This window comes from Pseudomonas sp. St290 (assembly GCF_018325805.1).
Classification (GTDB): domain Bacteria; phylum Pseudomonadota; class Gammaproteobacteria; order Pseudomonadales; family Pseudomonadaceae; genus Aquipseudomonas; species Aquipseudomonas bijieensis.
Genome location: NZ_AP014703.1, coordinates 1834572 through 2065257 on the forward strand (window position 1 = coordinate 1834572; position 230686 = coordinate 2065257).

Below are 230686 nucleotides of genomic sequence, written 5' to 3' on the forward strand. Positions count from 1 at the left end.
TCTGCTGGCCCAGGACTATCAGGACCTGACCGGCCAAGTGATCAAGCGTGTGACCCAACTGGTCACCGAAGTGGAAAGCAACCTGCTCAAACTGGTGTTGATGGCCAGCCAGGTCGACCGCTTTGCAGGTATCGAACACGACCGTGAAGCGATGCTTGCTGAAAAAGATCCACAAAAACATCTCTCTCAGGGTGAAGGTCCGCAAATTCATGCCGATAAAAGAGAAGACGTTATGTCCGGTCAGGACGATGTGGACGATTTGCTGTCCAGCCTTGGATTCTGAGTTTTAGCCCTGTTTTAGGAGCAGCCATTAATGAGCTTCGGCGCCGATGAAGAGATCCTTCAGGATTTCCTGGTTGAGGCCGGCGAGATTCTAGAGCAACTGTCCGAACAGCTGGTCGAGCTGGAAAGCCGACCTGATGATGCGGATCTGCTCAATGCAATTTTTCGCGGTTTCCACACTGTAAAAGGAGGCGCCGGCTTCCTCCAGCTCAACGAGCTGGTGGAGTGCTGTCACATTGCCGAGAACGTGTTCGACATCCTGCGCAAGGGTGAGCGTCGCGTTGATTCGGAACTGATGGACGTGGTGCTTGAAGCGCTGGATGCGGTCAACAGTATGTTCAGCGAAGTGCGTGAGCGCTCGCCGATTACCCCTGCCACCCCCGAGCTGCTCGCCGCGCTGTCGCGCCTGGCCGAGCCGCAATCGGCTGACGAAGCGGCGCCGGTTGCCGAGGCAGTGGTCGAAGAACCGGTCGCCGAGGAATCGGGCGACATCACCGATAACGAATTCGAACAACTGCTGGACTCCCTCAACACCGTCAAGGCCCAGGCCGAGGCGCCGGCCGCTCCGGTTGCACCCGCTGCGCCGGCCGCCGATGGGGCTGCCAGCGATGAAATCACCGATGCCGAGTTCGAGTCGCTGCTCGACCAGCTTCATGGCAAGGGCCAGTTCGCACCTGATGCCGTCGTCCCGTCGGCGGCCCCGGCCGCCCCGAAAGCCGCGGGCGACAGCTCGGACATCACCGACGACGAATTCGAAGCATTGCTCGATCAGTTGCATGGCAAGGGCACCTTTGCCGTGGACGCACTGGATTCGGCCATCGCTTCGGCGCCGACACCGGCCAAGCCTGCTGCCGCTGCCGCGGGTAGCGACCTGATCAGCGACCACGAATTCGAATCACTGCTCGATGAGCTGCATGGCAAGGGCAAGTTCAGCGAAGTCGGTACCGCTTCTGCCGCGCCTGCCGCCGCCACTGCGGCAGCACCCGCGGCCAAGGCTGTGCCCAAACCCGCGGCCAAGGCACCGGAACCCAAGGCCGAGCCCGCCAAGCCCGCCGCTGCTGCCCCGGCACCCGCCCGCGCTCCAGCGGCTGCGCCAGCGGAAAAACCGGCCAGCGAAGCCGAAACCACCGTTCGGGTCGATACCGCACGCCTGGACGAGATCATGAACATGGTCGGCGAGCTGGTGCTGGTGCGTAACCGTCTGGTGCGCCTGGGCCTCAACAGCCAGGACGAAGCCATGTCCAAGGCCGTGTCGAACCTCGACGTGGTCACGGCGGACCTGCAGACCGCGGTCATGAAGACCCGCATGCAGCCGATCAAGAAAGTCTTCGGGCGCTTCCCGCGCCTGGTTCGTGACCTGGCTCGCCAGCTCAAGAAAGAAATCAACCTGGAACTGGTGGGTGAAGAGACCGATCTCGACAAGAACCTTGTCGAGGCCCTGGCCGACCCGCTGGTCCACTTGGTGCGCAACGCGGTCGACCACGGTATCGAGTCGCCGGAAGAGCGCGAAGCTTCAGGCAAGGTCCGCAGCGGCAGGGTGATCCTGGCTGCCGAGCAGGAGGGCGACCACATCCTGCTGTCGATCTCCGACGATGGCAAAGGCATGGACCCGAACGTATTGCGTTCCATCGCGGTGAAACGCGGTGTGATGGACAAGGATGCCGCCGACCGCCTGAGCGACACTGAGTGCTACAACCTGATCTTTGCCCCGGGCTTCTCGACCAAGACCGAGATTTCCGACGTGTCGGGCCGTGGCGTGGGCATGGACGTGGTGAAAACCAAGATTTCCCAGCTCAACGGTTCGATCAATATCTACTCGACCAAGGGCCAGGGCTCGAAGATTGTCATCAAGGTTCCGTTGACCCTGGCGATCATGCCGACCCTGATGGTGATGCTGGGCAACCAGGCCTTCGCTTTCCCGCTGGTCAACGTCAACGAGATCTTCCACCTCGACCTGTCGCGCACCAACGTGGTGGACGGCCAGGAAGTGGTGATCGTGCGGGACAAGGCACTGCCACTGTTCTACCTCAAGCGCTGGCTGGTCAGCTCCGCGGCCCATGTGGAGCAGGGCGAAGGCCATGTGGTGATCCTTTCGGTGGGCACCCAGCGGATCGGCTTCGTCGTCGACCAGTTGGTGGGCCAGGAAGAAGTGGTCATCAAGCCGTTGGGCAAGATGCTCCAGGGCACCCCGGGCATGTCCGGCGCCACCATCACCGGCGACGGCCGCATCGCGTTGATTCTCGATGTGCCAAGCATGCTCAAGCGTTACGCCGCCCGGCGTATTTGATTCTGGAGGGGCGTGGCCCAGGGCCGCGCCTCGTCTAACGGAGTGTTTATGGTAGTTAAAGTCCTGGTGGTGGACGATTCGGGGTTTTTCCGCCGCCGCGTCTCGGAAATTCTTTCGGCGGACACGAGCATTCAGGTCGTCGGTACCGCGACCAACGGCAAAGAGGCGATCGATCAGGCCCTGGCACTCAAGCCGGACGTGATTACCATGGACTACGAGATGCCGATGATGGATGGCATCACGGCCGTGCGGCATATCATGCAGCGCTGCCCGACTCCGGTATTGATGTTCTCGTCCCTGACTCATGAAGGCGCCCGGGTAACCCTCGATGCGCTGGATGCCGGGGCGGTGGATTTCCTGCCGAAAAATTTCGAAGACATTTCGCGCAACCCCGACAAGGTCCGGCAGTTGCTGTGCGAAAAGGTCCACAGTATTTCCCGCAGCAACCGGCGTGTCAGTGCCTACAGCGCACCCGCGCCAGCCCCTGTCGTGGCGCCAAGCCCGGCGCCGACGTCGTCGGGCAGCTTCAATCCAGCCCCGGTACGCAGCGCTCCGGCACCGACTCCTGCCCGTCCGGCGCCCGCCGCCACTGCGTCGTCGCCGGCCCCCAAGCGTAAAGCCTACAAGCTGGTCGCCATCGGCACGTCCACGGGTGGCCCGGTGGCGCTGCAACGGGTCCTGACCCAGTTGCCGGCCAATTTCCCGGCCCCCATCGTGTTGATCCAGCACATGCCGGCGGCGTTCACCAAGGCTTTTGCCGAACGCCTGGACAAGCTGTGCAACATCAGCGTCAAGGAAGCCGAGGATGGCGACATCCTGCGTCCCGGCCTGGCGTTGTTGGCGCCAGGTGGCAAGCAGATGATGATCGACGGCCGTGGCGCGGTGAAAATCCTGCCGGGCGACGAGCGCCTGAACTACAAGCCTTGCGTGGACATTACCTTCGGTTCCGCGGCCAAGTCCTACGGTGACAAAGTTCTGGCGGTGGTGCTCACCGGCATGGGCGCCGACGGTCGTGAAGGTGCGCGCCTGCTCAAGCAGGGCGGCAGTGCGATCTGGGCCCAGGACGAAGCCAGCTGCGTGATCTACGGCATGCCGATGGCCATCGTAAAAGCTGATCTTGCCGACGCAGTGTACGGGTTGGACGACATCGGTAGACACCTGGTCGAGGCCTGCCTGTAATGGATGTGCTCAGCCTGATCGGCATCATCATGGCGTTCGTCGCCATCATTGGCGGCAATTATCTGGAAGGCGGTCACCTGGGGGCGCTGGCCAACGGCCCGGCGGCATTGATCGTGCTCGGTGGCACCATTGGCGCTGCGTTGTTGCAGTCGCCCATGAGTGCTTTCAAGCGCGCCATGCAAGTGCTGATCTGGATCCTGTTTCCGCCGCGGGTCGACCTGGCCGGCGGTATCGACCGGGTAGTGAACTGGAGCCTGACCGCTCGCAAGGAAGGCTTGCTGGGGCTGGAAGGGGTGGCCGATGCCGAACCCGACAGCTATTCGCGCAAAGGCCTGCAATTGCTGGTGGACGGTGCCGAGCCGGAAGCCATCCGCAGCATCCTGGAAGTGGACTTCTACACCCAGGAAAGCCGCGATATCGAGGCGGCCAAGGTATTCGAGAGCATGGGCGGCTACGCGCCGACCATTGGTATTATCGGTGCGGTGATGGGGCTGATCCATGTAATGGGCAACCTGGCCGATCCGTCGCAGCTGGGCAGCGGCATTGCCGTGGCGTTCGTCGCCACGATCTACGGTGTGGCGAGTGCCAACCTGGTGCTGTTGCCCATCGCGGCCAAGCTCAAGTCCATCGCGTTGCGCCAGTCGCGCTATCGCGAAATGCTGCTGGAAGGGATCCTGTCGATCGCCGAAGGTGAAAACCCACGTTCCATTGAATTGAAGCTGCAAGGCTTCATGGACTGATGGGGAGCATGGACCATGGCACGTCGCAGGCATCGTGAAGAACACGTCAACCATGAACGCTGGCTGGTTTCCTATGCCGATTTCATTACGTTGCTGTTCGCCTTTTTCGTGGTCATGTATTCGATTTCGTCGGTCAACGAAGGCAAGTACAAAGTCATTTCCGAGGCGTTGATCGGCGTTTTTACCGACTCCGACCGCGCCCTCAAGCCGATCCCTATCGGCGACGAGCGGCCCAAGAGCAGCACCCCGGCCAAACCTTTGATCAAGGACAGCGAACAGGTCGATGCCGGTATCGCCGGTGGCAGCGACCCGTTGAAAAGCATCGCCGACGACATCAGCGCCGCGTTCGGTGACTTGATCAGCTCCAACCAGATGACCGTACGCGGCAACGAGTTGTGGGTCGAGATCGAGCTCAATTCCAGCCTGTTGTTCGGCAGCGGCGACGCGATGCCCAGCGACATGGCCTTCAACATCATCGACAAGGTGGCGGCGATCCTGAGGCCCTTTGACAATCCGATCCATGTCGAAGGCTTTACCGACGACCAGCCGATCCGTACTGCGCAGTACCCGACCAACTGGGAACTGTCCTCGGCCCGTTCGGCGAGCATCGTGCGCATGCTGGCGATGCAGGGTGTGAACCCTGGGCGCCTGGCATCGGTGGGCTACGGCGAGTTCCAGCCGGTCGCCAACAACGCCACTGCCGAGGGGCGTGCGCGCAACCGGCGGGTGGTGCTGGTGGTGTCGCGTAACCTCGATGTGCGTCGCAGCCTGACCGGTACCGGTACGGCCAATGCAACCCCGGATGCGGCATTGAAGCGGGCTGGCACACAAACTGCACCGGCTCCGGTCAAGCCGCCGGGAAGACAGAGTGCCGTCAATTCTCCGTCACCCGCTTTATAACCGAGCTATTTCTCGGTCGAGCCTGTTTCGGCCGGGAGGAACGATCCGAATGAGAGTCTGGGCAGTCGCCAATCAAAAAGGTGGTGTGGGCAAGACCACATCTTCCATCGCTTTAGCCGGGTTGCTGGCCGAGGCGGGCAAGCGCGTGGTCATCGTCGACCTGGACCCCCATGGCTCGATGACCAGCTATTTCGGCTACGATCCCGATAGCCTGGAGCACAGCAACTACGACCTGTTCCTGCACAAGGGCGTTGTGCCCGAGGGCTTGCCGGGGCAGTTGCTGTTGTCCACCAGCGACGAGCGAATTTCCCTGTTGCCCTCGAGCACCGCCTTGGCCACCCTGGAGCGACAGTCGCCCGGGCAGAGCGGCCTGGGCCTGGTGATCGCCAAGAGTCTGGCGCAGCTGTGGCAGGATTTCGATTACGCGATCATCGACAGCCCGCCGTTGCTGGGTTTGCTGATGGTCAATGCCTTGGCTGCCAGCCAGCAACTGGTGATCCCGGTACAGACCGAGCACTTGGCGGTCAAAGGCCTGGAGCGGATGGTCAATACCCTGGCGATGGTCAACCGCTCGCGCAAGCAGACGCTGGCCTTCAACATCGTGCCGACCTTGTTCGATCGTCGCACCCAGGCGTCCCTGGGTACCCTGCGCGTGTTGCGGGACATGTACCCGGATGACATCTGGCAAGGCTATATCCCCGTCGATACCCGTCTGCGCGACGCCAGTCGTGCCGGAGTGACCCCTTCGCAGTTCGATGGCAAGAGCCGTGGCGTGTTGGCCTACCGGGCGCTGCTCAAGCACCTGCTGGCCCAGCAGCTTGTTCCGCAGCAGGTGGCTTAACGTGACGAGGCTTTCCACTGGCACTGTGTTCGCTTGCGAACGCTCAAGTCCTACCGCATTCATGCCGATAACCTCTTCAAGTGGCGCACTGTTCCCATGAGCCGCCCGATTAAGACAACCTCGCGTCCGCAAATGGCCCTGCAATCCTATCTGGATGGGCTGTTGCAGGAAGCGACCGAAGAATTGCCACCGCAGCCAAGCGTGATCGAGGCGTTGCCCGAGCACGTCGAAGCCAAGGGTGTGCTGGACGAATTTCAAGCGGCCGTGCTCGAAGAGCAGGCCCGTGACGCACAGAAATCAGTAATGGCGGCAGCGGTCGAGGCACCGTTTATCAAGCCTCAGGTGGCGGTAATGGATGCGCCTGCGCCGATCCTGGCGCCGGTCTCCACCGTTGCCCCGCTGTTGCAGGGCCTGGTGACGCCGGTGGTGGAAGTCCACTTGCCGCCGAGCAATCCGCCGCCACCGGTGCCGGGCGACGACCGTCCGGCCTGGGCTGCCGAGCCGTTCGAGTGTTTGTTGTTCGATGTGGCCGGGTTGACCCTGGCGGTACCGCTGGTATGCCTGGGATCGATTTATTCCCTGGCCGGGCAGGAATTGACGCCGTTGTTCGGCCAGCCGGAATGGTTCCTCGGGATCCTGCCGAGCCAGGCCGGCAACCTGAAGGTGCTGGATACCGCGCGCTGGGTCATGCCGGACCGTTATCGCGATGACTTTCGCCAGGGCCTGCAATACGTGATTTCGGTGCAGGGGTACGAGTGGGGGTTGGCGGTGCATCAGGTCAGCCGTTCGCTGCGCCTGGACCCGAACGAGATCAAGTGGCGCAGCCATCGAGGGCAACGGCCATGGCTGGCCGGTACGGTGATCGAACACATGTGCGCCTTGCTGGACGTTTCCGAACTGGCGGAACTGATCGCCAGCGGCGGGGCAAAACACCTGGGCGGCAGCAAGCCGGTCCGGAAACCGAAATAAGACAACCGGTGGCGCGCAGCGTCGCCGGACAGAATACACGCCGCCACAGGCGGTTTTTCGAGGGGTCAGGGTATGAATGATAAGGCGTCGTCTCAAAAGGGTTCTGAAGATCCGATTCTGCAATGGGTGACCTTCAAGCTCGATAACGAAACCTACGGCATCAACGTGATGCGCGTTCAGGAAGTGCTGCGCTATACCGAGATCGCCCCGGTACCGGGTGCACCGAGCTACGTGCTGGGCATCATCAACCTGCGTGGCAACGTGGTCACCGTGATCGATACCCGTCAGCGCTTCGGCCTGATGAATGCCGAGATCAGCGACAACACCCGGATCGTCATCATCGAAGCCGACAAGCAAGTGGTTGGCATCATGGTCGACAGCGTCGCCGAAGTGGTTTACCTGCGCCAGTCGGAAATCGAGACTGCGCCGAACGTGGGTAACGAAGAGTCGGCCAAGTTCATCCAGGGCGTGTGCAACAAGAACAACGAGTTGCTGATCCTGGTTGAACTGGACAAGATGATGAGCGAAGAAGAGTGGTCGGAACTGGAGAGTATCTGATTGATTCTTGAGGTAGCAGTCATTGTCCTGTTCCTTTTCTGGGCAGGCACGCTGGCGATGTTCCTGGCGTACATACGCGGCCAGCGGCAGATCGCCGCTCAACAGGCCCAGGGCGATGCGCTGCGCGACCAGCGCATCAAGGACCTGGCCAAGCGCGTCGACGATTACCAGAACGGCACCGTGCGCATGGGCGAAGCGCTCCATGAGCTGCGTGCCGTGGTCGCGCCGTTGCCGGATAAACTTGCCCAGCTGGAACAGCGCGACCCCTCCAGCCTGTCCTTCGCCCAGGCCGCCCGCCTGGTGGGCATGGGCGCCAGCGTCGATGAACTGACCCAAGCCTGCGGCCTGACCCAGGCCGAGGCGGAGTTGATGAGCAAGCTGCACCGGGGCGGCTGATCGCTTTACCTCGATCCAACTGTGGGAGCGAGCCTGCTCGCGATAGCGGTGTGTCAGTCAATATCAATGTTGGCTGGCAGGACCTCATCGCGAGCGAGCTCGCTCCCACAGGTTTTTCTAGTGCTCACACACTGATCGTTCCAGCCAGCACACCGCCCTGGTGGCTGTGATCAGTAATCGTCGCCACGCTCGGTCACATCCTTCTCGACACTCGGCGCATTCGGGTCATAGCCCTGGGGAAACTTGCCCTTGAGGTTCCAGGCAAACGCGATGATCTCGGCAATCGTGCGGTACAGCTCTTCTGGAATGCTGTCCCCCAGTTCCATCCGCGCCAACAACTTCACCAACTCGGCGTTTTCATAGATCGGTACTTCGCTTTCGCGGGCGATGCGCAGGATTTCCTCGGCCAGGGCTTCGTCGCCCTTGGCGGTGAGGGTCGGGGCGTGATGGCCATCGTACTTGAGGGCGATGGCCTGGCGGGGTTCGGTGTGGGTTGTCATGCGGTTTCGTCCACCCAGCGTTGTTCCAGGCGAGTCTTGGGGCCTTGGGGCGGGGTGCCGAGGTGGCAATCCAGTTCGCCGACGTTCAGGCCGCAGGTTACCAGGCGCTCGCGTAATGCGGTCAGGTTGCTTTCGATCAGGCTTGCGGTGTACGGCCGCTCTGCCCACAACTGGCTGGACAGGCTGCCGCTGAGCAACTGTGCCTGAACCTGCAACGGGCCGAGCGGTTCCATGTCGAACGCCAATTCCACCCGCCAGAGCTGCTGTTTCGGCTCGCGTTCTTCCCGGCGATCCTGTGGTTGCTCCCGGGGCGGGGTTTCCTCGCGCTGGAACTTGACCTGCAACGGCACGATGTCCTGCAGGTTGCGCATCGGGATTTCCAATTGCCAGGTGCTCATCAGCCGACCGTCGTCGGTCAGGCCGGTCTGTTCCAGGCTCGACAACTGATGGCTTTGCAGGCGTGACACAGCGGCTGCGGCCAGGCGTAGCAGGTGTTCCAGGTCGCCGCCTTCGTCCTGCTCTTTCAACAGGCGCGAGGGCAGTGGAAAGCTGGTGGGTTGCGGTTTGGCGCTGACCTGGCCGAGCATCCCCAGGGCGCTGCGCACGAAACTGGGCAGGACCTGGGCCAGCGTGTTGGCGGCAATGATGGCGCCGAGGTTGGTGGAGGCGGGCAGGGCCGGTGTCAGTTGGGCGATCAGTTTCAGCAGGTCGCCTTTCATGTCCGGCGCCAGGCTCGGTGGTTGCCCGGCGAGCAATTTGCTTTCCAGGAACACCCCGCTGGCGACCATGGCCTGGGCCAGGCCTTTGGGCGTGCTCAGTTGCTGGACATCCGGCAGGCCAGCCAGCAAACGAGTCACCGCGGCGCGCAGCTCGGTGCCGGTGTCGTCAGTGACCGGCAGGTTTTGCAGGGCGGTGATCAGGCTGTCCAGCGAACCCTGGCGGCTCACTTGGGTGACCAGTTGCTGGCTCACCGCCAATTGCTCGTGGCGGTTGCTCAGAGGAACGAATTTCAGCGTCTGGGCATCTTGCACCTGAGCGCTCAAGAGCGTGCCGATGCGCAGCGGTTGCGGGCTGTCGATGTCCAGGGTGCTGCCAGCCTGGGCGGTGTTGAGCAGGCTCACCAATGATCGATAGACCGCCGGCTGCCCGGGCAATGAGGGCAGCGCCTGGCTGGTCAGTACCTTGCCTTGCAGCAACGTGCCGACCGGCATTTGCGCCGTGTCGATGCGGGTCAAGGTGGCGACGCTGGAGGCCACGGCCTGTTGCACGGCGATCGCCAGGTTGCTGGCGGACGGCTGGGTCACGGCCAGGCTGGTGCCCTGGGGCAGTGGCTGGCTGCTGGTGGCCTGCACGGTGGTCTGGCGGCCGCTCTCCAGGGTGACCTTGAGCAGCAACTGGAAAGTCTGGTCGGCCTGCTTGAGCGAGAGCACTTCGGCCTGGGCGGTCTGGCCCGAGCTGATCAGACCTTCGGTCGGCACCAGCAGTTTGAGCAGCTCGCCACTGACCACCGGCGTACGCGTCGTCGCGGTGGGCTGGGGCAGCGGCAGGATGTTCATGTCGCCTGTCATTTGCGGTCTTACCTGGGAAAATAAGCCCTCTTTAGAGTAGGGCATGACATGTATAATGCCGCCCGTCTTTCAGGGAGTGGCGAAAACCTTGCAATTGTTTGACGCAGCTCTGTGGAACAGGTCGTCAAAGCATCTATGCTGCACCTCTTTAACGGCCGCTGCACCGCCGACTTGAACCGTATAAGGCCCGCGATCCCTTGACCAGTCCTCTCCTGCAAACCGTTGGCCTCGCCTGTGAGCGAGACTTGCGACTGCTTTTCGAAAATCTCGAATTGAGACTCTCGCGTGGCGATATGGTGCAGATCAGTGGTCCCAACGGCAGCGGCAAGACCAGCCTGCTGCGCCTGCTGGCCGGCCTGATGCAGCCCACCGCAGGCCAGGTGTTGCTCAATGGCCAGCCCTTGCACAGCCAGCGCAGCGAACTGGCCCGTAACCTGCTCTGGATCGGCCATGCCGCCGGTATCAAGGATTTGCTGACCCCCGAAGAAAACCTCAGTTGGCTGTGCGCGTTGCATACGCCGGTCGGGCGCGAGGCGATCTGGCAGGCGTTGGCGGCTGTAGGGCTGCGCGGTTTCGAAGACGTGCCGAGCCACACCTTGTCCGCCGGTCAGCAGCGCCGAGTGGCCCTGGCCCGGTTGTACCTGGACAGCCCGCCGTTGTGGATTCTCGACGAACCGTTCACCGCCCTGGACAAGCAGGGCGTCGCCCAGCTCGAGGAACACCTGGCCCGGCACTGTGAAAACGGCGGCATGGTGCTCTTGACCACCCACCACACGCTGGCGCGAATGCCAGCCGGTTATCGCAACATTGATCTGGGGAACTGGGCCGTATGAGTGTGTTTGGCCTGTTGCTTGCCCGCGAGGCGCGCCTGCTGTTCCGTCGTCCGGCCGAATTGGCCAATCCACTGGTGTTCTTCGCGATCGTCATCGCACTGTTCCCGTTGGCGGTCGGTCCAGAAACTCAATTGTTGCAAACCTTGTCTCCGGGACTGGTCTGGGTCGCCGCGCTTTTATCGGTCCTGCTCTCGCTGGACGGGCTTTTCCGCAGTGATTTCGAAGACGGTTCACTGGAACAGTGGGTCCTTTCGTCGCACCCCCTGGCCCTTCTGGTTTTGGCCAAGGTACTGGCACACTGGGTTTTTTCCGGACTGGCACTGGTGCTGCTCTCGCCGCTGCTGGCGATGATGCTGGGGCTGCCCGGCGCGTGCATGCCGGTGCTGCTGGTATCGCTGTTGTTGGGCACGCCGGTGCTGAGCCTGCTTGGTGCGGTGGGCGCGGCGTTGACGGTGGGGTTGAAGCGCGGCGGCCTGTTGCTGGCGTTGCTGATCCTGCCGTTGTATATCCCGGTCCTGATCCTGGGCAGTGGTGCCTTGCAGGCGGCATTGCAAGGCATGCCCGCGATCGGTTATCTGCTGTGGCTTGGGAGCCTGACCGCCCTGGCGATAACCTTGACACCCTTTGCAATAGCCGCTGGCCTGAAGATCAGCGTCGGCGAATAATAACGAGGCCTGGTCAGAAACTGACCACTTCTTTGGAAGTAAAGGCCGCCCCGGCGGTTCGTGATGGCGAGCCGCAACCGTGATGGAAACAGTAATGAACTGGACCTGGTTTCATAAGCTCGGCTCACCCAAGTGGTTCTACGGCATCAGCGGCAAACTGCTCCCATGGTTGAGCATCGCGGCACTGTTGCTGATTGGTTCTGGCGTGGTCTGGGGCCTGGCCTTCGCACCGCCGGACTACCAGCAAGGCAACAGCTTCCGCATCATCTACATCCACGTGCCCACGGCGATGCTGGCCCAGTCCGTCTACGTGATGCTGGCGGTGTGCGGTGTGGTCGGGCTGGTGTGGAAGATGAAGCTGGCCGACGTGGCCTTGCAGTGCGCCGCGCCCATCGGTGCCTGGATGACCGCGGTGGCGCTGGTCACCGGTGCGATCTGGGGCAAGCCGACCTGGGGTTCGTGGTGGGTCTGGGATGCGCGACTGACGTCGATGCTGATCCTGCTGTTCCTGTACTTCGGTCTTATTGCGCTGGGCAACGCCATCAGCAATCGTGACAGTGCCGCCAAGGCCTGTGCGGTGCTGGCGATTGTCGGCGTGATCAACATCCCGATCATCAAGTACTCGGTGGAGTGGTGGAACACCCTGCACCAGGGCGCGACCTTCACCCTCACCGAAAAACCGGCGATGCCCGTCGAAATGTGGCTGCCGCTGTTGCTGACCGTGCTGGGTTTCTACTGTTTCTTCGGCGCGGTGCTGCTGCTGCGCATGCGCCTGGAAGTGCTCAAGCGTGAGTCCCGGACCAGTTGGGTGAAGGCCGAAGTACAGAACAGCCTGGAGGTCGCTCGATGAGTTTCGCTTCATTCGGCGATTTCCTCGCCATGGGCCATCATGGCCTGTATGTCTGGTCAGCCTATGGCATCTGCCTGGTGGTGCTGGGCCTCAACGTGGCGGTGCCGATCCTGGCCCGCAAGCGGTATCTGCAACAAGAGGCGCGTCGTCTGCGCCGGGAGAACGGTCAGTGAATCCGCTGCGCAAAAAACGTCTTGTCATCATTCTTGCGATCCTGGTGGGTGTCGGTGCCGCGGTCGCCCTGGCCCTGAGTGCCTTGCAGCAGAATATCAACCTGTTCTACACCCCGACCCAGATCGCCAACGGCGAAGCGCCCAAGGACACCCGCATCCGCGCCGGCGGCATGGTGGAAAAAGGCTCGCTGGTGCGCTCCGGGGATTCGCTGGACGTGAAATTCAATGTCACCGACTTCAACAAGACCGTGACCATCACCTATCGCGGCATCCTCCCGGACCTGTTCCGCGAAGGGCAGGGCATCGTCGCCCTGGGCAAGCTCAACGCCGATGGCGTGGTGGTGGCCGACGAAGTGCTGGCCAAGCACGACGAAAAATACATGCCGCCGGAAGTGACCAAGGCCTTGAAAGACAGCGGCCAGTCGGCGCCCGCTCCCGTGAAAGAGGGTTGATCGATGACTACCGGCATCTTTATTCCCGAGCTGGGCCACCTGGCGATGATCCTGGCCCTGTGCTTTGCCCTGGTGCAAGCCGTGGTGCCGTTGCTGGGGGCCTGGCGTGGTGACCGATTGTGGATGAGCCTGGCCCAGCCGGCGGCGTGGGGCCAGTTCGTCTTTATGCTGTTCGCCTTCGGTTGCCTGACCTATGCGTTCATGGCCGACGACTTTTCCGTGGAGTACGTCGCCAGCAACTCCAACAGTGCTTTGCCCTGGTACTACAAGTTCAGTGCCGTGTGGGGCGCCCACGAAGGCTCGCTGTTGCTTTGGGCGTTGATCCTCGCTGGCTGGACCTTCGCCGTCTCGGTGTTCTCCCGGCAGTTGCCCCAGGTGATGCTGGCCCGGGTGCTGGCGGTGATGGGCATGATCAGCACCGGTTTCCTGCTATTCCTGATCGTCACGTCCAACCCGTTCAAGCGCATCCTGCCGCAGATGCCGATGGATGGTCGCGACCTCAACCCATTGCTGCAAGACATCGGCCTGATCGTTCACCCGCCGATGCTCTACATGGGCTACGTCGGTTTTTCCGTGGCCTTCGCCTTCGCCATCGCCGCATTGCTTGGCGGTCGCCTCGATGCCGCGTGGGCACGCTGGTCGCGTCCGTGGACCATCGTCGCCTGGGCTTTCCTCGGCATTGGCATCACCTTGGGATCGTGGTGGGCCTACTACGAACTCGGCTGGGGCGGCTGGTGGTTCTGGGACCCGGTGGAAAACGCCTCGTTCATGCCCTGGTTGGTGGGCACGGCACTGATCCACTCCCTGGCCGTCACGGAAAAACGCGGTGTGTTCAAGAGCTGGACCGTGCTGCTGGCCATCGCGGCGTTCTCGCTGAGCCTGCTGGGGACGTTCCTGGTGCGTTCCGGCGTGCTGACGTCGGTGCATGCCTTCGCCTCGGACCCTGAACGTGGCGTGTTCATCCTGATGTTCCTGTTGTTCGTGGTCGGCGGTTCCCTGACGTTGTTCGCCCTGCGTGCACCGGTGGTCAAGAGCCAGGTCGGCTTCAACCTCTGGTCCCGGGAAACCCTGCTGCTGGGCAACAACCTGGTGCTGGTGGTGGCCGCGTCGATGATTCTGCTGGGGACGTTGTACCCGCTGGTACTCGATGCGTTGTCCGGCGCCAAGCTGTCGGTCGGGCCGCCGTACTTCAATGCGCTGTTTATCCCGCTGATGGCAATCCTGATGGTGGTCATGGCTATCGGTGTGCTGGTGCGCTGGAAAGACACCCCGCTCAAGTGGCTGCTGGGCATGTTGACCCCGGTACTGCTGGGCACGGCCGCCCTGGCCGTGGTGGCCGGCGTGGCCTATGGCGACTTCAATTGGGCGGTGCTGGCGACGTTCGTGCTGGCGGCCTGGGTGTTGCTGGCGGGCGTACGGGATATCTTCGACAAGACTCGTCACAAAGGCCTGATCAAGGGCCTGCCGACCCTGACCCGCAGTTACTGGGGCATGCAGGTCGCCCACCTGGGCATCGCCGTCTGCGCCCTGGGCGTGGTGCTGTCCAGCCAGAACAGCGCCGAGCGTGACCTGCGCCTGGCGCCGGGAGAGTCCATGGACCTGGCCGGCTATCAGTTCGTTTTCGAGGGCGCCAAACACTTCGAGGGGCCGAATTTCACGTCCGACAAAGGCACTGTGCGGGTCCTTCGCAACGGCGAGGAAATTACCGTGCTGCATCCGGAAAAGCGCCTCTACACCGTGCAGAACTCGGTCATGACCGAAGCCGGGATCGATGCCGGTTTCACCCGCGATCTCTACGTGGCGCTGGGCGAGTCCCTGGGCGACGGCGCGTGGGCGGTCCGAGTCCACGTCAAGCCGTTCGTGCGCTGGATCTGGTTCGGTGGCTTGCTCACCGGCCTGGGTGGGGTGCTGGCGGCGCTGGATCGTCGATATCGAGTCAAGGTGAAAACCCGGGTGCGTGAAGCCCTGGGCGTGACGGGAGCCACTGCATGAAACGTTGGTTGATGTTGGTGCCGCTGGCGCTGTTCCTGCTGATGGCGGTGTTCTTGTACCGGGGGCTGTACCTGAATCCGACCGAGTTGCCCTCGGCGATGATCGGCAAACCGTTCCCGGAGTTTTCCCTGCCATCGGTGCAAGGCGACAAGACCCTTACCCGCGCCGACCTGCTGGGCAAACCGGCGCTGGTCAACGTATGGGGCACCTGGTGCATTTCCTGCCGGGTCGAGCACCCGGTGTTGAACAAGCTGGCCCAGAACGGCGTGGTGATCTACGGCGTCAATTACAAGGACGTCAATGCCGACGCCTTGAAGTGGCTGGCCGAGTTCCACAATCCGTATCAACTGGACATTCGTGACGAAGACGGCTCCCTGGGCCTGAACCTGGGGGTCTACGGCGCACCGGAAACTTTCCTCATCGATGCCAAGGGTGTCATCCGCGACAAGTTCGTCGGCGTGATCGACGAACAGGTCTGGCGCGAGAAACTGGCTGCCAAGTATCAAGCCCTGGTGGACGAGGCCAAGCTATGAAGCGCTGGTTAGCGGCTGCCGTCCTCGGCTTGAGCCTGGTCGGTGTGGCCCATGCCGCCATCGACACCTACGAATTCGCCAACGACGGCGAGCGCGAACGGTTTCGCGAACTGACCAAGGAACTGCGCTGCCCCAAGTGCCAGAACCAGGACATCGCCGACTCCAATGCACCGATTGCCGCCGACCTGCGCAAGGAAATCTTCCGCATGCTCGGCGAGGGCAAGGACAACCAGCAGATCATCGACTTCATGGTCGATCGCTACGGTGAGTTCGTGCGCTACAACCCCGCCCTGTCCTCCAAGACCGCGCTGCTCTGGTTCGGCCCCGCCGGGCTGCTGCTGGGTGGTTTCGTGGTCATCGCGGTGATCGTGCGTCGGCGCCGGGTCCAGCGCACGGCCGCCCCGGACACGCTTTCTGTCGAAGAGCGCCAGCGCCTCGACCAACTGTTGGATAAAACCAAGCATGATTGATTTCTGGCTCGCCGCAGGTCTGCTTCTTCTGGTTGCCCTGAGTTTTCTGTTGATCCCTGTGCTGCGTGGTCGTCGCGCTCAACGAGAGGAGGACCGTACCGCGCTCAACGTGGCGCTGTACCAGGAACGCATCGCCGAGTTGCAGGCCGAGCAAGAGGAGGGCGTGCTCAACGCCGCGCAACTGGACACTGGTCGCGCCGAAGCCGCCCGCGAGCTGCTCGCCGACACCGAGGGCGCCGATGCGCCACGGGAGTCCCGATTGGGCAAGCCATTGCCGTTGCTCGCCGCCGTGCTGGTGCCGCTGTTGGGCCTGGCGCTGTACCTGCACTTCGGCGCCAGCGACAAGGTCGAGCTGACCCGTGAATTCGCCCAGGCGCCGCAGTCGATGGAGGAAATGACCCAGCGCCTGGAACGGGCGGTGGCGGCGCAGCCGGACTCCGCCGAGGGCTTGTATTTCCTCGGCCGTACCTACATGGCCCAGGATCGGCCGGCGGATGCGGCGAAGATTTTCGAGCGCACCGTGGCGCTGGCCGGCCGCCAGCCCGAGCTGCTCGGGCAGTGGGCCCAGGCGCAGTATTTCGCCGATGGCAAGAAATGGTCGAACAAGGTCCAGACCCTGACCGATGAAGCGCTGAAACTCGATCCCAAGGAGGTCACCAGTCTTGGCCTGCTGGGTATCGCCGCGTTCGAAGGCGAGCGCTATCAGGATGCGATCGATTACTGGGGGCGCCTGCTGGTGGAACTGCCGGAGGGTGACAAGTCCCGTGAGGCGCTGCAGGGCGGTATTACCCGGGCCACCGAGAAGCTGCAAGCCAGCGGCGGCAAGGTCGTCCAGGCTCCTGTGACCAAGGCTGCGGCACTGCTCAAGGTGCGTGTCGACCTGGCGCCGGCACTCAAGGCCAAGGTGCAGCCGGGCGACAGCGTGTTCATCTTCGCCCGCGCCGTCAGCGGCCCGCCGGCGCCGCTGGCGGCCAAGCGCATGACCGTCGCCGATCTGCCGATCACGGTGGAGCTGGGTGACGCGGACGCAATGATGCCGCAGTTGAAACTGTCGAACTTCCCCGAAGTCCAACTGGTGGCGCGCATCTCCCGGGCCGGCCAGCCGACCGCCGGTGAGTGGATCGGCCGCAGCCAGCCCCTGGCGAGCAGCACCACGGCGCAGCAACAACTGACCATCGACAGCCCGGACAAATAACAGGAATTCGCACCATGACCGCCATCGCTCGTATCACCCTGCTCACGCTCGTCATGGGCCTGAGCGCTTGTGCGGTCCAGCGTCCGTCGGAGCCCTCGGCGCCGCTGCCACCGATCCCTCCGTCGACCCCGACCACCAAGCCGGCCCCGTCCACACCGCCGGGCAAGCCTGTCATCCCGAACAAACCGGCCAAGCCGGTGCCACGTACCTCCGCCAGTTTCGCCCCGCCGCCGGGTGGCAATAGCCACTGGGACGCCAAGCTTGGGGTCTATGTGTTGGACAACCAGACGAACACGTTCTATCGCCAGCGTACCTATTATCGCTGGAACAACGGTTGGAGCCGTTCAGTCAGCCCCAATGGCCCATGGGAAGACACCACCATCGAAGGTGTGCCGGCGGGCTTGGGGCGGCAATTCCACTAAGCACGGGCCCCTGGAGCCAGAGGGCATCTGTGGGAGCAAAGCTTGCTCGCGATAAAGGCAATGCGGTCTTTCAGAAATCGAGGCGCCTGTTTCGCGAGCAAGCTTTGCTCCCACAGATAAATCCTTTTGCCACAATAGCGTTCGGCTCAACTTCATCAATCGGCCGGGCTTTTTTGTGTTTCCGGGTATTCTTTGAACAAAATTTTCACAAAATCTTGCGGACAATCCCCCGCGCTTATATCGCCGCCGGTTATTTAATGGCAATGCCATAGCCGTTCGTGCAACATTTGCGCTCTCGCGCAAGCCCCGAGGCCAGGCTTTGGTCAACAGAGGGCGCGCCGTTGTTTCTTTTGTCACTCCAACTCCAATAGGGTCCTTAAACGACATGGCAATCCCGGACGCCCTGAGTCAGCAGCGCAATACGCATCGCCTGCTGCAACCGACCGTCAAATCGCACCTGGCCTATACGTTGCTTTGCGCCCTGGTGATGATGGTCATGTTCAGCCTGCTGCGCGTGGCGCTGCTGGTCTATAACCGCGAGATGATCCTCGACACCCCGGCCTCGACCTTCGTTGAAGCGTTCGTCAACGGCCTGCGTTTCGACCTGCGCCTGGTGGTCTACCTCTGCATCCCGTTGCTGCTGGCGTTGTTCAGCGCCAGGGCCATGGCGGCCCGTGGGTTCTTTCGTTTCTGGCTGACCGTCACCTCCAGCATCGCGCTGTTCCTGGGCTTGATGGAGATGGATTTCTACCGTGAATTCCACCAGCGCCTCAACGGCCTGGTCTTCCAGTATGTAAAGGAAGACCCGAAAACCGTGATGAGCATGCTCTGGTACGGTTTCCCGGTGGTGCGCTACCTGCTGGCCTGGGTCGGCGGCACCCTCATCCTGAGCCTTGCTTTCAAGGGCGCTGACCGCGCCACCCGGCCCCGTGGGCCGTTCAGTGGCGGCACCATCGGTACCCGGCAGATCGCTCCGTGGTATGGGCGTGTCGCGGTGTTCATGGTTTGCCTGCTGGTGGCCGTGGCCGCCGCTCGCGGCACCTTGCGCCAAGGCCCGCCGCTGCGTTGGGGTGACGTTTACACCACTGATTCGAACTTCGCCAACCAGTTGGGCCTCAACGGTACGTTGTCGCTGGTGGCGGCGGCCAAGAGCCGGATGTCCGAAGACCGCGACAACATCTGGAAAGCCACCCTTGAACAACCGCTGGCACAGCAGACCGTGCGGGACATGCTGGTGATGCCTGACGATAAACTCGTGGACACCGAGACCGCCGCCGTGCGCCGCGACTACACGCCGCCAGCGGACAAGACCCTGCCGATCAAGAACGTGGTTGTGATCCTCATGGAAAGCATGGCCGGTCACTCGGTGGGCGCCCTGGGCGCGCCGGGCAACATCACGCCTTACCTGGACAAGCTGTCCAAGGAAGGCCTGTTGTTCGACCGTTTCTTCTCCAACGGCACCCACACCCACCAAGGCATGTTCGCCACCATGGCGTGCTTCCCGAACCTGCCGGGTTTCGAATACCTGATGCAGACGCCGGAGGGCAGCCACAAGCTGTCGGGCCTGCCGCAACTGCTCAGCGCCCGTGACTACGACGACGTGTATGTCTACAACGGCGATTTCGCCTGGGACAACCAGTCGGGGTTCTTCAGCAGCCAGGGCATGACCAACTTCATCGGGCGTAACGACTTCGTGAACCCGGTGTTCTCCGATCCGACCTGGGGCGTGTCCGACCAGGACATGTTCGACCGTGGCCTGATCGAGCTCAAGGCGCGGGAAAATGGCAAGCCGTTCTATGCCTTGCTGCAAACCCTGTCCAACCACACGCCGTATGCTCTGCCGACACCGTTGCCCGTGGAGCGGGTCACCGACCGCGGCAGCCTGAACGAACACCTGACCGCCATGCGCTACGCCGACTGGGCACTGGGCCAGTTCTTCGAGAAGGCCCGCAAGGAGCCGTACTTCAAGGAAACCCTGTTCGTGGTGGTCGGCGATCATGGTTTTGGCAACGAACGCCAGATCACCGAAATGGACCTGGGCCGTTTCAACGTGCCGATGCTGCTGATCGGCCCGGGCATCCAGGAAAAATTCGGCCAGCGTAACCATACCGTGGGCACTCAAGTCGACATCGTGCCGACCATCATGGGCCGCATCGGCGGGCAAGTGCGCAACCAGTGCTGGGGCCGCGACCTGCTGAACCTGCCGCAAGGCGACCCTGGTTTTGGTGTGATCAAGCCGTCGGGCAGCGAACAGACCACGGCGATCATCCGCGATGACCAGATCCTGGTACTGCCGAAGGAGAAGGAAATGGCGCCGAAGATGTATCGCTATGAGCTGGGCGCCAACCCGCATGCGGAAATCATCCCGGATGCAGCGGATACCGCGCAGATGAAACTCAAGCTCGAATCGTTCCTGCAAACGGCGACCAAGAGCCTGTTGGATAACACCGCTGGCGTCGTTGACGGCAAGCCGGATTGATAAAACGGCGAGCATAAAAAAGAGGCCTGTAGAGGCCTCTTTTTTTTGCACTTACTTGGTGGTTTATATCTTGCCCAGTAATAGCAGGACCAACAGCACCACCAACACTACACCAATGATACCGGACGGACCGTAACCCCAACTTCTGGAGTGCGGGAAGACCGGAAGACCACCGATCAGCAGGAGGATCAGGATAATGATAAGAATTGTGCCCATTGTAGATTTCCTTATTGGTCAGTTCTGGGGTGATACAACTTTCAACTGCCAGCGCGCATGCGTTAAATCCGGGCGGCTTAATAAGTCCGACCGTAACGTCCTGTAAAAAATTCAAAGTTTTTTGTGGTCGTATGAAAGTGCAATTGTGCAGCCCAATACCCACAAAGGGCGCTCCTCGATCAAAACCTATTACGGTTTGCCCTCGCCATTCAGCAATCTGATGGAGCGTGGGTCCGCAGAACTCCTTCGCTACACTCGGCCTATCTCTCCCGGAACAAGGCTGTTTGCTATGCAAAATCGCATGATGATCACTGGTGCCGGCTCCGGCCTGGGTCGCGAAATCGCGCTGCGCTGGGCCCGCGAAGGCTGGCGTCTGGCCTTGTCGGATGTCAGCGAGCCAGGCCTTGTGGAAACCCTCAAGCTGGTGCGCGCCGCCGGTGGCGACGGCTTCACCCAGCGTTGCGATGTGCGCGACTACAGCCAATTGACTGCGTTCGCCCAGGCTTGCGAAGAGAAGCTCGGTGGCATCGATATCATCGTCAACAATGCCGGCGTTGCCTCGGGCGGGTTCTTCAGTGAACTTTCCCTGGAGGATTGGGACTGGCAGATCGCAATCAACCTGATGGGCGTGGTCAAGGGCTGCAAGGCGTTCTTGCCGCTGCTGGAGAAAAGCCGCGGCAAGATCATCAACATCGCCTCCATGGCGGCCCTGATGCAGGGGCCTGCCATGAGCAACTACAACGTGGCCAAGGCTGGAGTAGTGGCATTGTCGGAAAGCCTGTTGGTGGAACTGGCGCAGCAGGAAATTGGCGTACACGTGGTGTGCCCGTCGTTCTTCCAGACCAATCTACTGGACTCCTTCCGTGGCCCGACCCCGGCCATGAAGGCCCAGGTTGGCAAGTTGCTGGAAAGCTCACCGATCAGCGCCGCGGATATTGCCGACTACATCTACCAGCAAGTCGCCCAGGGCCAGTTCATGATCCTGCCTCATGAACAGGGGCGCATGGCGTGGGCCCTCAAGCAGAAGAACCCACAATTGCTGTACGACGAAATGACCGTCATGGCCGACAAGATGCGCGCCAAGGCCCGGCAAAACCTGAATTGACCTGGCTGCCCGATGTCCTCAGGATGGCGCCATTCGGCCTTCCTGATGGACATCTGCATGCTCAATTACCTGTGGTTTTTTCTCGCCGCGCTGTTTGAGATCGCGGGCTGCTACGCCTTCTGGTTGTGGCTGCGCCAGGGCAAGAGCGCCTGGTGGATCGTCCCGGCATTGCTCAGCCTCACGTTGTTCGCCCTGTTACTGACCCGCATCGAAGCGACGTACGCCGGGCGCGCCTACGCCGCCTATGGCGGTATCTATATCATTGCCTCGATCGGCTGGCTGGCCATGGTGGAGCGGGTGCGGCCATTGGGTTCCGACTGGATTGGCGTGGCGCTCTGCGTGTTGGGGGCGAGTGTGATTCTATTCGGCCCACGACTCTCGGCGCCCTGAAACCACCTGCGATCCGACAGGGTTTTGCAGGAAGTTTCCGTCAGTCACAGGAGCTTTGCTTGTAGGGCCTTACTGAATTCTCGCGGGTGTCTTGAGAACAGGAAACAGGCCGGGCATGGTCAGGGTCCAGACATTCTTAAGGACAAGAACCATGCTTGTACTAAGCCGCGCTGTAGGTGAGTTGATTTCCATCGGTGACGATATTTCCGTCCGTGTGCTGTCGGTCAGCGGTGGCACCGTGCGTTTTGGCGTGGAAGCGCCACGGCACGTCGATGTCCATCGCTCCGAAATCTACGACAAGATCCAGAAGAGAAAGGCCCAAGCCACTCGCAAGGCCTGTTCAGTCGAATAGGTGCTTGGGCACGTCGTGCTTGAGCATCAGTTGGCACTGTTCACTTTCGGGGTCGAAGACGATCAACGCCTGGCCTTTGGTCAGGGCTTGTCTGACTCGTAGAACCCGTGTTTCCAGGGGCGTGTCGTCACCATTGTCGGTGCCGTCGCGGGTCACGAAATCTTCGATCAGGCGAGTGAGCGTGTCGACTTCGAGTTGGTCGTGGGGGATGAGCATGGGGTACCTCGGCTAGACAATGAGGCGATGCTACGGCCAATGGGCTTTTGCGGCTAGCCTGGGTTTTACGGTTGTTTGTTCCGGCCTCATCGTCGGAACGCCGCCCGGAGCAAGCTCCCCCCAGGGTTTTTGAGTCGCACTGAAAACTCAATGTGGGAGCGAGCCTGCTCGCGATGGCGATATTCCAGGTCGTGAAAATGCTGGGTCAGTTATCGGAACGCTGCCCCACCAGGCTATCCACCGACGGTACCCGGGTATCGCTTTCCATCTGTGCATCGTGCTCGATCTGGTGGCTGAAGCGGTCCAGCGAGCCCTGGGCCGGTTGCGCGTCGCTGGCGAATACCGGCGGGCTGAGGATGTAGGCGCCGAGCAGGCGGCTGAGGGCGGCCAGGCTGTCGATGTGGGTACGTTCGTAGCCATGGGTGGCGTCGCAGCCGAAGGCGAGCAGGGCGGTGCGGATGTCATGGCCGGCGGTGATGGCCGAATGGGCGTCGCTGAAGTAGTAGCGGAACAGGTCGCGGCGTGCGGGTACCTCGTTTTCCTTGGCCAGTTTCAACAAGTGTCGCGACAGGTGATAGTCGTAAGGGCCCCCGGAGTCTTGCATCGCCACGCTGACCGCATGTTCGCTCGAATGCTGGCCAGGTGCGACGGGCGCGATGTCGATGCCGACGAATTCGCTCACATCCCAGGGCAGTGCAGCCGCCGCACCGCTGCCGGTTTCCTCGGTGATGGTGAACAGGGGGTGACAATCGATCAGCAGTTCTTCGCCGCTGTCGACAATCGCCTTGAGCGCCGCCAGCAGCGCCGCGACCCCGGCCTTGTCGTCCAGGTGCCGGGCGCTGATATGACCGCTTTCGGTGAATTCCGGCAAGGGATCGAAGGCCACGTAATCGCCGATGCCCACCCCCAGGCTTTCGCAATCGGCGCGGGTGGCGCAATAGGCGTCCAGGCGCAGCTCGATGTGGTCCCAACTGATGGGCATTTCATCCACGGCGGTGTTGAATGCGTGCCCGGAGGCCATCAACGGCAACACGCTGCCCCGAATCACGCCGGTGTCGGTAAACAGGCTGACCCGGCTGCCTTCGGCAAACCGACTGGACCAGCAACCCACCGGGGCCAGGGTCAGGCGGCCGTTGTCCTTGATGGCCCGCACGGCAGCGCCGATGGTGTCCAAGTGGGCCGATACTGCTCGGTCGGGGCTGCTCTTGCGGCCCTTGAGCGTGGCGCGGATCGTGCCGCGGCGGGTCATTTCAAAAGCGATACCCAGCTCTTCGAGTCGTTCGGCGACATAGCGCACGATGGTGTCGGTGAATCCGGTGGGGCTGGGAATGGCGAGCATCTCCAGCAGGACCTTTTGCAGGTATTCGAGATCCGGTTCGGGAATTTTGCTGATCATGGAAACTCCTCACGGAACATTAAATTGAAGTAGGGAACCTGTGGCGAGGGAGCTTGCTCCCGCTGGACCGCGGAGCGGTCCCTTTTGAGCTCCAGGTCGATGCAAAAACCCGGAGGGCCGCGGAGAAGGGCCGCTTCGCAGCCCAGCGGGAGCAAGCTCCCTCGCCACGGAAGAAGGGCTAGGCCACCGCCTGGCTATGGGGAAACAACAAATCCACAAAACGCTCGGCGGTGGGTTGTGGTTCGTGGTTGGCCAGGCCTGCGCGTTCGTTGGCTTCGATGAATACGTACTCGGGTTGATCGGCCGCCGGCACCAGCAGGTCGAGGCCGACCATGGGGATGTGCAGCGCCCGCGCGGCGCGCACCGCCGCATCGACAAGGGTCGGATGCAGGATGCTGGTGACATCCTCCAGCACGCCTCCGGTATGAAGGTTCGCCGTGCGTCGTACGAACAGATGCTCCCCGGCGGGCAACACGCTGTCATAGTCGAACCCCGCCGCGCTGAGCGTGCGCAAGGTTTCGGCATCCATCGGGATTTTGCTTTCGCCGCCCGTGGCCGCTTGCCGTCGGCGACTCTGGGCTTCGATCAACGCGCCGATGGTGTGCCGGCCATCGCCGATCACCTCCGCCGGGCGCCGGATCGCTGCCGCCACCACTTCAAAACCGATTACCAGGATCCGCAGGTCCAATCCTTCGTGGAAGCTTTCCAGCAGCACCCGGCTGTCGAACCGCCGAGCCGCTTCGATGGCGCTTTGCACCTCCTCGATGGTGCGCAGGTCCACTGCCACGCCTTGGCCTTGTTCACCGTCCAGCGGCTTGACCACCACCCGTTCGTGCTCGTCGAGAAACGCCAGGTTGTCATCGGCATTGCCCGCCAACTGCTGGGCCGGCAGGTTCAGGCCGGCATTCTTCAGTACCTTGTGGGTCAGGCTTTTGTTCTGGCAAAGAGTCATGCTGATGGCGCTGGTCAGGTCGCTCAGGGACTCGCGGCAGCGCACCCGACGGCTGCCGTGAACCAGGGTGAACAAGCCGGCCTCGGCATCGTCTACCTGCACTTCGATGCCACGCCGGTGAGCTTCTTCGACAATGATTCGCGCATAAGGATTGAACTGCGCTTCGGGACCTGGCCCGAGGAACAACGGCTGGTTGATACCGTTCTTGCGTTTGATGGCGAAGGTCGAGAGGTTGCGAAAGCCGAGTTTGGCGTAGAGGTTTTTCGCCTGGCGATTGTCATGCAACACCGACAGGTCGAGGTAACTCAAGCCACGGCTCATGAAATGCTCGACGAGGTGGCGCACCAGCACTTCGCCAACACCGGGCCGCTGACATTGCGGATCGACGGCCAGGCACCAGAGGCTGCTGCCGTTTTCCGGGTCGTTGAAGGCCTTCTGATGATTCAGGCCCATGACGCTGCCGATCACCGCACCGGTGTCATCGTCTTCGGCCAACCAATAGACCGGGCCGCCTTCATGACGTGGGGTCAGTCGCTGCGGGTCGATGGGCAGCATGCCCCGGGCTTGGTAGAGCTGGTTGATGGCCTGCCAATCGGTCTCGCCCTGGGCCCGACGGATGCGGAACCCGCGAAACACCCGCGTGGCCTGGCGATAGTCGCTGAACCACAGGCGCAAAGTGTCGGATGGGTCGAGGAACAGTTGCGCCGGTTCCAGCCCCAGCACTTGCTGGGGCGCGGCAACGTACAAGGCAATGTCGCGTTCGCCGGGTTGTTCGTTGAGCAGTTCCCGGGCCAGGCTCGCCGGGTCCGGGAAGGTGTGGCCGATCAGCAGTCGGCCCCAGCCGCAATGCACCGCGATCGGGTCGGCGCCCAATTCGCTGCCGTCTTCGGCCAGGCGCGCCTGCAGGCGTTCGTAGGACGGTGCCTGGCCACGCAAGAGGCGTTGGTTGTGAACGGTTGCGTAAGGTTTCATCGATCAGATTCCTTGCTCGCTGAGCCACAGGTTCAGCGCCGCCAACTGCCACAGCCGCGACCCGCGCAACGGCGTGAGCTGGCCGTTGGGGTCGGTCAGCAGGCGGTCGAGCATGGCCGGGTTGAACAGGCCGCGATCCTGGCTCGGATCGAGCAGCAGTTCGCGGACCCAGGCCAGCGTGTTGCCTTCCAGGTGCTTGAGGCCAGGCACCGGGAAATACCCCTTCTTGCGGTCGATCACCTCGCTAGGGATCACCCGCCTGGCGGCTTCCTTGAGCACCTGCTTGCCGCCATCGGGCAGCTTGAATTTCGCCGGGACCCGGGCCGAGAGTTCTACCAAGCGGTAATCCAGGAAGGGCGTGCGCGCTTCCAGGCCCCAGGCCATGGTCATGTTGTCGACGCGTTTGACCGGGTCGTCCACCAGCATCACCGTGCTGTCCAGGCGCAGAGCCTTGTCCACCGCCGCATTGGCGCCCGGCTGGGCGAAATGCTCCTTGACGAAATCACCGGCGGCATCGTTGGCCGTCAGCCATTTGGGTTGCACCGTGGCGGCATATTCTTCGTAGCTGCGATCGAAGAAGGCGGCGCGATAGGCCGCGTACGGATCGCTGGCGCCATCGACCTGCGGGTACCAGTGGTAACCGGCGAACAGCTCGTCGGCGCCCTGGCCGCTTTGCACCACTTTGCAATGCTTGGCCACTTCCCGTGAGAGCAGGTAGAAGGCGATGCAGTCGTGGCTGACCATCGGCTCGCTCATGGCACGGAATGCTGCCGGCAGTTGCTCGATGATCTCTTTCTCGTCGATGCGCAGTTGGTTATGACGGGTGCCGTAGTGCTTGGCAATCAGGTCCGAATATTGGAACTCGTCACCGCGCTCGCCGCCGGCATCCTGGAAACCAATGGAGAACGTGGACAGGTCTTCAACACCAACTTCGCGCAACAGACCCACCAGCATGCTCGAATCCACCCCGCCGGAAAGCAGCACGCCGACATCCACGGCGGCGCGCTGGCGAATGGCGACCGCTTCACGGGTGCTGTCGAGCACGCGGTCGATCCAGTCTTCCAGGTTCAGGTGCTGTTCGTCGGCCCGGGGACCGTAGGGCAGGGTCCACCAGGTTTTCTGCTCGGTGCTGCCGTCGGCTTCGATCCGCATCCAGGTGGCGGGCGGCAGTTTTTCAATGCCGGCCAGCAAGGTGCGAGGCGCCGGGACCACCGCGTGGAAATTCAGGTAATGGTTGAGCGCCACCGGGTCGAGTACGGGGTTGATATCACCGCCCTTGAGCAGTGCCGGCAACGCCGAGGCGAAACGCAGCCGCTGGCCGGTGCGCGACAGGTACAGCGGCTTGACGCCGAGGCGGTCGCGGGCGATGAACAGCCGCTTGGCATCGCGCTCCCAGATGGCGAACGCGAACATGCCGTTGAGCTTGGGCAGCAGCGCTTCGCCCCAAGCGTGGTAGCCCTTGAGCAGCACTTCGGTGTCGCCACCGGAATAGAAGGTGTAGCCCAGGCCTTCGAGTTCAGTGCGCAGTTCGGGGTAGTTGTAGATCGCGCCGTTGAAAGCCAGGGACAGGCCCAGTTGATTGTCGATCATCGGCTGGGCGGAGCCGTCCGACAGATCCATGATTTTCAGGCGCCGATGGCCCAGGGCAATCGGCCCCTGGCTATGAAAGCCCCAGGCGTCGGGGCCGCGTGGGGCCAGGTGATGGGTGATTCGCTCTACGGCCGCAAGGTCCGCAGGTTGTTGATCGAAACGTAACTCTCCAGCTAATCCGCACATAAGTCCTTACCGGTTTTTCCGTTGGGGAGGGGTCAAGCAGCACGCGCCGACATGGCGGGTACCCTGAAACTGACCGGGGGGATTGCTGTGAGTTTTAGATCGATGCGTTATAAGGCGACGGGTGGCGGCCGCTTGGTCTGCCGTATAACTCAAGGATATGTGGGAGCGAGCCTGCTCGCGATCGCGGTGTGTCAGTCAACCCAGGTACCATCTGAGCCACCGCGATCGCGAGCAGGCTCGCTCCCACAGGATTTGTGGTGGGGGCAAAAATCGGCGTCAGGCCTTGCCCCGAATCAATGCTCGCAACGCAAACCGGTTCGGATGGCAGGCCTCGGCCACGCTGCGGGGCAGTGGCAGCGGTTCGTTGTCCAGCCAGGCGGCGATCAGTTCGCCCGATAGGGGCGCGGTGATCAGGCCGCGGGAACCGTGACCGCTGTTGATGTACAGGCCATCGAGCCACGGACAGGGGGTATCCGGCACCTGGCGGGCGTCCTTGCCCAGCGCTGCATAAGCCTCGGTAAAGGCCTGGCGGTCGGCCAACGGTCCGACGATCGGCAGGTAATCCGGGCTGGTGCAACGGAACGCCGCGCGGCCTTCGAGGTGTTGCGGGTCCAGGGTGGCGGCGTTCAGGCGCTCCACCAGGTCTTGGGAAATTTCTTCGAGCATCCGCAGATTGCCGGCGTGCTCGGCGGCGGTGGGGGTCAGGTCGTCGCTGTTGAAGTCGAAACTGGCGCCCAGGGTGTGTTCGCCCAGCCGTGGCGGGGCCACATACCCTTCGGCGCAAACCACGGTCGCCAGGCTCTGGCTGCGGCTGGTTTGCGGCAGGCGGGTGATTTGCCCGCGAATGCGCTTGAGCGGCAACTCGGCGGCCGGTTCGAAACGCTTGATCTCGGCCGCGCTGGCGAGGATCGCCACCGGCGCACTGGCCAGGCAGCGTTCGCCGTCCCATGCCTGCCATTGGCCGTCGATTCGGCGCAGTTGCAGCACTTCATGATGGGGTTGCACATCAATCCCTGGCTGCGAGGCTTGCCAGCGACACAACGCCGGCGGATGCACCCAACCACCCTCGGGATAAAACAAGCCACCACAGGCCAGGTCGATGCCGGACCGAACCTGCGCCTCCGACTGATCCAGGGTGTGCAGCAAATCCCTTGGGAACGCCTCGGCCAGTTGCGCCTGACGCTCGGCTTCCTTGCCGTTGAAGGCCAATTGCAAGACGCCGCAGGCGTCCCAGTCAACGCCGCGTTGCAGTTGTTCGAGCACGCGCCGGGTGTAGCCGAAGCCGCTGAGGATCATCTGCGATAAAGCGGTGCCGTGGGCCGACAGCTTGAGGTACAGCACGCCCTGGGGGTTGCCGGAGGCTTCCTCGGCCAACCCGGCATGACGCTCCAGCAGCGTCACCTGCCAGCCGCGGGCGGCGAGGCTGGCCGCGCTGGCGCAACCGGCCAGGCCGCCGCCGATCACCAGTGCCCGGCGCTCGCCGATCAGAGTGGTCGGGCGGGCGTACCAGGGTTTTGCCGGGGCTGGTGCGGGTGTCTGCTCCGGCCAGCCAAGAAACACGCCACGAAGGATTTCCCATTTATGGCCGATGCCTGGCGTGCGCTTCATCTTGAAGCCCGCCGCGTTCAGCGATCGACGGACCCAACCGGTGCTGGTGAAGGTGCTGAGGGTGGCGTCGGGTGCGGCCAGCCGGGCCAGTTCGGCGAACAGCTCGGCGGTCCACATCTCGGGGTTCTTCGCCGGGGCGAAGCCATCCAGGAACCAGGCGTCGATCTGCCCGTCCAGTTGCGGCAACTGCTCCAGGGCATCGCCGATCAACAAGGTCAGTGTCACTCGTCCACCCGCCAAAGTCAGCCGCTGGAAGCCCTGGTGGACCGCAACGTACTGCTCAAGCAATTGCTCCGCCTGATGCTTGAGTTGCGGCCACAGCTCCAGTGCCCGGCGCAGGTCCCGGGGGCTCAAGGGGTATTTTTCGACACTGATGAAATGCAGCCGCGCCCCGGTCGGTGCGCACTGCTCGAACAACTGCCAGGCGCAGAGGAAATTCAAGCCGGTGCCAAATCCGGTTTCGCCGATCACCAGCCGCCCGTCATCGGCCAGGGCCGCGAAACGCTCGGCCAGATTGTTCTGCTCGAGGAACACATAACGGGTTTCGTCCAGGCCCGACTGGTCGGAAAAATACACATCATCGAACACCCGCGAGCGCGGGCGCCCCTGGTCATCCCAGTCGAGTTGGGCGTGTTGCTGGATGGGCGTCATGGCAGGCTCGGTCAAAACTGAGCGGCCATTCTAGCCGATCGGTATGGGCTTGCTTGACCCATCGCAATAGAGCGCGCATCTGGATGGAATCTGCTGCACAGGGCCGCATCCAATCCGCTAGTCTTGGCCCATCCCCGGAAGGAGCTGCCCATGTTTGAATCCGCTGAAATCGGTCATGCCATTGATAAAGACACCTTTGAGGCCGAGGTACCGGCCCTGCGTGAGGCGCTGCTGGAGGCGCAGTTCGAGTTGCAGCAGCAGGGCCGGTTTCCGGTCATCGTGCTGATCAACGGCATCGAAGGCGCGGGCAAGGGCGAGACGGTGAAGTTGCTCAACGAGTGGATGGACCCGCGGCTGATCGAAGTGCGCACCTTCGACCAGCAGACCGACGAGGAACTGGCGCGGCCACCGGCCTGGCGTTATTGGCGGATGCTGCCGGCGAAGGGGCGCATGGGGATTTTCTTCGGCAACTGGTACAGCCAGATGCTGCAGGGCCGGGTCCATGGCGAGTTCAAGGACCCGCGGCTCGACCAGGCGATCGCCGGTGCCGAGCGCCTGGAAAAAATGCTCTGTGACGAAGGCGCGCTGATCTTCAAGTTCTGGTTCCACCTGTCCAAGAAACAGATGAAGGCCCGGCTCAAGGGGCTCAAGGATGATCCGCTGCACAGCTGGCGCATCAGCCCGCTGGACTGGCAGCAGTCCCAGACCTACGACAAGTTCGTCAAGTACGGTGAGCGGGTGCTGCGCCGCACCAGTCGCGATTACGCACCGTGGCATGTGATCGAAGGCATGGACAGTTGTTATCGCAGCCTCACCGTCGGACGGATCCTGCTCGACGGCTTGCGCCAGGCCCTGGACCGGTCGAAGGTCAAGCCGCAAAAGGTCAGTGTGGCGCCGCTGCCGGAGTTGGATGGCCAGATCACCTTGCTCGACAGCCTGGACATGACCCGGCGCCTGGACAAGGCCGACTACGAAGAACAGCTGATCACCGAGCAGGCGCGCTTCGCTGGCCTGCTGCGGGACAAACGCATGCGCCAGCATGCCCTGGTGGCGGTGTTCGAAGGCAATGACGCGGCGGGCAAGGGCGGCGCGATCCGACGGGTCACGGCGGCCCTGGACCCGCGCCAATACAGCATCGTGCCGATTGCCGCCCCCACGGAAGAAGAGCGCGCCCACCCTTACATGTGGCGATTCTGGCGGCATATTCCCGCGCGCGGCAAGTTCACCATGTTCGACCGCTCCTGGTACGGCCGGGTGCTGGTGGAGCGGGTCGAAGGGTTTTGCAGCCAGGCCGACTGGCTGCGGGCCTACGGTGAAATCAACGACTTCGAGGAGCAGCTCGCCGATGCCGGCGTGGTGGTGGTCAAGTTCTGGCTGGCCATCGACAAGGAAACGCAGTTGGAGCGTTTCCAGGAGCGTGAGGACATCCCGTTCAAGCGTTTCAAGATCACCGAGGATGACTGGCGCAACCGCGACAAGTGGGACGCCTACCGCGCCGCGGTGTGCGACATGGTAGACCGCACCAGCACTGAGATTTCCCCTTGGACATTGGTGGAAGCCAACGACAAGCGCTGGGCGCGGGTCAAGGTGTTGCGCACCCTCAACCAGGCGCTGGAGGCGGCTTTCGAGCGCAGCGCACGACAGGCTCGCAAGAAGAAGCGCTAGGACGATGAGCACGCATACGCGAGGTGAATGATTGTCGCGGTCGGTTATGCAGTGGATCTATGCTCGATTCACTCTCAACCGACTACAACAATGAGGTACAGCCATGCGTGAAGTGGTGATCGTCGACAGCGTACGGACCGGCCTGGCCAAGTCCTTTCGCGGCAAGTTCAACATGACCCGTCCGGACGACATGGCGGCTCACTGCGTCAACGCCCTGCTGGCGCGCAATGACATCAACCCGGCCAGTGTCGAGGACTGCATCGTCGGGGCCGGGTCCAATGAAGGCGCCCAGGGTTACAACATTGGGCGCAACGTGGCGGTGCTCTCGCAATTGGGCATCGGCACCGCCGGCATGACCCTCAACCGTTTCTGTTCCTCGGGCCTGCAAGCCATCGCCATCGCGGCCAACCAGATCGCTTCCGGTTGCAGCGACATCATCGTGGCCGGCGGCGTGGAGTCCATCAGCCTGACGATGAAAAGCGTCAACACCGACAACCTGATCAACCCGCTGCTCAAGGAGCAGGTGCCCGGGATCTATTTCCCCATGGGCCAGACGGCCGAGATCGTCGCCCGCCGTTACCAGGTCAGCCGCGAAGAGCAGGACCGCTACGCCTTGCAGAGCCAGATGCGCACCGCCAAGGCCCAGGCGGCCGGGTTGTTCGATGACGAAATTATCCCGATGGCGGTCAAATACCGGGTCGAGGACAAGCAGACCGGCGCGGTGCAGATTCTCGATGGCGTGGTCGATCGCGATGATTGCAACCGCCCGGACACCACCTACGAGAGCCTGGCCGGCCTGAAACCGGTGTTTGCCGAAGACGGATCGGTGACGGCGGGCAACTCGTCGCAGTTGTCCGACGGGGCCTCGATGACCTTGGTGATGAGCCTGGAAAAAGCTCTGGCGCTGGGGCTCAAGCCCAAGGCGTTTTTCCGTGGTTTCACCGTGGCTGGTTGCGAGCCGGACGAGATGGGCATCGGCCCGGTGTTTTCAGTGCCCAAGCTGCTCAAGGCCAAGGGCTTGCAGATTGCCGATATCGACCTGTGGGAACTCAACGAGGCGTTTGCCTCCCAGTGCCTGTACAGCCGCAACCGGCTGGAAATCGATCCGGAAAAGTACAACGTCAATGGCGGCTCGATCTCCATCGGCCATCCGTTCGGCATGACCGGCTCGCGGCAAGTGGGGCACCTGGTGCGTGAGCTGCAACGACGCAACCTGCGCTACGGCATCGTGACCATGTGCGTGGGCGGCGGGATGGGGGCTACTGGGTTGTTCGAGGTGGTGAGCTAACCGCAAGCGCTTTTGTGGCGAGGGAGCTTGCTCCCGCTCGACTGCGAAGCAGGCGCCGATCGGTGCGGTTTATTAATCGGCAGGGGGGCCGCTTCGCGACCCAGCGGGAGCAAGCTCCCTCGCCACAAAAATGTTGCGCCAGCCGTGGGAGTGTTTAGCTGGCAACCTGGGTCAGTTGCAGCATGCGCTGCACATACGCCTCCACTTCCCGCAAGGCATCCTCGCGACTGGCGAATGGCCCTTCCTGGGTGCCTTCGCGGGTATTGAAATAGAACTCGCCATTGACCCGGCAGATCCGGTCGCTGCGAAAAATGGTCGTAGGGGCGGGATCCAGGGCGCGTTTGCCAAGCATGTCGGGTCTCCAGGGTGCAGCGAGGTCAGTTTCAAATGAGCATATGTGCAGTCCCTGATTCTCGCCTGTCCAGCCGATCGACGGCTGCGACCCATACAATCCCATGAGCGCCCGACGCCTAACTGTCCCTGTGTCGTGCAGCGATAGACGCCTAGAATGGCCGTTCATGTCTTGAGCTTCGAGGGTTGCATGCACATATCGTCCGGTCGCTGGGTCTATGGTCTGTTCCTCGCCCTGTTGACCGCCTTGCTGTGGGGCATCCTGCCGATCAAGCTCAAGCAAGTGTTGCAAGTGATGGACCCGGTCACCGTGACCTGGTTTCGCTTGCTGGTGTCCGGCGGGTTGTTGTTCATCTATTTGGCGGCCACCCGGCGTCTGCCCAGTCGCAAGGTCCTGGGCCCTCGCGGTGGCTGGCTGGTGGCGATGGCGGTGCTCGGGCTGGTGGGCAACTACGTGTTGTACCTGATGGGCCTGAACCGCTTGAGCCCTGGCACCGCACAACTGGTGGTGCAGATGGGGCCGATCATGTTGCTGGTCGCCAGTCTGTTCGTGTTCAAGGAGCGTTTCAGCGTGGGGCAGGGCATCGGCCTGCTGGTGCTGTTGATTGGCTTCACGTTGTTTTTCAACCAGCGCCTGGGCGAGTTGCTGATGTCCCTGAGCGACTACACCGCCGGGGTCCTGATGGTGTTGCTGGCGTCGACGGTCTGGACGTTCTATGCCTTGGGCCAGAAGCAACTGTTGACGGTGTGGAACTCGTTGCAGGTGATGATGGTGATCTACCTGTTCTGCGCGTTGCTGCTCACCCCCTGGGTACATCCGTTGGAGGCGCTGCAATTGAGCCCGTTGCAAGGCTGGTTGTTGCTCGCCTGCTGCCTCAACACCCTGATTGCCTATGGCGCGTTTGCCGAAGCCCTGGCTCATTGGGAAGCGTCACGGGTCAGTGCGACCCTGGCGATCACGCCGTTGGTGACCTTTGCCGCAGTGGCGATGGCGGCCTGGTGGTGGCCCGACTATGTCCATGCCGAGCAGATCAATCTATTGGGCTATGGCGGGGCGGTGCTGGTGGTGCTGGGGTCGGCGCTAGTGGCGCTGGGGCCGTCGCTGATGGCCGGGCTCAGGGCCCGACGCGAGCGGCTTGCTGTAGAGCGATAGACGGTCGCATGTCCGACATGAATCCACTGTGGGAGCGAGCCTGCTCGCGATGCGGCCTGACAGTCGATGAAGAGTCGACTCATACGTCGCTATCGCGAGCAGGCTCGCTCCCACATGGGGTCCGGCGTTAGCCCTGGCTACCCGCCTCCAGCATATTCTCCGGCCTCACCCAGGCATCGAACTCTTCATCGGTCAGGTACCCGAGCTGCAACGCGGCCTCACGCAGGGTCAGCCCTTCGCCGTAGGCTTTCTTGGCGATTTCCGCTGACTTGTCGTAGCCGATGTGCGGGTTCAGCGCGGTCACCAGCATCAACCCACGCTCCAGGTGCGCGGCCATCTGCTCGGCGTCCGGCTCCAGTCCGGCGATGCAATGCTGCTGGAAGTTGCTGCAACCATCGGCCAGCAGGCGAATCGATTGCAGCAGGTTGTGGATGATCACCGGTTTGAACACGTTCAACTGTAAATGACCCTGGCTGGCGGCAAAGCCGATAGTCACGTCGTTGCCCATGACCTGGCAGGCCAGCATCGACAAGGCTTCGCACTGGGTCGGGTTGACCTTGCCGGGCATGATCGAACTGCCCGGTTCGTTGGCCGGCAACTTCACTTCGGCGAACCCGGCCCGTGGTCCTGAGCCCAGCAGGCGCAGGTCGTTGGCGATTTTCATCAGGGTCACGGCGAGGGTTTTCAGTGCGCCGGACAGGGACGTCAGGGGTTCATGGCCGGCCAGCGCGGCAAACTTGTTCGGTGCGGTGACAAATGGCAGGCCTGACAGCGCCGCCAGTTCAGCGGCGATCGCTTCACCGAAACCATGGGGCGAATTGAGCCCGGTGCCGACCGCCGTGCCGCCCTGGGCCAATTCGCAGACCGCCGGCAACGCCGCGCGGATCGCCCGTTCGGCGTAATCGAGTTGGGCAATGAACGCCGACAGTTCCTGGCCAAAGGTGATCGGCGTGGCATCCATCATGTGGGTACGGCCGGTCTTGACCAGCTTCATATGGCGCGCCGCCAGTTCCGCCAGGCCACCGGACAGCTCGCTGATGGCCGGGAGCAATTGCTGGTGGACGGCCTGGGCGGCGGCAATGTGCATCGCGGTGGGGAAGCAGTCGTTGGAACTCTGGGAGCGGTTGACGTGGTCGTTGGGGTGCACCGGGCTCTTGCCGCCGCGGGGGTTGCCGGCCAGTTCGTTGGCACGCCCGGCGATTACCTCGTTGACGTTCATGTTGCTCTGGGTGCCGCTGCCGGTCTGCCAGACCACCAGCGGGAACTGGTCGTCATGCTGGCCGGCCAGCACTTCGTCGGCGGCCTGTTCGATCAGGCGGGCGATGTCGGCGGGCAGGTCGCCGTTGCGGTCATTGACCCGCGCGGCGGCTTTCTTGATCAGTGCCAAGGCGTGCAGCACCGACAGCGGCATGCGTTCGTTGCCAATGGCAAAATTAATCATGGAACGCTGTGTCTGGGCGCCCCAGTAGGCGTCGTCCGGGACTTCAACCTGGCCCAGGCTGTCGGTTTCGATACGGCTCATCGGGTCAAACTCCTTAAAGGCTGAATGCGCAGTTTAGGCCCAGATGGGCGGTACCGGTTCCCTCAATCTTCCCTCAATCTAGGCGTGGCGGATTCGGCCCGTCAATCGGACCCGACAAGCATCGGGGTTGAGGCCCGGCGTTTTTTAGGCGCAGAATGGTCGCCCTTGGGGTTTTACCTCGCCTGTAATGAAAGGAAACTCGATGACCCGTCTTCGTGCCATCTGTACCGCAGTTGCTCTGGTGTGTGCCAGCGGCCCTGTTTTCGCCGATACCGCCAGCCACAACGCCAGCGCCGAAGCGTTCCTGACCCTGGCGCACGCTGACAAACTGGGCACTCCGGTGTACATGCAAGTGCAGCAGATGTTTGCCCAGCGCTTTGAACAGACCAAGGCCCCTGAGTCGAAAAAAGCCACCCTGGAAACCTACCAGGCCAAGGCCAATGCCGCGCTGGACCAGGCCATCGGCTGGAACAAGCTCAAGCCGGACATGGTCAAGCTCTACACCAGCAACTTCAGCGAGTCGGAGCTCAAGGACCTGGTAGCCTTCTACCAATCGCCATTGGGCAAGAAAGTCCTGGAAAAAATGCCGCAGTTGACCCAGCAATCGGCCCAACTGACCCAAGCCAAGCTGGAAAGCGCGGTGCCGGTGGTGAACAAGCTGCTGGCCGACATGACGGCCGAGCTCGAGCCAAAAGCCGCTGCCCCTGCCAAGAAAAAGCCGTAAGCGGAGCCCGGTATGAGCATGCAACAACGCATCGAATCGACACTCGGGCTCTTGCAGCCTGAGCACTTGCAAGTGCTGGATGAAAGCCACATGCACAGCCGTGGCCTGCAGACCCACTTCAAGGCCGTGGTGGTCAGCCAGCAGTTCGAAGGGCTCAATCGCGTCAAGCGTCACCAGAAGGTCTACGGCACGCTGGGCGAACTGATGGGCGAATTCCATGCGTTGGCGCTGCACACCTACACCCCTGAAGAATGGGCGCAGATCGACGCCGCCCCGGCTTCGCCGACCTGTGCCGGTGGTAGCAAGCACTGAGCGGGCAACCTGCTTTTGGGTGAACAAGTTTTTGTGGCGAGGGAGCTTGCTCCCGCTGGGCTGCGAAGCGGCCCCCTGAGCGACGGCTTTGCCGTCGAGCGGGAGCAAGCTCCCTCGCCACGATAAGCGCTTCGCTTCAGGGCACTTCGCTCCTAAAGCCACATTGTTTTTGTTAGAATCCGCAACGCGCCGCTCACCCGGCGCGTTTTTTTTCGCATCCGGTTCACCCTTTACGAGGGTAGCCACCTGGAGAAACACCCATGGCACAACCCATTGTCGTGGCGGCACTGTATAAGTTCGTCACCCTGGAAGATTACGTCGAGCTGCGTGAGCCCCTGCTCAAGGCCATGCTCGACAACGGCATCAAAGGCACGTTGCTGATCGCCGAAGAAGGCATCAACGGCACGGTTTCCGGTACTCGTGAAGGCATCGATGGCCTGCTGGCATGGCTCAAGAACGATCCGCGCATGATCGACATCGACCATAAAGAGTCGTACTGCGACGAGCAGCCGTTCTACCGCACCAAGGTCAAGCTAAAGAAAGAAATCGTCACCCTGGGCGTTGAAGGCGTGGATCCGAACAAGCAGGTCGGCACCTATGTCGAACCGCAGGACTGGAACGCACTGATCAGCGATCCGGAAGTGCTGCTGATCGATACCCGCAACGATTACGAAGTGGCCATCGGCACCTTCGAAGGCGCCGTCGATCCCAAGACCACCAGCTTCCGCGAATTCCCCGAGTACATCAAAGCCAACTTCGACCCGGCCCGGCACAAGAAAGTCGCGATGTTCTGCACCGGCGGCATTCGTTGTGAAAAAGCCTCCAGCTACATGCTTGGCCAGGGGTTCGACGAGGTCTATCACCTCAAGGGCGGCATCCTGAAATACCTCGAAGAGGTGCCTCAGGAAGAAACCAAGTGGCGCGGCGACTGCTTCGTGTTCGACAACCGCGTCACCGTTCGCCACGACCTCAGCGAAGGCGACTACGATCAATGTCACGCTTGTCGTACTCCGGTCAGCGTCGAAGACCGCGCCTCGGAGCACTATGTACCTGGCATCAGTTGCCCACATTGCTGGGATAAGCTGAGCGAGAAAACCCGGCGCAGCGCCATCGACCGGCAGAAGCAGATCGAATTGGCCAAGGCTCGCAACATGCCGCACCCGATCGGCTACAACTATAAGCAGACATCTTCCGAGGCCTGAACCATGGCGTCACGCTTGCTCTATGTGATGGACCCGATGTGTTCCTGGTGCTGGGGCTTTGCGCCGGTGGCCGAGGCATTGGTGGGGCAGGCGCATGCCGCGGGGGTGGAGTTGCACCTGGTGGTGGGCGGCTTGCGCACCGGCAGCGGTTCGGCGCTGGAGCCGACCACCCGCCGCTACATTCTTGAACACTGGCAGGCCGTCACCCAGGCCACCGGCCAACCCTTCAAGCTTGAAGGTGCGTTGCCGGACGGTTTCGTCTACGACACAGAGCCTGCCTGTCGGGCACTGGTGACGGCCCGCAGCCTGGCCCCGGACCTGGCCTGGAAGCTGTTGAGGCTGATCCAGGAGGCCTTTTATGTGCAAGGCCGTGACGTCACCCACGCCAGCGTCCTGGTGGAGCTGGCCGAACAGGCCGGGCTGCCACGCATCGAATTCGCCGCGGCTTTCGACCGCGCCGACCAACATGTGGCCACCGCTGCGGATTTCACCTGGGTGCAGGACTTGGGCATTGCCGGGTTCCCCACGTTGTTGGCCGAGCGTGACGGCCAGTTGGCCTTGCTGACCAACGGTTACCAGCCCCTGAGCCAACTGTCGCCTTTGCTTGGTCGCTGGCTCGAGCGCGCGGCCTGTGCCTGAGCGGCCGCAAGCTACATCGGCTTCGCCGCGTATCGACCGGTTGAGCTGGACGGAAATCCGTCGCCTGGCCCTCAAGCATAAAAAAGCCCTGTGGATCGCCAACGGCGTGGCTGTGCTGGCGACGCTGTGCAGCGTGCCGATCCCGTTGCTGTTGCCATTGCTGGTCGACGAAGTGCTGCTGGGTCATGGCGATGCCGCCTTGAAAGTCATGAACCATGCATTGCCCATGGGTTGGCAGCGTGCTGCCGGTTATATCGGGCTGATGTTGCTGGTGACCCTGGCCCTGCGCTGTGGCGCATTGCTGTTCAACGTGGTGCAGGCGCGCCTGTTCGCCAGGTTGGCCAAGGACATCGTCTATCGCATTCGCATCCGGCTGATCGAGCGTCTCAAGCGAATCTCCCTGGGCGAGTACGAAAGCCTGGGCAGCGGTACCGTGGCAGCCCATCTGGTCACCGACCTGGACACCCTCGACAAATTCATCGGTGAAACCCTCAGCCGTTTCCTGGTGGCGATGCTGACCCTGGTGGGCACGGCCGGGATCCTGGTATGGATGCACTGGGAACTGGCGCTGTTGATCCTGCTGTTCAACCCGCTGGTGATCTACGCCACGGTGCAGTTGGGCAAGCGGGTCAAGCATCTCAAGAAACTGGAGAACGACAGCACCTCGCGCTTCACCCAGGCCTTGACCGAAACCCTGGATGCCATCCAGGAAGTGCGCGCCGGTAACCGCCAGGGTTATTTCCTTGGCCGCTTGGGGATGCGTGCCAAGGAGGTCCGTGATTACGCCGTGAGTTCGCAGTGGAAAACCGACGCCTCGAACCGCGCCAGTGGTTTGCTGTTCCAGTTCGGCATCGATATTTTTCGCGCGGCGGCCATGCTCACCGTAGTTTTTTCCGACCTGTCCATCGGCCAGATGCTGGCGGTATTCAGCTATCTCTGGTTCATGATCGGTCCGGTCGAGCAGTTGCTCAATCTGCAATACGCCTTTTATGCCGCTGGCGGTGCCTTGAACCGGATCAATGAACTGCTGGCCCGGGCCGACGAGCCTCAGTACACGGGTGTCGTCGATCCGTTCAAGGGGCGTGACACCGTAGGCATCGATATCCAGGGGTTGAGTTTCGGTTACGGTGAAGAACTGGTGCTCGACCAGTTGAACCTGTCCATCTCGCCTGGCGAGAAAGTCGCTATCGTCGGTGCCAGCGGCGGCGGCAAGAGCACCCTGGTGCAGTTGTTGCTGGGGTTGTACACGCCGCAATCGGGCAGCATTCGTTTTGGTGGCGCCACGCAGCAGGAGATCGGCCTGGAGACTATTCGGGAGAATGTTGCAGTGGTGTTGCAACATCCGGCGCTGTTCAACGACACGGTGCGTGCGAACCTCTCCATGGGGCGTGAGTGCAGTGACGACGACTGCTGGCGGGCACTGGAAATCGCCCAGCTCGATGTCACTGTACGGGCGCTGCCCCTGGGCCTGGAGAGTGTAGTAGGGCGTTCCGGGGTGCGGTTGTCGGGCGGGCAGCGTCAACGGCTGGCCATCGCCCGCATGGTACTGGCCAACCCTCGGGTGGTGATTCTCGACGAAGCCACCTCGGCACTGGACGCTGCCACCGAGTACAACCTCCACCAGGCACTGGCGCGCTTTTTGAGTGCACGCACCACACTGATCATCGCCCACCGGCTCTCGGCGGTGAAGCAGGCCGATCGGGTATTGGTGTTCGACGGTGGGCAAATCGCCGAAGACGGCGACCATTTGCAGTTGATTGCCGAGGGCGGTCTCTACGCCCGACTCTACGGTCACTTGCAACAGATACAGCAGCCTTGAGTTTGCGCAACTTTTCTGCGCTTAGTATCGGAAAAAAGCAGGCAAACACGCCGATTTTTCCCAATTCCACGCAAAGCCTGTCGATCTGTTCATCCATTCATTCGAAGGGTTGAAAACTAGCCTAGGCTATTGAGTCAGGAGCGGAATTCTGGCGGGTGTTCGTCCGGCAATACCTGTGCAAGGGACCTCATGAAGCAAAAGCAGACTCTCGGAACACCTCGGCTGCTGGGCATCGTCTGGCCCTTTATCGCCGTTGTGCTATTTCAGGCATTGCTTGGCGGCGTCAGTCTTTACGTGCTGTCCGCCGTTCGCGGCTACGTGGCGGGGGAGAGCCTCTGGTCCAAGGGCCAGAAAGACGCCATCTATTACCTCAATCTCTACGCCGACAGCCGTGACGAGACAATTTTTCGCAAATACCAGCAAGCCATCGCCGTCCCTGAGGGCGGCCATGAGTTGCGAGTGGCGCTGGACCGCGAACCACCGGACCTGAAAGCGGCAAGGGCGGGCATCCTCAAGGGCGGCAATCATCCGGACGATGTGTCCAGCCTGATCTGGCTTTATCTGAATTTTCGTCACTTCAGCTACCTGGAAGAAGCCATCGATCTCTGGACGGTGGGCGACGGCTACCTGATCGAGCTGGACAACGTCGCCCGGCAGATGCACGGCAGCATTAGCGCAGGCCTGGCGTCGGAGCTGGATATCCGGGGCTGGAAGGCCCAGATTTTTGCGATCAATGACTCCGTCACCCCGGCCGCCAAGGCCTTCAGCGATGCATTGGGCGAGGGTTCGCGTTTCATCCTGCGGCTCTTGCTGGTGACCAATTTCGCCACCGCCCTGGGGTTGATCGTCCTGGCGTTGTTGCGTACCCATAAACTGCTGGCCCAGCGACAAGTGTTCGCCAATGCGCTGCAGATGGAGAAAGAACGGGCGCAGATCACCCTGCAATCCATTGGCGACGGGGTCATCACCACCGACGTCGAGGGTGCCATCGCCTATATGAACCCCGCTGCCGAGGCGATGACCCATTGGAAAACCGAACACGCGACGGGCCTGCCCCTGGCCGCGCTGTTCAATTTGCTCGATGACAATGCCCAGACCGAGGGGCTGACCCTGATCGAGCACATCCTCAGCGGCCGGCTCAGCGGCGCCAGCGAGCATTCGAAACTGATCCAGCGCCTGGACGGCAGCACCGTGTCGGTCACCTTGGTGGGCGCGCCGATCCGTCATGCGGGCAAGGTCAGCGGCGCCGTGCTGGTGCTGCATGACATGACCCAGGAGCGTCAATACATCGCCAACCTGTCGTGGCAGGCCACCCATGACGCCCTGACTGGCCTGGCGAACCGCCGGGAGTTCGAGTATCGCCTCGAGCAGGCCTTGCACAACCTTACCCGCCAGGTCGGGCGCCATGCCTTGATGTTTCTCGACCTGGACCAGTTCAAGCTGGTCAACGACACCTGCGGCCATGCCGCGGGCGACGAATTGTTGCGTCATATCTGCGCCTTGCTGCAATCAGGGCTGCGGGAAAACGACACCCTGGCCCGGTTGGGCGGGGATGAGTTCGGGATCTTGCTGGAGAACTGTTCGCCGGAAGCGGCGGAAAAGATCGCCGAAGGGCTGCGCCAGACCGTGCAGAACCTGCACTTTGTCTGGAAGGGGCGGCCGTTCGTGACCACTGTGAGCATCGGCCTGGTGCATATCGCCCAGACGCCGACCACCCTGGAGGCGTCCCTGCGGGCTGCCGACATGGCCTGCTACATGGCCAAGGAAAAGGGGCGTAACCGGGTCCAGGTCTATCACGCCGACGACTCGGAGCTGTCCCTGCGTTTTGGCGAGATGGCCTGGGTCCAGCGCTTGCATATGGCCCTGGAGGAAAATCGCTTCTGCCTCTATGCCCAGGAAATCGCCGCGCTGGGGCCGGGCGATCATGGTGGCGGGCACATTGAAATCCTGCTGCGCCTGCACGATGAAGCCGGGCGGATGATCCTGCCGGACAGCTTCATTCCCGCAGCGGAACGCTATGGCCTGATGACGTCCCTGGACCGTTGGGTGGTGGAAAATGTCTTCAAGATCATTCGCCAATGCCTGAATGATTCGCGACAGGGACCCATGGCGATGTGTGCGATCAATCTGTCAGGCACTACTATCGGAGATCAGGCGTTTCTCGATTTCCTGCGTAAACAGTTTGCGGCCTACTCGATTCCGCCAGAAATGATTTGTTTTGAAATTACAGAAACCAGCGCTATTTCGAATTTGGGCAGTGCGATCCGCTTTATCAATGAACTCAAGAGCTTGGGCTGTTACTTCTCGCTGGATGACTTTTGCGCCGGAATGTCTTCATTCGCTTACCTGAAACATTTACCTGTAGACTTCCTGAAGATCGATGGGAGTTTCGTAAAGGATATGCTGGACGACCCGATTAACCGTGCAATGGTCGAGGTGATCAATCACATCGGTCACGTCATGGGTAAGCGCACGATTGCCGAGTTTGTTGAAACCGCCCAGATCGAGCAGGCATTGCTGGAGATTGGGGTGGACTACGCTCAGGGGTATGTGATCGAACGCCCGCAATTGTTTACCTGCGACACGTTGCAATGTCGGCCGGCCCGGCCCCAGCCGTTGTTATTCAAGGCCCCCGGCACGTTCCGCTGAACCTCTTGTTGATCCGGAAAATCACAATCAAAAGGAGCCCGACAGTGATCGACACATTCAACCGAACAGGCCCGCTCATGGACCCCACGAGCTATCCGAAATGGGCACAGCAGCTCATTACCGATTGCAGCGAGAGCAAGCGCCGGGTTGTCGAACACGAACTGTATCAGCGCATGCGCGACAACAAGCTCAGCGCCAAGACCATGCGCCACTACCTCATTGGTGGTTGGCCGGTCGTCGAACAGTTCGCCTTATACATGGCACAGAACCTCACCAAGACCCGCTTCGCCCGCCATCCCGGCGAGGACATGGCGCGTCGCTGGCTGATGCGTAACATTCGTGTCGAACTCAACCATGCCGACTACTGGGTGAACTGGAGCGCCGCCCATGGCGTGAGCCTGGAAGACCTGCAAGCCCAGCATGTGCCACCCGAGCTTCATGCCTTGAGCCACTGGTGCTGGCACACCAGCTCCTCGGATTCGCTGATCGTGGCCATCGCCGCGACCAACTATGCCATTGAGGGAGCGACGGGAGAGTGGTCGGCGCTGGTGTGTTCCACCGGCGTCTATGCGGCGGCTTTCGCCGAGGAAGATCGCAAGCGGGCCATGAAATGGCTGAAGATGCATGCCCAGTACGATGACGCCCATCCTTGGGAGGCCCTGGAAATCATCTGTACGCTGGCGGGGATGAATCCGAGCAAGGCCCTGCAAACGGAGCTGCGACAGGCCGTGTGCAAGAGCTACGACTACATGTACCTGTTCCTGGAGCGTTGCATGCAACTGGAGCAGTCGGAGTCCGTGGGCAAATCTTCTTCCACCCGTGAGCGCCTGGCGCTGGCCGGGAGCTGATTTCTACCGCTACAGGTAGCTGCACCCATGTGGGAGCGAGCCTGCTCGCGAAGAGGCCTGGCAGTCGACGGGGAGGTTGACGGCTAGACCACTATCGCGAGCAAGCTCGCTCCCACAGTTATTTTCAGCCTGCCATCGCCAGCCGATTGCGGCCTTCGCGCTTGGCGACGTACAGCGCGCTGTCGGCCCTGCGTAGCAGGCTTTCCGAAGACTCCCCCGGTAGCAACGTCGCGCAACCCAGGCTCACCGTCAGTTCGATCCGTGTGCCAGCGGCGAAATAATCCTGGGCCTGGGCGGCATAACGCAGCCGTTCACCGACCATGGCCGCAGCGTCGCGGCTGGTATTGGCCAGCAGAATCAGAAATTCTTCACCGCCGAACCTGAACACCATGTCCACATTGCGCAGTTGGCTCTTGATCGACTCGGCCACGGCCTTGAGCACTTCGTCGCCGACGCCATGCCCATGGCTGTCGTTGATACGCTTGAAATGATCGATGTCGAGCATCAGCAGCGACAAGGGTTGTAGATGCCGCCTGGCCATGTCGATTTCACGAACCAGGGTCTGGTCCATGGCGATGCGGTTACCGGTGCCGGTCAGCGGATCGCGCAGCGCGCTTTGAGTGGCGGCTCGATAAAGCAGCGCGTTGCGCAATGGATACAGCAATGTCGAGAGCACCGATTCCAAGTCGGCCTGTTCCGCCTCAGAGAAGCGTTGGTTGCGCCGGAATACCAACTCGCCCAAGTGTTCGCCTTCATGGCTGAGGTTGTAGCTGAGGGTGTGATGGCCCCGCTGCCCGAGTTCGAGACGCAGATCGCTGGGCTTGTGTTGATAGGCCAATGCATCCAGGGGCACCAATCGCTGAACTTCCCGGAAAAACAGGCCCAGGATGCGTTGTGGTTCCAGGCTGGTCTGCAATTGTTGGCCCAGTTGCTTGCGCAATTGCGAAAGGCTGACCGAGCGTGGCACGAGTGGCGACGGCTGGCCGAAGCCCAGGCGCTGCAACTTGGCGCTGTCGAAGTCTATCGCGTTGATCTGGGTGGGCGTTTTCATTTGGCGTTAGCCCCTAAGCTAAATCTGTCCTGCCGGGCTGGGTGATGCCGCTTAAGGTAGCGTGTCGTACTGATCCTTCAGTCCCGTAGGACATCTGATTTGAGTTTAGACCGCTTTCCCTGTCAGGCGTAAGACTCGTCTCAACGTCCGTTCCCCGCCGAACATGGCGTGTTTGAGGATATTTAGAGCGAAAGTCGTGCCATTCAGTTCATTAGAATAAAAATCTAGAGAAATCAATGAATTGATGCTTATGAGCGAGCGCCGCGCCAGCATTTGGGCGGCGTGGACTTGGCGTTTCGCCTGGCAGGCTATTGAAGGAGCCCGCGTCGCGACGGTAAATCGTCGCGACGCGGAGAAAGGCAGTTATTGCGCGTTGAAGGCTTGGCCGTTGATACCGGTACTGTCCGGGCCCATGAGGTACAGATAGACCGGCATGATCTCTTCAGGCGTCGGATTGTTGAGTGGGTTTTCCCCTGGATAGGCCTGGGCACGCATGCTGGTGCGGGTAGCGCCGGGGTTGATGCTGTTGGCGCGCACTGCGGCGACGGTATCGACTTCGTCGGCCAGGGTCTGCATCAGCCCTTCGGTGGCGAACTTGGACACGCCATAGGCGCCCCAGTACGCCCGGCCCTTGCGCCCGACGCTGCTGGAAGTGAATACCACGGAGGCGTCCTTGGACAGCTTGAGCAGGGGCAGCAAGGTGCTGGTGAGCATGAACATGGCGTTGACGTTCACATGCATCACGCGCATGAAGTTCTCGCCGGACAACTGTTCCAGCGGTGTGCGCGGGCCGATGATCGAGGCGTTGTGCAGCAGGCCGTCCAGATGACCGAACTCGGTTTCGATCATCGCCGCCAGTTCATCGTACTGATGAGGCAACGCCGTTTCGAGGTTGAACGGGATCACCGCTGGCTGCGGATGACCGGCCGCCTCGATCTCATCGTAGACCTGGGTCAGGTTGGCTTCGGTCTTGCCCAGCAACAGCACAGTGGCACCGTGGGCGGCGTAGGCTTTCGCCGCAGCGGCACCGATCCCGCGACCGGCGCCGGTGACCAGAATCACCCGGCCATTGAGCAGGTCGGGGCGGGCGGAATAATCAAACATAAAAAAACCTCAACAAGTCAATCTGTTGGCAGACGCTGTGTGGCGAGGGGATTTTCCCCGCTATGTGGGAGTAGGCTGTGGGAGCAGGGCTTGCTCGCGAACAGGCGTCGCGATTTCTGAAAGACCGCATCGCCTTCATCGCGGGCAAGCCTTGCTCCCACAAAAATCCCGTCACCACAAGAACAGTCAGATCAGCAACTGCACAACGCGTTATCCAGCACCTCGCGCAGCGCCAACGGGTGATCGATCACCACATCCGCGCCCCAGTGCCGGGGGTTGTCGTCCGGGTGGATGTAGCCGTAGGTCACCGCGCAGGTCTTGGTGCCGGCGCTGCGGCCGGACTCGATGTCCCGCAGGTCATCGCCCACGAACAACACGCTGGCCGGGTCCAGGTCGAGCAGCTTGCACGCCAGGGTCAGCGGTTCCGGGTCCGGCTTGCTGTTTTTCACGTGGTCAGGGCAGATCAGCACTTTCGAACGCTCGGCCAGGCCCAGTTGCTGCATGATCGGTTCGGCGAAACGCACCGGTTTGTTGGTGACCACGCCCCAGATCAGGTTGGCCGCTTCGATATCGGCCAGCACCTGGGCCATGCCGTCGAACAGGTGGCTGTGGACCGCGCAACCCTTGAGGTAGCGGTCGAGGAATTCCTGGCGCAGGTCCTCGAACCCCGGTGATTCCGGGTCCATGGAAAAGGTCACCGCGACCATCGCCCGGGCGCCGCCGGAAATCTCGTCGCGAATGTGCTGCGTGTTCATCGGTGGCAAGCCACGGTCGGCGCGCATGGCCTGGCAGATGGCGATGAAATCCGGCGCGGTGTCGAGCAGCGTGCCGTCCATGTCGAAAAGAACCGCTTTGAGACGCATCGACTTACTCCTCGCGCAGGGTCTGGACCATGTAGTTGACGTCAACATCGGCGGCCAGCTTGTAGTGCTTGGTCAGCGGGTTGTAGGTCAGGCCAATGATGTCCTTGACGGTCAGCCCGGCCATGCGGCTCCAGGCGCCCAGCTCGGAAGGGCGGATGAATTTCTTGAAGTCGTGGGTGCCGCGTGGCAGCAGCTTCATGATGTATTCGGCGCCGATGATGGCGAACAAGTAGGCTTTCGGGTTGCGGTTGATCGTGGAGAAGAACACCTGGCCGCCGGGCTTGACCATGCTAAAGCAAGCGCGGATGACCGAGGACGGGTCTGGCACGTGTTCGAGCATTTCCAGGCAGGTGACCACGTCGAATTGACCGGGCATTTCTTCGGCCAGGGCTTCGGCGGTGATCTGCCGGTATTCCACGTTGACGCCGGATTCCAGCTGGTGCAGTTGCGCAACCGCCAGCGGCGCTTCGCCCATGTCGATGCCCATTACCGTCGCCCCGCGCTGGGCCATGGCCTCGCTGAGGATGCCGCCGCCGCAACCGACGTCGAGGACCTTCTTGCCGGCCAGGTTGACCCGTTCGTCAATCCAGTTGACCCGCAGCGGGTTGATGTCATGCAGCGGTTTGAATTCGCTTTCACGGTCCCACCAGCGATGGGCCAGGGCTTCGAATTTGGCGATTTCGGCGTGGTCGACGTTGCTCATGTGCAGATCCTCGAAAAGCTTGGAAAATCAGGTGCCCCGAGCCGCGGCTCAAGGGGCGTGGTTATTCGTTGTGACCGCTGATGCGGCGACCCCAGGCCTGGGCCCTGGCGATCAGGCTTGATTCGTCCATGCGAGTCAGCCGGCCATCCTCCAGTAACGGCTTGCCGCCCACCCACAGGTGTTTGACGCAATCGCGACCGGTGGCATAGATCAACTGCGACACCGGGTCGTAGATCGGCTGCTGGGCCAGTCCCGACAGATCGAAGGCCACCAGGTCGGCGGCCTTGCCCACTTCCAGCGAGCCGACTGTCGCCTCGATGCCCAGCGCCCGGGCGCCATTGAGCGTGGCCATGCGCAGTGCCCGATGGGCATCCAGGGCGGTGGCCGAGCCGGCGACGGCCTTGGCCAGTAGGGCGGCGGTGCGGGTTTCGCCGAGCAGATCCAGGTCGTTGTTGCTCGCCGCGCCGTCGGTACCGAGGGCGACATTGACGCCGGCCTGCCACAGGCGCTCCACCGGGCAGAAGCCGCTGGCCAGCTTCAGGTTCGATTCGGGGCAATGAATCACGCTGCAATTGCTTTCTACCAGCAAGGCCTGGTCTTCGTCGCTGATCTGAGTCATGTGCACGGCCTGGAAGCGTGGCCCCAGCAGACCCAGTCGTCCCAGGCGCGCCATCGGCCGCTCAGCGGTGTTATCCACAGCCTGCTGTACTTCGAAGGCGGTTTCGTGGACATGCATATGAATGGCCGCGTCCAGCTCCTCGGCTATCACGCGGATTTTCTCCAGGTTCTCGTCGCCCACCGTGTAGGGCGCGTGCGGGCCGAATGCGACTTTGATCCGCGGATGGTGCTTGAGGTCGCCAAACAATTCGATGCCCTGACGAATGGCTTCGTCGGCACTGGCGGCACCGGGGATCGGAAAGTCGAGGATCGGAATGGCGATTTGCGCACGAATGCCACTGTCGTGGACGCACTCGCTGGCGACCTTGGGGTAGAAATACATGTCGGAGAAGCAAGTGATGCCGCCCTTGATCTGCTCGGCGATTGCCAGGTCGGTGCCATCGCGGACGAAATCTTCATCGACCCATTTGGCTTCTGCCGGCCAGATGTGCTGTTCGAGCCAGGTCATCAAGGGCAAGTCATCGGCCAGGCCGCGAAACAGGGTCATGGCCGCGTGGCCGTGGGCATTGATCAGGCCGGGGCTGAGCAGCATGCCGGGCAGCTCGCGGACCTGTGCGGCGTCGCACTTCAGGGCTTCGGCTCGGGGGCCGATGAACACGATGCAACCGTCGCGAATGCCCAGGCCATGGTCCTTGAGCACCACACCGGCGGGTTCGACAGGCACCAACCAGGTCGGCAGCAATAATAAGTCGAGCGCAACGGCAGGCTTGGGCATCGTGGAACGGTTCCATGGGGTATAAAGGATGGCGAAGTATACCCGAGCGTCTTCGCGGAGGGATCGCTATAATCGGCGGCTTTTGTTCATGAGTGCGGGGTGAAGGATGCGCGATCGACTATTGGCTGCGGAGAAGGTGAAAGCCATCGATTGGCGCGATGGCGTCCTGTACCTGCTGGATCAGCGTAGCTTGCCGTTCGAGGAAAACTGGATTGCTTGCACCCGTGCCGCCGATGTGGCCGAGGCCATTGGCTCGAGGGTGGTGCGCGGCGCACCGGTCATCGGCATCAGTGCGGCCTATGGCGTCGTGCTGGCAGCGCGGGCCAGGATGGCTGAGGGGGATAACTGGCAAGCGGCGCTGGAGGCTGATTTTGCCTTGCTGGCCGAGGCCCGGCCGACGGCGGCGAACCTCTTCTGGGCGCTGGACCGGATGCGCGATCGGCTGGGGCGCTTGAAAGAGCACGCCGAGCCGCTGGCTGTGCTTGAGGCCGAAGCCATCGCGATCCACGAGAGTGACCGTGAAGCCAACCTGACCATGGCCCAGCTCGGTGTCGACCTGATCCGCAAGCACCAGGGCAATGCCCAGGCCATCCTGACCCATTCCAACACCGGCGCCCTGGCGACCGGCGGCTTCGGCACGGCCTTGGGGGTCATCCGTGGTGCGTATATCGAAGGCATGGTCGAGCGGGTCTATGCCGACGAAACCCGTCCATGGCTGCAGGGCTCGCGCCTGACGGCATGGGAGATGGCTCGTGAGGGCATCCCGGTGACCCTCAACGCCGATTCCGCTGCAGCCCACATCATGAAGACCAAGGGTGTGACCTGGGTGATCGTCGGTGCCGATTGCATCGCCGCCAATGGTGACGTAGCGAACAAGATCGGCACTTATCAACTGGCGGTCTGCGCCATGCACCATGGCGTACGCTTCATGGTGGTGGCGCCGAGCTCGACCATCGACATGAGCCTGGCCAGCGGGGATGACATCCCGATCGAGGAGTGTGATGGGCGCGAACTGTTGGAAATCGGTGGCAAGTGGCTCGGCGCGGATGTGGATGCCTTCAATCCGGTATTCGATGTCACCCCGGCGGACCTGATTGATGTCATCGTCACGGAAAAGGGCATCATCGAGCGCCCGGATTCCGCGAAGCTGGCGCAGCTGATGTGCCGCAAGCGGTTGCACTGAGCCGCTTGTCGTCAGGCATAGCGCTATCGCGAGCAGGCTCGCTCACACATTGGATCGGTGTTATGTCCTGAATCCTGGGCACACCAAAACTCCCTGTGGGGGCGAGCCTGCTCGCGATAGAGTCCAGAAAGTCAACAAATGCCTTGCATTTGCCCTTCAATTCTTCATCCACAGCGCTTCTGAGCCCCTCTGGTCCCATATCAGCCTGTCACCGGTCAACTAACTACGCACCATGCGCATCTGGGGGATAGGTGCGTGGCGGCTCTTGTGATAACATCCGGCGGTTTCCAGGGCTGCCTCGCGAGGTGGCCTTTACTGCGCAGATCCATGGCATAACTCGTTGATTTGTCGTAAGTCGCTGCACGGCACTTGTTCTGCAGCGGCGAGCTTCGTTCGTCCCATCTGGATGTGACGAGGTTTCACCAGAAAAAGGAATCAGGCTTCTCATGGGCGAACTGGCCAAAGAAATCCTCCCGGTCAATATCGAAGACGAGCTGAAACAGTCCTACCTCGACTACGCAATGAGCGTAATCGTCGGGCGGGCGCTGCCGGATGCGCGCGATGGCTTGAAGCCCGTGCACCGGCGCGTGCTGTTCGCGATGAGCGAACTGGGCAACGACTTCAACAAGCCGTACAAGAAATCCGCCCGTGTCGTCGGCGACGTGATCGGTAAGTATCACCCCCACGGCGACACTGCCGTGTACGACACCATCGTTCGTATGGCGCAGCCATTCTCCTTGCGCTACCTGCTGGTAGACGGCCAGGGCAACTTCGGTTCCGTGGACGGCGACAACGCCGCGGCCATGCGATACACCGAAGTGCGCATGACCAAGCTGGCCCACGAACTGCTGGCCGACCTGCACAAGGAAACCGTGGACTGGGTGCCGAACTACGACGGCACCGAAATGATCCCGGCGGTCATGCCGACCCGTATCCCGAACCTGCTGGTCAACGGCTCCAGCGGTATCGCCGTGGGCATGGCGACCAACATCCCGCCGCACAACCTCGGTGAAGTCATCGACGGTTGCCTGGCCCTCATCGACAATCCCGAGCTGACCGTCGATGAGCTGATGCAGTACATCCCGGGCCCGGACTTTCCGACCGCCGCGATCATCAATGGTCGTGCCGGCATCATCGAGGCCTACCGCACCGGTCGTGGCCGCATTTACATGCGTGCCCGTTCGACCGTCGAAGACATCGACAAGGTTGGCGGTCGCCAGCAGATCGTCATCACCGAGCTGCCGTACCAACTGAACAAGGCTCGCCTGATCGAGAAGATCGCCGAGCTGGTGAAAGAGAAGAAGCTCGAAGGCATCACCGAGCTGCGTGACGAATCCGACAAGGACGGCATGCGCGTCGTGATCGAGTTGCGTCGTGGCGAAGTGCCTGAGGTGATCCTCAACAACCTCTACGCCCAGACCCAGCTGCAAAGCGTGTTCGGTATCAACATCGTCGCGCTGATCGACGGCCGTCCGCGGATCCTGAACCTCAAGGACCTGCTGGAAGCCTTCGTGCGTCACCGCCGCGAAGTGGTCACCCGTCGCACGGTGTTCGAACTGCGCAAGGCTCGCGAGCGTGGTCACATTCTCGAAGGCCAGGCCGTTGCCCTGTCGAACATCGACCCGGTGATCGCCTTGATCAAGGCTTCGCCAACGCCGTCGGAAGCCAAGGAAGCGCTGGTCAGCACTCCTTGGGAGTCCTCCGCGGTGGTGGCAATGGTCGAGCGCGCCGGCGCCGATTCGTGCCGCCCGGAGAACCTTGATCCGCAATACGGCCTGCGCGATGGCAAGTACTTCCTGTCCCCGGAACAGGCGCAAGCCATCCTTGAACTGCGCCTGCACCGCCTGACCGGACTGGAGCATGAGAAGCTGCTGGCCGAGTACCAGGAAATCCTCAACCAGATCGGTGAGCTGATCCGCATCCTCAACAGCGCCACGCGCCTGATGGAAGTGATCCGCGAAGAGCTGGAAGTGATCCGCGCCGAATACGGCGACGTGCGCCGCACCGAGATCCTCGATGCGCGCCTGGACCTGACCCTGGGTGACATGATCCCGGAAGAAGAGCGCGTGGTGACCATTTCCCATGGCGGCTACGCCAAGACCCAGCCGCTGGCTGCCTACCAGGCCCAGCGTCGCGGTGGCAAAGGCAAGTCGGCGACAGGCGTCAAGGACGAGGACTACATCGCTCACCTGCTGGTCGCCAACAGTCACACTACGCTGCTGCTGTTCTCCAGCAAGGGCAAGGTGTACTGGCTCAAGACCTACGAAATCCCGGAAGCGTCCCGTGCCGCCCGCGGCCGTCCGCTGGTCAACCTGCTGCCGCTGGACGATGGTGAATACATCACCACCATGCTGCCGGTGGAGGAGTACACCGAGGGTCACTACATCTTCATGGCTACCGCCAACGGCACCGTGAAGAAGACCCCGCTGGAATCCTTCAGCCGCCAGCGCAGTGTCGGCCTGATCGCACTGGAGCTGGACGAAGGCGACGTGCTGATTTCCGCTGCCATCACCGATGGCGAGCGTGAAGTGATGCTGTTCTCCGACGGTGGCAAGGTGACTCGCTTCAAGGAGTCCGATGTTCGTGCCATGGGCCGTACCGCCCGCGGTGTACGCGGCATGCGCCTGCCGGAAGGCCAGAAACTGATTTCCATGCTGATCCCTGAAGAAGGCAGCCAGATCCTCACCGCTTCGGCGCGTGGTTATGGCAAGCGCACGGCCATCAGCGAGTTCCCTGAGTACAAGCGTGGCGGCCAGGGCGTGATCGCCATGGTCAGCAACGAGCGTAACGGCCGCCTGGTCGGCGCCGTCCAGGTGCTCGATGGCGAGGAGATCATGTTGATCTCCGACCAGGGCACCTTGGTGCGTACGCGAGTCGCTGAAGTGTCGAGCCTGGGTCGTAACACCCAGGGTGTGACGCTGATCAAGCTGGCCAGCGACGAAACGCTGGTAGGGCTTGAGCGGGTCCAGGAACCGTCGGAAGTCGAGGGCGAGGAGCTGGAAGGCGAGGATGGCGCGGTGTTCGACGGTGCCCTGGGCGCCGATGTCGACGATGTGACCGGCGACCAATCGCTCGACGCTGCCGCAGACGAAGAAGAACCGCAGGACTAAGCGGACACGCAGGGGGCGGATGAAGATTCGCCCCCTTGTTGTTTGTTCTGTTTGAAATTTCGTATCAAATTGCAGCTTTGTGAGAGCAAGGCTTGTGTGGGAGCAAAGCTTGTGGGAGCAAGGCTTGCCCGCGATGGCGGTAGACCAGTCAACATCAATGTTGGATGACAGTCTGCTATCGCGGGCAAGCCTTGCTCCCACACCTTTGCTCTCCCGCCCTAGGTCCACAATGCGCACCACCTGATACCGTATTAATTGCGTGAACCACCAGATCAGAGCGAGATTGGATGTGAGCAAGAGAGCCTATAACTTCTGTGCCGGCCCGGCGGCGTTGCCTGAAGCGGTCCTGAAACGTGCCCAGGGTGAACTTCTCGACTGGCATGGCAAGGGCCTGTCCGTCATGGAAATGAGCCATCGCAGCGATGAGTTCGTGTCCATTGCCACCAAGGCCGAGCAGGACCTGCGTGATCTGCTGAACATCCCGTCCAATTACAAGGTGTTGTTCCTGCAGGGCGGCGCCAGCCAGCAGTTCGCCCAGGTTCCGCTGAACCTGCTGCCGGAAAGCGGCAGCGCCGACTACATCGACACCGGTATCTGGTCGCAGAAAGCCATCGAAGAAGCTTCGCGCTACGGTCACGTCAATGTGGCGGCTACCGCCAAGCCCTACGACTACTTCGCGATTCCCGGCCAGAACGAGTGGAAGCTGTCCAAGGACGCGGCCTATGTTCACTACGCGCCGAACGAAACCATCGGTGGCCTGGAATTCAACTGGATCCCGGAAACCGGCGACGTGCCCCTGGTGGCCGATATGTCCTCGGACATTCTCTCGCGTCCTGTGGATATCTCCCGTTTCGGCATGATCTACGCCGGAGCGCAGAAGAACATCGGCCCGAGCGGCATCCTGGTCAGCATCATTCGCGAAGACCTGCTGGGTCGCGCCCGTTCCCTGTGCCCGACCATGCTCAACTACAAGGTCGCGGCCGACAACGGCTCGATGTACAACACGCCGCCGACCCTGGCCTGGTATCTGTCCGGCCTGGTGTTCGAATGGCTGAAAGAGCAGGGCGGTGTCGAAGCCATCGGCAAGCTCAACGAAGTGAAGCAGCGCACGCTATATGACTTCATCGATGCCAGCGGCCTCTACAGCAACCCGATCAACAAGACCGATCGTTCGTGGATGAACGTGCCGTTCCGCCTGGCCGATGACCGTCTGGACAAGCCGTTCCTGGTCGGTGCCGACGAACGTGGCCTGCTGAACCTCAAGGGCCATCGTTCGGTCGGTGGCATGCGCGCTTCCATCTATAACGCCGTCGACATCAACGCCGTCAATGCGCTGATCGCCTACATGGCAGAGTTCGAGAAGGAACATGGCTGATGTCTGAGCAAGAACTCAAGGCGCTGCGCCTGCGCATCGATGCCCTGGACGAAAAGGTCCTGGAGCTGATCAGCGAGCGCGCGCGCTGCGCCCAGGAAGTCGCCCGGGTGAAGATGGCTTCCCTGGCCGAAGGCGAAGTACCAGTGTTCTATCGCCCCGAGCGTGAAGCGCAGGTGCTCAAGCGTGTCATGGAGCGCAACAAGGGGCCGCTGGGCAACGAAGAGATGGCGCGTCTGTTCCGCGAAATCATGTCTTCGTGCCTGGCCCTCGAGCAGCCACTGAAGGTCGCCTACCTGGGCCCGGAAGGCACCTTCACCCAGGCTGCCGCCATGAAACACTTCGGCCACGCCGTGATCAGCAAGCCGATGGCGGCCATCGACGAAGTCTTCCGTGAAGTGGCGGCCGGGGCCGTGAATTTCGGCGTGGTGCCGGTGGAGAACTCCACCGAAGGCGCGGTCAACCACACGCTGGACAGCTTCCTCGAGCATGACATGGTGATCTGCGGCGAAGTCGAGCTGCGTATCCACCACCACCTGTTGGTCGGCGAGAACACCAAGACTGACAGCATCAGCCGGATCTATTCCCACGCCCAGTCGTTGGCCCAGTGCCGCAAGTGGCTGGACGCCCATTACCCGAACGTCGAGCGCGTGGCTGTATCGAGCAACGCCGAAGCGGCCAAGCGGGTCAAGGGCGAGTGGAACTCGGCGGCGATCGCTGGCGACATGGCGGCCGGCCTCTATGGGCTGACTCGCCTGGCCGAGAAAATCGAGGACCGCCCGGACAACTCCACGCGGTTCCTGATGATCGGCAGCCAGGAAGTGCCGCCGACCGGCGACGACAAGACCTCGATCATCGTGTCCATGAGCAACAAGCCCGGCGCGCTCCATGAACTGCTGGTGCCGTTCCATGACAACGGTATCGACCTGACGCGGATCGAGACCCGTCCGTCGCGCAGCGGTAAATGGACCTACGTGTTCTTCATCGATTTTGTCGGCCACCACCGTGATCCACTGGTAAAAGGTGTGCTGGAAAAAATCAGTCAGGAAGCAGTGGCACTCAAGGTGCTGGGTTCCTACCCCAAGGCAGTTCTTTAAGGGCGGATAGCAAATGAGTGGCAACTTCCTCGCTCTGGCTCAGCCAGGCGTGCAACAACTCTCGCCTTACGTTCCGGGCAAACCCGTGGACGAACTGGCCCGCGAGCTGGACCTGGATCCGGCCAGCATCGTCAAGTTGGCGAGCAACGAAAATCCGCTGGGTGCGAGCCCCAAGGCGCTGGCGGCGATCCGCGACGAATTGGCCGAGCTGACCCGCTACCCCGATGGCAATGGGTTTGCATTGAAAAGCCTGCTGGCCGAGCGCTGTGGCGTCGAGCTGAACCAGGTGACACTGGGCAATGGCTCCAACGACATTCTTGAGCTGGTCGCCCGTGCATACCTGGCGCCAGGTCTCAACGCTGTGTTCAGCGAACATGCGTTTGCGGTCTATCCGATTGCCACCCAGGCCGTCGGCGCCGATGCCCATGTGGTTCCGGCCAAGGATTGGGGGCACGATCTGCCGGCCATGCTGGCCGCCATCGACGTCAACACCCGGGTGGTTTTCATTGCCAACCCGAACAATCCGACCGGCACCTGGTTCGATGCCCAGGCCCTGGACGACTTCCTGCAAGACGTGCCCGCGCACGTGCTGGTGGTGCTGGACGAGGCCTACATCGAATACGCCGAAGGCAGTGATTTGCCCGATGGCCTGGATTTCCTCGCGGCCTACCCGAACCTGCTGGTTTCGCGCACGTTCTCCAAAGCCTACGGCCTGGCTTCACTACGGGTTGGCTACGGCTTGTCCACTGCTGTGGTGGCCGATGTGCTGAACCGCGTGCGCCAGCCATTCAACGTCAACAGTTTTGCCTTGGCCGCTGCTTGTGCGGCATTGCAGGATGAGGATTACCTGGCGGAAAGTCGTCGCCTGAACGCGGCCGGTATGCAGCAGTTGGAAGCGGGGTTGCTTGAGCTGGGCTTGGGCTGGATTCCATCCAAAGGCAATTTCATCTGCGTCGACCTGGGGCGTGTCGCCGCACCGGTGTACCAGGGGTTGTTGCGCGAAGGCGTGATCGTGCGTCCGGTGGCCAATTACGGCATGCCGAACCACTTGCGCATCACCATTGGCCTGCCAGCGGAAAACAGCCGTTTCCTTGAGGCGTTGAGCAAGGCCCTGGTTCGTGGTTGATGTCACCTCGCTGCAACCTGCTGCCCCTATGATCGGTCGCCTGGTGGTGGTTGGCCTGGGGTTGATCGGTGGTTCGTTCGCCAAGGGCTTGCGTGAAAGCGGCCTGTGCCGCGAAGTGGTCGGTGTCGACCTGGATCCGCAGTCGCGCAAGCTGGCCGTGGAGCTGGGTGTGGTCGATCGCTGCGAGGATGACCTGGCGATCGCCTGCCAGGGCGCGGACGTGATCCAGCTGGCGGTGCCGATCCTGGCCATGGAAAAGCTGCTGGCGCGCCTGGCGACCATGAACCTGGGGCAAGCGATTCTGACCGACGTTGGCAGCGCCAAGGGTAATGTCGTGCGCGCGGCTACCGAGGCTTTCGGCGGAATGCCGGCGCGTTTCGTGCCCGGTCATCCGATTGCCGGTTCCGAGCAGAGCGGGGTGGAAGCCTCCAACGCCGAACTGTTTCGTCGTCACAAAGTGATCCTCACGCCGCTGGACCAGACGGATCCAGCCGCGCTGGCGGTGGTTGACCGTTTGTGGCGCGAACTGGGCGCCGATGTCGAGCACATGCAGGTCGAGCGTCATGATGAAGTGTTGGCCGCTACCAGCCATTTGCCGCACCTGTTGGCGTTCGGCCTGGTGGATTCGTTGGCCAAACGCAATGAAAATCTTGAGATCTTCCGTTACGCTGCCGGCGGTTTCCGCGATTTCACGAGAATCGCTGGAAGCGACCCGGTCATGTGGCACGACATCTTCCTCGCCAACCGCGAAGCTGTCTTGCGCACACTCGATACATTTCGCAGCGATCTCGACGCCTTGCGCGACGCGGTCGATGCAGGGGACGGGCACCAATTGCTGGGCGTTTTCACGCGCGCCAGGGTGGCCCGCGAGCATTTCAGTAAAATCCTGGCCCGTCGGGCCTATGTGGACGCTATGAACTCCAATGATCTGATTTTCCTGGCACAACCTGGTGGCTCCCTGAGTGGGCGTATTCGTGTACCGGGCGATAAATCGATTTCCCACCGTTCGATCATGCTCGGCTCCCTGGCCGAAGGCGTGACCGAGGTGGAAGGCTTCCTCGAGGGCGAAGATGCCCTGGCGACGTTGCAAGCGTTTCGCGATATGGGCGTGGTCATCGAAGGCCCGCACCACGGCCGCGTGACCATCCATGGTGTCGGCCTGCACGGCCTCAAGCCTGCCCCGGGGCCGATCTACCTGGGTAACTCCGGGACCTCGATGCGCCTGTTGTCCGGCCTGCTGGCCGCCCAGGACTTCGACAGCACCCTGACCGGCGACGCCTCGCTGTCCAAGCGCCCGATGAATCGCGTCGCCAACCCGTTGCGGGAAATGGGCGCGGTCATCGAGACGGCCGCCGACGGTCGTCCGCCGATGACCATTCGCGGTGGCCACAAGCTCAAGGGCCTGACCTACACCATGCCGATGGCCAGTGCCCAGGTGAAATCCTGTCTGCTGCTGGCCGGCCTCTATGCCGAAGGCAAGACCACCGTCACCGAACCGGCTCCGACCCGCGACCACACCGAGCGCATGCTGCGCGGCTTCGGCTATCCAGTCACTGTCGATGGCGCCACGGCGTCCGTCGAGTCTGGCAGCAAGCTGTCCGCGACCCACATCGAAGTGCCGGGCGATATCTCCTCGTCCGCCTTCTTCCTGGTGGCCGCTTCGATTGCCGAAGGCTCCGACCTGGTGCTCGAACACGTCGGCATCAATCCGACCCGTACTGGCGTGATCGACATCCTGCGCCTGATGGGTGCCGACATCACGCTGGAAAATCAGCGTGAAGTCGGCGGCGAGCCAGTAGCGGACTTGCACGTACGAGCAGCTAAACTCAAGGGTATCAAGATTCCCGAGGCGTTGGTCCCACTGGCTATCGACGAATTCCCGGTGCTGTTCGTGGCGGCCGCCTGTGCAGAAGGGCGCACTGTGTTGACTGGCGCCGAAGAGCTGCGGGTCAAGGAATCGGATCGTATCCAGGTGATGGCTGATGGCTTGCTCGCCCTGGGCGTCAAGTGCCAGCCAACGCCGGACGGCATCATCATCGACGGCGGCCAGATCGGCGGCGGCGAAGTCCATGGCCACGGCGATCACCGTATCGCCATGGCCTTCAGTGTTGCGTCTTTGCGCGCCAGTGCGCCGATTCGCATCCATGATTGCGCCAACGTCGCGACGTCGTTCCCGAACTTCCTGGCGCTGTGCGCACAGGTCGGTATCCGAGTAGCGCAAGAGGCACAGTCGTGAACATCAAGGCACCGGTCATCACCATCGATGGCCCAAGCGGTTCGGGCAAGGGCACCGTCGCCGGAATCCTGGCCAGGCAGTTGGGCTGGAACCTGCTCGATTCGGGTGCCTTGTACCGTCTGCTGGCATTCGCCGCCGCCAACCATGGCGTCGACTTGACCAATGAAGAGTTGCTCAAGGCATTGGCGGCTCATCTGGACGTGCAATTCATCGCGGCGACCGACGGTCAGCTCCAGCGCATCATTCTGGAGGGTGACGAAGTCAGCGACGTCATCCGTACCGAAAGCGTGGGCGCCGGGGCCTCCCAGGTCGCCGCGCTGCCGGCGGTGCGCGAAGCCTTGCTGCAACGCCAGCGCGCCTTCCAGGAGCCTCCGGGGCTGGTGGCCGATGGTCGCGACATGGGCACTGTGGTATTTCCCGACGCGCCGCTGAAGATTTTCCTCACCGCCAGTGCGGAGGAGCGGGCGCGTCGCCGATATTTGCAGTTGAAGGGCAAAGGCGAGGATGTTAGTCTGTCGAGTCTGCTAGATGAGATCCGTGCACGCGATGAGCGTGACACCCAGCGCGCAGTGGCCCCGCTCAAACCGGCGGCCGATGCGATACAGCTGGATTCCACGGAGTTGTCCATCGATCAGGTGTTGCAACGCATCATGAGCGAGATCGCCATTCGCGATATCGCCGGGTGACCAGGAAGCTCCGCAGGGGACCAGTCATAGTCCTGCGGTGCTTCTTTTATATGAAACTAACCCACACCGTCTGGGGTGTGGAGGCGGGCGTATTCTTCGCCCTAATCAACAGGAATTAAAATGAGCGAAAGCTTTGCGGAACTCTTTGAAGAAAGCTTGAAAACCCTGAACCTTCAGGCAGGCTCCATCATCACCGGCGTTATCGTTGATATCGATTACCAAGCTCGCTGGGTAACCGTTCACGCTGGTCTGAAGTCTGAAGCACTCATCCCGCTTGAGCAGTTCTACAACGACGCTGGCGAACTGAACATCAATGTTGGTGATGAAGTTCACGTTGCGCTGGACTCGGTTGAAGATGGTTTCGGTGAAACCAAGCTGTCCCGTGAAAAAGCCAAGCGCGCTGAATGCTGGATCGTTCTGGAAGCGGCCTTCGCAGCTGAGGAAGTGGTCAAGGGCGTTATCAACGGTAAGGTTAAAGGCGGCTTCACTGTCGACGTTAACGGCATCCGTGCGTTCCTGCCAGGTTCCCTGGTTGACGTCCGTCCAGTGCGCGACACCACGCACCTGGAAGGCAAAGAGCTGGAATTCAAGGTCATCAAGCTGGACCAGAAGCGCAACAACGTTGTCGTTTCCCGTCGCAGTGTCCTGGAAGCCGAGAACTCCGCCGAGCGTGAAGCTCTGCTGGAATCGCTGCAGGAAGGCCAGCAGGTCAAGGGTATCGTCAAGAACCTCACCGATTACGGCGCATTCGTCGATCTGGGTGGCGTCGATGGCCTGCTGCACATCACCGACATGGCCTGGAAGCGTATCAAGCATCCTTCGGAAATCGTCAACGTTGGCGACGAGATCGATGTCAAGGTTCTGAAGTACGATCGCGAGCGCAATCGTGTTTCCCTGGGCCTGAAGCAACTGGGCGAAGACCCATGGGTTGCTATCAAAGCCCGTTACCCAGAAGGCACCCGCGTCACCGCTCGTGTTACCAACCTGACCGACTACGGCTGCTTCGCTGAGCTGGAAGAAGGCGTTGAAGGCCTGGTGCACGTTTCCGAAATGGACTGGACCAACAAGAACATCCACCCTTCGAAAGTCGTACAAGTCGGCGACGAAGTGGAAGTCATGGTTCTGGACATCGACGAAGAGCGTCGTCGTATCTCCCTCGGCATCAAGCAGTGCAAGTCCAACCCATGGGAAGACTTCTCTGGCCAGTTCAACAAGGGCGATAAAATCTCCGGCACCATCAAGTCGATCACCGATTTCGGTATCTTCATTGGTCTGGACGGCGGCATCGACGGCCTGGTTCACCTGTCCGACATCTCCTGGAACGAAGTGGGCGAAGAAGCCGTACGTCGTTTCAAGAAGGGCGACGAGCTGGACACCGTTATCCTGTCGGTTGACCCAGAGCGCGAGCGCATCTCCCTGGGTATCAAGCAACTGGAAAGCGATCCGTTCTCCGAGTACGTTCAAGAGAACGACAAAGGCGCAATCGTTAAGGGCATCGTGAAAGAAGTTGACGCCAAAGGCGCCATCATCACCCTGGCCGACGATATCGAAGCGACTCTGAAAGCCTCCGAAATCAGCCGTGACCGCGTTGAAGACGCGCGCAACGTGCTGAAAGAAGGCGAAGAAGTAGAAGCCAAGATCATCAGCGTTGACCGCAAGAGCCGCGTAATCCAGCTCTCCATCAAGTCGAAAGACGATGCTGAAGAGAAAGAAGCAATCCAGAGCCTGCGCGACAAGCCAGCTGCTGACATTGCTGCTGGTCCTACCACTCTGGGCGACCTGTTGCGTGCACAAATGGAAAAACAGAACTGAGTTCTGTCAGACCATAGAAAAAGGGCGACTTCGGTCGCCCTTTTTTGTGGGCGCAATATCTACAAGCGCTCTGCTCCCTATAAGCCGTTGTCGATGGTGGAGTTCATTCGGGGCGTTGCGAAACCAACCTTGCAACCAAGGTGTCTCTTTTATGAAGCAGATCATTAATCCAATCAGGGCCAGGCTCTGATTTGTATAAATGATCGATCCGGGTCTCTGTCTAAAGGAACTGAATGAACAGGCTCTTTTTGGTGTTGGGTGTCTTGGTATTGGCGGGTTGCTCTACGAGCGCCAAGACTCATGCAGTGCGTGGAGTCAGCGGTATCGAGGTCGACTGTTCAGGATTGGGCTCTGGCTGGGAGAAGTGCCATAAGAGGGCTGCAAGGGAGTGCCAGGGTGCTGGCTACAAGGTCATTACCCGATCAGACGATGCCAAGGATGACGATCAGTACCCTTTTGGTTTCAATCCCGCTGGCTATCTGACTCGCACGATGCTGGTCATCTGTCGATAGCTTGAGAAAATCTCCCTATCTGCATGGAAAGAGGCGACAAGGGAGCAAAGAAGAATGTCAATACTTGGGCTGTTCAAATCCCTCCGGTCATGCTAAAACCTTTTCAAGCGATTTTCCTAGCTGCTTGAAAAAGAAGGGAAAAATATGACGAAGTCGGAGTTGATCGAACGAATTGTCACCCATCAAGGGCTACTCTCATCCAAGGATGTGGAGCTGGCCATCAAGACCATGCTTGAACAAATGTCCCAGTGCCTGGCGACGGGGGATCGTATTGAAATCCGTGGTTTTGGCAGCTTTTCCCTGCATTACCGAGCTCCGCGGGTAGGTCGTAATCCGAAGACCGGCCAGTCTGTCAGTCTTGACGGAAAGTTTGTTCCTCATTTCAAACCTGGTAAGGAGCTTAGGGATCGTGTGAATGAGGAGGAGGGGGATGAGCTCTGACGGAGCGCTAAAACAAAGGAATTCTCATGCGGAACTTTAAACGTCTAGCCCTTGTCGTACTTGCGCTGCTCGTGGCCTCGGCTATCGTCCTGTTCGTGCTTGAAAACAACCAGCCTGTCGCACTCCTGTTTCTGGGTTGGTCAGCTCCGCAGCTTCCTGTCTCGGTTTTCGTGATCCTGGCGCTTCTCGCTGGTATGATGATCGGGCCGTCGCTTGCGTGGTTCCTGGGAATGCGCAGACGGCCAAAATAATGGATATGTGAGCCCAGTCGTCTTGGTGTAAGGATCACGGCCAATAATTTTTTCTGACTTTGGGTGCGTTTTGTTCAAATTTAACTTGATTCGGTTTACCGATATGCTCTTCGGGGCTGTGCCTGTCTTGCCTTTTAATAAGCTCGGCGTGTCTGCAGACGCAATGCCAAAAAAAGGAGGCGGAATCGCCCATGTCAAATAATTCTATTGAAAACCAGAGCACCGATGAGATCGATCTGGTTGCACTTGTGCGTGGGTTATGGGCACAAAAGTGGTTGATTATTGGGGTCACCTTATTGGTTACCTCGGGGGCAGCTGCTTATGCGTATCTCAGTAAGCCGGTTTATCAAGCCCAGCTTTTTATCATGCCGCCTACTCAGAACGGAATTGCTGAGTTGAACTATGGTCGAGGGAAAAGCACTGAGCTGGATCCTTATTCCATCAAGCATGTCTATGACGTATTTGCCCGAAACTTACAGGGTGAATCTCTTCGTCAGAAATTCTTCAATGAGGTTTATCTTCCTTCACTTGATGAGTCTCAGCGAAAGGGCGCCCTCGACCGTTTGTATGAGCGTTTTTCTCGAGAGTTAGTGATAAAGGGGCCTGGTAAAGATACACCGGACCGCTATTCGGTAACGGTCCAGGGAGGAGATCCCGTTCGAGCTACGGAATGGGCGAAGGCTTATGTTGCGCGCGCCAGTGAGGCAGCGGAGTCCGAGCTGATCAAGAACGTTTCGGCTGAGGCTGCGGTAAGAGCTCGTAATCTTGAGCAGCGTATTGTCGGTTTGCGCGAGAATGCGCAGCGAATACGTGAAGATCGGATTCAGCAGTTGCGTGAGGCACTAAAAATCGCTGAAGCAATTGGTCTCACTAGTCCGAGTATAAACTCCACGGCGGCTGTTGATATAACAGTGGAAACAGGTAATAAAATGGATTACCAGCGAGGTAGTAAAGCCTTGACTGCGGAAGTGAATGCGCTCGAGTCGAGAGCTTCTGACGACGCTTTCATATCAGATTTGCGTTCGCTTCAGATGCGATATAGTTTTTATCGTAAGTTGAGTATTGATCCTGAAAGCATTTCAGTTTACAGGCAAGATGGTAGTGTTGAGATTCCAGAAAGTCCGATAAAACCGAAAAAAGCTTTTATTGTGGTTTTGGGTATCGTTGTGGGTTTGATGTTAGGCGGCCTCCTTGCTTTGATGCGGGTCACGTTGACTCGGATCTCTGAGGGTCAAAAAACAAATGAGTCAGTCAAGAGGTAATTTTCGCATCGTTTGGTAGTTTTTTTGCCCTTTGGTTGTACGAGATCAACTCGCTTTCCAAGTGGCCTTACCGCAGTGCCGCCAGCGATTCTTGCTCGGTACTATGCGAAAAATAATATGGTGGAAGTCACGTGAGGCAAGTAAGCGGAACCGTTGCCCTCCACCTTGTTGCAAGCTTGTCGAGGCGCGCGGCGATTCGCCGACTTTCTTCCCCTGGCTAGAGTTTGCTGTTTGCGATGGCGGTGTTCAGAGTGGGCTTTGGCTTGCGTTCTTTCCTGGCGTGCAGTCTGCATTCGAATGCAGGGCGTTCGCGTAGCTCAATGCCTCGACACGAGCCTTTTCGGTAGTAGAGGCAGTGTTTTAAGGGCGCCCGAACTGGGCGGGTGCGACATCCCCGTCAGGTAGCGACTTGCTGAATGAGGTAGGTCGGGCTGTTGAAGGCAGGAAAAGCAATCGCACTAGCAGTGGGTATTGCTCATCAGCTCACCGCGAATGTGGTTAGGCGTGTTGTCATGCAGTCACATGGAGTTCATCCGGTTCCCTTTTTTCGACGTCCGCTGGGGTTTGGATTGCGCGAGTTGCGAATTGATCGTCCAGTTTGCGCATCAATTGGGCTCTTCTCATGCGTTATGCGCAATAGCTTGAGGTGTCGAGCTGAGCGTGCTGCGGTTGCGTCAATCTCGAAGTTGCTTGGTGAGGTCGTTGACTGAGGCTTGAGATGTTCAGGCGCGTCTCGAAGGTGAGCCTAAGCAAGCGAGCAAGGTGCCTGGGGGGGCCGTTGAGCGTCGACGGCTCTCCAGGCTGAATCTGCCCTTGATGGGGTTCAGTAATAAAGATCCTAGGCGGTGCCCAATATTTCATTTGTCATCAATGGATTTCCTGTCTTTCATGAGGGTGACTCCGTAGGGGCTTTGCTCTGAAGGGAGAGGGTGGGAGGTTTCAACGGGCGTGCGGAAATTGGCAAAATCGGCAGCCCAAGCAGTGCTGATTCGGGAAGCGGTATGCGTTCAGATCGACGAGCCATGTGAAACGATAACAGGCATAATATCGGTCAATCTAACGTGCCTGAGAAGAGTGGGGAAATGAAAGCTAAATCGCGTTGCCATAATACCCGATGATTCAGAATCGAAACTGGTACCTGGTGCAATGCAAGCCTCGCCAGGACGAGCGTGCCGAAGACAACCTAAGTCGACAAGGCTATGAGTGCGCGCGTCCGATGTGTAGACGCGAACGCGTCGTACGAGGACAGCGGCAAATAAGCATTGAATCCCTGTTCCCTGGGTATCTATTCATCCAGATGTCTGACAATTCCAGCTGGGCACCATTGCGTTCGACTCGCGGTATCGCTCGAGTGGTCGCATTTGGTGGGCAGCCATTGCGCGTAGCCGACGAACTGATTTACCAGTTGCGGCAGCGATCAGAATCCGAAATCAAGAAGAATTTCAGTTGCGGCGATAATGTCCTCATCCTAGGCAGTGGCCTCTCGGAGATTGACGCCGTGTTTATGGCAATGGACGGTGCGGAGCGGGTTATCCTGCTCGTCAATATGCTGAATCGTCAACAGCAAATCAGTGTGCCGTTGGCAAACATCGTTTCTGCTTAGCAATAGAATAATTCCAAGCTCGCCGAAGGAGGGAGGCGATGAATGATAGATGTTTGCGTTTTCAGGAAGCCAACGGTAAATCCTGGGGCGGTAGCGTGAATGAGCTCGGCAGAAGGGGTTTAACGGTGTTCCTCGCTAGGCCATATCCCCGATCGGTGGATTACGCATAGCCACTACCGACATGAGCGTTTTCATTCTCACAATTTGAAGCTTGCGTAATCCTAGCCACTGCTGGCTTTACTGAACGGGTTGTATCTGAGCTTCTTTTTCATATTGTGCTGGATCTCATGGGTGACTTTACTGCCCGGCTCCGGCACCTTACCGTTTATTCCAATCCTGACATCATTCAGGAAGCAACCAAGGGACGCGTTAAATGTTCACCAACAAAACCATTCTCATCACAGGCGGTACTGGCTCTTTCGGGAATACCTTCGTGCCAATGACCTTGGCCAAGTACAACCCGAAAAAGATCATCATCTTCTCCCGGGATGAAATGAAACAGTGGGATATGGCCAAAAAGTTCGAGGGTGATTCGCGTGTTCGTTTCTTTATCGGCGACGTTCGCGACAAAGAGCGCTTGTATCGTGCCCTTGATGGTGTTGACTATGTGGTTCACGCGGCTGCGACCAAGATCGTACCCACTGCTGAGTACAACCCGTTCGAGTGCATCAAGACCAACATCAACGGCGCCATGAATCTGATCGATGCCTGCATCGACAAAGGCATCAAGCGCGTTGTCGCATTGTCTACTGACAAGGCCAGCAGCCCGATCAACCTGTACGGTGCAACCAAACTTGCATCCGACAAACTTTTCGTTGCCGGTAACTCTTATGCCGGTGGCCACGAGACCCGCATGGCAGTAGTGCGCTATGGCAACGTCATGGGCTCGCGTGGCTCGGTAATCCCCTTCTTCATGTCGATCAAGGACAGTGGCGAACTACCTATTACCGACGAGCGCATGACCCGGTTCATGATCTCTCTGGAAGAGGGCGTCGAGTTGGTTTGGCATGCTTTCGAAGACATGGAAGGCGGCGAGATCTACGTGAAGAAGATCCCGTCCATGAAGGTCACGGATCTTGCCCGTGTCGTTGCACCGGATGCCACGCAAAAAATCGTCGGTATCCGCCCAGGCGAAAAACTGCATGAGCAGATGATCAGCGCCGAGGACTCCTATTACACCTACGAGTACCCGGAACACTTCAAGATCCTGCCAGTGATCAACGAGTGGGCAAGCTGCGCAAAACGGATCAAGGATGGCAAGAAAGTCCCTGAAGGTTTTGTTTACGCGAGTGACAACAACACCGAATGGATGAGTGACGAAGATTTGCAGAGCTGGATCACCGCCAACGAAGCCAAAATTGGGAGCATCTGATACATGATTCCCTACGGTCGCCAGGACGTAACCCAAGCTGACATCGATGCGGTGATTGGGGTGTTGCAATCTGACTTTCTCACTCAAGGCCCGATGGTGCCTCGATTCGAACAGCAGGTTGCGCACCATGTGGGCGCCAGTCATGCGCTAGCTGTGAACAGTGCCACTTCGGCGTTGCACATCGCTTGCCTTGCGCTGGGTCTCGGTCCTGGTGACCGCCTGTGGACGAGCCCGGTTACCTTCGTTGCTTCTGCCAACTGCGGTTTGTATTGCGGTGCGCAGGTCGACTTCGTGGATATTGATCCACGTACCTATAACCTGTGCCCGCAAGCGCTTGAGCGTAAGCTGGAACAGGCTGAGCGCGAAGGAACCTTGCCAACAATCGTCGTGCCAGTACATTTATGTGGTCAGCCCTGCGACATGCAGGCGATTCATGCACTGGCCCGCCGTTATGGTTTCAAGATTATTGAAGACGCCTCGCACGCCATTGGCGGCAAATACAAAGGTGAATTCATCGGGAACGGTAAGTACAGCGACATCACTGTATTCAGTTTTCATCCGGTCAAAATCATCACCACCGCTGAGGGTGGCATGGCTCTGACCAACGATGCCGAGTTGGCCAGCAAAATGGCCCTGTTGCGCAGCCACGGTATTACCCGTGATCCGCAACAGATGACTCACGAAGCAGACGGGCCCTGGTACTACCAACAGATTGACCTGGGGTTCAACTACCGGATGACCGAACTGCAGGCTGCTTTAGGCGTCAGCCAGATGGAGCGCCTGGATCAGTACATCGCTCGTCGGCATCAATTGGCCGCCCGCTATAACGATCTGCTGGCGACGTTACCGGTGAGCACGCCGTGGCAACATGGCGATAGTTATTCGGGTTTGCATCTCTATGTGATTCGTCTGCAATTGGAAAAAATCACCAAGACTCACCGCCAAGTATTCGAGTCCTTGCGAGAACAAGGGATTGGCGTGAACCTGCATTATATTCCAGTGCACACCCAACCTTATTACGCGCGGATGGGTTTCAAGCCTGAGGACTTCCCAGTTGCACAAGACTACTACCGTGAAGCCATCAGTATTCCGATGTTCCAGACCATGACCAACGAGCAGCAGGACCAGGTAGTGGCAGCAATCGCCAAGGCCCTGCAAGCATGAGACTCGCCGTCATTCCTGCCCGGGGTGGCAGCAAACGTATTCCACGAAAAAACATCAAGGTGTTTTGCGGAAAACCGATGATCGCCTGGTCGATCCAGGCGGCATTAGAAAGTGGCTGCTTTGATAAAATAATTGTTTCCACCGACGATGAAGAGATCGCTGAAGTTGCCCGACAGTACGGTGCAAGCGTTCCGTTCACGCGACCGGCAGAACTGTCTGACGATTACACCGGGACTATTCCGGTAATTCAGCAGGCCATCGAGTGGTGCAACACGAATGGATTCTACGCTCGACAGGTTTGCTGTCTGTATGCGACTGCGCCCTTCGTGAGCCCCGAGGATCTGCGGCGTGGATTGAGCACGCTCGAGCTGTCGGGAAGCCAGTATGCGTTCTCGGTCACCAGCTATGCATTCCCTATTCAGCGGGCGGTTCGCCTGACTGGGGCCGGACGAGTGGAGATGTTCAATCCTGAGCTTTTCAATACCCGCTCCCAAGATCTTGAAGAAAGCTATCACGATGCCGGGCAGTTCTATTGGGGGCTGGCCGATGCCTGGCTGAAAGGCGAAATGATCTTCAGTCCCGAGTCCAGCGCAGTCCTGTTACCGCGTCACCGCGTGCAGGACATCGATACACCCGAGGATTGGGTTCGAGCAGAATGGCTGTACAAAGCCTTTCAAGCTGAGTCGAACCCTTCGTGAAAGCGATGAAGGTGGTTTTTCGAGCTGATGCCTCACTGCAAATAGGCAGCGGGCATGTCATGCGTTGCCTGACCTTGGCTGAAGCACTAAGGGCCGAGGGGGCTGAGTGCCATTTTATTTGTCGGGAGCATCCCGGAAATTTGTCCGATGTTATTCGGAGTAGAGGGTTTGACGTATACAGTCTCAGTCTTGATATAGACCTACAGCATAGCGACTTACTTGAATTAGATACAAACCCACTAGCGCATGCACATTGGTTAGGCACAAGCCAGGCAGAGGATGCTAAAGAAAGCGCCAAAGTGTTGAAAGCATTGCAACCTGATTGGTTGGTAGTCGATCATTATGCATTGGATGCCGATTGGGAGGCTTCCTTGCAGGTGTGTGTTAAAAGATTGATGGTTATAGATGACCTGGCAGATCGTCAGCACCTTTGTAATATTCTTCTTGACCAGACTTTAGGCCGCAACACAGACGACTATTCCGGGCTTGTACCTGCCGGTTGCGAGCTTTTATTAGGGGCTCAATACGCTCTTCTCCGCCCGGAATTCTCCAGGCTTCGCCAACGAAGTTTGGAGCAGCGCGGCTCAGCACGACTCAATCACCTGTTGATAACGATGGGGGGTGTTGACCAAGCTAACGCGACAGGGACCGCACTTCAGGCGTTGCGAACCTGCTCGCTCCCAGACGGTTGCACTATTAGTGTGGTAATGGGGTTGAAGGCTCCTTGGCTTGCTGAGGTGACCGAAACTGCGGCCACCATGCCATGGCCAACGAATGTGGTGGTGAATGTAAACGATATGGCTCAGCGTATGGCTGATTCTGACCTTATTGTCGGGGCAGCAGGTAGTACCTCTTGGGAGAGATGCTGTTTAGGGGTACCAACGATAATGGTTGTTTTGGCTGAAAATCAGAAACCCAGTGCCCATGCTCTGCAGTTGTCAGGCAGTGTTATGTTGATTGAAGATGTTGGAGATATAGCCCTTCGCCTACCTGAGATCATTGAACAACTAAAGTGTAGTGACGTGTTGCTTCGAATGAGTAAGTCTGCGCGCTTGGTGAGTGATGGAAGTGGTGTCAAGCGTGTTATTGAAAAGATGAGTGCTAATTATGTCTGATTCACCACGAACAGGTGCGTCCATACGCAAGATGACGACGAGTGATCTGGGATGTGTGTTGGCATGGCGTAATCATCCTGAAATTCGTCGATATATGTACACTCAGCATGAGATAGGTTTTGCAGAGCATAGTGCTTGGTTCGAAAAAGCCTCTCTGGATACACGTAAGCATTTACTGATTTTTGAGATGAATGGACTTCCTCAAGGTTATATCAATATCACCACGCTAAATTCGGGTGGGATAGCAGATTGGGGATTTTATATTGCGCCTGAAGCAATTAAAGGCACCGGGCGACAATTGGGGCAGATGGCTTTGACGTATGCCTTCGAAACTATTGGTCTGCATAAAGTCTGCGGGCAAGCACTTGCCTTCAATGAGCGTTCAATAAAATTTCATCGTGGTCTTGGATTTCAGCAAGAAGGAATTCTGCGTGACCAATATCACGATGGTAAAAACTATCATGCGGTAATCTGCTTTGGTTTGATAAGCCACGAATGGCCGCGTCCCTGTGAGAAAGACAAACATGTCAAGTCCTAGCATCAGCATTGCCGGTCGGAAAATTGGAACCGATGAACCTCCCTATATCATTGCGGAATTATCCGCTAATCACAACGGTAGGTTCGAAACGGCTATAAAAATCATAGACGAGGCCAAGAGGGCAGGTGCTGATGCGGTAAAGCTGCAGACCTATACCGCTGACACTATAACTCTTGATTGTGACTCAAAGGATTTTCAGATCAGTGGCGGGCTTTGGGATGGCCGCACATTATATGAGCTATATCAAGAAGCGCATATGCCATGGGAGTGGCACGAGCCTCTATTTGAGTATGCTAGAAAAATTGGTATTACTATATTTAGTTCGCCTTTTGACACAACGGCAGTAGATTTACTCGAAAGCCTCAATGCCCCAGCTTATAAAATTGCTTCTTTTGAAGCGATCGACCTTCCGTTGATAAAGTACGTGGCCAGTACCGGCAAGCCGATGATTATCTCAACAGGAATGGCTGACGCTGAGGAGATTCAGGAGGCCGTTGATGCAGCGCGTGATGGAGGTTGTAAGGAGCTGGCCATACTGCACTGTGTAAGTGGATATCCAGCTCCAGCCGCGGATTACAACCTTCGTACCATTCCTGACATGATGCGAAATTTCGGTCTTGTCACTGGTTTGTCAGACCATACACTGGATAATACAACCGCGATTACCAGCGTGGCGTTAGGCGCATCTATTATCGAAAAGCATTTCACCCTTGATCGTAGTGGTGGTGGCCCCGACGATAGCTTCTCACTGGAACCGGTCGAACTTGTGGCTTTATGTCGTGATAGTAAAACCGCATGGGCGGCCTTGGGCAAAGTTGATTATGGTCGCAAATCCAGTGAGCAAGGTAATGCTCAGTTTCGACGTTCTCTTTATTTTGTCAAAGCTCTGCAGGCAAACGATATTGTTACTGAGGATTCAGTAAGGAGTGTTAGGCCTGGGTTTGGGATACCTCCGAAATATATGAGTAAAATAATTGGGGGAAGAGTCAAGGTTGGAGTCAATAAAAATACTCCAGTGCGATTTGAAGACATAGATATTGAATTTGATTGAGCAGGGTGGTGTAAGGTTGTATTCAATTAGCTACTCTGCTGGTTTTTCGGGGAGGTGCTCTTGGAATTTGCTGGATGATTGTACGTTGAGCTAAGGGTGCTCGAATATAATCGGCAACGTTATCGTAGGGTTTAACGAAAGGACTGAGTTATGACTGAAACAAAGTTAAAGAAAATATTAGGTCGAGTTTATCCATTAAGAAGACTTGCTTTTTTCAGTCAGAGACTCATGATGAATCCAAGGGGCAGAGAACTTATCTCTGCCCTGGCCTGTAAGCGGTTGCCGAGTAAAACATTTTCTGTTACTCCTTATGAGGATGAGGCGGCCTCTTTACATAAAGCAGGATATGTGGCGCTGGATAATTTAGTGAAGGACAGCGAAGTTGAGGAAATGGTTGAGTGGTTCTCAGACAAGAAAGTTTTTGATCGTTGGAATGCGAGTAGCGGTTATTTCGATCCCGAAGTTCCTCCAGCAGATTGTCATACCGCGCCTTTTTCAACTGAAGATATTGTCAACTCACCACATGCAATAAAGTGGATCAATGATGAGAGAGTGCTTAAAGTTGTGGAGAGCATTTTGGGTGTGAAGCCTACGCTATCAAATTTGAGTGTTTGGTGGTCCTATCCAGGTCATGATGCCCCTCAGGAAGCAGAAAGTTTTCATCGTGATGTAGATGATCTACGGTTTATTAAGTTATTTATATATATGACGGATGTGGGGCTCGGTTCAGGCCCGCATGTCTTCGTTCCTACTAGTCATAGAGACCCAACGTTTAGGACAATTCGAAGGTACACCGACGAGGAGGTTGAGGCTGGTTTTGGAAAGGATGGTATAAAATATTTTACTGGCGCTAGAGGGACTGCCTTTTTAGAAAATACATTTGGTTTGCATAAAGGTCAGCTCCCCTCCTCGGAGCGGAGACTTTTGTTTCAGGCGCAGTATTCCCTCCACCCGATAGGAATATATGATTACAACCCGGTGCCGCTAGATAGAGATAAAGCTCCAAACGTGGATTTATATATAAATCGGCTTTATATAAAATGAAGAATAAATTGAAAAGTGTCGCTGAGTCGTTTTTTCGTATTTTTATCGTTAGATATTTTTTTAGAATGCTGGTCAAGCTTGGGAGCGGTTGCGGACGAGTTTGGGCCTTTGCTAAGGTAAGAGCCCTGGTGGATATACCTAAAGGGAGTAACTGTCATTGGAGCGTTGTTTTCAAATATCCTGAGAATATACATTTCTCAGGGAGAGTAATGTTGAGTCCTGGTTGTGTGATTGGGGCTATGTCTCCGGTTTCATTTGGTAACGAAGTTAGACTTTCTCAAGGGGTGCATCTGGAGACAGCTTCTCTAGATGTTAATGGTGATTTGCCTTATAAACACATAGCCAAGCCAATTACTATAGGGGATGGAGTGTGGATTGGTGCACACAGTATCATTTTGGGTGGGGTTTCAATTGGCAAAAACTCCGTCATTGGTGCGGGTGTAGTCGTAAGCAAAAGTATTCCAGAGAACTCGATTGTCGTTGGTCCTGGTTTCAGATTTATTGAACGAAAAGAAAAGTATTAACTCATGAAAATTGTAATGCTGGAAAATAGATATAAGACTTTTTTCTGGGATGCGTTGGCCGAATACTTTATCGAGCAAGGACATGTTGTCGCTTGGGTGGTGCAGAATCCTAGTTTCATGCCTAAAAATGGCGTGGCCAATGTAATAGCTTTTCCTTCGTCTAGGGATGCAAGGGCTCTTTCAAAATCTTACGGCCTCGAGAAAATTGTCAGGTCAGACAGATATATCAACTATTTTGGAGGGGATACTTCTCACTATGAGTACTACTATGCCGAAATAGAGCGCATTCTTTTAAAGGAAAAACCTGAACTCGTAATTGGTGAGGCGACGCTATTTCATGAGTTGATGGCCGTAGACTGGTGCAAGAAAAATGATGTGCCATTTTTTCACCCATCAATGCCGGGTTACCCGGGCGGGCGATACAGCATATATCTTGGTGATACCAAGGATGCGATTGGCGGGGCAACAGATTTACCTTCGGATGAAGAGTGTTATTCACTTGCAGAGGCGATACGTAAGCGTGAGCGTATCCCGGATTACATGCGGCCATCATTACCTACTGACCATGGACGTACATTCCCTGTCCATGGCTCCTTTGCGAATCGGTTGCTACTAATAAAAAGCTATCTTCGCGGAGAGCGATTTAATACTCCTTCTCCTTGGCGGAAGCGAAAGTTGGACAAGGCCGTGTCGCGGCGCCTTATTAGGTGGAGCGAAATTTGCGTAGAAAAATTTAAATTGGATGACGGATGTCGTTATCTCTTATATCCGATGCAAATGCAACCGGAGTCGAATCTTGATCTGTGGGGGCAGGAGTACCGGGAGCAGTCAAGGCTTATAAGTGACCTTGCAGATATCTTGCCTCCGGGGTGGAAACTACTTGTAAAGCTAAATCCTAAGTCAAAGTATGAGTTAGACGATACCTTGATAAACATACTCTCAGTGAATCATCGCATTATTCCAATCCCTTTTGAAATGGGAATGGATAAAATATTTAGTCGAGTTCATTTGGTGTGTACCGTTACCGGAACTATTGCTGTTGAAAGTATTCTTTCTTGTAAGCCTGTTGTTCAGTTTGGCCCGGGGATACTCTCTGATGAGGCTGGCTATGCGCATGCCAATAGTGTTGTGGAGATTAAGGATGTTATCGCACGCATTGAAGTTGCGCAGTTTCAGTTAGCTGATGACCAAGGCAGAACCGAATTGGTGAAAAAACTTTACTTTACTACCTTTCCAGGTTTTATCTCTGATCCAGCCAGTTTGCCCTCGGTGCTAGATTCGAAGAATATAATACAGGTTGGCGAGAATTTGATAAGGGTGGCTGAGCGATGCATCTGAAGAGAAAAGTTTCGGCTACTATTAGCTTGTTATGTCCACCGATGGTCTTCAAAAACGTTCTGTTACGCCTTCTTGGTTGGGAGATTGGAAGGGGCTGTAAGATTGGTTTTTCCTGGGTCGAAAGTAGAAAAATCATTTTGCGAGACTCGGTTAAGATTGGTCATGGAAACTATATATCATGTAAGACTCTGGTTTTAAGAGAGGGCTCGTATATTCAGCACTTCAACCAGATTAAAGGTGATGTTTGGGTGTTTTTGCAAGAGAGCGCGGCAATTGGTAACTTTAATAGAGTAATAAGAGCCAGGCGAGGTGTTACTTGGGGGCGATCAGTTTTGCGTTTAGGTGTTTTCTCTAAACTTACATCTAGGCATCTTGTTGATTGTACTCGTAGCGTTAGATTGGGTGATTACTCCACGATTGCAGGTGTGGCAAGCCAAATTTGGACCCACGGATATCTCCATGCCCCAACAGGCTTGGATCGATTTAGGATTGATGGCAGCATAAAGATCGGAAACAATGTTTATATAGGTTCTGCATGTGTCATTAATGCTGGGGTGAAAATTCATAATGGCATAACGGTCGGCGCCGCCTCTTGCGTTTCAAAATCCCTCGTATTGCCAGGGTTGTATGTGAGTCAGGCGCTGAGATGGATTGGCGCTGATTATGATGCTGCCAAGCACCGTTATCCCGAAGTAAAAGTTAATGGTTTAGTTGAAACGGTTTTCAATAAGAAACCGGGAGACTGAAATTGGGACAAATTGTAAGAAAACTTTCAGGTCACGCTGTCTTATTTGGTGTGTCGAAATCTTCAGTGTTGTTTGCTCCCTTCTTGGCTGCATGGTTATTAAGTAAAAGTCAATATGGCGCCCTTGAGTGGTGGCTTTCACTATCAATGACTATCGGTCCCATAATGACCTTGGGCGCTCAAGGTGTCGTTGCTTATGGTTCTTTGGGAGGAATGTTTTCTCCCTATGTAAGAGCTGCCGTTATATATATCTTTTTTGTTTGTTCTTCTACACTGCTCTTTGCTTTGCTGTTATCCGTAGTCGGAGCAGGGTGGAAGATCTCCTATGTCAGTGTGGTGGCGTTACAAAGTTCAATAGTCGTTCTGCAGTTGGTACTGTCTGCTCGTTTGAAGGGGCTAGGGAAGGGCGCCTGGGCTTCACTAGCAGAAAGCGCTCTATATATATCTCTGCTGTTCTCGTTGTTATTGGCGCTAGTGGGCGTGGATTTTGTATCTGGATTCATGTCGGTGATGATAGTCGTCGAATCTTTTATGTTATGGCTTTTGATTAAAGTGTCAGATCTGCCTAGGGTTAGTTGCTGGCGTCATGAGGACTATAAAAAAACGTTCTCTCTTAGCTACAGATTTCTCATCGGTGGCGCATTGATGGGGGCTTTTATGGCAGGGCCTAGATTGTTGATGGGATGGGTTAGTGATGAGAGCCTGGTTGCGGCTTTTTCGATAGTTTTCCGCTGGCTGTCTATAGCAATAGTAATTCATCAATTTATTAATACTTACTATTTTATGCGGATCTACGGCGGAGACCCAACTAAAAGAAAATTTGCTATTTTGGGGTGCGTAGGGTTGGTGGCGATATCTGCTGTCGTCATTGCACTCACGGTATCGTCTCATGCTATTCGTTCGACTGATATTCCTTTGCCTGACTCTAACGATGTATGGCTGATTTGGTCGATGGCCGGAATAATGATTTTATGGTCCACAAGTGCCTGTCTTGAGGGGGTTCTGAATAGTGCAGGCAGGGTCATGTCGCAATCAATCAGTGTAGCTTTGGGATTGATTGTTTCTTTAATAGTCTTTGGATATTTTTATTTCTGGGGGAACGATCATTACAAACTTTCGCTTACGATCGCGTGGGCTGCGGGTTTTGTCAGCATAGTTGTTCTACAGTTTATATTTGTGTTTAGGGCGAGGCTCTTTAGTTGATAGCTTTGCTTCTAAAACTAAAAAGGTGATGATATGACTGCTTCAGTCTTGAAGCTAACAGTGTTCTGTCCGCATAAAATTTTTTTGATGGGCGGTGGTCTATATTTTTTTATCTGGTTACTGGCGCCTATTGACTATAGTTATGAGGGGGGCGACTTTTCGGTACTTGTTTTATTTGCATATATATTTATTTTCTGTTTTGGGCTTTTTTTATCTTGCGGGCGAATGCGAGGAAAAGTGCTTCATGTGCATTTTAATGTCTCGCTCTTACGTAGGCTGACTTGGCTCGTTTTTTTTCTGGGTATGTCTGGTTTGGTTCTTCGGGTTTTTGAGCGCATTTTTATTCGGGCGGGAGGAAATATTAGTTCTGATTTCATGGCCAACAGGGAGATGATTGCATCAGGAGGTATGGGAAGTGTCGCTTTGGTTGGGGCTTTACTTTCGTCGATGTTTTTGTTCCTACCGTTTCTGATTGTTTTCATGAGAAGCGCAGGTATTCGGAGAGTCAGTCACTTTCCGATGCTGATTCTATCTGCTGTATTTGCTGTTTTTGATGTGGTTCTCCAAGGATCCCGAAGTGGAATGGTCATATTCATGGCCGTATGTTTGCTCTCAGTTCTGATGACAGGGTATATCAAGATTTCTTTGAGGAATGTTTTTTTAGGAGTGGTCGCGGCGATTGCTTTGGTTTGGTTCGCAGGTATGGTTTTTTGGGTGAGAACAGTGCAAATGGGAGTTGATCCGATAGCCTCTATGGAGCTTTCAGGTTATGCGCGATTTGCGCCTGCAAGTGAGGGCGTTGTCAACTATCTGACGAACAATGGTAGCGCCGGTATATCTGGGATTATATATGCCTTTACTCACTTTTCTCAGTATGTTACTCATGGGGTTTATGAGTTTTTTTATCTTTGCGGGTTGACTGACAGCGCGACGACTTATGGCTTACAAAGCTTTTATATTCCATCGAAAATTGTTATGTCTTTAGCAGAAGCAGGTAAGATCGAGGATATTTTAACTGCAGGCGTAGTCAGGCCAGGTGTTTACACCACACTATTCGGGCCAGTGCTTTATGATTTTGGCCCTCTAGGCGCGGGCTTTGCTTGTTTGCTTTTTGCTATAGTAATTGGAATGGTGGCGCGCAATGTAATGAACCAGAAATTATACTGGTTGCCAATATATTTGACTTTCTGCGCCTTTATACCTTTTTTTGCAGTGGTAAACTTGTTTTCGACCGGCCTCGGACAATATGCAATGATTGCTGCGCTTTTATTGGGAGTAATAATTAGGTTGTGCTTTTCCAAGTTGTTCTTAAAGTGCGACCCTTGCGGGTAATATGCTCATAATTTAGAAAAGTTGCGGTTATATTTTTATTTTTGTAGGGGTGGGTATGAAGGTTGCTATAGTTCACGATTGGCTTGTTACTTTTGCGGGGGCTGAAAAAGTATTGGCGGAGATTATTTGTCTTTGGCCTGAGGCTGATCTTTTCTCTGTTGTTGATTTTCTGTCTGCTAGCGATCGAGAGAAACTTGGAGGGAAACCCTCCAAGACAACATTTATTCAACATCTCCCTAGAGCCCGCACCCGGTATCAGCTATATTTACCGTTGATGCCTCTTGCGATTGAACAGTTAGATCTCTCTGCATATGATCTTGTTATAAGTAGCAGTCATGCTGTTGCTAAGGGTGTTATTACTGGTCCTGATCAACTGCATGTATGTTATTGTCACTCACCCATTCGCTATGCTTGGGATATGCAGGGGCAGTATCTAGCAGAGTCCGGTCTGGAGCGTGGACTGAAAGGTTGGTTGGCTCGCTATATGTTATATAAAATCAGGGGGTGGGATAGTAGGACAGCGAATAATGTGGAGTTTTTTGTCGCAAATAGTGACTATATTGGGCGCCGCATCAGTAAGGTATATAAGCGAGAGTCTATAACTATTCATCCTAATGTTGCGGTTGAAGATTTTAATGTTGTTGAAAGTAAAGACGATTTTTACCTTACGGCTTCACGTATGGTTCCTTATAAAAAAATGGATTTGATCGTCAAGGCATTCTCGGGTATGCCAGATAAAAAACTGATTGTTATAGGTGATGGTCCCCAGTTCGAAAAAGTTAAACATGCTGCTGGTCCAAATGTAACTATTATGGGGTATCAACCTTTTAATGTCTTACGGGATCATATGCAGCGTGCAAAGGCGTTCGTTTTCGCGGCTGAAGAGGATTTTGGAATCATTCCTGTTGAAGCGCAGGCGTGCGGTACTCCGGTGATCGCTTATGGTAAGGGTGGGGCACTTGAAACTGTTCTGGAGGAAAAAACAGGAGTTTTTTTTCACGAGCAAACCGAGGGCTCGATAAAGGATGCCGTGGGTAGATTTGAAGCAGACTTTGTTTTTGATCCGCTAGCAATTCGTGCTCATGCTGAAACATTTGCAACTAGCGTTTTTAGACGCAAATTCAAGGCATTTGTGGATCAGAAATGTACCGAATTTTTTATCTTTAAATAGCCTGTTCAGTACTGTTCGCTTTATCGCGTTAAGATTAGTTGGCTTTGCTCATGGGCGGGCACTAGCTGATGGTTGCTGAGTTGTGTAAGTCTAATTGCCCATTAGCATGATAATTATTATATAAGGTGTATTTTTATGTTGTATCCCATAATTATGGCTGGTGGGTCAGGCTCGCGCCTTTGGCCGCTATCTCGGCAACTCAAACCTAAGCAATTTTTACCGCTCGTTAACTCTGAGTATTCGATGCTGCAAGAGACGATTAAGCGACTTGAAGGTTTGGCGGCCGCAGAGCCTCGCTTGATATGTAACGAGCAGCATCGATTTCTCGCTGCCGAGCAGTTGCGTGAGCTAGGGATGGAGCAAGCCAATATTATTCTTGAGCCCGTTGGACGGAATACAGCTCCGGCAATTGCGTTGGCTGCGTTGCAAGCGCTAAGTAATGAGGAGGATCCGATACTATTCGTACTGGCAGCTGACCATCTCATTCAAGATGTTCAAGCTTTTCACTCAAGTGTTCAGGCCGCCTTGGCTTTCGCTAAGGCGGGTAAATTAGTTACCTTTGGCGTGGTTCCGACTTGCCCAGAAACGGGCTATGGCTATATAGAGAGGGGTAAATCGGTCGGACAAAACGGATATAGGGTCAGCCGTTTTGTGGAGAAGCCCGATCTACAAACTGCTGAGAGTTATATTGCTTCCGGGAACTATTTTTGGAATAGCGGTATGTTCATGTTTCGTGCTAGCCGCTATTTGGAAGAGCTTACGTTACATCGACCAGAAATTGTTATTGCCTGTCGTGAAGCTCTCGCGGGGGGCGAACAGGACATGTACTTTACTCGGGTTAATGCTGAGTCGTTCATGAAGTGCCCTGACGACTCGATTGACTACGCTGTGATGGAACAGACTGCCGATGCAGTCATGGTGCCTCTGGAGGCCGGCTGGAGTGATATTGGCTCGTGGTCTGCGCTTTGGGATGTTAACCCGAAGGACAGTAATGGAAATGTCTTTGTTGGTGATGTGCTTCATGAGGGTATCAGTAGTAGTTACGTGTATGCTGAACATCGCCTGGTTGCTGCGGTGGGCGTAACTGACATTGTAATAGTGGAAACCAAGGATGCAGTCTTGGTAACCCAGAAAAGTCATGTGCAGGATGTCAAGAAGATAGTCGAGCAACTAAAAAGCATAAAGCGTCACGAGCATGCCAACCACCGTGAGGTCTATCGCCCTTGGGGGGCTTACGATTGCATCGATAATGGGGCCCGCTATCAGGTCAAGCGTATTACTGTCAACCCAGGCGCGAAGCTTTCTGTTCAGCTGCATCACCACCGTGCGGAGCATTGGATCGTGGTGAGCGGGACTGCGCGGGTTACCAATGGTGAAAAAACCTACTTGGTCACTGAGAATCAGTCGACCTACATACCAATAGGTCAGGTTCATGCTCTTGAGAATCCGGGCGTTATCCCGCTCGAGCTCATTGAGGTGCAATCTGGATCCTATCTGGGTGAGGACGATATTGTACGTTTGGAAGACAAATACGGGCGTGTCAAGCCTAAATGAGCCCGAATGGAGCATTGGGTAGCATTTTTAGGTTTGCAATCCTATCCATATCTTGTTAGGTAAAATGCTGGTGCCGATATTTTTTTGTTTTTATTTGGATATTAAGCTTGTCGAGCTTTAGTATTCGCTATTCGGTCCCTATAACCTCGGAGATTGTGTAAAGGACATGCAAGTCATTCATCGCTATCAGCCTACCTTTGCGGAGCGTTATCCTGTGCCTTTTTTTGTGGCACTGCTGGATATGCTCATTGTAATCGCCGCAGGGCTGGTGGCCCATGAGTACCGTTTTAGCACCTTTGACATGATGGGGCGGTATAATACCGCAACCATGATTACTGCGATTGTTGTAGTGGTTTGTATGGCCTCCGGCGGGGTCTACGGTTCGCAACGGGGATATACATTCTGGCGACAATTAGGTGTGTTATTGGTTTGTTGGTGCTCGGCCGCCGGAATCCTTCTATCATTGTCGTTCTTCCTTAAAGTGTCAGATAACTATTCCAGAATTTGGTTTTCTTTGATGCTAGTTACCGGTGGTGTTCTGTGCCTGTTGCTGCGTTTGGCGGTATATCTACTATTGCGCCGCTTACGTTCTTCTGGGATGAACTTGAAGACAGTATTGCTGGTTGACTCGGGAGGCGAGTCCGCAGGGCAGCTACGTAGCGGGCGAGCATTGGACGGGTACGGTTTTAGAGTCGCAACGAATCTTAAGTACAGCCCTGATGAAGACTGGTTAAAGTGCCTGGCTGAAAGGGTAGATCAGCACAGTGTGCATGAAGTTTGGCTATGTTTACCGCTTAGCGAGGGAGGAGCGATACGCTCAATTCTTTACGCTCTACGCCACCACACGGTTGCTGTGCGTTTTATTCCCGAATGGGGAGATATTAGACTACTTAATCACCGGGTAAGCCATATTGCTGGCCTTTACTCCCTGGACTTGAGCTGCAGCCCTATCGACGGGCCGGCACAGGTACTGAAGCGACTTGAGGATTTAGTGATTGGTGGTTTGATCAGCTTATTAATATTTCCATTGTGTTTGTTAATAGGTGTCGCGATTAAATTAAGCTCGCCAGGACCCATTTTATTTAAGCAATACCGTATGGGGATCAATGGTAAACACTTTAAGGTTTACAAATTTCGTTCAATGGTCGTTCATAATGAAAGTGGCGGCGACGTGACACAGGCCTCTCGCAACGATAGCCGAGTGACGCGTATTGGAGCATTTTTAAGACGAACTAGCCTTGACGAGTTACCTCAGTTTTTTAACGTTCTACAAGGTCGTATGTCTATCGTCGGGCCGCGACCTCATGCGTTGGCTCATAATGAATATTACAAAGATTTAGTTGAATCATATATGCAACGGCACAAGGTCAAACCAGGCATCACCGGCTGGGCACAGGTTAGTGGCTATCGAGGTGAAACGGATACTTTGGATAAGATGCAAAAGCGCGTTGAATATGACCTGTGGTATATCGACAATTGGTCTTTGTGGATAGACATGAAAATAATTTTTCTCACGGTATTCAAAGGTTTTGTCAATAAGAACGCATTTTGAGCTTTTTGAATAAAGGTATTATTATGGTGAATGGTGTTCGGCTTGTTGCCGGAAGTTCTGTTAGCGCTAAGTGGCAGGTCGTTTTGCTTTGGGCGCTGGCGATAGGACTATTCATCCAAATAAGTGGTATGGTTTGGATGGTTTCAGGAAGTGCACGAAATACGCAGATATATCTTTGGTTATTGCTTCCAGCATTGATTTTTTCAGTCTGTGCAGTTTTAAGCCGAAGCCGGGTGCGACTAGAGATCCAGTACCTACCTTGGGTTGCGTTTCTAGTGTGGGGAGCGTTAAGTAGTATATGGGCGAGCAACTCGGAAACAAGCCCTCTCTCTTTTGCTAAGCGAGGCCTTTTTATCGCCTTGTTTCTGCTTGCCGTGTTCTTGCTTATGGATAGAGGCGAAGCCTTACTTCGTAGGGCTCTGTTAGCCGGCATATTGCTCGTTTCATTGGGCGCTCTAGCGACACTGGTTTATCAATTTGGATGGCTTGATCGTCCGCTGTCCTACCGGGCTTTTCGTGTTGATCGTTTAGGTATTGGAGAGTTTGCAAACTATCGATATCCAGTGGCTGCTGGCATTTTTCATGGGGCAATAGCTATATGGGTCTTCGGGGTTACTATAGGTCAACGTACTAGTCTGCGTAAGGCTCTGTTTTGGTTTTTGGCTTTTGTTGTGTTGGTGCTGTATGTGCTTCTGACATATGCCCGTGGTGCGTGGATCGGTCTAGGCGTAGGTTGTTTTGTTGCCGTGCTGCTGCAAAATTCTCGGAGAGGTTGGTGGGTTTTGGGCTTGTGTTCCATTGTGGTAGTTGTTGCGACTGTTGTTTGGTGGGAGCACTTACTCAATGAGTTATTTAAGCGTCAATTGTCCGGTAGGGGCCCAATTTGGGATTACTACTTTGCTGTGATGCGAGAGCATTGGACATTTGGATACGGCTTGGGAACTCCATTTAATTATGATTGGCCCGACGGTAAAACTTCTTCGCCCCATGCTCATAGCCTTTATCTTCAACAGATATATGATAGTGGTTTGGTGTCAATAGTGATGCTGGGTACAGGCTTGTTTGGTGTGTGTTATAAAGCTTGGTGCTGCCGAAGCAATCCTTGGGTTCGATTGGCATTTCCAGCGCTTGTGTACGCTTTGATCGTGATGTTGACCGACGTCGAACGCATCTTCACCCGTCCAGGAAGTTACTGGACCGTATTTTGGTTACCTGTCGCAATTTTGCTAGCAGTGAAAACTAGATCCAAAGAATTTGCATTGGATAGTTCATCTAGGGGATAGCGGAGACGGAGCACGGCCATCATGAATGGTCCCCCCATACCGTCCACGCCATTTCATTTTTTCTCGTGAGCGCGGCGGTTTCTTGGGAATCATGCATCTGACCGTGGGAGCAGGTGCCATACTAAAGGAGTCGGCGGTAGAATGATTGGTTACAGGTCGGAGATTGACGGACTGCGGGCGATAGCGGTGGTCAGTGTTGTACTCTTCCATGCGGGCTTTAGTTTCGTACCGGGAGGTTTTGTAGGTGTAGATGTTTTCTTTGTCATCTCTGGCTATTTGATTACATCCATGATTGTAAAAGAGATGGATGACGGAAAGTTCTCATTTTCGAACTTCTATGAGCGTCGTGCTCGTCGTCTACTGCCACCCCTCATTCCGGTTTTTATCGCAGCATGGTTTTTTTCATTTTTTCTTTTCAATGATCAGCAGTTTAGTGACTTTTGCCGTAGCGTGTATGCTGCGCTTGGCTTTGTTTCTAATTGGTTCTTCTTGTCAGAGGTTTCTTATTTTGACGGTCCAGGGGAACTAACCCCGCTGCTTCATATATGGTCTCTGTCTGTTGAGGAGCAGTTTTATTTTGTTTTTCCTATACTTTTGCTGGCAGCATGTAAATTAAATCGCAAGCGTCTACTCTCTATCAGTATCTTCCTTGCGCTTATTTCACTCATATACTCGATATATCTAATCGAGGAGTTTGAGCGGGAAACTGCTTTTTACAGCTCCTTAGCAAGATTTTGGGAGCTTCTAGTCGGAGCAATACTTGCTATCTCCGCGGTGCGGGCACCTCGTAGGATATTAGCTGTTGATGCTTTAGAGGTCATAGGATTATCGCTGATTTTGGTATCGGCGTTCACCTACTCTAAAGATACTATTTTTCCAGGGGCGACGGCATTGCTTCCGACGGTTGGAACTGCGCTTATAATTGCTGCTCAAGGACGCGGAAGAGTAGTCTCTGTTGTACTGAAGTCTAGACCTTTCGTTTGGGTCGGTTTAGTTTCTTATTCACTATATCTATGGCACTGGCCTATCCTCGTTGCAATCCGCACAGGTAAACCTGCAGCTACCTTGGGGGAACTGTCTGTTGGTCTCTTAATTGCCTTTGTACTGGCGCTAGCTTCGTATTTTCTCATCGAGCAGCCAGTCAGGAAGAAAATTGTTATCGGATCAACGCGCCAAGCGTACGCAATGGCAGCAACCTTCTTGATTGGGGCCGCAGCACTCGTGTATGTGGGTTCAACTCCGAAGTTTGCCGCAATTCAATTGTCTGCGTTTACTGAGACTCGTGCCAAGTTATACAATGGTGACAAGGCGACTATGCTTTCTCGGATTGAGGAAGAAACTGCCATTTATATGAAAGATTTAAATGTAAATTTCCATGGTAGAATTTCGCAATATGATCCTAAAATTCATAGCGGCTGGACATGTAGTTATGATCAGGGTAATACGATTGAGCGTTTATTTCAGTGTTTGATATCTCAAGCCAAGGCGGAAAACGTTCTTGTTATGGGGGATAGTGTCGGAAGAGACACTTTGCATGCGTTAAGAAGGGCGTTTCCGGGTACGAATTTTATAATGCTTCACCAGTCAAGTTGCCCGCCGGGGGATGTTAAGGCTAAGTGCTTTCCACAATTGGAAGAGTTGCTGAAGCGCGTTGCGAGTGCAATAGATATAAAAGCAATTGTAATAAATTTCCAGTACCGGCCGCGGGAATGGATAGATGTAGAGTCTGGATTGTTGGCGGCAAAATCCGTAACTAGTAATGTGATCATGCTGGGGGTGGCGCCGCTGTTAGGTATGAACTCGGCGGACTACATAAAATCCTTGCCTGATGGTCAATCTGTACCTCTATTCTACCCTGCGGATAATAAAAACATTATTCGCTGGAGTTATCAGGATCTCGCCAATGATGCCCGCAAGATGGCTGAAAAGCATAATGTCTTTTTTGTCAATGTGTTGGATTTTTTCTGCCCCGCCGAGCAGTGTAGGCTGTGGGTTGATAACCGATACGGGGATCCGTTACTGTTTGACCTGCAACATCTTACGAACCATGGGATTTCAGAATTTTCGGGATACCTAAAATCTCAACCACTATTGAAACAGATAATGTGATCGTCTGACTTTTGGATTGTAGGAGCAAATCTGCCCCAGTGTCTTGCTCCGACCATCCATCCGTTGTGAATCCGACCTTTGATCCGGCGATGGGGAGGACATTATTGGAGTCCCGCAAACGATGAATTATTGGTGGCTCATTCCGGTACTGTTCGGCCTTTCCTATGCGCTTACTGCCATTTGGCGCCGCTACGCTCTTTCAAATCGTGTGCTGGATGTCCCTAATGACCGCAGTTCCCACTCGGTAGCCATGCCGCGTGGTGGCGGGCTGGCGATCGTACTGACGTTTCTCGGAGCGTTGGTAGTTCTGTCTATGGGAGGCCTGCTAGCTCGGACATTTTTTTTGGCTCTTGTGGGCGCCGGAGCGCTAACCGCTGTTATTGGTTTTCTCGACGATCGTGGGCATGTTGCCGCGCGATGGCGGTTGCTGGCGCATTTTCTGTCGGCGATCTGGGGAATTTACTGGCTCGGAGGATTACCGGCTATCAACGTGTTTGGTGTCAGCATTGAGCTGGGTTGGTACGGTTGTCTGCTGGCGGTGATATACCTGGTCTGGATGATCAATTTGTACAATTTCATGGACGGCATCGATGGCATCGCCGGTGTTGAAGCAGTGACAGCCTGCCTTGGCGCTTGTCTATTGTATTGGCTGAACAATACGCCGGATCAAATTTGGTCCCCGATTTTGCTGGCGGCTTGTGTTTCAGGGTTCCTCTGTTGGAACTTTCCACCGGCAAAGATCTTCATGGGGGATGCTGGTAGTGGTTTTTTGGGGTTGGTGATCGGTATGCTGACGCTTCAGGCTGCCTGGGTTTCGCTCAGCCTGTTTTGGGGCTGGTTGATACTGTTAGGCATTTTCATCGTGGATGCGACGTTTACGCTGCTACGTCGTTTGGTTCGGGGGGAAAAAGTTTACGAAGCACATCGGGCTCACGCTTATCAATTTGCTTCGCGTCGATATGGCAAGCATCTGCCCGTAACCTTGGCGGTAGGCCTTATCAATCTGTTTTGGCTACTGCCGATTGCGTTTTGTGTGGTTCATTACAAACTGAATGGTGTCGGGGGTATCGCCTTGGCTTATATCCCATTGATTTTATTGGTAATTAAGTACCGGGCGGGTCAGCCAGAATAGCGGAAATTACAGGTGACGGGCGGATATGGATAAAGTCAGAACGTATTTGCTTGGGCTTCGCTGGTGGCAAAAACGATTGATCCAGGTTGCCACCGACACGGTGTTGGTGTGGCTTGCTTTGTTGCTGGCATTCATGATCCGTCTTGGCATTGATGACATGTATAACCCCGTTCGGGTTCATTTGTGGCTTTTCATCTTTGCTCCACTTGTCTCCATCCCGCTTTTCATACGCTTGGGCATGTATCGCGCCGTCATGCGCTATTTCGGAAATGATGCGCTGATCACCATCGTCAAGGCGGTGAGTCTTTCATCTCTGATCCTGACTGTTGTCGTCTATTGGTACAGCAACCACCAAGCTCTTGTCCCACGCTCCATCATCTTCATTTATTGGTGGCTGAGCTTGCTGATCATCGGCGGGCTGCGTCTGTGTATGCGCCAATACTTCATGGGCGACTGGTTTGCTGCTGCTCAGCACGTACCGTTCACCAGTCGCGATGATGGTCTGACCAAAGTTGCCATCTATGGTGCGGGTGTGGCGGGTAATCAGTTGGTTGCTGCGTTGCGCATGGGCCGAATGATGCGTCCCGTTGCATTCATCGACGACGATCCAAGTATCGCTTATCGCTCTATCTCGGGCCTCCAGGTTTACAAGCCCAAGCATATCCAAAGGATGATCAATGTCACTGGTGCTCAGGAAATCCTTTTGGCCCTACCTTCATCTACTCGTGCGCGTCGCAGGGAGATTCTGAGCTTGTTGGAAGGTTTTCCGCTTCACGTTCGTAGCGTGCCGAATTTCATGGATTTGGCCAGTGGACGGGTGAAAGTGGATGATATCCAAGAAGTGGATATTGCAGACTTGCTCGGCCGCGACGCCGTACCAGCGCAGACCAATTTGCTCGAGCGCTGTATCAAGGGCAAGACGGTGATGGTGACGGGGGCAGGCGGGTCGATTGGTTCGGAATTATGCCGGCAAATTTTTTCCTTGGGACCAAGCACGCTTTTGCTGTTCGAACACAGTGAGTTCAATCTCTATAGCATTCTTTCTGAGCTGGAGCCGCCTGCCTGTCAGCAAGCTATGTCGGTCAAGCTGTTACCCATTCTAGGATCCATCCGTCATCAAGAGAAACTGCTTGATGTGATGAAAACCTGGAAAGTTGATACGGTTTATCATGCCGCTGCCTACAAACATGTGCCCATGATCGAGCACAATATTGCCGAGGGTATGTTAAATAATGTCATCGGTACGCTTAACACTGCTCAGGCAGCCTTGCAGTCGGGTGTTTCCAACTTTGTGTTGATTTCCTCGGACAAGGCCGTAAGGCCGACGAATGTCATGGGCAGTACTAAGCGTTTGGCCGAGTTAACCCTTCAAGCTTTGAGTAGAGAAGTTGCTCCGGTGCTATTTGGCGACGCGACCAATATTTCGCGGGTAAACAAAACCCGTTTCACAATGGTTCGTTTTGGCAATGTTCTGGGCTCATCCGGCTCGGTCATTCCTCTATTTCATCGCCAGATCAAAGCTGGCGGGCCTCTGACGGTCACTCATCCGAAAATCACCCGATACTTCATGACTATCCCTGAAGCTGCACAGCTGGTGATTCAGGCCGGTTCGATGGGGCAGGGCGGGGATGTGTTTATGCTGGATATGGGGGAGCCGGTGAAGATTGTCGAGCTGGCCGAGAAAATGATTCACCTGTCAGGCTTGAGCATTCGTTCAGAACGTAATCCCCAGGGTGATATCTCCATTGAGTTCACCGGTCTGCGGCCCGGTGAAAAACTGTATGAAGAACTGTTGATCGGAGATAATGTCGCTGCGACTGATCATCCCATGATCATGGCGGCCCGTGAGGACCATCTGCCTTGGGACGTTTTAAAGCTGAAACTTAATGACCTTCTCAGTGCCATTGAGGCTGACGATTATGGACGGGTGCGTCAGTTGTTGCGCGAGACGGTCAATGGCTATGCGCCTGATGGCGAAATTGTCGACTGGATGAGTCAGCAACGCCGTCTCGAACCCTGATTGTTACATACGCTGTAACGTACACATTTTTGACAGCGATACATCATCGCCTAAGTTTGAGAAGCAGCTTCGGAAAAGCTGCTTCTCTCCTTTAACGATGTCATGGAGCGTCATTTATGCGTACAGGCTATTTCTACTCTCTGATTTTTACCCTTCTGACCAGCGCCTCGATTGCGGCTATAGCCGCTCCCGCGGTCAAATCCGAGCCTATCGCTACGCCGCAGGTATTGGAGCAGCCAGCCAAAACGCAGAGTACCAAGGTCGATTTGAACGGGGCGGATGCTGCAACTCTGCAGCGCGAGCTGTCAGGGATAGGCAAGGGCAAGGCTGAAGCAATTGTTGCGTATCGGGAGAGTAATGGGCCGTTCTCTTCGGTAGAAGAATTATTGGAGGTCAAGGGAATCGGCAAGGCGATTCTCGACAGGAACCGTGACAAGCTGGAAGTGAATTGAGTTTGTGATTGAAGGAGGCCGGTCGAATTGACTGGCCTTTTTGCTTTCTGGTGGATGCAAATCCTGGACGAATTCTGCAAGCGCCTCCCTTTGGCACAAATAATGATTACCTACAGCCAATCGATTGTTCAACAATCTGAGGTTTCCATTTCATGATCAACACACTCTCCCTCGCTGACCACATTACCTTGGAGCTGCGCGCCGACATCATCAACGGTCGCCTGCTGCCAGGCATGGCATTGGTGGAGAACAACCTGGTCTCGGCCTACAACGCCTCGCGCAACACCATCCGCGAAGCGTTACACCGCCTGGGCCAGGAAGGGTTGACCCGTTACGTGCGCAACAAAGGAGTGATGGTCCGCAGGTTAGGTGTCGATGACGTGCGAGATCTGTTCAAGGTCCGTCGCACCCTGGAACTGCAAGCCATCCTGGGCAGCCAACCATTGCGTGAGTATCAATCCGACCGGATGCTCGAAGCCCTCGAGGCTGCGGATTTGGCTCGCGAGCGTGAGGACTGGCGTTCGGTCGGTACCCATGGGCTGGCCTTTCATCAGCACATCGTTGGATTGATGCGCAGTCCGCTGCTGGATGAGTTTTTCACCAATGTGGTCGCGCAACTGCGTCTGGTATTTAGCTCCGCGCCTGATGAGGCGCGTTTCCAGGCACCGTGGCTGGCCCGTGATCGACGTATCCATGATTGGCTGGCCGAAGGCGACAAGCTTGCGGCTCACGAAGCCATGAGCCTTTACCTCGACGATTCCGAGCGACTGCTTTTGCAGTTGCTGACGCCCACCCCTCACCACTGATCAAGGATCCGCGCCATGTACAAAGACTACCCAGCCGCCTACCAGGTCAGCAAAGGCTCAGCCCTGCAGGTGGACAAACCCTTCTACGACCGCATCCGCACCCAGCAGGACAAGCGCACGCTGATTGAGCAGTTCGAAGTGCCGATCCGTACCGGCCGCGCCTGGCACGTACCCGCCGGGCATGTATTCCGCGTCACCACACCGGTGGGCCCGCAGGTGGGAGACTTCAACGTCTGGAACGCTCATGATCCGCGGGAACGCCTGTGGGCGGCGCGTACGCGCCAACTTCAGGGTGCCCATGTCAGCACCCATGATCGGTTGTGGTCGAACCTGCCATTCCTGCGGCCATTAGTGACCATCACCGATGACAGTCTGGCCGGCTACGGCATCGATGAGCATGGCGGACGATTGCACGATCTGCTGGGCACGCGCTGTGATCCGTATGTGAACCGGATGCTCACCGAGGAGGACTTTCACCATCATTGCCACTCGAACCTGACCCGCGCGGTGCTGCCCCACGGCCTGACGGAGTTCGATGTGCATGACGTACTGAATATTTTCCAGTGCACGGGCCTCAATCATGACGACATGTACTTCATGAAGGCCTGTCCGGCGCAGAAGGGTGATTACCTGGAATTCTTTGCCGAGATTGATCTGTTGTGTGCCCTGTCCACCTGCCCGGGTGGTGACCTGTCGTTGGCGATGTGGGGGCCGGATGCACAGGATCCACTCAGCGTCTGTCGTCCGCTGGGAGTGGAGATCTATCGGCTGGAGGAATCATTGCTGCAAGGCTGGAGCCAGCCTGAGCGGGCGGCGTACAAGGGGTTGCATGGCTTGCATATCGCCAAGGCGGATTGGGAAAAGTGAAGCCGAAGGCGCGGGCTTTTTGTGGCGAGGGAGCTTGCTCCCGCTGGGCTGCGTAGCAGCCCCAACGGCTAAAACCCGATTAGCCTGACACTCCGCGCCAGCAGGTTTAGGGCCGCTTCGCGCCCCAGCGGGAGCAAGCTCCCTCGCCACAAAAGCACTATGTAGCCGGGACAGGTAATAGCTCAACGATCCTTGGCCTCCTTCGCATCCATTTCCGCGTTGCGCTCGGCAACACGCTTGCGCTGTTCATCTGTCAGTTCGACCTTGGTGGCGGTGTCGCGCAACATCATCAGACCACCAATGATCGAGCCGATTGCAACAATCAGAATCAACCAGGCATACCAGGGCATAGGGCTCTCCTTGAGGGGGCGATGGACGGACGAACATTTCGCCGATCCATCGCACCTACCACTTATGAGCGAAGGTTGTTCGCAGTGGTTCAATACTACGCCCGTTCGGCCGGCTTCACCTCAAAGCCCGGTCAGCATCGCGTCGGCGGGAGCGTCTGCACGCAGTTGTGCGGTGAGGATGAAGTAGACGAAACCCACCACCATGAAGCCGAGGAAGATCAGCCCGATCAAGGCGTTGAACCAGGCCATCGCCACCAGGCAAACCACGGCCAATACCAGGGCGACGCCGGGTACAAGCGGATAACCCGGTGCGCGGAAAGTGCGTTCCAGGTTGGGTTCGGTTTTACGTAACTTGAACAGGCTGAGCATGCTCATGATGTACATGACGATGGCGCCGAACACGGCCATGGTGATCATCGCCGCGGTCAGGGTCATGCCGCCGAGGTTGATCAGGCCGTCGCTGTAGATCGCTGCGATGCCGATCAGCCCACCGGCGATGATGGCCCGGTGTGGGGTCTGGAAACGGGACAATTTGGCGAGGGAGGCGGGCAGGTAGCCGGCGCGGGCCAGGGCGAAGAATTGCCGCGAATAGCCAAGAATAATGCCGTGGAAACTCGCCACCAGGCCGAACAGGCCGATCCACACCAGCATGTGCAACCAGCCGGAGCTTTCGCCGACCACGGTTTTCATGGCTTGGGGCAGCGGATCGTTGATGTTCGACAGGGTGCGCCAGTCGCCAACGCCGCCAGCGAAGAACATCACGCCCATGGCCAGGACCACCAGGGTCAGGATGCCGCTGATGTAGGCCTTGGGAATCGTGCGTTTCGGGTCCTTGGCTTCTTCGGCGGCCATGGCCGCGCCTTCGATGGCCAGGAAGAACCAGATCGCGAAGGGGATCGCGGCGAACATTCCGGCGATGGCTGGCGCGCCGAACGTATCGGAACCGGCCCAGCCGTTCAGAGCGAAGCTGCTGAAGCTGAACGCCGGGGCCACGACGCCCATGAACACCAGCAGCTCGGCCACCGCCAGTACGCAGACAATCAACTCGAACGTCGCGGCCAATTTGACCCCGAGGATGTTCAGGCCCATGAACACGATATAGGCTCCGACCGCCGCGTGTTTCGGGTCCAGGGCCGGGAACTGCACGTTCAGGTAGGCGCCGATGGCCAGGGCAATGGCCGGCGGCGCGAAGACGAATTCGATCAGCGTCGCCAGCCCGGCGATCAACCCGCCTTTTTCACCAAAGGCCCGTCGGCTGTAGGCAAACGGTCCGCCGGCATGGGGAATGGCGGTGGTCAGTTCGGTGAAGCTGAAGATGAAGCAGGTGTACATGGCCGCCACCATGAAGGACGTCACCAGGAACCCCAGTGTCCCGGCCACGCCCCAGCCGTAGCTCCAGCCGAAATATTCGCCGGAAATCACCAGGCCGACGGCAATGCCCCATAAATGCAGGGTGCCCAGGGTGGGTTTGAGTTGTGTGTTCATCGGTGGCTCCCCTCGATCCATAGCAAAAGCGCTGGAAGAGGGCAGTGCAGTGGGCGTGCCAGTGTGGCGAGGGCGGTCGTAATGGGTGAAATCGTGTCGTATCGGGGATGTTCCTTGCTTGATGTGCCCCTGTTGTGCGCCAGTTGAGGGCGTTGGCGCTGATGATGCCGCCTTCGCGAGCAAGCCCGCTCTCACACTGGATTTGTGGTGTGGATGAAATCGACTGCTCACCGCAAGTCCAGTGTGGGAGCGGGCTTGCTCGCGAAGAGGCCCTTCCGATCGCCGCCATAACAACGCCATAAGTTCATTTTTTACAGATTCTTTATCCCCCACCCCCTCTCTCGATCTCGTTCCTTTACAGCCTCCCTGCCGACAATCACTCCACACACGGCACGACGCCGTACCACGGAGAAATCCCATGAATGTTCTGGACGGGGTGTCGCTGCTGCTGGCAGTGGCGCTGTTCATTTATCTGCTGGTTGCGCTGTTGCGCGCAGATCGGAACTAGGAGCGGCTATGCACGGTTATGACTACGGGCTGATCCTCGCCTTTTTCGCCCTGGTGCTGATTCCGGCACCGTTCCTGGGGCGTTTTTACTATCGGGTGATGGAAGGCCAGCGCACTTGGCTTTCACCGATCCTCGGCCCGGTGGAGCGCGGTTGCTATCGCCTGGCGGGAGTCGATCCCACTGCTGAGCAGAGCTGGCAGAAATACACCCTGGCCTTGCTCGCGTTCAACCTGGCGGGTTTTGTATTGCTGTTTGCGATTCTCCTGCTGCAAGGATATCTGCCCCTCAATACCGAGCAACTGCCCGGCATGGAATGGACCCAGGCCTTCAACACGGCCGTGAGTTTCATGACCAACACCAACTGGCAGTCCTACAGCGGTGAAGCGTCCCTGAGCTACCTGAGCCAGATGGTCGGCCTGACCGTGCAGAACTTTGTCAGCGCCGCCACCGGCCTGGCGGTGCTGGTGGCGCTTTGTCGCGGAATCGGGCGTAAGTCCGCCGCGACGCTGGGTAACTTCTGGGTCGACATGACCCGCGCCACCCTCTACGGGCTGCTGCCGCTGTGCCTGCTGCTGGCGTTGTTCCTGGTCTGGCAGGGCGTGCCGCAGACCTTTGCGCACTACGTGCACAGCGTCACGATGCAGGGCGCCGACCAAGTCATTCCGCTGGGGCCGGCAGCCAGCCAGATCGCGATCAAGCAACTAGGTACCAACGGCGGCGGTTTTTTCGGCGTCAACTCGGCGCACCCGTTCGAGAACCCGACGGCCTGGAGCAATCTGTTTGAAGTCGTCTCGATTATCCTGATCCCCGTCGCGCTGGTGTTCACCTTCGGCCATTACGTCAAGGACCAGCGCCAGAGCCGGGCGATCATCGCTTGCATGCTCGTGCTGTTCTTGATCGGCGGCGCCACGTCGCTGTGGGCCGAATACCAGCCCAACCCGGCCCTGAATGACGCGGCCGTCGAGCAAACCGCACCGCTGGAAGGCAAGGAAACACGCTTCGGCACCACCGCCACGGTGCTGTGGTCGGTGACCACCACGGCGGCATCCAACGGCTCGGTCAACGCCATGCACGACAGCCTCAACCCGCTCAGTGGCATGGTGTCACTGGTGAATATGATGGTCGGCGAAGTGATCTTTGGCGGTGTCGGCGCCGGGCTCTACGGCATGTTGCTGAACGTGCTGATCGCGGTGTTCCTGGCCGGCTTGATGATCGGTCGCACCCCTGAATATCTGGGCAAGAAGCTCGGCGCCCGGGAGGTGCAACTGCTGGTGGCAACCCTGCTGGTGATGCCCGTGAGTGTGCTGGTGTTGGGGGCTGTCGCCGCGAGCCTGCCCGGGCCGGCCGCTGCCGTGAGTAACCCGGGCGCCCATGGCTTCAGCCAGTTGTTGTACGCCTACACCTCGGCGGGGGCGAATAACGGTTCGGCATTCGGTGGTTTCGGCGCCAACACACCCTTCCACAACCTGGTGCTGGGCCTGGGCATGTTGATTGGTCGGTTCGGTTACATCCTGCCGGTGCTGGCGTTGGCCGGCAGCCTGGCCTTGAAGAAGACCGCGCCGATTGGTCAGAACAGCTTTCCAACCCACGGCCCGCTGTTCGTGACCCTGTTGACCGTGACCATTGTGCTGGTGGGCGGCTTGACCTTCCTGCCGACCCTGGCACTGGGGCCGATTGCCGAACACCTGAGCATGGGCTTCTGAGGACCTGATAATGAATATGCCGATGAGCAAAACCGTCGCCGCCAAGGCACCGGAACAACCGAAGACCCACCTGTCGGCCCTCTGGCGGCCGGCGTTGGTACAAGCCTTCGTCAAGCTCGATCCACGCCAGTTGCACCGCGCGCCGGTGATGCTGGTGGTGGAGCTGACCGCGATCCTCACCACCGTGCTGTGCTTCATCCCCGACAGTGCCGTGCCGACGTTCGTCGCTGCGCAAATTGCCCTGTGGCTATGGTTCACCGTGCTGTTTGCCAACTTCGCCGAAGCGTTGGCCGAAGGCCGCGGCAAAGCCCGGGCCGACAGTCTCAAGGCTGGCAGCGAAGGCCTCCAGGCACGTCGCCAGACCGCCAGTGGGTTTGAAATGATTCCCGCCACCCGTCTGCGCAAGGGCGATGTGGTGCGCGTCGAGGCCGGCGACATGATCCCCGGCGACGGCGAAGTGATCGAAGGCATCGCCGCGGTCAACGAGGCGGCGATCACTGGCGAATCGGCGCCGGTCATCCGCGAGTCTGGCGGTGATCGCTCGGCCGTCACCGGTAATACACGGCTAGTCTCCGACTGGCTGCTGGTGCGCATCACCAGCAATCCCGGCGAGTCCACCCTGGACCGCATGATCGCCTTGGTCGAAGGCGCCAAGCGCCAGAAAACCCCGAACGAGGTGGCGCTGGATATCCTGCTGATCGGCCTGACGCTGATCTTCCTGTTGGTGGTGGTGACGCTGCAACCGTTCGCCCATTTCGCCAACGCCAGCCTGCCGCTGGTGTTTCTGGTGGCGCTGCTGGTCACCTTGATTCCCACTACCATCGGCGGGCTGCTGTCGGCCATCGGCATCGCCGGGATGGACCGGTTGGTGCGCCTGAACGTGATCGCCAAATCCGGCCGTGCGGTCGAGGCGGCGGGGGATGTGCATGTGCTGATGCTGGACAAGACCGGCACCATCACCTTTGGCAACCGTCGTTGTACGGCGGTCTATGCCGCCCCCGGTGTGAGTGCCAAGGAACTGGCCGAAGGCGCGTTGTTCGCCTCGCTGGCTGACGACACGGCCGAGGGCAGGTCCATCGTCGAATACCTGCGTGGTTTGCATCCACAGCCTGAGCCCGGCGTCGAAGCATTGGTGGCCGTGCCGTTCAGTGCCGAAACCCGTTTGTCCGGGGTCGACTATCAGGGCCGCATCTACCGCAAGGGCGCCGTGGATTCGCTGCTGAGCTTTATCGGTCTGGCGAAAACCGAGTTGCCGTCAGCGCTGGCCCGGGAAGTCGACAAGATTGCCCAGAGCGGTGGCACGCCATTGCTGGTGTGTGCCGATGGCAGGCTGCTGGGTGCCATTCATCTGAAGGACGTGGTCAAGCCCGGCATCCGCGAGCGTTTCGCCGAGCTGCGCAAGCTGGGGATTCGCACGGTGATGGTCACCGGTGACAACCCGTTGACCGCCGCCGCGATTGCCGCCGAGGCGGGTGTCGACGACGTACTGGCAGAAGCCACGCCGGAGAAAAAACTGGCGCGCATCCGTCATGAGCAGAATGACGGTCGGCTGGTGGCGATGTGCGGCGACGGTGCCAACGACGCCCCGGCCCTGGCCCAGGCCGATGTCGGCATGGCGATGAACGACGGCACCCAGGCCGCGCGGGAAGCGGCCAACATGGTCGATCTCGACAGCGACCCGACCAAACTGCTGGATGTGGTGCAGATCGGCAAGGAGCTACTGGTGACCCGTGGGGCGCTGACCACCTTTTCCATCGCCAATGACATCGCCAAGTACTTCGCGATCCTGCCGGCGCTGTTCGCCTCGATTTATCCACAGCTCGGCGTGTTGAACGTGATGCACCTGAGCAGCCCGCAGAGCGCGATCGTGTCGGCCATTGTCTTCAATGCCTTGATCATCGTCGTGCTGATCCCCCTGGCCCTGCGCGGCGTGCGAGTGCAAGCGGCAAGCGCGGCGGCGTTGTTGCGGCGCAATCTGTTGATCTATGGCCTGGGCGGGATCGTGGTGCCGTTCGTGGGGATCAAGGCGATCGATATGTTGCTGACGGCATTGGGTTTGGTTTGAGCCTGTTAATGCCATCGATGTGTTTTCAACTGAGGAATTCTGGATGTCCACATTAATTCGCCCGGCCTTGAGCCTGCTATTGCTGATGACCCTGATCACCGGTGTCGCGTATCCATTGGTGGTCACCGGCGTGGCGCAAGTCGCCTTTCCCGTCCAGGCCAACGGCAGCCTGATCGTCGATGCCGCCGGCAAGATTCGTGGCTCGACGCTGATCGCCCAGGATTTCACCGGCGATGCCTGGTTTCATCCACGGCCATCGGCCGGTGTCTTTGCCACGGTCGCCAGCGGCGCCAGCAATCTTTCCCCGAGCAATCCGGCCCTGGCCACACGGGTGATCGATGACGCCCGCAAACTCCAGGTGCCCGCTCAGGGCCCGGTGCCGCTGGCATTGCTGACCACCTCCGCCAGCGGGCTGGATCCGCACTTGCCTCCAGCGGCGATTGCCTATCAACTGGCGCGTGTCGCCGCCGCACGCAACCTGCCGTCCTCGACCTTGCAGCAATTGCTCGACGACAACATCGAGCAACCCTTGGTGGGGCCACCGGTAGTGAATGTGCTGGCGCTGAACCTGGCCCTGGAAAAGCTGTAAGAACCTGTGGGAGTGGCGCCTGTGAGAGCAAAGCCTGTGGGAGCAAAGCTTGCTCGCGATGAACGATAACGCGTTCATCAGTTGAACCGTATCGCCTTGGTCGCGAGCAAGCTTTGCTCCCACCGGTCCGGCTCCCCACAGGGTGTTTGATCAATATTTGAAAGAGATTTCCACGCCATGAGCGATTCCGGCCGCGCCGACGCACTGTTAGCCAATCTGCCTCGCAACGACCGTGGCCGGCTCAAGGTCTTTCTGGGCGCGGCCCCAGGCGTGGGCAAGACCTACGCCATGTTGCAAGCGGCCCACAGCCAATTGCGTCAAGGCGTGAAGGTCATCGCCGGGGTGGTGGAGACGCACGGCCGAAGTGAAACCGAAGCGCTGCTCGGCGGCCTGGCGCAGCAGCCTTTGGTGCGCTCGGAATATCGCGGCGTGATGCTCGAGGAAATGGACCTCGACGGTTTGCTCGCCGCCCGCCCGACGTTGGTCCTGGTGGACGAACTGGCCCACAGCAACGCGCCCGGCAGTCGCCATGCCAAACGCTGGCAGGACATTCAGGAACTGCTCGCGGCGGGCATCGATGTCTATACCACGGTCAATGTCCAGCATCTGGAAAGCCTCAACGACCAAGTGCGTGGCATCACCGGCGTGCAGGTGCGCGAGACGCTGCCGGATTGGGTCCTGCAGGAAGCCGATGAACTGCTGCTGATCGACCTGCCACCACGCGAGCTGCTGGAGCGCCTGCGTGATGGCAAGGTCTACGTGCCGGAGCAGGCCCGGGCGGCAATCGATGCGTTCTTCACCCAGACCAACCTGACCGCGTTGCGTGAGCTGGCCATGCAGACCGCCGCCGCCCAGGTCGACAACGACCTGGCCCTGGGCTACCGACAACTGGGGCAGGCCGCGCCGGCGGTGCGCGGACGCTTGCTGGTGGGGGTGGACGGTGACGTCCAGGCTGAACGGCTGGTGCGTCATGCCAGTCGCGTTGCCCAGCGTCGACATCTGCCGTGGAGCCTGGTGCATGTGGACAACGGTAGCGCTCGCGACGAGGCCTCGCGCCAGCGCTTGCAGAATGCCCAGCAACTGGCCGAACGCCTCGGTGGCGAAGTGGTGCTGCTGCGGGCCGGTGAGGTGGCCAGGACGCTGATCCAGCATGCCAGCGAACGGCGCGCCACGCTGGTGCTGGTAGGCCAGTCTCGGCCACGCCTGCGCCGACGGCTGTTTGGCGGCGGCCTCGCGTCGCGTCTGCTGCGCGATGCCCGGGGCCTGGAAATCAACGTGTTGGACAGCGATGAGCAACCGCGTCCCGCCCGCGTGCACTCAACAGCTGTCCAGACCGGGTTCGATTATGTGCTGGCGTTGCTGGCGACTGTGGCGGCCAGCGCATTGGCCTGGGGGATCTCGGGGCTGCTGGCATTGCCCAATATCTCCCTGGTGTTCCTGATGGCGGTGTTGCTGGTGGCGGTACGCAGCAGCCTCGGCCCGGCGCTGGCCTGCGCAGCGCTGTCGTTCCTGGCTTATGACTTCCTGTTCATTCCGCCGAATTTTTCTTTCACCATCCAGCGCGAAGAGGACGTGCTGACGCTGGTGTTTTTCCTGCTCATGGCAGCCCTGACCGGCAACCTTGCCGCGCGCCAGCGTCGCCAGTTGCAGGCCCTGCGCGATACCCAGCAGGAAACCGGCGAACTGCTCGACCTGTCGCGCAAACTCACCGCCGCCACCGACCGCCAGGCGGTGATCAGCGCCGCCGCGCAGCACCTCAACGGTTGGCACGACCTGCAACTGTGCCTGCTCAACCGCGACAGCCAGGGCGGCTGGAAAGTCGAGAGCGGTGAGCCATTGACGTTCACCGAGGCCGAGCGCGCGGCGGCGGACTGGTCCTGGCAGCACGATCAACCGGCCGGTGCCGGCACCGGAACGCTGCCGTCCGGGCGTTGGTGGTGGTGGCCGTTGTCGGCGGAGGGCGGGCCGCTGGCCTTGTTGGGCGTTTGCCCGAAAGAAGGCAAGCCGCTGAGTGGCCAGCGTCGGCGTTTATTGACGGCCCTCAGCCAACCATTGGCCCAGGCGTTGGCTCGGGCGCAGTTGGCTCAGGATCTGGAAGCCGCGCGTCTGCACGGTGAAACCGAGCAACTGCGCAGTGCTTTGCTGGCTTCAGTGTCCCACGATCTGCGCACGCCGCTGACGGCCATGCGCGGCAGCATCGACAGTCTGCTGGCATTGGGGGAGGCCATCCCGCTGGCCGATCGTCGCGAACTGCTCGAAGGCACCCGCGATGAAGCCGAGCGGTTGGATCGTTACATCCAGAATCTCCTGGACATGACCCGCCTGGGCCACGGCGCCCTGAAGCTGGCGCGGGACTGGGTGGCTCCGGCCGACATCGTCGGCAGCGCGCTGAACCGCCTTCGGGCGGTGCTGGCGCCGCTGGCGCTCAGTGTCGAGGTGCCCGCTGAATTGCCCCTGCTGTATGTCCATGCAGCGTTGATCGAACAGGCCCTGGTGAACGTGCTGGAGAACGCCGCGCGATTCTCGCCGACCCAGGGGCGGTTGCTTTTGAGCGCCGGGGCGTCCGACAGCGAAGTGTTTTTTGCCGTGGCCGACGAGGGGCCAGGGATCCCTGAACAAGAACGGGAGAAAATCTTCGACATGTTCTATACCGCCGCGCGCGGTGATCGAGGCGGGCAGGGCACGGGTCTGGGCTTGGCGATCTGCCAGGGCATGGTCGGTGCCCATGGCGGGCGCATCAGTGTGGCCGATGGCCTCGACGGGCGCGGCACCTGCATCACGTTGCACCTGCCCCTGCAGGCACAACCGGGCATGGACGATGAAGCTTGAGCCGGGTTGCGATACTCTTTTGTGACCGGCAGCTTGTGACCTGCTTACCTTTCCACCTGACTGCAACGAACGAGCCTCATGAGCCAGACCGCGACCCTTTTGGTCATCGATGACGAACCGCAGATTCGCAAATTCCTGCGCATCAGCCTGAGCTCCCAAGGCTACAAGGTGCTGGAAGCCGGTACCGGCGCTGAAGGGCTTGCCCAAGCGGCGTTGAACAAGCCTGATCTGCTGGTACTCGACCTGGGCCTGCCGGATATGGATGGCCAACAGGTGTTGCGCGAGTTTCGCCAATGGTCGACGGTGCCGGTACTGGTACTCTCGGTGCGGGCCAGCGAAGCACAGAAGGTCGAGGCACTGGACAACGGCGCCAACGATTACGTGACCAAGCCGTTCGGCATCCAGGAATTCCTTGCCCGCATCCGTGCCTTGTTGCGCCAGGCTCCGGCGGGCGAGCCACAGGAAGCTGCGCTGAAGTTCGGCCCGCTGACGGTGGACCTGGCGTATCGGCGGGTGCTGCTGGACGGCACCGAAGTGGCCCTGACCCGCAAGGAGTACGCCGTGCTGGCGCAACTGGCGCGGCATCCGGGGCGGGTCATCACCCAGCAGCAACTGCTCAAGGACATCTGGGGCCCGACCCACACCGAAGACAGTCACTACCTGCGGATCGTGGTCGGTCACCTGCGCCAGAAACTGGCCGACGACCCGACCCGGCCGCGGTTCATTGCGACCGAGGCGGGGGTGGGGTATCGGTTGTTGGGGGAGGGTGGTGTTTAATCACAAGGTTTAAGCCAAGCGCTTTTGTGGCGAGGGGATTTATCCCCGTTGGGCTGCGAAGCGGCCCCAAAAAGCTTCAGACATGATTTGGACCTGACACACCGCGGGTTCAGGTTTTAGGGCTGCTTCGCAGCCCAACGGGGATAAATCCCCTCGCCACAGATTCAGTTCTGGTCACTCTCATACCGATCCAGGGTGTCGCTGGCAATCTCCCGTCCCAATGCGATCAACTCCGGCGCCTTGTAGAACTCGAAGAACCGGCACACCCGCTTCGGCACGTTGATCAGCACATCCGGCGGATAACCGGCGATCTTGTACTGGGCCAGCGAGGTCTGCATCACTTCGAAGCTCTGGTTGATCAAGTCCAGCAACGAGGCCGGGCCGACGTTGTCGATGATGAACGAGCCGGTGGCGGATTTCGGTGCGCCTTCGTTTTCTGGCGCGGCAGCCGGTTGTTGGCCTTCGGGCTCGGCCGAGTCGATCCATGGGTTGATGTCGGCGGCTTCGGCCTTCAAGGCTTCCTGTTCCAGGAGCAACAATTGTTCGGCCTGCTTGCGGCGAAACGGCAGGCGCGAACCCAGGGAGCTGACCAAGGTGTCGAAGCGGCGCCTGAAAGCGGCGGGGCGTGGGATCACCGGTAATCGATACTGTTTCTGGTTGGTGGCGTTGAGGTTGACCGCGATGATCAGGTCGCAGTGGCTCGACACCACCGGCACGATCGGCAACGGGTTGAGCAGGCCGCCATCCACCAGCATGCGGTTGCCTTGCATCACGGGCGTGAACAGGCTGGGAATCGCCGCCGAAGCGCGCATTGCCTGATGCAGGCAACCTTCCTGGAACCAGATTTCCTGTTGGTTGGTCAGGTCGGTGGCCACGGCGGTATAGGGGATGCGCAAATCTTCGATGTTGAGTTCGCCAACGATCTTGCGGATCTGCCCGAAGACCTTCTCGCCACGAATCGCGCCGAGGCGGAAGCTGACGTCCACCAGGCGCAGGACGTCCAGGTAATCGAGGCTTTCGATCCAGTTGCGATAATCCTTGAGCTTGCCCGCGGCATAGATCCCGCCCACGACAGCACCCATGGAACACCCGGCGACGCAGGCGATGTCGTAGCCACGTCGTTCGATTTCTTCGATCACCCCGATATGGGCATAGCCCCGGGCACCACCGGAGCCCAATACCAATGCGACACGTTTTGTCATGACCCGGCCTCTTGTCGAACAGGTTTCAACAATGCACTTATCGACAGCTTGGCTCAATCGTTGTGGCGCAAGCGTCGTTTTTTGACACGCCGGCGTGGCATTTGCGTATTCTCATCCACACTGAATTTACACGGTCGGGCCTTGGCACTTTTTCCAGGCGCGACCGTCTTACCAGCACGACTGTTTTCCTGACTTGAGGTGTAATCGATGAAAGCCCGGATCTGCCTGCCCCTGGTGGCATCCCTGATGGTTCTGGCCCTGGCCGGTTGCGCAGGCAAAACCGCTTACCGTGACAGCTGTGGCAGCCAACTCGACAGCGCCTGGCGTGAACTGGACCTGGCCAAGGCCGAAGGTTTCGCCGGCACCGTCAGCTACTCCAAGGCCCTGTCCCTGCTGACGGGCGCCAAGACCCAGCAGCAATTCGAAGCATTCGAAGGCTGTACCAAAAAAGCCGAGAAAGCACGTTTCTACATCCGCGAATCCCGCGCGGGACGATAAGAACAGCGACAAGCTTTAAGCTGCGAGCTACAAGGAAGGAGCGGGCGACGCGATCCTCCCTTGCAGCTTGAGGCTTATCGCTTGAAGCTGCGTACGGAGTACGTCCATGATCGATCGGCTGGTGGCCCGGATACTGGGCCTGGAAGTCCGCCTGTTGGCCTGTCAGGCCCGCTTGAATGCCCATACCGACAGCGAAGCGCTGCATGACCTGCGGACCACGGTACGTCGTTTACGCAGCCTGCTTCGCCCGTTGCGCGGGTTGCCCGGCGTCCAACAACTGGAAACGGCTGCTTCGGCGGTGGGCACCCTGACCACGCCCTTGCGCGACCGGGAAGTCCTGGCCGCTTACCTTGAGCAGCATGGCCAGGCCGAGGCGGCGCGGCGACGCCAGGTGCAAATGGCCGATGCCTATCCCGCCGTGGCCGCGAGTGTTGAGTTGGCGCAGTTGCTGATGATCCTCGATGCCTTCCCGCGCTTCATTCGCGCCGCCCAGCGTGAGGGCCTGCTGAAGGGCTTGCGCAAACGCATTGAAAAGCGCCTGGACAAACAATGGAAGAAACTCGGCGAAGCCCTGCGCGATCCAGCCCATGACCGTCACCGGTTGCGCCTGCTGATCAAGCGCGTTCGCTACGCCCTCGAAGCCTACCCTGAACTCGACCGCCTGCCTGAAGCTGCCATGCCACGGCTCAAGTCCGCCCAGGCTGCGCTGGGCGACTGGCACGATTGCTGGCAATGGCTGGCCCGGGCCAGGGAGGAAACCGATCTGCAATCTTGTGTGCCTACCTGGCACGCCACGATGGAAAAGGCCGAGGCCAAGTCCGACAAGGTGCTCGACAAGCTGATTGCGAGTTGCTTCGAAAAATCCTGAACCTTGCACTTACCCCCTGTGGGGAGCGAGCCTGCTCGCGATGACGGTGGGTCAACTTGCCTATCTATCGACTGATACACCGCTATCGCGAGCAGGCTCGCTCCCACAGGGGAGCAATTCAAGATCCTCGGCTTTTCTGTCAGCCTCTTTGGCCGGAATGAGCCCTGTGCCGCCAGCCCAGGCTGGTTAAGATCCCTTCATCCTTTTCCCTGTTTTCGAGGTCGTCATGCGCTTTTCCGATTTGATCGATGCCGTGCGCCGGCAGCCCGGTGCGGTGAGCATCGCGCCTGAATGGGGCCAGGGGCGGGCCAGTTTTGGTGGGCTGGTGGCGGCGCTGCAATATGAGGCGATGCGTGCCAAGGTGCCGGCGGATCGCCCGGTGCGCTCGCTGGCGATTACCTTTGTCGGCCCGGTCGAACCCGATGTGCCTGTCAGCTTCGAAGTCGACGTGTTGCGTGAAGGCAAGGCCGTCAGCCAGGTGCTCGGACGCGCAGTGCAGAACGGCCAAGTGGTGACCGTGGTGCAAGGCAGTTTCGGCGCATCGCGCTCATCGGTGGTGGCGGTGCAGGCCGACCCCGCGCCGGAATTCAAAAGTGTGGAGCAATGCCAGGAACTGCCCTACGTCAAGGGCGCTACGCCGGAGTTCATGCGGCATCTGGCGATGCGCTGGAGCGTTGGAGGCTTGCCGTTCAGCGGCAATAAGTCCCGGAGCATGGGCGGCTGGGTGCGTTTGCGCGGCGATGTGCAGGAGGAGCCACTGAACGAAAGCCATATCCTGGCCTTGGTGGATGCCTGGCCGCCGGCCTTGTTGCCTCACCTTTCGCAAATGGCCCCGGGCAGTACGCTCACCTGGACCATCGAGTTCGTCCAGCCGCTGCTGGAACTCACGACACTGGACTGGTGCAAGTACCTGGCTGAGATCGAGCATGCCCAGGACGGTTACGGCCATGTCGCCGCGAAGTTCTGGAGCGCCGATGGTCGCTTGATCGCCATGAGCCGGCAGACGGTGACCATCTTCGGGTAAGGCCGCTGCGGGCATGGCTTGCTTCGGCTAAGGCTTGTGGTTGTGACGGTGGCGATCCCGCCAGGCGCGCCACCAGCCACCGCTGAGGAAGAACCGCGGGAAAGTCAGGAACTGTTCCACCAACAGGCGCGAGACGGCATCCTTGCGATCGCTGAACGGTTCGCTGGCTTGGGCCTCCAGGCTGTGGCCGTGACGCTGCAAGCCGAGTGCCGCGAGCAGGCCGATGATGCCGATGGCGACATCGCCCAGGCTCAAGCTGAACACCCCCGACACAATCAGCAGAAACGCGACGATGAACAGCGGCACGGCAATCAGGTGCAGCACCAGGTTGGTGGGGTGGCGATGACTGTCAGGGTAGGCGCGCCATTGCCAGGCCGGAAGATTGGGATGACGTTTGCCCATGATGCTATTCCTTGAACGAAACCGAATGACCCAAGGATAGGTCCGGGCGGGCGGCGCGGCGAATGGCGGTTGGCTATCGAAGCGATAGATGGCCATACAGTTTTGCTGTTGTGGCGAGGGGACTTGTTTGTGGGAGCACGGCTGTGGGAGCAAGGCTTGCCCGCGATGGACGCGATACGGTCTTTGGTGAACCGAGCTGCCTCCATCGCGGGCAAGCCTTGCTCCCACAGAGGGAATTCCCTCAGCAGGGAGTCGGGCAAGCCAGCGTTCTACAGTTTCAACTGCCCGATCGCCTTGCTCAACTCGCCCGCCAACGTTGCCAATTCATCGCTGGTGGTGGCTGAATCCACGGTCTGGCGTACGGTGTTCTCGGTCACGTCGCGAATGCTCACCACCGCCCGGTTCATTTCCTCGGCGACGTGGCTTTGCTGCTCGGCCGCGACAGCGATCTGAGTGTTGCTCTCACGCATTTGCGCCACCGCTGCGGTGATCTGTGCCAGGGCGTCGCCGGCCTCGCGGGCCTGTTGCACGCAATCGTCGGCCTTGAGCGAACTCTCCTGCATGAAGTCCACCGCGTCCCGGGTCCCGGCTTGCAGGGCCGAAACCATGGTGGTGATTTCATCCGTGGAGGTCTGTACCCGCTTGGCCAGGTTGCGCACCTCGTCGGCCACCACGGCAAATCCCCGGCCCATTTCCCCGGCCCGCGCCGCTTCGATCGCCGCGTTCAGGGCCAGCAGATTGGTTTGTTCGGCAATGCTGTGGATCACGCTGACCACGCCGTTGATCTTCTGGCTGTCTTCGGCCAGGCGCTGGATCATTTCGGCGGTCTGCTGCACACCCGAAGACAGCCCGGTGATCGACTGTTGCACCCGGCCAACCACTTCGTGACCGTTGCCGGCCAGGGTGTCGGCGGTTTTCGACAGGTCGCGGGTGGCGCCGGCATGCTGGGCGATGTGATAAACCGTGGCGGACATTTCGTTGATCGCCGTGGCTGCCTGATCGGTTTCGCTTTGCTGGCCCAGCATGCCGTGGCGCACATCGTTCATGCTCGATGCCAGGCGCGCCGCACCACTGTCCAACTGCCGGGCGGTGCTGGCAACAGTGTCTACCACCCGTTGATAACCGGCCTGCATGGCGTTGAACGCGGCCGCCATCTGACCCACTTCGTCCCTGCACGCCAGGGGAACGCGGGCGGACAGGTCACCGGTTTTCTCCACGTGCAGCATCACGTCTTTGAGCGTGTTGAGCTGGCTGAGCAAAAAGCGGATCAACAGTTGTGATGCGCCCAGCATCGCCAGCATCAGCACGAACACTGCCACGGCGTATTGGCTGAAGCGTTCACCGAACACTTGACCCAGGCTTACACCCTGGGCCAGCACGGCGAGCTGTTGACCGTCCCCTCGACGGATCACTTGGGCGCCCAGCAGCGGATCGTTATCAAGCAGCAACCCGGCATCGAGGTCTACCCAGCCATCGGCCTGCGCCAGCGAAGGCAACGGTTGTTCGTTGAACACCGGCACCTGGTCGCGCTGCAATGCCAAGAGGCCTTCGGCCTTGGGCAGGGGCTGCCCGGCAGGCCAGGCAGCGAGCACGTGCGCCTGGGCCTGGGCGTTCGCCTGGGCCGCATGGTTGCGCGCCTGCTGTTCAAGGTGCACCGCGTAGAGCACCAGCAGCAGGGTAGTGACAAAGGCGACCGCATTGACCGCCCAGAATTTGTATTTCAACGAGATATTGCTAAGCCAGGCACCCATGGAAGGTCTTCTCTGATAGCGGAAACAGCATTGGCAAGGTGCCATTATTCTGCCGCTACTCAGGTGACGGGATTTTGATATGGGTCAACAGACGATATAGGTGTCGGGGATTTTAATAGGGACCAACAGATAACCAACCCCCCTGTGGGAGCGAGCAAGCCCGCTCCCACAGGGGGGTGTGGGTTCATTCGGAAAGGATGGGCAATCCGAAAAACGCCCGGGCGCACGCGGTGCTGTGGGCTGCCAGGTCTTCCTGGGTTTCGCTCCGGTGCAAGGCCACTTCGCGCAGGACCTCCCTCAGGTAGGCCGGCTCGTTGCGACCACTCTTGGGTTTTGGCCGCAGCGTGCGGGGCAGCAGGTACGGCGCGTCGCTTTCGAGCATCAGCCGGCCACGGGGTATCTCGCGCACCAACGGATGCAGGTGCGTACCCCGGCGTTCATCGCAGATCCAGCCGGTGATGCCGATGTGCAGGTCCAGGTCGAGATAACTGAACAGCGCCTTTTTTTCACCGGTAAAGCAGTGCACCACCGCTGCCGGCAACTGATCGCGAAAATCCCGGAGGATGTCCAGCAAGCGTTGGTCGGCGTCACGTTCGTGCAGAAAAACCGGTAATTGCAACTGGACGGCCAACGCGAGGTGTTCTTCCAGGACCTTTTCCTGTTGCGGTCGGGGAGAGAAGTCCCGGTTGAAATCCAGCCCGCATTCACCCACCGCGCGCACGCGGCTGTGCATCAGCAGATCCTTGAGGTGCCGGGCGCTGTCGGCGGTCCACTCACTGGCGCTGTGGGGGTGAATGCCGGCGGTGGAAAACAGTCGCTCGCCAGTGTCGTCGAGGTGATCGCACAGTTCCAGGGCCTGCTCGCTGCCCTCGATGCTGGTACCGGTCAAGACCAGTTGGCAGACCCCGGATTCATAGGCGCGCTCAAGCACCGCCTGGTGTTTGTCGGCGAAACTGGGGTTGGTCAGGTTGACGCCGATATCGATGAGTTGCATGGTGCTACCTCGGCCCAAAGGCCGGAAAGCATATCAGAGCTGTAGATTTATAAGAAAAGCCAAGAACTACAAAGAGTTGAGGCTGTCTGTTAAGGCCGCGAGACACGTCGGGTTGGTATAAAAGCCATCACTGTGCCAGTCTTTCGCACTTTTTCAGCGCCCCAGGCGCTCTGTTTCTGTCGACTCAGCCTCGTTTTTTCACGGAGGCGGTCCGCAGTATTCCTTCCGGAGAGTGGATGACACGTCCCCTGGTGTTGCTACTGTTGTGTTGTTCGCTGTTGTTGCCAATGCCGGCCGAAGCGCGGCTGCCCGGCCCGGTGCAAGCGGTGGCTCCGGGCGCGGTGCGCGACCTGGCGCAGATCCGCAGCAGTCGGGAGTTGAAGGTCCTGGTCAACCAGAGTCGCAACAGCTCCGGTGAAGTCCAGGGGCAACCCATTGGCGTCGAATATCATCGGCTGCGTGCCTTCGAACAATACCTCAACGGCCACGCCCGGGATGGCCAGGAAATCACCCTCAAGATCATTCCCAAGGCCAAGGACCAACTGCTCGGCGCCTTGCAACGCGGGGAGGGCGACCTCGTGGCGCCTGGGGAGCTGCTCGAACCCCAGGCCGGTCATGCGGTCAGCGCCAGCGATCCGATCCGTACCGACGTGCCTTTGCTGCTCGTGGGTATCAAGGGCGAGAAACGCTACACGCGGGTGGAGCAACTCTCCGGCAAGACCCTGGCGCTGCCCAACGGCAGTGCGGCAGGGGATGCGGTGAGCCAGATCAACCAGAAGCTGGCGCTGCTCAAGCTGCCGCCAGTGAAGATCGAATGGGTCGATCCCACCCTGGCTGTAGAGGATGTCCTGGAAATGGTCCAGGGCGGGATTTTCCATTTGACCATCGTCGAGCAACCCATCGCCGAGCGTTGGGGCAAGATCCTGCCCAAGCTGCGCCTGGACCGTCAGGTACTGATCGGCGAGCCGGCTGACGAGTATTGGTTCGTGCGCCGTGACGCCGCCATGCTACGGGCGAGCATCGATCGATTCCTGGCGACCTACAAGGTACCTTCCAACCAGGATGCGGCATTCCTGCGGATCTACCGTCGTTTGTACCAGGTCCACTATCCGTTGGCCCGGGCCGATCGCCAGCGCTTGGAAAAACTGCGCCCGGTGCTGCAAAAACATGCCGAGACCCAAGGCATGGACTGGCTCAACCTGGCGGCCCTGGCCTTCAAGGAATCAGCCCTGCAACCCAATGCCCGCAGCGGCAGCGGCCCCACCGGCCTGATGCAGATCACCCCGGCGGCGGCCCAGCGAGTCGGGGTCGATAACATCCAGAACCTGGATGCCAATGTGCTGGCAGGCGCCAAGTACCTGGCCCTCATCCGCCGCAAGTTTTTTGCCAGCCCCAAGCTCAACGAGCGCGAGCGCATGGCCTTCGTCCTGGCTGCCTACAACATGGGGCCCGAGCGCGTCCAAGGCATGCGAGCCGAGGCCCGGCGGCGGGGGCTGAATCCCAACCAGTGGTTCTTCCAGGTCGAGCGCATTGCCATGGAGCAGGTGGGAATGGGCGCCGTCAGCTACGTTAATAGTGTCAATAAGTACTATTTGGCATTCGATCGTGAACGAGAGTCGCTGGAGCCTGGAGATCAAAAAGTCGCCCTGCGAAAGTGATCTATTAATTCGATTGGTATCTCGCATTTTTTGCGCTTTTAGTACAAGTTTTTTTGATTAATATGGCGACCAACAACCACACATCTAGGGATGAACCCGCATGAGCTCATTGATCAACAAAGTCTTGTTTACCCGCGCCGGCTACGGCCTGACGGTCTTGCGCATCGTTGTCGGCATCGTTTTCGCCGCCCACGGCTCGCAGAAACTCTTCGGCCTGTTCGGTGGCTACGGCTTGGCGGGCACGGCGCAGTGGATGGAAAGCATCGGCCTGACCCCGGGCTACGTGATGGCGACACTGGCCGGCGGTACCGAGTTTTTCGCCGGGCTGGCGCTGATCATCGGTTTGCTCGCGCGTCCCGCGGCATTGGGCCTGGCTTTCCTGTCGCTGGTAGCGATTTTCTCCGTGCACATCGGTAACGGCTTGTTCATGGCCAACAACGGTTATGAGTTTGCCCTGACGTTGCTGGCGGGCAGTATTGCCGTGCTGATCGAGGGCGCGGGCAAGCTGTCGGTCGATCGTGCCATCGCGGATTGATTGCACGATTTGAATTCGAGGCCCGTCTTGTACGGGCCTTTTTTGTGGGCGGTGATTCTTGACACTGGCCGGTCAGCTTCTCTAGGATGCCGCTCATGCGCCGATTTAAACAGCTACTTGCGGGGCGCCAGGTGACTCATCCAGTTGCCGATAGAAGCCGGAGACAAGGCTTCGAAATACCGCTAAAGCGCTGGTTCGGTGTTGCCTCTCACCTGCCATGCAGACTTTTGAGGCAGAGACACGACACGATGAACGCACCCAGCCCCCTTGTACGTCTTGCGCCGATCACGGCGAACCTTGTGCAGCGCAACCCGAAAATTCTCCTGGGCGGTACTCACCAGCCAACGCTCTTGCGCTATCTCGACGGTTGGCCGCGCCGTAACCATGGGCCCGCCGCTTTCCTGATCCAGTTTGTCGAAGACGGCGAGTCACTGACGCGGTTCGCCAATGACAGTTTCGACCTGGCCGTCATCCAGTCCCCCAGCGTAGTGGACGCTCCTGAAATGATCCGACAACTGACTCGTATCGCGCGACAGGGCTTGATCACTCGCCGCTGAGATATCCGGTCTGAAGGCTATGGATAAGCGATGTTCACGATGTAGACCCTCTTCTCTCCCGTAGGCGTCTGGACGCTGACCTCGGCGTCCAGGGCCTTGCCAATCAGTGCCCGTGCCAACGGTGAGTCGATGCTGATCAGGTTCTGTTTCAGGTCCAGCTCGTCCGGGCCGACGATGCGATAGCGTGATTCCTTGCCATCCTCATCTTCCACCGTCACCCAGGCGCCGAAGTACACCTTGTTCGGATCGCTGGGTTTTTCACTGACCACTTTGAGCGCCTCGAGGCGCTTGGTGAGGAAGCGCACGCGACTGTCGATTTCCCGCAGCATTTTCTTGCCGTAGGTGTATTCGGCATTTTCCGAACGATCACCCTGGGCCGCCGCCTCGCTGACCGCCTGGGTCACCTGGGGGCGGCGCACATGCCACAGCTCATGGAATTCGGCGCGCATCCGCGCTTCACCTTCGGGGGTGATCAGCGCGGTGCCGGCGGTGCGGGGTGGGCGATAACGGCTCATGGCAACTTCTTGTAGGAGCGAAGTCGGGAGTCTATCAACCCTCGCGCAATACTGTCAGCGGGCTGGCGTTGAGCGCTCGACGGGTGCCAAACACCCCGGCCGCGCCGATCAACAAGGCTCCCAGCAGTGGCAATACCAACAGCCATGGATGTGGATGCCAGGGCAGGTCGAAGGCGTACCGATAAAGCACCAGGCTCACCAGCTCCGAACCCAGGGCCGCGAGCAGGCCACTGACCGCGCCCAGCAGGCCGAACTCGATGCGCCGAGCCTTGACCAGCAAGGGGCGTTCGGCACCCAGTGCACGCAACAGCGCGCCTTGGCGAATCCGTTCGTCGAGGGTCGCCTGCAGGCCGGAAAACAGCACTGCCATTCCCGCCGCCAGCACAAACAGCAACACATACTCCACCGCCAGGGTCACCTGGGCCAGGATGCTGCGCAGCTGTTCGAGCAGGGCCTCGACTTGCAGGATCGTCACCGCCGGAAAGGCTCGGGACAGGTCGACGATCTGTTGGTCATGGCCTGGCGCCAGGTAGAAACTGGTGAGATAAGTGGCCGGCAGATCCTTCAAGGTGCCGGGCTGGAAGATCATGAAGAAATTGGGCTGGAAGTTGTCCCAGTTGATTTCCCGCAGGCTGGTGACCTTCGCTTCACGATTGACGCCGCCCACGCTGAAGACCAGGCGGTCGCCCAACTTGATCTTGAGGTTCTCGGCCACTTTGCCTTCCACCGAAACCCCTGGGACATCGTCTGGAGGTTGCTGCGGCCACCAGGTCCCTGCGGTGACGACGTTGCCCTGCGGCAGGTCCGCGGCCCAGGTCAGGCTCAGGTCGCGTTGCAGCGCCCGGTCACCCGCAGAGTCCTTGGTGACGAACTCCGTGGCCGGCTCGCCATTGATGCTGATCAGGCGCCCGGGCACCACGGGGTAGAGCGGGGCCGATTGCGCGGACAATTCCAGCAGCTTGTCGGTGAAGGCCTGCTTGTCGTTGGGCAGGATGTTCAGGGCGAAATAGTTCGGCGCGTTTTTGGGCAGCTGGTTTTGCCAGGTGTCCAGCAACTCGCCGCGCAGCAGCGCGATCAACGCCATGGACAGCAGGATCAGGCCGAACGCCAGGGCCTGGCCGGCCGCCGCCAAGGGATGGCGCAGCAATTGGCCCAGACCCAACCGCCAGGGCAGGGAGGCGCGGGCCAGCAGGCGCCGCAGGCTCTGAAGCAGCAGCAACAACAAGCCGCCGAGTACCAGTGCGGCAACGACACCACCGCCCAGCAAGGCGAAGGTGAGGACCAGGTCCAGGCTCAGGCGCCACATGATCAGGCCCAGGGCACCCAAGGCGGCACCGTAGATCACCCAGGAGCTGGAGGGGATCGGCAGCATGTCCCGGCGCAGCACGCGCAACGGCGGTACCCGGCCCAGCGCCGCCAGTGGCGGCAGGGCGAACCCCGCCAGCGCCACCAACCCAGTACCGATCCCGGCGATTGCCGGCAACAGCCCGCCCGGTGGCACCGCGGTGGGCAGCAGGTCATGCAGCAGGGCGAACAGGCCCAGTTGGGCAATCCAGCCGAGCAGGGCGCCACTGAGGCTGGCGAGCAGGCCCAGCACGGTCAATTGCAGGCTGAACAGCACCATGGTTTCCCGGCGTGACAGGCCCAGGCAACGCAGCAGCGCGCTGGCATCGAAACGTCGGGTGGCAAAACGGTTGGCCGAGAGCGCGACGGCGACACCGGACAGCAGCACCGCCACCAGGCTGGCCATGTTCAGGTAGCGTTCGGCCTTGCCCAGGGCGCCACCGATCTGCCGGTTGCCGTCGCGGGCATCCTGCAGGCGCTGATTGGCTTCAAGGCCAGGCTTGAGCAGGTCGCGGTAGGTTTGCAGCGCCGGTGCCGGGCCGCGCCACAGGTCGCGATAGCTGACACGGCTGCCCGGTTGGACCACGCCAGTGGCCTCCAGGTCCTTGAGGTTGATCAGCACCCGCGGGGTGAGGCTGTAGAAATTGCCGGCGCGATCCGGTTCATAAGTCAGCACCCGGGTCAGGCGCAGGGTCTGGTTGCCGACGTCGATGCTGTCGCCGATCTTCAGGTCCAGTGCCGTCAGCAGCCGTGCTTCGACCCAGGCCTCGCCAGGGTTCGGCCGTCCGCCGGTTTCTTCCGGGGCGAACGGCGCCGGCGCGCTCTTGAGCTCACCGCGCAATGGGTAGCTGTCATCGGCCGCCTTGACGCTGGACAGCTGGATGCCATTGTCGGTGGCCACGACACTGGAAAACTCCACCACCCGAGCGTGGTCCAGCCCCAGCTCGGTGCCGCTGCGGATCTGCTCCGGACGGGCGGGGGAGCTGCCTTCGAGCAGCAGGTCGGCACCGAGGAACTCGGTGGCGCGCATCATCATCGCGCCGTTGAGGCGGGCACCGAAGTAACCGATGGCGGTACTGGCCGCCACCGCCACCAGCAGGGCGAAGAACAACACCCGCAATTCCCCGGCGCGGGCATCGCGAAGCAATTGACGGATAGCGAGACTGAACAGGCGCAACAGCGGCAAGCGTGCCATCAAGGCTCCAGGGGGGCGACCATCTGGCCGGCTTCAAGTCGGATCAGGCGCCGGCAGCGGTGGGCCAGGCGTTCATCATGGGTCACCAGTACCAGGGTCGTGCCGCGTTCCTTGTTCAGTTCGAACAGCAGGTCGCTGATACGCTCGCCGGTGTGGCTGTCGAGGTTGCCGGTGGGTTCGTCGGCAAACAGCACGTCGGGTTCGGCGGCAAAGGCGCGGGCAATCGCCACGCGTTGCTGTTCGCCGCCGGAGAGCTGGCGCGGCGAGTGGGTCAGGCGCTGCCCCAGGCCAACGCGCTGCAACAGTTGCGTGGCGCGCTCGCGGGCATCCTTGCGGCCGTCCAGTTCCAGCGGCAGCATGACGTTTTCCAAGGCATTGAGGCTGTCGAGCAGTTGGAACGACTGGAAGACGAAACCGACATGTTCGGCGCGGATCCGTGCACGCTGGTCTTCATCCAGTGCGCTGAGGGCCTGACCGGCGAGGGTCACTTCGCCGCCGCTGGGCAGGTCAAGGCCGGCCAGCAGGCCCAGGAGGGTGGATTTGCCGGAACCGGACGCGCCGACGATGGCCAGGCTGTCGCCTTTGTTCAGTTCCAGGCTGAGTTCGTGCAGGATGGTCAGTTCACCTTCCGCGCTGGAGACCACTTTGCTAAGGTCCGTCGCGGTGAGAATGCTTGAGCCCATGGAGAATCCGATGCGTGTGTGGTTTTTGAGTGCCGGCCTGGCCCTGATGTGCATGGCCCAGAGCGCAGCGGCGGGTACAGTCCTGATCGTTGGCGATAGTATCAGCGCGGCTTTCGGCCTGGATACCCGGCAAGGGTGGGTGTCGTTGCTCGAACAACGGCTCAAGGCCGAGGGTTTTGACGATAAAGTGGTCAATGCTTCCATCAGTGGCGACACCAGCGCGGGAGGCCAGGCGCGGCTGCCGGCGCTGCTTGCAGCCCATAAGCCGGACGTGGTGATCCTGGAACTGGGCGGCAACGATGGCTTGCGCGGACAGCCGCCAACACAATTGCAACAAAACCTTGCAGCGATGATCGACAGTGCCCGCGCGAGTGGTGCCAAGGTGCTTTTGCTGGGCATGCAGCTGCCCCCTAACTATGGGCGGCGCTACACCGATGCCTTTGCCCGGGTCTACAGCACCCTGGCCGAGGAGAAAAAAGTGCCGTTGGTGCCGTTTTTCCTCAAGGACGTCGGTGGCATTCCAACAATGATGCAGGGCGACGGATTGCACCCGTCCGTCGCGGCCCAGGGCAAGTTGCTGGAAAATGTCTGGCCGACGCTCAAACCGCTGCTTTGACGCTTTTCTACAGGCGGGCTTTCGGCTAATGTGGCGCCCCCGATTTGGAGCCCCCGATGCCGCGTCCCGCCTGGTCCCTGTTTGCCTACCAACTGATCGAGCCTGACGAGCAGCTGGATCTGTTCGCCTGCCAGGAAGTACGGGTGCACCTGGTGACCCGGCAGCTGGAGCTCGGTGGTTCGGCCGACCGGACCCTCTGTGGCAGCCTGCTGCCGGCCCAACCGCGCTGGTCGAGCGTCGATCGCAAGATTTTCCAGGACCATCGCCTGTGCTCGCTGTGCCGGGCGATCCTGGAGTCCCAGAAGCGCGGCACCTCGCCGATCTGGCCGGAGCTGCGGTTCGAGTTGTAATCGCTCCCACAGGTCTCATTTCAGTTCCAGACATGCTGCGCATCGGACGCCTCTGTACCGCTCTCCCCGAAATAACAGGTGGCAGTGTACAATCGCCGCTTTCATACCTCCTGTTCGATCTGCGAAGGATTTCCCGGATGTTGCCGCGCTTGCCTGCCGTCGCCCGCTGCCTGTCTCTTGCCGCCCTGTGTATGGCGGGCCCCGTTGCCGCCCTGGAGCTGCCACTGCCACCGCCGGGTGAAGACATCATTGGCCAGGTACAGGTCATCAAGGCCAAGTACGAAGATACCTTCGCCGACCTGGGCACTACCTATGACCTGGGCTACAGTGAGATGGTCGCCGCCAACCCGGGGGTCGATCCCTGGTTGCCGGGTGCTGGCACCGAGATCGTGCTGCCGACTCGTTTCATCCTGCCGCCGGGCCCGCGCGAGGGCATCGTGATCAACCTGGCCGAGTACCGTCTCTACTATTTCCCCAAGGGGCGGAACGTGGTCTACACCTTCCCGCTGGGGATTGGACGTGAGGGCTGGGGATCGCCGATCGCTCACACCAGCATCATCGCCAAGACGCCGAACCCGACCTGGACTCCGCCTGCATCGATCAAGGCCGAACACGCCGCCGACGGCGACCCCTTGCCCAATGTAGTGCCGGCTGGTCCCGATAACCCGCTGGGCCCCTTCAAATTCACCCTGGGCACCCCGGGCTACCTGATCCATGGTTCGAACAAGAAGTTCGGCATTGGCATGCGTACCAGTCACGGCTGCTTCCGGATGTTCAACAACAACGTACTGGAAATGGCCAGCATGGTGCCGGTGGGCACGTCGGTACGGATCATCAACGACCCCTACAAGCTGGGTTTGAGCGGCGGCAAGGTGTACCTGGAAGCTCACACACCGTTGGACGACAAAGGCAACCCATCGGTGGTGGACAAGCACACCGCAGTGATCAATGCGATGCTCAAGCGCGAAGACATCACCAGCAACCTGCGCATGAACTGGGACGTGGTACGGGACGTGGTGGCGGCTGAAGATGGTCTGCCGGTGGAAATCGCTGTTCCGAATACTTCGGCACCGATGGTCACGAGTGCGCCGATCGACTTGCAGCAGTAAAAAGCTCCAAAACAACCCGCCGACGTTTCGCGATGTCGGCGGGTTTTTTATTGCCTGGGAAAACACCGGGCAATAAAAAGCCGACCCAAAAAATGGGTCGGCTCGGTAACAATCCCGAAGGACTATTACTTGCGGCTAGCTTTTTCCAGCATGCGCAGAGCACGCTCGTTAGCTTCGTCAGCAGTCTGTTGTGCTTTTTGAGCAGCAGCCAGAGCTTCATCAGCTTTACGGTAGGCTTCGTCTGCACGAGCCTGGGCGCGAGCTGCTGCGTCTTCGGTAGCAGTCAGACGTGCTTCGGTTTCTTTCGATGCGCTGCTGCAACCGGTAGCCAGAACTGCGGCCAGGGCCAGAGCAGAGAATTTCAGAACGTTGTTCATCGGTTTCCCCTTCAAGGACTTTCTATTAGTGACTGTCTCCCCAGACTGAGGAGTTAGCCGGCGTACATACTACCCATTACTTGTAGTAAGTAAACTGACGTAGCGCAAGAAGCAAAAAAATTGTAGGCGGTGATTCTTTTTCGAGCAACTTTTCTTAGGGCTGTTTAAAAAATATACAGCTCCAAGCCCTTGGCTGGAGCGCGTCGACGAAAAAAAGTTCCGCAGTGGGGGAGAACTCTTACGGCCCTCGCTAACGTCGTTGTTTATTGATTCACCTACACTTTTGTACATTTTTTGTGCAAATGCCCCAGGCATCTTTATTGGTATTGGCGGTGACTTTAACTACGCGCGCTCGTCTCAAGACTCAACAACTGGCGATGTTCAGCTATTGCACCGTGACCGACTACAGCGCGACGATGGCGCTCAATCGATAAACCCGACGAGGTTTACCCCTTCGATGACAGGCGTGCCTTGAGCATTTGCGTCATTGGTGCCTACTATTCACGACGTGCTCGGGTTTGAGCGGTTCGGTTTTGGCGCTCGGTGACCAGGAAGGCACGGGGTGGCGTAGATGTTCCTTCGCCGGAAAAACATCGGTAAGGTAGGGGTCAGCATTCAGACCCGCGAGGAGTAGTGATGAGCGAGGCGGTTACCATCCACCATGACCAGGCTGGTCATCAGTTCGAGACCAATGTGGACGGTCATCGTGCCTATCTGACCTACATGGACCTGGGCAAGCAGACCCTGGATATCTATCGCACCTTCGTGCCCAATGCCTTGCGCGGCCGTGGCATCGCGGCGGCGTTGACCGAAAGAGCGCTGCAGTACGCCGAAGAAATGGGCTACACGGTGATCCCGTCCTGCTCCTACGTGGAGCGCTACATGGAGCGTCACCAGCGGCACGCGGCGAAGCTCTGAGAAAACGGATTCCCAATAAAAACGCCGGACTGAGAAGCCCGGCGTTTTTTTATGCGTTGCTTTTTATGCGTTGAAGCAGGTCGATCAGCTGCGTTGACGCTTTGGCAGCACGTCCTTGAGTTTGGCGTGCATGCTGCGCAGGGTGTTTTCGGTCGCGCTCCAGTCGATGCAGGCATCGGTGATGGAGACGCCGTACTGCAAGTCTCCGAGGTCTTTCGGAATCGCCTGGCAGCCCCAGTTCAAGTGGCTTTCGACCATCAGGCCGATAATCGACTGGTTGCCTTCCAGGATCTGGTTGGCCACGTTCTCCATCACCAGCGGTTGCAGCGCCGGGTCCTTGTTGGAGTTGGCGTGGCTGCAGTCGACCATGATATTCGGCTTGATCTTGGCTTTGTTCAGCGCCTGTTCACACAGCGCGACGCTGACCGAGTCGTAGTTCGGCTTGCCGTTGCCACCGCGCAGCACCACGTGACCGTAGGCGTTGCCCTTGGTGGTGACGATCGACACGCCACCTTCCTGGTTGATGCCCAGGAAACGGTGCGGGCTGGAAACCGACTGCAAGGCGTTGATCGCTACGGTGAGGCCGCCGTCGGTACCATTCTTGAAGCCTACCGCCGAGGACAGGCCGGAGGCCATTTCGCGGTGAGTCTGGGATTCGGTGGTGCGTGCGCCGATGGCCGACCAACTGATCAGGTCCTGCAAGTATTGCGGCGAAATCGGATCCAGGGCTTCGGTGGCCGTGGGCAGGCCCATTTCCGCCAAGTCCAGCAGCAGTTGGCGACCGATGTGCAGGCCGTCCTGGATCTTGAAGGAGTCGTCCAGGTACGGGTCGTTGATCAGGCCTTTCCAGCCGACGGTGGTCCGCGGCTTTTCGAAATACACCCGCATCACCAGGTACAAGGTGTCGGAGACTTCCGCCGCCAGCACCTTCAGGCGCTCGGCATATTCGTGGGCGGCCTTGATGTCATGGATCGAGCAGGGCCCGATGACCACGAACAGGCGATGGTCGGTGCCGTCGAGAATGTTGCGAATGACTTCCCGGCCCTTGGTCACGGTGCGCAGGGCAGCGTCGCTCAGGGGGATATCGCGCTTGAGCTGGTCAGGCGTGATGAGGGTCTCGTTGGAGGCGACGTTAAGGTCATTGATCGGTAAATCAGCCATCGTGTTACTCGTCAGGTCACGGGTGCCGGCCGCCAGCGATCCCCGCGCGGCGGTGCACAGCGAATGTTAAGCGCGTCGGGGAGCCGAACCTTATCGCGTTCCGAGGTGGCTCGACAATGGGCTGGGGGCGGTTTAATGCCCTACAGGCTGGGGAAAAGCCTTGAAGAGGGGGCAGCAACAGAATCGTGAGCAGATGTAATGGAGATTGCATGCCATGCCGCTCCCGCTGATAGTGTGCAGGGCCGTTTACCAGAGGAGTTGCAAAGATGCAGTCAGGCGTTAAGCCGCGGATCGGGATGATCGGCACCGGGGCGATCGGCGGATTCTATGGGGTGATGCTGGCGCGTGCCGGTTATGACGTGCACTTTTTACTGCGCAGCGAGTTCGGTGCCGTGGCCGAAAACGGTTTGCAGATCGACAGCGCGGTGCATGGCGCGCTGAGCCTCAACCCAGCCCAGGCCTATCGCTCGGCCGTCGAAATGCCGCCCTGCGACTGGCTGCTGGTAGGCGCCAAGACCACCAGCAATGCCGAACTGGCCCCGGCCATTACCCAGGCTGCCGCTGATGGTGCAAAAGTCCTGTTGCTGCAGAACGGCCTGGATGTCGAAGACGACCTCCGACCCTTGCTGCCCGATTCGTTGCACCTGTTGGGCGGCCTGTGCCTGATCTGCGTGCACCGTGTCGGCCCTGGCGTCATCGCCCACCAGGCGCTCGGCGCGGTCAACGTCGGTTACCACAGTGGTCCCTGCGCCGATCAGGCGCAACGCATGGTGATCGTCGAAGAGGCGGCGACGTTGTTTCGCAACGCCGGTATCGACGCCCAGGCCATGCCGTGCCTGCAGTTGGCCCGCTGGCAAAAGCTGGTGTGGAATGTACCGTATAACGGTCTTTCGGTTCTGTTGGGCGCCAGTACTACACCGTTGATGGCCAACGATCATAGCCGCGAATTGATCCAGGCACTGATGGGAGAGGTGGTCCGCGGTGCGCAAGCCTGCGGGCATCACATCACGCCGGGCTATGCCGAGTATCTGTTCACGATGACCGAGAAGATGCCCGACTACTGGCCGAGCATGTACCACGATTATTCTCACAAGCGTGCGCTGGAGCTGGACGCGATCTACGGCCGGCCACTGGCGGCGGCGAAAGCGGCCGGGTATGGACTGCCGAAAATCGAAGCCTTGTACCAGGCGTTGGCGTTCGTGGACCGGTATAACCGTTGAACGGGCGTAAGGGGGAGCGGCATGGCAAGTAACATCGACGACAAACTGGTGCTGGCGATTTCGTCGCGAGCGCTGTTCGACCTGAGCGAAAGCCATAAGGTGTACCTGTCGAGTGGTGTCGAGGCCTATCGGCAATACCAGATCGAGCATGAAGACGAAGTCCTCGCGCCAGGGGACGCCTTCGCTCTGGTGCAAAAACTGCTGAACCTCAACGAACACCTGGGCCGGGCCCGGGTCGAGGTGGTCCTGGTCTCGCGCAACAGTGCCGACACCGGCCTTCGCGTATTCAACTCGATTCATCATTATGGGCTGGCGATTTCACGCGCGGCCTTCGTTGGCGGGCGCAGCCCTTACCCGTATCTCAAGGCATTCGGTTGCGATCTGTTTTTGTCCACCCACGCTGAAGACGTACGCAGCGCCCTGGACGCCGGGTTTGCCGCAGCAACCATTCTGTCGGGCGGTGCCAGCCGCGCCGCCAGTGAAGAACTGCGCATCGCCTTCGACGGCGATGCGGTGCTGTTTTCCGATGAATCGGAGCGCGTCTATCAGGCCGCCGGTCTGGAAGCCTTCCAGGCCCGCGAGCGACAGGCTGCCCGCGAGCCGCTGCGAGGCGGGCCGTTCAAGGGGTTCCTGGCCGCGCTCAATGCACTGCAGCGCGAGTTTCCCGAAGACGCCTGCCCAATCCGCACGGCGTTGGTGACGGCCCGTTCTGCACCGGCCCACGAGCGGGTCATCAGGACCTTGCGTGAATGGGATATTCGTCTGGATGAGTCATTGTTTCTCGGCGGCCTGACCAAATCGGCCTTCCTCGAAGCCTTCGCCGCCGATGTGTTTTTCGATGACCAGACCGGCCACTGCGAACTGGCCAGAGAGGTCGTCGCCACCGGCCACGTGCCCCACGGTATCAGTAACGAAATTAAGCCCTGAGTGCCTCAGGTCCAGGACGTCAAGCCGCACGTCGCAGTCCCCAAGGCGCTGCTAAGCTGAATCAATCTCCGCCATCTTGGCACGCGAGGAGGTCACATGATTCGTTCGATGCTGTACGCCACAGACCTGGGTCTCTATGCCCCTTATGTGATGCAGCATGCCTTGGCGCTGGCACGGACGTTTGAAGCCGAGTTGTATGTGGTGCATGCGGTAGAACCGATGGGGCTGTTCGCCGAGTCGGTGTTGCAAAGCTATCTCGACGAGCAGGCGCTGAACGAATTTCACCGTCAGGGTCTGAATACGGTGATGGCCAATATCGAACAGCGAGTGCTCGACAGTTTCCGCGAGGAGTTGGGAGAAGGGCAGCAGGATTTGAAACTGATCAAATCGGTCAGGGTGTACCAGGGTGATCCTTCCCAGGTCATTCTGGAGCAGGCTGCGAAACTCTCTGTCGATTTGCTGATCGTAGGCAGTCATTGCCAAGGGGCAAGCGGTGAAACCCCCTTGGGCAGGACGGCTGCGCGGGTATTGCAGCTATCCCGGGTGCCGGTCTACCTGGTACCGCTGGTACAGCGCCGACGCCAGGGAGAGGCTTGAGGCTAAATGATGGCTTTTTATAAAAAGTTCTAGATTTATTGTCGAAACCTTTCATATAGTTATATACCGTCGCTGATGCCCGTGGCGTCCAATTGCTTTGAGGGATACATATGAAGCTTCAACAACTGCGCTACATCTGGGAAGTGGCGCACCACGACCTCAACGTTTCCGCTACTGCCCAAAGCCTCTACACGTCGCAACCCGGCATCAGCAAGCAGATCCGCCTGTTGGAAGATGAACTGGGCGTCGAAGTCTTCGCCCGTAGCGGCAAACACCTGACCCGCGTGACACCGGCCGGCGAGCGCATCATCACCACGGCTGGCGAGATTTTGCGCAAGGTCGAAAGCATCAAGCAGATCGCCCAGGAATTCTCCAACGAGAAAAAAGGCACCCTGTCGATCGCCACCACTCACACCCAGGCCCGCTATGCGCTGCCACCGGTGATCAGCAATTTCATCAAGCAATACCCCGACGTGGCGCTGCACATGCACCAGGGATCGCCGATGCAGATCGCCGAGATGGCGGCCGACGGCACGGTGGATTTCGCCATTGCCACCGAGGCCCTGGAGTTGTTCGGGGACTTGGTGATGATGCCGTGCTATCGCTGGAACCGCTGCGTGGTCGTGCCCCAGGGACATCCGTTGACCAAGCTGCCAAAGCTGACCCTCGAAGCCCTGGCCGAATACCCGATCGTGACCTACGTGTTTGGTTTCACCGGTCGTTCCAAGCTCGACGAAGCCTTCAGCCATCGTGGCCTGACGCCGAAAGTGGTGTTCACCGCCGCCGACGCCGACGTGATCAAGACTTACGTTCGCCTGGGCCTGGGCGTGGGCATCGTCGCGAAGATGGCCGTCGATACCAAGCTCGACAGTGATCTGGTGGTGCTGGATGCCAGCGAGTTGTTCGAATCCAGCGTGACCAAGATCGGCTTCCGTCGTGGCACCTTCCTGCGGGGTTTCATGTGCGATTTCATCGAGAAATTCGCACCGCACCTGACTCGGGAAGTCATGGCCAAGGCCATCCAGTGCCACAACAAGCAGGAGCTCGAAGAGCTGTTCGACGGCGTCGAACTACCGGTGCACTAAAGCCCTCCTAGATCGCCTCGGTGACAGCGAACTGTTGCCGGGCGCCCGCTACCACGATCTCCACTTCATCCCCTTCGAACTTGCCCAGCAGGCCTCGGCCCAGCGGTGAGCGAGGGGTGATGACCGTGATTGGCTGGCCTACCAGCGAGACCTTCAAGCCCGCCGCATCCGGCCCCAGGAACAGCCATTGCTGGCGGCCGTCCTCATCCTCCAGCCCGATCAATGTGCCAACCTGAATGCCGCGTTGATCGTCGTATGGCCTTAGCGTCAGGTTTTGGCAGAGGGCCAGGGCCTGGCGGATTTCTTCCACGCGCCTGGCTTGCCCGGCGGCGAGGTAAGAAGCTTCCAGGCCCAGGGTGTCGTACTTGTTCTCGGCGATGTTTTCTTCGTGGGTCGCGGTTTCGTAGGCGGTCTGGGCGGCGCGTTCGGCGATGTCGAGATCAATCCTGAGCTTGTCGAGAATCAACTGGTGGACGGTCTGTTTGTTCATGGTTATTCACAGAACTGCAAAACGTTGGCGCGGCTTTTTTCGCTGGGCGCGTTCTGGTCCTGTTGCAACCAGAACTGGCACTTGGGGTTGGACAGGTTGCGCGGGTTGTTGCGGGCCTGATCGAGGGCCTGGCGCTGCTCGTTCCTTTGCAGGTTCTGCTGATACTGCTCGAACATTGGCGTGGGCGGCTCTGGGGCTGGTTGCACTGCCGGTGGTTGCGCCAGTTGATGGACGGCGGCGGCCACCGGGGCCAGTTGTTCGTTGAACAGGAATCTGGACAGCAGCCAGCCCGTCAATACGATGGCGAGGAACCCCAGCCACAGGCCCAGGGCAATGCTGAGGGTCAATTGCAAAGCCGTAAGGCGCGAGGGGGGCGAGTGATCGGGCATGGCTGCTTCCTGGCAGGGGCATGGAGGCGGTGATTGTCGCATGAAGATTAATCGCCGTCGGCTCTTCTGCATCATCGCTTTATTCGGGACAATCGGGCCTTTGTCACAGGGAGTCGGGAATGGCCGTGCGCTGGGATATTTTTTGCACCGTCGTCGATAACTATGGCGACATTGGTGTCACTTGGCGCCTGGCTCGGCAGTTGGTGGCCGAGCATCGATGCGCGGTGCGACTGTGGGTCGATGACCTGCGTGCCTTCGAGCGGTTGTGTCCAGAAATCGACGTCACCCTGTCCGAGCAATGGCAGCAGGGCGTGCAAGTGCGTCACTGGCCCGGGGAGTGGGTGCCCACCGAAGCCGCCGATGTGGTGATTGCCGCATTCGCCTGCCAGTTGCCGAGTGCCTACATGGATGCGATGGCCGAGCGTCAGACAACGCCATTGTGGATGAACCTCGATTATTTGAGCGCCGAGGACTGGGTGATCGGTTGCCACGGCTTGCCGTCGGTCAAATATAAACATGTGCAGAAATATTTCTTTTTCCCAGGCTTCCAGGCGGGAACCGGTGGCCTGCTGCGTGAGGCCGGTCTTCTGGAGCGTCGTCGGCAATTTCAACAGGATGCCGGGGCGCAACGAATTTTCCTGCAGGAATTGGGTGTCGAACGGGCGCCGGATACTTGCCTGATCTCGCTGTTTGCCTACGAGAACGCCGGGGTGGCGAGTTGGTTTGACGCAATGGCAAGCGATACCCAGGCGTTTCATGTGCTGGTTCCCGAAGGACGGGTACTGGGCGATGTCGAGCGTTGGCTCGGGATCGACGGTCTGAAGGTCGGAGCGTTGCATCGACGCGGGGCGTTGACGGTGCAGGTGCTGCCGTTCGTCCGCCAGGATCAGTACGATCAACTGTTATGGTGCTGCGATTTCAATGCCGTGCGTGGCGAAGACTCTTTCGTCCGTGCCCAGTGGGCTGGCCGGCCGCTGCTCTGGCACATCTACCAGCAGGAAGAAGACGTCCACCTGGAAAAACTCGAGGCGTTTCTCAGGCTCTACACCCAGGGGCTTTCGCAAGCGGCGCAAAAAGCGATCAGCGGTCTTTGGCGGGCCTGGAATGCCGGCCAGGACATGGCCGAACACTGGAAAGCCACCCGTGAACAGCAGCAGGAACTGGCCGAACATGCCCAGGCATGGTGTCTGGAACAGGCCTCGCGAGCCGATCTTGCCGCAGCGCTGGTGAAGTTTTATGGAAATTGGATATGATACGCGGCCTAGATTTTTGTAAATCCCATCCAAATTCGGATATTCGCAATGAAAACTGGTAAAGAACTGAAACCCGGGACCGTGATCCGTCTCGAAAACGATCCTTGGCTGGTTCAGAAAGCTGAGTTCACCAAGTCGGGTCGTAACAGCGCGATCATGAAGACCAAGCTGAAGAACCTGCTGACCGGTTACAAGACCGAGATCGTCTACAGCGCTGACGACAAACTGGACGACGTGATCCTCGACCGCAAAGAAGCGACCCTGTCCTTCATCAGCGGCGACACTTACACGTTCATGGACACCACTGACTACACCATGTACGAGCTGAACGCCGAAGACATCGAAAGCGTTCTGCCGTTCATCGAAGAAGGCATGACCGACGTCTGCGAAGCCGTGTTCTTCGAAGAGCGCCTGGTTTCCGTAGAACTGCCGACCACCATCGTGCGTCAGGTTGACTACACCGAAGGTTCTGCTCGCGGCGACACTTCCGGCAAGGTCATGAAGCCTGCCAAACTGAAGAACGGTACCGAGCTGTCGGTAGCTGACTTCATCGAAATCGGCGACATGATCGAGATCGATACCCGCGAAGGCGGTTCCTACAAAGGCCGCGCTAAATAAGCGAAGCCTTGTGTATGAAAAAGCCCGACCATTGAGTCGGGCTTTTTTATTTGCGCTGTCTTCTGTTAGACCGGGGGACGGCGGGAGCTTGTGTGGGAGCAAAGCTTGCTCGCGATACAGACACCTCGATTCCAGAGGCACCGCGCCGCTTTCATCGCGGGCAAGCCTTGCTCCCACAGCCCTCGCCACAAAGGCTCCGGAGCCCAGTTACTTCAAGTGCTGCTTGAGCTCTTCGGACACCTGCAGCATCGCCGAACGCACCGCTGGCACCTGGCTCACCACGTTGAGCAAACCGTAGTCGTGGATCATACCGTTGTAGCGTACGGCAGTGACGGGCACCCCGGCTGCGTCCAGCTTGCGGGCATAAGCTTCACCCTCATCGCGCAAGACGTCGGCCTCGGCGGTCTGTACCAGCGCGGGCGGCAGGCCCTTGAGTTGCGCGGTGCTGGCGCGCAGCGGCGAGGCATAGATCTCGCTGCGTTGCCCGGCATCGGTGGTGTAGTTGTCCCAGAACCACTTCATCATGTTTTTGCTGAGGAAGTGTCCTTCGGCGAACTGGTTGTAGGACGCCGTCTCGAAGCTGGCATCGGTCACCGGCCACAGCAATGCCTGGAAACGGATCGCCGGCGTGCCCTTGTCCTTGGCCATCAGTGCCACGACTGCTGCCATATTGCCGCCGACGCTGTTGCCCACCACGGCCAGGCGCTTGCCATCGACGTTGATTTGCTTGCCGTGTTCGGCCACCCATTTCGTCGCGGCGTAGGCCTGGTTGATCGCCACCGGGTAATGCGCCTCGGGTGAAGGCGTGTAGTTGACGAACACCGCGACAGCGCCCGAACCGGCCACCAGATCCCGAACCAGTCGTTCGTGGGTCGGGAAGTCGCCCAAGACCCAGCCACCGCCGTGGAAGAACATGAACACGGGCAACTCACCCTTGACTCCGGCCGGACGAACAATGGTCAGGCTGATCGGCTGACCATCGACCTGAATGGTCTTCTCACTGACGTCGGCCTTGGGCAGTGTCAGCTTCACACCGGCCTGGGCGCCAACCAATACGGCGCGGGCGTCCTTGGGTGACAGTTGCTCCAGGGGCTTGCCGGTGCCGGCATTGAGCGCGTCGAGAAACGCCTGAGTGTTGTGTTCGACGATGCCATCGGCGAAGGCGCTGCTGACGCTGAGGGCGAGAAGGGTGCCGGTAAGGGCTTTGCTGAGCGTGTTCATGTGCATCTCCTTAAGTTCGGGTCCAGGGTCGGGTCAGACGGTCACGTGCAGGCGCACATCGACGTTGCCGCGGGTGGCGTTGGAGTACGGGCAGACTTGGTGAGCCGCCTCCACCAGGCTTTGCGCGTCGGCCTGGTCCAGGCCTGGCAGGCTGATGTGCAGATCGATGTCGAGGCCGAAACCGCCGGGAATCTGGCCGATGCCGACATGGGCGGTAATCGAGGCGTCGTCCGGGATCTTGCGTTTGCTCTGGCTGGCCACGAATTTCAGCGCGCCGATGAAGCAGGCCGAATAGCCGGCGGCGAACAGTTGCTCAGGGTTGGTCGCCGCACCGCCGGCACCGCCGAGCTCCTTGGGCGTGGCGAGTTTCACGTCGAGAACGTTGTCGCTGGAAATGGCACGACCATCACGGCCGCCAGTGGAGGTTGCGATTGCGGTGTAGAGAGTTTGCATGGTGAGAGCCTCGTTTCTGGGTTGGTTTTTTTGCGCTAAATGTTTGCGCGCTAAGTAGGTGTGAAGAGAATGTATAGCGCTAATATTTAGTGCGCAAGTTAAATTTTCGAGACGAGTTCGGTTTTAAGCGCTGAAAGGGCGTGCAACCCTTGAGATAGAGCTGTTTCAGAGGGTTGTTTTTTTTTAGTGACGCCAGGCTGAACGCAATTCAGGCTCGCCACGATTCTCCTGTGGGAGCGGGCTTGCTCGCGAAAGCGGTGGGTCAGTCAGAGATGATTCAGGATGTGCCGCCGTCTTCGCGAGCAAGCCCGCTCCCACATTGGATTTGTGGTGTTCACAGCGTTTGGGTTTGACTCAGTACCTGTGGGAGCGAGCCTGCTCGCGATAGCGGTGGGTCAGCCTCGCTCTACAGGGAAAGTCAGAGACTGTCTTGCAAATGCCCGCGCAGTGCCTGCAGATCAAGCTGCAGTTTCTTCAACTGCTCCAGGGTCTGGCCGCTGGCGGCGAGGATGCATTGGGGGATGCCGAGGGCTTTTTCCCGCAGGGCACGGCCCTGTTCGGTGAGTTCGACAATCACCACGCGCTCGTCTTCCCGGCTGCGGGTGCGGCTCAGCAGGCCTTCGGCCTCCAGGCGCTTGAGCAGTGGTGTCAACGAGCCGGGGTCTGTCAGCAGGCGCGTGCTGATTTCACCGACGGTCAAACCATCCTTTTCCCACAACACCATCATCGCCAGGTATTGCGGATACGTCAGGCCCAGGGCTTGTAGCAGCGGCTTATAGACCTTGGTCATCAGTAGCGACGTGGAGTGCAGGGCGAAACAGACCTGGTTGTCGAGCAACAGGGCTTCGCAGGCTTCGGGGGTATCGCGCAGGGTGCTCATGGCAAAAACCTTCAATCAATGATCGTGATGAATCTAGCGGGCGAATCTTTAATGCGCCAGATAATTCTGACGTTCTGATCAGATGTTACGTTTCCCCGCTGGTGCCGACTGCGTAGGATAAGCGCCTTGAGGAAAGGGGAATCGTCTTGTTCGAATTTGTGCTGTTTTTGGTGTTTGGTGCCGCATTGGGCACCTTGGGGGGATTGTTCGGGATTGGTGGCGGCCTGATTGCCATTCCAGTGCTAGGCGTCTGGTTCGGTCTCGACCAGCAATTGGCCCAAGGTACGGCATTGGTCATGGTAGTCCCCAACGTGATGCTCGCGTTGTGGCGCTATCACCAGCGCAATCGCATCGAGTTGCGCCATGTCCTGCCGTTGGCTTCCATGGGTTTCTGCTTTGCCTGGCTCGGCTCGATCTGGGCGGTGGGGATCGATGCGGACAGCATGCGGATCGGCTTCGTAGCGTTCCTGATCGCGTTGACACTCTACAACCTGGCGCGGATGTTCGTCGCTACCGCACCGGCTTCGGGGCAGATGCGTTATGGCTGGCCGTGGCTCGGGGTACTGGGGGCCGCATCAGGCACCATGGGTGGTCTTTTCGGTGTTGGCGGGGCCGTTGTCGCGACCCCGATCCTGACCAGCATTTTTGGCACCAGCCAGGTGGTTGCCCAAGGGCTGTCCCTGGCACTGGCCTTGCCCAGTACCGGCGTGACCCTCGCCACCTATGCGTTTCACCATGAGGTGGATTGGAGCATCGGCCTGCCGCTGGCCGTCGGTGGCCTGCTGAGCATCAGTTGGGGAGTGAAAGTCGCCCACGCCTTGCCGGAGCGACTGTTGCGCGGGCTGTTCTGCGGTTTCCTGGTGCTGTGCGCGGTGCTGCTCGCCTTTAAAGTTTGAAGCCCTCGATGATGTGCTCGGCCAGGCACTCGGTGATCGGCGATGGATTATGCAGGTTGCGGATCAGCATGATGCTGGCCTCGGGCAGTTCCGGCAGGTCTTCGGCCTCGCCCAGGACGCGCATGTCCGGGGTCAGCAGGCTTTCCAGTTGCGCCGTGATTGCCAGGCCGGCGCCCACCACCGCCATGAGCGCCGACAGGCTCGAGCTGTTGTACGCCACGCGATAATCGCGGCCCATGGCATCCAGCGCATTGCAGGCCCATTGCCGGCAGAAACAGTCACTGTTGAACATCGCCAGCGGCAGCGGTGTTTGTTCGTGGACGTTGAAGCAGGCGGCTTCGGCCCAGACAAAGCGCTCCTTGCGCAGCAGCTGGCCGATTTCGTCCCCCGGTTTGCGGGTGACGATGGACAGGTCCAGGTCCTGGCGCAGCAGCAACTGCTTGGACGACTCGCAGTGCACTTCGATTTCGATCAAGGGGTAGAACTGGGCGAAGCGTTGCAGGATGCCTGGCAGGAAGCGCATCACGTAATCGTCCGGCGTGCCGATGCGCACCGTGCCGACCATGTGCGGTTCACGCAGGGTATTGAACACCTCGCTGTGCAGTTTGAGGATCCGCCGGGCGTAGCCCAGCAGCACCTGGCCTTCGGCGGTGAGCTTGACCTGGCGCCCGTCACGCTCGAACAACCGCCGTTGCAACACGTCCTCTTCCAGCCGCTTCATCTGCATGCTGACGGCAGACTGGGTGCGATTGACCAATTCCCCGGCCCGGGTGAAACCGCCCTGGTCGGCGATGGCGACAAAGGTACGCAGCACTTCCGTATCGATGCTCGGGTAACTCGACAATTGATCAATCTCCGAGATGTATTGCATAAGAAACATTCGTTGGATTGATCTTAGCGTTAGCGCGAGACTTGAACCATCCCCAACGGAGGACATCACGATGAAAGGTCAAAAAGGTTATCTACTGATAGACAAACTCTCCCACGGCTTTTCCATCAGCGCCTTGCTGCACAAGTTTAGCCGCTGGTACGAATTGCACCACGAACGTGAACTGCTGGCTGGAATGAGCGACGAGGCGCTCAAGGACATCGGCGTGAGTCGGGCCGACGTGGAACAGGAAGTGGTCCGGCCATTCTGGGATGACCCAATGCACAAATGAGCCATCCTTTCCTACACAAACCCCTTATTGGTGAGGTAGGTTGCGAGCAGACAAGGAGATCTCCATGCCCGCGACTCTGTCCTTTACCCTCAAACAGGCCCGGCGTCTGGCGTTGGCCGCCCAAGGATTCGATGGGCGGTCGCCGCCAGCTTCGGTGCAACCTTCGCGCCTCAACCGCCTGATCGAACGCCTCGGCGTCCTGCAGATCGACTCCGTCAATGCGCTGGTGCGCTCGCATTACCTCCCGCTGTTTTCCCGCCTCGGTCACTACAATCGCGATTTGCTCGACCAGGCAGCCTGGAGCCAGGGCCGACGTCGCACGCTGTTCGAATACTGGGGGCATGAAGCGTCGTTGCTGCCGATGTCGATGTATCCGCTGATGCGCTGGCGCATGAGTCGTGCATCTCGTGGCGAAGGTATTTATCAGCAGTTGGCGCGGTTCGGTCATGAGCGCCAGGATGTTATTCGCCGCGTTTTGGCTTCGGTGCAGGAGCAGGGCGCCATTGGTGCGGGCAGCTTGTCCACGCGCCAGGACAAGGCCGGGCCGTGGTGGGACTGGAGTGCGGAGAAGCATGCGCTGGAATGGTTGTTCGCCGCAGGCGAAGTCACGGTGGCGGGGCGACGCGGTTTCGAGAGGCTCTACGACTTGCCGGAACGGGTGCTACCGGAATCGATCCTGCAACAACCGTTGCCGGACGAAGCCCAGGCACAACGCGCTTTGCTGGTACATGCTGCCGAGGCCTTGGGCATTGCGACCGAGAAAGACCTGCGCGACTACTTTCGCCTCGACCCGGCCGACAGCCGGGCGCGACTGGCCGAGCTGGAGGAGGCCGGGGACCTGCTGCGCTGCGAAGTGCAGGGATGGAAACAACCGGGCTGGTGCCGACCCGGGGCGAAAATCCCGCGCAAGGTAGCCGCCAGTGCCTTGTTGTCGCCGTTCGATTCGCTGGTCTGGGAACGAGGCCGTACCGAGCGGCTGTTCGACTTTCGCTACCGGTTGGAAATCTACACGCCTGCTCACAAGCGGGTGTACGGCTACTACGTGCTGCCGTTCCTGCATCACGAGCGCATTGCGGCGCGGGTCGATCTGCGAGCGGAGCGGGCTTTGGGGCGCCTGGCGGTGCATGCCGTGCACGAAGATGCGTCGGGGCTGGACGAGGAGGGGATGCAGGCCCTGGCGCTGAACCTGCGGCGCATGGCCCAGTGGTTGGGGTTGGAGCGGGTTCAGCTTAATTGCCAGCGAGTGAGTGGGGTTCGGTTGGCCCGGGCATTGGCTCAGTCAAGTGATGGCTGACCCGACGCTATCGCGAGCAGGCTCGCTCCCACAAGGGATCTCGGGTGACCACAGCTTTTATGTTCACAGCAGATCCAATGTGGGAGCGAGCCTGCTCGCGATGACATTTTAACCGGCGAAGAAGAGCTTACTGCCTCACCGCCGAACCTGCTTCAACGTCTCGGCAATCAAAAACGCCAACTCCAGCGACTGGTCGGCATTCATCCGCGGATCGCAATGGGTATGGTAGCGGTCCGACAGCCCGTCCTCGGTAATCGGCCGTGCACCGCCGATGCATTCGGTGACGTTTTGCCCAGTCATTTCGATGTGAATTCCGCCGGCATAGGTGCCTTCGGCTTCGTGGACCTGGAAGAACTGCTTCACCTCGCCGAGGATCTGCGCGAAGTCCCGGGTCTTGTAGCCGCTGCTGGCCTTGATGGTGTTGCCGTGCATCGGGTCGCTGCTCCACAGCACCTGCTTGCCTTCACGCTGTACGGCGCGCAACAGGGGTGGCAAGTGTTCGCCGACCTTGTTGGCGCCCATCCGGGCGATCAGGTTCAGTCGGCCGGGGTCGTTGTCCGGGTTGAGCACGTCGATCAGGCGGATCAGGTCGTCCGGGTCCATGCTCGGGCCAACCTTGACCCCGATCGGGTTGTTCACCCCGCGCAGGAATTCGACATGGGCGCCGTCCAGTTGACGGGTGCGGTCGCCGATCCACAGCATGTGGGCCGAGCAGTCGTAATAGTCGTTGGTCAGGCTGTCACGGCGCACGAAGGCTTCTTCGTAATTGAGCAGCAACGCTTCGTGGGCAGTGAAGAAACTGGTTTCGCGCAGTTGCGGCGAGCTGTCCATGCCGCAGGCGCGCATGAACGCCAGGGTTTCGTCGATGCGGTCGGCCAGGTGGCTGTATTTTTCCGCCAGGGCCGAATTGGCGATGAAGTCCAGGTTCCACTTGTGTACCTGGTGCAGGTCGGCGAACCCGCCCTGGGCGAAGGCGCGCAGCAGGTTCAAGGTGGCGGTGGACTGGTGGTAGGACTGCAGCAACCGCTCCGGGTCCGGCACGCGGCTTTTCTCGTCGAAACCGATGCCATTGACGATGTCGCCCCGGTAGGCCGGCAGGGTCACGCCATCGATGGTTTCGTCGTTGGCCGAACGTGGCTTGGCGAACTGCCCGGCCATGCGGCCGACCTTGACCACCGGGCAACCGGCGGCAAAGGTCATGACGATTGCCATCTGCAAGAGCACCTTGAAGGTGTCGCGGATCTTGGCCGCCGAGAACTCGGCAAAGCTCTCGGCGCAATCACCGCCTTGCAGCAGGAACGCCCGGCCCTGGGTCACTTCGGCGAACTGACGGCGCAACTCCCGGGCTTCACCGGCAAACACCAGTGGCGGATAACTGGCCAAGGTCTGCTCTACCTGCAACAGGTGCGCGGCGTCGGGGTAGCGGGGTTGTTGCTGGATCGGCAGGGCGCGCCAGCTGTCAGGGCTCCAGGGTTGGCTCATCATGATCTCTAGGTGATTTACGCTCGGACGGCCATGTTATCAGCAAATTAGTGCGTGACCTGTTTGCGTCGCTTCGCGGACAATTGCCCCTTTGTACAACTTGCGTACAGTCCAGCGCGTTGCCGCAGTCCGTCCGGCGACCATCAGGAGATGAAATGACAGAGGAGCGCGTCGAGCATCTGCTCGCCGAAGTGCACGACGAGTTCGGCATGATCCGGGTCTTCGAAGTGGCCGACTACCGGTTTCTTGAGTTCGGCGATGCCATTGAGCAGAGCTGCGTGTTCACGGCTGATCCGAGCTGGCTCGAATACGACTACACCCGCGCCATGCTCATCGGTGCGTTGTGTCACGAGCAGCCGGAAAGCGCGCTGTTCCTGGGGTTGGGCGCCGGTACGCTGACCCAGGCCTGCCTCAAGTTCCTGCCGCTGGAAGATGTCGAAGCCATCGAACTGCGCCCCGACGTGCCGCGCCTGGCCATCGAATACCTGGGGTTGGACGACGACCCGCGACTGTACATCCGCGTTGGCGATGCCTTGGAATTGCTTGAAACGGCGGAGCCGGCGGATCTGATTTTCGTCGACCTCTATACCGATGTCGGCCCAGGCGTCGGGCATCTGGCCTGGGGGTTCCTGGAAAACTGCCAGAAGCGCCTCAACCCGGGCGGCTGGCTGGTGATCAACCAGTGGGCCACCGATGACGGCAAGCCATTGGGTGCGGCGCTGTTGCGCGGTTTGTACCACCGGCATTACTGGGAACTGCCGGTGAAGGAGGGCAATGTGATCCTGATCGTGCCGGCGGACCTGGACCAGGAGCTGGACATGCAAGGACTGGTCGCCAGGGCCGAAGGGCTGGCGCCGAGGCTGGGTTATTCGTTGCAGTCGTTGATCAAGGCCATCCGTCCGGCAACGTGATACAAGCCAGGTGTGATAAACCCTGTGGGAGCAAAGCTTGCTCGCGATACAGGCACTGCAATTCCCGAGAGTGCTGAGTTGTGTTCATCGCGAGCGAGCTTTGCTCCCACAGGGGAAAGATGAACCGTTTTAGCACCCCACCCCCGCAACGCCGAGCCTTCGCAAAACAAACGGTTGTACCGTTAATCCCAGGGCCCGTGGCAGAGAGCCCCATAACGGGGTCTGGCGATAAAAAAAGCTCCCTTTTCGGGCGAATTCCGGTATAGTGCGCGCCGGCCTTTAGCCGGGCCGCGTCAAGGTAGCGCAATTCCCCGAAGTCAGCTTCGGTTGCATGTCCGCACAACGGATGCTTCCACGACGTTCTTTTTCCATTCATTCGTTTTCGCAAATCCCCGCCGACAAAGCAGCCAGGGCGACTCTTGAGTCTCAACACGGCACGCGCAGCTTTGGAGCATGGGTCTTTGCGGATGCACTTAGAGGCAGACCCATGACCCAGGAAACCGGCGGCTTCGCCGCTTTTAATCTCAACCCGAACATTCTTGCCGCCGTCACTGCGACCGGCTACGAAGAACCTTCGGCTATTCAGCAGCAATCGATCCCGATCATCATGGCCGGCCACGACATGATTGGCCAGGCGCAAACCGGTACGGGTAAAACCGCTGCGTTCGCCCTGCCGATCCTGCATCGCATCGATCCTGCAAAGCGCGAACCGCAAGCCCTGATCCTGGCGCCAACTCGTGAGTTGGCGCTGCAAGTAGCAACCGCTTTCGAAACCTATTCCAAGCAGATGCCTGGCGTTACCGTTGTGGCCGTCTACGGCGGCGCGCCGATGGGCCCACAACTGAAAGCCATCCGTAATGGTGCGCAGATCGTTGTCGCCACTCCGGGTCGTCTGTGCGATCACCTGCGTCGTGACGAAAAAGTCCTGGCCACCGTGAACCACCTGGTTCTGGACGAAGCCGACGAAATGCTCAAGCTGGGTTTCATGGACGACCTGGAAGTCATCTTCAAGGCCCTGCCGGCTACCCGCCAGACCGTATTGTTCTCGGCCACCCTGCCGCAATCGATCCGTGCCATTGCCGAGCGCCACCTGCGCGATCCGCAGCACGTGAAGATCCAGACCAAGACCCAGACCGTTACCGCGATCGAGCAGGCTCACCTGCTGGTTCACGCTGACCAGAAGACTTCCGCCGTTCTCAGCTTGCTGGAAGTGGAAGACTTCGACGCCCTGATCATGTTCGTGCGCACCAAGCAAGCGACCCTGGACCTGGCCAGCGCCCTGGAAGCCAAAGGCTACAAAGCCGCTGCGCTGAATGGTGACATTGCCCAGAACCAGCGTGAGCGCGTGATCGACTCCCTCAAGGATGGCCGCCTGGACATCGTGGTCGCGACCGACGTCGCGGCCCGTGGCCTGGACGTTCCGCGCATCACCCACGTGTTCAACGTGGACATGCCGTACGACCCGGAATCCTACGTTCACCGTATCGGCCGTACCGGCCGTGCCGGTCGCGAAGGCCGCGCGCTGCTGCTGGTTACCCCGCGCGAGCGCCGCATGCTGCAAGTGATCGAGCGTGTGACTGGTCAGAAAGTCGCTGAAGTTCGCCTGCCGGACGCTCAGGCTGTTCTCGATGCCCGCATCAAGAAACTGACCAACAGCCTGTCGCCACTGGTGGCTGACGCCGAATCGACCCACGGTGATCTGCTCGATCGCCTGACCGCCGACATCGGTTGCACCCCGCGCGCACTGGCCGCCGCACTGCTGCGCAAGGCCACCAACGGCCAAGCGCTGAACCTGGCTGCAATCGAGAAGGAACGTCCCCTGGTGCCGAACAGCGCCCCGCGTGGCGATCGTCCTGAGCGCACCGGTGATCGTCCGGACCGTGGTGATCGCGAGCGTCGTGCCCCGATCCCGCTGGCCGAAGGTCGTGCTCGCTGCCGTACCGCGCTGGGTGCCCGTGACGGCATCGCGGCCAAGAACCTGCTGGGTGCCATCCTCAACGAAGGCGGCCTGGCCCGCGAAGCCATCGGCCGCATCCAGGTGCGTGACAGCTTCAGCCTGGTCGAGCTGCCGGAAGATGGTCTGGAGAAGTTGCTGACCAAGCTGAAAGACACCCGCGTGGCCGGCAAGCAGCTCAAGCTGCGCCGCTATCGCGAAGATTGATCGGCTCTTGGGCTGATTGATCGAACATGAAAAATCCCCGACTGGTTCGGGGATTTTTTTGTCTGTTGTTTGGCGTGCCTTCAGGAGAGTGGTGTGGACGCCAATCGCGAGCAGGCTCGCTCCCACAGGGGTTTTGTGAGCGCCGAAAATCCAATGTGGGAGCGAGCCTGCTCGCGATTGGAGCGACCCGGTCTATCTGTCAGTCAAACCGATAGATATCCATCCCCAACGTCCCCATCGTGAAGCCTTGGTGGGCAACGCTGAACTTCCCACCCGCACCCCGGGCGAAATACAGCGGCAACAAATGCTCGTCGCTGGGGTGGCTGCGCACGGCGTTCGGTGCTTGGCGCCGGTAGTCGTGCAGCGCGGTCTCATCGTCGGTCGCCAACTTCTCGACTATCCAATCACGAAAGGCCTTGGCCCAAGGCTCGATACTGTCGGGGCCAGCGTTCCAGTCCAGGTCGCGCAGGTTATGGGTGATGCTGCCGGAGCCGATCAACAGGATGTCTTGCTGGCGCAGGCTCGCCAGGGCTTGGCCGACCTGTGTCTGCAATGCCGGCCCTTGGCGGCTGGGCAGGGAAACCTGCACCACCGGAATGTCGGCCTCCGGGTACATCAACGACAATGGCACCCAGACGCCATGGTCGGAGGGCCGTTGAGGGTCGAGGCGTGCCGGCAGGTGCGCGGCATTGAGCATGTCTGCCACTTGCGTCGCCAGTTGAGGATCACCAGGCGCGGGGTACTGCACCTCATACAGCGCCGGTGGAAAGCCGCCGAAGTCGTGCCAGGTGCGCGGCTGCGGATTGGCACTGACCAACAGTTCATTGCTTTCCCAGTGGGCGGATACGATGACGATGGCCTTGGGCTTGGGCAATTGAGCGGCCAGGCGAGCCAATGCCGGACCGCTGTCGCCGGGTTCCAGAGCGAGCATGGGTGAGCCATGGGAGATAAACAGGCTGGGCAGCATGAAGGGGCTCCTGAGCGTTAAGATGTGATCATCTTCCGTCAGGTCAATGATCTAAATCTAATATAAGTTTTAGCCCGTTTTGATCGAGTTTTTTGGAGTGAATCATGGAGCCCGAGTTTTGGCACAAGCGCTGGTCATCGAACCAGATTGGTTTTCACTTGCCAGAGGTGAACCCCTACCTGCAACGTTTCTGGCCGCAACTGGGTCTGGCGCAGGGTAGTCGAGTGCTGGTGCCGTTGTGTGGGAAAAGCCTGGATCTGTTGTGGCTTGCCCATCAGGGGTACTCAGTGCTTGGCGTGGAGTTGTCGGAAAAAGCCGCCACTGATTTTTTTCTTGAACGTCAGCTTGAGCCGAGCGTAAGTGAGGAGGGCGCGTTCAAGGTCTTCCGTGCCGAGGGTGTCGAAATCCGCTGTGGTGATTTCTTTGCCTTGAGTGCTGCAGATGTGGCCGATTGCGCGGCGTTGTACGACCGTGCTGCGTTGATTGCCTTGCCGGTGGCGATGCGAGAGCGGTATGCGGTTCATTTGCAGAAAATCATGCCCGCGTGCGTGGGATTGCTGATTACCCTAGATTACAACCAGGATGAAATGCCTGGCCCACCTTTCTCCGTAGGAAATGATGAGGTGCTGCGGCTGCTGGGAAATGTCTGGCGGCTGGAGGTCTTGCAGGAACAGGATGTGCTGGGGGAAAGCTGGAAGTTCTTGCAGGCTGGAGTGAAGCGGCTGGATGAGCGGGTGTATCGGATTTCCAGTCGTTGAAGTGAGTGTTTGTGCTGGCGTGCCTAAACCAGCAGACAAAAAAAGCCCGCATCGCTGCGGGCTTTCTCTTGAGGCTTCAGTCAGCCGCGACGACGCAGTGCGTCGATACGCTCTTCCAGCGGCGGGTGGCTCATGAACATGCGCGCCAGGCCCTGCTTGATGCCACCGTTGATGCCAAAGGCATTCAGGGTGTCGGGCATGTGCACCGGCAAGCCTTGCTCGGCGCGCAGGCGTTGCAGGGCACCGATCATGGCGCTGGTACCAGCCAGGCGTGCACCGGCGTCGTCGGCGCGGAACTCGCGCTTGCGCGAGAACCACATGACGATGGCGCTGGCGAGGATGCCCAGTACCAACTCGGCGAAGATGGTCGCCACGTAGTAGGCGATGCCTTGGCCCTCTTCGTTCTTGAAGATCACCTTGTCGACGAAGTTGCCGATGATGCGGGCGAAGAACATCACGAAGGTGTTCACCACGCCCTGGATCAGCGCCAGAGTCACCATGTCGCCGTTGGCGACGTGGCCGATCTCGTGGGCCAGCACGGCCTTGACTTCATCGGGCGAGAACCGCTCGAGCAAACCCTGGCTGACGGCGACCAGGGCGTCGTTCTTGTTCCAGCCGGTGGCGAAGGCGTTGGCCTCGTAGGCCGGGAAGATACCGACTTCCGGCATCTTGATACCGGCTTCGCGGGACAACTGCTCGACGGTTTGCAGCAGCCATTGCTCGTGGCGAGTGCGCGGCTGGCTGATGATCTGGGTGCTGGTGCTCATCTTCGCCATCCACTTGGAGATGAACAGCGAGAACAGGGAACCGGCGAAACCGAACACCGCACAGAAAATCAGCAGCTGATTGAGGTTGAGGTCAACCCCGTTGGCCGCCATGAACCCGTTGAAGCCGAAGAGGCTCAGGGTGATGCTGGCAATCAGCACGACCGCCAGGTTAGTGGCCAAGAACAGCAGGATGCGCATCATGGTTGTGGAAATCTCCTCGTGCTAAAGATGTAGCGTTATGCGGGGTATATAAGGTGCTGCCGCAGGCTATTCAACTCACCGACTATTTCAAACTGTGTCCTACAGCTGTCCTAAATGTTTGAAAGACTTTTCTGAAAGTGACTGGGGAAAAGAAATACGGCGCCTGCACCCCGTGAACGTTGAGCCGGGGTGCCCGTTGGCTCTCCAGTCCCTAGTGTAGAAGGCCTGGCGGAGTCGGCAGAACGGATATGTTGCTGAATCAAACAGCGTGCGAGGCGAGGACTCCCCGCACGCTGCCTGGCTTATTGACGGTAGGACTTGAGGAAGTTGCCGATCCGGCCAATGGCCTGGTCGAGGTCATCGACCCGCGGCAGGGTCACGACGCGGAAGTGGTCCGGCCACGGCCAGTTGAACGCCGTTCCCTGGACCACCAGCAGCTTTTCGGACAGCAGCAGGTCGAGGACGAATTTTTCATCGTTGTGGATCGGGCAGACCTTCGGGTCGATCCGTGGGAAGGCATACAGCGCGCCCATCGGCTTGACGCAACTGACGCCAGGAATATCGTTGAGCAATTCCCAGGTGCGATTGCGCTGTTCCAGCAGCCGGCCCTGGGGCAGGACCAGGTCGTTGATGCTCTGGTAGCCGCCCAGCGCCGTCTGGATCGCATGCTGGCTCGGCACGTTGGCGCACAGGCGCATGTTGGCCAGCATGTCGATGCCTTCGATGTAGCTCTGGGCGTGGTGCTTGGGCCCGGAGATAGCGATCCAGCCGGAGCGGAAACCGGCGACCCGATAGGATTTGGACAGGCCGTTGAAAGTCAGGCACAGCAGGTCCGGCGCCAGGGACGCGGTGCAGACATGCACGGCATCGTCGTAGAGGATCTTGTCGTAGATCTCGTCGGAGAACACCACCAGGTTGTGCTGGCGGGCCAGTTCCAGCATGCCCAGCAGCACTTCCCTGGAATACACGGCGCCGGTCGGGTTGTTCGGGTTGATGATCACCAGTGCCTTGGTATTGGGCGTGATCTTGGCCTTGATGTCCGCCAGGTCGGGGAACCAGTTGGCCTGTTCGTCGCACAGGTAATGCACCGGGTTGCCACCGGACAGGCTCACGGCAGCGGTCCACAGCGGATAGTCCGGCGCCGGCACCAGCACTTCGTCGCCGTTGTTGAGCAGCGCCTGCATGGACATCACGATCAGCTCGGACACGCCGTTGCCCAGGTAGATGTCCTCGATGCCGATCCCTTCGACCTGCTTCTGCTGGTAGTACTGCATCACGGCCTTACGGGCACTGAACAGGCCCTTGGAGTCGCTGTAGCCCTGGGCCGTCGGCAGGTTGCGGATGACGTCCTGGAGAATTTCATCGGGCGCTTCGAAACCAAAGGGCGCCGGGTTGCCGATGTTCAGCTTGAGGATGCGATGGCCTTCCTCTTCCAGGCGTTTGGCGTGCTTGAGCACCGGGCCGCGAATGTCGTAGCAGACGTTGGCGAGCTTGTTCGATTTGCTGACCTGCATGGCGATGTGTTCCCGAAAATGAACGATCCAGGCGGCGTATGAACTACCGTACTGGGGATCCTGCGTCTGTGCCCAGGCCTGACGCGGTAATAGGCGCCACAATCCGTTTGAATGCGCATGACGTGACTGCCAGACTGGCGTCTGACGAGGCGCAATCATACGTGCCGCCCGATCTGCGGAAAAGCATCGGATCGGGCTTTTTCAATTGCCGAGGTAGGACGATGGAAAAGTTGCAGAAAACCCTTGAAGAATGGCGCGCCATGCTCGACCCGGAGCAGTACAACGTCTGTCGGTTGAAGGGCACCGAACGACCGTTCTCCGGTAAGTACAACGCCACCAAGACCGACGGTGTGTACCACTGCATCTGCTGCAATGAACCGTTGTTCGATTCGCGGACCAAATTTGACTCTGGCTGCGGCTGGCCGAGTTTCTACGCGCCGATCGAAGGCAGCGCGGTGGTCGAGGTGCGGGACGTCAGCCACGGCATGATCCGTACCGAGGTGGTCTGTGCCAAATGTGATGCCCACTTGGGCCACGTCTTCCCCGACGGTCCGCCGCCGACGGGGCTGCGGTACTGCATCAACTCGGTGTGCCTGGATCTCGTGCCTCGGTAGGGACTGTTCACCACAATCCTCCTGTGGCGAGGGAGCTTGCTCCCGCTGGGCGGCACAGCCGCCCCAAAACGGCCTGGCATAGTTCTCCTGGCAGACCGCGTCGGCCGGTTTTACGACGGCTGCGCCGCCGAGCGGGAGCAAGCTCCCTCGCCACAAAAGCCCGGAGGGCTGAAGTCATGGTTTCGGACAATTAAATTGCACACAATTGAATCGTTCGCTATCTTCGCCGCCTATCCCATACATTTTCGGAGCCTTGCCATGAGCGACAACCTGCTGAGCATCCCCTGTACCACCATCAAGGGTGAGCAAAAGACCCTCGCCGATTTCGCCGGCAAGGCTGTGCTTGTCGTCAACACCGCCAGCCAGTGCGGATTCACCCCGCAATACAAGGGCCTCGAGGCGTTGTGGCAGACCTACAAGGACCAGGGCCTGGTGGTGTTGGGCTTTCCCTGCAATCAGTTCGGCAAGCAGGAGCCAGGCAACGAGGGGGCGATCACCGAGTTCTGCGAACTGAACTTCGGCGTGAGTTTTCCGCTGTTCAAGAAAATAGAAGTCAACGGTGCCAACGCTCATCCTCTGTTCGTCCAGCTTAAACAGCGGGCGCCCGGCGTGCTGGGGTCCAAAGGCATCAAGTGGAATTTCACCAAGTTCCTGATCGGCAAGGACGGTCAGGTGGTCAAGCGTTTTGCCCCGACCACCAAGCCCGAGGATTTGACCGGTGAGATCGAAGCGCTGCTCAAATGAATGACCTGTCAGTCGATTCGCTGAAGCTCGACAGCCAGTTGTGCTTCAAGCTGTACGCCGCTTCGCGCGCGGTGATCCGTGGCTACAAACCCATGCTCGATCAACTCGGCCTGACCTATCCGCAATACCTGGCGATGCTGGTGTTGTGGGAATGGCAGGACGCCGCCCCGCAACAACCAACGGTCAAGGCCCTGGGGGAGCGTTTGCTGTTGGATTCCGGCACGCTGACGCCGCTGCTCAAGCGCCTGGAACAGCTGGATCTGGTCCAGCGCCAGCGTTCGGCCCTGGACGAGCGGGAGGTGCACTTGAGCCTGTCGACTGCCGGGCGAGCCCTGCGTGAACAGGTTGGCCCGCTCAAGGCCCGGTTGTTGTGCGACAGCGGTATCGACCTGGACCGCCTGGGGACGTTGCGAGATGGTCTGGATCACCTGCTGGGCCAGATCAAAGCGCTGACGTAGTGGGCACCCACTGGTCCAGCACCGCCGCCAGCTCTTCGCGGCGGAACGGCTTGGACAGGTAGTCGTTCATGCCGGCCGCGCGGCAGCGCTCGCGTTCCTCGGGCATCGCATTGGCTGTCAGGGCAACAATCGGCAGGTCCGACCAGCGCCCGCTGCGGCGGATCTGCCGGCTGGCTTCGTAGCCATCCATCACCGGCATGTTGCAGTCCATCAACACCAGGTCGAAAACCCGCTGTTCCAGTTGAGCCAGGGCTTCGGCGCCGTGGGCCGCGACGGTGACTTCGCAGCCCAGTTTCACCAGCATCCCCTTGGCCACCAGTTGATTGACCGGGTTGTCTTCCACCAGCAGCACCCGTCCACGCAAGGACGGCGCCAGGGCTTCGATCTGTGCGTCATTGATGATGGTCGCCTCGCTCTGCATGGCACGCCGCAGAATCTGGTACAGCGCATGGCGCGCCAGTGGCCGGGCCTGTTGGATCAGCGGCGCGAGGGCGGCGGCTTCTTCGCCGGGCATGAAACTGCCATAGGCGGTCACCAGCAGGATCGGTGCGTCAAAGGTGGGCCGCAGGTTGAACAGGCATTCCGGGCAGTCGGTAATCAGCACGTCGGGCGTGAGCCCCAGCAACCCGTCGTCGATGGAGCGTTGTACATAATCCAGTCCCCATCCCGGCAACAGCATGCCCAGCAACTCGGCCAGCCCGCTGCTGCTGGCGGTGATGGCGACGACGTTGCCGTGCAACGGCTCGACCGGCGGCGCAGGGAGATGGCAAGGCAGGGGCAGGTCGGCACAGAACTGACTGCCAAAGCCGGCTTCGGAACTGATCGTCAACCGGCCCTGCATGGCTTCGCAGAGGTTGTAGGTCAGTGCCAGGCCCAGCCCGGTGCCACCGAATTGGCGGGTAATCCCGGCGCCAGCCTGGGTGAACGGCTGCAGGATTCTTGCCTGGGCTTCCTGGGGGATGCCAATGCCCGTGTCGCAGACCTCGATTCGCACGCCGCCTTCGTAATGGCTCAACTTCACGTCGACCCGGCCGAAGCGCGTGAATTTCAGTGCGTTGGACAACAGGTTGCTGACGATCTGGCGCACCCGGGTCGGGTCGCCCAATACCTGCGCCGGGAACTGCGGGTCGATCAGGCAGGCCAGTTCGACACTGGGGGCCGCGTTCTGGGAAAGCAGGTTGGCGGTGTCCTCCACCAGGGAGCCGAGGTCGAACGGAATGCGTTCGAGCTCCAGTTGGCCGGCGTCGAATTTCGACAGGTCGAGGATGTCGTTGAGCAGTTCGACCAATACCTTGCCCGAGTCATGGGCAATCGATAGCTGCTGCTGTTGTTCGGCCGTCAGGGGGCCGTCCAGGGACAGGGCGATCATTCCCAGCAGGCCGTTGAGCGGTGTGCGGATCTCGTGGCTCATGTTAGCGAGGAACACGGAGCGGGCTTCGGCCATGTCCAGGGCGGTGCGCCGGGCCACCTCCAGCTCCTCGTTGGACTGGCTGAGGCGGGCATTGATGGCCTTGAGTTCGGCGGTGCGGGCCGAGACGATGTTTTCCAGTTGCGCCAGGTATTCAGTGAGGCGATTTTCGGCCGTGCGTCGTTGCTGGATTTCGGTGGAGATATTTTCGAACTGCTGGTTGGCGACGGACACCAGCACGCCGATCTCATCGGACTGGTGGCCGGAAGGGCATTCCAGGCGGTTCTGTTCGCTGCTGCTCGGGTCGCGGCTGCTCAGTTCGCGGATGACCCGCACCAGGGGCTTGGTCAGCATCACGTAGAACAGCGCCAGCAACAGGCCGGTCAGGATCAGGCTGCGGGCGAAGCCATTGAGCAAGGTGACCTCGGCACGGCGCAGGAAACGACTGCCGAACGCATAGGTGTCGACGTCCAGTCGCAGCATGCCCAGGGATTCTCCGGGCAGGTGGTCCAGGTAGAGCCGGTCCTCGAACTGCCGCTGGGCGCCGAACAGGAAGTCACTGATGAACCGATAGCTGCTTTGCAGCTCAGGCCGCTTGACGCTGGCCAGCACCGTATTGTTATTGTCGATCAACTCGGCCCCGATGATGGCCGGTGAGCGCAACAGGCCCATGGACAGTTCCTGGGCGAGCTCGGCGTCGATGTTGTAGGCGATGCGCGAAGCCGGGTTGTGGCTGATTTCCAGCAGCGAGAGGATTTCACGGTTGATCGACGCGTCTTCACTGGCATAATCGATGCCGATCTGCATCAGGCTGAGCAAGGTGCCCAACACGAAGCCCACCAGGACGGTCAGGCGGGCCTGCTTATAGGAAAGCCGTTGGGTGAATCTGATGTCCATTGAGTGATGAACCACTTACGTTTCCCTTCGCCGGTCAAGCATAGCTGATCATCTCTGAATACCGGTGCAGCCGGTGTGTATTGTGTGAAGTAGACCCGCCATTGGCTACGGCGTTTCGTAGCCCGAGCGCCATCATTACTGTGAACCTGTCCGAGGAAAAGACGTGGACTCGCGATTGAATGCTTTTCTTGAGCGTGCCGATGCCGTGCTGGCCCGGATCGAGCCTTTGCTGCCGGCGCCCCGGCCCGCCATCGATTGGACCCAGACCCTGGCCGCCCGCTGGCAGCGTGATGGACGTAGCGGCTATCTGCTGCCGCTGCAGGTCAGCCTCGACATGCGCCTGTCGGACCTGATCGGCGTGGACCGCCAGGTCGAACAACTGGGCCGCAACACGCGGCAGTTCCTCGATGGCATGCCCGCCAACCATGCCTTGCTCTGGGGCTCGCGTGGCACCGGCAAGTCTTCCCTGGTGCGTGCCCTGTTGGCCGAACATGCCCAGCAAGGCCTGCGGTTGATCGAGATCGAACGCGATCACCTGGCCGATCTGCCCCGGGTGGTCGAGCAGGTTGCGAAACTGCCACAGCGTTTCGTGTTGTTCTGTGATGACCTGTCGTTCGAATCCGGTGAGGGCGATTACCGGGTGCTCAAGAGCGTGTTGGATGGATCCCTGGAGCAGGCACCGGACAACGTGCTGTTGTATGCCACCTCCAACCGTCGGCACCTGGTGCCGGAAAAGGAAAGCGACAACGAGAACTGGAAACGGGTCGACGGCGAACTTCACCCCAGCGAAGCGGTGGAGGACAAGATCGCCTTGTCCGACCGCTTTGGCTTGTGGCTGTCGTTTTATCCCTTTACCCAGGAGCATTTCCTCAACGTGGTGGAGCACTGGATCAGCGAACTGGCGACCAAGGCCGGGCTGGCCTGGCAGCGCGACGAAGCGCTGGATGTGCTGGCGGTGCGTTGGGCAACCGGTCGCGGCAACCGCAACGGACGTTGCGCCTACCAGTTTGCCCGTTATTGGGTAGGCCTGAAATTGTTGGAGCACAAGGCATGATCGATTTGAAGGGCACCGGAGTTGGCCTGGACGGCTACGCGTTGTTATCGGCACAGCTGGAATCCTTGCTGGCCGATGAGCGTGACTTCATCGCCAACGCGGCGCAGTTCTCGGCTTTCCTGTCCAGTCAGCTGGACGACCTGAACTGGGCCGGTTTCTACCTCAATCGCAACGAAGAGCTGGTCCTGGGGCCGTTCCAGGGCCAGATCGCCTGCGTGCGGATTCCCTTTGGCCGCGGCGTGTGTGGCACGGCGGCAGCGACCCGGCAGACTCAGCGCGTCGAAGATGTCCATGCCTTCGCCGGGCACATCGCCTGCGACAGTGCGTCGAACAGCGAGCTGGTGGTGCCGTTGGTCAAGGACGGGCGCCTGATTGGCGTGCTGGACCTGGACAGCCCGAAACTGGCGCGCTTTACCGAACATGACCAGGCTGGCATTGAAGCGTTGGCTGCGATATTCCTGCGCCTGACGGATTGCTGATCATGCCTTCAGCCCGGCCTTGACCAGCAGGGCATCGGGGTCGACTTCATCGATCTGGTGCGGGTCGAGGAACTGATTGGCGTAGCTCAGGTAGACCTTTTCATCGATGAAGAGCCCGAACAGTTCGGGATCGATATGGGCGTCACGGCACATGGTGGCCATGATGCCCAGGGCTTCGCTCAGTTTCTTCGCTTTCTTGTAGGGGCGGTCGGCCGCCGTCAGCGCTTCGAAAATATCGGCAATGGCCATCATGCGTGCCGGCAGGCTCATCTCTTCGCGTTTGAGGCGCTTGGGATAACCGCTGCCATCCATCTTCTCGTGATGACCGCCGGCTATCTCCGCCACGTTTTCCAGGTGGCTGGGGAAGGGCAACTGGCTGAGCATCAGGATCGTCTGCACCATGTGATGGTTGATGACGTAGCGCTCCTCGCGGGTCAGCGTGCCTCGGGTGATGCTCAGGTTGTAGAGTTCGCCGCGGTTGTATTTCCAGGCCGGTACATCGAGCTGGAAGCCCCACGGATTGTCCGCCGGGATCAGTTCGCTCGCGTGGCGCTCGAACAGGTGCTCGGGCTTGTCCGCCAACAGCCGCTCAGTGACTGGTAGTGTCGGCTTGGGCGTGCGGGCCTGGCGACGGTTCTCTTCCCAGGAAACTCCCAGGCGATCGTCGAGGGTCCGCGTCCAGGGGCGTTGGGCAATCTGTTGCAAGCGTTGCAGGTCGGCCTCGGCCATGGCTTCGCTGCCTTGGTTGCAATGGGCGACGAAGGCAAAGTCGTCATCCAGGGCCGCCAATGTCGCGTCGCGCCGTTGCGCCAGGGATGAGGCCTCGCCGCCGCTTGCCACGGCCTGCCAGTAATCGACCCAGGCATCGCGCTTGAGCACTTCGAAACGGGTGCGTATCTCGTGGATCCGGTCGTTCAGGGTTTCCAGCTTGGTGGCTTTGTCGACGACGTATTCGGGGGTAGTGACCTTGCCGCAATCGTGCAGCCAGGCGGCGATGTGCAGAGCTTCCCATTCATCTTCCGTTGGCTGATAGGTGTCGAATGCCGGTGCCTGGCTGGCGGCGGCGGCCTGGGCGAGCATCAGGGTCAGCACCGGCACCCGCTGGCAATGGCCGCCGGTATAGGGACTCTTGGCATCGATCGCGCCGGCCAGCAATTGGATGAATGCGTCCAGCAATTGCTTTTGCCTGGCTTGCAGGCGCTGGCTCTCGATGCTCACGGTGGCGGCACCGGATACGGCCTGCAGGAAGGCGATGCGGTCGGGCTGCAGTTTTTCCAGGTCGGCTTCGGTGCCACTGTCGGTGATCAGCAATACCAGTACGCCGACGGTTTCCTGGTGCCGATTGCGCAGACGGATACCGATCAGGTGGACCCGCGGCGAGTCCAGTTCCCGCAGGACGCCCTGCAAGTCGCCCGCCTGCTCGAAGCCCAGGGATGTCACGAAATTTTCCGAGACGGCCAGTTGCTGGAGCCATTGAGGGCTGTCGCCCGCTTGCAACTCATGACCGCGCAGTTTGAAGTCATCGAGATCCCGAGGTGCGCCGTCGATCACCAGCCCATGTGGCTTGACCCGATTGTCGTCGTTCTCGCGCAGGTAGATCAGACCGGCCTGGGCCTGGCCGATTTTCACGGTTTCAAATAACACCCGCTCCAGCAATGGGACGAAGCGGGTTTCGGCGCGCAGGCTGGCGGTGATTTCAAAGAAACTTGCCAAGGTCTCTTTCATGCGCGCCATCGATACGCTCAATTGATCGACCTCCAGCACCGGGGAACGACGCGACACCGGATAGTTGAAATCAAAGCTGCGAATGGCATCGGCCTCCTGCACCAGTTCGCGCAAGGGCTTGACCAGGATTCTGGACGTCAGCCAGCCCAGCGGCAGGCACAGCAGCAAGGTGGCGAGGGTGATGAGCGCGCCTTGCCAGCGCATGCGATAGGCATTGGCCAGCAGCTCATCCTCAGGGACCAGCAATGCCAGTTCCAGGCCGTGGGGCCCGCCTTCCTGCATATGGCTGCGAGAAACGATCCACTGGCGTCCGGCCGCCTCCAGGCGCGTCGCATCGGTGTTGTCATCGAGCGCAGCGGCGATCGCGGGGCTGAGGTCGCGAGCCTTGATCAGGCGTGCCGACTGGGCATCGACGAGCAGCCGGCCGCTGTCGGGATAACCCACTGCGTTGCCCTTGGGGTCGAGCAAGACGATTTCGGTGCCGCTGGTCACCTTGTGCTTGGCCAGGGTTTGGGACAAGGCCGCCAGGGTCAGGTCGGCGCCAATGACAGCCTGTTCGCCGCTGCGCCGGGCGAGGGTGGTGCCGACGTTATGGATGGAGAAAAAAACGTAGGGCTCGGTGGTGATCTGCTCAGTGCTGCCGACGGCGCTGCGAAACCAGCCGCGGTTGCGTGGATCGTAGGTTTCACCGGTAATGTCCCGGCGTTCGATGAGCGTCAGGGTTTCATCGTAAAACAGTGATTGGGCGAGTATCGGCGTCTGCTCGGTTGTCCGTTCCACGGTCCAGACCTGGTAGGCCGCCTCGGCCGGTGCCTGCAGGGCGGCTTTGAGGGCAGCGGTGCGCAATGGCCGGACCATCAGGAAGTTGCCGTGACGATCGCCCAGGTACAACGACGCCAGGTTCGGATTATCCCGTAGCGCCTGACTGAAAGGCACGAGCAGGGCCAGGCGTTGCGCCATCTGCGGCGTGCGCGTCGCCGGGTAGTCGGCCAGCAGGCTCAGCAGATGGCGGATCGGTTCGTAGGTGTCGTACAAATCCAGGCGCACATCCTGTTCAATGCGGTTGAACAGTTTTTCACTGCTGGAGAGGATGATTTGCGTGGTTTGCCGGTAATTGAAAATACCCAGCACCACCCCGGTCAGCAGCAAAAGCAGGGTAAACATCACGCTGATGTGGACGTGCAGGGGGAACCGGCGTTTTTTCGGACGCGGTGCGCTGGGCATTGCAGTCACTCCAAGTGTCGGGGGGCGTTCTCGATGGGTGTTTGCGCGTGCAAGGGAAACCGATCGAGAACCCCCCCATGTACGCACTGCTGAGCGAACAGCATAGTAAACGCTGGATTATTTTGCCTTGGCGATCTCCGTTTCCAGGGCCCGCTCCAGTTCGCTCATGGCGCGGTCGAGGGCGTCGGCGCAAGCGCTGATTCGCTCAGGCGCCTGTGCCTGCTGACAAGCCTGTTCCAAAGCCTCGCACCGCTGGATCAGCGAGGTCGCCTGGACGATGCGGGCGACGCCTTTTATCTTGTGTGCCGTTTCAGTCAATGCTTGCCGGTTTGTGCCGTGGGCGACGCCCAGCAACTCCTGGCGGTCCGAGCGGCTGCTACTGAGCAGTTCGGCCAACAGGCGCCGGTTGGACGAAGGGTCGCCGCCAGTCAATGCCTGTAGGCTTTGTACGCTGAAAATCGTGGGGTGGCCGGCGGGTTTGACCGCCTTGATCCATTGGCTCAAGGCGCTCAGGCTGATCGGCTTGAACAGGCAATCGTCCATTCCAGCGTCCTGGCAGCGTTGTTTTTCCTCCGGTTGGGCATTGGCCGTGAAGCCCAGGACGGTGCAGGGCGGCCGTTGCTGCTCGGACTCGTTGCGACGAATCGACCGGGCCAGATCGTAGCCGCTCATGATGGGCATGTTGCAATCGGCGATGACCAGATCGAAATGCCCATCCTGCCAAACCTTGAGCCCATGCGCACCATCGTAGGCGACCTGGTAGTGGTGACCCAGATACTCCAGTTGCTGCGACATCAGCAGGCGGTTGGCCGGATGATCGTCCACGACCAGCACATTCAAGGCGGCTTCGGCCGTTTCGATGGCCGGCTCAAGCGCAGCGCAAGCGTTTGTCGGCGGCAGGATGTTCAGGTGCAGGCAGATCCGGACCTGGGTTCCGGTGCCGGGCTGGCTGTTCATGTGCAGGCTGCCGCCCATCATCCGGCACAGGTTGCGACTGATCACCAGCCCCAGTCCCGCACCCGTACGGGCCATCCGGCCGCTATTGTCGACCTGGGCAAAAGGCTCGAACAAACGTTGCAGGTCCGCCGGGCTGATGCCGATGCCGCTGTCGTTGACCTCCAGGTGCATTTGCAGCACGTCGTCCCGGTCGGTTGGAGACAGCCGGACCTTGATCAGAACCTGGCCCTGCTCGGTGAATTTGAGGGCATTGCTGATCAGGTTCGACAGCACCTGCTTGAATCGCAACGGGTCGATCAATACGTCAGGGTTGCCCTCGGCAGTGTCGAATTGCAGCGTCAACGCCAGGTTTTTCTGCCGGGCCACGCCCTCGAATACCCGTATCACCGATTGCAGCAGGGCCCTGAGGTTGACTCGTTCGGGGGCCAGGCTCAGATGGCCTGATTCGATACGCGCGATGTCCAGGATATCGCCTATCAGCTCGAGCATGCCGGAGGCCGACTCGTACGCGACTTCGATGGTCGAGCGGTCGACGTGGCCCTTGTCGGCGTGTTTGAGGGCCAGTTCGAGCATGCCGATCACCGCGTTCATGGGGGTGCGGATTTCATGGCTCATGGTCGCCAGGAACGTGCTTTTGGCGCGGTTGGCGTCATCGGCCTGTTGCTTGGACGCGCGCAGTTCCTCGAACAGCTGGCGCCGTTCACTGATGTCGATCCAGCCGCCGATGATGCCTTGCACTTCGCCGGCGGAGTTTCGGTAGGGCAGGATCCAGTGATAGATCGTCAGTTTCCTGTCCCCGATGTGCAGGGGACGATCCACGATCAGGGCGGTGCCTTCGGCCATGACGCGCTGGTAGTCCGCCTGGTACTCCTGCGCTTCGAAGGCGTTGCTCATGGAGCCCGGCATCAGGCTCTTGCCAATGACGTCTTCGCGTTTTGCGGCGAACGCTTGCAGGTAACTGTCGTTGCAACTTTGCAGGATGCCGTTGCGATCCCTTACGTAGATGGGATGAGGGGTGCCGTTGAGCAGCGAATGCATGAACTCGAGTTGATCATTGAGGGCCAGTTCCGCCCGCTGGCGTTGCCTGATCTGGCGCTGCATGTAGGCGTTCCACGCCAGGGAAAGCAGCAGCAACAGGCCGACGCCCGCGACGATCTGGAAGAACAGACGGTTGTAGGTGCGCCAGGTGTGTTCCGAGGGTGAGACATAACCGCGCCAACGGTTGTTGATGACGCCCAGTTCGTCGGGGTCGATGCTGGTCAGGGCCTTGTCGAGAATGGCATTCAACTCGGTGGCGTTTTTCGCCGTGGCCAGCGCGAACATGGCCTGTTGGGTGCCCACCGTGCTGCTGATTTGCAACCGGTCCCGCAACACGTGGGAGGCGATGAAATAGTTGGCCATCACTTGTGAGTTCACGCTGCCGTCGACCTGGCCATGGGCGAGCATTTCCACGGCGCGCAAGGGGCCGTCCGTTTCGATGATTTGGATGCTCGGGTACTGGTTGCGTAACCATTCAATGACCGGGTTGCCTTTGGCGATTGCCAGGCTTGCGTGGCCGAACTGATCGAGTGTCGTGGGCGTATCGGACTGTTTGCGGGTCAGCAGGACGAATGAACTGGTGATGTAGGGGCGACTGAATTTCAGTTGGAGTTGTCGTTCATTGCTGGGCAACAGTGCAGCGATCATGTCGGCTTGATCGTTCAGGACCGCAGCAATCATTTCGCTGTCGTTCTGGCGGCGCTGGATGTCCAGGCGCAGGCCGGTGCGCAGCCGGATCAGTTCCAGCAGATCGGCACTGATGCCGCGAAAGTCGCCGTCAGAATCGAAGAAGGTGAAGGGTGCGGACGTTTCGTTCACCGCCACCCGGACCACCGGATGCTTCGCCAGCCAGCGTTGCTCGCGTTCGGTCAGTTGTATCCTGTGGTCCGTGAGGTACAGGTCGCTACCTGCGCTCCAGCGCTTGGAGATGGCTGCCTGCTCGGCAATGGGGACCTGGTTCAACGTAGCGTTGATGACGTCCAGCAAGCGGGTATCGCTGCGTCGTACGGCGAACCCGAACCCGTGGGATTCATGCTTGCCGAAGCTGGCCATGCGGATATTGCCCAAGTATCCATTGTTGATCATGTAATGGGTGGAAAGGGTATCGCCGAGAAATACATCGGCCTGGCCGAAGGCGACGGCGTTGATGGCGTTCTGGTAGGAAGGGTAGGTGGTGATGAGTGCCTTGGGGTAGAGTTTTTCAATTTCCTGTAGCGGCAGGTAGTGATAGACCATGCTCAGCCGCAACCCCTCGAGATCGTCGGTCAGGGATCGGCTTTCATTCGTTCGGGTGACGAGAACGGGTTGGTCCACGGCGTACGGCGTCGACAGCACGATGTCGGGGTTGCGGGCTTCGAAACCGTTGGCGGTGCCAAGCATATCGATTTGCCCCTCCATGAGTGCGGCCATGGCCGCCTCGCGGGAACCAAAGCGCAGGACGCTGATGGGCAGGCCGGTGGCCTTGGCGATGATATCGGCATAATCGGCGGTCAGGCCCTCGTAGTCGCGTCCACTGGTGGAGAGGTCGAAGGGCGGGTAATCCGGGGCGGAAGTTCCCAGGACCAGGTTCTGTCGATCCTGTAGCCAGGCGCGCTGAACATCATCGAGCTTGATCTCGGTATGGGTCATGGAGGAACGACCCAGCAGCGTGTATCGCTCGGGCGTATCCGGTGCCGCCGCGAGTACTCCCGTATATAACGCTGCGCTGATCAGCAAGAGGCATTCCGATAGGCGTCTGAGCATCCTTTTTTCTCACACCAGCGCGTTGCGCTTCGCCATTTCAATCAACTCGACCAGGGACTTGACCTTGAGTTTCTGCATCAGCCGTTTCTTATAAGTACTGACGGTCTTATTGCTGAGAAACATTCCCTTGGCTATTTCCTTGTTGGTACGTCCCTGTGCAAAAAGTTGCAGCACCATCAGTTCCCGATCATTGACACTTTTGAAAAGGTCCAGCTCGATACTGCGTGGATCATCCGGGCGCACCGGATTCAGCGCCTGGCTGGGGAAATAGTTATAGCCGGACAATACCGCTTTGATCGCGCTGACAAGTTCGCTGAGGTCTTCTTGTTTGCAAACGTAACCAGAGGCACCGGATTGCATGCATCGAATGCCGAAGAGCGTCGGCGACTGGGCCGTGAGCACCAGCGTCTTGAGCGGAGTCGTCATGGCGTTGAAGCGCGAAAGGATTTCCAGTCCATCGAGTTTGGGAATGCTGATGTCCAGGATAACCAGGTCTGGCATGCATTCGCGCACCATTTGCATCGCGTCGACGCCGTTGTCAGTTTCTCCTACGACCTTATAGCCCTCATGCTCCAGAAGCATGCGAACGGCGAGGCGGATGACCGGATGATCGTCAACAATGAAAACGGAGTTCATGAATAAATTACCCTGCGAACTTGAATAAAGCGCGCACCTTAGCCCACTTACCACCCGGGCCGTACGAAGAGACAGGCATGCAACTTCAATTTCAGAAGTTTCCTACAAAAAAAGAGGCAAGATATTACGATGTAATCGGGTTTTTAGTAGGCGATTGAAATAAGACGGTGAGGGTTACTGGCCGTTTGTGAAAGGATATTTCTTTCGACGGGATGTTTATCCAAACAAGTGTGACGGATTTGTTCAATATTGCGTGGAAAGTTTCATGCCGTGGAACTTGTACGATGAAGCCATTGTGGAAGCGGGCTCGCTCGGGAAGGCGCAGGCTCATTCAACATCGTCGCAGCTTGACCCGCCGCTTTCGCGAACAAGCCCGCTCCCACCTATTATTGGCGCGTGCGGCCCGTCATCTCCTGAGCCATTTCGCTGGCGTAGCTGTCGGTCATCCCGGCGATGAAATCGATCATGCGTAGGAAAGCGCCATGCAAGGGGCCGTTGGGATCCGGCGCGTTATTCCCCAGCAGGTCGAGAATGCGACGGTTCTTGAACGAAGGCGTGCGGCCACCGTGCTGTTCGAGGGCGGCTCCGCAGAATCCGTTGAGCAGGATTTCCAGCGTGGTGTAGGCGCCGATTTCATGCAGGGTCTTGCGCTTGTCCTGGAAAATTTTCCGCCGCGCCATGTCCTTGGCATTCAACACGCAGCGTTTTGCCGGGCCATGCATATGCTCCACCAGATCCCCTGGCAGCGTGCCGGCAAGCAGCGCTTCCTGCTGTTCGACAAAAGCCCGGGCGGCGGCGTTGGTCAGGTGTTCGATGGCCTTGCCCCGCAGGATCGCCAGTTTGCGCCGCCGCGAATCCAGTGGCCCAAGCTGCCGGTAGGTGTCCGGAAGATCGTCGCCCACCAGGTCCAGGAGCAGCGACTCCACCTGCGGGTATTCCAGAAGATCCATCTCCACGCCGTCTTCCAGGTCGATCAGCGCGTAGCAGATGTCATCGGCGGCTTCCATCAGGTACACCAGGGGATGCCGCGCCCAGCGTTGATCCTCGATCTGTGGCAGGCCGAGCTTGTGGGCAATCTGCTCCAACAGCGGCAGTTCGCTCTGGTAGCAACCGAACTTGTGTTTCTTGTAGCCCAGCGAGTCGGCGTGGCGGGCGGTCCAGGGGTATTTCAAATAGGTGCCGAGGGTGGCGTAGGTCAGCCGGGTCCCGCCGTCGAACTGATGGTATTCAAGCTGCGTGAGGACGCGGAATCCCTGGGCGTTGCCTTCGAAGTTGAGGAAGTCGTTGCGCTCGGCTTCGCTCATGGCATCAAGCCAACCACGGCCGGCGGCCTGCTGGAACCAATAACGAATAGCGTCCTCGCCGGAATGACCGAACGGTGGGTTGCCGATGTCGTGGGCCAGGCAGGCCGATTGCACGACCATGCCCAGGTCGCTGGGCTCACACCAGTCAGGCAGGGCACTGCGAATGGTTTCTCCCACGCGCATGCCCAGGGAACGCCCGACGCAACTGACTTCCAGGGAGTGGGTCAGGCGTGTGTGGATGTGGTCGTTGCTGGAGACCGGATGCACTTGTGTCTTGCGTCCGAGACGGCGGAAGGCGCCGGAAAAGATGATGCGGTCGTGGTCCTTGTGGAAGGGACTGCGGCCCAGCTCTTGCGGACTGTGCAGCGGTTTTCCGAGGCGTTCGCGAGTCAGCAGGGTGTGCCAATCCAAGGCCGGTTACTCCGTGTGATGAGGTCGATGCCCTAGCTTCCCGGTTCGTGGGGCGTCCTGCAAGGTCCAAGGGCTTGTGCAGGGTCGCAAGATGGTCAAGTACAAAACCCTGTGGCGCGAGCCTCAGGGCTTGCGCACACTCTTGGCCAGCTTGATCAACGGCAACAGCGTCGTTGCCAACCGGATCAGGCTGGTCAAGCCGCCGCTGCGACTGCGTTTGCCGGTGATGAAGCCGAGTAAGGTCACTGCGGCCACGCCCCACAGTGGCGCGTGCTTGATGCCGAAACCTTCGTGCCAGCTTTGCGTCAAGCCGCGCACCCGCTGCAAGGGTTGCAGCAACTGGCGGGTTTCCTGACGGATTTCCTGGCGATGCATTTCCATGCGCAGACGCACCAGCGCCTTGCGCATTTCCTGTCGTGTCCGGGCTTGAGGGATATCAGGCAGGCTCATGGCAGCAGGCGCTCCCGGTCATTGGCCAATTCTTCGAGGGTGGCGTTGAAAGGGGAGGACTCGTCATAGATCGCTGCCTTGAGCCGCAGACCGCAGAACAGCGCCGCCAGCAGATAGAACAGGCACAGGCCGATAATGCCCGCCAGGCGATAGGTGTCCCATACCAGGATCAGTACCAACGCCGAAAGCCCGACCAACAGCAGCAAGCCGAACACCAGCGCCAGGCCGGCGAACAGCAGGAGGCTGACGGTGCGTGCCTTCTGTTCCTGCAGCTCCATGCCGAACAATTCGACGTGGCTGTGCAACAAGCCAAGAAACGCCGCGCCGAGGCGGCGTGCAGTCGGTTGGGTGCCCGCTTCGGACGAGCCGGATTCGTCGATACCCATCATCAGCGCCGTGTCGCCAGCAAACCAATCAGAAAGCCAACGCCCGCGGCAATGCCTACCGATTGCCAAGGGTTGGCCTGTACGTATTCCTCGGTGGCGACCACGGCAGCCTGGCCGCGTTCACGCATGGAATCTTCCGTCAGCTTTAGTGTTTCGCGGGCGCGCAAGAGGGTTTCGTGGATCTGGCTGCGCAGTGCATCGGCTTGATCGCCTGCCAGCGTCGCGGTGTGATCGAGCAACCGCTCCGTGTCGCTGACCAGCGTCTGGAAATCTTCCATCAGGATTTCTTGAGCAGTCTTTGCCTGGGTTCTGGCCATCGGTGGATCTCCGTAAGTGACGTCTGAAACGTTCGAGTATGAGCCTTGCGCGAAGGTTCAGTACAAGTGACTGGTACAACTTTTGCTCAGGCTTTTGCCATGTACTGGTGCGTCAGCCTGCGCCAGTGCGCTGAAGCTGGGCGAAAGCCCGCAAAACCTTAACCCAAATAATCAAAACCCGCGAAGCACCTCCAGGCGGGATTTCGTTTTGCCCGTTCTTGCGCACCAAAGCGGTTCATCGGCCTGCGTTCGGCAGATGAGCTGTTTCAGTTTGGTGCGCTTGCGGGGTGAGCGAGCCGGTTTGGTGCTTTTTTCAACTTTTTCAGGTCTGCCAATACCATGGAAAATATGCAAAGTGCCGTGGACAGTCTGGTCCACAGCTCCAACACGCTGTTCATCCTGCTTGGCGCAGTCATGGTTCTGGCCATGCATGCCGGCTTTGCGTTCCTTGAAGTGGGAACGGTCCGGCAAAAGAACCAGGTCAATGCGCTGTCGAAAATCCTCAGCGATTTCGCGGTCTCGACCCTGGCCTATTTCTTCATAGGCTATTGGATTTCCTACGGTGTGACTTTCCTGCAACCGGCGGCGGCGCTCAGTACCGATCATGGCTACAGCCTGGTGAAGTTCTTCTTCCTGCTGACCTTTGCCGCCGCGATCCCAGCCATCATCTCCGGCGGTATTGCCGAGCGTGCGCGGTTCGCACCGCAGTTGTGTGCCACGGTGCTGATCGTGGCGTTTGTCTATCCGTTTTTCGAAGGCTTGGTCTGGAACGGCAATTTGGGTCTGCAAGCCTGGCTGCAAGCCCGGTTCGGCGCCAGTTTCCATGACTTCGCCGGCTCCGTGGTGGTGCATGCCATGGGCGGCTGGCTGGCGCTGGCTGCCGTGCTCTTGCTGGGGCCGCGTAACGGCCGCTACCGGGACGGTCGCCTGGTGGCATTCGCGCCTTCGAGCATTCCATTCCTGGCCTTGGGTTCGTGGATCCTGATTGTCGGCTGGTTCGGTTTCAACGTGATGAGCGCCCAGACCTTGCCCGGGGTGAGCGGGCTGGTGGCAGTCAATTCGTTGATGGCCATGGTGGGCGGTACCGTGGCGGCATTGATTGTCGGGCGCAATGACCCAGGTTTCCTGCACAACGGCCCGCTGGCCGGGTTGGTGGCCGTCTGTGCCGGTTCCGACCTGATGCACCCGGTCGGTGCGCTGGCCACCGGTGCCATTGCCGGTGCCTTGTTTGTCTGGTGCTTCACTGCGGCCCAGGGCAAGTGGAAGATCGACGATGTGCTCGGCGTCTGGCCATTGCACGGATTGTGCGGGGTCTGGGGCGGTATTGCCTGTGGCATCTTTGGCCAGACTGCCCTGGGTGGCCTGGGTGGGGTCAGCCTGATCAGCCAGTTGTTCGGCACGGTGCTGGGTGTTGTCGTCGCCCTGGCCGGAGGCTTTGCGGTCTATGGGGTGATCAAGGCTGTGCTGGGGCTGCGCCTGACCCAGGAAGAAGAGTATTACGGCGCCGACCTGTCGATTCACAAGATCGGCGCGGTCAGCCAGGACTGATCGTCGCACTAACGAACTAACCACACAGGCCACTAAGGCTCCTTGTCCTGGTTACCGGGATAAAAGCCATGGAGCAGACGGTAACGGTCGTGACGCACCTGATCCACATGATGCCGGACCTGTTGCTCGGGCAGGCCCAGCATGATCAGGGCGTGGGAGGCCAGCATCAGGCTCGACTCCAACAGTTCCGGGACCACTTCGCTGGCCCCGGCAGCCTGCAACTCGGCCAGTTGGCTGTCGTCACGGGTACGCACCAGGATGGGTACCTGGTGGTTGACCTGTCGAGCCGCCTTGAGCACGGTGATAGCGATGTCGGTCTTGTCCACCGCGATCACCAGCAACCTGGCGCGGCTCAAGCCAACGGCCGCAAGCAGGTCACTTCGTCGCGAATCTCCATAATGCACGCAGTTTTCCCCGACGGTGGCTTCCTGGATGATCACCGGGTCGTCATCCAGGGCGACGAACGCCTGGCCTTCGCGGCGCAGGAAGCGCCCGATGGACTGGCCGACGCGACCGTAGCCGCAAATGACTACGTGACCCGACAAGCCGGCATTGAGTGCGCTGATCTGGTCCAGTTGTGCTTCTTCGTTGGGTTTGCGATGCAGGCGCGCAGCGATGCGTGGTGCCGCGCGCAGCAACAGCGGGGTCAGTAGCATCGAGCAGAATGTCGCGGCCAGCAGCAGGCCGCTGATGTCGGCGGGCATGAGGCGGTTTTGCTGCATCTGTGCCATCAGGGCAAAGCAGAACTCACCACCTTGGGCCAGGGCCAGGCCGCTGCGCCAGGCCGTTTCACCGTCGCTGCCGCGCCATTTCACCAGGGCGGCGACCACGCAGCCCTTGATGAGCATCAAGCCGAGGGTCAAACCCAGGATCAACAAGCCGTCATCGAGGAACAGCTGCAGGTCGATCAGCATGCCGATGCTGACGAAGAACAGCCCCAGCAGGATGTCGCGAAACGGGCGTATGTCAGCTTCGATCTGATGCCGATAGTGGCTTTCCCCCAGCAACATGCCCGCCAGGAAAGCCCCCAGGGCCGGCGACAAACCGAGCAGATGGGTCAGCCACGCCGTCAGCAACACGATTACCAGGGCAAGCAGCACGAACAGTTCGGCGGACCGGGACGCAGCCACCTCATGGAACAGCCTGGGCAACAGCAGCCGACTGGTCAGCAGCAGGCCACCGAACAAAACCAGGGTCTTGCCCAGGGTCAAGGGCAGCGCCCAGTACCACGGGTGCTCGCTGCTGCCAGCGAATACCGGCACCAAGGTCAACAACAGCACCGCGACAACGTCCTGGAACAACAACACGCCGATGGCGTTCTGGCCGTGGCTGCTGAAGATCTCTCCCAGGCTGGTCAATTCCTTGCTGACGATAGCAGTGGAGGACAACGCCAGGCCTGCGCCGAGCAGCAACGCGGCGATCACCGGCGCGCCACACAATGCCAGCAATCCCGCCAGGACCGCTCCCGAGCACAGCACCTGCAGGCTGCCCAGGCCGAACACGACCCGACGCAGTTCGAGCATTTTCGACAGGGAAAACTCCAGCCCCAGCGAGAACAGCAGGAACACCACCCCGAGCTCGGCCAGGTCTGGCAATTCTTCGCTGTCGTTCACCCAGTCCAGCGCGGTAGGCCCGACCGCCAACCCGACGCAGAGATAACCCAGCACGGGTGGCAGGCGCAGCCGCCTGAACAAGGCGATGACCACCAGGGACGAGGCAAGGATGATCAGCAGATTGGCGAACAAGGGGAACTCCGTTTCAAGGCTACAACCTACAGCGTAGAGGGGAAAATGCGCCAAGCGTCGCTGGAAAAGCATTTGTGTTCAGTGATTTGCATCAGCGTTTTACCGAAACACCCTGGAGCGAGCCAGCGACTCGACGGTTTCCCGGGGTGGGCCTAGAATGACCGTCTATCTTTTTTGGGTCTACCCACCATGCTTCCTGAATGCCAGCTGTTCGGCACCCTGGGGTGTCATCTATGTGAAGTTGCAGAAGGGGTGCTGATGCCTTTCGTCGAACATGGATTGTTGGTGGAGCTGGTAGACATTTCAGAGCGTGAAGACTGGGTGGACGATTATGCGCTGCGTATCCCCGTGCTGCGCAGGCTGGATACCGGTGCCGAGCTGGAATGGCCCTTCGAGGCCGAACAGATCGTGACCTTCCTCCGTTGAGCGGTTCGTCCGTCGGTTCCTGATACGGCGGTTGGCGAAACTAGTGTGCTTCGGTTACTGTATGTGCATACAGCTATCTGGAGTGTTCCCCCTTGGTCAATGTCGAACAACTGAAAAGCAGTGTAAACAGGATGTCCGCGGACGTTGTGCGTGAGGCAGTCCTGGAACTGCGCCTGGATGGCCTGGTGACCGAAGGCAAGACGCCGTTCAATAAGCTGCATTTCAACACCTGTTTTGCCGAGATCGAAGCGTTGTTCCAGCGCGCCGGCTATCACAAACAATTGGATGTGGTGGGTTACCAGGGCTTGCTCTACGCGCTGTACGATCCAGGTCGCTGGGAGCCGGTGGAGGTGCTGCGCTGGTTGAAGGAGTTCACCGAAGCGGCGGCAAAATCGACGTCAGTCACGGCGTAAAGCAATCATCGCTGGGCTGGCTGGTGCGACTGTCGGATAATGCCGCCCTGCAAAAAATGCCTAAGAGTTTTCAATGTCCGGTCCATCGTTTTCCGCCGCTCATCATCAGGCCAGTACGCTGTATCTGCCGCCCGGTTCCTGGTCGACGGTGTTGGAGTGCCTGTGCGAGCATTTCAGCGCCATCAGTCGCGAGCAGTGGTTGGACCGGATCGCCCGGGGCCGGGTATTGGATGGGGAGGGCAAGGCCATCCCTGTCGATTTGCCGTACCGCGAAGGCCTGCGCATTCACTACTTCCGTGAAGTGCCCGACGAGAAGCCGATCCCGGTGGTGGAGTCGATCCTGTATGTCGACGAGCACTTGGTGGTGGCAGACAAACCGCATTTTCTGCCTGTCACCCCGGCGGGCGAATACGTCGAGCAAACCTTGTTGCGGCGATTGATCCGGCGGCTGGACAATCCGCATCTGGTGCCCTTGCACCGCATCGACCGGCATACGGCCGGGCTGGTGTTGTTTTCGGCCAACCCGCACACACGTTCGGCCTATCAGTCGTTATTCCCGACGCGGCAGATCGAGAAACGCTACCAGGCCATTGCCCGTGCATTGCCCGGGTTGACCTTTCCCCGGGTGCATAAAAGCCGGATGATCGATGGCGAGCCGTTCTTCCGGATGCAGGAAGGGCCGGGCGAGCCCAATACCGAAACGGCCATCGAAGTGCTGGAGCGCAATGGCGAGCTGTGGCGGTATGGCTTGTATCCGGTTACGGGCAAGAAGCATCAGTTGCGGGTTCACATGAATGCCCTTGGGGCGGGGATTTGCAACGATCCGTTTTATCCTGATGTGCTTCGGGATGTTGAGGATGATTATGCTAATCCGCTTAAGCTGCTGGCTCAGGGGTTGCGTTTTGTTGATCCGGTTACGGGGCAGGAGCGGGTGTTCGAGAGCGGTATTTCGCTGCAGTGGTAGTTTTTTTGTTCAGGGTATGGTGTGTATATCCGTTATTTAGGTAACGGCGGCTTATGGTTCCGCCCTTACGGCGGGTCACTTTTGGAAGAGCGCCAAAAGTAACCAAAAACGCATGCCCCACCACTCGGTGCCTCGCTAAGGCTCGGCATGCCCTCACTCCGGCATTGCTCCGTGGGCCCGCCGCGAAGGGCCGTCCATGGCCCAGCGCGGCTAACCCGGCATCCATGCCGGGATGCCCACTCCACAATGCCTGCGTTCGGCCAGCGTGGTTTAACGGGGCCTCAAGATCAAGATCCAAAGCAAGAGCAAGAGCAAGAGCAAGAGCAAGAGCGGGGCACATGCCGGCATCTATGTGGCTGAGCCGCCGCTATCGCGAGCAAACCCAACATCCCTGTGACTGAACCACCGCCATCGCGAGCAGGCTCGCTCCCACAGGAGAAACGCGGTCTCACCAAGAGCCAGGTCGGCTGTTAGGCCGCCTCGCGGTGGACGTTGATCTCGGCGCCCCGTTAACCACGCTGGCTGAACGAAGGTATTGCGCAGTGGGCAACCCGGCATGGATGCCGGGTTAGCCGCGCTGGGCCATGGATGGCCCTTCGCGGCGGCCCACGGAGCAATGCCTTCGTTCAGGCATGCCGAGCCTAAGCGAGGCACCGAGTGGTGGGGCAAAAGCGTTTTGCTTACTTTTGCGCTCTTCAAAAGTGAGCCGCCGTAAGGGCCATCCCTTTCAAGGTCTTAGGTAAAATCCCCTGAAGTTTCTATCAGGGATACCCGAACGATGTGGGCCGATGTTCTGGAGCGTTTCGAGAAAAAAGCACCTGCCAGCGTTATGGCCAAATTGGCGCTGGAGCACGCTATTGCCCCTGAGTGGGTCGATCAGGTCTTCGAAGAACATCGGCAACGGCAGTATTCTCGTGAGCTACTGTTCTCGACCATCATCAAGCTGATGTCCCTTGTTTCATTGGGCTTGAAGCCGTCCCTTCACGCCGCCGCGCGGCAACTGGAAGATCTTCCTGTCAGCCTGGCGGCCCTCTACGACAAGATCAGTCGTACCGAGCCAGCTTTGTTGCGCGCCCTGGTCACGGGCTGTGCGCAGCGCCTGGCTCCAACCATCAAGGAGTTGGGTTGCACGACGATGTTGCCGGGTTGGCAGGTTCGGGTGGTGGACGGTAATCACTTGGCATCCACTGAGAAACGACTGGGGGCTTTACGCCACGAGCGCGGCGCCGCTCGGCCCGGGTTTTCGGTGGTTGTCTACGACCCCGACCTGGATCAAGTCATCGACCTGCAGGCATGTGAAGATGCCTACGCAAGCGAGCGCGTTTGTGTGCTGCCCCTATTGGCCAATGCCGAGCCAGGCCAAGTGTGGCTGGCTGATCGACTCTATTGCACGCTCCCGGTTATGGAGGCTTGTGAGCAGGTCCAAACCTCCTTTGTCATTCGTCAGCAAGCCAAGCATCCACGCTTGATTCAAGAGGGTGAGTGGCAAGAGCCAGTGCCTGTGGAAACAGGCACTGTGCGTGAGCAGATCATTCAGGTCAGAGGCGGTTATCAGTGTCGGCGTGTCGAACTGACGCTTCATTCGCCAACAGACTCGGGTGACAGCAGCTTGATGTTCTGGAGCAACCTGCCTGAAGGCGTCAGCGCGCAGCAGATCGCGGAACTCTATCGCCGCCGCTGGAGCATTGAAGGCATGTTCCAGCGACTGGAAACAATCCTGGAAAGTGAAATCGAAACCCTTGGTAGCCCAAAGGCTGCATTGCTCGGGTTCACTACTGCGGTGTTGGCCTACAACGTCCTGGCCGTACTCAAACGAAGCGTCGAGCAAGCCCATCAGGCTTCCCAGCCTGACGGCTGGGAAGCCTCAACCTATCACTTGGCGGTTCAGGTCCGGAGTGGTTATGAAGGCCTGCAAATTGCGCTGCCCTCGGAATGTTTTCCCGTCATACCTCTGGAAAAACTGGCCCAGCGCTTGTTGGAACTGGCCAGAAACATCCAACCAAAACAAGTTGCGAAAAATCCCCGGGGCCCCAAGGTGCCTAAACCCAAAACATGGGTGCAAGGCACTGCGGTGCATGCACATGTTTCAACGGACCGGGTAATCAAGGCCGCCAAAACGAAAAGACCTTGAAAGGGATGGCCGTAAGGGCGGAACCCTAAGTGGCCGTTACCGCAGCAACGGATATACACCCAAGCCCCAAGCCCCAAAAAAAACCGGCGCTTCCCTCTTCAGGAAGCGCCGGTTTTTCCAGCAACATCGGGCAGCAACGTTACAGATTACAAATCCTTAACGGTACGAACCTGATCCTTGTTCACACGAGTCTGCTTGCCATCCAGTTGCTCAAATTCGTAGAAGCCGCTTTCTTCATCGTAATGTGGAGTATCGACGGCCTGGATTTCGCGACCGTCATTCAAGGTGATCACTGTTGGCGATGCGCACCCGGCAAGGGTGGCGAGGCCCAGAGCGAGCATGAACGTGGCGAGGGTCCGTTGTATCATGGTGTTTCTCCGAAATGGATTCTTCAAGTTACTGACCTTCAGACGTATACATCGCGCGCAAGTTCCTGGCTAGTGTCAATCTGACACGCCTTTATGTTGGGCCAGTAACTCCGGCGTGTTCAGGTTGGCCAGCCGGGGATCGTCGGCCGGGCATTGCAATGCAACGGCGTGGAGTGCGCGCATGATTCGGCCGGGGCTGCGTTCGCCTTCGCTCCAGGCGTGTTCGAAGCTTCCTGCCAGGACCAACGGAATGACGCACAGCAGCGGCTCCCAGTGCTCGCCGTGCCGCACCATCAGTGGTTTGTCGGGGTGTTGGCTGGCCATCTTGCGCATGTTGTCGAGCAGGCTTGAGTCGATTTGCGGTACGTCGCATGGCAGCACCAGCAAATATGGATGCTTCGCTGCCTTGAGGCCTGCCCGGATGCCCGCCAGCGGCCCGGGGAAGTCGCCTTCCTCGTCATGCACCAACTGATCGGCATACATCGCATAATGTTGCCTATTGCGGTTGCAAGAGATGATCAGGTCGTCGCTCATGGCGCGGGTCTGGCGATGGAGATGGGCTATCAGCGGTTCGCCCTGCCAGTGCACCAGGCCTTTGTCCTGGCCGCCCATGCGTTGTCCGCGTCCGCCCGCCAAGAGCAGGATGGAGCAGGAGGGCAGTGGCGTGTTCGAGGTCATGGCGTGTCTCCGCACGGGCGAAAAAATGAAGCGCTGTGATATAACACCGGGCTGTTTCCTCCACAACTGGACGAGCCTATGAAAGCCAAGGCTGATGTACCTTTCGTGCCGCTCAATATCGCGGTGCTGACTGTCAGTGATACCCGTACCCTGGAAACCGATACGTCCGGGCAGGTCTTCGTCGATCGGCTCACAGCGGCCGGCCACAACCTGGCGGCGCGGGTCCTGCTCAAAGATGATTTGTACAAGATCCGTGCGCAAGTCGCGACCTGGATTGCCGAGGACGTGGTGCAGGTGGTGCTGATCACTGGCGGCACCGGCTTCACTGGGCGTGACAGCACGCCGGAAGCCGTCACCTGCCTGCTGGACAAGCAGGTCGATGGCTTCGGCGAGTTGTTCCGGCAGATATCCGTGGCTGACATCGGCACTTCCACCGTGCAGTCCCGCGCGCTGGCAGGCCTGGCCAATGGCACGCTGGTATGTTGCCTGCCGGGTTCGACCAACGCGGTGCGTACCGGATGGGATGGCATCCTGGCTGAACAGCTGGATGTGCGGCATCGGCCGTGCAATTTCGTGGCTCATTTGAAACAGGCAGATCCGTGTGAATCCCGTGGGTAAACCGGGCAAGGGCGGTGCCTTGATGGCCGTTGAGGTTGCGTTGGAGCGGCTGCTGGAGATGGCGGCGGCCACACCGATTGTCCAGCGTGAGCATTTGCCTTTGGCCGCAGCGCTAGGGCGAGTGCTGGCTGAGGACCTGGTGTCGACCCTTGATTTGCCGCCATGGCCCAACAGCGCCATGGACGGCTATGCCTTGCGGCTGGCTGACTGGAATGGCGAGCCGTTGAGGGTCAGCCAGCGGGTTTTTGCCGGGCAGGCACCGGAACCGCTGGCCGCTGGCACGTGTGCGCGGATCTTCACGGGGGCGCCAGTCCCGGCCGGCGCCGATTGCGTCGAGATGCAGGAAAACGCCGTGGTTGAAAGCGACCAGCGCGTGCGGTTTACCGAGCCCATGGTCAGCGGACAGAACATTCGCCCCCAGGGACAGGAAGCTACCGTTGGGGAGCAGGTTCTTGCTGCCGGCACTCGCTTGGGGCCGATCGAGCTGGGGCTGGCGGCATCCTTGGGCTGTGCAACGCTGGAAGTGGTGCGCAAGGTCCGCGTTGCGGTCCTGTCCACGGGGGATGAACTGGTCGAACCCGGTCAGGCGCTGGGCCCAGGCCAGATCTATAACAGCAACCGCGTGCTGCTGTGTGGCTGGCTGCAACACCTGGGCTGTGAAGTGGTTGACGCGGGTATCCTCCCCGACGATTTATCGGCCACCCGTGAGCGCCTGGCACAGTTGTCAGATGTCGATCTGATCCTGTCCACCGGCGGGGTATCGGTGGGCGAGGCGGACTTCCTGGGCATCGCCTTGCGCGAGGACGGCGAGCTGGCGCTTTGGAAGCTCGCTATCAAGCCGGGTAAGCCGCTGACGTTCGGGCATTACCGTGGCGTGCCAGTCATAGGCCTGCCTGGAAACCCTGCCTCGACCCTCGTGACTTTCGCGCTGTTGGCAAGGCCCTACCTGCTAAGGCGCCAAGGCGTCCAGTCGGTGGCACCGCTCAAGTTCAAGGTGCCGGCCGGTTTCGCCTGGCCGAAGGCGGGCAGTCGACGAGAGTATTTGCGCGGTCGCATGGAGAATGGTCGAGCGATCATCTACCGCAATCAAAGCTCGGGTGTCCTACGCAGCGCGGCCTGGGCCGAGGGGCTGGTCGAAGTGCTCGAGGGGCAGACGCTGGTTGAGGGCGATGAAGTGGGTTTCATTCCCTTGAGCGAAGTCCTGGGTTAGCTGTTCTCCGGCCCGAGTCGGGTACCCGGGCCTTCATGCACCTCACCTTCAGCGCGTGAGCAGCATCACCAGTTGATCGAATCGATTGTTGGCAATCCAGCCCAACAGGCCGAGCACCACCGCTGCGGCGCCAGCCGAATAGGCCAGCCTGTGGCGGATCACCTTTACATCGGTGCGAATTTCATCCATGTCTTTGCGGATGTATTTGAGGTGGGTTTCCAGCTCAACGACGCGCGGTTCCAAATCAATTCCTCCAACGGGATTACTGCAACTTTTGCATTCGTTTCGAGTATCGGCCTGCCCGCCCTCAAAGGGCGCGCGCTGCCGGGGCAGCAGCTTGTATTCACGGTTATGCATGGGACGGTTCATCCCTTTGGCCATAACTGTTCGAACGACTGAGCCGGCCCCGGCGAGCCGTGATGTATCCATCCATGGGTAAGTGCTTCCTTGTGTGATGAGGTTTTAGCGTTCCAGCAAAACAGAGGGCCAAGGTGTCTCAATACCGCTAGAGGGTCAATTGAGCTGATTCGCCAGGTCTTGTAAGAAAACTCTTCGAATCAAGGCGTACCGATCAGGCGAGCGGCCCAACGGGTTCTCTCCTGGGGCAAACCTCCTGCCCTTTTTAATAAATTGAGGTGCACCGAGACTTTTTCGGTCAAATGAGCGGTCCCATTTCCTGAACCTTCCAATGACGGAGACAACGATGAGCAAAGGCAAGGCACTGTTGATTTTGCATGGCAAGCAAGCGCTCAACGAAGAGGTTCGCACGGCCGTGATGCTCAAGCGCGAGCAGGGCTGGGACCTGGCGGTACGGTTGACCTGGGAGGCCGGTGATGCCCAACGATGCGTCGATGAGGCGCTGCGGGCCGGTTACACGCGACTGATCGCCGGCGGCGGTGATGGAACCTTGCGTGATATCGCCGAAGCGATCGTCCTCAAGTCGAGCGATGCCAGCCTGGTACTGCTGCCGTTGGGTACTGCCAACGATTTTGCCCGGGCCGCCGGTGTTCCGTTGGAGCCTGCGCAGGCCCTGGATTTGCTCGACGTTGCGCCGCAGGCCGTGGATGTGGGTGAAGTCTGCGGCCGGATTTTCCTGAACATGGCCACCGGCGGTTTCGGCAGCCAGGTGACGGCGAACACCTCCGAGGACCTCAAGAAAGTTCTGGGGGGCGCGGCCTACCTGTTCACCGGCCTATCGCGATTCAGTGAGCTGAGTGCCGCCTATGGCGAGTTGCAGGGTCCCGATTTCCACTGGCGAGGCGATTTGCTCGCGCTGGGTATCGGCAATGGCCGGCAGGCGGGGGGAGGTCATGTGCTGTGCCCGCAGGCCTTGGCCGATGATGGGTTGCTGGACATCAGCATCCTGCCGGCGCCTCAGGAAGTGGTCAGTACGTTGAAGGACTTGCTGGCGGGAGGCCTGGGCATCGATAACATGTTTGTCCGCGCACGCTTGCCATGGGTGGAGATCAAGGTCGCCCAAGGCCTGGATATCAATCTCGATGGTGAGCCGTTGCAGGTGGACACCCTGCGTTTCACTGTCCGCCCGAAGGCACTGCGCGTGCACTTGCCGTCCGATTCGCCGCTGTTGGGCGCTGCGGCGGCGCTCAATCGTCCAGGCTGATGATTTTTTCGCGCACGGCGAACAGCACAAGTCCGGCCACGTCGTGGATCTGCAGGCGCTTCATGATTTGCGCCCGGTGGGTTTCGACGGTCTTGATGCTCAGGTTCAGGCCGTTGGCAATTTCCCGGGTGGACTTGCCGCGCACGATCAGCCGCAATATTTCCAGTTGGCGTGCGGTCAGGTTATGGGCCTGGGCGGGGTCCGGCTGCTGCTTCTGGACGCGGATCAGTGCCTGGTTGATCACGGTATGGGCGATGGCCGGGCTCAGGTAGCGTTCGTTGTTGCGCAGCGCCTCCAGGGCGTGTTTGAGCTCATTGGCGCTGGTGTCCTTGAGCAGGTAGCCATGGGCTCCGGATTCCAGCGCCTGCATGATCAGTGCTGGATCCGTATGCATGGACAGGATCAGCACCTTGCTATGGGGGCGCACCCGCTTGAGCTGTTGCAAGGCATCCAGGCCGCTGGTGTCCTTCATGGAAATGTCCAGCAGCACGATGTCGGGGTTCAGCCGTTCTACCAATTCCACCAATTGCGTGCCGTCATTGGCTTCGCCGATGACGGCATAGCCCGGGATGTCCGTGACCAGCGCACGTACGCCAGCCCTGATCAGGGAGTGGTCATCTACCAGAAGCAAATTACAAATCAAAGGAGAACCTTATTCTTACTGGCTCGCTCCAGGGCACGCGGCGCCCAGGGAAAGCGTGCTTCGATGTGCGTGCCTTTGCCGGCTTCGCTGATGATCTTGAGGGTACCGCCCAATTGTTCGACCCGTTCCGACATGCCGGCCATGCCCCGTTGACCTTCACGAGCGGGGTGGGTGGCCGGGACAAACCCCTGGCCGTCGTCGCTGATCAGCAGGGTCAGGCCGTCGGGCAGGCGTTGCAAGCGTACCAGCAGATTCGTCGCCCGGGCATGGCGCAAGATGTTGGTGACCGCCTCCTGGGTGATCCGGAACACCGCGACCGACATCTCCTCGGGGATGCCTGTCATGCGCTGTTGGCAATCGAGGCTCCATTTTACCGGGGCATTGGCCAGGGTCTTGAGCAAATGCGCCCGCAGGCTGGCTTCAAGCCCGAGGCTGGCCAGTTCCCTGGGGTTGAGGATCGCCGATACATCGCGGACCTTGTTGAGGGTTTCGTCCAGGGTCTCGCACAGGAGCGCGCACTGGCCCTGCAATTCTTCCGGCATCCGGCGCTTGAGCCATTCGCCTTGCAGTTTCGCCGCAGTCAGCAACTGGCCAATGTCGTCGTGCAGTTCGCGGCTGAGCCGATGACGCTCGTTTTCCTGGACCTCGAGCAACCGCTCGGCCAGTTCCTGCGGCTGGAACTTGATGGATTTGCGCGACAATCGATGGTGGATCCAGACACAGGTCATTGCCGCGACATTCAATGCCAGCAAGCTCAACGGCACCGTATGGGCGTACAGGTAGGTCAACAGGCAGCCGAGGGTCGAGCAGATGCACAATAATAATGTGAAGCGACGGGCGTTTTCTCGGGAGGGAGGCCAGGTGATAAATGACTTGAGGCTGGCGTGCATAGCGGATGGAGCCAATGAATGTTCGCTGCGGGCTGGCCGGTCAGCGCATCTGACAGGCCGGGTCGGGTAAACGTTTCAGGTCGAGGGCTGCTTCGGTTGGCGGCTTTTACGGCGCTGTCTTGAAGTGGCTGACGCGGGAGATAGTACCACTTCACATTTCGTTGGTCGCGTTCGGCATGGCGCGACGAAAGCGCTATGGACCAGGCACTCCGCATTGAGCCGGCATCATCGTATCAGGCTTGTTTCTGGGAGTAGGGTACCAGCGCCAGCGGACGTGACGCTGCCAATGCCTGGCCAGGACTCTGGCCTACCTGGAAGGCAAATGCTTCGATCAACGAGATCTGTTCGCTGCTGTCCAGGCTCAGCTGGCCGGTGGTGTGATCGACCAGTTCCAATTGCCAGGCCATCAGGGTGAGGCAATCCTTCAGGGCATCCAGGGCCTGGTCATGCAACTGCATGTGGTTCTGCGCGTGGCTGAGCAAGCCATGGATGTGCAGAGAAAACTCCGAAACGGCTTCCAGCGCCAGGGCATTGGCCTTGTTCGAGAGTTTCAGCAAGGTGCTGAGCATGCAATCGATGGCATCCTTGTCGTTGTTGATCAATTGCAGATGGCTCAGGCATTCCTCCGACTTGGCCAACAGCGTCTCGGCCTCGATCAGAAGCTCGGGAAGACGCTGACTCCAGTTTCTACGATCGTTCGGCATGCTTATCTCCACAACATCATGTCAGGCGAAAGAAAACCGCGTATGGCGAACGGCTGGATCTCAAGGACGACCGCGAACGGACGCACGGCGACATGCCCGGGCCGTTCAGCGAAGGCAAATTCGCTAACGATTGCACGGGCGGGATCGGCCGAGAGGCTGCAGGTCCGATGTCCTGTGGTCGCGCACAAAAGCCTGACTCCGTTCAGCAATGAGAATGGCGTCACATTAATGGCTATTGGATAACGGGAATATCAGGTTGGACCTGATTGTGCCTAGGGGAATCCCTTAGACAAGGGAACTTTGCACGCGAACCAGGGTCGCGCGGCAGGGGAAATTGCAGGTGAAAATCATGAAGCCAGTAAAGCATGATGTTAATGTGACATCAATGCCCCTCGCTCGTATTTTATCCGGGGTCAAGATTCGGTTCGTGCAGCCGATATCTCTTTTATTGGATTCAACCGAACAAGCCCAGGAGTCATCGATGGCCGGCATTCTCGACACAGTAGATCAGCGAACCCAACTGGTGGGTGAGAATCGCCTGGAAATTCTCATGTTCCGCCTCGCGGGTCGACAGTTGTTCGCCATTAACGTGTTCAAGGTCCAGGAAGTCCTGCAACTGCCCAAGCTGACCCTCATGCCGCAGCGTCACCCGTTCGTGTGCGGTGTGGTCAATCTACGGGGCCAGACGTTGCCTGTGATCGACCTGTCCCAGGCCATTGGCATGCGTCCGCTGGTGCCGGGTCCGAACAGCACGATTATCGTGACCGAATACAACCGCTCGGTTCAGGCATTCCTGGTGGGTGGAGTCGACCGCATCGTCAACATGAACTGGGAAGCCATCCTGCCACCGCCGACCAGCGCTGGTCGCGAGCATTACCTGACGGCCATCAGCAAGGTGGACGATCAGTTGGTGGAAATCATCGACGTGGAAAAAGTCCTGGCCGAAATCGTGCCATACAACGCCAAGGTCTCCCGGGACAAACTCGAAGACCCGGTGCTGGAGCGCGCTCGTGGCCGCGAAGTGTTGCTGGTGGATGACTCCAACGTCGCGCTCTCGCAACTGCGCGATACCTTGGGTCAGCTGGGCGTGAAGATGCACATCGCCAGCGACGGCCTGAAAGCGCTGAACATGCTCAAGGCCTGGGCCGATAGTGGCGAGGTGATGACCGATAAATTGCTGATGATCTTCACCGATGCGGAAATGCCGGAAATGGACGGCTACCGCCTGACCACCGAAATCCGCAACGATCCGCGCTTGCGTGGGCTCTATGTGGTACTGCACACCTCGCTGTCCGGCAGCTTCAACGATTCGATGGTCAAGAAGGTCGGTTGCGACAATTTCCTCTCCAAATTCCAGCCGGACAAGCTGGTCGATGTGGTGCGTCAGCGGCTGATGCTCGACTGAAGCTGATGGTGGTTTGCTTCAATGGCCGGCTCGTATAAGGTGGCATTTTTTCGCCACCAGGGAAGTTGACCATGTTGCGGCTGAGCGCGCTGTATCGGTATCCGTTGAAGTCCGGCAAGGGCCAGCCCTTGCAAGGGATTGGCCTGGACAAGCTCGGGCTGGACGGTGACCGGCGCTGGATGCTGGTGGATGAGGGCACCGGTCGTTTCCTGACCCAGCGCGCCGTGGCGAAGATGAGCCAGCTTTCGGCCCTGTGGAACGAGGCCGGCGGCCTGACGCTCAGTGCGCCGGGCCATGAGGCCATCGATGTGCCGCTGCCGCCGGTCCTGGAGGAGCAGCGGCGCGGGGTGATCATCTGGCGTGACACTTTGCGTGTGCCGGATGCCGGTGACGAGGCTGCGGCCTGGGTCAGCGAGTTCATCGGCAATCCTACCCGGTTGGTGCACGTGCCTGTGGAACTGGCGCGCACCACGGCAGCCGGTTATGGCAAGGATGACGACAAGGTCGCCTTTGCCGATGGTTTCCCGCTGCTGCTGATTGGTCAGGCGTCCTTGCAGGACCTGTCGAGCCGGGTCGGTCGCCCGCTGGAAATGTTGCGCTTTCGTCCCAACCTGGTGGTCGAGGGCAGCGAGGCGTTTGCCGAGGACGGCTGGAAGCGTATTCGTATCGGTGAGGTGGAATTCCGCCTGGTCAAGCCATGTTCGCGTTGCATCATGACCACGGTCGATCCGCAGACCGGCGAGCGCGATCCGAATCGCGAACCCTTTGCCACGTTGCAGCGATACCGTTCGACCCCGGACGGTGCGATGTTCGGCCAGAACCTGGTCAACGACAGCGACGGTCGGCTTGAAGTCGGCATGCCGGTTGAAGTGCTCGAATAAAAAAATCCGTGAACAAAAATGCCCCGATGCCATGCCAGGGCTTTTGTGGCGAGGGGATAAATCCCCTCGCCACAGGGTTATCTGCCGAATCAGCCGCGGTATTCACACAGGTAGGCGGTATCGACGGCCACTTTGAGCTGGAACTTGCTGTTGGCCGGCACATTGAACTGGCTGCCGGCCTCGTAGGTTTCCCAGTCGGTGCTGTCAGGCAGCTTCACGGTCAGGGCGCCGGAGACGACGTGCATGATTTCACGTTGGGCCGTGCCGAACTCATATTCGCCCGGTGCCATGACGCCGATGGTCGCAGGGCCTTCGGCAGTGCCAAAAGCGATCGACTTGACGGTGCCGTCGAAGTACTCGTTGACTTTGAACATGGGCGATTCCTCGAAAAAGGGGCTGAAAAAGGCCGGCCAGTATGCACAAGGCTTCAACATTCGTCATCTGTCGGCCGGTAGGTGGTTGCCGCTCAACCGGGAAGTACCAGGGGCAATAACCGTGCGGTATTGCGGGCATCTTCCAGCGCACGGTGCTGTTGACCGCAGAACTGCAGGCCAGCCAGTTGCAACGCGCCGTTGAGCCCCAGTGGTCGTTCCAGCCGACGGGCCTTGGCGAAGCGTTGCTTGAGGTTCATGTGCGGTACCTGGCCGAGGACACTGTGCAATTGCTGGTGCTGCCATTCCTGAAGCAGTTGCTTGCGGTCGTAATCGCCCCAACTGACCCAGCTTTCCAGATTCGGGTGATACGGCGCCAGCCAGCGCTCGAATGCCGGCCAGACCTCGGTCAAGGGCGCGGCACCGTCGATATTGGCCTGGGTAATGTGGGTCAGTTCGCGACAGAAAGGCGTTAGCAGCGGTCGTCTCAAGGGCCGCACGAAGCGCTGGAAATGATCCACCTCGCGGCCGTCACGATTCACCAGCGTGGCGCCGATTTCGATAATTTCCATTTCGGTTACCGGCCAGCCACCTTCATCGGTGGTGGCCTCCAGATCAATCACCAGCCAGTGAGGCATCGCAGGGTTCCCGGTGTCGGCGTGCTGATGGGTTTGAGCGTAGTCAAACCCTTGGCATCCGACTAGTGGCCTGTTTCGACACGCAACAAAACCTGACGGTTTTTCACCTGATCACCCCGCATGACCTGCAATTGCCTGACCACGCCGTCGATGCCGGCCTTGAGCGGGTGCTCCATTTTCATCGCCTCAAGCACTATCAGCAGTTGGCCTTGGCGCACCGTGCTGCCTTCACTGACCAGCAGCTCGACGATGGCGCCGTCCATTGGCGCCTCGAGTGTCCCGTCGCTGGCACTGGCCTTGGCGGCGATGGGGGCGTGGGTCCGGTCTTGCAAGTGCAGGCCACCGGGGCGGGTAGACAGCCAAAGATCGTGGCCATCGAGGCGCCACCCATGCCGGCGGCGAATCCCGTCGATGACCAGCGTTGCGCCATGGAGGTCAACGTCGAGCAGTTTCAGTTCGATCAAGCGCCCTGCACTGCGGATGCTGAGCCTCCCGCCGGTTTCGGCCACCAGGCTCAGCACCCAGTCGTGCTCCCCAGCGCCGATCCGGTAGTGCAGCTCCGCGCCGATGTTGTTGTGCCATCCGCCCAGGCCAGGGGCATAGCGTGCCTGTGAGGCTTGATAAAACGCCGCCGCGGCGATGGCGAGCTGTTCGGCCGAGGGCTCAAGAGGCAGGAGCGCCGGATGATTGGCCAAGTGCTGCCCGATGAAGCCGGTGCTGAAGTCGCCGTCGATGAACTGCGGATGTGCCAGCAACGCGGCGAGCAATCGCTGGTTGCTCTGGACGCCAAGCAATACGCAATCTTCCACCGTTCGCAACAATTTGCGCCGGGCCTCCTCGCGTGTGGCGCCGTGAACGATGAGTTTGCCCAGCATCGAATCGTAGAACGGGGTGATGGCCTGGCCCTCCAACAGGCCATGGTCGACTCGCACGCCGTCCCGTATGGGCGGCTCCCAGCCGATCAGTCGACCGGTCTGGGGCAGGAAATCCGCCGCCGGGTCTTCGGCGTACAGCCGCACTTGCATGGCATGGCCGCTGAGCGTCACCTGGTCCTGGCGCAGGGGCAGGGGCCTGCCGGCGGCGACGTCCAATTGCCAGGCCACCAGATCCAGGCCGGTGATCAGCTCGGTGACCGGGTGTTCGACCTGCAGGCGCGTGTTCATCTCCAGGAAGTAAAACCGGCCGTCCCCAGCGAGCAGGAACTCCACGGTGCCGGCACCGACGTAACTCACCGCGCGCCCCGCCTTGAGCGCCGCGTCGCCCATGGCCTGGCGCAGTTCGGCGGTCATGACCGGGCAGGGCGCTTCCTCGATGATTTTCTGGTGGCGACGCTGGATCGAGCAGTCGCGTTCGCCCAGGTGGATCAGTTGGCCGTGGTGGTCGCCGAAAATCTGTACCTCCACATGACGCGGATCGAGCAAGGCCTGTTCGAGGATCAACTCGTCGTTGCCGAAGCCGTGCAAGGCCTCCGAGCGCGCGCTGCGTAACTGCTCCAGCAGATCCTCGGCGCGCTGGACCAGGCGCATCCCTCGGCCTCCGCCACCGGCGCTGGCCTTGATCATCAACGGGTAGCCGATGCGCCCGGCTTCGCGCTGCAGCGTGTCATCGTCCTGGGCGGCGCCCTGGTAGCCGGTGATACAGGGAACGCCGGCTTCGATCATGGCGATTTTCGAGCGACGTTTGCTGCCCATCAGGTCGATGGCCTCGGGGCTGGGGCCGATGAACACGAGACTTGCCTCGGCGCAGGCCTTGGCGAAGCCGGCATTTTCCGAGAGCAAGCCATAGCCGGGATGGATCGCATCGGCACCGCAGCGCCGGGCTGCATCGAGAATGGCCGAAGGGTCGAGGTAGGATTGCTGCACCGGAGCCGGGCCGATCAGCACGGCTTCATCGGCCATGCGCACGTGCAGCGCGTCGGCGTCGGCTTCGCTGAATACCGCCACCGTGCGATAACCCAGGGCCTGGGCAGTGCGCTGGATCCGGCAGGCGATTTCGCCGCGGTTGGCGATGAGGATCTTGCTGAAGGTGGGCATGGTCACTCCTGGGGTTTGCGGTGGCTATCAGGGCCTCATCGCGAGCAAGCTTTGCTCCCACAATGCCTGGTGAGTGCATTCGCCTGTGGGAGCAAAGCTTGCTCGCGATGGCAGCCTGGCAGGCGATGTATTCATTATTTTTTCCCCGGCAAAATCCCCATGAGTTTGCAGATGATCCCCAGCATGATCTCGTCCGCACCGGCGCCAATGGACACCAGTCGCACGTCGCGATAGGCCCGGGCCACCGGGTTGTCCCACATGAAGCCCATGCCGCCCCAGTATTGCAGGCAACTGTCGGTGGTTTCCCGGGCCAGGCGCCCGGCCTTGAGCTTGGCCATCGACGCCAGCCGCGTGACGTCCTGGCCGTTGATGTACTGCTCGGTGGCCTGGTAGACCAGCGCTCGCAGGCATTCGATCTCGCTGGCCAGTTCCGCCAGGCGAAAATGGATCACCTGGTTGTCGATCAGGGCCGTGCCGAAGGTCTTGCGCTCCTTGCAGTACTCGATGGTGCTGTCGATGCAATGCTCCAGGCCCTTGATCATGTTGGCCGCGCCGAACAGGCGTTCTTCCTGGAACTGCAGCATCTGCATCATGAATCCGGCCCCTTCCTGGCCGATACGATTGCGTTGCGGCACCCGCACGTCATCGAAAAACACCTGGGCGGTTTCCGAGCTGCGCATGCCGAGTTTGTCCAGGTGCTGACCGAGGCTGATGCCGGGGCTGTGCATCGGTACCATGATCAGCGATTTGTTGACGTGGGGTTTGTCATCCGAGGTGTTGGCCAGCAGGCAAATGAAATCGGCGCTTGGTGAGTTGGTGATCCACATCTTGCTGCCGTTGATGACGTAGTCGTCGCCGTCCTTGCGCGCCGTGGTCTTGAGCCCGGCGACATCGGAGCCGGCGCCGACCTCCGAGACACCGATGCAGCCCACCTGTTCGCCGCGGATGGCCGGGCGCAGGAATGCTTCGCGCAGTTCATCGGAGCCGAAGCGGGCCAGGGCAGGGGTGCACATGTCGGTTTGCACGCCGATGGACATCGGTACGCCGCCGCAATGAATGGTGCCGAATTCCTCGGCTGCGACGATCGAATAGCTGTAGTCCAGGCCCATGCCGCCGAATGCCGGTGGCTTGGAAATACCCAACAGGCCCAGCTCGCCAGCCTTGCGGAAAATCTCGTGGATGGGGAAACGCCCGGCCTTCTCCCATTCGTCGACGTAGGGGTTGATGTCATGCTCGACAAACTGGCGAACGGTGCGCCGCAGTGCTTCGTGTTCCTGGGTGAAGATCATTTTTATTGTTCTCCTGTGAGTCGTGGAGCGTCCTCAGAAACGGGCCACGCCGAAGCTGTTGGCTTGCAGTGGCCGGTGCTCGGCCTCGTGACAGATGTCCAGCAAATAGCCCAGTAGCGTGCGGGTGTCGCGCGGGTCGATGAGCCCGTCGTCCCACAGGTTGGCGCTGCCGTAGAGGGCGGTGGACTGGCTGTCGAGTTTCTGCGCAGTGGTCTGTTCGAGCAGGTCCAGCATCTTCGGGTCCGGGGTCAGGCCGTTTTTGAGCTGGGTAGCTTCGGTGACCATGCGCAGCACCTTGCCGGCCTGGGCACCGCCCATCACGGCGGTGCGGCTGTTGGGCCAGGCGAAGATGAAGCGCGGGTCGAGCCCGCGACCGCACATGGCGTAATTGCCGGCGCCATAGGAACCGCCCACCACGACGGTCAGCTTGGGCACCCGGGCATTGGCCACGGCCTGGATCATCTTGGCACCGTGCTTGATCACCCCCTGGCGTTCCGACTCGGTGCCGACCATGAACCCGGTGGTGTTGTGCAAAAACAGCAACGGCGTGCGGCTCTGGTCGCACAACTGGATGAACTGTGCGGCCTTGCTCGCGCCCTGGGGCGTGATCGGTCCGTTGTTGCCGATCAGGCCGCAGGCATGACCGCGAATGTGCAGGTGGCCGCAGATGGTCTGTGGATCGAATTCGCCTTTGAATTCGAGGAAATTCGAGCCGTCGGCAATGCGCGCGATGATTTCCCGCACGTCGTAGGGCTTCTTCGGGTCGTCGGGGATCAATCCCAGCAGTTCTTCGGCTGGATACCGTGGCTCCGCCCAGCGTGGTTCGGACTGTGGCGGCAGTTGCCTGTTCCAGGGCAGCAGGCCGAGGATTTCCCGGGCCAGGCGGATGCCGTCGGCGTCGTTCTCGGCCAGGTATTCGGCGGTGCCCGCCACTTGCGCATGCATTTGTGCGCCGCCCAGTTCTTCCTCGGTGGCGACTTCGCCGGTCGCGGCCTTGAGCAATGGCGGCCCGGCCAGGAACAGTCGCGCCTTGTCGCGCACCACCACCACGTAATCCGACAGACCCGGCTGATAGGCACCGCCCGCGGTGGCCGAGCCATGCACCACGGTGATCTGCGGCAAACCCATGGCCGACATCCGCGCCTGATTGGCGAAGCAGCGCGCGCCTTCGACGAAAATCTGCGCGGCGTAATTGAGATTGGCACCGCCACTTTCGGCGAGGGTAATGACCGGCAGTTTGTTTTCCATGGCGATCTGTTGCAGGCGCAGGGTCTTGTACAGGCCACTGGGGGAAATAGTGCCGCCCTTGATCGCGCTGTTGTTGGCCACCACCAGCACCCGCACTCCGGACACGTAGCCGATCCCGGCGATCAGGCCGCCGCCGGCCTGGCTGCCATCCTTGTCGTCATGAAGTTTGTAGCCGGCCAGGCTCGCCAGCTCGAGGAACGGGGCGCCAGGGTCGAGCAGCAGGTTCAGGCGCTGGCGCGGCAACAGTTGGCCGCGCTGGTCGAACTTGCCCTGGGCCTGGGTGGCTTTGTCCACCACGGCCTGTTCGAGCTGGCGCAACTGTTCGACGCCGGCCAGCATCGCCGCGTGGTTGCGCGCGAAGTCAGCGCTGTGGGGATCCAGGTGCGATTCGATGACCGGCATGCAGCCTCCTTTCAAACGGATTAGCGCAGAACCCTGTGGCGAGGGGATTTATCCCCGCTGGGGCGCGAAGCGGCCCTAAATGCGTGCAATGGTTTGAGTTGACTGTTTTGGGGGCTGCTGCGCAGCCCAGCGGGGATAAATCCCCTCGCCACAGATTCAATTCAACCTGCTCATCATGTGTGACTGACATAGGCCATGGCGACCATCCCTTAGTTGACCCGGTCTGCAATGTGCTGCGGCACCGGTATCTGGATCTCCAGCAACTGCTGGGCGAACGCCTTGCCCTGGGGATCGATGCGCAGGCTGGCGACACCGCCGCCACCAAGGGCGTTTTCCAGCAGGAAATTCAAACTGTGAGTGCCCGGCAGGTACCAGCGTTCGACTCGGCCCAATCGCGGGTCGAGCACGTGGCTCATCCAGTCGACCAGCACCTGCGGCGTCAGCACTTCGGCGATCCAGGGCAGGTATTCGGGCTTGCGGGCGATCACGCCAATGTTGCTGTGGTTGCCCTTGTCGCCGGAGCGCGCCACCGCCAGTTTGACCAGCGGCACGCTGGCATCGGCCCGGCCCTGGGGTTTGGGCAGGTCCGGGGCGACTGGCAGGTCGGCGGTGTCCAGTGGTTCGAAAGTGGGCAGGGGACAAGGGTGGCGTTGGCCGTCGATTTCGATTTCGGGCTGGCAATTGGCTTTGTCGATGAGGAACGAGAACAGGCGAATCAACGGGGACACCGTCGGCCGGCCGCCGACCAGGCCGGTCAGCCCTGGCGCCATGCCGGTGGCGGCTTGGGCGATTTCCCTGGAAAACAGCGTCAGCGGCTGCTTGTCCGGGTGCCGTACCGCCAGCTTGATGACGATCTCACGGCTGTCCCGACGCCGGCCATGCTGGCCGTAAGTGGCTTCGCTGCCCAGCAGTTCGACATTCACTTCGCTGTAGGGCGCCCAGCCACGCTGATCGAACATTTGCGAAGTCTTGTTGATGATCGCCTTACTGACTCGGCCAGCCTTGGTCACCGCATCGATGCCGGCGATCAGGCAGGTGGCGGTGCAGCGCCAGCCGTCCGGCCAGGTGGCGCAAACCTTGTACTGGTCGGTGGGTGGCAGGCCCTTGGCCCCGTGGACCCGTACGGCGTGCCTGCCTTGCTGGACCAACCTGACCTGGCTGAAATCACAGATCACGTCCGGCAGCAGATAGCCTTGCGGGTCGCCGATTTCGTAAAGCAACTGCTCAGCAACGGTCAACGGCGTGATCAACCCGCCGCTGCCTTCGGCCTTGGTGACCAGGAACTGGCCGTCGGCGCTGACCTCGACGATGGGAAAGCCGATGTGTTCGTAATCCGGTACGTCCTGCCAGTCGGTGAAGTTGCCGCCCGTGCACTGGGCGCCGCATTCGATCAGATGCCCGGCCAGCGCGGCCTGGGCCAATCTGTCGTAATCGTGCCAGGCCCAGCCGAACTCATGTATCAGGGCGGCGCTGACCACGGCGCTGTCCACCACGCGACCGGTGATCACGACATCGGCCCCCAGGCGCAACGCTTCGACGATGCCGGGCGCGCCGAGGTAGGCGTTGATGGAGACGCACGCCGATGGCAGGGACTCGCCACTGAACATTTCACGGATGCCCTGGGCGGCGAGTTGTTCGAATTGCGGTTGCAGGTCATCGCCCAGCAGCACGGCGATCTTCAACGGCACGCCCGCCTGGTCGCAGGCCGCTTGCAGGGCCTTCGCACAGGCTTGGGGGTTGACCCCGCCGGCGTTGCTGATGACGCGGATCCCATCGGCATGCAAACGCTGCAGCAGCGGTGTGAGGACCTCGATGAAGTCCGTGGCATAGCCGCTCAGCGGGTCCTTCAGGCGCGCGCCGGCCATGATCGACATCGTCACCTCGGCCAGATAGTCGAACACCAGGTAATCCAGAGCCCCGCCCTCGACCAGTTGCGCCGCCGCGGTACAGGTATCGCCCCAGAAGGCGCTGGCGCAACCGATACGGATCGTTTTTGGCATGGCGTTGACTCCGGCAAAGGTGGATCGAGACTACCAAGCAAGCGCTTGGTCTGTAAACGACCGCGGGTTCTTCTGCCGAGCGCTTGCTTGGTTGGCTCGCTCGGCTTAAATTGCCCGCGCCACTGATGATTTGGTGTGCAATGCCCGCGCGTTGGTTGATCGACTGTAGGAGAGAATGGGTGGACGAGCAAAAAGCCCTGGGCGTGATGCGTGAGCTGGTCGACAACGGGCAACTGACCGACCCGGACAGTGCTCGCGGCAAACTGCTCCAGACCGCCGCCCACCTGTTTCGCAACAAAGGCTTCGAGCGCACCACGGTGCGTGACCTGGCCAGTGCCGTGGGCATTCAATCGGGAAGCATCTTTCACCATTTCAAGAGTAAGGATGAGATCCTGCGGGCGGTGATGGAAGAAACCATCCGCTACAACACCGCCCTGATGCGCGCCGCCCTGGCCGAGGCCGATAGCGTGCGCGAGCGGGTACTGGCGCTGATCCGCTGCGAATTGCAGTCGATCATGGGCGGCACCGGCGAGGCCATGGCGGTGCTGGTCTATGAATGGCGTTCGCTATCGGAGCAAGGGCAACGGCAGGTGTTGGCCCTGCGTGATATTTATGAAGACTTGTGGCTCGAGGTCCTGGGCCAGGCCAAGGAGGCCGGGTATATTCGCGGGGACGTGTTCATTACCCGGCGGTTCCTCACGGGAGCGCTATCCTGGACCACCACCTGGTTTCGCACCGAAGGCAGCCTGAGTCTCGATGAGCTGGCCGAGCAAGCCTTGATCCTGGTGCTTGAAGAAAAACAATAGTCGAACAGTGCCTTAAACGATCGTGTGGCTGGCTAAGTGGCTGAAACCGCCTAGCTTGATTGTATTGATGGGGACTTTTGGGGAGTGGGTTATCTTGACGTTTTCATCGATGGGGATGACCTTGCGTCTGCTGCTGGCTGCTCTGGCCGTTTTCCTGGCGTTGCCCATCGAGGCGGCGCAACTGGTGCGGATCGGCGCGGCACATTTTCCGCCTTATACCGTTCGTCCCGAGAACGGCGCCGACACGGGCCTGTTGCCGCAAATGGTGGAGGCCTTGAACCAGTCGCAAACCGACTATCAGTTCGTGCTGGTGCCGACGTCGATCCCGCGCCGGTTCAATGATTTCAAGCAGGGCCGGGTCGACATGGCGATTTTCGAAAACCCCGAATGGGGTTGGCAGGATGTGCCGCATACCTCGGTAGACATGGGCCTGGAAGATGCGGAAGTCTTCGTCTCCCAGCGCCAGGCGGATCGCCAGCAAAGTTATTTCGAAGACCTCAGGGGCAAGCGCCTGGCCCTGTTCAGCGGCTATCACTACGCCTTCGCCCAGTTCAACGCCGACCCCAAGTTCCTCGCTGGCCAATACAACGCCACGCTGACCTATTCCCACGACAGCAACTTGTTGATGGTGTTGCGAGGGCGCGCGGATATCGCCCTGGTGACCCGTTCGTACCTCAACGATTACGTGTTGCGCAATCCTGAAGTCGGCCCGCAATTGCTGGTATCGGAACGTATCGATCAGATTTACCACCATTACGCGCTGATCCGACCGCAGGCGCCCATCTCCAGTGAGGCGTTTGCACAGTTGCTGCAAAAGCTGCGGGATGACGGTCAGTTGCTGAAAATTTTCCAGCCCTACCAGATTCATCTGGTGCCCGCGCACTCCCATTGAAGGTGACACTAAATTTCCCTTCCCGGCTCACGTCCCACGTTGACTACCGACGAATACGCGAGCCCCTTCCATGTCCAACCTCAATCAGCCGACGACGCTGCCCTTGCCTGGCGGTCGTCGTCTCGGCGCCGATGAAACCGAACGCCACCTGAGCCTGATGCTCGAAGGTGCGCCGCTGATCCGGCTGCGCCTTGTGCGTGGCCCGCAGTTGCATGTGCACTTGCAGGAAATCCATGACCGCCCGGTAGGCCCGGCGCTGTGGGCGGCCTGCTATTGGCTGTTTGCTCGCGATCCCGACTGCCAGCGCCTGACCTGGCACCTCGACGAGCGTCCTGGCGAAGCCTTGCTGAGCGGTTTGTTGACGGGCACCGAGCGCACCGGTGAATACATTTGCGAGCGCACGATGTTCTGGCAACTGCCGCAGCCCTGGCTGGGGGAATCGTTCAACGGCAGTTACCCACAGCACATGATCATCACCGATGGCCAGCGTCATCCACGCCGGCCCATGAAGCCGCGTGGCGAGGTGTATCGGCGTTTTGATGCGCGGCTGGGGGCCTGGGTGTCCTTGCGTACCTTGGAAATCGAGCAGGACCTGGAGCGTTTCAACCGCTGGCAAAACAGCCCTCGGGTGGCGAGCTTCTGGCAGGAGGAGGGCAGCCTGGAACAGCATCGCGAGTACCTGGGCAAATTGCAGGCCGATCCCCGGGTCTTGACCCTGATCGGTTGTTTCGATGATCAACCGTTCGCTTATTTCGAAGCCTATTGGGCCAAGGAAGACCGCATCGCGCCGTTCTATGACGCCGGGAACTATGATCGCGGTATCCACATGCTGGTGGGCGAAGAGCAACACCGGGGGCCGCACAAGGTAGCGAGTTGGTTGTCGGCGCTGGTGCATTACCTGTTCCTGGACGACCCGCGCACCCAGCGCGTGGTGGCCGAGCCCCGGGCCGACAATGCCAGGATGATTGGGCACCTGCACAACCAGTGTTTCCATTGTGAAAAGGAATTCGATTTTCCCCACAAGCGCGCGGCGCTGATGATCCTGGGGCGTGAGCGGTTTTTTGATCGGTGTGGGTTGATGTGAGGTTCAGCTCGGCACAAGTGGCGGCCGTCAGGACGCTATCGCGGGCAAGCCTTGCTCCCACAGGATCTCTATCAGGCACCTTTTTGTGAACAGGTAACCTGTGGGAGCAAGGCTTGCCCGCGATGGGGCCGGAACTGCTGCCCGCATTACCGCCGGGCGAAGGTATCCCCCCGAACCCCCGACACCTTGCGGCAATGCACCAGGGCATCGCGGATCATGAAATTCACCAGGGTCGGCGAGACGCCCAGTTCCTTGGCGATGTCCTTCTGTGGCACGCCGTGCAGGCGGTACATCTCGAAGGCATAGCGGGTGCGGCTGGGCAGTTCGGTCAGCGCGTCGGCGATGTGCTCCAGGGTGGAGAAGTTGATGTGGGAGGTTTCTGGCGAAGCACCCTGGATCACCACGTTCAACCCTTCCTCTTCCGGCCCCGAGTATTTCTGTTCCAGCGCCTGCTTGCGGTAGTGATCGATCGCCAGGTTGCGCACGATCTGGAACAGGTAGCTGAGCTGTGCCTTGAACGAGGAGGTGATCTGGGGCGCCGATTGCAGCCGGAAAAACGCGTCCTGCACTACATCTTCCGCGCGGGACCGGCAGCCGGTAATGCGCGCCGCGATCTTGACCAGAATCATTCGATTATCGACGAATGCCTGGAGTAACGGTGAGTCGCACCTGCTTGTGGATACTTGTTCCGTCATGGAATTCACCTTGCTGCAAAAAGTTAGCAGGACGGCCGGATGCCGGACCCGTCCTACACATCGACGGCCAAATTAGGCTTAATGATAATGATTGTCAATTGAGAAGAAGAATTATTGATGCAACAAAGTCCAGCCTCGGTGCCGCGACCCATTGCCGCGGCGCATGGCGGTTGGCTGCTGCGCCGCAGGCTTCGGTGAGAGGGCGCCCCGACTAATTATTTGCCGGCGCTATCCGTTCCCATGGGTGACAACTTGCAAGCCGAATTCAGGCAGGAAACCCCCATGACCGACGCGTTCGAACTCCCCAGCACCCTGGCTCATGCCCTCCAGCGCCGCGCCGCGTTGACGCCGGACCGGGTGGCCCTGCGCTTCCTCGCCGACACCCCCGGGCAGGGTGTGGTGTTGAGTTATCGCGACCTGGACCTGCGTGCCCGAACCATCGCCGCCGCCTTGCAAGCCGAAGCGGCGCTGGGCGATCGCGCCGTGCTGCTGTTCCCCAGCGGCCCGGATTACGTCGCGGCATTCTTCGGCTGCCTCTATGCCGGGGTGATTGCGGTGCCGGCCTATCCACCGGAGTCCGCCCGTCGCCATCATCAGGAGCGCTTGCTGTCGATCATCCAAGACGCCGAACCGCGCCTGTTGCTCACCAGCAGCGATCTGCGCGAGCCGTTGCAAGCCATCGAAGCGGCGCCGCCGGTGTTGTGCGTCGATACCCTCGACCCGGCCCGTGCCGGGCACTGGCGGATGCCGGTGCTGCAGGACGATGACATTGCCTTTTTGCAATACACCTCCGGCTCCACCGCATTGCCCAAGGGGGTGCAGGTCAGCCACGGCAACCTGGTGGCCAACGAATCGCTGATCCGCCATGGCTTTGGTATCGACTTGAACCCCGATGACGTCATCGTCAGCTGGCTGCCGCTGTACCACGACATGGGCTTGATCGGCGGCTTGTTGCAGCCGGTGTTCAGCGGCGTCCCATGCGTATTGATGTCGCCGGCCTACTTCCTGGCCCGGCCCCTGCGCTGGCTCGAAGCGATCAGCGAATACGGTGGCACCATCAGCGGCGGACCGGACTTCGCCTATCGATTGTGCAGCGAACGGATCAGTGACTCGGCCCTCCAGCGTCTGGACCTGAGCGGCTGGCGCGTGGCCTATTCCGGCTCCGAGCCGATCCGCCTCGACACACTGGAGCGTTTTGCCGAGAAGTTCGCCCCGTGCGGCTTCACGCCGGACAATTTCATGGCCTCCTATGGCTTGGCCGAAGCGACCTTGTTCGTCGCTGGCACGCCACGTCGCCAGGGCATCCCTTCGCTGCGGGTGGATGACGCGGCCTTGGCGCAAAACCGTGCCGAGCCGGGGCAGGGCAGTGCGGTGATGAGTTGTGGTGTGAGCCAGCCCGGGCACGCGGTGCTGATCGTCGAACCGGCCACGTTGCAGCCGCTGGCCGACAATCAGGTCGGTGAAGTCTGGGCCGCCGGCCCGAGCATTGCCCTGGGCTATTGGCGCAACCCCGAAGCCAGCGCCAAGACCTTTGTCCAGCACGACGGTCGGACCTGGCTGCGCACCGGCGACCTGGGCTTCCTGCGCGACGGCGAGCTGTTCATCACCGGTCGCCTGAAAGACCTGCTGATCGTGCGAGGGCATAACCTCTATCCCCAAGACATCGAGCAAACCATCGAGCGCGAAGTGGAGGTGGTGCGCAAGGGCCGGGTGGCGGCGTTCGCGGTCAACGACAATGGCGAGGAAGGCATCGGCATCGCTGCGGAAATCAGCCGCAGCGTGCAGAAAATTCTGCCGCCGGAAGCCTTGATCAAAGCCATTCGCCAGGCCGTGTCCGAGGCCTGCCAGCAAGCCCCGAGCGTGGTGCTGCTGCTCAATCCCGGCGCATTGCCCAAGACTTCCAGCGGCAAGTTGCAGCGCTCGGCCTGCCGCACCCGATGGGCCGACGGCAGCTTGGACAGTTATGCACAGTTTCCATCAGCCGAAGTGGATGTGGCTGATGAACCTGCGCCGTCATCCGAGTTGCAAATCCTCATCGGCCAGGTCTGGCGTGAGCAATTGCAGATCGAGCGAGTCCAGGCTGACGACCATTTTTTCCTGCTGGGCGGTAACTCCATCGCCGCCACCCAGGTGATCGCACGCCTGAGCGAAACCTTGGGGCTGACGCTCAATTTGCGCCTGCTGTTCGAAGCCCCGACCCTGGCCGCGTTCACGGCAGCGGTGGCGAACCTGCAACAGGGCGGTGGCCAGGCCCTGGGTGCGATCAGTGCGTTGCCGCGCCATGCGCCACTGCCACAATCCCTGGCGCAGAACCGTTTGTGGATCACCTGGCAGCTTGATCCGACGAGCCTCGCCTACAACATTCCTGGCGCCTTGCACCTGCGCGGCGAACTGGACGAAGACGCGCTGCGCGCCAGCTTCCAGCAACTGATCGAGCGTCATGAGTCCTTGCGCACGCGCTTCCTGGAACGTGACGGCGTGGCCCTGCAACAGGTCTATCCGGCGGGCGAATTCAAGCTGCATGTAATCGACCTCGGCGACCTGCCTGACGACGTGCGTGAAACCCGGGCGCAGCAGATTCGAGAAGACGAAGCGGCCATGCCGTTCGATCTGGAGAAGGGGCCGCTGCTGCGCGTCACCCTGTTGCGCCGCGACGAGGATGACCATCAGTTGTTGGTGACGCTGCACCACATCATCGCCGATGGCTGGTCGATGAATGTGTTGATCGAAGAGTTCTCCCGGTTGTACGCCGCTGCATCCCAAGGCCAGGTCGCCGGGCTGGCGCCGTTGCCTTTGCAATACGCCGACTACGGCAGTTGGCAGCGCCAGTGGCTGGCCCAAGGGGAGGCCGAGCGTCAGCTGACGTACTGGAAGCAACAACTGGGCGACGAACATCCGGCCCTGGCGCTGAGCACGGATCATCCCCGTAGCGCGCAACACCAGCGCAGCGCCGCACGCCATAGCCTGCGTCTGGATAAAGGTCTCGGTGATGCCCTGCGCCAAGTGGCCCAAGCCCATGACGCAACCCCGTTCATGCTGTTGCTGGCAGCCTTCCAGGCGCTGTTGCAGCGTTACACCGGGCAATCCGACGTTCGCATCGGTGTGCCCAACGCCAACCGCCCGCGCCTGGAGACCCAGGGGTTGATCGGCTTCTTCATCAACACCCAGGTCCTGCGCGGGCAGGTCGATTCGCGTCAGCCGTTCGCTGCGCTGCTGGCCCAGGCCCGGGAAGCCACGCTCGGTGCCCAGGCCCACCAGGACCTGCCGTTCGAACAACTGCTCGAAGCGTTTCCCCAGGCGCGCGAGCAAGGCCTGTTCCAGGTGATGTTCAACCACCAGCAACGTGACCTGGGGGCGTTGCGGCGCCTGCCGGGGTTGCTGGCCGAGGAGTTGCCGTGGCACAGCCGCGAAGCCAAGTTCGACCTGCAACTGCACAGCGAAGAAGATCGCAACGGCCGGTTGACGCTGTCGTTCGACTACGCCGATGAACTGTTCGAGGCGGCGACCATCGAGCGGCTGGCGGTGCATTACTGCAACCTGTTGAGGGCAGTCTGCGCGGATCCGCAACAAGCGATCGGCGACGTGCCGTTATTGACCGCCGATGAACACAGCCAACAGCGTCAGTGGGGCGCGGCTCCGTGCGTGCCGGCCAGCCAATGGCTGCCGGAGCTGTTGAACGAGCAGGCCCGCTGCACGCCGCAACGGCTCGCCCTGCGCTGGGACGGTGGTCAACTCGAGTATGCCGAGCTGCATGCCCAGGCCAATCGCCTGGCTCATTACCTGCGGGACAAGGGCGTTGGCCCGGACGTGTGTGTGGCGATTGCCGCCGAGCGCTCGCCGCAACTGCTTATCGGTGTGCTGGCGATCATCAAGGCCGGTGGTGCCTACGTACCGTTGGATGCCGACTATCCGGCCGAGCGCCTGGCCTACATGCTGGCCGACAGCGGTGTCGATCTGCTGCTGACGCAAACCGCGTTGCTCGAACGCTTGCCGGCCTGCGAGGGCGTCAGTGTCATCGCCATGGACGCCCTGCACCTGGAGCAATGGCCGAGCAATCCGCCGGGCCTGCACTTGCACGGCGATCACCTGGCCTACGTGATCTACACCTCCGGCTCCACCGGCCAACCCAAGGGCGTCGGCAACACCCACGCCGCCCTGGCCGAGCGCCTGCAATGGATGCAGGCCACTTACGCGCTGGATGAAACCGACGTGCTGATGCAAAAAGCCCCCATCAGCTTCGACGTGTCGGTATGGGAGTGCTTCTGGCCACTGATCACCGGCAGCCAACTGGTACTGGCCGGCCCTGGCGAACACCGTGACCCGCACCGCATCGCCCAGTTGGTCCAGCAGTTTGGCGTCACCACGCTGCACTTCGTGCCGCCGTTGCTCAACCTGTTTGTCGATGAACCGCTGAGCGCCCGCTGCACCAGCCTGCGCCGGGTGTTCTCTGGCGGCGAAGCCTTGCCGGCCGAGTTGCGCAACCGGGTGTTGGCGCAACTGCCGTTGGCAGAGCTGCACAATCGCTATGGCCCGACCGAAACCGCGATCAACGTCACCCATTGGCATTGCACCGAAGCCGATGGCGAGCGCTCGCCGATCGGTCGGCCCCTGGGCAACGTGCTGTGCCGGGTGCTCGACAGCGACCTCAATCCCGTACCGGCCGGTGTCCCGGGCGAGCTGTGCATCGGCGGCCTGGGCCTGGCCCGGGGTTACCTCGGCCGTCCTGGCCTGAGCGCCGAGCGTTTCGTCGTCGACCCATTGGGGCTGGCCGGTGCACGGTTGTACCGGACCGGTGACCGGGCACGCTGGAATGCCGACGGCGTGATCGAATACCTCGGCCGTCTCGACCAGCAGGTCAAGCTGCGCGGCTTCCGGGTCGAACCGCAGGAAATCGAAGCGCGCCTGCTGGCCCAGGACGGCGTCGCCCAAGTGGCGGTGCTGGTGCGCGCCACCTCGGCCGGCCCGCAGTTGATCGGCTACTACACCGCCCCGGAGGTCGCTCAAGACCAGGACGAGTTGAACCGCCGGCTCAAGACCGCCCTGGCCGCCGAACTGCCGGATTACATGGTGCCTGCCCAACTGCTGCGCCTGGACGCCATGCCCCTGAGCCCGAGCGGCAAGCTCGACCGCAGCGCCTTGCCCGAGCCGCAGTGGCAGGTGCGCGAACACGTCGAGCCGGCCAGCGCCCTGGAGCAGCAAATCGCCGGCATCTGGCGCGACGTGCTGGGGTTGGAGCGTATCGGCCTGCGGGACGATTTCTTTGCCCTCGGCGGCCATTCGCTGCTGGCGACCCAGATCATTTCCCGTACCCGCCAGGCCTGTGATGTCGAGCTGCCGTTGCGGGCGCTGTTCGAGGCCAGTGAACTGGGGGCGTTCGCCGAACAGGTGCGCTTGATCCAGGCCAGTGGCCAGACCAACCGCCAGCCGCCCATCGAGATGGTCGACCGCAGCCAACCGGTGCCGCTGTCGTATTCCCAGCAGCGCATGTGGTTCCTCTGGCAGCTGGAGCCCGACAGCCCGGCCTACAACGTCGGTGGCATGGCGCGCTTGCGCGGGGTGCTGGATGTCGGGCGTTTCGAGGCTGCGTTGCAGGCGTTGATCCTGCGCCACGAGACCCTGCGCACCACGTTCCCGAGCGTCGACGGCGTGGCCCGCCAGCAGGTGCACAGCGAGACAGGCCTGCGCATGGACTGGAAGGATTTCTCGATGCTGGCTGCTGACATCCGCGAACAGCGGGTCCAGCAATTGGCCGATAGCGAGGCTCACAAGCCCTTCGACCTGGAAACCGGGCCGCTGCTGCGAGCCTGCCTGGTCAAGACCGCCGAGCATGAGCATTACTTTGTGCTGACGCTGCATCACATCGTCACCGAAGGCTGGGCGATGGACATTTTCGCTCGTGAATTGAGCGCGCTGTACGAGGCCTTTATCGACGACCGTGAGTCGCCGCTGGAACCCTTGCCGGTGCAGTACCTGGACTACAGCGTCTGGCAGCGCCAGTGGCTGGAATCGGGCGAGCGCCAGCGGCAGTTGGACTACTGGACCGCGCAACTGGGCCGCGAACATCCGTTGCTGGAACTGCCCGGCGACCGCCCGCGCCCGCCGGTGCAAAGCCACCGCGGTGAACTGTTCCGTTTCGACCTCAGCGATGACCTGGCCGCGCGGGTCCGCGCCTTCAACGCGCAACAGGGCCTGACCCTGTTCATGACCATGACCGCCGCCCTGGCCGTGCTGCTCTATCGCTACAGCGGCCAGACCGACCTGCGCATCGGCGCGCCGGTGGCCAACCGTATCCGCCCGGAAAGCGAAGGGCTGATCGGGGCGTTCCTCAACACCCAGGTGTTGCGTTGCCAGCTCGACGGACAGATGTCGGTGGGCGAACTGTTCGAACAAGTGCGCCACACCGTCATCGAAGGCCAGTCCCATCAGGATTTGCCCTTCGATCATCTGGTGGAAGCCCTGCAACCACCGCGCAGCGCCGCCTATAACCCGCTGTTCCAAGTGATGTGCAACGTGCAGCGCTGGGAGTTTCAGCAGAGCCGTACGCTGGCCGGCATGACGGTTGAATACCTGGTCAACGACGCCCGCGCCACCAAGTTCGACCTCAACCTTGAAGTCACCGACCTCGACCAGCGCCTGGGCTGCTGTCTGACCTACAGCACCGACCTGTTCGACGAACCGCGCATCGCGCGCATGGCCGGGCACTGGCGCAATCTGTTGGAAGCCTTGCTGGTCGATCCAAGCCGACGACTGAGCGAGCTGCCATTGCTGGACGCTGGCGAACAGCAACGGATGCTCGATAGCCTGGGTGTCGAGCCCGGTGCGCATCGCCTGGATCAATGCATTCACCCACTGTTCGACGAACAGGCCAAGGCTCGACCCGACGCGCCGGCCCTGACTTTCGCCGGACAGACCCTGACGTATGGGCAACTGAACAGCCGCGCCAATCGCCTGGCCTGGATGCTGCGTGAGCGAGGCGTCGGGCCGCAGGTGCGGGTCGGCCTGGCCCTGGAGCGCTCGCTGGAGATGGTCATCGGTCTGCTGGCGATCCTCAAGGCCGGCGGTGCCTATGTGCCGCTGGACCCGGAATACCCGCTGGACCGCTTGAGCTACATGATCGAGGACAGCGGCGTCGGTTTGCTGCTCAGTGACCGGGCGATGTTCCAGGCCCTCGGTGCGTTGCCCGAGGGTTTGGGTTGCTGGTGCCTGGAAGACGATTCGGCGGCCCTGGCGCAATACCCGGATCACCCGTTGCCATTGATCAATCTGCCGCAGCACCAGGCGTACCTGATCTACACCTCCGGTTCCACCGGCAAGCCCAAGGGCGTGGTGGTGTCCCACGGTGAAATCGCCATGCATTGCCAGGCAGTGATCCAGCGTTTCGGCATGCGCCCGGACGATTGCGAGCTGCATTTTTATTCCATCAACTTCGACGCCGCCACCGAGCGCCTGCTGGTGCCGCTGCTCACTGGTGCCCAGGTGGTGCTGCGGGCCCAGGGCCAATGGGATGCCGAGGAAATCTGCGGGCTGATTCGCCAGCATCGCGTCAACATCCTCGGTTTTACCCCCAGCTACGGCAGCCAGTTGGCGCAATGGTTGGCGACCCAAGGGCAAACCCTGTCGGTGCGCATGTGCATCACCGGTGGCGAGGCCCTGACCGGTGAGCATTTGCAACGCATTCGCGCGGCATTCAGCCCGAGTCAGTTCTTCAATGCCTATGGCCCGACCGAAACCGTGGTCATGCCACTGGCGAGCCTGGCCCCGGAGCAACTGGAAGAGGGCGCGGCCAGTGTGCCGATTGGCAGTGTGATTGGCGCCCGGGTGGCGTACATCCTCGACGCCGACCTGGCGCTGGTGCCGCAAGGCGCCACGGGTGAGTTGTACGTCGGCGGCGCGGGATTGGCCCAGGGTTATCACCAGCGTCCGGGCATGACTGCCGAGCGCTTCGTTGCCGACCCGTTCGCCACCGCCGGCGGACGCCTTTATCGCACCGGCGACCTGGTGCGCCAGCGTACCGATGGCTTGGTGGAATACCTCGGACGCATCGACCATCAGGTGAAAATCCGTGGTTTCCGTATCGAACTGGGGGAAATCGAAAGCCGCCTGCTGGAGCATGAGGCGGTGCGCGAAGCCGTGGTACTGGCCCTCGACGCGCCCGGAGGCAAGCAACTGGCCGGCTACCTGGTGAGCGACATCGCCAGCCAGGATGGCGAGCAACAAGCAGCCCTGCGCGAAGCGTTGAAAAATCACCTCAAGGCCCAGTTGCCGGACTACATGGTGCCCACCCATCTGATCCTGCTGGCGAGCATGCCGCTGACCGCCAACGGCAAGCTCGACCGCCGCGCCTTGCCAATGCCTGATCCTGAGCTCAATCGCCAACATTACGTGGCGCCGAGCAACGCCCTGGAGCAGACCCTGGCGGCGATCTGGTGCGAGGTGCTGAACGTGGGGCAGGTGGGCCTCAACGATAACTTCTTCGAGCTGGGCGGCGATTCGATCCTGTCCATCCAGGTGGTCAGCCGCGCCCGGCAGCAAGGCATTCATTTCACGCCCCGGGACTTGTTCCAGCACCAGACCGTACAGACCCTGGCCGCCGTTGCCACGCGCAGCCAGCAGGTGCACGCCGAGCAGGGCCTGTTGCAGGGTGAATCGGGGTTGACGCCGATCCAGCACTGGTTCTTCGAGCGCCAGATCCCCAACCGGCATCACTGGAACCAGGCGCTGGTGCTGGAACCGACCTCGGCCCTGGAGCCGCTACTCCTGGAGCAGGCGCTGCGCACTGTCTTCCAGCACCACGATGCCCTGCGCCTGGGCTTCGGCGAAACCGCCGGGCACTGGCGCGCCGAGCACCAACCATTGTCTGACGTTGCGCTGTTGCAGCACCTGTCGGTAGACACCGTGCAGGCTTGTGAAGCGTTGTTTGCCGAGACGCAAAGCCGTTTCAATCTATCGACCGGGCCATTGCTGCGCGCAGTGCTGGCGCAGCTCCTTGATGGTCAGCAACGGTTGCTGATCGTCATCCATCACCTGGTGGTGGATGGCGTGTCGTGGCGGGTGCTGATGGACGATCTGCAAACCATTTATCGCCAGCTCACCGCTGGGCGGGAGGCGCAGTTGCCGGCCAAGACCAGCCCCTTGCGGGACTGGGCCGCGCGCTTGCAGGCCTACGCCGGCAGCGAATCCCTGCGCGAGGAACTGGGTTGGTGGCAAGCGCAGTTGAGTGGCGCGCAGGGGGCGCTGCCGTGCGCGAATCCCGACGGCGGGCTCCAGGAGCTTCACGCGCAAACCGTCAGTGTGCGCCTGGACGCCGAGCGTACCCGGCAACTGCTGCAACAGGCGCCGAGTGCCTACCGTACCCAGGTCAACGACTTGCTGCTTACCGCGTTGGCCCGGGTGCTGTGCCATTGGAGCGGCCATGCATCGGTCCTGGTCCAGCTCGAAGGCCATGGCCGTGAAGCTCTGTTCGACGACATCGACCTGACCCGCACCGTGGGTTGGTTCACCAGCGTCTATCCCGTGCGCCTGAGTCCGGCGGCCGAAGGCTTGAGTGCCTCGATCAAGGCCATCAAGGAGCAACTGCGCGCAGTGCCCCACAAGGGCCTCGGCCATGGTGTGCTGCGCTACCTGGCGGACGCGGCGACTCGCGAGGCGATGGCCGGCCTGCCGCAAGCGGCGATCACCTTCAACTACCTGGGCCAACTCGACCAGACCCTGGGTCAAGCTGCGCTGCTCCAGCCGCTGGATACGCCGTTGGGCGCGATCCACGATCCCGCCGCGCCGCTCCCCAATGAACTGAGCGTCGACAGCCAGGTCAGCGGTGGCGAGCTGGTGCTGCGCTGGACCTTCAGTGCCGAGCGCCATGATCGACAAGTCATTGCCACATTGGCCGAGGCCTACCTCGACGAGCTGCAACGCCTGATCGAACATTGCCTGACGGACGAGGCGGGCGGTCTGACGCCATCGGACTTCCCCCTGGCGAAGCTGACCCAGGGCCAGCTCGACAGCCTGCCCGTACCGGCCGGGCAAATCGAAGACGTCTACCCGCTGACACCGATGCAGGAAGGCATGCTCCTGCACACCTTGCTGGAGCCGGGCACGGGCCTGTACTACATGCAGGACCGCTACCGCATCAACAGCGAACTGGACCCGCAGCGTTTCGCCCGGGCCTGGCAGGCGGTGATCGCCCGGCATGAAGCCTTGCGCGCCTCGTTCTGCTGGAACGTCGGCGAAGACATGCTGCAAATCATCCACAAGCCTGGCAGCTCGCCGGTGGAGTATCTCGACTGGTCGCAAGTGCCCGAAGACGCCCAGGAAGCCAAGCTCCAGGCGCTGCTCAAGAACGAGCGCGAGGCCGGTTTCGATCTGTTGAACCAGGCGCCGTTCCACCTGCGGCTGATCCGGGTCGACGCGGCACGCTACTGGTTCATGATGAGCAACCATCACATCCTGATCGATGCCTGGTGCCGTTCGCTGCTGATGGACGACTTCTTCGAGATCTACACCGCCCAGGGTGAAAACCGCGAACCACAGTTGGCCGTGCCGCCGCGCTATCGCGACTACATCGGTTGGCTGCAACACCAGAGCCTGGCCGAAGCCCGGCAGTGGTGGAAGCACAACCTGCAAGGCTTCGAGCGGACCACCCCGATCCCCAGCGACCGGCCGTTCCTGCGTGAGCACGCCGGTGACAGCGGCGGCATGATCGTCGGTGACTGCTACACCCGTCTCGATGCCCGGGACGGTGCGCGGTTGCGGGAACTGGCCCAGGCCCATCAACTGACGGTCAACACCTTCGCCCAGGCGGCGTGGGCGTTGGTGCTGCGGCGAGTCAGCGGTGATCGCGACGTACTGTTCGGCGTCACCGTCGCCGGGCGTCCGGTGGAGCTGCCGCAGATGCAACGCACCGTGGGGCTGTTCATCAACAGCATCGCCTTGCGGGTGCGGATGCCTGAAGACCATCAGCCGTGCAGCGTGCGCCAATGGCTCAGCACTTTGCTGGACAGCAACATGCAACTGCGCGAGTACGAATACCTGCCGCTGGTGAGTATCCAGGAGGTCAGCGAACTGCCCAAGGGCCAGCCGCTGTTCGACAGCCTGTTCGTGTTCGAGAACGCCCCAGTGGAAGTCTCGGTGCTGGACCGCGCCCAAAGCCTCAACGCCACCTCCGACTCGGGCCGTACCCACACCAACTTCCCGCTGACGGCGGTCTGCTATCCGGGGGATGACCTGGGGCTGCACCTTTCGTATGACCAGCGCTACTTCGATGAGTCCACCGTCCAGGGTTTGCTCGGCGAGTTCAAGCGCTTGCTGCTGGCGCTGATGGAAGGTTTGCACGGTGACATGGCCGAGCTGCCGCTGATCGGTGCCGAAGAACAGGATTTCCTGATCGACGGCTGCAACCAGAGCGAGCATGCCTATCCGCTGGAGCAAAGTTACGTCGAGCTGTTCGAGGCCCGGGTGGCGGCCCATCCGCAACGCATCGCCGTCAGTTGCCTGGATACGAGCTACAGCTACGCCGAGTTGAATGCCCGCAGCAACCGCCTCGGCCACGCCCTGATCGCTGCCGGCGTCGGCCTGGATCAGCCGGTGGCACTGCTGGCTGAACGGGATGCAGACCTGCTGGGCATGATCATCGGCAGCTTCAAGGCCGGTGCCGGCTACCTGCCGCTGGATCCGGGGCTGCCGAGCCAGCGCCTGAGCCGCATCATCGAACTGAGCCGCACGCCGTTGTTGGTCTGCACTCAGGCCTGCCAGGCCCAGGCCGAGGCGTTGCTGGACGAGTTCGCCTGTGCCGGGCGGCCAAAGTTGCTGGTATGGGAAAACGTCCAGGCCGGCGACTTTTCACCACAAAACCCTGGCGTCCGTAGCGGGCCGGACAACCTCGCCTACGTGATCTACACCTCCGGCTCCACCGGCCTGCCCAAAGGCGTGATGGTGGAACAGCGGGGCATGCTCAACAACCAGCTCAGCAAAGTGCCGTACCTGGCGCTGAGCGAGGCGGATGTGATCGCCCAGACGGCGTCCCAGAGCTTCGATATTTCCGTGTGGCAGTTCCTGGCCGCGCCGTTGTTCGGTGCCCGGGTCGACATTGTGCCCAACGCCATCGCTCACGATCCGCAAGGGCTGCTCGAGCATGTGCAGCAGCAAGGCATCACCGTGCTGGAAAGCGTGCCGTCGCTGATCCAGGGCATGCTCGCCCAGGAGCGCATCGGCCTGGATGGCCTGCGCTGGATGTTGCCCACCGGCGAAGCGATGCCGCCGGAACTGGCCCATCAGTGGTTGTTGCGTTACCCGGACATTGGCCTGGTCAACGCCTACGGCCCGGCGGAATGCTCCGATGACGTGGCGTTTTTCCGGGTCGACCTGGCCTCGACCCGTGGCACTTACCTGCCGATTGGCACGCCCACCGACAACAATCGCCTGTACCTGCTCGATGGCGCGCTGGACCTGGTGCCGTTGGGCGCGGTGGGTGAGTTATGCGTGGCCGGCACCGGGGTGGGGCGCGGTTATGTCAGCGATCCGTTGCGCACCGCCCCGGTCTTTGTACCGAACCCGTTCGGGGCGCCGGGAGAACGGCTGTACCGCACCGGTGACCTGGCGCGGCGGCGCAGCGACGGGATTCTGGAGTACGTCGGGCGTATCGACCATCAGGTGAAAATCCGCGGCTACCGCATCGAACTGGGGGAAATCGAAGCGCGCTTGCATGAACAACCGGAAGTGCGCGATGGGGCGGTGGGTGTGCAGGAGGGCGCCAATGGCAAGCATCTGGTGGGCTACCTCGTTGCCACCGACTCGGCGCTGAAGCCCGCCGAACGCCTGGAGCGTATCAAGCAGCGCCTGCGGACCGAGCTGCCGGAATACATGGTGCCGCTGCACTGGCTGTGGCTCGATCGCCTGCCCCTCAACGCCAACGGCAAGCTCGACCGCAAGGCCTTGCCAGCCCTGGAGATCGGCCAGTTGCAAAGCCAGGACTATCAAGCCCCCGGCAATGAGTTGGAACAGACCCTGGCGGACATCTGGGCCCAGGTGCTGAAAGTCGAGCGGGTGGGGGTGCGGGACAACTTCTTCGAGCTGGGCGGTCATTCCTTGCTGGCGACACAAATCGCCTCGCGGGTGCAAAAGGCCCTGCAACGCAACGTGCCGCTGCGGGCGATGTTCGAATGCAGCACGGTGCAGGAACTGGCCGAGTACATCGATGGGTTGGCGGCCAGTGAGATCACTGAGGAGAAGGTGGATCGGTTGAATGATTTGATGGCGCAATTGGAAGGATTGTAGTTTTGCGGCGTCTATGAAGACCTCATCGCGGGCAAGCCTTGCTCCCACAGGGATCGGCTGCGAGCAGATTGTTTGTGTTCAAGCAGCAATCCCTGTGGGAGCAAGGCTTGCCCGCGATGGGGACAGCACAGGCACTGCCGGCTCAAAGGTTGACTGCTCAGCCTGCGCAGCTCAGTCTTCCAAGGCTTTTTTTCCAGACTCAAACAAGGAGGTCACCCATGCCCTTTGCAACGATCGACGGACAACCGCTTCACTACCTGGACCAAGGCCAAGGCCCGGTGGTGTTGCTGGGCAGCAGCTATCTGTGGGACCACACCATGTGGGCGCCGCAGATCGAGGTGTTGTCCCGGCATTTTCGGGTCATTGCCCTGGATCTATGGGGCCACGGTCAGTCCGGGCAGTTGCCTGAGGGCATGACCTCCCTGGACGACCTGGCCCGCCAGGCATTGACGTTGATGGATCACCTGGACATCGACTGCTTCCACCTGGTGGGGCTTTCGGTGGGCGGGATGTGGGGCGCTCGGCTGGCGCTGGCGGCACCTGAGCGCGTGCAGTCGCTGGTATTGATGGACACCTACGTCGGCGTCGAGCCGGAGCCGACCCGCCTTTATTATTTTTCACTGTTCGACAAGATCGAAGCCAGTGGCAGCATTCCCGAGCCGTTGCTGGACATCGTCGTGCCGATCTTCTTCCGGCCGGGTATCGACCCGCAGTCGGCGCTCTATCAACAGTTCCGCGCCACATTGGCCGCGTTGCCGACCGATCGCCTGCGCGACAGCATCGTGCCGCTGGGGCGGATCATTTTCGGTCGGGACGACATCCTGCCGCGCCTGCATGCGCTGGATGCCAAGCGTACAGTGGTGATGTGCGGCGACCAGGACAAGCCACGTCCACCGTCCGAGGCGTTGGAAATGGCCGAGCTGATCGGCTGCCCCCATGTGTTGATTCCGGAGGCGGGGCATATCTCCAACCTGGAGAATCCGGAGTTCGTGACCGAGGCATTGCTGGAGTTCCTGGCGCGCAAACACTGATGGCTGGCTAACTGTGGCGAGGGGGCTTGCTCCCGCTGGGCTACGTAGCGGCCCCAAAAAACAAATGCAGTCAACCTGACGAACCGCTGCGAGAAACCCAAGGGGTGCTTCGTACCCCAGCGGGAGCAAGCTCCCTCGCCACAAGAGCTGTTTTGGGCTTTTGTATCACTTCGGCCCGAGAATCTTCACCAGCTTGTCCGGCGACGGCGCGCCTTGTTGCTGCTGCAGGTCGCCTTTTTCATCCAGATAGAAAATCGCCGGGGTGGCGGACAGTTCCAGCTCGTCCATCAACTGCTGGTTGGCATCCAGTTTGGCCTGGATGGCGGGCGGTATGTCCTTGAGCGGTTTGAGCGGGCTGCCCTTGCCGGCCTTTTCATGCTCGGCCAGGGTTTTTTCCGGGTCCTTGGCCGCCAGCAAGGCGGCGGATTTGCCTGGGCTGTCTTCGCGGATGATGCCCACCATGATGTGCCGCAACTGCACCTTGCCGGCCTTGACCCAGGGCCGTGCCTGCTCCCAGAACATGTTGCAGTAAGGGCAGTTCGGGTCGCTGAACAGGTACACCGTGCGCGGTGCGTCCTTGTTGCCGTCGGCGATCCAGTTACTGGCTTCCATCTTCGCCCAGATTTGCTTGGCCATCGGTGCATAGACCAGTTTTTGCAGAGGCTCGGCGCTCAGGTCCTTGCCGTCGGCGTCGTACAGGTTGCCCAACAGGACGTGCTGCCCATCCGGGGTCAGGTACAGCGCCATGCCCCGGTTCTGGTATTGCGCCGCGTAACCGCGCAACCCGTCCGGCGCCTCGAAGGTGCCGACGATTTTCGCGCCCTTGGCTTCGATCTTCTTGATGGCCGCAGGCAATTCTTCGGCCTGGAGCAGCGGGGCCTGCGACAGGGTGGCGGCAACGGCCAGGGTCAGCAGGTGGCGGAGGCGGGGCATGGCAGTTTCCTTGTGGCGGAGTGGGGCTTCGTGGACGAGTCCGGCGTTTCGAAGTTTTCCAGGGCACGAGCCAGGCTCGCTTCCGACAATTCACCCAGGTGGCTGCCCAGCAGGCGGCCATCGGCGCTGTAGAACAGGGTGGTCGGCAGGGCCATGGAACCGACGGCCTGGCCGAGGCGGCCACTGCCATCGAACAGCACATTGGTCAGGCTCAAGCCTTGGGTGGCGAGGTAGGTGCTGACGCTTTGCATGCTTTCGGCCTGATTGACGAACAGGAACGTCAGGTCCGGACGCTGTTGCTGGGCTTCTTCCAGCACTGGCATTTCACGCCGGCAGGGCGGGCACCAGGTGGCCCATAGATTGATCACCAGTGGGCCACCTTGGTAATCGGTGAGCTTTACGGTCTCGCCGGTGGCGGTGCGCAGGTTGATGTCCGGCAGTCGGGTGCCCTGTTCATAAATCGTCAGCGACAGGGTCGCCACCAGCCAGAACAGCAGGCCGCTGCCGACGCCGAAGCCCAACGGTCGACGCAGGGCCGGGCGGTGCCGGGCCCACGACAAGGCGCCAATCAGCAGCGCCACGATGCCCGGCCAGGCCAGGAAGCCGCCGTCGCGCAGGTCGACGATCTGCCACGGGTCATCCCGGTAATGTTGCCAATAGGCGGCGACGAAACCGATCCGCGCCGCCAGCAGGCCCAGCAAAAACAGCACGAACAGCACCGACTCGGGGTTTTCGCCACCACGCTTGGCCACCCGCCAGCCCACGAAGGTCGCCAGCGCCAGGGCGCTGATCAGCAACAGGTGGTTAAGGGCGATGGCAAAGGTGCCCAGGGTGAGCGTCAGCATCAGCGCGCGTCCCGAGTGAGGTTCCAGCGCTCCAGGAACACCTTGGCATCGACTTCCCCGGTGATCCGCTGGCTGCGGCGCTCTGCACCGTCGGCACCGATCCACAGCAGGCTCGGCGGCCCCGGCACCTGGTAACGGCTCAGCAGTTCGCGGCTGGCGGGGCTGTCGGCGGTGACGTCCAGACGCACCAGGCGCACGCCTTTCAGGGCGTCCAGCACCTCGGCGCGGCCGAATACCTGTTTTTCCATGATCTTGCAGGACACGCACCAGTCGGCGTAGTAGTCCAGCAGCACCCATTGGCCCTGGGCCTTGGCGGCGTCCAGTTCCCGTTGCAGGGCGGCGGGCTCGCTGACCGTGACGAACGCGTCATGGGCACTGACGGTCGCACTTCCCTTGGTACCGGCGTACACCTTCAGGGGCTGGAAGAAATCATCGCCACCGCCCGCGGCGCCAATCACCAGCAGGCTGCCCCACAGGCCGAACAGCAGCGAAGCACTGCCGCAGACGTAGGCAATGCGACCGAACCCTTCGGTCTGGCGCCAGGCGCTGTAGGCGGCGATCAACAACAGCACGCCCCACAGGCCGACCCACAACGAGCCATCGATGATCGGGCGAATCATCAGCAGCGCGGTGCCCAGGAACAGGAAGCCGAACACGCCCTTGAGCAGGTTCATCCAGGCGCCGGGCTTGGGCAGGAAGCGGTTGCCCACAGTCACCAGCAGCAACAGCGGCAAGCCCATGCCGATGCCCATGGTGAACAGGATCAGCCCGCCGTGCAGCGCATTGCCGCTCTGGGCGATATACAGCAGCGCGCCGGCCAGCGGAGCGGTCATGCACGGGCCTACCAACAGGCCGGACAGAGCCCCGAGAATACCGGCACCCACCAGGCTGCCGCCGCGCCGCCGGCGTCCGGCGTTTTCCAGGCGGTCACGCAGGGCCGCCGGCAATTGCAATTCGAAGAAGCCGAACATGGGTAACGCCAGCAACACGAATACGGCCGCGAAGCTGCCCAGCAGCCACGGTTGTTGCAGCAGCGCCTGAAGGTTGGCCCCCAGCAGCGCGGCGAGCACGCCCATGGCCGCATACACCAGGGCCATGCTGATCACGTAGCTGCCGGCCAAGGCCAGGCCGCGTCTTGGCCCGGCGCCGCTGCCCACCACCAGCCCGGCCAGGATCGGCAGCATCGGCAGCGAGCAAGGGGTGAACGCCAGCAGCAGGCCCAAACCGAAGAACACCAGCAGGCTCCAGCCCAAGGCCCGTTGTTGCAGGCCGCTGGCCAGGGCCTGGTCTGGCGCCTCGCCAGTGGCCGCCACAGGTGCGTTGCCACCCAGGTCTACCACCTGGGTTTGGGGGGGATAGCACAGGCCCGCGTCGGCGCAGCCCTGGAAGCCAACCTTGATCTTGCCCGTGGCACCGGCGGGTATCTTCAGCTCCAGCGCTTGGCGGTAGACTTGCTGGTCGCCGAAAAACTCGTCGCTGTGGGCCTCGCCCTCGGGCAATTTCGGTTTCTGGGCCTCGGCCAGGCCATCGAACTTGAGCCGCTGCTGATACAGGTAGTACCCATCGGCGATTTGCCAGAACAGCTGGGTTTCACCGGAATCCAGGCGTTCGGAGGTAAACACGAATGCCTTTTCCACCGGCAGGAAGTCCGGTTTGGTTTCGAAGGGATTGGCGGCCTGGGCCAGGCCCGAGATCAGGAACAGCCACAGCAAAAACAATCGACGCATGGATAAAGCCTTAGAACGAAGCGAGTGGAAAACACAATGGCGGCTGGCGATTAACCGTCGATTAACCCGACGACGACCGGCAGGTAGCGATGATCGCCCATGTTTGCCGTACTCGTCGCATAATGTCGGCTTAATCGGCCGGCGGCCTAATGTACCTTTTTCCACGGGGCTTACCCATGCGCGTACTGGTTTGCGAAGACGATGAGTTGATTGCCAGCGGGATCGTTGCCGGCCTTACGGCGCAGGGCCTGACTGTCGAACACGTCGCCACCGCATCGGCGGCGCGGGCGATGGTCGGCGTGGCGGAGTTTGATGTCATGGTGCTGGACCTGGGCCTGCCCGACGAGGACGGTCTCAAGCTGCTCAGGCAACTGCGCCAGCAGGGGCTGGAGACGCCGGTGCTGATCCTCACCGCCCGGGACTCGGTGACCGACCGGGTCGACGGCTTGCAGGCCGGTGCCGACGACTATCTGCTCAAGCCCTTCGACCTGCGCGAACTGGCGGCGCGCCTGCACACGTTGCTGCGGCGCGTGGCGGGGCGCAGCGTCAACCTGATCGAGCACGGCCGCCTGACCTACGATCCCAGCAGCCGGGAAACCACCCTGGACGGCCAACCGGTGGATCTGTCCCGGCGCGAGCAATCGCTGTTGCAGGCACTGCTGCACAGTCGTGGCCGGGTGCTGTCCACCGAGCAACTCAAGGACAGTGTCTACGGGTTCAACGACGAACTGGAAAGCAACGCCCTCAATGTCCATATCCATCACCTGCGGCGCAAGTTGGGTAACGGGATTGTCGAGACCGTGCGCGGCCTGGGCTATCGCCTGGGGCCGGCCGACGGTGGAGAAACCTCCAAGTGATGAGCCTGCGACTGCGCCTGAGCCTGACCCTCGGCGCGGCCTTTGCCTTGATCTGGGCGCTGGCCGCGGCGTGGATGCTCAGCGACCTGCGCAACCAGATGATGTTTTCCCTCGATCAACGCCTGGTGGCCTCGGCGCGGATGGTCGCCGGGTTGCTGGAGCAGATGCCGCCGTTGCCCAGCAAGGGCGACGGCACGCATTTGAGCTCCGAGCAATTGAGCATTCCCGGCGGCATGGCCTGCCAGGTCAGCTCCTTGCGCGGGGAGATTCTGGCCCGCAGCCACGGCACCCCGGAACAGACCCTGGAAGCCGAGAAAATGGGCTTTCACGACCAGATGATCGACGGCGCGCCCTGGCGCAGCTTCACCCTGGCCCGGGGCGATCTGCGCATCACCACCGCCGACCGCCAGATCGAACGCGAAGCCTTGAACATGTCGATACTGCTGGCCGCCTCGGTGCCGGTGGGCGTGGCGTTGCTCGGTTGCCTGTGCTTGCTTTGGCTGGGTATCGGACAGGGCCTGGCGCCACTCAATCGCATGCGCGATGCGTTGATGCGGCGCAGTGCCGATTCACTGGAACCCTTGCAGATCCATCCGCTGCCCAGTGAGTTGCGACCGTTGCTGGAAACCCAGAACCAATTGTTCCAGCGCATCGGCAAGACCATCGAGCGCGAGCGCCGGCTGACTGGCGATGCCGCCCACGAGCTGCGCAGCCCGCTGACCGCCATCAAGACCCACCTGCAAGTGGCGCGCATGACCGAGGGCGTCGCCCGCGACCAATCCCTGGCCCGGGCCGAGGAGGGAGCCGACCGCTTGCACCGCACGCTCGAACAATTGCTGCTGCTGGCCCGGGTCGAAGGCAGCCTGTCGTTCGACGATGGCGTGCAATGCAATGCCGAACAGGTGGCGCGGTTGGCGATTCAGGATGCGGCCAGCAGTGATTCCCGGCGAATCAAGCTGCATCTTTCTCCAGGGGTGTCCGACGCACCGGTGCAGATGCCAGCGGTGCTCTCCATCGCCGCCTTGCGCAACCTGCTGGATAACGCCCTGCGCCATACCCCGGTCGATACCGACGTGGAATTGAGCCTGGAGATGATCGGCCAGCGCGTGCGCTTCCAGGTCCGCGATCATGGCCCCGGCATCGCCGCCGACGACATCCAGCACCTGACCCAACGCTTCTGGCGCAACGGCCAGAGCACCGGCTGCGGGCTGGGGTTGGCGATCGTCCAGGCCATCGTCCAGCGTTGCGGCTGCGGCCTGCATTTCGATAGCCGCCCGGATGGGTTGCGGGTCGAGCTGACGATGCCGGTGCAGGTGTTGCCGGGTTAATCCCCTGTGCAAACACAACCTGCCGGTGCCAAACCTGTGGGAGCAAAGCTTGCTCGCGATGCAGGCACCTCGGTCTGATTGCTGAGCAAGGTGATGCCATCGCGCGCAAGCTTTGCTCCCACAGGTTCAATTCCCCCTCGTTTTGCTCCTTCGCATACATCTGCTGTAACGACCTGCCATTGGCGCGCCCACCTGATCCGGGTCTATGTTTTTTTCAGCTCGACTCAAGGACTGAGGAAAACCGCGCCATGGATACCTTCATCGAAATCTGCACGGCCACCCCCAGCGATGCTGGCATCATCAGCCGGATCGCCGAGCGCTCCATCCGGGTCGGGTGTGCCGCCGAACACCGTAACGACCCCGGCATCGTGGCCGCCTGGGTACGCAACAACACCTTCACTCATATCCACCCCTGGCTGGCCGATCCACGGTTGCGCCTGACCGTGGCGCGTTTGCAGGGGCGGCCGGTGGGTGTCGCCATGGCTTCGGTCAGCGGCCGGATCGCCTTCTGCTACGTGCAGCCGGAGTCTTTTCGCCGTGGTGTCGGCGAGGCGCTGGTGCGGGACATCGAGGCGTGGCTGCGCGGGCGTGGGGTGACCCGGGTGCGCCTCAACAGCACGCGTACCAGCTGTGCCTTCTATCGACGCCTGGGGTTCGAGCAGAGCTCGGACGCCTTCGCCATCGGTGGGGTCAAGGCCATTGCGATGCACAAGCCATTGATCGCGCCGACGGCGAAAGTTCTGGCCGAGAGTAAATCCCTTCGCGGCTGATGCGTTTCCACAACAGGAAACCTGCACGTGCGCCTCGACCGGATGCGCACCTGCCCGGTGTGTCGTTTGGGTCATTATTGCGGGGTCGAGAGATGTCAGTCGCCAACAGCCTTATCGAAGCACAACCGGCCCGGGTCAGCCCGGCACCGGCCGAGACGCTCTACCAGTTCAATGAGTCGCCGTTGCTGGCTCGCCAGAGTCGGCAGGAGTCCAATGCCCGCAGTTATCCACGGCGCATTCCCCTGGCCCTCAAGCGCGCCAAGGGGGTGTATGTCGAGGACGTCGAGGGCCGCACCTTCATCGATTGCCTGGCTGGTGCCGGCACACTGGCGCTGGGGCATAACCACCCGGTGGTGATCGAAGCGATCCAGCAGGTGCTGGCCGACGAGCTGCCCTTGCATACCCTGGACCTGACCACGCCGGTCAAGGACCGTTTCGTCCAGGACCTGTTCGGCCTGTTGCCGGCGCAATTGGCCGCCGAGGCGAAGATCCAGTTCTGCGGTCCCACCGGCACCGACGCGGTGGAAGCCGCCCTCAAGCTGGTGCGCACCGCCACCGGACGCAGCACCGTGCTGTCGTTCCAGGGCGGCTACCACGGCATGAGCCAGGGGGCGTTGAGCCTGATGGGCAGCCTGGGGCCGAAGAAACCCCTGGGCGCTTTGCTCAGCAGCGGTGTGCAGTTCATGCCATACCCCTACGATTACCGCTGCCCGTTCGGGCTGGGCGGTGTGGCGGGCGTGAAGGCCAACTTGCATTACCTGGAAAACCTGCTGAGTGACCCCGAGGCTGGCGTGCAATTGCCGGCGGCGGTGATCGTCGAGGTGGTGCAGGGCGAGGGCGGGGTGATTCCGGCTGATCTGGATTGGCTGCGTGGCTTGCGGCGAATCACCGAGCAGGCGGGAGTGGCGTTGATCGTCGACGAAATCCAGAGCGGCTTCGGCCGTACCGGCAAAATGTTTGCGTTCGAGCATGCCGGGATCATCCCGGACGTGGTGGTGCTGTCCAAGGCCATCGGCGGCAGCCTGCCGCTGGCGGTGGTGGTTTATCGCGACTGGCTCGACACCTGGCTGCCGGGCGCCCATGCCGGGACCTTCCGCGGCAATCAGATGGCCATGGCCGCCGGTTCCGCGGTAATGCGCTATCTGTTGGAGCACGACCTGTCGGCTCACGCCGCCGCCATGGGCGAGCGCTTGAGTGAGCACCTGCACATCCTGCAGCGGGATTTCCCGCAGTTGGGCGATATCCGTGGTCGCGGGCTGATGCTCGGGGTCGAACTGGTGGAGCCGACGGGTAAGTCGGATGCCCTGGGCCATCCGCCGGTGCATGCGCGACTGGCACCACGGCTGCAACGCGAATGCCTCAAGCGCGGGCTGATCCTGGAGCTGGGTGGCCGGCAGGGCGGCGTGGTGCGGTTTCTGCCGCCGCTGATCATCACGGCAGCGGAAATCGACCGGGTCGCCGAGATTTTCGGACGCGCCTTGGCTGCTGCTGTCGCTGGCGCCTAATTTTCACCCGGTCCCGTACGTTCCTTTCATATCCCGCTGCGCATACGACGTAGCGAACCTCGAGCAACGATGGAGAAACACCCATGACTTCAGTATTCGACCGCGAGGACATCGTCTTTCAGGTCGTGGTCAACCACGAAGAACAGTACTCGATCTGGCCAGACTACAAGGCCGTCCCCGAAGGCTGGCGTACCGTCGGCAAAAGCGGATTCAAGAAGGACTGCCTGGCCTACATCGAAGAAGTCTGGACCGACATGCGCCCGTTGAGCTTGCGCAAGAAGATGGAAGAGCAGGCGGCTGCGGTTCATTGAATGTAGAACCTGTGGCAGCAAGGAAGCTTTCCACAGGATGGCTGCGGGAGGATGCAAATCCTGCAGTCACATCGGAATCCATGTGGGAGCGGGCTTGCTCGCGATGGCGGCGGATCAGCAACATCGATGCCGGCTGACACGCCGCCATTGCGAGCAAGCTCGCTCCCACAGGGACCGGCCGGCGTTACCAGCTATTGCCCGATCAAAAAATCAATCAACGCCCGTGCCGCCGCCGGCAATTGTCGATGGGGCGGGTAAATGATTGAAAACGGTCGGCTGCGTCCGCCAACGTCCTCCAGCAACGCCACCAATTCCCCCCGCGCGATTCGTTCCCGGACGATGAAGTCATAGGTCTGGCAGATCCCCATCCCGGCCTGGGCCAGGGACACGATACCCAGCACATCGTCGGACACCTGGACATTGCCCGCCGGCAGCCATTCCCGATCTTCATGGTTTATGCGAAACAGCCAGGGTGCGATGCGTCCGCTGCTGGGCATCACGAAGGGCAGGCAGGCGTGGGTTGCCAATTCGTCGAGGTGCCGGGGCGTTCCGGCGCGTTCCAGGTATTGCGGCGCGGCTACCAGGCAAAGGCGGGCGTCTTCGAGCTTGCGGCCGACCAATCCGCTGTCCGGCAGCGGCCCGAGACGAATCGCCAAGTCATACCCCTCAGCCACCAGATCGACATTGCGGTTGGTAATGCTCAGCTCGACCCGTACCTGTGGAAAAGCCTGGCCGAAGCGCGACAGCAGCGATGGCAAGCGGTAATGGCCGTAGGTGGTCGGCACGCTCAAGCGCACGCGACCGGACAGGACGCCGTCCTGGCCCTGGATTCGTCGCTCGGCATCGTCAATCAGGGCAAAGGCCGAGCGCGACTGTTCCAGGTACAGGGCACCGGCATCGGTCAGGTTCAGCCGCCGTGTCGTGCGTCGTAGCAGTTGCACCCCGAGCCGGGCTTCGAGGCGGGAGATGGCGCGGCTCAGGACCGAAGGCGTGGTCCCCAGCGTCACGGCTCCGGCGCTGAGGGTGCCTTTTTCCACGACCGTGACGAAGGCTTCCACGTCGGCCAGGTAATCGAATCGACGGGGCATTGTTGCCTCCAGGGGCCAGGTGATGTTCCGAGGCGCCAGTTTATCGCCGGTAGGCGCATCAATACAGTGAGCGCATCTTTTATCGAAGCGTCCTGGAGTCATCATGAAAAAGCTCACGTCCTTGGCAACATCTGTTGTACTGGCAGGCATCAGTGTCGTGGCCCATGCCGATAACGTGCTGGTGGTCCTGTCCGATTCCGATCATCTGGATCTGAAAAATGGCAAGGTCTTCTCCACCGGGTTTTACCTCAACGAATTGCTGCAACCGGTGAAACTGCTGCTGGATGCCGGTCACCAGGTGACGTTCGCGACGCCCGAGGGCAAGGCGCCGACGCTGGATCGGTCCTCGCTGGACAAGATGTACTTCAATAACGACTCGGCGGAGCTGGAGCGCTACCAGGCGTTGCTGGCGCAGTTGAACATCACGTCGGCCAAGGACTCTCCGGTGATCAGTCTGGCTCGTGCCGAGCAGATCGGCCTGGAGCAGTTCGACGCCCTGTACATCCCCGGTGGGCATGCACCGATGCAGGATTTGCTCACGAGCGCACCGCTGGGCCGGGTGCTGACGCACTTCCATGCCCAGGGCAAGACCACCGCGCTGGTTTGCCACGGGCCGATAGCGTTGCTGTCGACCCTGGCCGACGCCAAGGGCTTCACTGGCCAGTTGGCCGCCAATGGTCAGGCCTGGGCCCAGGCCGACTGGATCTACGCGGGGTACAAGATGACGGTGATCAGCAATCAGGAAGAAGAGCTGGCCAAGGGGCTGCTGGGCGGCGGGAGCATGAAGTTCTATCCACAAACCGCGTTGGAGCAGGCCGGTGGGCACTACAGCAGCAACACCGCGCCGTGGACGTCCCATGTGGTGACGGATCGGGAATTGATCACGGGACAAAACCCGGCGTCGGCGCTGGAGGTGGGGCAGGCGTTGGTCAAGCGGTTGAAGCGCTGACCAGGAACGCCACAGGTTCTTTTGTGGGAGCGAGCCTGCTCGCGATTGCGGTGGATCAGCAACATTAATGTTGGCTGACACTCGGCTATCGCGAGCAGGCTCGCTCCCACAGGGGGGATGGGTTTATTTGAACCGCCGCTCCACCCCTTTCTCCACCAGGATCTTCGCCGAAATCTCTTCCACGGAAAAATGCGTGGAATTGATATGGGGAATGTTCTCCCGCCGGAACAGGTTTTCCACCTCGCGCACTTCGAATTCGCACTGGGCGTAGCTCGAATAGCGGCTGTTGGGCTTGCGCTCGTTGCGGATCGCGGTAAGGCGGTCCGGGTCGATGGTCAGGCCGAACAGCTTGTGCTGGTGGGCGCGCAGGGCGCTGGGTAGTTGCAGGCGCTCCATGTCGTCTTCGGTCAGCGGATAGTTGGCCGCGCGGATACCGAATTGCATCGCCATGTATAGGCACGTCGGTGTCTTACCACAGCGCGACACGCCCACTAGGATCAGGTCGGCCTTGTCGTAATAATGCGTGCGCGCGCCGTCATCGTTGTCCAGCGCGAAATTGACTGCCTCGATCCGCTCCATGTAGTTGGAGTTGTGTCCAATGGAATGGGACTTGCCGACCGAGTAGGACGAGTGCTCGCTCAGTTCCTGCTCCAGGGGGGCCAGGAAGGTGGAAAAAATGTCGATCATGAAACCATTGGACGTTGCGAGAATCTCACGGATGTCCTGATTGACGATGGTATCGAAGATGATCGGGCGGAAACCGTCGTTTTCGGCGGCTTTATTGATTTGCTGTACCATGGCCCGCGCCTTGTCGACGTTGTCGATGTACGGACGTGTCACTTTGGTGAAGGTAATGTTTTCGAATTGCGCCAACAGGCTTTGGCCTAGCGTTTCGGCCGTGATGCCGGTGCCGTCGGAGATAAAGAAAGCAGATCGTTTCATTTGCGCCTTGGGCCTTAAGCTAGTAACGATTCTTGGATATGATAGGCGCGATTTGCTGGCCGCCAGTGGCCCGCATTCTCACTTATTTTCCAGGTCCAGGCCATATCGCCGGTAATCGCTCCCCTGGAGCCTCCGGTGCCTTGAGCTTTTCCAACACAGTTAGTGGAGAGATCACCTTGGTAGAGTACGTAGTTTCCCTCGATAAGCTCGGCGTCCATGATGTGGAGCATGTGGGGGGCAAGAACGCATCCCTGGGCGAGATGATCAGCAACCTCGCCGGTGCCGGCGTATCGGTGCCAGGTGGCTTCGCCACGACCGCTCAGGCTTATCGTGATTTCCTGGAACTGAGCGGCCTGAACAAGCAGATCCACGATGCGCTCGATGCCCTGGACGTCGATGACGTCAATGCCTTGGCCAAGACCGGTGCCCAGATCCGCCAATGGATCATGGAAGCCGAGTTCCCCGAGAAACTGAATGCCGAGATCCGCACCGCGTTCGCCAAGTTGTCCGAGGGCAATCCCGATGTCGCCGTCGCCGTGCGTTCCTCGGCCACCGCCGAAGACCTGCCGGACGCCTCCTTCGCTGGCCAGCAGGAGACCTTCCTGAACATTCGTGGCGTGGAAAACGTCATCCGTGCCGCCAAGGAAGTCTTCGCCTCTCTCTTTAACGACCGTGCCATTTCCTACCGCGTGCACCAGGGCTTCGACCACAAGCTGGTTGCCCTGTCCGCGGGTGTGCAGCGCATGGTCCGCTCCGAAACCGGCACCGCCGGCGTGATGTTCACCCTCGACACCGAGTCGGGCTTCCGTGACGTGGTGTTCATCACCGGCGCCTATGGCCTGGGTGAAACCGTCGTGCAGGGCGCCGTGAACCCGGATGAGTTCTACGTCCACAAAGGCACGCTGGAAGCCGGCCGCCCGGCCATCCTGCGGCGCAACCTGGGCAGCAAGGCCATCAAGATGATCTACGGCGACGAAGCCAAGGCCGGTCGTTCGGTGAAAACCGTCGACGTGGACAAGGCCGAGCGCGCGCGTTTCTGCCTGACCGACGCCGAAGTCAGCGAGCTGGCCAAGCAGGCGATGATCATCGAGAAGCACTACAAGTGCCCGATGGACATCGAGTGGGCCAAGGACGGTGACGACGGCAAGCTGTACATCGTGCAAGCCCGTCCGGAAACCGTGAAGAGCCGCACCCAGGCCAACGTCATGGAGCGCTACCTGCTCAAGGAAACCGGCACCGTGCTGGTGGAAGGCCGTGCCATCGGCCAGCGCATCGGCGCCGGCAAGGTGCGGATCATCAAGGACGTCTCGGAAATGGACAAGGTCCAGGCCGGTGACGTACTGGTTTCCGACATGACCGACCCGGATTGGGAACCGGTGATGAAGCGCGCCAGCGCCATCGTCACCAACCGTGGTGGTCGTACCTGCCACGCGGCGATCATTGCCCGTGAACTGGGTATCCCGGCAGTGGTGGGTTGCGGCAACGCCACCGAATTGCTCAAGGACGGCCAGGGCGTGACCGTTTCCTGCGCTGAAGGCGATACCGGCTACATTTTCGAAGGCGAACTGGGCTTCGACATCAAGAAGAACTCCGTGGACGCCATGCCGGACCTGCCGTTCAAGATCATGATGAACGTCGGCAACCCGGACCGTGCTTTTGACTTCGCACAGTTGCCGAACGCTGGCGTGGGCCTGGCCCGCCTGGAGTTCATCATCAACCGCATGATCGGCGTGCACCCCAAGGCATTGCTGAACTACGACGGCCTGCCGCAGGAAATCAAGGACAGCGTCGACAAGCGTATTGCCGGCTACAACGATCCGGTCGGCTTCTATGTCGAGAAGCTGGTGGAAGGCATCAGCACCCTGGCGGCGGCGTTCTGGCCGAAAAAGGTCATTGTGCGGCTGTCGGACTTCAAGTCCAACGAATACGCCAACCTGATCGGCGGCAAGCTCTACGAGCCGGAAGAAGAAAACCCGATGCTGGGCTTCCGTGGTGCTTCGCGCTACATCAGCGAATCGTTCCGCGACTGCTTCGAGCTCGAATGCCGTGCCCTCAAGCGCGTGCGTAACGAGATGGGCCTGACCAACGTCGAGATCATGGTGCCGTTCGTCCGGACCCTGGGCGAAGCGAGCCAGGTCGTGGACCTGCTGGCGGAAAACGGCCTGGCCCGTGGCGACAATGGCCTGCGCGTGATCATGATGTGCGAGCTGCCGTCCAACGCGATCCTGGCGGAAGAATTCCTCGAGTTCTTCGACGGTTTCTCCATCGGTTCCAACGACCTGACCCAACTGACCTTGGGCCTGGACCGCGACTCCGGGATCATCGCCCATCTGTTCGACGAGCGTAACCCGGCGGTCAAGAAGCTGCTGGCCAACGCCATTGCCGCCTGCAACAAGGCCGGCAAGTACATCGGCATCTGCGGCCAGGGTCCTTCGGACCACCCGGACCTGGCCAAATGGCTGATGGAGCAGGGCATCGAAAGCGTTTCGTTGAACCCGGACTCTGTGCTGGAAACCTGGTTCTTCCTGGCTGAGGGACAGGCTGCGGTCTGATTGAGTGAAGGGGCCTCACCGGTAATGTAAGCCGGACGACCTTGTGGGAGCGAGCCTGCTCGCGATAGCGTTGGATCAGCAAGATTAGTCTCGGCTGACACTCTGCGATCGCGAGCAGGCTCGCTCCCACAGGTCCGCGGCTATCAAACTCCCCGGTCCCTTTTGATTGAAGTAGGGCGGGCTCCTGACGGATGCCGCCCTTTTTTGTGCAAGAGCATTATGCAAAGCAGCAGCAACCTCTTTCCTGTCGCTCTGATCAGCGCCGAGCGGCGCGGTGATCTGAGTGAAGATGTCTATCGCTTGAAACCCGGCAACAGCCCCGACGCCAGCGTCGAACTGGCCGTCACCCGGCTGGGCATGGCCGATGCCAGCGAAATCCGTGGCGTCCCGGTGATCCTGTTGCACGGCAGTTTTTCCAATCGACGCTTCTGGTATTCGCCCAAGGGCCTGGGGCTGGGAGCCTACCTGGCACGCCTGGGCTTCGATGTGTGGATTCCCGAGATGCGCGGCCATGGGTTATCCCAGCGCAACCAGGCCTATCGCAACAATCGGGTGGCCGACTATGCCCGCTACGACTTGCCGGCCATCGGTGCCTTCGTGCGTGAGCAGAGCGGGCAAGTGCCCCACTGGATCGGTCACTCCTTGGGAGGTATTACCCTCGCGGCAGCCTTGGGTGGCCATTACCTGGGCGAACCTGCGGTGGCTTCGGCGGCGTTTTTCGGTACCCAGGTCAGCCGCACCTACTGGCCGTTGAAGATCCCGCCGGTGGAGTGGAGCGGCCGGTTCATCCTCAAGCGCTTTGCCCAGTTGTCCGGCTCAAGGCTCAAGCGCGGCCCCGAGGACGAGCCCATCGGCCTGGCGCTGGAAAGCATGCGCTGGTACGGCCTGTTCGGACGGTTCGGCGATGCTGAGAAGAACTGGTGGGCCGGGCTGGCCGATGTCCAGTTGCCGGTGCTGGCGGTGAGTGCCGCTGGCGATCACCAGGACCCTACCTGGGCTTGCCGCAAGCTCTTCGAGCAGATCGGTTCCGAGCACAAGCAGTTTGTCTGCCTGGGCCAGGAGCAGGGTTTCAAGGGCGATTTCGGCCACGTCGAGATGCTGGTCAGCAAAGCGGCACAGGCTGAGGTCTGGCCTCTGGTAGCCCGTTGGCTGCAGGATCAGCAGGCGCCGTTGCTGGAAAGTCTGCCCGCCCTGGCCGAGGCGGTTTGAGGGAAAGGCTCTGACATGGGCATTTCGCTCTGGTCGGCTTGCGGCTAAGATATGACGCTTGACGCGGTTCCAGTCACAAACGGTTGCTCATTCAGTCCGACGTTCCAGCCTTTCAGGAGTTGTTCGATGAACCATTACCTCACGCCCGACCTGTGCGACGCCTACCCGGAACTGGTGCAGGTGTTGGAGCCGATGTTCAGCAATTTTGGTGGCCGCGACTCCTTCGGCGGCGAAATCGTGACCATCAAGTGCTTCGAAGACAACTCACGGGTCAAGGAGCAGGTTGAACTCGAGGGCAACGGCAAGGTGCTGGTCGTCGACGGCGGCGGCTCCCTGCGTCGGGCGCTGCTGGGGGACATGCTGGCGGAAAAAGCCGCGAAAAATGGTTGGGAAGGGCTGGTGATCTACGGTTGCATCCGTGACGTAGACGTTATTGCCCAGACCGACCTCGGGGTCCAGGCCCTGGCCAGCCACCCGATGAAAACCGACCGGCGTGGCGTCGGCGAACTCAATGTGCCGGTGACCTTTGCCGGCGTGACGTTTCGTCCAGGCGAGTATGTCTACGCGGACAACAACGGCGTGATCGTCTCGCCTAGCCCGCTGAAAATGCCTGAATGAAGCACCACTGCCATAAGGGATGAGGATGTTCGAGGAAGAAAACGCGCAGTGGGGGCTGGTGCATGCCCTGGTGCTGGACGGTAAAGGCGGCGCGCGTTCCATAGCCCGGACCGAACTCGACGATTTGCAGTTGCAGGCCCATGAAAGCCTGTGGCTGCACTGGGATCGCAGTCATCCGCAAACCCACACCTGGCTGCGCAAATCCAGCGGCTTGAGCGAATTCAACTGCGACCTGCTGCTCGAGGAGAATACTCGTCCGCGCCTGTTGCCATTGCCCAACGCCGAGTTGCTGCTGTTTCTTCGAGGCATCAACCTCAACCCGGGTGCCGAGCCGGAAGACATGGTCTCGGTACGGATCTTTGCATCCGCCCAGCGGGTGATCTCTCTGCGCCTGCGTCCGTTGCGCGCTACCGATGAACTGCTGGCGCAGTTGGCCGAGGGCAAAGGACCGAAAAACGCGTCGGAACTCATCCTTTATATGGCGCAGTACCTCACCAACAAAGTGCAGGACCTGGTCACTTGTCTCTCTGAGATCGTCGATACCGAGGAAGAAAAACTTGATACCGACGAACGGTATACCCCCGAGCACGATGCCATTTTGCACATCCGGCGACGGGCCGCCGGACTCAAGCGCTTCCTGGCGCCACAGCGGGACATTTTCGGCCAGATGACGCGACTCAAGCTGCCGTGGTTTTTCGACGATGACAGCGACTATTGGAACGAATTGAACAACAGCCTGACCCGTTACCTCGAGGAACTGGAATTGACCCGAGAGCGCGTGGGGCTTGTGCTGGAGGCCGAAGACCGGCGCCTTTCGGTGCGCATGAACCGCACCATGTACCGCTTCGGCATCGTCACCGGGATTTTCCTGCCGATGAGTTTTCTCACCGGCCTTCTGGGCATCAATGTCGGCGGCATTCCGTTTTCCGAAAGCCCCTACGGTTTCATGATTGCCTGCCTGTTGATGATCTGCGTGGCGCTCGGGCAGTGGTGGTTGTTCCGCCGCTTGCGCTGGGTGTGATGGGGTTTCATGTGACCCGACGAAATTTGATCGCGTCTTCCACAGACATCACGAGAGGTGCGTATGCACGATCCGTTTGAACAGTCTTTGCGCGACATGCTCAAGGCTTCGCCGTCCAGCCGGGACGATGATGCGTGCCTGGGACGTGTACTGAAAACCGCCAACCGCCAGGTCGGTGCGGGCGATCTGTTCAGCCTGCTGGGCCGCTGGTTGCCCGCGCTGATGATCGCCCTGAATAACGGATCGGCCCATGTCTCGCCGGTTTCCCGCCGTAAACCTGTTACTCGCACCGCTGATAAGGCTGATTGAATATGGAACTTGATCTCTGGACCCAGAGCCTCGTCACGGCAATGACTGCGTTGTGGACCAAGGTGGCTAACTTCATCCCGAACCTGTTCGGCGCTCTGGTGGTGCTGTTGCTGGGTTTTGTCGTGGCCAAGCTGCTGGACACGCTGCTGTCCAAGCTGCTCGCCAAATTGGGTCTCGACCGCCTGATGGGGGGCACCGGCCTGACCAAACTGTTGTCCCGTGGCGGCATCCAGGTACCGATCTCGACCCTGGTCGGCAAGATCGTGTATTGGTTCGTACTGCTGATTTTCCTGGTTTCCGCTGCAGAATCCCTTGGCCTCGAGCGAGTTTCGGCTACGCTCGACATGCTTGCGCTGTATTTGCCGAAGGTTTTTGGTGCCGCGCTGGTGTTGCTGGTCGGCGTTCTGCTGGCGCAACTGGCCAACGGGCTGGTGCGCGGCGCGGCCGAGGGCGTTGGGCTGGACTACGCCGCTGGCGTGGGGCGAATTGCCCAGGGCCTGGTGATCATCATCAGTATTTCGGTGGCGATCAGCCAGTTGGAGGTCAAGACTGACCTGCTCAACCACGTGATCGTGATCGTATTGATTACCGTTGGTCTGGCGATTGCGCTGGCAATGGGGTTGGGAAGTCGTGAAATCGCCGGGCAGATCCTGGCGGGAATCTATGTGCGTGAATTGTATGAGGTTGGGCAACAAGTGCGTGTTGGCGAGGTCGAAGGCCAGATCGAAGAGATCGGCACGGTGAAAACCACATTGCTGACCGAGGAGGGCGAACTGGTGTCGCTTTCCAATCGGATCCTGCTGGAACAGCATGTGAGTAGCCGCTAACCCGGCAAACCCTGCTAATGTATGCCGCCGCAAAATGCCCGATACGGCAGGCTGCGGCGCACATTGACCTAGACTGTCGGCCCGACTTGTTTTGAACAAACCCCAATCGCTATCCACGCGCTACGACCCCCGTGATCTCTCCGATGAGGAGTTGGTCGCGCGCGCGCATACGGAGTTATTCCACGTAACGCGTGCATACGAAGAATTGATGCGCCGTTACCAGAGGACATTATTTAACGTTTGTGCACGATATCTCGGGAACGATCGCGACGCTGATGATGTCTGTCAGGAGGTGATGTTGAAGGTGCTGTATGGCCTGAAGAACTTCGAGGGGAAATCGAAGTTCAAGACCTGGCTCTACAGCATCACGTACAACGAATGCATCACGCAGTATCGCAAGGAACGGCGAAAGCGTCGCTTGATGGACGCGTTGAGCCTGGACCCTCTCGAGGAAGCGTCTGAAGACAAGGCGCCCAAGCCCGAGGAAAAGGGTGGACTCGATCGCTGGCTGGTCCATGTGAACCCGATCGATCGGGAGATTCTGGTGCTACGATTTGTCGCAGAGCTGGAATTCCAGGAGATCGCAGACATAATGCATATGGGTTTGAGCGCGACAAAAATGCGTTACAAGCGCGCTCTAGACAAATTGCGTGAGAAATTTGCGGGCATTGCTGAAACTTAGTTCGGCGCAAATATCTCTTACGTGTAGGCAAGTTCTGATAGACTTGCCGCCGAGTTGTCCCCCGGTTTGCGGGACTGCTTCACAATCACCAGATGGGGATTTAACGGATGAAACTGAAAAACACCTTGGGCTTTGCCATTGGTTCTTTGATTGCTGCCACTTCGTTCGGCGCTCTGGCACAAGGCCAAGGCGCAGTTGAAATCGAAGGCTTCGCCAAGAAAGAACAATTCGACAGCGCTCGTAACTTCAAGAACAACGGCAACCTGTTCGGCGGTTCGGTTGGTTACTTCCTGACCGACGACGTTGAACTGCGTCTGGCCTACGACGAAGTGCACAACGCCCGTACTGACGACGGCACCAACGTCAAAGGCGCCAACACCGCTCTGGACGCTCTGTACCACTTCAACAACCCAGGCGACATGCTGCGTCCTTACGTCTCTGCCGGTTTCTCGGACCAGAGCATCGACCAGAATGGCAGCAACGGTCGTAACCGTTCCACCTTCGCCAACGTTGGCGGCGGTGCCAAGCTGTACTTCACCGAGAACTTCTACGCCCGTGCTGGCGTTGAAGCTCAGTACAACATCGACCAAGGCGACACCGAGTGGGCTCCAAGCGTCGGTATCGGTGTGAACTTCGGTGGCGGTTCCAAGCCTGCCGCTGCTCCAGTTCCAGCTCCGGCTGAAGTCTGCTCCGACAGCGACAACGATGGCGTCTGCGACAACGTCGACAAGTGCCCTGACACCCCAGCCAACGTAACCGTTGACGCTGATGGCTGCCCAGCTGTTGCTGAAGTCGTTCGTGTTGAGCTGGACGTCAAGTTCGACTTCGACAAGTCGGTCGTCAAGCCTAACAGCTACGGCGATATCAAGAACCTGGCTGACTTCATGAAGCAGTACCCATCCACCACCACTACTGTTGAAGGTCACACTGACTCCGTCGGTCCTGACGCTTACAACCAGAAACTGTCTGAGCGTCGTGCAAACGCCGTTAAGCAAGTTCTGACCAACCAGTACGGTGTTGAATCGTCCCGCGTTCAGTCTGTTGGCTACGGCGAATCCCGCCCAGTTGCTGACAACGCCACTGAAGCTGGTCGTGCAGTTAACCGTCGCGTAGAAGCGCAGGTTGAAGCCCAAGCTAAGTAATTAGCCCACAGCTTTGGAAAAGCCCGGCTTAGGCCGGGCTTTTCTTTGCCTGCGATTTATTGAAAGAGCCTTGGTGTCGCCACAGTGTGGCTGCTTAAAACACCGAACCTGTGGGAGCAAAGCTTGCTCGCGATGGGGTAGGGCCAGCAACATTCATATGGGCTGACACACCGCTATCGCGAGCAAGCTTTGCTCCCACAGGTTCGGTGGTTGGGTGTTGTTTGTTACAGCGCCGAAGCCTGAACCCACGAAGGCTGCGACCCTGCACATTCGGTCGCGCCTGCCACTGCGCCAATCACCAGGATTGCCGGGCTCTTGAGTTGAAAGGTGCCTGCATCGGCTTCCATCGAAGCCAGGTCACTGCGGCAATCACGCTGATGGGGCAGGGAGGCGTTTTCGATCATGGCCACTGGCGTATTCGCCGCCAGGCCGCCGGCCAGCAATTGCTCACGAATCTCGCTCAGTTTCGCCACGCCCATGTACACCACCAGCGTCGTGCCGCTTTGTGCCAAGGCTTGCCAGTTCAGGCTGCTGCCATCCTGGGTGTGGGCCGTCACCAACGTCACGCCCCGAGCAACCCCGCGCAGAGTCAGTGGAATATCGCACTGGGTCGCCCCCGCGAGGCCGGCGGTGATGCCATTGACCAGTTCGACCTCGACGCCATGCTCGCGCAGCCATTGGGCTTCTTCACCGCCGCGACCGAAGATGCAGGGGTCGCCGCCCTTGAGACGCACCACGCATTTGCCCTGGCGAGCATAGCGCAGCATCAATCGATGAATGAACGCCTGGGGCGTGGAGCGGCAGCCGCCGCGCTTGCCGACGGCAATGATGCGCGCATCGGGGCAATGCTCCAGCACTGCGGTATTGACCAGATCGTCGATCAACACCACGTCGGCCTCACCCAGGGCGCGCACGGCTTTGAGGGTCAGCAACTCAGGGTCACCGGGACCCGCACCCACCAGCCAGACTTTTGCGTTCATAGTGTTTTCCTCACGAGATAGCCGCCAGTGGTTGCGCAGTGGCAACCAGCAGGCGCTTGATTTCCGGTACGCAGGAGCCGCATTGCGTGCCACAGCCCAGTTCCTGTTTGAGTCCCTGCAAGTCCAGGCCACGTTCAATGCCTGCGCAGATCGCACGCTGGCTGACGTTCATACAGTTGCACAGCGTTTTGCTGCCCCCCGTCGTGGCGCCGACATTGCCCGGCGGCGCGCTCAGAGGCGCCAGCAGCCAGCGTCGCAGTTGTTCATCGGCACGACCTTCCAGCCACAGGTTCTGCAGCCAGTGCCGAGCCAGGGTTTCGCCAGCCAGGCGAATGGCGGTGATGCGGCCGTTTTCGATTCGAACCCGTTTACCGATAGAGCGACGGGGATCGTCATAGGCCAGTACCGGCCCATCGATCAGGCCCAATTGCTCGTCGATCGCCTGGAGCAGCTGCGGTTCGGGGGCAACAGCGCTGGCCGCGCGAATCAGCAACGCGGGACGCTCACGGCCGGTCAGGCTCAGGCTGACGTAGGAAAACGCCTCACACAGGGGGCGCAGCGCCTCCAGATGCTGTTGAACATCGCCTTCGATCAGGGCGAAAAGCTGCCAAGGCAGGTTCACCGGTTCCAGGCGCACACCGCTGTGCTTGAGTTCCGGTTGTTTCGACAACGGATCGAAGGCCGGTTGAGTCAGGGTATTGACCCCGCCCTTGAGGAACCGATCGCCCCAGTGCATGGGCAGGAACGCCTGGCCAGGGCGCACGCTGTCGTCGCTGTCCACGGCCACGATCACGCTGCCGCGACGGCTCTTGAGGTTGACCAGGTCGCCCGCCTGCAGGCGATGCCGGAGCAGTTCGTCGGGATGCAGGCTGAGTACCGCTTCGTTCACATGACCGAACAACTGCGCGGCGGTACCGGTGCGGCTCATGCCGTGCCACTGGTCACGCAAGCGGCCAGTGTTCAGGGTCAATGGGTAGCGGGCGTCACGCAGTTCCTTGGCGGCCCGATAGGGGTCGGCCACAAACCGGGCACGGCCGCTGTCGGTCGGGAAAATCCCGTCCACGTACAGGCGCGCCGTCCCGACAGTGGCGCCGTCCGGGAAAGGCCATTGCTGAGGACCGAGTTGGTCGATCAGGGCATGACTGATGCCGGACAAGTCCAGGTCGCGGCCGCGGGTCAGTTGTTTGTATTCATCGAACAGTTCGGCTGGGGCTGCAAAGGCAAACAGGCTGGGCTGCCCCGGCCGCAGGCGTTTCTCCAGGCGTTGTGCGAAATCCACTGTGATTGCCCAGTCCGCACGAGCCTCCCCCGGTGCGCCGATGGCCCGACGGACGTGGGAAATACGCCGTTCGGAGTTGGTCACCGAGCCTTCTTTCTCGCCCCAACTGGCCGCCGGCAGCAGCAGGTCGGCAAAGGCAGCGGTCTCGGTGGTGCGGAAGGCTTCCTGCAACACCACGAATGGGCAAGCTTGCAGCGCTTCACGTACCGCCGTCTGGTCTGGCATCGATTGGGCTGGGTTGGTGCAGGCGATCCACAAGGCCTTGATCTTGCCACTGCGAACCTGCTCGAACAGCTCGATGGCGCTCAAACCGATGGTGGCGGGCAATTGCTCGACGCCCCAATAGCGGGCGACTTCGGCGCGATGTTCCGGGTTGGCGGCTTCGCGATGGCCCGGCAGCAGGTTCGACAGGCTGCCGGTTTCCCGTCCGCCCATGGCGTTGGGTTGACCGGTCAGCGAGAAGGGCCCCGCGCCCGGCCGCCCGATCTGCCCGGTGGCCAAGTGCAGGTTGATCAGCGCGCTGTTCTTGGCGCTGCCGGCGGTGGACTGGTTCAAGCCCATGCACCACAGCGACAGGAAGCTCGGCGAGGTGCCGACCCATTCGGCACACTGGTGCAGTTGTTCGACGCTGATGCCGCACAACTGCGCGACCATCGCCGGGGTGTAGTCGCGTACCAGGTTCTTCAGGTCCGCCAGGCCTTCGGTATGGGCCTTGATGAAGTCGCGGTCGACCCAGTCTTCCCACAGCAGCAGGTGCAAAATCCCATGGAACAAGGCGACATCGGTACCGGGCAGGATCGCCAGGTGCAGGTCCGCCAGGTCGCAGGTGTCGGTGCGCCGCGGGTCGATGACGATGATTTTCATCTGCGGTCGGCGGGATTTGGCCTCTTCGAGACGGCGAAACAGGATGGGATGGGCGTAGGCCATGTTACTGCCGACGATCATCACGCAGTCGCTCAGTTCCAGGTCTTCGTAGCTGCAAGGTGGGGCGTCGGCGCCGAGGCTGCGCTTGTAGCCCACCACGGCGGAGGACATGCACAGCCGCGAATTGCTGTCGATGTTGTTGGTGCCCACCAATGCCCGGGCGAGTTTGTTGAAGGCGTAGTAATCCTCGGTGAGCAATTGGCCGGAGATGTAGAACGCCACGCTGTCGGGGCCGTGTTCGGCGATGGTCTCGGCGAAGACGCTGGCGGCGTGATCCAGGGCGCTGTCCCAGTCGCTGCGGGCCCGGGCCAGACCTTTGCCCAGGCGCAGTTCGGGGTAGAGGGCGCGTGCGGCGAGGTCGCCGGTCAGGTGCAGGGTGGAGCCCTTGCTGCACAGTTTGCCGAAGTTGGCCGGATGGGCGGGATCGCCACTGACGCCGAGGATGCGCTCGTCGTCATGCTCGATCAGCACGCCGCAACCGACCCCGCAATAACAGCAGGTCGAGGCAGTGATCTGGCGGTCCATCAGCTTGCGTCCCGCAGGGCCAGTTGCACCCGGCCGTTTTCGACCCGGGCCGAATGGTGATGGGCGCAACCCACATCCGGCGCCTGGGCCTGGCCGTTCTCCAGGTCGATCTGCCAGTTGTGCAGCGGGCAGGCCACGCGCTTGCCGTAGACCAAGCCTTGGGACAACGGGCCGCCCTTGTGCGGGCAACGGTCATCGAGTGCGAACACCTCGTCATCGCTGGTGCGGAATATCGCGATATCGCCTTTGGGGCCATTGATGATGCGCGAACCGAGGATGTTGATTTCTTCCAGTGCGCAGATATCCAACCAGTTCATGCCGGCACCTCCAGGTTTTTCACGGGGATGACTTCAAACTCTTTTTTCAGCAGTGGCTGTTCCAGGCGCTGTTTCCAGGGGTCTTGCTCCAGCGAGAGGGAAAACTTCAGGCGTTCGTGGAGGGCCTTGCGCCGCTCGGGATCTTCCAGCACGGCTTTCTTGATGTGCTCCATGCCGACCCGCTGCATGTAGTGCACGGTGCGTTCGAGGTAGAAAGCTTCCTCGCGGTACAGCTGCAGGAAGGCGCCGTTGTATTCGCGCACTTCCTCGGCGGTCTTGAGCTTGACGAAAAACTCGGCCACTTCGGTCTTGATCCCGCCGTTGCCGCCGATGTACATCTCCCAGCCGGAATCGACGCCGATGATGCCAACGTCCTTGATGCCGGCTTCCGAGCAGTTGCGTGGGCAACCGGAGACGGCCAGTTTCACCTTGTGCGGCGACCACATGTTGAACAGGTCGTGTTCCAGCTCGATGCCCAGTTGGGTCGAGTTCTGCGTGCCGAAGCGGCAAAACTCACTGCCCACGCAGGTTTTCACGGTGCGGATGGATTTGCCGTAGGCGTGGCCGGAGGGCATGTCGAGGTCTTTCCACACGCCGGGCAGGTCCTGCTTTTTGATCCCCAGCAAATCGATGCGCTGCCCGCCGGTGACCTTGACCATCGGCACGTTGTACTTGTCGGCCACGTCGGCGATGCGCCGCAGCTCGGAAGGGTTGGTCACGCCGCCCCACATCCGCGGGACGACCGAGTAGGTGCCATCTTTCTGGATGTTGGCGTGGGCGCGTTCGTTGATCAGGCGTGATTGTGGATCGTCTTGAGCCTCGCCGGGCCAGGTGGAAATCAGGTAGTAATTAAGCGCTGGCCGGCAGGTGGCGCAGCCGTTCGGCGTGCGCCAGTTCAGGTAGCTCATGGCCCCGGCGATGGTCAGCAGGTGCTGATCGCGGATTGCCTGGCGGATCTGGCCATGGTTGAGGTCGCTGCAACCGCAGATGGCTTTTTCGCTTTTCGGCTTGACGTCCGCCGCGCCGCCGACGGTGTTGATCAGGATCTGCTCCACCAGGCCGGCGCAGGAGCCGCAGGAGCTGGCGGCCTTGGTGTGTTTCTTCACGTCATCGACGCTGAACAGCCCGTGTTCCTGGATCGCCTTGACGATGGTGCCCTTGCACACGCCGTTGCAGCCGCAGACTTCGGCGCTGTCGGCCATGCTCATGGCTTTGTCCTGGCCTTGGTGGCCTACATCGCCCAGGGCGTTTTCCCCGAACATCAGGTGATCGCGGATCTCGCCGATGGCATGGTTCTCACGGATCTGGCGGAAATACCAACCACCGTCCGCCGTATCGCCGTACAGACAGGCGCCGACCAGCACGTCATCCTTGATCACCAGCTTTTTGTAGACGCCGCCAATCGGGTCGGAAAGGGTGATGGTTTCGGTGCCTTCGCCGCCCATGAAGTCGCCGGCGGAGAACAGGTCGATGCCGGTGACTTTCAATTTGGTCGAGGTGACCGAGCCCTTGTAAGTGGCGAAGCCCAGTTGCGCGAGGTGGTTGGCGCAGACCTTGGCCTGTTCGAACAACGGTGCTACCAGGCCGTAGGCGGTGCCACGGTGGCTGGCGCATTCACCGATGGCGTAGATGCGCGGATCGTAGGTCTGCATCGTGTCGTTGACCAGGATCCCGCGGTTGCACGGGATGCCGGACTTTTCCGCCAGCTCGGTGTTGGGGCGGATGCCGGCGGCCATCACCACCAGGTCCGCAGGGATGATGTCGCCGTTCTTGAACTGGACCGAGCCGACCCGGCCATTGCCGGCGTCGTGCAGGGCCTGGGTCTGTTCGCTGAGGCGGAATTTCAGGCCGCGATTTTCCAGGGCGGTTTGCAGCAGTTGGCCGCTGGTCTTGTCCAGTTGCCGCTCCAGCAGCCATTCGCCCAGGTGCACCACGGTCACGTCCATGCCCCGCAGCTTCAGGCCGTTGGCGGCTTCCAGGCCGAGCAAGCCGCCACCGATCACCACGGCGTGCTTGTGGGTCTTGGCGGTGTCGATCATGGCCTGGGTGTCGGCGATGTCGCGGTAGCCGATCACACCCTCCAGGGTGTTGCCGGGGATCGGCAGGATGAAAGGCGTGGAGCCGGTAGCGATCAGCAGGCGATCGTATTCGGCTTCGCTGCCGTCTTCGGCGATGACCCGGCGCTTGACCCGATCGATCTCCACCACCTTGCGATTGAGCAGCAGCTTGATGTTGTTGTCCAGGTACCAGCTCAGGTCGTTGAGTACGATCTCTTCGAAGGTCTGCTCGCCGGCCAGCACCGGCGAAAGCAGGATGCGGTTGTAGTTGGTGTGGGGCTCGGCGCCGAACACCGTGATGTCGTACAGCTCGTTGCTCAGCTTGAGCAGCTCCTCGAGGGTTCGAACCCCGGCCATGCCGTTGCCGATCATTACCAGTTTGAGTTTTTTCATCAGGGTTCTCCGCAAGTTCAGGCCCGTTTCATCACGGTGATCGGGCTGGCTCGGCAATTTTTTCGAAAACAAAAAAAGGCGTCCCGCTAGTTGCCTAGCGAGGACGCCTTTGTCCTGGTCCCGTTCTCTCGGGAAGCACCGCCTTCATCGTTGGAGGCGTTGCTGTATGTATGGTGAGAGAGGTTATGCAGTGGTTGTGCCAAGTGGCTTGAGGGCGCGGATTTAGTGGGGGAACGACTGATTGCACGATTGGGGGAGGGATTTATTGCACCGAATCAAAGCGTGTTGCCCGGTAATGGAGCGTGGTAGCCGATAGCTTTGTAGTGACAGCTAGGCCGCCTTCGCGAGCAGGCTCGCTCCCACAGAGGGCTTCAGTGCATGCTGCAACTGCATACCAAGCAAATCCCCTGTGGGAGCGGGCTTGCTCGCGAACGCGGTGGATCAGCTTGCATCAATGCTGAATGTGCCGCCGCCTTCGCGAGCAAGCCCGCTCCCACATTGGATCTGTGGTGGCCACAAAACCTGTGGGAGCGATCCTGCTCGCGATGGGCGCGACTGGATCTCAGCCATGAAATACCAAAAACAGCAGCACGATGTTCACCACCAACGACACCAGCGCCAACGTTCGCCAGACCTTCAGCGGTTCTCTTTCCAACAATGGCCGGGGCCTGACGCTCAAACTGCGGCGTTCGCCCTGTTCCAACAGCAACAACCATTCCTCGGCGGTTTCAAAGCGTTGATCCGGATCCGCCGCGACGGCCCGTTCCAGGCTCTGCCCGAGCCATTCGGGCAAGTCCGGCCGATAGCGGCTGGCACCGACCGGCGCGCCAAAACGCGGGCGTTGGAAGGCTTCGATTTCGCCGTAGGGATAATGCCCGGTCAGCAGGAAGTACAAGGTCACACCAACGGCATATAAATCCTGTTGCGCGGTTGGCGCGGTGCCGGCGAAGGCTTCCGGAGCGATGTAACTGGGCGTGCCGGGCAGCACGTTGGCCTGGTCCTCGGACAAGCCCGGGCAGTACGCCAGGCCGAAATCCAGCAAGCGCAACTCCCCGTCGTCACCCAGGTGCAGGTTTTCCGGCTTGATGTCGCGGTGGTAGATCTGCCTTCGATGCAACAGGCCCACCGCCCGCACCAGCCGCTGCGCCAGCTCCAACCATTGGGCGAGAGGTAGTGGCCCGTCCTGGTTGAACAGCTCGGCCAGGGTCACGCCCGAATATTCGCGCATCACGTAGTAGAGATGCTGACGCTGGGGAACGCCATGGACCTCGGGAAATTGTCGCCCGGCGACCCGTTTGAGAAACCATTCTTCCGAGAGCAATGCCTGTGCGGCCCGGCTATCGTCGCGCAACTGAGTCGGCAAGGTTTTCAGCAGCCAGGGCTGGTCCTGACCGTCGTGTACCCGATAGAGCAACGATTGTTGGCTCTGGCCGAGCAGGCCTTCGATCTGCCAGCCTTCGAACACCTGGCCCGGTTTCAATGCCGGCGGCAGGGGCCATTGCTGCAGTTGGATCAGGGCATCGCCGATGCTCGCTTCGCCCACGGCATCGACCCGCACCAACAAGGCGCTGGCGTTGTCCTGGCTACCGGCCAGGTGCGCGGCATTGACCAGCGTCTGCGCCGCAAGGTCCAGGTCCGGCTGGTCGCGAAGAATGCCGGCGATGGCCGTGTCCCCCAGGACTGCCCAGACACCGTCGCTGAGCAGCACAAAGGTTTCGTCGATGCGTAACTCGCCGTCGAGAAAGTCCAGGATCAGGTGTTGATCCAGGCCCAGGGCACGCTTGAGCACGTGCTGCATGCCTTGTTGTTCCCAGACGTGATCCTCGCTGACCCGTTGCAGATGATCGGCATGCCAGCGGTAGACCCGGCAATCGCCGACATGAGCGAGGGTGAAGCGTCGGCCCCGCAGCACCAGGGCGCTGACGGTGGTGAGCAGCGGTTGCCCGCCACCGTTGGCCTGCAGCCAGCGATTCTGCGCCAGCAGCAAGCGGTCAAGCGCCTGGGCCACACCCCAGGTCTGCGGTGTGGAGTAGTAGTCCAGGGCCAGCGCCTGCAAGGTCGAACGGGCGGCCAGCCCGCCATCGGCGCATTGGCTCACGCCGTCGGCGATGGCGAACAGGTAACCCTTGCTGGCGGCCAGGGCCGGGGCCGGGGTGACCAGGCGCAGGGCGTCCTGGTTTTCTTCCCGCGGGCCGATGGCACTGGCTTCGGCGAAACTCAATTGCAGGCTCATGGTTGCAGGTTATACCCGGGCAGCGGTGACAGCGGCCGAACCCCAAGTGGTTCTCCAGCGACGCTTGACGCCGTGCAGGCCGAACCAGGCCAGGACCCCGAGGCTGGCGAACAACCACAGGGCCAGTTGATAGCTGCCGGTGCTCTGCTTGATCGCGCCCATGCCCGCCGCCAGGGCAAAGCCACCGATGCCGCCGGCCATGCCGATCAGCCCGGTCATCACGCCGATTTCGCGACGGAAACGTTGTGGCACCAGTTGGAATACCGCGCCGTTGCCCGCACCCAAACCGAGCATGGTGCAGACGAACAGGGCCAGGGCCGCGTAGGAACTCGGCAGATTGAAGCCCACCGCGGCGATGCAGACGGCAGCAACGGTGTACATGCCGAGCAAGGTGCGGATACCGCCGAAACGGTCCGCCAAGGCGCCGCCCAATGGCCGCATCAGGCTGCCACCGAAGACGCAGGCGGCGGTGTAGTAGCCGGCGGTGACCGGGCTCAGGCCGTACTGGTCGTTGAAGTAGCCGGGCAGGGCGCTGGCCAGGCCGATGAAACCGCCGAAGGTCACGCTGTAGAAGAACATGAACCACCAGCTGTCCCGGTCGCCCAGGGCCTTGAGGTAGTCGGCCATCGATTTGGCTTTTGGCCGTTCGGGGGCGTTCTTGGCCAGCCAGGCGAAGAGCACCAGGGTCAGCACCAGCGGGATCAGTGCGAAGCCGAACACATTGGTCCAGCCGAAGGCCACCGCCATGACCGGTGCGATCAGCGCCGCGAGCACGGTGCCCGAGTTACCGGCACCGGCAATGCCCATGGCCTTGCCTTGGTGTTGTGGTGGATACCACTGGGAGGCCAGCGGCAGCGCCACGGCAAACGAAGCGCCGGCCACACCGAGGAACAGGCCCAGCAGCAAGGCTTGTTCATAGCTGTGGATGCCCAGTTTCCAGGCGCAGAACAGCGCGCCGATCACGATCACCTGGCCCACCATGCCGGCGGTCTTTGGCGAGATCCGGTCGGCCAGCAAGCCCATGAACAAGCGCAGTACGGCGCCGGCCAGGATCGGCGTAGCGACCATCAGGCCGCGTTGCTGGGTAGTCAGGTGCAGGTCGGCGGAGATCTGTACCGCCAGTGGGCCGAGCAGGTACCAGACCATGAAGCTCAGGTCGAAATAAAGGAAGGCCGCGAACAGTGTCGGGGTGTGGCCGGATTTCCAGAAGCTTGAATTCATCGCGCACCTCAGCTGTAAAAGTCTCGAGAAATGAGTCAGTGCTTTGAGCAGTGCGCCATCTGTGGTCGCACCACCGGCCCCGAGAGGCCAAAACAAAAAAACGCCGCAACCCGGATTGCCAGAGAGGCAAGGAGGGTATGCGACGTCTTTGTCGTAGGTGGGGCAACCGCCGTTGGTTACCTGTGGGTTTGCTTAAGCGAGATCTGTGCCAACCCGGGGATTGTGGGGAGGCCTATCGCGAGCAGGCTCGCTCCCACAATGGATCGTTAGTGGACACAATACCTGTGGGAGCGGGCTTGCTCGCGAAGGTGTCCGGTCAGTCGACATCGATGTTGAATGGAAAGCCGCTTTCGCGAGCAAGCCCGCTCCCACATTGGAACTTCAGTGGCTACAGGACTTGTGGGAGCGAGCCTGCTCGCGATGGCGCCAGGCCAGGCGCTACAAGGTTTTCAGCCGAGCAACTCGTTCATGGCAATGATCTGCTCCGCCACCTGGATCAGCTTCTGCTGGCGGCTCATGGCCTGGCGGCGCATCAGGGTGTAGGCCTGTTCCTCGTTGCATTCCTTCATTTTCATCAGCATGCCCTTGGCCAGTTCGATGCGCTTGCGTTCGGCCAGTTGCTGGTCGCGGGCCAGGAGTTGGGCGCGCAGGGCCTGGTCGCTTTCGAAGCGGGCCATGGCGACGTCGAGGATCGGTTGCAGGCGCGCGGCGTGGATGCCTTCGACGATGTAGGCGCTCACGCCCGACTTGATCGCCTGGCGCATCACATTGGGGTCGTGCTCGTCGGTAAACATGACGATCGGTCGTGGTTGGTCGCGACTGACCAACACCACTTGCTCCATCACATCGCGCCCGGGTGACTCGGTATCGATCAGGATCACGTCCGGACGCACCGTTTCGACGCGCGCTGGCAGGTCGATGGTCAAGCCGGATTCATCGATGACTTCGAAGCCGGCCTCAATCAGGGCGGCCTTGAGACGGCCGACTTTTTTCGCGGTGTCGTTGATCAGCAGGATACGCAGCATGGTCGTGGCTCCTGTCAGCGGCTGGCGAGAAGGGGAGCCGCATCGCTCAAGGCGTGCAGTTTGAAGCTCTTGGCATACCCGGCCGGGTCCGAGCCGTCCCAGATAGTGCCGTCGATCAGTTGGCTGCTGCGCATGTCCTGGCGCGGGGACGCGATATCCAGCGCCGCGCAGGCTTCACGGTACAGCTTCAGTTGTTGGACTTCCTGCGCCACGGCCAGGTAATCCGGGTCTTCGCGCAGCAGGCCCCAGCGACGGAACTGGGTCATGAACCACATGCCGTCGGACAGGTACGGTAGGTTCACCTCGCCGTTGCCATGGAAGCGCATCGCGTGAGGATCCTGCCAGCTATTGCCCAAGCCGTCGGCATAGATGCCCAGCAGGCGCGGCTCGATGCAGTCCAGCGGCGCGTCGAGATATTCGGGCGCGCTCAACAATTGTGCGGTGCTGCGGCGGTTTTCGCTGCTTTGTTCGATAAAACGACTGGCCTCGAGGATCGCCATGACTAAGGCCCGGGCGGTATTGGGGTACTGCTCGACGAACGCGCGGGTGCAGCCCAGGACTTTTTCCGGGTGGTCGGGCCAGATGGTCTGAGTGGTCGCCAGGGTGAAACCGAGGTTCTGCTTCACCGCGCTGGCGCACCAAGGCTCGCCGACGCAAAACCCGTCGATACGCCCGGCTTGCAGGTGCGCAATCATTTGCGGCGGCGGCACCACCACGCTGTCGACATCCGACAACGGGTGGATGCCCTGGGCGGCGAGCCAGTAATACAGCCACATGGCGTGGGTGCCGGTGGGGAAGGTCTGGGCGAAGGTCAGTTTCGGGCGAGTTTGGTGCACGTGCCGTTCCAGTGCTTCAGGACTGGTCACGCCCTGGGCCTGGAGGCCATGGGACAGGTTGATGCTCTGGCCGTTCTGGTTCAGCCCCATCAGCACGGCCATGTCGGTCGATGCGACGCCGCCGATGCCCAGGTGCACGGCATAGATCAGGCCGTACAGGCTGTGGGCGGCGTCGATTTCACCGCTCACCAGCTTGTCCCGCAGGTTGGCCCAGGACGCCTGGCGCTTGAGGTTCAGGGTCAGGCCGTAGGGTTGGGCGAAACCTTGGGTCGCGGCCACGACCACCGGGGCGCAGTCGCTCAAAGCCATGAAGCCAAGGTTGACCGCGCTCTTTTCCGGGGCATCGCTGCCGTTGACCCAGGCCAGGGGATTGGCTGGAACTTCATTCATCGCGCATCACCTTCTACATAAAAAAAGCGCCGTACCCGGCCGATTGCCAGAGCAGGGCCGGATGACGACGCCGTTGTCCCTAAAAACAGTGTGGCACTCATTCCGCCATTGGCATGGGCGCCGATGAACAGTAATGGTGCAAGGCATATGCCAGCCCGGTTGCTCATCACCTTTCCATCAAGATTCAAGGCGCCCTGTCTTTCATCCTGTCGCTGCTTCCACCGCCACGTAGCAAAGGAGACGGCTGTGCAAAACAAATCCATTCGCGCCACGGCATGGCCTGATCTGCGCGAACGCGTGCTGTACCTGCGTGTCGCCCAAAGCCCGGTTCGACTGGACGCCGCGGGGCTTGGGCTCGATCGCTGCCTGCCGGTCGGCTGGCAAGGATTGCTGGTGTTGCGCGATTCGCTGCAATTCACCGGCGGCGAGCTACACGTATTGCCGGTTTGCGCAGCGCCGCTGGTGAAGCTGCAGGCTTTTTTCGACATGAGCGATGCCTTCGCCAGCCAGAGAACGGAGGTTGCGCCGTGGGCGGTGTTGCCGTTGGAAGATGAGATCGTTGGATCCGGGGAACGACTCGAGCGCTGGTACATCGAGCAAGCGATGGGCGGTACCCCGGATTATCACGCAGTCGCCAACCTGCTGCGGCATCACGAGAGCTACGGGCTCGTGCGGTTTTTGTTGGAGCAGGGCACCCGCAGCGAAAAACTGCAGACCCTGGCGCAGCGTTATGGCGTATCGGTTTCGCATTTTCGCAGGCTTTGCCGTCAG

The 230686-nt window shown here is 60.1% G+C and carries 202 protein-coding genes (2 of these 202 only partly in view); 131 read left to right on the forward strand and 71 right to left on the reverse strand.

What is annotated here, in order from left to right; genetic code table 11:
* The 9 genes from PBDP_RS08035 to PBDP_RS08075 form a co-directional block, all read left to right on the forward strand.
* Positions 1-283, forward strand: the end of a protein-coding gene (locus tag PBDP_RS08035) for a protein phosphatase CheZ (RefSeq protein WP_060738635.1). Its footprint begins 503 nt before the window's first position; only the last 283 of its 786 coding nucleotides appear in the window; the start codon falls outside the window, past its left edge; its stop codon occupies positions 281-283.
* A gap of 30 nt (positions 284-313) precedes the next feature.
* On the forward strand, positions 314-2569 hold the full coding sequence (locus tag PBDP_RS08040; protein WP_109751359.1) for a chemotaxis protein CheA: 2256 nt from the start codon (positions 314-316) through the stop codon (positions 2567-2569).
* A 48-nt stretch (positions 2570-2617) separates the two neighbouring features.
* Entirely contained in the window at positions 2618-3748 is a 1131-nt protein-coding gene (locus PBDP_RS08045; protein WP_109751360.1) for a protein-glutamate methylesterase/protein-glutamine glutaminase, read from the forward strand.
* Entirely contained in the window at positions 3748-4488 is a 741-nt protein-coding gene (locus tag PBDP_RS08050; RefSeq protein WP_003199135.1) for a flagellar motor protein, read from the forward strand. The genes PBDP_RS08045 and PBDP_RS08050 overlap by 1 nt, the downstream gene beginning before the upstream one ends.
* Positions 4489-4503: 15 nt before the next feature.
* The gene (gene motD / locus PBDP_RS08055; protein WP_109751361.1) at positions 4504-5388 is read left to right on the forward strand and encodes a flagellar motor protein MotD; all 885 of its coding nucleotides are present in this window, start codon (positions 4504-4506) and stop codon (positions 5386-5388) included.
* Between the two features lie 49 nt (positions 5389-5437).
* Positions 5438-6229, forward strand: coding sequence for a ParA family protein (locus PBDP_RS08060; protein WP_018606550.1), 792 nt, complete (start codon positions 5438-5440; stop codon positions 6227-6229).
* A 96-nt stretch (positions 6230-6325) separates the two neighbouring features.
* Entirely contained in the window at positions 6326-7198 is an 873-nt protein-coding gene (locus tag PBDP_RS08065) for a CheW domain-containing protein (RefSeq protein WP_109751362.1), read from the forward strand.
* A 72-nt stretch (positions 7199-7270) separates the two neighbouring features.
* Complete coding sequence (locus PBDP_RS08070; protein WP_003199144.1) at positions 7271-7756, forward strand: chemotaxis protein CheW; 486 nt, start codon at positions 7271-7273, stop codon at positions 7754-7756.
* Positions 7757-8152 carry a DUF2802 domain-containing protein gene (locus PBDP_RS08075; protein ID WP_060738629.1) on the forward strand — a complete coding sequence of 132 codons (396 nt, stop codon included), beginning with the start codon at positions 7757-7759 and terminating at the stop codon, positions 8150-8152.
* A 170-nt stretch (positions 8153-8322) separates the two neighbouring features.
* Here PBDP_RS08075 and PBDP_RS08080 read toward each other — a convergent pair whose 3' ends face one another.
* Together PBDP_RS08080 and fliK are read right to left on the reverse strand one after the other, a co-directional pair.
* Positions 8323-8652 carry an EscU/YscU/HrcU family type III secretion system export apparatus switch protein gene (locus tag PBDP_RS08080; protein WP_109751363.1) on the reverse strand — a complete coding sequence of 110 codons (330 nt, stop codon included), beginning with the start codon at positions 8650-8652 and terminating at the stop codon, positions 8323-8325.
* Positions 8649-10220: a flagellar hook-length control protein FliK gene (gene fliK, locus PBDP_RS08085; protein ID WP_109751364.1), complete on the reverse strand. Its 1572-nt coding sequence runs from the start codon at positions 10218-10220 to the stop codon at positions 8649-8651. Before fliK ends, PBDP_RS08080 begins: the two co-directional genes overlap by 4 nt.
* Before the next feature lie 197 nt (positions 10221-10417).
* On the opposite strand from fliK, the gene ccmA reads away from it, so the two are divergent.
* The 11 genes from ccmA to PBDP_RS08140 all read left to right on the forward strand — a co-directional run bounded on the left by ccmA (position 10418) and on the right by PBDP_RS08140 (position 20284).
* On the forward strand, positions 10418-11053 hold the full coding sequence (gene ccmA, locus PBDP_RS08090) for a cytochrome c biogenesis heme-transporting ATPase CcmA (RefSeq protein ID WP_109751365.1): 636 nt from the start codon (positions 10418-10420) through the stop codon (positions 11051-11053).
* Positions 11050-11718, forward strand: coding sequence for a heme exporter protein CcmB (ccmB, locus tag PBDP_RS08095; protein ID WP_109751366.1), 669 nt, complete (start codon positions 11050-11052; stop codon positions 11716-11718). The genes ccmA and ccmB overlap by 4 nt, the downstream gene beginning before the upstream one ends.
* A 94-nt stretch (positions 11719-11812) precedes the next feature.
* On the forward strand, positions 11813-12568 hold the full coding sequence (locus tag PBDP_RS08100) for a heme ABC transporter permease (RefSeq protein ID WP_109751367.1): 756 nt from the start codon (positions 11813-11815) through the stop codon (positions 12566-12568).
* Positions 12565-12741 carry a heme exporter protein CcmD gene (gene ccmD / locus PBDP_RS08105; RefSeq protein ID WP_109751368.1) on the forward strand — a complete coding sequence of 59 codons (177 nt, stop codon included), beginning with the start codon at positions 12565-12567 and terminating at the stop codon, positions 12739-12741. The genes PBDP_RS08100 and ccmD overlap by 4 nt, the downstream gene beginning before the upstream one ends.
* Positions 12738-13193: a cytochrome c maturation protein CcmE gene (gene ccmE, locus PBDP_RS08110; RefSeq protein ID WP_109751369.1), complete on the forward strand. Its 456-nt coding sequence runs from the start codon at positions 12738-12740 to the stop codon at positions 13191-13193. Before ccmD ends, ccmE begins: the two co-directional genes overlap by 4 nt.
* A gap of 3 nt (positions 13194-13196) precedes the next feature.
* Positions 13197-15185, forward strand: a complete 1989-nt coding sequence (locus PBDP_RS08115) for a heme lyase CcmF/NrfE family subunit (RefSeq protein WP_109751370.1) — start codon at positions 13197-13199, stop codon at positions 15183-15185.
* Positions 15182-15718 carry a DsbE family thiol:disulfide interchange protein gene (locus tag PBDP_RS08120; protein ID WP_212802062.1) on the forward strand — a complete coding sequence of 179 codons (537 nt, stop codon included), beginning with the start codon at positions 15182-15184 and terminating at the stop codon, positions 15716-15718. Before PBDP_RS08115 ends, PBDP_RS08120 begins: the two co-directional genes overlap by 4 nt.
* Complete coding sequence (locus PBDP_RS08125) at positions 15715-16188, forward strand: cytochrome c-type biogenesis protein (RefSeq protein WP_176688401.1); 474 nt, start codon at positions 15715-15717, stop codon at positions 16186-16188. Before PBDP_RS08120 ends, PBDP_RS08125 begins: the two co-directional genes overlap by 4 nt.
* A complete protein-coding gene (gene ccmI / locus PBDP_RS08130; RefSeq protein WP_212802063.1) occupies positions 16181-17383 on the forward strand; it encodes a c-type cytochrome biogenesis protein CcmI in 1203 nt (400 codons plus the stop codon). Before PBDP_RS08125 ends, ccmI begins: the two co-directional genes overlap by 8 nt.
* A 14-nt stretch (positions 17384-17397) precedes the next feature.
* On the forward strand, positions 17398-17805 hold the full coding sequence (locus PBDP_RS08135; RefSeq protein ID WP_212802064.1) for a hypothetical protein: 408 nt from the start codon (positions 17398-17400) through the stop codon (positions 17803-17805).
* 385 nt (positions 17806-18190) lie between these two features.
* Positions 18191-20284, forward strand: a complete 2094-nt coding sequence (locus tag PBDP_RS08140; RefSeq protein ID WP_109751375.1) for an LTA synthase family protein — start codon at positions 18191-18193, stop codon at positions 20282-20284.
* 63 nt (positions 20285-20347) lie between these two features.
* Here the strand turns inward: PBDP_RS08140 and PBDP_RS08145 are convergent, their stop codons facing one another.
* A complete protein-coding gene (locus PBDP_RS08145) occupies positions 20348-20500 on the reverse strand; it encodes a DUF3309 family protein (protein WP_003183939.1) in 153 nt (50 codons plus the stop codon).
* Between the two features lie 289 nt (positions 20501-20789).
* Here PBDP_RS08145 and PBDP_RS08150 point away from each other — a divergent pair, with 289 nt between their 5' ends.
* From PBDP_RS08150 to csrA, 3 genes are all read left to right on the forward strand, one after another.
* Complete coding sequence (locus PBDP_RS08150) at positions 20790-21605, forward strand: SDR family oxidoreductase (protein WP_109751376.1); 816 nt, start codon at positions 20790-20792, stop codon at positions 21603-21605.
* Between the two features lie 57 nt (positions 21606-21662).
* Positions 21663-21995 (forward strand): YnfA family protein, encoded by a 333-nt coding sequence (locus PBDP_RS08155; protein ID WP_109751831.1) that lies wholly within the window; start codon positions 21663-21665, stop codon positions 21993-21995.
* Positions 21996-22146: 151 nt separating this feature from the next.
* Complete coding sequence (gene csrA / locus PBDP_RS08160) at positions 22147-22347, forward strand: carbon storage regulator CsrA (RefSeq protein WP_057448496.1); 201 nt, start codon at positions 22147-22149, stop codon at positions 22345-22347.
* Here the strand turns inward: csrA and PBDP_RS08165 are convergent.
* From PBDP_RS08165 to mnmC, 5 genes are all read right to left on the reverse strand, one after another.
* Positions 22336-22563, reverse strand: coding sequence for a YheU family protein (locus PBDP_RS08165; protein ID WP_003199186.1), 228 nt, complete (start codon positions 22561-22563; stop codon positions 22336-22338). The two genes, csrA and PBDP_RS08165, sit on opposite strands and share 12 nt — an antisense overlap.
* A gap of 205 nt (positions 22564-22768) precedes the next feature.
* Positions 22769-23959 carry an osmoprotectant NAGGN system M42 family peptidase gene (locus PBDP_RS08170; RefSeq protein ID WP_109751377.1) on the reverse strand — a complete coding sequence of 397 codons (1191 nt, stop codon included), beginning with the start codon at positions 23957-23959 and terminating at the stop codon, positions 22769-22771.
* 178 nt (positions 23960-24137) lie between these two features.
* A complete protein-coding gene (ngg, locus tag PBDP_RS08175) occupies positions 24138-25883 on the reverse strand; it encodes an N-acetylglutaminylglutamine synthetase (RefSeq protein WP_212802065.1) in 1746 nt (581 codons plus the stop codon).
* Between the two features lie 3 nt (positions 25884-25886).
* Positions 25887-27659, reverse strand: a complete 1773-nt coding sequence (locus PBDP_RS08180) for an N-acetylglutaminylglutamine amidotransferase (RefSeq protein ID WP_109751379.1) — start codon at positions 27657-27659, stop codon at positions 25887-25889.
* Between the two features lie 276 nt (positions 27660-27935).
* Positions 27936-29918 carry a bifunctional tRNA (5-methylaminomethyl-2-thiouridine)(34)-methyltransferase MnmC2/FAD-dependent 5-carboxymethylaminomethyl-2-thiouridine(34) oxidoreductase MnmC1 gene (gene mnmC, locus PBDP_RS08185; RefSeq protein ID WP_212802066.1) on the reverse strand — a complete coding sequence of 661 codons (1983 nt, stop codon included), beginning with the start codon at positions 29916-29918 and terminating at the stop codon, positions 27936-27938.
* Between the two features lie 150 nt (positions 29919-30068).
* Here mnmC and pap point away from each other — a divergent pair, with 150 nt between their 5' ends.
* Complete coding sequence (gene pap, locus PBDP_RS08190; RefSeq protein ID WP_109751381.1) at positions 30069-31583, forward strand: polyphosphate:AMP phosphotransferase; 1515 nt, start codon at positions 30069-30071, stop codon at positions 31581-31583.
* A gap of 103 nt (positions 31584-31686) precedes the next feature.
* On the forward strand, positions 31687-32871 hold the full coding sequence (locus tag PBDP_RS08195; RefSeq protein ID WP_109751382.1) for a thiolase family protein: 1185 nt from the start codon (positions 31687-31689) through the stop codon (positions 32869-32871).
* A gap of 154 nt (positions 32872-33025) precedes the next feature.
* Here the strand turns inward: PBDP_RS08195 and PBDP_RS08200 are convergent, their stop codons facing one another.
* A complete protein-coding gene (locus tag PBDP_RS08200) occupies positions 33026-33223 on the reverse strand; it encodes a DUF6316 family protein (RefSeq protein ID WP_109751383.1) in 198 nt (65 codons plus the stop codon).
* A 189-nt stretch (positions 33224-33412) separates the two neighbouring features.
* On the opposite strand from PBDP_RS08200, the gene PBDP_RS08205 reads away from it, so the two are divergent.
* On the forward strand, positions 33413-34375 hold the full coding sequence (locus PBDP_RS08205; protein ID WP_212802482.1) for a DMT family transporter: 963 nt from the start codon (positions 33413-33415) through the stop codon (positions 34373-34375).
* 127 nt (positions 34376-34502) lie between these two features.
* On the opposite strand, the gene PBDP_RS08210 is transcribed toward PBDP_RS08205, so the two are convergent.
* Positions 34503-35897, reverse strand: coding sequence for a class II fumarate hydratase (locus PBDP_RS08210; protein ID WP_109751384.1), 1395 nt, complete (start codon positions 35895-35897; stop codon positions 34503-34505).
* Between the two features lie 202 nt (positions 35898-36099).
* Between PBDP_RS08210 and PBDP_RS08215 the strand changes: the two genes are divergently transcribed.
* The 7 genes from PBDP_RS08215 (at position 36100) to PBDP_RS08245 (ending at position 44090) form a co-directional block, all read left to right on the forward strand.
* Positions 36100-36621: a DUF2059 domain-containing protein gene (locus PBDP_RS08215; RefSeq protein ID WP_042732949.1), complete on the forward strand. Its 522-nt coding sequence runs from the start codon at positions 36100-36102 to the stop codon at positions 36619-36621.
* 12 nt (positions 36622-36633) lie between these two features.
* Positions 36634-36933, forward strand: a complete 300-nt coding sequence (locus PBDP_RS08220) for a BolA family protein (protein WP_014337210.1) — start codon at positions 36634-36636, stop codon at positions 36931-36933.
* Between the two features lie 260 nt (positions 36934-37193).
* Entirely contained in the window at positions 37194-38135 is a 942-nt protein-coding gene (trhO, locus tag PBDP_RS08225) for an oxygen-dependent tRNA uridine(34) hydroxylase TrhO (protein WP_109751385.1), read from the forward strand.
* A gap of 36 nt (positions 38136-38171) precedes the next feature.
* The gene (locus PBDP_RS08230; protein ID WP_178082452.1) at positions 38172-38774 is read left to right on the forward strand and encodes a DsbA family protein; all 603 of its coding nucleotides are present in this window, start codon (positions 38172-38174) and stop codon (positions 38772-38774) included.
* Entirely contained in the window at positions 38767-40593 is a 1827-nt protein-coding gene (locus PBDP_RS08235; protein ID WP_109751387.1) for an ABC transporter ATP-binding protein, read from the forward strand. Before PBDP_RS08230 ends, PBDP_RS08235 begins: the two co-directional genes overlap by 8 nt.
* A 189-nt stretch (positions 40594-40782) precedes the next feature.
* Positions 40783-43242, forward strand: coding sequence for an EAL domain-containing protein (locus PBDP_RS08240; protein WP_109751388.1), 2460 nt, complete (start codon positions 40783-40785; stop codon positions 43240-43242).
* A gap of 77 nt (positions 43243-43319) precedes the next feature.
* The gene (locus PBDP_RS08245; protein WP_269154684.1) at positions 43320-44090 is read left to right on the forward strand and encodes an iron-containing redox enzyme family protein; all 771 of its coding nucleotides are present in this window, start codon (positions 43320-43322) and stop codon (positions 44088-44090) included.
* Positions 44091-44214: 124 nt separating this feature from the next.
* Here PBDP_RS08245 and PBDP_RS08250 read toward each other — a convergent pair whose 3' ends face one another.
* The 5 genes from PBDP_RS08250 to PBDP_RS08270 form a co-directional block, all read right to left on the reverse strand.
* Positions 44215-45141, reverse strand: a complete 927-nt coding sequence (locus PBDP_RS08250) for a GGDEF domain-containing protein (RefSeq protein WP_109751390.1) — start codon at positions 45139-45141, stop codon at positions 44215-44217.
* A 363-nt stretch (positions 45142-45504) separates the two neighbouring features.
* Positions 45505-46245, reverse strand: a complete 741-nt coding sequence (locus tag PBDP_RS08255; protein WP_109751391.1) for a YciK family oxidoreductase — start codon at positions 46243-46245, stop codon at positions 45505-45507.
* Positions 46246-46436: 191 nt separating this feature from the next.
* Entirely contained in the window at positions 46437-47108 is a 672-nt protein-coding gene (gene mupP / locus PBDP_RS08260) for an N-acetylmuramic acid 6-phosphate phosphatase MupP (protein ID WP_109751392.1), read from the reverse strand.
* A gap of 4 nt (positions 47109-47112) precedes the next feature.
* Positions 47113-47811, reverse strand: coding sequence for a bifunctional 2-polyprenyl-6-hydroxyphenol methylase/3-demethylubiquinol 3-O-methyltransferase UbiG (gene ubiG / locus PBDP_RS08265; protein WP_109751393.1), 699 nt, complete (start codon positions 47809-47811; stop codon positions 47113-47115).
* Positions 47812-47872: 61 nt separating this feature from the next.
* Positions 47873-49204 (reverse strand): TRZ/ATZ family hydrolase, encoded by a 1332-nt coding sequence (locus tag PBDP_RS08270; RefSeq protein WP_163854825.1) that lies wholly within the window; start codon positions 49202-49204, stop codon positions 47873-47875.
* A 106-nt stretch (positions 49205-49310) separates the two neighbouring features.
* Between PBDP_RS08270 and mtnA the strand changes: the two genes are divergently transcribed.
* From mtnA to PBDP_RS08445, 35 genes are all read left to right on the forward strand, one after another.
* Positions 49311-50387 (forward strand): S-methyl-5-thioribose-1-phosphate isomerase, encoded by a 1077-nt coding sequence (gene mtnA, locus PBDP_RS08275; RefSeq protein WP_212802067.1) that lies wholly within the window; start codon positions 49311-49313, stop codon positions 50385-50387.
* 446 nt (positions 50388-50833) lie between these two features.
* On the forward strand, positions 50834-53497 hold the full coding sequence (gyrA, locus tag PBDP_RS08280) for a DNA gyrase subunit A (RefSeq protein ID WP_109751396.1): 2664 nt from the start codon (positions 50834-50836) through the stop codon (positions 53495-53497).
* A gap of 289 nt (positions 53498-53786) precedes the next feature.
* Positions 53787-54872, forward strand: coding sequence for a 3-phosphoserine/phosphohydroxythreonine transaminase (gene serC / locus PBDP_RS08285; protein ID WP_109751397.1), 1086 nt, complete (start codon positions 53787-53789; stop codon positions 54870-54872).
* Positions 54872-55966 carry a prephenate dehydratase gene (gene pheA / locus PBDP_RS08290; RefSeq protein ID WP_003199233.1) on the forward strand — a complete coding sequence of 365 codons (1095 nt, stop codon included), beginning with the start codon at positions 54872-54874 and terminating at the stop codon, positions 55964-55966. The genes serC and pheA overlap by 1 nt, the downstream gene beginning before the upstream one ends.
* Before the next feature lie 13 nt (positions 55967-55979).
* Positions 55980-57092: a histidinol-phosphate transaminase gene (gene hisC / locus PBDP_RS08295; protein ID WP_109751398.1), complete on the forward strand. Its 1113-nt coding sequence runs from the start codon at positions 55980-55982 to the stop codon at positions 57090-57092.
* 28 nt (positions 57093-57120) lie between these two features.
* Entirely contained in the window at positions 57121-59328 is a 2208-nt protein-coding gene (locus tag PBDP_RS08300) for a bifunctional prephenate dehydrogenase/3-phosphoshikimate 1-carboxyvinyltransferase (RefSeq protein WP_249411859.1), read from the forward strand.
* Complete coding sequence (gene cmk / locus PBDP_RS08305; RefSeq protein WP_014337227.1) at positions 59325-60014, forward strand: (d)CMP kinase; 690 nt, start codon at positions 59325-59327, stop codon at positions 60012-60014. Before PBDP_RS08300 ends, cmk begins: the two co-directional genes overlap by 4 nt.
* Positions 60015-60134: 120 nt before the next feature.
* Complete coding sequence (gene rpsA, locus PBDP_RS08310; protein WP_053120388.1) at positions 60135-61826, forward strand: 30S ribosomal protein S1; 1692 nt, start codon at positions 60135-60137, stop codon at positions 61824-61826.
* A 233-nt stretch (positions 61827-62059) separates the two neighbouring features.
* Complete coding sequence (locus PBDP_RS08315; protein ID WP_212802068.1) at positions 62060-62338, forward strand: hypothetical protein; 279 nt, start codon at positions 62060-62062, stop codon at positions 62336-62338.
* Positions 62339-62482: 144 nt separating this feature from the next.
* Positions 62483-62779 (forward strand): integration host factor subunit beta, encoded by a 297-nt coding sequence (ihfB, locus tag PBDP_RS08320; RefSeq protein ID WP_003199243.1) that lies wholly within the window; start codon positions 62483-62485, stop codon positions 62777-62779.
* Between the two features lie 26 nt (positions 62780-62805).
* On the forward strand, positions 62806-63030 hold the full coding sequence (locus tag PBDP_RS08325) for a lipopolysaccharide assembly protein LapA domain-containing protein (protein ID WP_212802069.1): 225 nt from the start codon (positions 62806-62808) through the stop codon (positions 63028-63030).
* A 191-nt stretch (positions 63031-63221) separates the two neighbouring features.
* Positions 63222-64292 (forward strand): LPS O-antigen chain length determinant protein WzzB, encoded by a 1071-nt coding sequence (locus PBDP_RS08330; protein ID WP_212802070.1) that lies wholly within the window; start codon positions 63222-63224, stop codon positions 64290-64292.
* Positions 64293-65406: 1114 nt separating this feature from the next.
* Positions 65407-65895: a transcription/translation regulatory transformer protein RfaH gene (rfaH, locus tag PBDP_RS08335; protein ID WP_200899333.1), complete on the forward strand. Its 489-nt coding sequence runs from the start codon at positions 65407-65409 to the stop codon at positions 65893-65895.
* 373 nt (positions 65896-66268) lie between these two features.
* Positions 66269-67267 carry a UDP-N-acetylglucosamine 4,6-dehydratase (inverting) gene (gene pseB, locus PBDP_RS08340; RefSeq protein ID WP_046063026.1) on the forward strand — a complete coding sequence of 333 codons (999 nt, stop codon included), beginning with the start codon at positions 66269-66271 and terminating at the stop codon, positions 67265-67267.
* Between the two features lie 3 nt (positions 67268-67270).
* Positions 67271-68431, forward strand: a complete 1161-nt coding sequence (gene pseC, locus PBDP_RS08345; RefSeq protein ID WP_212802071.1) for a UDP-4-amino-4,6-dideoxy-N-acetyl-beta-L-altrosamine transaminase — start codon at positions 67271-67273, stop codon at positions 68429-68431.
* On the forward strand, positions 68428-69129 hold the full coding sequence (gene pseF, locus PBDP_RS08350) for a pseudaminic acid cytidylyltransferase (RefSeq protein WP_046063028.1): 702 nt from the start codon (positions 68428-68430) through the stop codon (positions 69127-69129). The genes pseC and pseF overlap by 4 nt, the downstream gene beginning before the upstream one ends.
* A gap of 5 nt (positions 69130-69134) precedes the next feature.
* Positions 69135-70244: a UDP-2,4-diacetamido-2,4,6-trideoxy-beta-L-altropyranose hydrolase gene (pseG, locus tag PBDP_RS08355; protein WP_212802483.1), complete on the forward strand. Its 1110-nt coding sequence runs from the start codon at positions 69135-69137 to the stop codon at positions 70242-70244.
* A complete protein-coding gene (gene pseH, locus PBDP_RS08360; RefSeq protein ID WP_249411842.1) occupies positions 70237-70782 on the forward strand; it encodes a UDP-4-amino-4,6-dideoxy-N-acetyl-beta-L-altrosamine N-acetyltransferase in 546 nt (181 codons plus the stop codon). Before pseG ends, pseH begins: the two co-directional genes overlap by 8 nt.
* Complete coding sequence (gene pseI, locus PBDP_RS08365; RefSeq protein ID WP_046063030.1) at positions 70769-71833, forward strand: pseudaminic acid synthase; 1065 nt, start codon at positions 70769-70771, stop codon at positions 71831-71833. Before pseH ends, pseI begins: the two co-directional genes overlap by 14 nt.
* A gap of 150 nt (positions 71834-71983) precedes the next feature.
* A complete protein-coding gene (locus PBDP_RS08370) occupies positions 71984-72877 on the forward strand; it encodes a phytanoyl-CoA dioxygenase family protein (RefSeq protein WP_212802072.1) in 894 nt (297 codons plus the stop codon).
* Positions 72874-73401, forward strand: a complete 528-nt coding sequence (locus tag PBDP_RS08375; protein ID WP_212802073.1) for an acyltransferase — start codon at positions 72874-72876, stop codon at positions 73399-73401. The genes PBDP_RS08370 and PBDP_RS08375 overlap by 4 nt, the downstream gene beginning before the upstream one ends.
* A gap of 3 nt (positions 73402-73404) precedes the next feature.
* The gene (locus tag PBDP_RS08380) at positions 73405-74739 is read left to right on the forward strand and encodes a hypothetical protein (RefSeq protein ID WP_212802074.1); all 1335 of its coding nucleotides are present in this window, start codon (positions 73405-73407) and stop codon (positions 74737-74739) included.
* The gene (locus tag PBDP_RS08385; protein ID WP_212802075.1) at positions 74730-75485 is read left to right on the forward strand and encodes an acyltransferase; all 756 of its coding nucleotides are present in this window, start codon (positions 74730-74732) and stop codon (positions 75483-75485) included. The genes PBDP_RS08380 and PBDP_RS08385 overlap by 10 nt, the downstream gene beginning before the upstream one ends.
* A 2-nt stretch (positions 75486-75487) precedes the next feature.
* Complete coding sequence (locus PBDP_RS08390; RefSeq protein WP_212802076.1) at positions 75488-76687, forward strand: hypothetical protein; 1200 nt, start codon at positions 75488-75490, stop codon at positions 76685-76687.
* A gap of 33 nt (positions 76688-76720) precedes the next feature.
* Positions 76721-78019, forward strand: coding sequence for a hypothetical protein (locus PBDP_RS08395; RefSeq protein ID WP_212802077.1), 1299 nt, complete (start codon positions 76721-76723; stop codon positions 78017-78019).
* A gap of 55 nt (positions 78020-78074) precedes the next feature.
* The gene (locus PBDP_RS08400) at positions 78075-79190 is read left to right on the forward strand and encodes a glycosyltransferase family 4 protein (RefSeq protein ID WP_046063034.1); all 1116 of its coding nucleotides are present in this window, start codon (positions 78075-78077) and stop codon (positions 79188-79190) included.
* 135 nt (positions 79191-79325) lie between these two features.
* Entirely contained in the window at positions 79326-80744 is a 1419-nt protein-coding gene (locus PBDP_RS08405) for a mannose-1-phosphate guanylyltransferase/mannose-6-phosphate isomerase (RefSeq protein WP_212802078.1), read from the forward strand.
* A 166-nt stretch (positions 80745-80910) separates the two neighbouring features.
* On the forward strand, positions 80911-82296 hold the full coding sequence (locus tag PBDP_RS08410; RefSeq protein WP_249411843.1) for an undecaprenyl-phosphate glucose phosphotransferase: 1386 nt from the start codon (positions 80911-80913) through the stop codon (positions 82294-82296).
* Positions 82293-83579 (forward strand): O-antigen ligase family protein, encoded by a 1287-nt coding sequence (locus PBDP_RS08415; protein WP_212802079.1) that lies wholly within the window; start codon positions 82293-82295, stop codon positions 83577-83579. Before PBDP_RS08410 ends, PBDP_RS08415 begins: the two co-directional genes overlap by 4 nt.
* 141 nt (positions 83580-83720) lie before the next feature.
* The gene (locus PBDP_RS08420; RefSeq protein WP_212802080.1) at positions 83721-85688 is read left to right on the forward strand and encodes an acyltransferase family protein; all 1968 of its coding nucleotides are present in this window, start codon (positions 83721-83723) and stop codon (positions 85686-85688) included.
* 121 nt (positions 85689-85809) lie between these two features.
* The gene (locus PBDP_RS08425) at positions 85810-86820 is read left to right on the forward strand and encodes an MraY family glycosyltransferase (protein WP_212802081.1); all 1011 of its coding nucleotides are present in this window, start codon (positions 85810-85812) and stop codon (positions 86818-86820) included.
* Between the two features lie 25 nt (positions 86821-86845).
* A complete protein-coding gene (locus PBDP_RS08430) occupies positions 86846-88840 on the forward strand; it encodes a polysaccharide biosynthesis protein (protein ID WP_212802082.1) in 1995 nt (664 codons plus the stop codon).
* 116 nt (positions 88841-88956) lie between these two features.
* Positions 88957-89292 carry a ComEA family DNA-binding protein gene (locus tag PBDP_RS08435; RefSeq protein WP_212802083.1) on the forward strand — a complete coding sequence of 112 codons (336 nt, stop codon included), beginning with the start codon at positions 88957-88959 and terminating at the stop codon, positions 89290-89292.
* Positions 89293-89444: 152 nt separating this feature from the next.
* Positions 89445-90098 carry a GntR family transcriptional regulator gene (locus tag PBDP_RS08440; protein WP_212802084.1) on the forward strand — a complete coding sequence of 218 codons (654 nt, stop codon included), beginning with the start codon at positions 89445-89447 and terminating at the stop codon, positions 90096-90098.
* A 15-nt stretch (positions 90099-90113) separates the two neighbouring features.
* Positions 90114-90965, forward strand: a complete 852-nt coding sequence (locus PBDP_RS08445; RefSeq protein WP_212802085.1) for an urea carboxylase-associated family protein — start codon at positions 90114-90116, stop codon at positions 90963-90965.
* 182 nt (positions 90966-91147) lie between these two features.
* On the opposite strand, the gene PBDP_RS08450 is transcribed toward PBDP_RS08445, so the two are convergent.
* Entirely contained in the window at positions 91148-91315 is a 168-nt protein-coding gene (locus PBDP_RS08450; RefSeq protein WP_212802086.1) for a DUF2897 family protein, read from the reverse strand.
* Between the two features lie 120 nt (positions 91316-91435).
* A complete protein-coding gene (gene eat, locus PBDP_RS08455; protein WP_109751420.1) occupies positions 91436-92800 on the reverse strand; it encodes an ethanolamine permease in 1365 nt (454 codons plus the stop codon).
* A 418-nt stretch (positions 92801-93218) separates the two neighbouring features.
* Between eat and kdpF the strand changes: the two genes are divergently transcribed.
* The 6 genes from kdpF to PBDP_RS08485 all read left to right on the forward strand — a co-directional run bounded on the left by kdpF (position 93219) and on the right by PBDP_RS08485 (position 101271).
* Positions 93219-93308, forward strand: a complete 90-nt coding sequence (gene kdpF, locus PBDP_RS08460; protein ID WP_033033323.1) for a K(+)-transporting ATPase subunit F — start codon at positions 93219-93221, stop codon at positions 93306-93308.
* Positions 93309-93316: 8 nt separating this feature from the next.
* On the forward strand, positions 93317-95011 hold the full coding sequence (kdpA, locus tag PBDP_RS08465) for a potassium-transporting ATPase subunit KdpA (protein WP_212802087.1): 1695 nt from the start codon (positions 93317-93319) through the stop codon (positions 95009-95011).
* Between the two features lie 10 nt (positions 95012-95021).
* On the forward strand, positions 95022-97076 hold the full coding sequence (kdpB, locus tag PBDP_RS08470) for a potassium-transporting ATPase subunit KdpB (RefSeq protein ID WP_212802088.1): 2055 nt from the start codon (positions 95022-95024) through the stop codon (positions 97074-97076).
* Between the two features lie 43 nt (positions 97077-97119).
* Positions 97120-97665, forward strand: coding sequence for a potassium-transporting ATPase subunit KdpC (kdpC, locus tag PBDP_RS08475; RefSeq protein WP_212802089.1), 546 nt, complete (start codon positions 97120-97122; stop codon positions 97663-97665).
* A 177-nt stretch (positions 97666-97842) separates the two neighbouring features.
* A complete protein-coding gene (locus PBDP_RS08480) occupies positions 97843-100494 on the forward strand; it encodes a DUF4118 domain-containing protein (protein ID WP_212802090.1) in 2652 nt (883 codons plus the stop codon).
* A gap of 78 nt (positions 100495-100572) precedes the next feature.
* Entirely contained in the window at positions 100573-101271 is a 699-nt protein-coding gene (locus PBDP_RS08485) for a response regulator (protein ID WP_109751425.1), read from the forward strand.
* A gap of 164 nt (positions 101272-101435) precedes the next feature.
* Here PBDP_RS08485 and PBDP_RS08490 read toward each other — a convergent pair whose 3' ends face one another.
* On the reverse strand, positions 101436-102473 hold the full coding sequence (locus tag PBDP_RS08490; protein WP_109751426.1) for a patatin-like phospholipase family protein: 1038 nt from the start codon (positions 102471-102473) through the stop codon (positions 101436-101438).
* A gap of 207 nt (positions 102474-102680) precedes the next feature.
* Here PBDP_RS08490 and PBDP_RS08495 point away from each other — a divergent pair, with 207 nt between their 5' ends.
* The 3 genes from PBDP_RS08495 (at position 102681) to PBDP_RS08505 (ending at position 104863) form a co-directional block, all read left to right on the forward strand.
* Positions 102681-102971 (forward strand): hypothetical protein, encoded by a 291-nt coding sequence (locus PBDP_RS08495; protein ID WP_039588883.1) that lies wholly within the window; start codon positions 102681-102683, stop codon positions 102969-102971.
* A gap of 106 nt (positions 102972-103077) precedes the next feature.
* Positions 103078-103839: a CHAD domain-containing protein gene (locus PBDP_RS08500; RefSeq protein WP_109751427.1), complete on the forward strand. Its 762-nt coding sequence runs from the start codon at positions 103078-103080 to the stop codon at positions 103837-103839.
* A 226-nt stretch (positions 103840-104065) separates the two neighbouring features.
* Positions 104066-104863, forward strand: a complete 798-nt coding sequence (locus PBDP_RS08505; protein WP_109751428.1) for an acyl-CoA thioesterase — start codon at positions 104066-104068, stop codon at positions 104861-104863.
* Between the two features lie 27 nt (positions 104864-104890).
* On the opposite strand, the gene PBDP_RS08510 is transcribed toward PBDP_RS08505, so the two are convergent.
* The 3 genes from PBDP_RS08510 to PBDP_RS08520 all read right to left on the reverse strand — a co-directional run bounded on the left by PBDP_RS08510 (position 104891) and on the right by PBDP_RS08520 (position 108010).
* Positions 104891-105265 (reverse strand): DUF962 domain-containing protein, encoded by a 375-nt coding sequence (locus tag PBDP_RS08510; protein ID WP_109751429.1) that lies wholly within the window; start codon positions 105263-105265, stop codon positions 104891-104893.
* 269 nt (positions 105266-105534) lie between these two features.
* Positions 105535-107016, reverse strand: a complete 1482-nt coding sequence (locus PBDP_RS08515) for a methyl-accepting chemotaxis protein (protein WP_212802091.1) — start codon at positions 107014-107016, stop codon at positions 105535-105537.
* Positions 107017-107200: 184 nt separating this feature from the next.
* Positions 107201-108010: a TatD family hydrolase gene (locus PBDP_RS08520; RefSeq protein ID WP_212802092.1), complete on the reverse strand. Its 810-nt coding sequence runs from the start codon at positions 108008-108010 to the stop codon at positions 107201-107203.
* A gap of 236 nt (positions 108011-108246) precedes the next feature.
* Between PBDP_RS08520 and PBDP_RS08525 the strand changes: the two genes are divergently transcribed.
* From PBDP_RS08525 to PBDP_RS08535, 3 genes are all read left to right on the forward strand, one after another.
* Complete coding sequence (locus PBDP_RS08525; protein WP_116831778.1) at positions 108247-109668, forward strand: MltF family protein; 1422 nt, start codon at positions 108247-108249, stop codon at positions 109666-109668.
* A 100-nt stretch (positions 109669-109768) separates the two neighbouring features.
* Complete coding sequence (locus PBDP_RS08530; RefSeq protein WP_109751434.1) at positions 109769-110203, forward strand: DoxX family protein; 435 nt, start codon at positions 109769-109771, stop codon at positions 110201-110203.
* 248 nt (positions 110204-110451) lie between these two features.
* Positions 110452-110760 (forward strand): class I SAM-dependent methyltransferase, encoded by a 309-nt coding sequence (locus tag PBDP_RS08535; protein ID WP_212802093.1) that lies wholly within the window; start codon positions 110452-110454, stop codon positions 110758-110760.
* Between the two features lie 17 nt (positions 110761-110777).
* Here the strand turns inward: PBDP_RS08535 and greB are convergent, their stop codons facing one another.
* From greB to PBDP_RS08550, 3 genes are read right to left on the reverse strand one after another with little or no spacing between them, the layout of a single operon-like run.
* Positions 110778-111275 carry a transcription elongation factor GreB gene (gene greB, locus PBDP_RS08540; RefSeq protein WP_109751435.1) on the reverse strand — a complete coding sequence of 166 codons (498 nt, stop codon included), beginning with the start codon at positions 111273-111275 and terminating at the stop codon, positions 110778-110780.
* Between the two features lie 34 nt (positions 111276-111309).
* Positions 111310-113814: an ABC transporter permease gene (locus PBDP_RS08545; RefSeq protein ID WP_212802094.1), complete on the reverse strand. Its 2505-nt coding sequence runs from the start codon at positions 113812-113814 to the stop codon at positions 111310-111312.
* Positions 113814-114497, reverse strand: coding sequence for an ABC transporter ATP-binding protein (locus PBDP_RS08550; protein WP_109751437.1), 684 nt, complete (start codon positions 114495-114497; stop codon positions 113814-113816). The genes PBDP_RS08545 and PBDP_RS08550 overlap by 1 nt, the downstream gene beginning before the upstream one ends.
* Positions 114498-114507: 10 nt before the next feature.
* Between PBDP_RS08550 and PBDP_RS08555 the strand changes: the two genes are divergently transcribed.
* The 3 genes from PBDP_RS08555 (at position 114508) to PBDP_RS08565 (ending at position 116572) form a co-directional block, all read left to right on the forward strand.
* Positions 114508-115113 carry an arylesterase gene (locus PBDP_RS08555; protein ID WP_109751438.1) on the forward strand — a complete coding sequence of 202 codons (606 nt, stop codon included), beginning with the start codon at positions 114508-114510 and terminating at the stop codon, positions 115111-115113.
* Between the two features lie 56 nt (positions 115114-115169).
* Positions 115170-115463, forward strand: a complete 294-nt coding sequence (locus PBDP_RS08560; protein ID WP_003199347.1) for a hypothetical protein — start codon at positions 115170-115172, stop codon at positions 115461-115463.
* Positions 115464-115600: 137 nt separating this feature from the next.
* Positions 115601-116572: a L,D-transpeptidase family protein gene (locus PBDP_RS08565; protein WP_109751439.1), complete on the forward strand. Its 972-nt coding sequence runs from the start codon at positions 115601-115603 to the stop codon at positions 116570-116572.
* Between the two features lie 125 nt (positions 116573-116697).
* Here the strand turns inward: PBDP_RS08565 and oprI are convergent, their stop codons facing one another.
* Entirely contained in the window at positions 116698-116949 is a 252-nt protein-coding gene (oprI, locus tag PBDP_RS08570) for an outer membrane lipoprotei OprI (RefSeq protein ID WP_011335311.1), read from the reverse strand.
* A 636-nt stretch (positions 116950-117585) separates the two neighbouring features.
* Between oprI and PBDP_RS08575 the strand changes: the two genes are divergently transcribed.
* Entirely contained in the window at positions 117586-117867 is a 282-nt protein-coding gene (locus PBDP_RS08575; RefSeq protein ID WP_053120470.1) for a GNAT family N-acetyltransferase, read from the forward strand.
* Positions 117868-117951: 84 nt separating this feature from the next.
* Here PBDP_RS08575 and PBDP_RS08580 read toward each other — a convergent pair whose 3' ends face one another.
* Positions 117952-119028 carry a 3-deoxy-7-phosphoheptulonate synthase gene (locus PBDP_RS08580; RefSeq protein WP_212802095.1) on the reverse strand — a complete coding sequence of 359 codons (1077 nt, stop codon included), beginning with the start codon at positions 119026-119028 and terminating at the stop codon, positions 117952-117954.
* 266 nt (positions 119029-119294) lie between these two features.
* Between PBDP_RS08580 and PBDP_RS08585 the strand changes: the two genes are divergently transcribed.
* The 4 genes from PBDP_RS08585 (at position 119295) to cysB (ending at position 122857) form a co-directional block, all read left to right on the forward strand.
* Positions 119295-120248, forward strand: a complete 954-nt coding sequence (locus PBDP_RS08585) for a putative 2-dehydropantoate 2-reductase (protein WP_109751440.1) — start codon at positions 119295-119297, stop codon at positions 120246-120248.
* Positions 120249-120269: 21 nt separating this feature from the next.
* Positions 120270-121175 (forward strand): 5'-nucleotidase, encoded by a 906-nt coding sequence (locus tag PBDP_RS08590; RefSeq protein WP_109751441.1) that lies wholly within the window; start codon positions 120270-120272, stop codon positions 121173-121175.
* Between the two features lie 96 nt (positions 121176-121271).
* Positions 121272-121772 carry a universal stress protein gene (locus tag PBDP_RS08595; protein ID WP_014337270.1) on the forward strand — a complete coding sequence of 167 codons (501 nt, stop codon included), beginning with the start codon at positions 121272-121274 and terminating at the stop codon, positions 121770-121772.
* Positions 121773-121882: 110 nt separating this feature from the next.
* Positions 121883-122857: an HTH-type transcriptional regulator CysB gene (cysB, locus tag PBDP_RS08600; RefSeq protein ID WP_003199376.1), complete on the forward strand. Its 975-nt coding sequence runs from the start codon at positions 121883-121885 to the stop codon at positions 122855-122857.
* A gap of 7 nt (positions 122858-122864) precedes the next feature.
* On the opposite strand, the gene PBDP_RS08605 is transcribed toward cysB, so the two are convergent.
* Positions 122865-123347 (reverse strand): GreA/GreB family elongation factor, encoded by a 483-nt coding sequence (locus tag PBDP_RS08605; protein WP_109751442.1) that lies wholly within the window; start codon positions 123345-123347, stop codon positions 122865-122867.
* A 2-nt stretch (positions 123348-123349) separates the two neighbouring features.
* Complete coding sequence (locus PBDP_RS08610; RefSeq protein WP_212802096.1) at positions 123350-123736, reverse strand: hypothetical protein; 387 nt, start codon at positions 123734-123736, stop codon at positions 123350-123352.
* Positions 123737-123855: 119 nt separating this feature from the next.
* Here PBDP_RS08610 and earP point away from each other — a divergent pair, with 119 nt between their 5' ends.
* Together earP and PBDP_RS08620 are read left to right on the forward strand one after the other, a co-directional pair.
* The gene (gene earP / locus PBDP_RS08615; RefSeq protein ID WP_109751444.1) at positions 123856-124989 is read left to right on the forward strand and encodes an elongation factor P maturation arginine rhamnosyltransferase EarP; all 1134 of its coding nucleotides are present in this window, start codon (positions 123856-123858) and stop codon (positions 124987-124989) included.
* 48 nt (positions 124990-125037) lie between these two features.
* Positions 125038-125607, forward strand: a complete 570-nt coding sequence (locus PBDP_RS08620; protein ID WP_003199385.1) for an elongation factor P — start codon at positions 125038-125040, stop codon at positions 125605-125607.
* A gap of 207 nt (positions 125608-125814) precedes the next feature.
* On the opposite strand, the gene PBDP_RS08625 is transcribed toward PBDP_RS08620, so the two are convergent.
* From PBDP_RS08625 to PBDP_RS08635, 3 genes are all read right to left on the reverse strand, one after another.
* A complete protein-coding gene (locus PBDP_RS08625; RefSeq protein WP_163854771.1) occupies positions 125815-126828 on the reverse strand; it encodes an alpha/beta hydrolase in 1014 nt (337 codons plus the stop codon).
* A gap of 33 nt (positions 126829-126861) precedes the next feature.
* A complete protein-coding gene (locus tag PBDP_RS08630; protein ID WP_109751446.1) occupies positions 126862-127281 on the reverse strand; it encodes an organic hydroperoxide resistance protein in 420 nt (139 codons plus the stop codon).
* Between the two features lie 418 nt (positions 127282-127699).
* Entirely contained in the window at positions 127700-128161 is a 462-nt protein-coding gene (locus PBDP_RS08635) for a MarR family winged helix-turn-helix transcriptional regulator (protein ID WP_109751447.1), read from the reverse strand.
* 146 nt (positions 128162-128307) lie between these two features.
* On the opposite strand from PBDP_RS08635, the gene PBDP_RS08640 reads away from it, so the two are divergent.
* Positions 128308-129057 carry a sulfite exporter TauE/SafE family protein gene (locus PBDP_RS08640; protein WP_109751448.1) on the forward strand — a complete coding sequence of 250 codons (750 nt, stop codon included), beginning with the start codon at positions 128308-128310 and terminating at the stop codon, positions 129055-129057.
* On the opposite strand, the gene PBDP_RS08645 is transcribed toward PBDP_RS08640, so the two are convergent.
* Complete coding sequence (locus PBDP_RS08645; RefSeq protein ID WP_018603125.1) at positions 129047-129901, reverse strand: LysR substrate-binding domain-containing protein; 855 nt, start codon at positions 129899-129901, stop codon at positions 129047-129049. The genes PBDP_RS08640 and PBDP_RS08645 overlap by 11 nt on opposite strands.
* A gap of 97 nt (positions 129902-129998) precedes the next feature.
* Between PBDP_RS08645 and PBDP_RS08650 the strand changes: the two genes are divergently transcribed.
* Together PBDP_RS08650 and PBDP_RS08655 are read left to right on the forward strand one after the other, a co-directional pair.
* A complete protein-coding gene (locus PBDP_RS08650; RefSeq protein ID WP_053120494.1) occupies positions 129999-130217 on the forward strand; it encodes a DUF1127 domain-containing protein in 219 nt (72 codons plus the stop codon).
* Between the two features lie 64 nt (positions 130218-130281).
* Entirely contained in the window at positions 130282-131511 is a 1230-nt protein-coding gene (locus PBDP_RS08655) for a winged helix-turn-helix domain-containing protein (protein ID WP_212802097.1), read from the forward strand.
* Between the two features lie 135 nt (positions 131512-131646).
* Here PBDP_RS08655 and PBDP_RS08660 read toward each other — a convergent pair whose 3' ends face one another.
* Positions 131647-132993 (reverse strand): class II 3-deoxy-7-phosphoheptulonate synthase, encoded by a 1347-nt coding sequence (locus PBDP_RS08660; protein WP_053183144.1) that lies wholly within the window; start codon positions 132991-132993, stop codon positions 131647-131649.
* Between the two features lie 155 nt (positions 132994-133148).
* On the opposite strand from PBDP_RS08660, the gene PBDP_RS08665 reads away from it, so the two are divergent.
* Together PBDP_RS08665 and PBDP_RS08670 are read left to right on the forward strand one after the other, a co-directional pair.
* Positions 133149-133904 carry a spermidine synthase gene (locus tag PBDP_RS08665; protein WP_025212625.1) on the forward strand — a complete coding sequence of 252 codons (756 nt, stop codon included), beginning with the start codon at positions 133149-133151 and terminating at the stop codon, positions 133902-133904.
* Between the two features lie 487 nt (positions 133905-134391).
* Positions 134392-136065: a DEAD/DEAH box helicase gene (locus PBDP_RS08670; protein ID WP_109751451.1), complete on the forward strand. Its 1674-nt coding sequence runs from the start codon at positions 134392-134394 to the stop codon at positions 136063-136065.
* Between the two features lie 199 nt (positions 136066-136264).
* On the opposite strand, the gene PBDP_RS08675 is transcribed toward PBDP_RS08670, so the two are convergent.
* On the reverse strand, positions 136265-137032 hold the full coding sequence (locus PBDP_RS08675; RefSeq protein WP_163854765.1) for a DODA-type extradiol aromatic ring-opening family dioxygenase: 768 nt from the start codon (positions 137030-137032) through the stop codon (positions 136265-136267).
* A gap of 104 nt (positions 137033-137136) precedes the next feature.
* On the opposite strand from PBDP_RS08675, the gene PBDP_RS08680 reads away from it, so the two are divergent.
* Positions 137137-137790: a thiopurine S-methyltransferase gene (locus PBDP_RS08680; RefSeq protein WP_212802098.1), complete on the forward strand. Its 654-nt coding sequence runs from the start codon at positions 137137-137139 to the stop codon at positions 137788-137790.
* Between the two features lie 80 nt (positions 137791-137870).
* On the opposite strand, the gene htpX is transcribed toward PBDP_RS08680, so the two are convergent.
* Together htpX and PBDP_RS08690 are read right to left on the reverse strand one after the other, a co-directional pair.
* The gene (htpX, locus tag PBDP_RS08685; protein ID WP_003199411.1) at positions 137871-138758 is read right to left on the reverse strand and encodes a protease HtpX; all 888 of its coding nucleotides are present in this window, start codon (positions 138756-138758) and stop codon (positions 137871-137873) included.
* A 302-nt stretch (positions 138759-139060) separates the two neighbouring features.
* The gene (locus PBDP_RS08690) at positions 139061-140272 is read right to left on the reverse strand and encodes a pyridoxal phosphate-dependent aminotransferase (protein WP_018603142.1); all 1212 of its coding nucleotides are present in this window, start codon (positions 140270-140272) and stop codon (positions 139061-139063) included.
* A gap of 221 nt (positions 140273-140493) precedes the next feature.
* Between PBDP_RS08690 and msrB the strand changes: the two genes are divergently transcribed.
* The 3 genes from msrB (at position 140494) to PBDP_RS08705 (ending at position 142088) form a co-directional block, all read left to right on the forward strand.
* Complete coding sequence (gene msrB, locus PBDP_RS08695) at positions 140494-140886, forward strand: peptide-methionine (R)-S-oxide reductase MsrB (RefSeq protein WP_109751455.1); 393 nt, start codon at positions 140494-140496, stop codon at positions 140884-140886.
* Between the two features lie 258 nt (positions 140887-141144).
* Positions 141145-141630 carry a glutathione peroxidase gene (locus PBDP_RS08700; protein WP_109751456.1) on the forward strand — a complete coding sequence of 162 codons (486 nt, stop codon included), beginning with the start codon at positions 141145-141147 and terminating at the stop codon, positions 141628-141630.
* A complete protein-coding gene (locus PBDP_RS08705; protein ID WP_109751457.1) occupies positions 141627-142088 on the forward strand; it encodes a MarR family winged helix-turn-helix transcriptional regulator in 462 nt (153 codons plus the stop codon). Before PBDP_RS08700 ends, PBDP_RS08705 begins: the two co-directional genes overlap by 4 nt.
* On the opposite strand, the gene PBDP_RS08710 is transcribed toward PBDP_RS08705, so the two are convergent.
* Positions 142072-144393, reverse strand: coding sequence for a hybrid sensor histidine kinase/response regulator (locus PBDP_RS08710; protein WP_109751458.1), 2322 nt, complete (start codon positions 144391-144393; stop codon positions 142072-142074). The genes PBDP_RS08705 and PBDP_RS08710 overlap by 17 nt on opposite strands.
* A gap of 163 nt (positions 144394-144556) precedes the next feature.
* Between PBDP_RS08710 and PBDP_RS08715 the strand changes: the two genes are divergently transcribed.
* Positions 144557-145447 (forward strand): ATP-binding protein, encoded by an 891-nt coding sequence (locus tag PBDP_RS08715; protein WP_212802099.1) that lies wholly within the window; start codon positions 144557-144559, stop codon positions 145445-145447.
* On the forward strand, positions 145444-145926 hold the full coding sequence (msrC, locus tag PBDP_RS08720) for a free L-methionine (R)-S-oxide reductase MsrC (RefSeq protein WP_109751460.1): 483 nt from the start codon (positions 145444-145446) through the stop codon (positions 145924-145926). The genes PBDP_RS08715 and msrC overlap by 4 nt, the downstream gene beginning before the upstream one ends.
* Here the strand turns inward: msrC and PBDP_RS08725 are convergent, their stop codons facing one another.
* The 7 genes from PBDP_RS08725 to PBDP_RS08755 form a co-directional block, all read right to left on the reverse strand.
* Positions 145927-148875 carry an HD domain-containing phosphohydrolase gene (locus PBDP_RS08725; RefSeq protein ID WP_212802100.1) on the reverse strand — a complete coding sequence of 983 codons (2949 nt, stop codon included), beginning with the start codon at positions 148873-148875 and terminating at the stop codon, positions 145927-145929.
* A gap of 117 nt (positions 148876-148992) precedes the next feature.
* Positions 148993-152613, reverse strand: a complete 3621-nt coding sequence (locus PBDP_RS08730; protein ID WP_212802101.1) for a transporter substrate-binding domain-containing protein — start codon at positions 152611-152613, stop codon at positions 148993-148995.
* Between the two features lie 9 nt (positions 152614-152622).
* Complete coding sequence (locus PBDP_RS08735; protein ID WP_014337291.1) at positions 152623-153249, reverse strand: response regulator transcription factor; 627 nt, start codon at positions 153247-153249, stop codon at positions 152623-152625.
* A gap of 386 nt (positions 153250-153635) precedes the next feature.
* Positions 153636-154964: a deoxyguanosinetriphosphate triphosphohydrolase gene (locus PBDP_RS08740; RefSeq protein ID WP_109751464.1), complete on the reverse strand. Its 1329-nt coding sequence runs from the start codon at positions 154962-154964 to the stop codon at positions 153636-153638.
* Between the two features lie 123 nt (positions 154965-155087).
* Positions 155088-155414 (reverse strand): hypothetical protein, encoded by a 327-nt coding sequence (locus PBDP_RS08745; protein ID WP_109751465.1) that lies wholly within the window; start codon positions 155412-155414, stop codon positions 155088-155090.
* Positions 155411-155800 (reverse strand): phage holin family protein, encoded by a 390-nt coding sequence (locus PBDP_RS08750; RefSeq protein WP_024618372.1) that lies wholly within the window; start codon positions 155798-155800, stop codon positions 155411-155413. The genes PBDP_RS08745 and PBDP_RS08750 overlap by 4 nt, the downstream gene beginning before the upstream one ends.
* 2 nt (positions 155801-155802) lie before the next feature.
* Positions 155803-156117 (reverse strand): ElaB/YgaM/YqjD family protein, encoded by a 315-nt coding sequence (locus PBDP_RS08755; RefSeq protein ID WP_092166820.1) that lies wholly within the window; start codon positions 156115-156117, stop codon positions 155803-155805.
* Positions 156118-156456: 339 nt separating this feature from the next.
* Here PBDP_RS08755 and PBDP_RS08760 point away from each other — a divergent pair, with 339 nt between their 5' ends.
* Complete coding sequence (locus tag PBDP_RS08760) at positions 156457-157665, forward strand: ammonium transporter (protein ID WP_109751466.1); 1209 nt, start codon at positions 156457-156459, stop codon at positions 157663-157665.
* Positions 157666-157697: 32 nt separating this feature from the next.
* Here the strand turns inward: PBDP_RS08760 and PBDP_RS08765 are convergent, their stop codons facing one another.
* On the reverse strand, positions 157698-159410 hold the full coding sequence (locus PBDP_RS08765; RefSeq protein WP_212802102.1) for a cation:proton antiporter: 1713 nt from the start codon (positions 159408-159410) through the stop codon (positions 157698-157700).
* Positions 159411-159599: 189 nt separating this feature from the next.
* On the opposite strand from PBDP_RS08765, the gene PBDP_RS08770 reads away from it, so the two are divergent.
* From PBDP_RS08770 to PBDP_RS08785, 4 genes are all read left to right on the forward strand, one after another.
* Positions 159600-159836, forward strand: coding sequence for a glutaredoxin family protein (locus PBDP_RS08770; RefSeq protein ID WP_109751468.1), 237 nt, complete (start codon positions 159600-159602; stop codon positions 159834-159836).
* A gap of 92 nt (positions 159837-159928) precedes the next feature.
* Complete coding sequence (locus PBDP_RS08775; protein ID WP_116831793.1) at positions 159929-160249, forward strand: transcriptional regulator; 321 nt, start codon at positions 159929-159931, stop codon at positions 160247-160249.
* 73 nt (positions 160250-160322) lie between these two features.
* Positions 160323-161213, forward strand: coding sequence for a pseudouridine synthase (locus PBDP_RS08780; protein WP_109751470.1), 891 nt, complete (start codon positions 160323-160325; stop codon positions 161211-161213).
* 829 nt (positions 161214-162042) lie between these two features.
* Positions 162043-163344, forward strand: coding sequence for an IS4 family transposase (locus tag PBDP_RS08785; protein WP_212802470.1), 1302 nt, complete (start codon positions 162043-162045; stop codon positions 163342-163344).
* A gap of 146 nt (positions 163345-163490) precedes the next feature.
* Here PBDP_RS08785 and PBDP_RS08790 read toward each other — a convergent pair whose 3' ends face one another.
* The gene (locus PBDP_RS08790) at positions 163491-163712 is read right to left on the reverse strand and encodes a YgdI/YgdR family lipoprotein (RefSeq protein WP_092197592.1); all 222 of its coding nucleotides are present in this window, start codon (positions 163710-163712) and stop codon (positions 163491-163493) included.
* 75 nt (positions 163713-163787) lie between these two features.
* Positions 163788-164390 (reverse strand): molybdenum cofactor guanylyltransferase MobA, encoded by a 603-nt coding sequence (gene mobA, locus PBDP_RS08795; RefSeq protein ID WP_109751471.1) that lies wholly within the window; start codon positions 164388-164390, stop codon positions 163788-163790.
* A gap of 78 nt (positions 164391-164468) precedes the next feature.
* On the opposite strand from mobA, the gene moaB reads away from it, so the two are divergent.
* Entirely contained in the window at positions 164469-165008 is a 540-nt protein-coding gene (moaB, locus tag PBDP_RS08800) for a molybdenum cofactor biosynthesis protein B (protein ID WP_109751472.1), read from the forward strand.
* A 22-nt stretch (positions 165009-165030) separates the two neighbouring features.
* Positions 165031-166218 (forward strand): molybdopterin molybdotransferase MoeA, encoded by a 1188-nt coding sequence (locus PBDP_RS08805; protein ID WP_178082453.1) that lies wholly within the window; start codon positions 165031-165033, stop codon positions 166216-166218.
* Positions 166219-166266: 48 nt separating this feature from the next.
* On the opposite strand, the gene PBDP_RS29880 is transcribed toward PBDP_RS08805, so the two are convergent.
* Positions 166267-166575 carry a hypothetical protein gene (locus PBDP_RS29880; RefSeq protein ID WP_232200418.1) on the reverse strand — a complete coding sequence of 103 codons (309 nt, stop codon included), beginning with the start codon at positions 166573-166575 and terminating at the stop codon, positions 166267-166269.
* A gap of 346 nt (positions 166576-166921) precedes the next feature.
* Here PBDP_RS29880 and yegS point away from each other — a divergent pair, with 346 nt between their 5' ends.
* Complete coding sequence (gene yegS / locus PBDP_RS08815) at positions 166922-167839, forward strand: lipid kinase YegS (protein WP_109751474.1); 918 nt, start codon at positions 166922-166924, stop codon at positions 167837-167839.
* Here yegS and PBDP_RS08820 read toward each other — a convergent pair.
* The 3 genes from PBDP_RS08820 to PBDP_RS08830 form a co-directional block, all read right to left on the reverse strand.
* Positions 167823-168482, reverse strand: a complete 660-nt coding sequence (locus tag PBDP_RS08820; protein ID WP_116831796.1) for a response regulator — start codon at positions 168480-168482, stop codon at positions 167823-167825. The genes yegS and PBDP_RS08820 overlap by 17 nt on opposite strands.
* Positions 168479-169372 (reverse strand): sensor histidine kinase, encoded by an 894-nt coding sequence (locus PBDP_RS08825; protein WP_116831797.1) that lies wholly within the window; start codon positions 169370-169372, stop codon positions 168479-168481. Before PBDP_RS08825 ends, PBDP_RS08820 begins: the two co-directional genes overlap by 4 nt.
* A gap of 233 nt (positions 169373-169605) precedes the next feature.
* The gene (locus tag PBDP_RS08830) at positions 169606-170076 is read right to left on the reverse strand and encodes a hypothetical protein (protein WP_109751477.1); all 471 of its coding nucleotides are present in this window, start codon (positions 170074-170076) and stop codon (positions 169606-169608) included.
* A gap of 481 nt (positions 170077-170557) precedes the next feature.
* On the opposite strand from PBDP_RS08830, the gene PBDP_RS08835 reads away from it, so the two are divergent.
* Positions 170558-171481, forward strand: coding sequence for a chemotaxis protein CheV (locus PBDP_RS08835; RefSeq protein WP_039588994.1), 924 nt, complete (start codon positions 170558-170560; stop codon positions 171479-171481).
* A gap of 71 nt (positions 171482-171552) precedes the next feature.
* Complete coding sequence (locus PBDP_RS08840) at positions 171553-172362, forward strand: MOSC domain-containing protein (RefSeq protein WP_109751479.1); 810 nt, start codon at positions 171553-171555, stop codon at positions 172360-172362.
* A gap of 89 nt (positions 172363-172451) precedes the next feature.
* Here the strand turns inward: PBDP_RS08840 and ppnP are convergent, their stop codons facing one another.
* The 6 genes from ppnP to PBDP_RS08870 form a co-directional block, all read right to left on the reverse strand.
* Positions 172452-172736: a pyrimidine/purine nucleoside phosphorylase gene (gene ppnP / locus PBDP_RS08845; protein ID WP_109751480.1), complete on the reverse strand. Its 285-nt coding sequence runs from the start codon at positions 172734-172736 to the stop codon at positions 172452-172454.
* A 92-nt stretch (positions 172737-172828) separates the two neighbouring features.
* On the reverse strand, positions 172829-173371 hold the full coding sequence (locus PBDP_RS08850) for a 3'-5' exonuclease (RefSeq protein WP_109751481.1): 543 nt from the start codon (positions 173369-173371) through the stop codon (positions 172829-172831).
* A 62-nt stretch (positions 173372-173433) separates the two neighbouring features.
* Positions 173434-175404, reverse strand: a complete 1971-nt coding sequence (locus PBDP_RS08855; protein ID WP_212802103.1) for an acetyl/propionyl/methylcrotonyl-CoA carboxylase subunit alpha — start codon at positions 175402-175404, stop codon at positions 173434-173436.
* A gap of 134 nt (positions 175405-175538) precedes the next feature.
* Positions 175539-176693, reverse strand: coding sequence for a citronellyl-CoA dehydrogenase (atuD, locus tag PBDP_RS08860; protein ID WP_109751483.1), 1155 nt, complete (start codon positions 176691-176693; stop codon positions 175539-175541).
* A 33-nt stretch (positions 176694-176726) separates the two neighbouring features.
* Positions 176727-178343 carry a geranyl-CoA carboxylase subunit beta gene (atuC, locus tag PBDP_RS08865; protein ID WP_212802104.1) on the reverse strand — a complete coding sequence of 539 codons (1617 nt, stop codon included), beginning with the start codon at positions 178341-178343 and terminating at the stop codon, positions 176727-176729.
* Between the two features lie 209 nt (positions 178344-178552).
* On the reverse strand, positions 178553-180343 hold the full coding sequence (locus PBDP_RS08870; protein ID WP_212802105.1) for an acyclic terpene utilization AtuA family protein: 1791 nt from the start codon (positions 180341-180343) through the stop codon (positions 178553-178555).
* Positions 180344-180522: 179 nt separating this feature from the next.
* Between PBDP_RS08870 and PBDP_RS08875 the strand changes: the two genes are divergently transcribed.
* The 3 genes from PBDP_RS08875 to PBDP_RS08885 all read left to right on the forward strand — a co-directional run bounded on the left by PBDP_RS08875 (position 180523) and on the right by PBDP_RS08885 (position 183125).
* Positions 180523-181149, forward strand: a complete 627-nt coding sequence (locus PBDP_RS08875; RefSeq protein ID WP_116831802.1) for a TetR/AcrR family transcriptional regulator — start codon at positions 180523-180525, stop codon at positions 181147-181149.
* 115 nt (positions 181150-181264) lie between these two features.
* Positions 181265-182041, forward strand: coding sequence for a substrate-binding periplasmic protein (locus PBDP_RS08880; protein ID WP_204334275.1), 777 nt, complete (start codon positions 181265-181267; stop codon positions 182039-182041).
* Between the two features lie 70 nt (positions 182042-182111).
* Positions 182112-183125 (forward strand): GNAT family N-acetyltransferase, encoded by a 1014-nt coding sequence (locus tag PBDP_RS08885; protein ID WP_212802106.1) that lies wholly within the window; start codon positions 182112-182114, stop codon positions 183123-183125.
* 146 nt (positions 183126-183271) lie between these two features.
* Here the strand turns inward: PBDP_RS08885 and PBDP_RS08890 are convergent, their stop codons facing one another.
* Positions 183272-183820 carry an RNA polymerase factor sigma-70 gene (locus PBDP_RS08890; protein WP_025212663.1) on the reverse strand — a complete coding sequence of 183 codons (549 nt, stop codon included), beginning with the start codon at positions 183818-183820 and terminating at the stop codon, positions 183272-183274.
* 282 nt (positions 183821-184102) lie between these two features.
* On the opposite strand from PBDP_RS08890, the gene PBDP_RS08895 reads away from it, so the two are divergent.
* Both PBDP_RS08895 and PBDP_RS08900 read left to right on the forward strand, forming a co-directional pair.
* Complete coding sequence (locus PBDP_RS08895) at positions 184103-197089, forward strand: non-ribosomal peptide synthetase (protein ID WP_212802107.1); 12987 nt, start codon at positions 184103-184105, stop codon at positions 197087-197089.
* Positions 197090-197307: 218 nt separating this feature from the next.
* Entirely contained in the window at positions 197308-198120 is an 813-nt protein-coding gene (locus PBDP_RS08900) for an alpha/beta fold hydrolase (RefSeq protein WP_116831805.1), read from the forward strand.
* A 165-nt stretch (positions 198121-198285) separates the two neighbouring features.
* Here the strand turns inward: PBDP_RS08900 and dsbG are convergent, their stop codons facing one another.
* From dsbG to dsbD, 3 genes are read right to left on the reverse strand one after another with little or no spacing between them, the layout of a single operon-like run.
* The gene (gene dsbG, locus PBDP_RS08905) at positions 198286-199053 is read right to left on the reverse strand and encodes a thiol:disulfide interchange protein DsbG (RefSeq protein WP_109751491.1); all 768 of its coding nucleotides are present in this window, start codon (positions 199051-199053) and stop codon (positions 198286-198288) included.
* Positions 199029-199898: a TlpA disulfide reductase family protein gene (locus PBDP_RS08910; protein ID WP_163854742.1), complete on the reverse strand. Its 870-nt coding sequence runs from the start codon at positions 199896-199898 to the stop codon at positions 199029-199031. Before PBDP_RS08910 ends, dsbG begins: the two co-directional genes overlap by 25 nt.
* On the reverse strand, positions 199898-201625 hold the full coding sequence (gene dsbD, locus PBDP_RS08915) for a protein-disulfide reductase DsbD (RefSeq protein ID WP_116831807.1): 1728 nt from the start codon (positions 201623-201625) through the stop codon (positions 199898-199900). Before dsbD ends, PBDP_RS08910 begins: the two co-directional genes overlap by 1 nt.
* A gap of 176 nt (positions 201626-201801) precedes the next feature.
* Here dsbD and PBDP_RS08920 point away from each other — a divergent pair, with 176 nt between their 5' ends.
* From PBDP_RS08920 to PBDP_RS08940, 5 genes are all read left to right on the forward strand, one after another.
* Complete coding sequence (locus tag PBDP_RS08920; RefSeq protein WP_109751494.1) at positions 201802-202482, forward strand: response regulator; 681 nt, start codon at positions 201802-201804, stop codon at positions 202480-202482.
* Entirely contained in the window at positions 202479-203810 is a 1332-nt protein-coding gene (locus tag PBDP_RS08925; RefSeq protein WP_116831808.1) for an ATP-binding protein, read from the forward strand. Before PBDP_RS08920 ends, PBDP_RS08925 begins: the two co-directional genes overlap by 4 nt.
* 248 nt (positions 203811-204058) lie before the next feature.
* Positions 204059-204580, forward strand: coding sequence for a GNAT family N-acetyltransferase (locus PBDP_RS08930; RefSeq protein WP_212802108.1), 522 nt, complete (start codon positions 204059-204061; stop codon positions 204578-204580).
* A 92-nt stretch (positions 204581-204672) separates the two neighbouring features.
* Positions 204673-206085, forward strand: coding sequence for an aspartate aminotransferase family protein (locus PBDP_RS08935; RefSeq protein ID WP_212802109.1), 1413 nt, complete (start codon positions 204673-204675; stop codon positions 206083-206085).
* An 83-nt stretch (positions 206086-206168) separates the two neighbouring features.
* A complete protein-coding gene (locus PBDP_RS08940; RefSeq protein ID WP_134923423.1) occupies positions 206169-206396 on the forward strand; it encodes an MbtH family protein in 228 nt (75 codons plus the stop codon).
* 191 nt (positions 206397-206587) lie between these two features.
* Here PBDP_RS08940 and PBDP_RS08945 read toward each other — a convergent pair whose 3' ends face one another.
* Positions 206588-207484: a LysR family transcriptional regulator gene (locus PBDP_RS08945; protein ID WP_176688343.1), complete on the reverse strand. Its 897-nt coding sequence runs from the start codon at positions 207482-207484 to the stop codon at positions 206588-206590.
* Positions 207485-207587: 103 nt separating this feature from the next.
* Between PBDP_RS08945 and PBDP_RS08950 the strand changes: the two genes are divergently transcribed.
* Positions 207588-208433 carry a type 1 glutamine amidotransferase domain-containing protein gene (locus tag PBDP_RS08950; RefSeq protein WP_212802110.1) on the forward strand — a complete coding sequence of 282 codons (846 nt, stop codon included), beginning with the start codon at positions 207588-207590 and terminating at the stop codon, positions 208431-208433.
* Positions 208434-208556: 123 nt separating this feature from the next.
* Here the strand turns inward: PBDP_RS08950 and ppsR are convergent, their stop codons facing one another.
* Entirely contained in the window at positions 208557-209375 is an 819-nt protein-coding gene (gene ppsR, locus PBDP_RS08955; protein ID WP_109751501.1) for a posphoenolpyruvate synthetase regulatory kinase/phosphorylase PpsR, read from the reverse strand.
* A gap of 176 nt (positions 209376-209551) precedes the next feature.
* Here ppsR and ppsA point away from each other — a divergent pair, with 176 nt between their 5' ends.
* The 8 genes from ppsA (at position 209552) to PBDP_RS08995 (ending at position 217735) form a co-directional block, all read left to right on the forward strand.
* Positions 209552-211927, forward strand: coding sequence for a phosphoenolpyruvate synthase (gene ppsA, locus PBDP_RS08960; RefSeq protein ID WP_109751503.1), 2376 nt, complete (start codon positions 209552-209554; stop codon positions 211925-211927).
* A gap of 219 nt (positions 211928-212146) precedes the next feature.
* Entirely contained in the window at positions 212147-213136 is a 990-nt protein-coding gene (locus tag PBDP_RS08965; RefSeq protein ID WP_109751504.1) for an alpha/beta fold hydrolase, read from the forward strand.
* 126 nt (positions 213137-213262) lie between these two features.
* Complete coding sequence (gene rraA, locus PBDP_RS08970) at positions 213263-213754, forward strand: ribonuclease E activity regulator RraA (protein ID WP_109751505.1); 492 nt, start codon at positions 213263-213265, stop codon at positions 213752-213754.
* Between the two features lie 25 nt (positions 213755-213779).
* Positions 213780-214775 carry a divalent cation transporter CmaX gene (gene cmaX / locus PBDP_RS08975; protein ID WP_109751506.1) on the forward strand — a complete coding sequence of 332 codons (996 nt, stop codon included), beginning with the start codon at positions 213780-213782 and terminating at the stop codon, positions 214773-214775.
* A 63-nt stretch (positions 214776-214838) separates the two neighbouring features.
* Positions 214839-215084: a hypothetical protein gene (locus PBDP_RS08980; protein ID WP_014337331.1), complete on the forward strand. Its 246-nt coding sequence runs from the start codon at positions 214839-214841 to the stop codon at positions 215082-215084.
* 2 nt (positions 215085-215086) lie between these two features.
* Complete coding sequence (locus PBDP_RS08985; RefSeq protein ID WP_053183230.1) at positions 215087-215911, forward strand: mechanosensitive ion channel family protein; 825 nt, start codon at positions 215087-215089, stop codon at positions 215909-215911.
* Positions 215912-216002: 91 nt separating this feature from the next.
* Entirely contained in the window at positions 216003-216593 is a 591-nt protein-coding gene (sigX, locus tag PBDP_RS08990) for an RNA polymerase sigma factor SigX (protein WP_092197526.1), read from the forward strand.
* Positions 216594-216700: 107 nt separating this feature from the next.
* Positions 216701-217735: an OmpA family protein gene (locus tag PBDP_RS08995; protein ID WP_109751507.1), complete on the forward strand. Its 1035-nt coding sequence runs from the start codon at positions 216701-216703 to the stop codon at positions 217733-217735.
* A 224-nt stretch (positions 217736-217959) separates the two neighbouring features.
* Here the strand turns inward: PBDP_RS08995 and cobA are convergent, their stop codons facing one another.
* The 8 genes from cobA to PBDP_RS09035 all read right to left on the reverse strand — a co-directional run bounded on the left by cobA (position 217960) and on the right by PBDP_RS09035 (position 229915).
* The gene (gene cobA / locus PBDP_RS09000) at positions 217960-218715 is read right to left on the reverse strand and encodes a uroporphyrinogen-III C-methyltransferase (protein ID WP_109751508.1); all 756 of its coding nucleotides are present in this window, start codon (positions 218713-218715) and stop codon (positions 217960-217962) included.
* A 10-nt stretch (positions 218716-218725) separates the two neighbouring features.
* Positions 218726-221443 carry a nitrate reductase gene (locus PBDP_RS09005; protein WP_212802111.1) on the reverse strand — a complete coding sequence of 906 codons (2718 nt, stop codon included), beginning with the start codon at positions 221441-221443 and terminating at the stop codon, positions 218726-218728.
* A complete protein-coding gene (gene nirD / locus PBDP_RS09010; protein ID WP_116831815.1) occupies positions 221443-221760 on the reverse strand; it encodes a nitrite reductase small subunit NirD in 318 nt (105 codons plus the stop codon). The genes PBDP_RS09005 and nirD overlap by 1 nt, the downstream gene beginning before the upstream one ends.
* Complete coding sequence (gene nirB / locus PBDP_RS09015; RefSeq protein WP_116831816.1) at positions 221757-224210, reverse strand: nitrite reductase large subunit NirB; 2454 nt, start codon at positions 224208-224210, stop codon at positions 221757-221759. Before nirB ends, nirD begins: the two co-directional genes overlap by 4 nt.
* Before the next feature lie 562 nt (positions 224211-224772).
* Positions 224773-226443 (reverse strand): bifunctional protein-serine/threonine kinase/phosphatase, encoded by a 1671-nt coding sequence (locus PBDP_RS09020; RefSeq protein ID WP_212802112.1) that lies wholly within the window; start codon positions 226441-226443, stop codon positions 224773-224775.
* A gap of 9 nt (positions 226444-226452) precedes the next feature.
* Positions 226453-227664 (reverse strand): nitrate/nitrite transporter, encoded by a 1212-nt coding sequence (locus PBDP_RS09025; protein ID WP_025212688.1) that lies wholly within the window; start codon positions 227662-227664, stop codon positions 226453-226455.
* 449 nt (positions 227665-228113) lie between these two features.
* Positions 228114-228689 carry an ANTAR domain-containing response regulator gene (locus PBDP_RS09030; protein ID WP_003199539.1) on the reverse strand — a complete coding sequence of 192 codons (576 nt, stop codon included), beginning with the start codon at positions 228687-228689 and terminating at the stop codon, positions 228114-228116.
* A gap of 14 nt (positions 228690-228703) precedes the next feature.
* On the reverse strand, positions 228704-229915 hold the full coding sequence (locus tag PBDP_RS09035) for a CmpA/NrtA family ABC transporter substrate-binding protein (RefSeq protein ID WP_109751513.1): 1212 nt from the start codon (positions 229913-229915) through the stop codon (positions 228704-228706).
* Positions 229916-230161: 246 nt separating this feature from the next.
* On the opposite strand from PBDP_RS09035, the gene PBDP_RS09040 reads away from it, so the two are divergent.
* Positions 230162-230686, forward strand: partial view of a helix-turn-helix domain-containing protein gene (locus PBDP_RS09040; RefSeq protein WP_109751514.1) — the 5' portion only. 207 nt of this gene lie beyond the right edge of the window; the window shows 525 of its 732 coding nt (coding positions 1-525); it begins with the start codon at positions 230162-230164; the stop codon falls past the right edge of the window.

What these genes read in the sequence shown, in the direction of transcription:
- PBDP_RS08040 (WP_109751359.1), top strand. Translation starts at nt 314, where the DNA reads ATGAGCTTCGGCGCCGATGAAGAGATCCTTCAGGATTTCCTGGTTGAG.
- PBDP_RS08045 (WP_109751360.1), top strand. Translation starts at nt 2,618, where the DNA reads ATGGTAGTTAAAGTCCTGGTGGTGGACGATTCGGGGTTTTTCCGCCGC.
- PBDP_RS08050 (WP_003199135.1), top strand. Translation starts at nt 3,748, where the DNA reads ATGGATGTGCTCAGCCTGATCGGCATCATCATGGCGTTCGTCGCCATC.
- motD (WP_109751361.1), top strand. Translation starts at nt 4,504, where the DNA reads ATGGCACGTCGCAGGCATCGTGAAGAACACGTCAACCATGAACGCTGG.
- PBDP_RS08060 (WP_018606550.1), top strand. Translation starts at nt 5,438, where the DNA reads ATGAGAGTCTGGGCAGTCGCCAATCAAAAAGGTGGTGTGGGCAAGACC.
- PBDP_RS08065 (WP_109751362.1), top strand. Translation starts at nt 6,326, where the DNA reads ATGAGCCGCCCGATTAAGACAACCTCGCGTCCGCAAATGGCCCTGCAA.
- PBDP_RS08070 (WP_003199144.1), top strand. Translation starts at nt 7,271, where the DNA reads ATGAATGATAAGGCGTCGTCTCAAAAGGGTTCTGAAGATCCGATTCTG.
- PBDP_RS08080 (WP_109751363.1), bottom strand. Translation starts at nt 8,652, where the DNA reads ATGACAACCCACACCGAACCCCGCCAGGCCATCGCCCTCAAGTACGAT.
- fliK (WP_109751364.1), bottom strand. Translation starts at nt 10,220, where the DNA reads ATGACAGGCGACATGAACATCCTGCCGCTGCCCCAGCCCACCGCGACG.
- ccmB (WP_109751366.1), top strand. Translation starts at nt 11,050, where the DNA reads ATGAGTGTGTTTGGCCTGTTGCTTGCCCGCGAGGCGCGCCTGCTGTTC.
- PBDP_RS08100 (WP_109751367.1), top strand. Translation starts at nt 11,813, where the DNA reads ATGAACTGGACCTGGTTTCATAAGCTCGGCTCACCCAAGTGGTTCTAC.
- ccmD (WP_109751368.1), top strand. Translation starts at nt 12,565, where the DNA reads ATGAGTTTCGCTTCATTCGGCGATTTCCTCGCCATGGGCCATCATGGC.
- PBDP_RS08115 (WP_109751370.1), top strand. Translation starts at nt 13,197, where the DNA reads ATGACTACCGGCATCTTTATTCCCGAGCTGGGCCACCTGGCGATGATC.
- PBDP_RS08120 (WP_212802062.1), top strand. Translation starts at nt 15,182, where the DNA reads ATGAAACGTTGGTTGATGTTGGTGCCGCTGGCGCTGTTCCTGCTGATG.
- PBDP_RS08125 (WP_176688401.1), top strand. Translation starts at nt 15,715, where the DNA reads ATGAAGCGCTGGTTAGCGGCTGCCGTCCTCGGCTTGAGCCTGGTCGGT.
- ccmI (WP_212802063.1), top strand. Translation starts at nt 16,181, where the DNA reads ATGATTGATTTCTGGCTCGCCGCAGGTCTGCTTCTTCTGGTTGCCCTG.
- PBDP_RS08135 (WP_212802064.1), top strand. Translation starts at nt 17,398, where the DNA reads ATGACCGCCATCGCTCGTATCACCCTGCTCACGCTCGTCATGGGCCTG.
- PBDP_RS08140 (WP_109751375.1), top strand. Translation starts at nt 18,191, where the DNA reads ATGGCAATCCCGGACGCCCTGAGTCAGCAGCGCAATACGCATCGCCTG.
- PBDP_RS08145 (WP_003183939.1), bottom strand. Translation starts at nt 20,500, where the DNA reads ATGGGCACAATTCTTATCATTATCCTGATCCTCCTGCTGATCGGTGGT.
- PBDP_RS08150 (WP_109751376.1), top strand. Translation starts at nt 20,790, where the DNA reads ATGCAAAATCGCATGATGATCACTGGTGCCGGCTCCGGCCTGGGTCGC.
- PBDP_RS08155 (WP_109751831.1), top strand. Translation starts at nt 21,663, where the DNA reads ATGCTCAATTACCTGTGGTTTTTTCTCGCCGCGCTGTTTGAGATCGCG.
- csrA (WP_057448496.1), top strand. Translation starts at nt 22,147, where the DNA reads ATGCTTGTACTAAGCCGCGCTGTAGGTGAGTTGATTTCCATCGGTGAC.
- PBDP_RS08165 (WP_003199186.1), bottom strand. Translation starts at nt 22,563, where the DNA reads ATGCTCATCCCCCACGACCAACTCGAAGTCGACACGCTCACTCGCCTG.
- PBDP_RS08170 (WP_109751377.1), bottom strand. Translation starts at nt 23,959, where the DNA reads ATGATCAGCAAAATTCCCGAACCGGATCTCGAATACCTGCAAAAGGTC.
- ngg (WP_212802065.1), bottom strand. Translation starts at nt 25,883, where the DNA reads ATGAAACCTTACGCAACCGTTCACAACCAACGCCTCTTGCGTGGCCAG.
- PBDP_RS08180 (WP_109751379.1), bottom strand. Translation starts at nt 27,659, where the DNA reads ATGTGCGGATTAGCTGGAGAGTTACGTTTCGATCAACAACCTGCGGAC.
- mnmC (WP_212802066.1), bottom strand. Translation starts at nt 29,918, where the DNA reads ATGACGCCCATCCAGCAACACGCCCAACTCGACTGGGATGACCAGGGG.
- pap (WP_109751381.1), top strand. Translation starts at nt 30,069, where the DNA reads ATGTTTGAATCCGCTGAAATCGGTCATGCCATTGATAAAGACACCTTT.
- PBDP_RS08195 (WP_109751382.1), top strand. Translation starts at nt 31,687, where the DNA reads ATGCGTGAAGTGGTGATCGTCGACAGCGTACGGACCGGCCTGGCCAAG.
- PBDP_RS08200 (WP_109751383.1), bottom strand. Translation starts at nt 33,223, where the DNA reads ATGCTTGGCAAACGCGCCCTGGATCCCGCCCCTACGACCATTTTTCGC.
- PBDP_RS08205 (WP_212802482.1), top strand. Translation starts at nt 33,413, where the DNA reads ATGCACATATCGTCCGGTCGCTGGGTCTATGGTCTGTTCCTCGCCCTG.
- PBDP_RS08210 (WP_109751384.1), bottom strand. Translation starts at nt 35,897, where the DNA reads ATGAGCCGTATCGAAACCGACAGCCTGGGCCAGGTTGAAGTCCCGGAC.
- PBDP_RS08215 (WP_042732949.1), top strand. Translation starts at nt 36,100, where the DNA reads ATGACCCGTCTTCGTGCCATCTGTACCGCAGTTGCTCTGGTGTGTGCC.
- PBDP_RS08220 (WP_014337210.1), top strand. Translation starts at nt 36,634, where the DNA reads ATGAGCATGCAACAACGCATCGAATCGACACTCGGGCTCTTGCAGCCT.
- trhO (WP_109751385.1), top strand. Translation starts at nt 37,194, where the DNA reads ATGGCACAACCCATTGTCGTGGCGGCACTGTATAAGTTCGTCACCCTG.
- PBDP_RS08230 (WP_178082452.1), top strand. Translation starts at nt 38,172, where the DNA reads ATGTGTTCCTGGTGCTGGGGCTTTGCGCCGGTGGCCGAGGCATTGGTG.
- PBDP_RS08240 (WP_109751388.1), top strand. Translation starts at nt 40,783, where the DNA reads ATGAAGCAAAAGCAGACTCTCGGAACACCTCGGCTGCTGGGCATCGTC.
- PBDP_RS08245 (WP_269154684.1), top strand. Translation starts at nt 43,320, where the DNA reads ATGGACCCCACGAGCTATCCGAAATGGGCACAGCAGCTCATTACCGAT.
- PBDP_RS08250 (WP_109751390.1), bottom strand. Translation starts at nt 45,141, where the DNA reads ATGAAAACGCCCACCCAGATCAACGCGATAGACTTCGACAGCGCCAAG.
- PBDP_RS08255 (WP_109751391.1), bottom strand. Translation starts at nt 46,245, where the DNA reads ATGTTTGATTATTCCGCCCGCCCCGACCTGCTCAATGGCCGGGTGATT.
- mupP (WP_109751392.1), bottom strand. Translation starts at nt 47,108, where the DNA reads ATGCGTCTCAAAGCGGTTCTTTTCGACATGGACGGCACGCTGCTCGAC.
- ubiG (WP_109751393.1), bottom strand. Translation starts at nt 47,811, where the DNA reads ATGAGCAACGTCGACCACGCCGAAATCGCCAAATTCGAAGCCCTGGCC.
- PBDP_RS08270 (WP_163854825.1), bottom strand. Translation starts at nt 49,204, where the DNA reads ATGCCCAAGCCTGCCGTTGCGCTCGACTTATTATTGCTGCCGACCTGG.
- mtnA (WP_212802067.1), top strand. Translation starts at nt 49,311, where the DNA reads ATGCGCGATCGACTATTGGCTGCGGAGAAGGTGAAAGCCATCGATTGG.
- gyrA (WP_109751396.1), top strand. Translation starts at nt 50,834, where the DNA reads ATGGGCGAACTGGCCAAAGAAATCCTCCCGGTCAATATCGAAGACGAG.
- pheA (WP_003199233.1), top strand. Translation starts at nt 54,872, where the DNA reads ATGTCTGAGCAAGAACTCAAGGCGCTGCGCCTGCGCATCGATGCCCTG.
- hisC (WP_109751398.1), top strand. Translation starts at nt 55,980, where the DNA reads ATGAGTGGCAACTTCCTCGCTCTGGCTCAGCCAGGCGTGCAACAACTC.
- PBDP_RS08300 (WP_249411859.1), top strand. Translation starts at nt 57,121, where the DNA reads ATGATCGGTCGCCTGGTGGTGGTTGGCCTGGGGTTGATCGGTGGTTCG.
- rpsA (WP_053120388.1), top strand. Translation starts at nt 60,135, where the DNA reads ATGAGCGAAAGCTTTGCGGAACTCTTTGAAGAAAGCTTGAAAACCCTG.
- PBDP_RS08315 (WP_212802068.1), top strand. Translation starts at nt 62,060, where the DNA reads ATGAACAGGCTCTTTTTGGTGTTGGGTGTCTTGGTATTGGCGGGTTGC.
- ihfB (WP_003199243.1), top strand. Translation starts at nt 62,483, where the DNA reads ATGACGAAGTCGGAGTTGATCGAACGAATTGTCACCCATCAAGGGCTA.
- PBDP_RS08325 (WP_212802069.1), top strand. Translation starts at nt 62,806, where the DNA reads ATGCGGAACTTTAAACGTCTAGCCCTTGTCGTACTTGCGCTGCTCGTG.
- PBDP_RS08330 (WP_212802070.1), top strand. Translation starts at nt 63,222, where the DNA reads ATGTCAAATAATTCTATTGAAAACCAGAGCACCGATGAGATCGATCTG.
- rfaH (WP_200899333.1), top strand. Translation starts at nt 65,407, where the DNA reads ATGATTCAGAATCGAAACTGGTACCTGGTGCAATGCAAGCCTCGCCAG.
- pseB (WP_046063026.1), top strand. Translation starts at nt 66,269, where the DNA reads ATGTTCACCAACAAAACCATTCTCATCACAGGCGGTACTGGCTCTTTC.
- pseC (WP_212802071.1), top strand. Translation starts at nt 67,271, where the DNA reads ATGATTCCCTACGGTCGCCAGGACGTAACCCAAGCTGACATCGATGCG.
- pseF (WP_046063028.1), top strand. Translation starts at nt 68,428, where the DNA reads ATGAGACTCGCCGTCATTCCTGCCCGGGGTGGCAGCAAACGTATTCCA.
- pseG (WP_212802483.1), top strand. Translation starts at nt 69,135, where the DNA reads ATGAAGGTGGTTTTTCGAGCTGATGCCTCACTGCAAATAGGCAGCGGG.
- pseH (WP_249411842.1), top strand. Translation starts at nt 70,237, where the DNA reads ATGTCTGATTCACCACGAACAGGTGCGTCCATACGCAAGATGACGACG.
- pseI (WP_046063030.1), top strand. Translation starts at nt 70,769, where the DNA reads ATGTCAAGTCCTAGCATCAGCATTGCCGGTCGGAAAATTGGAACCGAT.
- PBDP_RS08370 (WP_212802072.1), top strand. Translation starts at nt 71,984, where the DNA reads ATGACTGAAACAAAGTTAAAGAAAATATTAGGTCGAGTTTATCCATTA.
- PBDP_RS08375 (WP_212802073.1), top strand. Translation starts at nt 72,874, where the DNA reads ATGAAGAATAAATTGAAAAGTGTCGCTGAGTCGTTTTTTCGTATTTTT.
- PBDP_RS08380 (WP_212802074.1), top strand. Translation starts at nt 73,405, where the DNA reads ATGAAAATTGTAATGCTGGAAAATAGATATAAGACTTTTTTCTGGGAT.
- PBDP_RS08385 (WP_212802075.1), top strand. Translation starts at nt 74,730, where the DNA reads ATGCATCTGAAGAGAAAAGTTTCGGCTACTATTAGCTTGTTATGTCCA.
- PBDP_RS08395 (WP_212802077.1), top strand. Translation starts at nt 76,721, where the DNA reads ATGACTGCTTCAGTCTTGAAGCTAACAGTGTTCTGTCCGCATAAAATT.
- PBDP_RS08400 (WP_046063034.1), top strand. Translation starts at nt 78,075, where the DNA reads ATGAAGGTTGCTATAGTTCACGATTGGCTTGTTACTTTTGCGGGGGCT.
- PBDP_RS08405 (WP_212802078.1), top strand. Translation starts at nt 79,326, where the DNA reads ATGTTGTATCCCATAATTATGGCTGGTGGGTCAGGCTCGCGCCTTTGG.
- PBDP_RS08410 (WP_249411843.1), top strand. Translation starts at nt 80,911, where the DNA reads ATGCAAGTCATTCATCGCTATCAGCCTACCTTTGCGGAGCGTTATCCT.
- PBDP_RS08420 (WP_212802080.1), top strand. Translation starts at nt 83,721, where the DNA reads ATGATTGGTTACAGGTCGGAGATTGACGGACTGCGGGCGATAGCGGTG.
- PBDP_RS08425 (WP_212802081.1), top strand. Translation starts at nt 85,810, where the DNA reads ATGAATTATTGGTGGCTCATTCCGGTACTGTTCGGCCTTTCCTATGCG.
- PBDP_RS08430 (WP_212802082.1), top strand. Translation starts at nt 86,846, where the DNA reads ATGGATAAAGTCAGAACGTATTTGCTTGGGCTTCGCTGGTGGCAAAAA.
- PBDP_RS08435 (WP_212802083.1), top strand. Translation starts at nt 88,957, where the DNA reads ATGCGTACAGGCTATTTCTACTCTCTGATTTTTACCCTTCTGACCAGC.
- PBDP_RS08440 (WP_212802084.1), top strand. Translation starts at nt 89,445, where the DNA reads ATGATCAACACACTCTCCCTCGCTGACCACATTACCTTGGAGCTGCGC.
- PBDP_RS08445 (WP_212802085.1), top strand. Translation starts at nt 90,114, where the DNA reads ATGTACAAAGACTACCCAGCCGCCTACCAGGTCAGCAAAGGCTCAGCC.
- PBDP_RS08450 (WP_212802086.1), bottom strand. Translation starts at nt 91,315, where the DNA reads ATGCCCTGGTATGCCTGGTTGATTCTGATTGTTGCAATCGGCTCGATC.
- eat (WP_109751420.1), bottom strand. Translation starts at nt 92,800, where the DNA reads ATGAACACACAACTCAAACCCACCCTGGGCACCCTGCATTTATGGGGC.
- kdpF (WP_033033323.1), top strand. Translation starts at nt 93,219, where the DNA reads ATGAATGTTCTGGACGGGGTGTCGCTGCTGCTGGCAGTGGCGCTGTTC.
- kdpA (WP_212802087.1), top strand. Translation starts at nt 93,317, where the DNA reads ATGCACGGTTATGACTACGGGCTGATCCTCGCCTTTTTCGCCCTGGTG.
- kdpB (WP_212802088.1), top strand. Translation starts at nt 95,022, where the DNA reads ATGAATATGCCGATGAGCAAAACCGTCGCCGCCAAGGCACCGGAACAA.
- kdpC (WP_212802089.1), top strand. Translation starts at nt 97,120, where the DNA reads ATGTCCACATTAATTCGCCCGGCCTTGAGCCTGCTATTGCTGATGACC.
- PBDP_RS08480 (WP_212802090.1), top strand. Translation starts at nt 97,843, where the DNA reads ATGAGCGATTCCGGCCGCGCCGACGCACTGTTAGCCAATCTGCCTCGC.
- PBDP_RS08485 (WP_109751425.1), top strand. Translation starts at nt 100,573, where the DNA reads ATGAGCCAGACCGCGACCCTTTTGGTCATCGATGACGAACCGCAGATT.
- PBDP_RS08490 (WP_109751426.1), bottom strand. Translation starts at nt 102,473, where the DNA reads ATGACAAAACGTGTCGCATTGGTATTGGGCTCCGGTGGTGCCCGGGGC.
- PBDP_RS08495 (WP_039588883.1), top strand. Translation starts at nt 102,681, where the DNA reads ATGAAAGCCCGGATCTGCCTGCCCCTGGTGGCATCCCTGATGGTTCTG.
- PBDP_RS08500 (WP_109751427.1), top strand. Translation starts at nt 103,078, where the DNA reads ATGATCGATCGGCTGGTGGCCCGGATACTGGGCCTGGAAGTCCGCCTG.
- PBDP_RS08505 (WP_109751428.1), top strand. Translation starts at nt 104,066, where the DNA reads ATGCGCTTTTCCGATTTGATCGATGCCGTGCGCCGGCAGCCCGGTGCG.
- PBDP_RS08510 (WP_109751429.1), bottom strand. Translation starts at nt 105,265, where the DNA reads ATGGGCAAACGTCATCCCAATCTTCCGGCCTGGCAATGGCGCGCCTAC.
- PBDP_RS08515 (WP_212802091.1), bottom strand. Translation starts at nt 107,016, where the DNA reads ATGGGTGCCTGGCTTAGCAATATCTCGTTGAAATACAAATTCTGGGCG.
- PBDP_RS08520 (WP_212802092.1), bottom strand. Translation starts at nt 108,010, where the DNA reads ATGCAACTCATCGATATCGGCGTCAACCTGACCAACCCCAGTTTCGCC.
- PBDP_RS08525 (WP_116831778.1), top strand. Translation starts at nt 108,247, where the DNA reads ATGACACGTCCCCTGGTGTTGCTACTGTTGTGTTGTTCGCTGTTGTTG.
- PBDP_RS08530 (WP_109751434.1), top strand. Translation starts at nt 109,769, where the DNA reads ATGAGCTCATTGATCAACAAAGTCTTGTTTACCCGCGCCGGCTACGGC.
- PBDP_RS08535 (WP_212802093.1), top strand. Translation starts at nt 110,452, where the DNA reads ATGAACGCACCCAGCCCCCTTGTACGTCTTGCGCCGATCACGGCGAAC.
- greB (WP_109751435.1), bottom strand. Translation starts at nt 111,275, where the DNA reads ATGAGCCGTTATCGCCCACCCCGCACCGCCGGCACCGCGCTGATCACC.
- PBDP_RS08545 (WP_212802094.1), bottom strand. Translation starts at nt 113,814, where the DNA reads ATGGCACGCTTGCCGCTGTTGCGCCTGTTCAGTCTCGCTATCCGTCAA.
- PBDP_RS08550 (WP_109751437.1), bottom strand. Translation starts at nt 114,497, where the DNA reads ATGGGCTCAAGCATTCTCACCGCGACGGACCTTAGCAAAGTGGTCTCC.
- PBDP_RS08555 (WP_109751438.1), top strand. Translation starts at nt 114,508, where the DNA reads ATGCGTGTGTGGTTTTTGAGTGCCGGCCTGGCCCTGATGTGCATGGCC.
- PBDP_RS08560 (WP_003199347.1), top strand. Translation starts at nt 115,170, where the DNA reads ATGCCGCGTCCCGCCTGGTCCCTGTTTGCCTACCAACTGATCGAGCCT.
- PBDP_RS08565 (WP_109751439.1), top strand. Translation starts at nt 115,601, where the DNA reads ATGTTGCCGCGCTTGCCTGCCGTCGCCCGCTGCCTGTCTCTTGCCGCC.
- oprI (WP_011335311.1), bottom strand. Translation starts at nt 116,949, where the DNA reads ATGAACAACGTTCTGAAATTCTCTGCTCTGGCCCTGGCCGCAGTTCTG.
- PBDP_RS08575 (WP_053120470.1), top strand. Translation starts at nt 117,586, where the DNA reads ATGAGCGAGGCGGTTACCATCCACCATGACCAGGCTGGTCATCAGTTC.
- PBDP_RS08580 (WP_212802095.1), bottom strand. Translation starts at nt 119,028, where the DNA reads ATGGCTGATTTACCGATCAATGACCTTAACGTCGCCTCCAACGAGACC.
- PBDP_RS08585 (WP_109751440.1), top strand. Translation starts at nt 119,295, where the DNA reads ATGCAGTCAGGCGTTAAGCCGCGGATCGGGATGATCGGCACCGGGGCG.
- PBDP_RS08590 (WP_109751441.1), top strand. Translation starts at nt 120,270, where the DNA reads ATGGCAAGTAACATCGACGACAAACTGGTGCTGGCGATTTCGTCGCGA.
- PBDP_RS08595 (WP_014337270.1), top strand. Translation starts at nt 121,272, where the DNA reads ATGATTCGTTCGATGCTGTACGCCACAGACCTGGGTCTCTATGCCCCT.
- cysB (WP_003199376.1), top strand. Translation starts at nt 121,883, where the DNA reads ATGAAGCTTCAACAACTGCGCTACATCTGGGAAGTGGCGCACCACGAC.
- PBDP_RS08605 (WP_109751442.1), bottom strand. Translation starts at nt 123,347, where the DNA reads ATGAACAAACAGACCGTCCACCAGTTGATTCTCGACAAGCTCAGGATT.
- PBDP_RS08610 (WP_212802096.1), bottom strand. Translation starts at nt 123,736, where the DNA reads ATGCCCGATCACTCGCCCCCCTCGCGCCTTACGGCTTTGCAATTGACC.
- earP (WP_109751444.1), top strand. Translation starts at nt 123,856, where the DNA reads ATGGCCGTGCGCTGGGATATTTTTTGCACCGTCGTCGATAACTATGGC.
- PBDP_RS08620 (WP_003199385.1), top strand. Translation starts at nt 125,038, where the DNA reads ATGAAAACTGGTAAAGAACTGAAACCCGGGACCGTGATCCGTCTCGAA.
- PBDP_RS08625 (WP_163854771.1), bottom strand. Translation starts at nt 126,828, where the DNA reads ATGAACACGCTCAGCAAAGCCCTTACCGGCACCCTTCTCGCCCTCAGC.
- PBDP_RS08630 (WP_109751446.1), bottom strand. Translation starts at nt 127,281, where the DNA reads ATGCAAACTCTCTACACCGCAATCGCAACCTCCACTGGCGGCCGTGAT.
- PBDP_RS08635 (WP_109751447.1), bottom strand. Translation starts at nt 128,161, where the DNA reads ATGAGCACCCTGCGCGATACCCCCGAAGCCTGCGAAGCCCTGTTGCTC.
- PBDP_RS08650 (WP_053120494.1), top strand. Translation starts at nt 129,999, where the DNA reads ATGAAAGGTCAAAAAGGTTATCTACTGATAGACAAACTCTCCCACGGC.
- PBDP_RS08655 (WP_212802097.1), top strand. Translation starts at nt 130,282, where the DNA reads ATGCCCGCGACTCTGTCCTTTACCCTCAAACAGGCCCGGCGTCTGGCG.
- PBDP_RS08660 (WP_053183144.1), bottom strand. Translation starts at nt 132,993, where the DNA reads ATGAGCCAACCCTGGAGCCCTGACAGCTGGCGCGCCCTGCCGATCCAG.
- PBDP_RS08665 (WP_025212625.1), top strand. Translation starts at nt 133,149, where the DNA reads ATGACAGAGGAGCGCGTCGAGCATCTGCTCGCCGAAGTGCACGACGAG.
- PBDP_RS08670 (WP_109751451.1), top strand. Translation starts at nt 134,392, where the DNA reads ATGACCCAGGAAACCGGCGGCTTCGCCGCTTTTAATCTCAACCCGAAC.
- PBDP_RS08675 (WP_163854765.1), bottom strand. Translation starts at nt 137,032, where the DNA reads ATGCTGCCCAGCCTGTTTATCTCCCATGGCTCACCCATGCTCGCTCTG.
- PBDP_RS08680 (WP_212802098.1), top strand. Translation starts at nt 137,137, where the DNA reads ATGGAGCCCGAGTTTTGGCACAAGCGCTGGTCATCGAACCAGATTGGT.
- htpX (WP_003199411.1), bottom strand. Translation starts at nt 138,758, where the DNA reads ATGATGCGCATCCTGCTGTTCTTGGCCACTAACCTGGCGGTCGTGCTG.
- PBDP_RS08690 (WP_018603142.1), bottom strand. Translation starts at nt 140,272, where the DNA reads ATGCAGGTCAGCAAATCGAACAAGCTCGCCAACGTCTGCTACGACATT.
- msrB (WP_109751455.1), top strand. Translation starts at nt 140,494, where the DNA reads ATGGAAAAGTTGCAGAAAACCCTTGAAGAATGGCGCGCCATGCTCGAC.
- PBDP_RS08700 (WP_109751456.1), top strand. Translation starts at nt 141,145, where the DNA reads ATGAGCGACAACCTGCTGAGCATCCCCTGTACCACCATCAAGGGTGAG.
- PBDP_RS08705 (WP_109751457.1), top strand. Translation starts at nt 141,627, where the DNA reads ATGAATGACCTGTCAGTCGATTCGCTGAAGCTCGACAGCCAGTTGTGC.
- PBDP_RS08710 (WP_109751458.1), bottom strand. Translation starts at nt 144,393, where the DNA reads ATGGACATCAGATTCACCCAACGGCTTTCCTATAAGCAGGCCCGCCTG.
- msrC (WP_109751460.1), top strand. Translation starts at nt 145,444, where the DNA reads ATGATCGATTTGAAGGGCACCGGAGTTGGCCTGGACGGCTACGCGTTG.
- PBDP_RS08725 (WP_212802100.1), bottom strand. Translation starts at nt 148,875, where the DNA reads ATGCCCAGCGCACCGCGTCCGAAAAAACGCCGGTTCCCCCTGCACGTC.
- PBDP_RS08730 (WP_212802101.1), bottom strand. Translation starts at nt 152,613, where the DNA reads ATGCTCAGACGCCTATCGGAATGCCTCTTGCTGATCAGCGCAGCGTTA.
- PBDP_RS08735 (WP_014337291.1), bottom strand. Translation starts at nt 153,249, where the DNA reads ATGAACTCCGTTTTCATTGTTGACGATCATCCGGTCATCCGCCTCGCC.
- PBDP_RS08745 (WP_109751465.1), bottom strand. Translation starts at nt 155,414, where the DNA reads ATGAGCCTGCCTGATATCCCTCAAGCCCGGACACGACAGGAAATGCGC.
- PBDP_RS08750 (WP_024618372.1), bottom strand. Translation starts at nt 155,800, where the DNA reads ATGGGTATCGACGAATCCGGCTCGTCCGAAGCGGGCACCCAACCGACT.
- PBDP_RS08755 (WP_092166820.1), bottom strand. Translation starts at nt 156,117, where the DNA reads ATGGCCAGAACCCAGGCAAAGACTGCTCAAGAAATCCTGATGGAAGAT.
- PBDP_RS08760 (WP_109751466.1), top strand. Translation starts at nt 156,457, where the DNA reads ATGGAAAATATGCAAAGTGCCGTGGACAGTCTGGTCCACAGCTCCAAC.
- PBDP_RS08770 (WP_109751468.1), top strand. Translation starts at nt 159,600, where the DNA reads ATGCTTCCTGAATGCCAGCTGTTCGGCACCCTGGGGTGTCATCTATGT.
- PBDP_RS08780 (WP_109751470.1), top strand. Translation starts at nt 160,323, where the DNA reads ATGTCCGGTCCATCGTTTTCCGCCGCTCATCATCAGGCCAGTACGCTG.
- PBDP_RS08785 (WP_212802470.1), top strand. Translation starts at nt 162,043, where the DNA reads ATGGCCAAATTGGCGCTGGAGCACGCTATTGCCCCTGAGTGGGTCGAT.
- PBDP_RS08790 (WP_092197592.1), bottom strand. Translation starts at nt 163,712, where the DNA reads ATGATACAACGGACCCTCGCCACGTTCATGCTCGCTCTGGGCCTCGCC.
- mobA (WP_109751471.1), bottom strand. Translation starts at nt 164,390, where the DNA reads ATGACCTCGAACACGCCACTGCCCTCCTGCTCCATCCTGCTCTTGGCG.
- moaB (WP_109751472.1), top strand. Translation starts at nt 164,469, where the DNA reads ATGAAAGCCAAGGCTGATGTACCTTTCGTGCCGCTCAATATCGCGGTG.
- PBDP_RS08805 (WP_178082453.1), top strand. Translation starts at nt 165,031, where the DNA reads ATGGCCGTTGAGGTTGCGTTGGAGCGGCTGCTGGAGATGGCGGCGGCC.
- PBDP_RS29880 (WP_232200418.1), bottom strand. Translation starts at nt 166,575, where the DNA reads ATGCATAACCGTGAATACAAGCTGCTGCCCCGGCAGCGCGCGCCCTTT.
- yegS (WP_109751474.1), top strand. Translation starts at nt 166,922, where the DNA reads ATGAGCAAAGGCAAGGCACTGTTGATTTTGCATGGCAAGCAAGCGCTC.
- PBDP_RS08825 (WP_116831797.1), bottom strand. Translation starts at nt 169,372, where the DNA reads ATGCACGCCAGCCTCAAGTCATTTATCACCTGGCCTCCCTCCCGAGAA.
- PBDP_RS08830 (WP_109751477.1), bottom strand. Translation starts at nt 170,076, where the DNA reads ATGCCGAACGATCGTAGAAACTGGAGTCAGCGTCTTCCCGAGCTTCTG.
- PBDP_RS08835 (WP_039588994.1), top strand. Translation starts at nt 170,558, where the DNA reads ATGGCCGGCATTCTCGACACAGTAGATCAGCGAACCCAACTGGTGGGT.
- PBDP_RS08840 (WP_109751479.1), top strand. Translation starts at nt 171,553, where the DNA reads ATGTTGCGGCTGAGCGCGCTGTATCGGTATCCGTTGAAGTCCGGCAAG.
- ppnP (WP_109751480.1), bottom strand. Translation starts at nt 172,736, where the DNA reads ATGTTCAAAGTCAACGAGTACTTCGACGGCACCGTCAAGTCGATCGCT.
- PBDP_RS08850 (WP_109751481.1), bottom strand. Translation starts at nt 173,371, where the DNA reads ATGCCTCACTGGCTGGTGATTGATCTGGAGGCCACCACCGATGAAGGT.
- PBDP_RS08855 (WP_212802103.1), bottom strand. Translation starts at nt 175,404, where the DNA reads ATGCCCACCTTCAGCAAGATCCTCATCGCCAACCGCGGCGAAATCGCC.
- atuD (WP_109751483.1), bottom strand. Translation starts at nt 176,693, where the DNA reads ATGATCTTCACCCAGGAACACGAAGCACTGCGGCGCACCGTTCGCCAG.
- atuC (WP_212802104.1), bottom strand. Translation starts at nt 178,343, where the DNA reads ATGCCGGTCATCGAATCGCACCTGGATCCCCACAGCGCTGACTTCGCG.
- PBDP_RS08870 (WP_212802105.1), bottom strand. Translation starts at nt 180,343, where the DNA reads ATGCCAAAAACGATCCGTATCGGTTGCGCCAGCGCCTTCTGGGGCGAT.
- PBDP_RS08880 (WP_204334275.1), top strand. Translation starts at nt 181,265, where the DNA reads ATGACCTTGCGTCTGCTGCTGGCTGCTCTGGCCGTTTTCCTGGCGTTG.
- PBDP_RS08885 (WP_212802106.1), top strand. Translation starts at nt 182,112, where the DNA reads ATGTCCAACCTCAATCAGCCGACGACGCTGCCCTTGCCTGGCGGTCGT.
- PBDP_RS08890 (WP_025212663.1), bottom strand. Translation starts at nt 183,820, where the DNA reads ATGACGGAACAAGTATCCACAAGCAGGTGCGACTCACCGTTACTCCAG.
- PBDP_RS08895 (WP_212802107.1), top strand. Translation starts at nt 184,103, where the DNA reads ATGACCGACGCGTTCGAACTCCCCAGCACCCTGGCTCATGCCCTCCAG.
- PBDP_RS08900 (WP_116831805.1), top strand. Translation starts at nt 197,308, where the DNA reads ATGCCCTTTGCAACGATCGACGGACAACCGCTTCACTACCTGGACCAA.
- dsbG (WP_109751491.1), bottom strand. Translation starts at nt 199,053, where the DNA reads ATGCCCCGCCTCCGCCACCTGCTGACCCTGGCCGTTGCCGCCACCCTG.
- PBDP_RS08910 (WP_163854742.1), bottom strand. Translation starts at nt 199,898, where the DNA reads ATGCTGACGCTCACCCTGGGCACCTTTGCCATCGCCCTTAACCACCTG.
- dsbD (WP_116831807.1), bottom strand. Translation starts at nt 201,625, where the DNA reads ATGCGTCGATTGTTTTTGCTGTGGCTGTTCCTGATCTCGGGCCTGGCC.
- PBDP_RS08920 (WP_109751494.1), top strand. Translation starts at nt 201,802, where the DNA reads ATGCGCGTACTGGTTTGCGAAGACGATGAGTTGATTGCCAGCGGGATC.
- PBDP_RS08930 (WP_212802108.1), top strand. Translation starts at nt 204,059, where the DNA reads ATGGATACCTTCATCGAAATCTGCACGGCCACCCCCAGCGATGCTGGC.
- PBDP_RS08935 (WP_212802109.1), top strand. Translation starts at nt 204,673, where the DNA reads ATGTCAGTCGCCAACAGCCTTATCGAAGCACAACCGGCCCGGGTCAGC.
- PBDP_RS08940 (WP_134923423.1), top strand. Translation starts at nt 206,169, where the DNA reads ATGACTTCAGTATTCGACCGCGAGGACATCGTCTTTCAGGTCGTGGTC.
- PBDP_RS08945 (WP_176688343.1), bottom strand. Translation starts at nt 207,484, where the DNA reads ATGCCCCGTCGATTCGATTACCTGGCCGACGTGGAAGCCTTCGTCACG.
- PBDP_RS08950 (WP_212802110.1), top strand. Translation starts at nt 207,588, where the DNA reads ATGAAAAAGCTCACGTCCTTGGCAACATCTGTTGTACTGGCAGGCATC.
- ppsR (WP_109751501.1), bottom strand. Translation starts at nt 209,375, where the DNA reads ATGAAACGATCTGCTTTCTTTATCTCCGACGGCACCGGCATCACGGCC.
- PBDP_RS08965 (WP_109751504.1), top strand. Translation starts at nt 212,147, where the DNA reads ATGCAAAGCAGCAGCAACCTCTTTCCTGTCGCTCTGATCAGCGCCGAG.
- rraA (WP_109751505.1), top strand. Translation starts at nt 213,263, where the DNA reads ATGAACCATTACCTCACGCCCGACCTGTGCGACGCCTACCCGGAACTG.
- cmaX (WP_109751506.1), top strand. Translation starts at nt 213,780, where the DNA reads ATGTTCGAGGAAGAAAACGCGCAGTGGGGGCTGGTGCATGCCCTGGTG.
- PBDP_RS08980 (WP_014337331.1), top strand. Translation starts at nt 214,839, where the DNA reads ATGCACGATCCGTTTGAACAGTCTTTGCGCGACATGCTCAAGGCTTCG.
- PBDP_RS08985 (WP_053183230.1), top strand. Translation starts at nt 215,087, where the DNA reads ATGGAACTTGATCTCTGGACCCAGAGCCTCGTCACGGCAATGACTGCG.
- PBDP_RS08995 (WP_109751507.1), top strand. Translation starts at nt 216,701, where the DNA reads ATGAAACTGAAAAACACCTTGGGCTTTGCCATTGGTTCTTTGATTGCT.
- cobA (WP_109751508.1), bottom strand. Translation starts at nt 218,715, where the DNA reads ATGAACGCAAAAGTCTGGCTGGTGGGTGCGGGTCCCGGTGACCCTGAG.
- PBDP_RS09005 (WP_212802111.1), bottom strand. Translation starts at nt 221,443, where the DNA reads ATGGACCGCCAGATCACTGCCTCGACCTGCTGTTATTGCGGGGTCGGT.
- nirD (WP_116831815.1), bottom strand. Translation starts at nt 221,760, where the DNA reads ATGAACTGGTTGGATATCTGCGCACTGGAAGAAATCAACATCCTCGGT.
- nirB (WP_116831816.1), bottom strand. Translation starts at nt 224,210, where the DNA reads ATGAAAAAACTCAAACTGGTAATGATCGGCAACGGCATGGCCGGGGTT.
- PBDP_RS09020 (WP_212802112.1), bottom strand. Translation starts at nt 226,443, where the DNA reads ATGAGCCTGCAATTGAGTTTCGCCGAAGCCAGTGCCATCGGCCCGCGG.
- PBDP_RS09025 (WP_025212688.1), bottom strand. Translation starts at nt 227,664, where the DNA reads ATGAATTCAAGCTTCTGGAAATCCGGCCACACCCCGACACTGTTCGCG.
- PBDP_RS09030 (WP_003199539.1), bottom strand. Translation starts at nt 228,689, where the DNA reads ATGCTGCGTATCCTGCTGATCAACGACACCGCGAAAAAAGTCGGCCGT.
- PBDP_RS09035 (WP_109751513.1), bottom strand. Translation starts at nt 229,915, where the DNA reads ATGAATGAAGTTCCAGCCAATCCCCTGGCCTGGGTCAACGGCAGCGAT.